The following is a 199236-nucleotide window of genomic DNA, read 5'->3' as shown; positions in this document are numbered from 1 at the left end:
GGTGTGCAGTTACCAGTTGCCCTTCAGCATCAACACCCCATACTGAAATTTGGATAGTGTCGTCCAGTCCATCCAGCGGGGTTTCGAAAATAAACTCGAAACCGTCAAAGTCAGCAAAATATTCTCTTGTAATGACCTGGTTCGGCACTACATACAGAAGCTCAAGAACATATTGCGTCCTTACGCCATTTAGATAAAAGCCTTGAATCAATACTGATGTGGTGGTGAGAGTACTGCGGTTATCAATTTTAACAATTACTTGTTGAGTCGGTCTTACCCCACTCACCGGCAATACCCCGTTCTCTATCGGCCCTGTTGATAAAGTACTCATTTACCGTATCTTCCTCCTTCTATTATTAATTGGTTGAACGCCCTGCAAAAAGAGATATTTATGGAATAGTATATTCTGATATTTTTGAATTGAATGGGACAGTGGCATTCCTAATATGATTTCTACCCGAAAATCCCATATCTTATTTGTTGCTTTAAAATTTCGATTGTGGTTATAATACAAACAAATGTTCCTATTTCGGAGGCGATCACATGAAAATGAGCATTGGCCAAACTATCGAAATCATATACCTGGACAAAGCAGGCAAGATTACGCAGCGGAAGATCGAAGTGCTCGGTATTCGTAACGGCCGCATAAGAGCTACTTGTTTGACCACAGGCGCACCCCGTGTATTTCTGGCTTCCAGTATTCTCTCATGTCAGCCAGTGGCAGAGAATCGTTATGCTTAGCGACACTGCCCGCAAGTTGTTGATGATCATGCGGCATTCTTCGGTTCATCACGGTTACATGCCTACATTTGAACTATTACAGACAAAGAGTGGAAGAACGCCGGATAAGATAAGGGTTGGGTTACAGGAATTGGTTGATGAAAAATACATTCAATGGCAGCTCGGCAATCCACCTGAGAGTGCTCTAATACTTGAGGGATGGGAGCGAACCGAGGATAGGCCAGCATCAGTAACCTGGGGCATGGATGGGGGCCATATCGATTACTGGACCGATTATTAGGAAGGGCGGACGTCATGGTACGTAAACTAGACAGTATATTTGACTGCAGCCGGATGATGCTTCCGGAACACAAGATACGAATTATCAGTGACGAGAGAGCGCAGAGCCTACGTAGCAAGCCGGTGCTTGATTCACAAGAGTGGGAACTGATCGACCAAGTACTCGCGTACTCAAAGCGCTACCGTGAGCAGATAACGATCACTCAATTTGACCCAGTCCAGGATATTAAGATTCGGGGCGTAGTGCTGGCCGTAGATCGGCAGCTGCGGCGTATTAAGTTACAAATGGAGTATGATTACGACTGGATCAAGATCGACGATGTAATTCAAGTGACTACATAATAAAACCCCGCCGTTATTCTGGCGGGGTTTCTTTGTCTTCTATATATTCGAGCAATTCTCCGGTGCTGACCTTTAAATGCTTACAGAACCTGTCCAGTGTCTCCATATCTACGCGCTTGGACGTATCGTGGTACAGCCCTGATACCGTGTTAATGGCAAGTCCAGTTTCTCTGGCGACTCCTCTAATGGACTTCCCCTGCTGATCCATTATCTCTTTGACATGATTAACGATCACGGACAGGCCTCCTTTTCCAAAAGTATACAGCAGTAAATAAAATGTATCAACTAACTCATACATGTATCATCTTCCTGATACGACTGCATATAATGTATTAGGATGATGATACAGGAGGTTGGTTATTATGTTACCGGTGCATTTAAGGTTGGCGGAGATCTTCTATATTAATATGAAGGGAGCACTCACACTGGAGGAAGCGAAGGAGCTGCAGTACTGCCTGCGCGAGAACGCCAGGTATTGCTGGGATTGTCTGATGATCGAGAATCAGTTCAGGTTGGCGAGTGCAACACAAGATCATGAGTGGCAGTTGGAGTTGCAGCGGAAGTTGGAGGTTCTGAGATTGACGGGGAGGGTGCCGAAGATTTAGTATAATCATATTGCTTTATATAGAAGCTGAATCCACAAAAAATCATACTGCGTGATTTTCGTCTATAAAATCACGGGAAAGTCACATTTTATCTTTTAGTAGGTTTCAAATCGTTTAACAAATAAGTGATTCATATCCATGACAGCGAAATGAACACTGAAATTTAGCTACGTTTCATCTAATTTAATCGGCCTCATGATGCGCTGGGTCACTCCATCGCTCGTACAAGCCCTGTCGCTATTAACTGTTCATTAAAACCGTTTGACTTCTCAAAGCGACTCCCCCTATAATAAAAGAAGTGGTTTGAAGCCCGGTGTGGTTAATTTTCCAAGGGGGAGGGAGACAGGTGGAAGCCCGGATAGATAAAATCAAGCAACAGCTACAATCCCAAGGATACAAGCTTACACCCCAACGGGAAGCGACCTTAAGAGTGCTGCTGGAGAATGAAGAGGATCATCTAAGCGCTGAGGACGTGTTCATGCTCGTCAAGGAGAAGGCTCCCGAAATCGGTCTGGCGACTGTATATCGTACCCTGGAACTGCTCAGCGAGCTTCATGTCGTAGAGAAGATTAACTTCGGTGACGGCGTAGCAAGATACGACCTGCGCACAGATACGGCGAAGCATCATCATCACCATCTAATCTGCGTGCAATGCGGCAGTATGGACGAGATCCGTGAGGATTGGTTGGGTCCGTTAGAAGAGCGCCTGGAGAAAGAGTACAACTTCTCGGTGCTTGATCACAGACTTGACTTTCATGGGATATGTCATCGCTGCAAGGACAAGAACAATACGGACGGCGAGCCGTCCTAAGCAAGATTATAGATGAAGAGTTACCGCACAAAGCTCTCCTACGGCTAGATGGCCGGGGAGAGCTTTTTGAATGAATGTGCCGGTTTTCTTGAATTAGGTGTAAGATACATAACGTTCCATTCCATCGCATAAGTTGAAGGACGGGCCTGTTTTTGATGGGTCAGAGAAGGCCTGATGCTTGTCAATAGCGTGGAGGGGGAATATTTGTGATCGTTTCTTTGCCCAAAACGGTGCGGCGGATGTATTTTCTGCTTATGTTTGTGCTGCTGAGCTATTTGCTTTATCATGTCATGAGCTTCATTGGCGAGTGGATCAACCCGATGGAGCAACAAGATATCCCGGAGGGCACCGCGGTCCGGGCCTTTCATGATGCCTACTATGGCAGTGAAGGAATGAAAGCGGGGGAGCGCTTGCGTTATTATTACTGGTACGGTGAGTGAGAGCGACCGTATGAAAGCAGGAAATAGGTTGAACCATGTCGAATGAAGCTAAGGTGAGCTTGGGCATAATCTGGCTGAGTCCTTCCTGGTAGAATCATTTGAAAGTCATGCCAAGGAGAGGCAGACTGCCACAAGCGTAGCTGCGTTAGACAGGAGCGTGAATGAGATGAGGTCACACTTGCAGCCCTTTATGCTTTATTTGTCCAGGGATAAAGGTTTGTCAGCGAATACGCTGGAATCCTACGGGCGGGATGTGTCGCAATTTCTGGATTTTGCGGAAGGGCGGGGCGCAGCATCACTGGATGAGATCAGAAAGCCGCTGGTTATGCTGTATCTCGGCTCACTTGGCGCGGCAGGCAAGGCTGCCTCGACAGTGAACCGGAATACAGTGTCGCTCCGCGCTTTTTTTCATTACTTAATGAAGGAACAATTGATGTTTCAGGACCCGACGCTGGAGATGGAATCCATCAAGCCGGATAAGAAGCCGCCGATGATCCTGACGGTGGCGGAGATTGAGAAGCTGCTGGCAGCGCCTGATCAGAGTACCCCTCAGGGAATGCGTGATAAAGCTATGTTGGAGTTACTCTACGCAACAGGGATCCGTGTGTCCGAGCTGATCTCTCTGGATGTCGGCGATGTGCATACCGGCATGAAATTTGCCCGCTGCACAGGAACCTCCGGTAAGGAGCGAGTGGTCCCTATTGGCGTGATCGCTGCGGAGGCAGTAGCGGTGTATACTGCCGATATGCGGGACAAGCTGCTCCGCCATCATCGGGAGGAGCCGGCATTATTCTTGAACAGTTTGGGTGGACGCTTGACCCGGCAGGGTTTCTGGAAGGTCATCAAGAAATATGCGCGTGAAGCCCATATTGAGCAAGACATTACGCCACACACCCTGCGTCATTCCTTCGCAGCCCATCTGCTGGAGGGTGGTGCGGATCTGCGCTCCGTGCAGCAGATGCTTGGACATGCAGATATTTCGACGACTCAAATTTATAGCGGCATAGCCCGCAAGAATATGAAGGAAGTCTATGAGCAGCATCATCCAAGAGCATTGGGGCAAGAGGCCAAAGATGCTTTTTATGAGTAATATGGGTATGATGGAATCATACTGAAAAGATAGGCCTTCCGGGAAGAGCCGGCGGCCCTCTTTTCACGAAGAACGGATACAGTCCTTATAGTGGCGGTACAACCGTTTCTTCCTGTTGGATAGAGCAATCAAATCAGTCAGATAACGAAGGAGTGAGACGGTCATGTCCTCATTTAAACGGATTGGCTTTATAGTTCTTGACAGTGTAGGGATCGGCGAAGCGCCGGATGCAGCAGGCTTTGGAGATGCTGGTTCCCATACGCTTGGACATATTTTGGAACGGGTGCCTGGCTTGAAGCTGCCTAATCTGCAGAAGCTTGGGTTAGCTAACATCGCTCCGCTTCCACCGCTTGCACCAGTAGAGGCACCGACCGGATATTACGGTAAAATGCAAGAGGTATCTGTGGGCAAGGACACCATGACTGGCCACTGGGAGCTGATGGGACTCAAGATTGAGGTGCCGTTCAATGTGTATCCAGATGGCTTCCCGGCAGAGCTGATCGAGAAATTCGAGCAGGCAACTGGGCGCAAGGTGATCGGGAACAAGCCAGCCTCTGGTACTGATATTCTGGTGGAGTACGGGGAAGAGCAGATGAAGACAGGGGCCTGGATTGTTTACACCTCGGCAGACAGCGTGTTCCAGCTTGCCGCACATGAGGATATCATTCCGCTTGAGGAGCTGTACGCAGCTTGCAAAATCGCCCGTGAGTTGACCATGGCTCCCGAGTTCTCCGTAGGTCGTGTAATTGCCCGCCCATATGTGGGTGAGCCAGGGAATTTCGTCCGTACGCCGAATCGTCACGACTATGCGGTGAAACCGCCAGAGCCAACCGTGATGAATGCGCTCGAGGATATTGGCAAGGATGTCATCGCCGTAGGCAAGATCAACGATATTTTCACAGGAGAAGGGGTTACCGCTTCTTATCCGACGAAGAGCAACGAGCATGGGATTGAGGTTACTATCGAAGAGCTGCGCAAACCATTCAATGGATTGCTGTTCACCAATCTCGTAGATTTCGACTCCCTGTACGGACACCGCCGCGACCCGGAAGGTTACGGACGGGCGCTTGAGGTGTTCGACAAAGCATTGCCAGAGATTATTGCTACACTGGGCGAGGATGACCTGCTGATTATTTCGGCCGACCACGGTAATGATCCGATTCATGCCGGAACGGACCATACCCGCGAGTATGTACCGCTGCTTATTTACAGTCCAGCGCTGACAGCTCCGGGCAGTCTGGGCATTCGCCATACCTTCTCTGATGTTGCGGCGACCATTGCCGATAATTTCGGGGCCAAGGCACCGAAGTATGGGACAAGCTTCCTGGCAGAATTGCAATAGAAACAAAAGATTACAACTGCTTTACCAACTTCAAGGGGGAAATGACAATGACCGTAGTTAGCCAAAATCAGATTCAAGAAGCCGCAATTTACATTAAGGAAAAAAGCACGGTAGCACCAGAAATCGGTTTGATTCTCGGTTCGGGTCTTGGCGTACTGGCTGACCTGATCAAAGACGGGATCTCGATTCCGTATCATGAAATTCCACATTTCCCGGTGTCCACAGTAGAAGGACATGAGGGAGAGCTGCTGATCGGTACGATCGAGGGCCGCCGTGTAGTAATGATGAAGGGTCGCTTCCACATGTACGAAGGGTATGGACCGGAAACAACAGCATTCCCGGTACGTGTGATGAAGGAGCTTGGTGTAACCAGCTTGCTGGTGACTAATGCTGCGGGCGGAGTGAATACGGAATACGCGCCAGGCGATCTGATGCTGCTCACCGACCACCTGAACCTCACTGGACGCAACCCGCTGATCGGGCCGAACGACTCAGCACTTGGCGTACGCTTCCCGGATATGTCAACCGCATATAGCCCACGCCTCATCAAGGTAGCCAAAGAAGCGGCTGCAGCACAGAACTTCGAGTTCAAGGAAGGCGTATATGCCGGAGTTCTCGGACCTTGCTATGAGACGCCAGCAGAGATCAGAATGCTGCGCACACTTGGTGCTGATGCCGTGGGTATGTCCACTGTATCTGAGACGATTGTTGCCCGTCATGCAGGTATTGAAGTGCTGGGTATTTCCTGTATCACGAATATGGCGGCCGGAATTCTCGATCAGCCACTTGATCATGGTGAAGTTATGGAGACAGCTGAGCGCGTACGCGAGAGCTTCTTGAAGCTGGTACTGGGCTTTATTCCAAATATGTAGTCACAAGCTACAGCTGTGGACTTTATTATCTATCCCGCATTCCAAGTGGAGGTTACAGGATGAGAGCAGTAGACATTATTCAGAAGAAAAGAGATGGCGGCGAGCTTAGCAGCGAAGAGATTGCATATCTGATTCAAGGCTATAGCCGTGGCGATATCCCGGATTATCAGATTTCAGCTTGGGCGATGGCGGTATACTTCCAAGGGATGAATGCCCGGGAGACCGGAGATTTGACGCTGGAGATGGCCAAGTCTGGTGACCAGGTAGACCTTAGCCCGATCGCAGGCATCAAGGTGGACAAGCACTCCACCGGCGGTGTCGGCGACAAGACGACGGTAGTCCTGGCACCTCTTGTTGCAGCAGCAGGTGTACCCGTCGCGAAAATGTCGGGGCGCGGCCTCGGTCATACCGGCGGGACCATCGACAAGCTGGAGTCCATCTCCGGCTTCTCTGTGGAGATGGATCGCGAGCGCTTTTTTGCCCAAGTTGGCGAAATCGGCGCCGCTGTCATCGGTCAGTCGGGTAATATTACCCCTGCCGACAAGAAGCTGTACGCGCTCCGTGACGTCACTGCTACGGTAGAGTCCATTCCGCTCATCGCGAGCTCCGTCATGAGCAAGAAGATCGCCGCTGGAGCCGATGCCATCGTGCTCGATGTCAAAACCGGCAGCGGAGCCTTCATGAAGACACTGGATGATTCCATTGCACTGGCACAGGCTATGGTTGACATCGGCACACATTTGGGCCGCAACACGGTTGCGGTTATCAGCGACATGGACCAGCCGCTGGGATTTGGCATCGGCAACGCCCTGGAGATCAAGGAGGGCATCGAGACCCTCAAGGGCCAAGGTCCGAAGGATCTCGAAGAAGTCAGCCTGATTCTGGGCAGCCATATGCTGGTACTGGGTGGCAAGGCGCGCGACGAGGCTGAAGCACGGGCCATTTTGAAATCTCATATCGCGGACGGTACCGCGCTTGAGAAGTTCAAACAGATGGTAGACGCACAAAGCGGAGATGTGACGCAGATTGAATCCCCGGACAAGCTCCCGGCAGCGAAACGCCTGATCGAAGTTAAGGCTGCTGCTGCAGGGTATGTGGACGGCATTCAGGCTGAGGAAATCGGCATTGCTGCCATGCTGCTCGGCGCTGGACGTGAGACGAAGGAATCGGTGATCGATCTTGCAGTCGGCATTTACCTGACCAAGAAGGTTGGCGATGCTGTGGCGGCTGGCGAGACGCTTGCGGTTCTGCATGTCAACGATGCTGCAGAAGACAAAGTAGCTGAAGCTGAGAGCAAGGTTATCGAAGCTTACCGGATCTCTTCCAGCCCGGTGGTACCACCGCCGCTTGTCTATGCTCTGGTCACTAAAGACGGCGTCACACGGTATTAAGGGGTACTGTTGTACCTATGCCTATAGGGAAAATGAACGATAGCAGCTTTTGGGTTAATACTCTGGGTCATCCGGTCAACGGATGGCCCATTTTTTTATGGAATGGTGACGTTCGCTCTAGGTCCTCAGCATGAAAGTTTCAGGAAATAATCATTTAAAATTGAAATGATCATTTCTCTCCCCTATACTATTTTCAAAAAGAGACTATATCTGTGAGGAGCTGGAGCGCGTATGGAGAAAAGGCGGGAGCTGTGGATTGACGCGGCCAAAGGCCTAAGCATTATTTTTGTCGTGATGGGACATTCGGGTGATGCCTTCGCCAATCATTATTTGTCCTGGTTTCGGATGCCGTTATTCTTCTTGCTGAGCGGAATGGTATTCAAGCCGGTGGACCCGGCACGCTACATTGGGTGGGCAGTGAAACGGACCAAGGGGCTGATGACGCCCTATCTTGCCTACGGATTACTCATTACGACTGTACTGCTCTTGTTTACACTTAATTTAAAGGGGTTTGCCGAAAATATCGCCAGACTGCTCTACGGAGGTCTGTCACTTACCGGTCCCTACGGTGTGTTTTGGTTCATTACCTGCCTGTTGTTTACACAACTGATCTTCGGGTACATTACCCGTTTCCGCGGCATGACCCAATTCCTCCTGATCGCCTCGTGTTATCTGCTTGCCCATGTGATTTCTATGACTTCCCTGAAGAACTTCAATCTCCCTTGGAACATCGATGTGTCCTTGCTGGCGATTACTTATTATGCCCTCGGGTACTATGGGAAAAAGGCGATTCCGGCCATCATTGGACGTTTGGTCATTGTTCCGTTCATCTTACTGGCTAGCGCAGCCGCGTTCTATTTGGACCATGCCGGGGTAATCAGCTACAGTCTGAATATGAAATACAAGCAATATGATGCGCTGCTGCTGGATCTGGTCATTCCGCTAGTCATTTCGTTGACGATTTGTGCCTTGGTGTTCTGGCTCTCGAAACTGCTGCCGCTGAAATGGCTGGGAGATTTGGGACGTAATACGATTGCGATTATGTATCTGCATTTGCCGATCAATTATGGTCTGAAGTATTTGCTGGGGACGGATTATGGACTGCTGCCGTTCACACTGGTGGGAGTGGTCATTCCGCTAATTCTGGCTATGGTGATTGTCCGGTTCCCAGTGCTGTCGAGACTCTATCTCGGCCATAGTGGCAAAAGCCGTCCAGCTGTAAGTTACAGTGAGCGTGGAGCGGCCCAGAATGCCGTTAGCACTGAATCCATTTCATAAATTCATAAGTGAGACTCTAATCATCGATATCTAGTTGTACATGGTTTAGGTATAACTAGAGACTGTTGGTAGTTTAAGAAAGATCATATAGTATAACTGTTTGGGGAGGAAAACATATTGAAACCAACGGAGTCGAACGTAACAGCTTTAGGTTCAGCATTTGACCGAACATACAATAGTAAAAGCGACATACCAGAAGAATTAGACGCTTCTGTGGAAACAGATTCAGAACAAAATGGGGCTAGTTTAACTTCCTTAATATCAGCTTTTGGTAAGGCGTATCATAGCAGGTATGATTCACCAAAAGTGGTGGATGATTTTATTGTAAATAAGTTGCTTTCCAAAGAGGAATTTTCAGCTATCAGTAAAAATTTGATTAACGGTATACAATTTTACAATAAAGATATCGGAGAAAGGTTTAAAGATGAACCAGATAAAATTTTAAAATGGATTACACAAGTTCAGGTATCTTCAGTACCTCTAGCGCGCTCTGCCTATTGTGAAAAAATATTACTTAATGAAGTGAAGTCTGGCCTAAAGCAATATGTCATATTAGGCGCTGGCCTGGATACTTTCGCACTCCGGTTTCCGGAATTACAAAGCAGTTTAAAGATCTTTGAAATTGATCATCCGGATACACAAGTGTTAAAGAAAAGAAAGCTGGCAGCTGCTAAATTCGACATCCCTGATCATCTTTATTTTGTACCAATGGACTTTACTACTGAGTTTTCTCATCAGAGCTTGGTAAAGGAAGGATTTGAAAACGAGAAAACGTTCTTTAGCCTGTTGGGTGTCACATATTATTTATCAAAAGAAGAAAACGCTTCCTTGATGCAACATTTTTTTGCAAATGTCCCATCAGGTAGTTCTATTGTGTTTGATTATGCAACTGAAAAACTTTTTGAAGAAAAAGGAATGTCTAATCGGGTGGAAAACCTGGTGAAATTTGCTGAAGCAAGCGGGGAACCGATGAAATCAGGATTTACATATGATGAAATTACAAGCATATTGGAAAATTCAGGATTACAAATTAAGGAGCATCTATCACCTGAAATGATGAACAAACTCCTATTTAAGAATAGGACGGATTATTTGTCTGCATTCGAGACAGTACATTATATTCATGCTGTAAAAAAATAGTTTTCTGCCGGAAAATAATTCGGATTTTTTCCCTGGAAAATGGAATATTAATGTCCCTTTCTGACGAAACTGGAACACAGTACCTGTGAAATGAAGGTTAACGTTCAGGAGGGGACTATTGTGAGAAAACAACGTTATGCAGCTCTGCTACTAGCATTCTGTATCAGTACCGCGGCCCTGGGTCCGGCCTCAGGTGTTTTTGCGGAGGAAAAAGGCAAGGCGAAGAGCAGCACGCCTGCCGCTGTTGACCTGGCGCCTGGGGCACGTTCCGCCATCCTGATGGATGCGGGCACCGGTACAGTGATCTATGAGAAGAACAGCCATGACAAGCTGCCGCCGGCCAGCATCACCAAGATTATGACGATGCTACTGACGGTAGAGGCGCTGGATGATGGCCGGCTGAAGCTTGATGACAAGGTTCGGACAAGTGAATACGCGGCGTCGATGGGTGGCTCGCAGATTTTTCTGGAGCCGGGTGAAGAAATGACGGTGGATGAGATGCTGAAAGGTATCGCTATGGCCTCCGGCAATGATGCTTCTGTGGCGATGGCGGAGAAGCTGGCTGGCTCGGAGAGTGCCTTTGTCGATATGATGAACAAGCGGGCGGAGGAACTGGGACTGAAGGATACCCATTTCGCCAACTGTAACGGACTTCCGGCGACTAATCATTATTCCTCAGCCCATGACATCGCCGTGATGAGCCGGGAACTGCTGAAGCATGAGCGGATTATTAAATATACCGGCTCCTATCAGGATTATCTGCGCAAGGATTCGTCTAAGCCGTTCTGGCTGGTGAACACGAACAAACTCGTACGCTTCTACACCGGAGCAGATGGTCTGAAGACCGGCTACACCTCGGAGGCTAAATTCTGCCTGTCCGCTACAGCTGCAAGAGATGGGCTGCGTGCTGTGGCAGTTGTGCTAGGCGAGCCGAACACGAAGACCCGTAACAGCGAGGTGTCTGGCATGTTCGACTACCTGTTCTCGCAGTATAAACTGCATACGATCCACAAGGCCGGTGACACCATCGCCACGCTTAACATTGAGAAGGGCGAGAAGAAGACGTTGCCGATTACAGCTAAGGATGCGTACAGCGTTTTGCTGAAAAAAGGTGTCACTCAGGAGGGGATCCGTCACGAATTGGTGCTGCCGGAGAGTATTAAAGCGCCTGTTGCTGAAGGACAGACTGTCGGCAAGCTGGTCGTATATCAAGGTACTAGTGTGATCAAGGAATATGAACTGAAGGCTGACGAGGCTGTGCCGAAGGCCGGCTGGTGGAAGCTGTTCAAGCGGACGGCAGGGTCGCTGTTCAACGCGGATTAATTCCGTACATTTTGTAGATACCCCCTATGTATTCTGTAGATTCATAGGGGTTTTCTTCTAGTTTTGTCGGGAGGCAGGATTCCTGATTTGCCGCGTAGAAAACCTTGTCCTGTGAAGAGTGAGCAAGTGAATCTGTTCATGGGCAGTTTTTCAAAGCAACGAAGAGGAGAGTGGCAAGCATGAATTCTAATGTGGAAATGGAGCATCACCGGGGTGTGCTGATTGTCCGATTGTCAGGGGAGCTGGACCATCACGCCGCCGATTATGTACGGATGGATATGGATGAAGCGATTATGCGGGGCCAGGTCGAGCATCTGGTGCTGAGTCTCAAACATTTGCAGTTCATGGACAGCTCGGGCCTTGGCGTTATTCTGGGAAGGTACAAGCTGATTCGCGCTAAAGGTGGCAAAATGGCGGTATGCGATGCGACCGCACCCGTACAGCGGCTGCTTGAAATGTCGGGCCTGTTCAAGATCATGCCCTTATATGACGACGAGAGCGCTGCACTCTCGGATTTGGAGGTTGCGTTATGACTAATAGCCAAGCCGGTAACTTCATGCATGTGCAGTTCGCTGCGCTCTCGGAGAATGAGTCGTTCGCACGTGTGGTGGTGGCGGCTTTTGTCTCCCGGCTGGATCCAACAATGGATGAGCTGAATGACCTGAAGACAGTCGTGTCGGAGGCCGTCACCAATTGCATTATCCACGGGTATGACAGTGACCCCAGTGGTGTTGTCAGTATCTCGGCATCCATTGATAACGAGACCGTACGCTTGACCATTGAGGACAAGGGACGGGGGATCGAGGACCTGGAGCTGGCACAGCAGCCGCTATATACCTCCAAGCCGGAGCTGGAGCGGTCGGGAATGGGCTTTACCATTATGGAAAATTTCATGGATGAGTTTGAAGTAACCAGTGAACCGGGGCGCGGTACCTCCATCACAATGAAGAAAACCATCGTCTCGAAAAAAGCTTTATACAATTAGGGGTTGGAGCCATGGATGCTGAAGCTAAAAAAGCTCCGCCGACCTATTTGGACGATGCGGAGGTCAAACGTCTTATCGCGCTTAGTCAGGCAGGGGATAACCTGGCCCGCGACACGCTCGTAAGCTGCAATATCCGCCTGGTCTGGTCGGTGGTGCAGCGGTTTATGAACCGCGGATATGAGCCTGACGATTTGTTCCAGATCGGTTGTATCGGTCTCTTGAAGTCCGTTGATAAATTCGATCTCAGCTATGAGGTCAAATTCTCTACCTATGCCGTGCCGATGATTATCGGTGAGATTCAGCGCTTCTTACGCGACGATGGCACCCTAAAGGTTAGTCGCTCCCTCAAGGAGATGGCCAACAAGGTGCGCAAGATGAAGGATGAAATGTCCAAGACGCTGGACCGCTTGCCGACCATCGGCGAGGTGGCCGAAGCACTAGGCGTAACACCCGAAGAAATTGTGTTTGCCCAGGAGGCCAACAAGCCGCCAACCTCGATTCACGAGACAGTGTTCGAGAATGACGGTGATCCTATTACCCTGATTGATCAGATTGCTGATGAGAGCCAGGAGCGCTGGTTCGATAAGCTGGCGCTCAGCGAGGCTATTGGATCCTTGAGCGAGCGGGAGCGGCTGATCGTCTACCTGCGCTACTACCGGGATCAGACGCAATCAGAGGTCGCCAGTCGCCTTGGTATCTCTCAGGTTCAGGTTTCGAGGCTGGAGAAGAAGATCCTGGCGAATATCAGGGAGCAGATTGCCCAGTGAGTTATAAATGGGTAAAGTAGAAGTATGATGATAAAAGGATTCAGATAACAAGGTGACTTCTGCATTTTTTCAGAGGTCATCTTTTTTCATGAGCGATTTGTACTTTTTTTCACATTTTAACAGAATTATTTATAGCATCTTAAACTAATTTAGACTGAATACCGTTTTTTTTATGCTGTTCTTATCAACTATTGAGCAAGAGAAGTCCACACTGGCATAAGAATGAGCACTCCTTATTCATGCGAATTACTTACTCCTGTCCCTGTGAAAAACATTGGCTTATGCCCAAAAGCCGCACAGCGAAGGAACAAAAGGATGTTGTAGAATCGAGACGTTCGCCTTCATGTTTAAACGTTGATATGCGCCCAAAAGCCGGGCGAAGGGATGCTGTAGAAGCGGGCATTCGCCTTCATGTTTAAACGTTGGTTTACGCACAAAAGCTGCACAGCGGAGGGGCGAAGGGATGCTGAAGAAGCGAAAGCGTTCGCCTTTAAAGTCCGATTTCAACATTAACAAAATTCAATCACTGAAATCGGACTTTAACAGCGATCGTAAGCACCCTTCGCCCCGCAGCCTCTCCGCTGACGTATGACCAAGCACTTTTTTTATGTAGAGAACTAAACACCAACCCATTCCAAGGAGGTAACATATGTCTAATTCGCAAATTACGAAAAATGCCCTGGCTCGTTCGTTGAAAAAGCTGATGCTGACGAGACCTCTCCATAAGATTACAATCGGTCAGATAACCGATGATTGCGGCCTGACAAGGCATACCTTCTATAATCATTTTCACGATATATATGAGCTGCTCGGCTGGGTCTATCAGACCGAAATTATTGAGGATTTGGAGCAATACCGCAATTACGCCGGCTGGCAGCAGGGCTTCCGCAGCGTACTGCACTATACAGAGAAGAACAAAACCATTTGCCTTAACACCTTTCATTCACTCGGCCGCGAACATCTGGAGAAGTTTCTGTACGATGTCATCTACGGTGTAGCTAGTGAAGTCGTTGAAGAGCTGGCAAGGGATCATACGACAAGTTCGCAGGCCAAGGAGGAGATCGCTGACTTCTATACACTTGCTGTTTTGGAACAAATAATCCAATGGTTGAAGGCTGGAGCTAACACTGACCCGGATGTAATTGTGCATAAAGTCAGCAGAATAATGGGAGGTTGTATAGAGCGAAGCCTAGCTCAGTATCAGGATCTATAGCTTACATATGGAGTGAATGATCAATCCAATGTAAAATGAAAGATCGGTCTTTTTCACGAAATTACGACAATTTTTCTGCATTATTCCACTATTTGAAGTGAGAATTCGCATTCATATGAAAATATGGACAATTTTAATAGTAAAAAATGTGGATATATTTAATGTTTTTTTAAATTACGAGAATAAATATTCTCTACTCTATAGAGGTGGGCCATAACATTGGCAGTTTTGAAGTAGAGAAGACACTCGTATACGTATTCCTTTGCATTGGATCAACAATAAAATGAAAAAGGAAGTTGGTTATGGAGCAGCTAAAAATATGGGCACACCGGGGAGCAAGCGCTTATGCTCCGGAGAATACAATGGAAGCCTTCAAGCTTGCCGTTAAGCAGCAGGCCGACGGACTGGATATCACTATTCATCGTACCAAGGATGGGGAGATTGTTGTTATCCATGATGATACCATCGACAGAACCTCCAATGGTACTGGCAAGGTTGCCAATTATACACTTGCAGAGCTGAAGGAATTCAACTTCAATGCCAGATTTGAGCAGGAGTATACACGAGCTGAGATCCCCACTTTTTTAGAGGTTCTGCAATTTGTTAAAGAGAATAACCTTGCGCTGAACATTGAGGAGAACTTCATTTTTTCAGATAATGACCTTTCAGACATCAGTTTGGAAGCCGCAAGACTGGTGGCAGAACATGGTTTGACGAAGCAAGTTAGTTTCTCTTCCTTTGACCATGGCTCGATGGCCCAGTTAAAAGAAGCCTATCCGGACATCAGAACCGGGCTGTTGTTTCTTGAGGAATTGCATCGCGGTGAAGCTTATGCCAAAACAGTAAATGCTGATGCGCTCCATGTGTTTTTTATAAATATCGGTCATGAAAACATTAATCAGATGCATGAGGCAGGCGTGAAGGTGCATGCTTGGACCGTTAACGATGTTCCCTATATCAAGTCCATGCTCGATGCCGGGGTTGATGTTGCCATTACGGATTGCCCTGATGTTTGTTCTGATCTTAGAAGCCTGGATAAGGCCGCCCGTGATGGGCTAGACGAAGAGAAGTTCAAAGCTGGCTATGGAAAAGTAAAATCCTATTCTTTTTTAGAGAGTTTATATGACAAGATGGCGAAGAACGAAGGACAGGAGGGCCAGGAATGATGAGCAGCCTCAAAGTATTGGCACACCGGGGAGCAAGTGCATATGCTCCGGAAAACACGATGGAGGCCTTCAAGCTGGCCATTGAACAGAGAGCGGACGGTTTTGAAATAGATATCCACATTACGAAGGACGGGGAAATCGTGGTCATCCATGATGATACCATCGACAGAACCTCGAACGGCAAGGGAAATGTTACCGATTTTACGCTGGCCGAACTGAAGCAATACAATTACAACGCCCGTTTTGAAGATAAATATCCCACTGCAGAGATTCCAACATTGCGGCAGGTGCTGGAGTTAGTTAAGGAACATCGTTTGTACCTGAACATCGAGGTCAAGGATATTATGGTCCAATCGCAAAAATATGATGGCCTTAACGTAGCAGCAGCTGAATTGGTAAAAGCCTATGATCTGGTGGATCAGGTGATCTTCTCCTCATTCAATCACAAATCGATGTTTGAGCTGAAGCAGGCTTGCCCGGAAATCAAAACAGCCCTGCTGCATTTTTCCAAATTCTATAGAGGCGAGCAATACGCCAAGACCGTCCAAGCCGATGCGTTGCATCCATTGTTTATCTGTGTGGACGCTAATGTGGTGGATCAGGCACATCAGGCCGGTGTTCAAGTCAATGCTTGGACTGTAAATCAGGTCTCGGTCATGAGACAAATGATCGATGCAGGTGTGGACGCGATTATCACAGACTATCCTGATATCTGCGCCAATCTGGTTAAACCATCTGGGCTAGCTTAATTATTGTATCGGCCCGCACAACTATCGACAGCTAGGCGGAGGTATGGGAAATGAGCAGTATTGTAATGGAACGTGTGGAGAAGAAATACGGAGACAAATCTATTATTGATAACCTCAACTTAAGTATCGAAAGCGGCAGCTTTACGGTCCTGGTAGGTCCTTCCGGCTGTGGGAAATCCACAACCCTGCGCATGATTGCCGGCCTGGAGAATAACACCGGAGGCTCAATCATCATTGGCGGCAAGAACATGAACGGTGTGGAGCCGGGCAAACGGAATCTGGCGATGGTGTTCCAGAATTATGCCCTTTACCCGACAATGACCGTTGAACAGAACATCGAGTATGGATTAAAGAATAACAAGGTACCTAAGGATGAGCGGATGCAGCTGATAAAAGATATTGCCAATACGGTTGGCTTAACCAAGCATCTGCATAAGCGGCCGGAATTTCTCTCCGGCGGGGAGAGGCAGCGCCTGGCACTGGCCAGAGCGATGGTTAAAAAACCGGCGATTTTCCTTATGGACGAGCCGCTTTCCAATTTGGATGCCAAGCTTAGAGGGCAGATGCGTTCCGAACTGATCGAGCTGCATCAAAGACTAGGCGCAACGTTCGTGTATGTTACTCATGATCAGGTTGAAGCCATGAGCATGGGCACCAAAATTGTGTTAATGGATGGCGGAAAAATAATGCAGGAGGATACGCCTCGTGGCATTTATCATGATCCGCAAAATATTTTCACCAGTAAATTTATCGGTACACCTGCTATGAACGTTCTTGAGCTGGAGCAATGTGATGATGTCAAACTGCAGGCTCTTGCACCTGCGGAAGCTAAATATGTAGGGTTTAGACCGGAGAAGGTTAAGTTCACTATTGAGGATGAAAAAGCAGGGGGCAGATCGCAATGTATTTCTTTTGACGGCATGCTGACTACACGGGAAATCTTGGGCTCCGAGATAATATACAAGGCTGAGCTCGGCAGTAACTCTAGTATTGCTATCAAATGCTTTGACAGTCAGGAACGTCCGCTTGAACATGTAACGGTATATGTGGAAGAGTCCAGTCTAGTTTTCTTTGACGGGAACGAACAGAGAATCTACGGGGCGAAGAGAGTATGAAGCAAGACAATAACACGCTGCGAATCCTCCCTTATGTGATGGTCGCTCCAGCAGTGCTGATTCTGGTGGCATTCTACATTTATCCGATTGGCTACAATATATATTTGAGCTTCTTTTCCTGGAATATGCGCGGGCCTATGAAATTTATCGGCTTGAAGAACTACAAAGAGCTTTTCTCCAGCAGTGATTTTGCCCATACGTTAATGAACACTATAGGGTACATGGTGATGGAAGTAAGCATGGTTCTCATTCTAGGTTTATTGATGGCGCTATTTTTGCAGAAAAACACGTTCATTAACCGTTTTATCCAGACGATCAGCTTTACACCTAATATTATTTCACTAGTATCGGTATCGTTGATCTGGATGTGGCTCATGAATACGGACAAGGGATTGTTCAACTATATCCTTTCTCTCTTTGGAGCGGATCCGGTTGGCTGGTTGACAGACAAGAACGTGGCTCTATTCTCTGTCGTACTGGTCTCGGTATGGAAATCACTCGGCTTCAATGTCCTAATCATACTCTCGGCACTGGGAGCAATTCCTCCCTATTTATACGAAGCTGCGGCTTTGGATAATGCCAGCCGGCGTTCTGTATTTTTTCAAATTACGCTGAAAATGATCTCGCCTACGTTGTTCTTCTTAATTCTGATGAACATTATTGGCTCGTTTCAAGCCTTTGAGACGATCAGTGTCATGACGAATGGCGGGCCGTCCAATTCAACCAATACTCTGATCTACAGCATTTACAAGCAGGGCTTTGAGTATTACCGGGTAGGGTATGCGTCTGCGATGGCTGTCGTACTGATGCTGATCGTCGGGCTCATCACGATCCTCTACTTTAAAGTATTGAATAAACGTGTGCACTACAGATAAGGGGGAGAAGGAAACAGATGTGGCTGAGACTCCCTAAAGTAACTATTAGACTGCTGCTGTCTGTGTTATTGATTATCATCTTTTTGGCCCCGTTCTATTGGATGCTGCTGACCGCATTCAAGACACTTGATGAGGTAGTCGCAGTCCCTCCGAAGTTCTGGGTAGATAAGTTGCAATGGGTCAATTTCAAAGATGCGTTTACCCGGATTAATTTTCTTCATTATACGAAGAACTCTATCATTATCACTCTGGGTACCCTTGTTGGCCAAATGTTGGTCGTTGTGCCAGCCGCGTATGCTTTTGCCAGATATCAATTCAAGGGCAAGTCGTTACTGTTCGGTCTCGTGCTTGCGACGATGATGGTTCCCGGACAGCTCATTTTCCTGCCTGTGTTCGTGATGTTTGCCAACGTGGGGCTATTGAACACCTATGTGTCCCTAATTGTACCTTTTATCGCGAGCGGGATGGCTATATTCATGCTCCGGCAGACCTTTATGCAGGTTCCCGATTCTATTCTGGAGGCTGCAAGGCTGGATAACTCCAGTGAATGGAAAATCATTCGCACAATTATGCTGCCGATGGCGGTTCCAACCCTATCTACGCTCGCTCTGCTTACGTTTATCGGGACGTGGAACAGTTACTTCTTCCCGCTGGTATGGACAACTACCGACGCAGTACGTACTTTGCCGCTAGGGGTTAAGAAGCTTCAGGATTCAGAGGGGTTAAATCCGCATATCGTTATGGCCGGTAACATGATGCTAATCCTACCAATTTTGATCGTCTTTATGTTTGCGAGAAAACACATTATCAAAGCATTCACTTACAGTGGTGTGAAGTAAATCTAACAACATGACCTGGAGGAAGCTATGACTAATCAATGGAATCACATGAAGAAGAAGTTTGCAGTAGTCTTAACGGCAGTCGTAGGAACAACTGTAATTCTTAGTGGGTGTGGGCAAGCCGGTGCAAACGAGAGTGCTGTAAAGTACACTAAAGGCGATAAGGTGGTCGAAATTAAGTTTTGGACGTCGGCCATGGAACAAGTTAATAAAGACCTGGTGGATCAGTTTAATAAGACCAAGGGTGCTGAGCTGAACATTCATGTGAGCGCGGAGTATCAAGGCGATTATTCGGAGATTCAGCAAAAAGTTAACGCAGCGGCGATTGCCAACACGCTTCCGAATGCTTTCATTGGTGAAGTATCCCAGACCAAAGGTTTTGCGGACAGCAATACAATCGTGGATCTGGAGCCTTTTATGAAGGTGAACGATTTCAATAGGGACGATTTCAAGATTGGTGATCTCGATAACCTTTATGTAGACAAGGATATGTATGCCTTCCCGCATATGCGTAGTCTGCCAGTGATGTATGTGAACAAGACTTTGGCTAAAAAAGTAGGCTTGAATGAAAATGGTCCAGCCACATTTGACGAGTTGGAGTCTTATATGGAGACTGCCTATAAAGCAACAGGCAAAACTCCGATGTACCTGCTTAATAATGACCTTTGGATTCTGGAGGCACTACTGTCTTCTTACTCTAATACGAACATGCTGAATGATGAGGAAACGGCTACGAACATTAATAGTAAGGGTGCAGTAGAACTGATTTCATTTCTGCGTGATGGCGTGTCCAAGGGCCTGATCAAAGTATTTAATCCAACACAGTTGAACGATTTTGTCGGGGCTGTGTCCGATCCTGATACCCTGCTCACATTCTCCAGTATTGGCGGCTATAAAATCTTCCTGGGTCTGGCTGCCAAAAGTAAATATGAGCTTGGGGTAGCCATGATTCCTGAAGGCAAGGGAGGAACCCGTGGCGTACCAGTAGGTGGTTCAAACGTCTATATGTCCAACACAGGTACGGAAGAGGAGAAAGCGGCCACCTTTGAATTCATGGAATGGCTGTCCGACACAGAACAGGCAGCTTATGCTTCAGCTAACACTGGATATTTGCCAACAAGACTCTCTTCATTGGACACAGATCTTATGAAAAAGACAATGGCTGAATTCCCTGGCTATAAGGTTGCGATAGATGAACTGAAGTTCAGTAAAAAGAGACCGACGACCGGGGTTTATCATGAGGTTGAGACACTGGTAGTGTCCCGCTTAGGTGATATTCTTACAGACAATAAAGATGTTCAGCAAGGCTTAGATGCTTTGGCGAAGGATGTAAATGCCATTCTGACCAGATAAGCAGCAGAGGCACCTCATTTCCGGAACGTTACCCGGGATGAGGTGCTTTTGTATGTCATAGACTCTTCATAATGAACACAAAAGAGAGTGATTGTGTAATCTCTGTACAGATGGCGGAAGCTGTCCATAGGCTTCTTTTCGCGGTGGAGGTATAGTGAGGTCAGCTCATGAGTAACCTTACAACTTCAACCCGGAAGGAAGATGAACATGGGAACTTATCAACGAATTCACCCTGTTATGCCAGAAGGTATTGCTTTACGAAAAGCTTATTTGGTCGGAGGAGGGATTGGCTCGCTATCGGCAGCGGCTTTCCTGATCCGCGACGGCCATATGCCCGGCAAGAACATTCACATTCTGGAGGAATCGCCAGTGTATGGCGGCTCCATGGACGGAGCAGGCAACGCTAAGGATGGCTACAGCGCTCGCGGCGGACGGGAGATTGAGGAGCATTTTGAATGCTTTATGGAGCTGTATGGCTTCATTCCATCCCTGAAAAATCCCGACCGCAGTGTGCTGGACGAATTCCGTGAATTCAATCTGGCCGAGCCGGTAGAGTCGCATTGCCGTCTGGTGGAGAACGCCGGACAGAAGGCCGATTTCTCCACACTGGGCCTCTCTACTGCCGATTCTTTGCAGCTTGGCAAGCTGACCATGTTGACCGAGGAGCGGCTGGGGGCGACCACGATTGAAGAATTCTTTGACCCGGGCTTTCTGGAAACGAATTTCTGGTACTTCTGGCGTTCAATGTTTGCTTTTGAGCACTGGCACAGCGTAGTTGAAGTGAAGCGGTACATGGAGCGTTTCATGCACCTTATTAGCGGGATGAACCAGCTCAAAGGGATCCTGCACACGGAATACAACCAATACGATTCGCTCATTCTGCCGTTGATCAAATGGCTGGAAGGGAAAGGCGTCAACTTCGATAAAGGTCATCAGGTGGTGGATCTCGACCTGGATCTTTCCAGTGGGGAGAAGACCGTAACGGGGATTCATGTACTTGTGGGCGGCGCATCGAAGCTGATCAAAGTCTCGCGCAGCGATCTGGTGCTGGTCACCAACGGCTCCATGACTGAAAATTCAACGCTCGGCGATTTCAATCATCCAGCAATCCTCAACCGTTCAGTATCCGAACGGGGCTGCTGGAGTCTATGGGAGAAAATGGCCGCGAAGTCCCCAGACTTCGGCCGTCCTGAAGTCTTCTGCGGCGACATCGACAAAACGAAATGGCTGTCCTTCACCATCACCCTTACCGATGACGACATTTTGTTCCCGCACTTGCTGGAATGGACTGGCGACAAACCGGGCATGGGCGGTGTGGTTACGATTAAGGATTCCAGCTGGCTGATGTCTTGGACTGCACCAACTCAGCCGCATTTCATTAACCAACCGGACAACGTAAAGGTGCTATGGGCATATGGCCTGTTCCCGGATGCAGAGGGCGACTATATTAAGAAGAAAATGTCCGACTGTACTGGTCGCGAGCTGTTCGAGGAACTGCTGCACCATATGGGACTGGGAAATCGCATTCCAGAAATTCTGTCCCACACGACCAACGTCATTCCGTGCATGATGCCATACATTACTTCACAGTTCATGCCGCGTGTCATGGGCGACCGTCCGCAGGTTATCCCGCAAGGCAGCACCAATCTGGCCTTCCTCGGCCAATTCGCCGAAGTGCCGGATGACTGCGTCTTCACCGTCGAATACTCCGTCCGCACCGCCATGATGGCTGTGTATGGCTTACTGAAGCTTGAAAAAGAAGTGATTCCTGTGCACCCAAGTAAGTACGACGTACGTGTGCTGCTGACCGCAGTCGGTACCTGTCTCGGCAACAAGCCGTTGCCGCTGGATAAGACACTGGGTCAGATCTTGGGTGGGACTGTGATTGGGAAGTTGTTGTAAGATCTGAAATGCGTGTGAGAAGTGTAAGAGACAGTTCTTCTTTATAGAAGGGCTGTCTTTTTTTCGTATCGGAATCAATACTTGATCTGAATTATCCGATAATTATACGTAAAGGGTATTTTTTCATTTATATGATATTTTTCCAATTCTATATTTTCAGATTAAGTACAAGGGGGAGGGGTTTTTGAAAGGAAAAGTAAAGATTATATCTATAATACAAGTTCTCGTTGTGGTTGTTATACACGTTCTGGCGATCTCCTTGCTATATACCAAGTCAGAAGAATGGGGCAGCGGGAAAGTACAGCCATATATTCTAGTCTATTCGATTCTAATAATTCTCACATACATAGGCTGTAAGATGTCATTAAAAGCGGGGGAATTCGTACCTAATATTCTTTGGTTTGTTTTTAGTGTTGCCCCTAGTCTAAAGTATTTAAATTATTTAAAAGGACTCTCCAATTGGCATTTTTAATACAGAGATGTAATTGAGCATGGAGTAAAGAAAATGATTTATTTAACTGATTGTTATGCTAAACAAACATGGTACTTTGAGGTAGATGCAGAGGGAACCGCATTCAGACAGGTATTAATCGAGGAGGGGAAAGAAAGTAAGATTTCTAATCTGAAGAAGTTTAATTTTTTCTTGTCAGATCAGGATTTGCCTTTAGATGATCCTGATTTGAAAAGAATCCCTAAGGAAGAGTTCGAAAAAGTATGGAATGACATTAATATCAATCAATTGGAGACATGGCTTGAGCTGAAAGAGCTGCTCCCCCTTGGAACCAAAGTAGAAGGATATATCGAAGTATTTTATCCACATGGGGTGATCGTGAGCATCCCCAGTCATGAGGCATTGGGAGTAGCTGATTATAATGAATGTGCCAAAAACTCACAAAAAGCTAATATGCATAAGGACTTAATAGTTATGGCAGAGATCATAGGATATGATGAAGTAAACTATTGGTTTATCTTGGGGAAGCCAGAAGTTTTAGATCGTCGTTACTCCGCGAATTTAACAATGGAAGGTATCAAAAAGTTGATGCGATAGAGTAGGTTTCTATTTTAAACGTAGTGCATGAAGCTTAGAAATTACAAATAGAATAGAATCGTACCTGCGCCCGGAGGCCGGATGGCTTTTGTTTGCGCATCACTTGCTCAAACAGATGCGCGTAGAAGGAAAAAAGGAAATGGCGGGTTCAGAAATCTTCCTGAGCACTGCCATTTCCTATTTTTTTGTATGATTTTTCCGACAGGTAGGCTTCGCACCAAGGAGTATACCTAGTTTGGAACTGCCCATTCGCACTGGACACGGTTGCTCCAACTTTCTGCAATAAACCTCTATATAGATCGTATGAAAATAACCAGAAAGCCAAGAGAAAAGAAGGCTTATCATAAGAGTCTTGAGTGTGATTAACGGCATTTTTGTACCTTAAATCTTCTAAAACTAGGGGCGATCGTAAAAATAAGTGCAATATTGTACCTTAAATCTTCCAGAATCCCTGGTTAGCATACTTTTTCGAAAAATAAGATACAAAAATGCCCTTATATCCCTCATTTATCTCCATTAATGAAAAATAAGGTACAAAAATGCTCTTAGTTAGGGAGGCGGACCCTATTCTTCATTGTTATGGCAACTGGTAAAGGGAATGTACCGCCTCTAGCGGATGGAATCTGTCGACAGCCTACGCGTCCGGGTACGATTGGAAGCTTCCTATGGTAGACATCCAGGCAAGCACATCGCGCGACAGCTCCAAACCCCGTTCCCTTTCATAAGCACCATTTCCACCCCAGTTACTTCTTATTCTCCTCATTCCGTGCAACAATCATATCCACGAACAGATCGATTTGCGCGGTGATGGCGATAGGGTCATAGCGGTAGTAGGTATCGAAATCATTGTAGAACAAGTGATTGTTCTTAGCAGCCGGGAGTCCCTTCCACACCGGTGAATCTTTCAGCTCTTTAAGCTTGTCGCCTTTTTTCTCAGGATCATAGGTAGTCAGGAACATATAATCTGCGGCGTACTCCGGCAGTAATTCCATGGAGAGCTGAAGTGTCTGGTTATCATTTTTGTTCTTCTCCGGCATCTTCAGCTTGAGGGCATTGTAGAGAACTTGTCCGCCACGGCCAGCGTTGTCTCCGAAGATCCACAGTTCACCTTTGTCAGTCAACTCATAGATTCCGAAGGTGTCATCTTCTTTGACGATGCCTTTTAGCTTCTCGCGGCCTGCGGCTGCTTTTTTGTCAAAGTCGGCTAGGAAAGCTTCCGCTTTGTCAGGTGCGCCAACGATGTCGCCGAACAGTTTGACGGTCTCATAGATGTTAGTGGCGGTTCCGTAAGGGACATATATTGTCGGAGCGATTTTGGACAGCGCGTCGTAGTTGCCGTCGTACATAACAACGATAAGGTCAGGAGCAAGCTCCAGGGTTTTCTCCGCGTTGATAGGATAACCAACGTCTGTGGTGTTTTTAAGCAGATCGGTCAGGAATGGATTTTCAAAAGCACTAGGCTCTACGCCAACAACATTGGCTCCTACCGATAGCAGTTCACCCCCGTAGAAGTCGGTCACGATACGCTTCGGCTTAGCAGGGATTTTAACAGTTCCCTTAGGAGTCTCGTAATCGCGGAATTCAGCTGCCGGAGTATCGGTAGCGGCCGGTTGTTCTGATGCCGCTGGTGCTGAAGCTTCCGCAGTCGCAGCCGAAGCAGGGCTCGAAGCAGTATTACTGGTTCCTCCGCAAGCCGTCAAAATGATCGTGAACAGCATCATTAGTACGGCGGTTGACAGTAGGGACTTTCTCTTTAACATGATGGACCTCCCAGTATAAGTAGTGGATACAAATTAGATAATGATAATCATTATCATTTAAGTATCAATTTAGAATCTACCAAATTACTTGTGAACCTGTCAACGAAATTGACTTGATTTCAGAAAAAGGGATGGAGAAATGTACGCTCATGCAGAAAAGATAAATAATAAGATCACAATTATCCATTGCCAAAAGGAAGAGATTTCATTTACAATACAAAGATGATAATGAGAATCAATTTCATACGAAAACGGGTGACATGCATGAGTTTACAGGCAACAGGTAGAATAGAGGCCACTAACGAGGCGGAAAAGCAAAAAATCCGTTCACGTCCATGGGCAGCAACGCTGATATTGATTGGCGGATTGATTGCGCTGGCGCTGGGGATCGCGATATCGGTCTCATTTGGTGCGGCAGACATCAAGCTTTCTGTGGTATGGCAAGCTATCTTCCATTTTAATCCGAATCTGACGGATCATCAGATTATTCAGGATTTACGTCTGCCACGGGTGCTTGGCGGTGCCATGGTTGGTGCGAGCTTTGCAGTGGCAGGGGCTGTTATGCAGGGGATGACCCGAAATCCGCTCGCGGATTCAGGGTTGATGGGGATAAATGCTGGAGCCGGTTTTGCGTTGGCACTATGTTTTGCCTTTTTCCCGGGTCTTTCGTTTATGTATTTGATTATGTATGCCTTTATCGGAGCCGGAATGGGCGCCGCTGCCGTATATGGGGTCGGATCACTGGGTAAAGGTGGATTAACACCTTCACGTCTCGTTCTTGCCGGTGCCGCATTCAGCCTGCTGCTGCAGGCGCTCAGCGAAGGTATAGCTTTATATTTTCGTATTGGACAAGACCTGGCCTTCTGGTATGCAGGCGGTGTAGCAGGAACAAAGTGGCTGCAACTCAAAATCATGTTCCCTTGGGTTGGCGCTGCCATTCTTGGGGCGATTATTTTGTCCCGCTCAATTACGATGCTCAGCTTGGGTGAGGATATCGCCAGAGGTCTTGGGCAGCGAACGGGTCTTGTTAAATTGGCTGGTGTCATCATTGTGCTGATCTTGGCCGGTTCCTCGGTTGCTGTGGTTGGTACGGTGGGTTTCATCGGACTGATTATTCCGCATTTAACCCGGTATTTGGTTGGTGTGGATTATCGCTGGATTATTCCATGCTCGGCGATTCTAGGCAGTTTGCTAACGGTTTTTGCCGATCTTACCGCACGAATGATCAATCCGCCGCATGAGACGCCGATTGGCGCGATCATTGCTCTGATTGGTGTGCCGTTCTTCCTCTATCTGGCGCGTAAAGAAAGGAGGGAGCTGTAGTGATGGAGAAATCCGTATTCTCATCTTTCGATCAAATCAGACATCGACGTGGACTCTTTGTCATGACTATTTTGTCTATTCTCATTGTAGTTGTCTTTATAATCAGTGTTAACACTGGATACATACGCTTGAGTCCTATGGATCTGCTGAGGACGATGTTCGGACAAGGCACAGACAAGCAAAGCCTGATCTTATTTGATTTCCGGTTGCCACGTATTGTCATCTCACTGTTGATTGGAGCTTCATTGGCGGTATGTGGTGCAGTTATGCAAGGGATTTCACGCAATGCACTGGCGGACTCCGGTATTCTCGGGATAAACGCCGGAGCAGGACTGATGGTTATGCTGCTGATTTCCTTTTATCCGACTACCGCAGCTGCCCCGGTATTTCTGCTGCCTGTTGTGGCATTTGTCGGCGCAAGCTTAACTGCGGCCTTGATTTACGCACTTGCCTACAAACGCCATCAGGGCTTGTCGCCTACGCGTTTGCTGCTGACCGGGGTTGCAGTTGCCGCGGGAATGAGTGCAGCGATGATTGTACTTACGCTTCGTCTTAACCCGGACAAATATCAGTTTGTCGCAACCTGGCTTGCCGGCAGTATTTGGGGAACAAGCTGGAAGTTTGTACTTTCCCTGCTGCCATGGGTACTGATCTTGCTTCCTTACGTATTCTACAAGTCGCGGGTCATGAATGTTCTTAATCTGGGGGAACAGACAGCAACTGGTCTTGGGGCGCCTGTAAATAAGGAACAGTTCCGTCTTCTGGCTGCTGCAGTCGGCCTTGCTGGAGCCAGTGTGGCTGTGAGCGGGGGGATCGGTTTTGTCGGTCTAGTGGCTCCCCATCTGGCTAGACGTCTAGTTGGTCCGAAGCACCAGTATATGCTGCCAACCTCGGCCCTACTGGGGGCGCTGCTCGTCATTACAGCCGATACGATTGGCCGCTGGATTTTGCAGCCATCGGAAATTCCAACGGGTATTGTGGTTGCCGTTATTGGGGCTCCGTACTTCCTGTATTTGCTGGGACGCAAGAATTCCTAGAGGGGCTAAAGCCTCACAGTTGCTGTAATTATTCTGTCCGGATGAAGCAGACAGGAGCCTACAGCTCCCTGTTCTTCGGACCATCGGTAAGGAGTGTAGCCGGAAATGCTGCGTCGTTTTTTTGCCTACTATCGCCCGTATAAGGGGCTGTTTATTTTAGATTTCTCTTGTGCCATCGCCGCTGCTCTGCTGGAGCTTGTATTCCCGCTTGCGGTCAACCGGGTGGTAGATGATCTTCTCCCAAGCGGCAACTGGAAAGTGATCTTATATTCCTGCCTAGGCTTGTTGGGTATCTATGTAATTAGTTCATTCATGCACTTTGTAGTTACTTACTGGGGACATAAGCTGGGTATTAATATCGAATCGGATATGCGAAAAAAACTGTTCGATCGGGTGCAGAAGTTGTCCTTTAACTTTTTTGATAATACGAAGACCGGGCACCTGGTCTCCCGGATGACTAATGATCTTATGGATATCGGGGAGATTGCCCACCATGGACCTGAGGACTTCTTCATTGCCATCATGACGCTGATCGGCGTGTTCGCCATCATGCTGAATATTAACTGGCAGCTTGCGGTGCTGACCTTTGTGATTGTGCCGCTGATGATCTACCTGTCCATGTACTTCAGCCGTAAAATGTCGGCAGCTTTTAAGACAATGTTCTCCGATATTGCTGATTACAACGCAAGAGTTGAGAATAATGTGAGCGGGATTCGTGTAGTGCAGGCTTTTGCCAATGAAAAGCATGAGATTTCCCGTTTTGCCGAAAACAATGAACGTTTCCGCATTACGAAGCTGCTGACATACCGAATTATGGCCTGGAACTCTTCGTTCAGTTTTATCCTTATGAAGTTTGTTTCGTTGTTTGTACTCCTGTGTGGCACCTGGTTTGTCATTCAGGACAAGATGACGTATGGCGAATTTATCGCCTTTGTAATGCTGTCTAATGTATTCTTTAGTCCGTTGCAACAGATCAACTCTGTGATTGAGACTTATCCTAAGGGCATCGCCGGGTTCAAGCGTTATTTGGAGCTGCTGGAGACGGAGCCTGACGTAGATGACGCCAAAGATGCTAAGCCTGTCCTGAACCTTACCGGAAATATTGAGTTCAGGGGAGTCACCTTCGGATATGACAACAAAGAGAAAATCCTCCGGAATGTCGACCTGTCGATCAATGCGGGGGACACCGTAGCGCTGGTAGGCCCATCAGGCGCCGGTAAGACAACGCTGTGCAGCTTGCTGCCTCGTTTCTATGATGTGAATGAAGGCAGTATTGCCATTGACGGTATGGATATCCGTTCGATGACACTGGAATCGCTCCGTTCCCACATTGGGATCGTGCAGCAGGATGTCTTCCTGTTCGATGGAACCATTCGGGAAAATATTGCTTACGGCAAACTGGGCTCATCGGATGATGAGATCTGGGAAGCTGCCCGGCGGGCCCAGCTGGTGGAACTGATCCAATCACAGCCTGGCGGTCTGGACACGATGATCGGTGAACGCGGCGTGAAGCTCTCTGGTGGTCAGAAGCAGCGTCTCTCCATCGCCCGGATGTTCCTGAAGAACCCGAGTATATTGATTCTGGATGAAGCAACATCTGCGCTCGATACGGAGACAGAACAGGCCATTCAGGAGGCTCTTGCTGAATTGTCGCAGGGTCGGACGACACTTGTGATCGCCCATCGTCTGGCAACCATCAAACATGCGGACCGCATACTCGTTGTGGCAGAAGGCGGGATTGCCGAGCAGGGCAAGCATGAGGAATTGCTAAGAAATCCGGGGATTTATAGTCGTCTGCACGAGGCGCAGTTCGGAGCATAAAGCTATGGCAGTACCGAAAGTTCAAACATTCACCGTAGTGACGATCGAGCTTTAGTAGTGACGATTGAGCTTTAAGTGAAGATCTTAAGTTTGTCTTATATAAATACATTTGCGGAGGTTAGTATGAGCGACCAACTGGAATTATATGATGTTACGATTATTGGCGGTGGACCCGCTGGGATGTATACAGCGTTTTACAGCGGTATGAGAGATCTGAAGACCAAGTTGATCGAAGCCAAGGAAGAGCTCGGCGGAAGAATGCTGATTTATCCGGAGAAAATGATTTGGGATGTTGGCGGCGTCACTCCGACTCTCTGTCATCAGTTGATTAAACAGCTGAAGGAGCAGGCGATGACCTTTGAGCCAACCATTGTACTGGGACAACAGATTACGGGTCAGGAGCTGCAGGAGGACGGAACTTATATTCTGACGTCAGCCAGCGGTGAGAAGCATTGGACACGGACAGTCATCCTGGCGATCGGGTATGGTATCCTGCAAATGGCGAAGCTGGAGATCGAAGGTGCGAACCGTTATGAAGTGACGAATCTTCATTACACGGTTCAAGAGCTGGAGCCTTTCCGTGGTAAGCATGTGTTAATTTCCGGTGGCGGGGATTCTGCTGTGGATTGGGCCAACGAGTTGGAGCCGATTGCAGCCAGTGTGACAGTGGTGCACCGCCGCGAACGGTTCGGGGGCCACGAGAAGAATATTGCTCGTATGAAATCTTCTTCCGTAGAGGTTCGTGTTCCTTATGCTTTGACACAGCTGCACAGCAGCAATGGCGAGACGATTGATCAAGTGACGATCAGCCATGTGGAGACTGGTGAGACTGAGGTTTTTGCGGTAGATGCTATTATTGTCAATCATGGTCTAAAACACGACTTCGGCCCGTTGCGTGAATGGGGGCTGGATATGGGCGAGTGGTGTGCCAATGTCTCCGATAAGCTGGAGACGAACCTGCCCGGTGTCTTCGCTGCAGGAGACTTTGTGGATTATTCCAGCAAGGTCCGCCTGATCGCGGGTACCTTCACCGATGCAGTCCTGGCCCTGAACAGTGCCAAGCTGTACATCGATCCGACTGCGGATAAGGTGGCTTATGTTTCCTCCCACAACGACAGGTTCAAGGAAAAGAACAAAGCCCTTGGGGTCGTAGACGATCATTAGGAGCGTCTAGATGTCTGGATCGTGCAAATCGTCTAAATCGTCTAAATCGTCTAAATCGTCTAAATCGTCTAAATCCGGCTTATAAGCATAATCTTTTCAAACAAAAGCGTACAGGGAAGTATCCGGTTGGATATTTCCTTGTACGCTTACTTTTTCACTACACGAATGCACACGTTTGGAGTTGCTTGCAGCCTGACTTCATGCTGCATTAATGAAAGAATTATATTAACCGAAGAAAAGAAGTTAGCAAAAAGCGATGATGAGCGTACGGGGAAATTTGGAACTGTAGGTGCAAAGGTCTCGCCCTGCTAGCTTTTCATAGGAACTGTCGCAAAATCCGGTTGAACAATGTCAGCATAATAGGGCGCAAGGCGTTCCTGTCTGAAAGCTTTCCATAGGAAATCTATCACTTGGACATAGACTGTCGACAGATTTCAACCAACTAGAAGGGGGATATTCCCCTTCATCAGTCGTCTTAACAGTGAAAAAGGGGCAGTCTCCCCAACTAACGACATTTTTGTACCTTATTTTTCTTCAATATAGGCAAATGAGGGAAATAAGGGCATTATTGTATCTTATTTTTTGAAAAAGCACGCTGGACGGGGCATTCTGGAAGATTTAAGGTACAATATTGCACTTAATCTCCGATATCCCATAGTTGCGGAGGATTTAAGGTACGAAAATGCCGTTAATTGCACTTCGATTTATATAGCCCCTTTATGGCCGCTGACCTTTACTGGGCGTGTGGAAGGACAGGATCGGTTCACGAGAAAAGGAGTGGCTGTGCAGGCTGTTTCGCATAAAGTATACATGCTGAATGCTAATACTATGGCAAGAGCTACATATATCCTTTGCCTGGACAGCTTCCAGCTAGCGGGATTGTGCCTGCGAAGTTTACCAAACGGATTGCTGTATTATTGCGTGAATTACAGTCTCCTGCAGCTGAAGTTACAGCGAATATGTATCCTGGCATTCAGGACCTGCTGTCATAACTGCCCGCCTGTGAATAGGCATTACAGATCGCTTATTTTTTACATTTCCCATAAGTGAGATTTCTGTGCATATGCAAAAGCCAAGCAGCGACCCGATTTTAACCGGCAATCGTTGCTTGGCTTACGTTCTACTATTTGCTTTTTGTAAGCCAGTCTGCCAGTTCCTCCGTCTGGGAGAGAACGGCAAGTGGATCGTAGTACCAGGATCGTTCTTCTTTCCAGACATAGAGACGATCATTCTTCACGGCTGGCAAGCTGCCCCAGAGGGGATCACTTTTGAAACTCTCGACTGTGCGTGTATTGGAGGTTAGGATGATGTAATCTCCAGCGTATTTGCTGATGACCTCTGCGGATAATTCAGCCCACTGCTTTTCCATAATTTCGTCAGCGACTTCTGCCGGAGGTTTGCGGCCCAGTGCCTGATAGATGGGTTGGCCGCCTCGTCCAAAATTGTCACCATAGACATAGGTGGTTTTATCGGCATTCTCCATAATGCTGAAGGTAGCCTCTGCAGGAATGGCCTTGTCCACCTTGGCTTTGGCGGAGGCAATCCGCTTGTCGTATTCAGCGAGCCAGTCTGCCGCTTCTTTTTCTTTGCCCAGCAGCTGTCCAAAATAGGTAAGCTCTTCATGGGCGTTCTTTAGTTCCCCGTAAGGTACGACGATCGTAGGAGCTATTTTACTTAACGTCGGATAACTGTCGTTGTTGCCTGTTATGATCAGATCCGGGTCTAGCGCGAAGATCTTCTCTGCGTTCATTTTCCCGTAAGTACCTGTGTCAGTGACATCTTGTAATGCTTCTTGAAAATACATATTCTGCAGAGTCAGGCCCGGCGCGCCGACAGGGATGGTGCCTAAGGGAATCAGGCTGCCGATATATTCTTCTGCGACAATCCGCTTGGGCAGGACAGGGATCTCAATGTCACCGTTCATAGTTTTTACGGTTTTGGTGGCCGGAGCTTCCGGCGTGCTGCTCTCGGCGGCAGTCGGCGTTTCTGAAGTCTCTGGCGCATTGGTAGTATTGCTACCAGTGCCTTCGGCAGCTGGAGCGGTATTGCCGCAAGCTGATAAAATAAGGGTTAGTGTCAGCAGCAGAGAGATAGGAAACGATAGTCTTCGGCTTCTGCGGCTTTTGTGTAGGTCGAGCAAGATGTATATCCTCCTTATGAATAACGATTATCATTCTCAATATAACTGTACAGACTTCACCTCTTAATTTCCATGACCTGAAATGATCTTGTCCTATGTATATTTATGATGTTAATACCCGGAGCAAGACATGAAGCTGTGCCTGAGAGGAGAGGGGATCGAATCCGTAGAACATATCCGGCTGGTCCAGAATATGGACCCGGCTTGTGCGGACAGCTTCGAGTTGCCGCCACTGTTCGGAATGAAAGAGACGGTCAATCCGCTGAAGCCCTTGGGGATCGTCTGGCAAGCCGGTAATAATGATATGGTCAGCAGGATAGTCTGGAATGTCTTCAATAGCTGTCTTGATAAATCCTCTGTTAGAGATATCTTGATCTATAATTGCTTGTGGTAACTTAAAGCCCAGATCGTTGTATAGCACCTGACAACCTCGTCCGTAACTACTGCTGAAGCAGTAAGCGCAGCCGTGGCCGATCTCCCAGACGATCGCCGTGCCTCTTGCTCCCATATTCCTGTCCAACTGCAAGTTGGCCTCATGGCAGCGCTGATCATAGCGTTGAAGCCATTCTTCAGCTTGTAGCCTTCGGCCAGCAACCTCAGCGATGAGGGTAAACTGCTCGCGCCAGCTCATTTGCATGAAGGGCAGCTCAATGACCGGAGCAAGGGCAAGTAACTGTTTATTCTCACCGTACAACGAGTAGCTGATAATAACATCTGGGCGGGCAGAGGCTACAGAATGGAAGACCGCAGAAGCACGCCGTGCCTCCAGCGACAGCTTCCGGGCTGTAGGTACAGTGTCCAGGCTTTCCAACCACGCGGAGTAGGGTCCCAATTGCGGTGTGATCTCCAGTGCCCTCAAGCTGGCGGTATGGTTATAGTTCAGTGTGACGATCCGCTTATTTTTACTGTGGTAGGCAGTGGGAGAGAGCCCCACGAATTGTTTGAACTTCCGGCTGAGATATGTGCCCTCGCCATAACCGACCTCGAGTGCCAGATGACTCAGATTTGGCGTTCCAGTCAGGAGACGCTCCTGGGCTTTACGTATCCGAAGCAGCGAAAGATAAGCACTAAAGGTCTGCCCAGTTGTATTGCGGAAGGAGCGGGAGAAGTGTTCCGGGCTTACTCCTGCCAATCCGGCCATCTGTGAGCGCGTCAAATCCTCGGAATAATGCTCGTCTATGTATTGCAGAACAAGGGGGAGCCAACCGCTGGAACTCTCTACAACGCTGGTCACCATGGGAGTGCTGTTTACCTTCATAATTAGATCGGTGAACAACGCCTGCACTGCAAACGGCTTGTCTGCTTGGGGCTTGGTCCAGGCGCTGTGCAGCTCTCCTCCCAATCCTGTTATTTGAGCAGGGCATTTCCGCAGTTGGGGGATAAGGTCATTGTCCAATGGGGACTTCATTAACCCGTCTGGCATGACGCCTGTGTACTCAATCCAAACCCCGTGCAGGCCGGACTGGGGAGGAAGTTTGAAGGTTGCAGACCCAGGGAAGGAGAGGACACAGCCGGGGGTAAGATGCAGACGTTCATTATTGATCTCAATATAGCCGTCTCCGCCCTGCACCATAATCAGGATAGAATAGGAGGATTGTGTTATTGAATTTTCGTCAGCACTAAGATGACTAAGGACAGTCACCCGGATGGGCATATAAAAACAATGGCCGTGCTGATTGAGAACGTTGGAATAGCGGGTAGTCATGATGAAAGCTCACTTTCTTATATTGATAATAATTCTCAATTATATTATAACGAAAGAAAACAGGGAATCATAGTCCTTCGTCTTGACGCAAAGTATCCGGTTTAGTAGAGTGTAGAATATTCGATTTCCCCTAGGGCGGGAATTACTATATATACAGGGAGAAGGAACGCAGAAGTGACGACTTGGAATTTGCAAGGAACCCAGTGCCATTTGCTAATCTGCAACGGAAGCAGCTGCAAGAAGCATAGAGGGAAAGAGGTAGCGGAAGCTATTGAGAAAGAGATTGAGAAGCAGGATGCAGGCAGTTTTTTTCATACAACGATGACCGCTTGCAACGGAAGATGCTCGGACGCCTGTGTGGTCATTGCCTATCCTGAAGGCGTGTGGTACAGAGGCATTACTCCGAAATTAGGCAAAGTGTTGGTCCGCAAAGCCTTAAAGGGAAAACGGCTAAAGGAGAACATGGTCTACAAGTTCGACAAGGAGCTTAAGGCTAGCTCTGAACGAGGGATGCGCGGTAAAAAGAAGAGATAGCTCTATTGCGAATTGCAACCACAATTGTCAATAAGCAGAGCTAGCAAGAAGTGGGGACACAATACCGTCAAGAGCTGACGGTATTTTTTATTTTACTGGTCTCAGGAGGCAAGTGTTCAGGTGATGTTTCTGTTGACTCCTCGATTTGGGAAACCTTGGCTAGCTGGCAGGATATGCATGATCCGATATTGAATGCTTATATAAGTGCCTCCTTTAAGGGATTTTCACACCAGGATGCACAATCAATTTCTAAACTACAGAATGGCGGTGCTAGTGATGACTACAGAGACAAAGCTGGACTGGGTAGAGGAAGCATGGAGTAAAGCGCTAGAGAAGACACAGTATAACAGCTTGCGTATTGGAGCGGAATTCCCGCATGCCAGTCAGGGCGGTAAATACATATTGGAAGAGCCTGGTTGGTGGACAGCCGGATTCTGGCCGGGGCAATTATGGCTGCTGTATAATGTTAGCGGGGATGAATCGCTAAGGGCTATTGCCGAACAGTGCGAGCAGCGGCTGGATGAGGTCCTGAACGAATATGTGCGACTGGACCATGATCTTGGCTTCATGTGGACGCTGACGAGCGTAGCTTCCTACAAATTGCTGGCCAACGAACACTCAAAGATCCGGGCGCTAAAAGCGGCAAATTTCCTCTCTGCCCGCTTCAATCTGAAGGGCAACTTCATCCGAGCTTGGAATCCCTGGTCAAACGGAGACGACAATAGTGGGATTGCTATTATCGACTGTGCGATGAATATGCCGTTGCTCTTCTGGGCGACAGAGGTCACTGGTGATCCACGCTATCGTCATGTCGCTGAGGCGCATATGGACACGGTTGTGAAGCATTTTGTCCGTCCTGACGGATCGGTGTATCATATCGTTCGTTTTGACTCGGAGACCGGTGAATTCGTTGAAGGCATCGGCGGGCAAGGTTATGATGCCGGTTCGGCTTGGTCGCGGGGGACTGCCTGGGCGATCTATGGTCTGACCTTGGCATATCATCATACGGGTAAGATCGAGTATCTGCACACCGCGCAAAAAGTGGCCCATTTCTTCCTGGCCCGCTTGCCTGAGGATTATGTGCCACATTGGGATTTCCGTGCGCCAGAGGAGGCGCGCAGCTTCCGGGATTCTTCTGCTGGAGCCTGTGCGGCAAGTGGACTGCTGCTTTTGGCAGAGAAGGTAGGCAGCGCTGAAGCCGCCGTGTACCGAGAGCCTGCGATCAAGATCTTGGAATCGCTTTACCGCAATTACGGGACATGGGGCAATAATGAAGAGGAAGGTCTTATTCTGCATGGAACCAGTCATTATCCAGCTGGTCAAAATATTGATGTGCCGCTGATTTATGGCGATTTCTTCTATGTTGAAGGACTTGCAAGGCTAAAAAATAATGGACCGTTTTACTGGGAGTAGGCCCTGGCAATAGGGGATGGCTAGATTTCAGCAAGGCGATTTCATCCGGTCCACAGAACGGTTGACTAAATTCCCGGAAGGGGCTTATAATCAGCGCCTGAATTAAAAAAGGCCAACTGCTGGCAATTCCGTCGTGCACCCGAATAACGGGGCGCGGCGGTTTATTTTTACAAGGTAGAAGATTATGATGGAAGAAAAAGTATATGCGGGAGGGGAGTACGATGTTTGAACATTTTTTAGCTGGTGATGGCGTTCTGCTTGGGGAAGCATTTGTAAGAGATGAGGTAAAATTCAACCTGATTCATATGATCACAGGATTTGAAGGCAATGTGAGGTTGAAGACACCGGAGAATACACTGGTGCTTGCCTACTCCCAGGGTTTTCGTCCCTGGCTGTGGATTTCGTATGAGGTCAGTCACAGTGAGAAGGAAACTTTGATACAAGAATTAGCGGAGCATCTGAAAGATGAAGAACTTCCAGGCATCATATCGGAGCCAGATATAGCGAGGCGATTTGCGGAAGTCTTTTGTCAAGGTAAGGGGACATCATTTCATACCCATTTGATGCTGGAAGTCTATCATTGCCCGGCTGTACATAAACCTATTAACGTCGAAGGACATGTAGTACAGGCAAGCATCGAAGATGCGCCGCTGATTGCCAAGTTCCTGGCGGGCTTCTCGGAGGACGCTTTTGGTAAACCGGTGGATCCTAAAGATATGCTGTCTACAGCCGAGGGCGATGCTGCTTCCGGTCAGATGTACCTGTGGGTGGTGGACGGCACTCCGGTATCCATGGCTAAAATCGCACACCGTTCACCCCGGCATGCCCGGATCAATGATGTCTATACCCCACGCGATCAACGCAAAAAGGGATATGCCAGCGCCATTGTTGCCGCAATATGCGAGCGGGTGCTGGAGGAGAGACTCATCCCGATGCTGTATGCAGACGGCCATAATCCTGCTGCCAACAAAGTGTACCAGAGCATTGGTTTTGTAAATGCAGGTAGGATGAATGATCTGAAATTCGACTGATTAAGATGGCCTGCTATGATCTGAAAGAGAACGACAAGGAGGTCAGGGATGCAGCGTATTCTGATTGTGGGCTCTGCCGGGGCTGGAAAATCGACATTGAGCCGGAAGCTGGGTGAAGTTCTAGGCATTCCGGTGGTTCATCTCGATAAGCATTATTGGAAGCCAGGTTGGGTGGCCACGGAGAAGCAGGAATGGAACCAAATTGTAGTTGAGGAGACGCGCAAGGAACAGTGGATTATGGACGGCAACTACTCAGGAACACTGGACCTGCGGATCGAGAGAGCAGACACGGTTATTTTTCTGGATATGCCGCGCTGGCTCTGTGTATACCGTATTTTCAAGCGGCGTATTCAGTATCACGGCAGAACTCGTCCAGATCTGGTTGAGGGTTGTCCGGAGCAATTGGACTTGGATTTTGTCCTTTGGGTCTGGAATTTTCCTAAACGTAGCCGGGATAAGATCGTCAGTACCTTGAAGAAGAGCAATGAAGAGAAAAACGTGATTGTTCTCAGTAATCGGCGGAAAGTCAGCGGCTTTCTGGAGGGCCTTTCTTCCGAAATTTGACTTGTTACCCGTACGTTGACTATGCTATTTGATAAGTATCATTCAAATGGAATTCAGTCAGAATGTTCATCGTAAGGGGGAAGGTGTTATGGAGAGGCTGCAAGTATGGCCAGAGAGGTTTAAAAAGTTTTTTTTGAATAATAAATTTGTTGTGTTTTTGCTGGTGCTGCTGTTGATTGGGGTTAATATTCTGATCTTTGCGAAGATACCGTTTATTTTCAAGCCGCTTAAGGTCTTGTTCCACACGGTGGCACTGCCGCTGCTACTGTCAGGTGTCGCTTATTATTTGCTCAATCCGCTGGTTGACCTATTAGAAAAGCGGAGCAATATCAAACGCGCCTACGGAATTGTTATTCTATATCTGCTGATCGTGGGGATCATTACACTCATCCTCTTAACGGTCATCCCGATTCTCCGCAGTCAGCTGCTGGGATTGATTGATAATTTCCCGAGGTACAGCCAACAAATTCAGGATGAATTCATGAACCTGACCGGCAGTGAGTTCTTTGGGCAGATGCAGCAAAGCATTGGACTCGATTTTACCGATATTACGAGAAAAGCCACGAGCTGGGCTACTTCTTTTCTGAACAATGCCTTGACAGGCGTAGGCAGCTTTGTGGGAGCGCTCACGGAAGTTGTATTAGCGGTCGTAACGACACCGTTTATCTTGTTCTATCTGCTGCGTGACGGCAAAAAGCTTCCGGATTATATCTTGAAGTTCATACCATTCCGGCTCCGTCCGCAGACTAAAGAAGTAATGTCCGAGATGAACGGCAAGGTGGCTTCTTACATACGCGGGCAGATTATTGTCAGCTGTTGCATTGGGGCGCTGCTGTACATTGGTTATCTGATCATCGGTTTGGACTACTCCCTTGTGCTGGCCATCGCGGCTGCGTGTACAGCGGTGGTTCCGTATCTTGGACCAGCTATTGCTATTACGCCGGCTCTGATTGTAGCGCTGGTGACTTCGCCGTTCATGCTGCTGAAAATGGTCATCGTCTGGACAGCGGTCCAACTGATCGAAGGTAAATTCATCTCGCCGCAAATTATGGGCAAGACGCTTAAGATTCATCCAATCACCATTATATTTGTGATCTTGTTCGCAGGGAAAATGTTCGGTATCGTCGGTATTATCCTTGCGGTTCCTGGTTATGCAGTACTAAAAGTGGTATTCACCCACTTATTCGAATGGTTCCAGATAGAGTCAGGTTTATACAAAAGCTTGGTAGAGAAAACAGAAGAGTAGATGAAAGAGAGATGAATGCAATGGAGGGGCCAGTAGCAGTAACCAACTATGGCAGAATACGGGGGCAGCAGTCCGGTGATGTGAATGTCTGGCGGGGAGTTCCATATGGAGCTCCTCCTGTTGGCAAGCTTAGGTTCAGGGCACCGGAGCCGCCGGAATCATGGACTGGTATCCGGGAAGGGGCGACCTTCGGTCCGGTCAGCCATCAGCCGCCGGATACGCGGGGCACCCGGTTTGGCGGAGAGCATCCGCTGCATTCAGAGGATTGTTTATACTTGAATATTTGGTCACCCGCGGACGGTGGAGAAGGGCTGCCCGTGATGTTTTGGATTCACGGTGGAACCTTTATTACTGGAGCGGGCAGCCAGCCGCTGTTCGACGGCAGCAGTCTGGCAGCCCGGGGCGGGGTTGTAGTCGTGACGATCAACTACCGTCTAGGGCCCTTCGGCTTTTTGCATTTGTCGCCGCTTGGCGACGGGCTGGCCTCCAACCAGGGCCTGCTTGACCAGATTGCCGCGCTGGAATGGGTGCGCGGCAACATCGCCGCCTTCGGCGGCGACCCGAACCGGGTAACCGTGTTCGGGGAATCGGCGGGCAGCATGAGCATCGCTGCCCTGCTGGCTATGCCTGCCGCGAAGGGACTCTTCGCGGGGGCGATCATGCAGAGCGGGGCGGCGCAGACTCTGCCGCCCCGGCAAGGCAGCGAGATTGCAGCAGCCCTGCTCGCCGAGCTTGGGATCGCGCCTGACGGCGATCCAAGCGCGCTGCAATCCATCCCGGCGGAGGAGATTATGGCCGCCGCCGGGCGCATGAGCCTGAAGCTGCCTGGCGGCTCGCTGAGCATGCCATTCCAGCCGGTCATTGACGGAGCAACGCTGCCAGAAGACCCGGCGGTTGCGATCTCGAAGGGAGCGGCGGAAGGAGTTCCGCTGCTGATCGGGACCAATCTGGAAGAAGGAAATCTGTTCTTTCGCGAGAACATGCCGGTGCCAAACTTCGCCGATTCCTTAAAGGCACTGGAAATGCTGATGGGTGTCAGCGGCCTGGGAGAGCATGTCGGCGGCTATACTCCCTCCTGGGAGGGGCAGGCAGAAATATTGACTGATTTCTACTTCTGGAGCAGTTCCATTTCTTTGGCGGAACACCAAGAGATTCATGCCCCAGTTTGGATGTATAGGTTCGATCTCAAAGTTCCCGGGCATCCGCTATTTGGCAAAGCGGTACACGGCGCAGAGATTCCGTATGTGTTCCACAATCTGAAGCACTTGCAGCGTCTGGGAGCGGAGGTTAGCCCAGACATGACTGCCCTGGCAGATGCTATGCAGGAAGCCTGGCTGGCTTTCGCTCACCGGGGAGATCCAAGCACACCCAATCTACCATGGCCAGGGTATCATCCGGGTGACCGTGCTACGCTTCTTTTTGCCGAAACTCCGGAGGTGGTGCTAGATCCCGAGTCACTGAAGCGTAAGCAACTGGCGGCTGCAAGGGGGGAACACTAATGACCCTGCAACCGCAAGGCAGACGGGATGATCTGCTGCGTCTCTTCAGTCATGCCCATTGGGCGAATGAAGAGATACTCAAGGCGCTGCAAGATTCCGAGGTCGTATCCGGGAAGCTCATGGCATTGTTCAGTCATCTGCTGACGGCGGAGAAAGTGTGGCTGGAGCGCCTAAACAAGCGAGATAGCACAGTTCCGAGCATATGGCCTATGTACTCGCTGGAGGACTGCGAATTGCTTCTGAAAGCAAATGCCGCAGGGTATCGTCTATTCATCACAGAACTCAAGGATGGAGATCTGGACAGTCTACTGACTTATCGTTCCAGTAAGGGAGTCGAGTTCACGTCTGCCGTTTCGGACATTTTACACCATGTGTCCCTGCACGGGAGTTATCATCGGGGTCAAATCTCAACCTATTTGCGGCTGGATGGGCTTGAACCTGTGAATACGGACTTTATTCTGTTCGCTAGGCTGGATGCGGAATGAAGGTCACAGGCTTTAATCATCTGACGCTCAAGGTGAAGGATTTGGCGGATTCTTTGAACTTTTATACATCCATTCTCGGTTTGGCACTGATTCATCGAGGCAAGAGTGATGCTTACCTGGAATGGGGCAGTGCCTGGATTTGCTTGATCGAGGTAAGTGCTGTTACTGAGAAGTCGGGAGAAGATGGGGACGTTTCTGAAACTAATGAACAGACAGATCCTTCAAATATTGTCCGGGAAATAAATGGTGTAGATCATATTGCTTTTTCAATTGCAGAGGAAGACTTTGCTGAAGCGGTACAGATTCTGAAGAGTCATAAGGTGCCTATCGTCCGAGGCCCTGTCCTGCGCGGCAGGGGCTGGTCGGTGAATTTTCTTGACCCGGATGGAGTTCAGCTGGAGCTGCACACTTCCAATTTGCAGGAGCGTATGACTGTCTGGAAGTAACCTCCAGTTAGAATGTGACGTCTCAACGTAATAGTCAGTGCTTGCCAAAACAATCTGGTTATAAGGAATTTGCCCAGTTAATCTGCTCATAAGATTTCTGAAGTCCTCATTCTTCTGGCTATGTTGAGTTCTAATGTTGGACCCATCTCGAAATCAGTACTTGCTTCTTGTTGCATCTGGTAACGGACTCCAGTGAGGTTATTTCCTAACCAACGACCGTTCCGGAAGATTAGCGGACTCCAGAGACGTTATGAGCAGAAATACTGTGTGTAATCCACGGTTTGGGAGGAAATAGCAGCACCTGAGTCCGTTACATGTTCTAAAAGCTGCTTGATGTACAAATAACGACGATAGGGTCCGTTAGCCCCCAGGCATAAGCTTCAACCTTCGAAGTAATTGGTTTGGCAATCACTGATGATGAAGCTGAGCCTGATTTACAGGGCTATTCCTCATCAACAATCGTAAAGAATGTGTTTCTCGTCACTCTGACCGCCTTTGAGGCGGTTTTTTACTGTAATCGACGTTTTCGTACCCATAGCCAAGTGGCACAACCAACGACGACAAAGCCAATGAGGAATAGCATGATCGGCTTGGTATAGTCTGGTTTACCGTCATATTTGCCGTGATAGAGTAAGGTTGCGTACCGACCATCGCTTTCTTGTACCGCGATGCCTGCGGAATCACTGACATCGAGGATACGGTAGTAGGGCGTCCCTTTCGGATAGGTATTTGAAAAATTGCCGGTATACGTCCCTTCACGATCGGAATAGAACGTCACTTCGCCTATTTTCTTTCCTATTTTCTCAACAGGTGTATATGTACCTTGATGGGCATAGACAGTCCCATTATACACAACGAACTGGAATGCCCAATCGGCAGATGCTGTTGTGCTGGATATAACGCACGATAGGATTAAGAGCATGGATAGTGCAACTCTGCGAAGATTCAATAAATTCCCTCCAAACTTTGACCGTATATAAGCAGGAGTCACTAACATTTTTTATTCGCTGTGGTATTTTCGTATTCCTTTTCCTATAAGAGTTGAAACCAAACTAGAGAGTGTTCCAAATATTTCGTCGCTGCTCTGTTAAAGCGATCCAGCCAACATTGTAACCGGCTGTAGTATCTATGTACGTTTTGTATAGGGTACGCACCTTTAACGCGTATATCACATTCCCGAAACTCCGACTTCCGAACACAAATCACCAGGCTTAAACTGGCGGATATTTGTTTCGATTTCCCCCACTACCTTGCATTACCCATTCCTAAAATATGACAAACTAAACATTGAGTTTAGGTTCAGGAATGTGATGCAATTTGCTGTCAAAGTGCTACTTCAATGTCCCTTTATTCAAAAGTTTATTTAAATATGTTGCCGGAAACATATTTGTGTTGACATTCGAATATCCTCCTGTTAAATTTATGTTGCCGGCAACATTTATTTGAATTGAGAGGAGTTTTTTTAATGAGTACAATTTGGAAACCAGTAGTAGTTGGGGATATAAATTTGCAGCATCGTTTGGCACTTGCGCCAATGACAAGATCACGCGCTCAATTTGACGGAACTCCAGGAACATATAGTGCGGAGTATTATGCACAACGAGCATCAATGGGCCTTCTAATTAGTGAAGGAGCACAGCCTTCGGAGGATGGACAAGGTTATTTATTTTCACCCGGAATTTATACAGAAGAACATATTGCAGGTTGGAAACAGGTAGCTGATCGTGTTCACGAAGCTGGTGGGTACTTGTTCATTCAGCTTATGCACGCAGGACGCATGTCACATCCAGACAATACACCTCATCACCGTCAGCCAGTGGCACCGTCAGCCATTGCTCCAAAGACACAAATGTACACAGCAACAGGCTTGCAAGATGTTCCTGTTCCGCGTGAGTTAAGTTTGGAAGAAATCCAAGAAACTATTAGTGATTGCCGTAGAGCAGCTGCAGCGGCCATACAAGCAGGTGCTGATGGAGTGGAAATCCATGGGGCAAACGGTTATCTTGTACATCAATTCATTTCTGAGAATGCAAATGTACGCACAGATTCGTACGGAGGTTCGATTGAAAATCGCGCTAGATTTGCTCTCGAAGTGGCGACTGCAGTAGCTGAGGAAATTGGAGCTAGTCGTACAGGAATCAGACTTTCTCCAGGGGTTCCTATTGGAGATCTTATTGAAGGCACTGACGGTCCTAAAGTATATGAATACTTGGTATCTAAACTGGCTGAACTTAACTTAGCCTATCTTCACATTCTACATGGTGGCGATGAAGAAAGGCTTAAGGCTATACGTTCGGCTTGGCCAACGGTGCTGATCGTTAATCGACCTGGGCGTCCTTTAGAAGAACTGGACAGAGACTTGAAAGATAATTTGGCTGATATTGTCTCGGTAGGAACCTGGGCCCTGGCCAATCCTGATTTGGTAGATCGTTTGAAATCAGGAGCACCCTTAAATGAAGCTGATCCAACAACATTTTATGGTGGTGACAGCCACGGCTATACCGATTACCCGACTTTGAAATAAGTTTTGATCTATAATTTTCATTTGTGCGGCGCCATAATACAGCAGAATTGAAGCTGTGTTATGGCGCAATTTTTTTGTATAGATCCGCTTCTTTACAAGTGTAGAATAATTCTCTACGCTTAATAATAAGTAAAAGCGGAAAGGTGATAAGAAAGATGAATAACTTTGAAGAGAGCGAGCAAAGCGCCTGTACACCTAAGGCTGAGCAGGATACGCATGTCATCCAGCGATTTCCCATTAATTTTGCCATTTTTTCTATGGCTAGATCGCATCGTGGTTTGGCTGCAAATTTGTTACGTGAGGCTGGTTTATTTGCAGGTCAAGAGATTATGCTGATGCAGTTAGGAGAGCAGGACGGACAATCACAGCAATGTCTTGGACGTACTATGAGACTTGATCATTCTACGGTTGCCAAATCAGTTCGAAGATTGGAGGAAGCAGGGCTTGTCACTCGCTCCCGCTCACCCAAGGATGGACGTGTCACACTTGTTAAACTAACAGAGGTTGGTCGAGAACTAGTGGATAAGGCTACTGCCGTTTGGACGGAAATGGAGAAAGCGGCGTCCCAAGATCTTTCAGAAGAAGAGCGGAAGCTATTAATATCGTTATCTCAAAAAATTTCCGCTAACCTGGACGGCTTCATGGTATAAAGAGAATTTATCATGATTCCAAATCCCCCAATTACTTATTTTGGACAATCGACAGGCCTAATAGAATATAAATAAAAAATCCAGCCCGTTGCAGGGACTGGATTTTTTGACTTTAAGCAGCTGGTTAGTTTCACACCGGAACCTCTCCATCTGACTAAATGTTCAAATACTCCTTGATGCCGGCGACAACCGCCTCAGCAACCTTTTGCTGAAAATCATCTGAGTACATCAAAGCTTCATCCTTCGCGTTGGTGAGGAACCCAACTTCCAGCAGGATGGCTGGCATTTTGGTTTCTCTCGTCACATGCAGGCTGGTCTGTTTGATGCCACGGTCCGGCAGGCCAGTGGCCTGAATCAGATATTTGTGGACAATCTGAGCAAATTGAAGGCTTTCTTTACGAGAATAATGGGTCTCCGTTCCGCTTGGGCTGGTTTTGGTCCCAACTGGAGGACTGTTGCCATGTACGGAAACAAACAAAGAAGCATTAAGATTATTAGCTAGCTTGGCTCTTTCCTGCAGCGTAGGATATGTATCTCCACTGCGGGTAAGCACGACTTGGATATTCGGCTCGTTCTTCAGTAGTGCCTCGATTTTGAGGACAACTGCAAGTGTGAAGTCCTTCTCTTTGAGTTTGTTCAGGCTGCCGGCTCCAGGGTCGCTGCCGCCGTGTCCGGCATCTAGTACGATCACCTTCTTGCCAGAATCGCCAGGCAGTGGAGTAACAGATGTATCGGGCGTTGGTGTCGGGATAGGAGTTGCACCCGGGTCAGGGATATAGCCACCAGTCCCGTTCAAATCAATAATCAGCAGACCGTCATTAGCATTGGTCACACCGTACGTTTTAGCGCTATTCAAGTCGAGAACAACACGTATCGTTGACGGTGTGCTGCTGAACAAGGAATACCGGACTCCGGTGACATCAGGATAACCTGTTATTGGCACTTGTCCACTTTGTCCAGCAGTCAGCGGCAGCCGCTGGCTGAAGGCTTGTCCAAAGATAGTATTAGGCAGGTCGATAACGATCCGGTCAGTACCGGTCATCGCAAAGATGCTCGGATTTACATTTCCGTTCAAAGAGATGATCAGCTTGTTGTCATTAAAGCTCATATCCGTCAAGGATGCTGCTGTCGTATTTACCGGAGGAGTGGCGCTTCCTCCCGGCGTGGTGACCTCGCTTCCATTGTCCGGTGCCTGAGAGGGTGTACCTCCAGGTGCAGGCGTGGGAGAAGGCGATCCTCCATTACCAACGCCAATCTCCTGAGCCGGAGAGGTTAAATATACGGTCTTGGTAATATTGTCCCATCCGACTGTGGCACCCGTCTGTTCTCCGATAAATCTTAACGGAACAAACGTGGTTCCTTTACTGAGGAAGGATGGATTATCCAGCTGGATCTTCACACCATCCGCGTCTGCTTCTTTCTGGTTCACAACCAGCGTCAGCATACGTCCTCCCTGCTCAATCGTCGCTGTCTTCGAGATATTATCCCATTTAACCCCATAGCCTAGCTGCTCCGTGACGAGACGAAGCGGTACCATAACACTTCCGTTCACAATCTGGACCTGCACATCCCCTGGCATCGCCAAGTCGTTGCCATCCAGATTAATGTGTGTGCTGGGCGTGGCGGCATGTCCCGTAACGGGAAATACCAGTACGAGCGTAAGAATCAGCAGCACTGCCCACAAACCGTACTTCTTCATTTCACCATCTCACCATCCTTGTGTATTGATCCTATGTACGGACACAGTCTATCTATCTGCGATGCCTATAACGGCATATATATAGGTTAGACGACAAAAGTTTCCAAAAGTTGCAGTGATTCCGGTATAAAATATTTCACTTTCAAATGATAACGTGAAGTACTTTTTAAGTAAGAGAAAGATATCGATTGCAATAAAGTGAAAAGTGTTTCATTCATTTAATTTTTTTAGTATGTGTAAAGTTTATATGAAAATGGAGCCCGAAATCGTTGTCAAATCAACGTTATGGGTAAAGATAATGATATTTATATCGGAAAATATAATGAAAAAGTGTACAGATTATATGATTAATTTCTTGACAAATCAGCGATAAGGAATTAATTTTGGTTATAGAAACAATTGTTTCCCTAGGGAAAAACATTTTCATGAGCTCATTAATTTATTTTCAAAAAATTACCTGATCATCAGGTTGTCAAGAGGAGGAAACAAAATGAGAGAGAGACTAAAGAGCAGGAAGGCAAGGTGTGGCATTGCTCTGTCCTTGGTGTTGTCATTGGTATTATCGGCATGTTCAGCAGAGGGTGAGGAAGGCAAGGGGGCAGCGGCGGATGGGAAAATCGCTATTGTTACCACTATCGCACAGATTGCTGAGCCGCTATCTATTATTGGCGGGGATAAGGTTAGCGTCAGCAGTTTGATGGGCCCTGGTGTGGACCCTCACCTGTATAACGCGACGCAGGGAGATATTAAGAAGATGGCTTCGGCGGATATCGTATTCTACAGTGGACTTCATTTGGAGGGCAATATGACGGAGGTCTTTGAGCAGATAGGCAAATCTAAGCCGGTGAAGGCGATTGCTGAAGCCATTCCTGAGGATTTGCGGCTGAAGGATGAGAAGGGGGATATCGATCCCCATGTCTGGTTTGACATTGATCTTTGGGGAACGGCGCTTGGTTCCGCTACAGACGGCCTGAAGGAGCATTTTCCAGAACATGCCGAGCTGTTTGAAGCCAATAAGAATGACTATCTGAAAAAGCTGGATGAGTTGAAGACAGAGTCAGCAGACATGATGAGCACCATTCCTGAAAAGCAGAGAGTGCTGGTAACCGCCCATGATGCTTTTGGCTATTTTGGAAGGATGCATGGTCTGAAGGTGGTTGGTCTGCAAGGTCTTAGCACTGAAGATGAGATTGGCATTACGGATGTTGATGATACCATAGGATTGCTTCTGGAGTATAAGGTTCCTGCTGTGTTTGTAGAGAGTAGCGTCAACCAGAACTCGATCAATGCGGTGATCCAGGGCGCAGGCAGCAGAGGGCTTAAGGTGGAGCTCGGCGGCGAGTTGTTCTCGGATGCGATGGGGGACGGCGGGACCCCGGAAGGAACCTATATCGGGATGTATCGACATAACGTCAAGACCATCGCTACGGCGCTTGGTGGGGGAGGTAACTAATATGCAAGGACTAAGTGTCACAGGTTTGTCGGCCGCTTATCGGAAAAGTAAAGTCCTGGACGAAGTTAATTTCAAGCTGCCTAAAGGATCGCTAACCGGGATTGTCGGCCCCAACGGCGCGGGCAAATCGACCCTGCTGAAGGTGATGCTGGAGCTGCATCCTAAGCTCGGGGGGACGGTTCACTTTGCTGGAAAGCCGCTAAAGACAATGCGCAAAAAAATCGGATATGTCCCGCAGCGTGGTTCTGTGGACTGGGATTTCCCCACAGATGCGCTGGATGTCGTAATGATGGGCCTGTATGGAAATGTGGGGTGGATGAAGTCACCTAAAGCACGGCACCGCGAACAGGCGATGGCGGCGCTGGAACAGATGGGCATGGCGGATTATGCCCGCCGCCAGATCAGCCAACTGTCTGGTGGACAACAGCAGCGGGTCTTTCTGGCCCGTGCACTAGTTCAGGATGCTGAACTGTATTTCATGGATGAACCGCTCGCTGGTGTGGATGCAGCCACGGAGCAGGCGATCATGACTACGCTAAGAGAATTGAAGGGGCGCAGTAAGACGGTTATGGTCGTGCATCATGATCTCCAGACCGTGGAGGATTATTTTGATCATGTGCTGCTGCTTAACCGCACGGTGATGAATTACGGGGAGACAGCGGATGTGTTCACGAAAGACAATGTGTACCGGACCTACGGGGCAGGCCTGCGCTGGAGACAAGAGGTGCCGTCATGACACTCCTACTGTCACCGAATGCTTGGTGGGTATTGCTTAGCATGCTCGTGCTCGGTGTAGCCTCAGGGATGATTGGCTGTCTTGCCTATTGGAAGCGGCAAAGTCTGATGAGCGACGCGTTGTCCCATGCGGCACTGCCGGGCGTAGTTATTGCTTTTGCCATCACCGGTGTGAAAATACTGCCTGTTCTGATCTTGGGAGCGGCCATCAGCGCACTGATCGGTGCGTTCCTGGTCCAATGGGTTGTTTCCTCCAGCCGGATCAAGGAAGATACAGCGATGGGTATCGTGCTGTCCGTGTTCTTCGGTCTTGGGATTATGCTGCTCACAATTGTGAACCGGACTGGGGGCGGTAATGTGAGCGGTCTCGACGGATTCATCTTCGGGCAGGCAGCTTCCATGGTTCGCACCGATGTCTACACTATGAGTGCTCTGGGCCTGGTGGTCATCTCCATCGTTTGGCTGGGATTTAAAGAATGGAAGCTGTTTCTGTTCGACCCTGCCTTTGCCAAAGGTCTTGGTCTGTCGGTCCGGTTGATGAACAGTCTCTATTCAGGGGTGCTGGTACTGGTGATTGTCATTGGTATTCAAGCTGTCGGGGTTATTCTCATGTCCGCCTTGTTGATTATTCCAGCGGTGAGCGCACGGTACTGGACGCATTCCTTCAAATGGATGCTGATCGGTGCAGCAGTTATCGGGGGAGGATCAGGTGTTATTGGAACGGTGATAAGTACGATGGGGAAAGGATGGCCTACGGGTCCTTTCATCGTTGTATCATCTGCAGCCTTTTTCGTGGTTTCTCTGCTGTTCGGTGCCCAGAAAGGTCTAGTGATTGTCCGCCTCCAGCAACGCAGCAGAATAAAGAGTGAAGTGTCGGTTCCGGCCGAGAGAGAGAAAATGGTTGTGAAGGAGGGGGGATACTGATGAGCTATACAGGCTGGATTTTGCTTACCGCCTCTCTGGTAGGTCTGTCATGCGGCACAATCGGCGTCCTGTTGATTTTACGCAGAATGGCGATGATGGCAGATGCCATCAGCCATACGGTCCTACTGGGTATTGTTGTTGCTTTTTTGGTCACCCGTGAACTGAGCGGCTATCACATGCTGATCGGCGCTGTCGTGGCGGGGTTATTAACCTCGATATTGATCCAGTGGCTGCAGTCGCGCGGAGTACAGGGTGAGGCGTCGATTGGGGTGGTATTCACAACCTTGTTTGCGGTGGGAGTGATCCTGATTGCTACAAAAGTGGGCAACGCCCATTTGGACGTGAAGCATGCTTTGATGGGCGAAATCACCTTTGTGCCTTGGACGACGGTGCATTTGCCATGGATCGGCGACATTCCCGAGGCCACCTTCATCCTATCCATTGTATTGTTGGTGGTTCTAGCGGCCGTAATTGGATTCTATAAAGAATGGAAAATAACATCCTTTGATCCTGCATTGGCTGCCAGCATCGGGATTCCGGTTGTCGTTATGCACTATGCGTTCATGTCGTTGCTGTCGATTACTACAGTGGCAGCGTTTGATGCGGTAGGGGCCATTATGGTCCTCGCCATGCTGATCACTCCAGCAGCTTCAGCCTATCTTTGGACAGACCGCTTGTCCCTGATGTTTGTGCTCAGTGGGGGCTTTGGCGTCCTGGCTGCAGTCGCAGGATACTATACCGCAGCTTGGCTCGATACGTCGATATCGGGTTCGATGGCTTTTGCTACCGGGGTACTGTTCATGATCAGTTTCCTGGCCTCCCCGAAGCATGGATTGCTTTCAAAGCTGCTGTCACCTGCAGTTGCAGCTGAATAAATCAATGGATGTTCCAAGCGGATGGAACATCCAGCGAGTCTTATTTCAAAGAAGTATAACCTGTCTTCTCCACCAGTTCCTGTCCCTGTGGTGAGGTGATCCAGTCGAGAAACGGCTCAATGTTAGGATTGCTGCTGCCGGCAGTGACGGCATAAAACTCGGTGGCAAAAGGATATTCACCATTACGAATTGTGGTTCTCTCCGGGCGTATCCCATCGATCTCCAGTAGTGCAATCTCTCCATCACGGTTTAGCTCGGAGGCGTAGAACAGGAAGCTGTAGCCTAGCGCATTTCGGAAATTGCGGTAGTTTGCAGTCCGGCTTATTATACCGCTCATAAGGTCGGCGACATCCTCCTGCGGAGGGGTCATAAGCGGCGTGTTCCCCATGACCTTCTGCAGCATGGTCTGGCTGCCGCTGTCCTCAGGGCGCTGGAAGGCCCGAATCCCGTTGTTGCTGCCGCCTACCTCTTTCCAATTTGTGATTTTTCCCGAGTAGATATGCTTTATTTGTTCAATGGTAAGCCCCTTGACCGGATTGCGCCGGTTCACAAAGAATACGAAGGCCTCCCGGCCAATCGGCGTCAGCTTGAGCTGCACGCCTCTTTGCTGTGCTTCCTTCAGCTGAGACTGGGATGGGGCCGCGGCAAAGATCATATCGACTTCGCCTTCAAGCAAGCGTTTATAGGCCACCGGAGTTGTTGAACAGGTGATTAAGCTGTCTGCGCCATAAGGCTGGTACTCGCCTGAAGGATACACAGCCTGGGCAAAGGACGCATATAGCGGATAAAGAGCAGTGGCCCCGTCAAGACGCGGAAGATCTTCACGAATAGTAAAGGTCGTAGGTTTGGTGAGTGCAGCGGCTTTGGAATCCGGGACGAAAGGGGCATACTGTGCCAGGTTGACCTCCTGCTCGTTGATCTCGCCAAAGCTGTTCACATACACTTTGCTAAGCTCAAAGCCAGCAGTAGATAGTAGGCAGAGCCCGGCGAATGAGAGCAGTACGATGTGCCTGGTCCGCCGCTTCAATATTTGGAATATCGTGATGACAGAGTAGGCGGCCAAGAAAGCAGTGGCAGTGATCAGAAGCGGCACATAGAATTTGAGGCCGAGATTCAGAGCGGTTATGAGGGTAGTGATAAATCCGATCAGGGCGATACCGCCTACGGCAACGACGGATAACAGCAACTTTGTCCAGAATGATTCCTTCACAGTGAGGGGTGCTCCTTTATTTTGAAAATAAGGATAATGTAATTAATTGAATTATAACTTAAAAATCCCATTTATGTAGTGGGAAATCTCTCGCACTCAGAGACGAAATTGCTTTTGTTGTATGAAAGAAATATGAATATTTTCATAAAAGGCTGGACGAATGGCTACAGAAGGTTTATTGTTGGTTGTGAAAATAATAACGGAATACAAGATTCTCGGGGTAGGTGAAATTCCTAACCGGCGGTAATGTTCAGAGTGAACAAAGCCCGCGACTCGTCTCCACCTGTTAGCAGGAGAGGCGACTGATCTGGTGCAATTCCAGAGCCGACGGTAAAGTCCGGATGGGAGAGGATCATAAGATAAAGGCGCGGGGCCTGTTTCCTGTACGCTTTTATTGATAATACCCCCGAGTATTGCCTGTTCTAAGGCATATCGGGGGTTTTTGGTCTCTTAATCGAGGGTTTGTATCGACAAGGAGAATGTAAGATGAGTAATGTATCTGCTTCATCATCCGTAGTGCGCCCGGCGCGTCTGAGGGGCGGTTTTTGGCTGGTTGTCATGGGGGCGGCGCTGTGGGGCGTAGACCCGCTGTTTCGCATCATCCTGCTCAAGTCGCTGACCTCTTCGCAAATTGTATTGCTGGAGCATGTTGTGTTGTTTTTGGCTGCTTTTCCGGTTCTTTGGCGCCACCGCGCTGAACTGAAAGCTATCCGCTTCCGTCAAGCGGGAGCGTTGTTGATCGTCTCCTGGGGCGGCTCAGCAGTCGCTACGATCCTGTTCACCATGGCATTGTCCAGTGGGGATCTTAATGCCGTACTGCTGCTGCAGAAGCTGCAGCCGTTGTTCGCTATCGGGCTTGCGGCTCTCTTGCTTAAGGAGAGATTGCCGAAGCATTTTGCCCCTCTGATGATCGTAGCCTTGGCGGGAACGTATCTGCTTACCTTCGGCTGGAGCATTCCTTTCGGTCATGTAAACAGTTTTATTAGCATAAGCAGTGTTATGGCGCTGGGAGCCGCTGCGCTGTGGGGAGGGTCCACTGTAATGGGGCGCTATCTGCTGGGCTCTATGAAATATGAGACGGTAACATCGCTGCGTTTCATCCTGGCCCTGCCTTTATTGTTCGTCGTTACGGCGTTGGAACGCGCGCCTTGGCAATTCCAGGGCGGGATTGGAGCAACCTCTGCTGTGGCCATCAATCTGCTGCTGCAGGCGCTGTTGCCGGGACTCTTGAGTATGTTATTGTATTACAAGGGACTTAGCACAACTAAGGCTTCTTTTGCGACACTGGCCGAGCTTAGCTTTCCAATGACGGGTGTCGTCATTAACTGGGTGGTATTCAACCAACTGGTCACCCTTCCGCAAATCATCGGGTTTGCACTGATCTGGACCGCGCTGTTCTTCATCTCAAATCAACAGTCCAGGCAGCAAAGCCTCGGATAACATATTTTGTTTCAGTAGCATGTTTGTTGTACGCCTGAGGGGACATACCCCAGGGCTAAGCTGCGTCTAAAAAGCACCTGTTTCCCTGGATCATCCAGTGGAACAGGTGCTTTTTTATGTTTCTGAAAGCAGAACGGCGCTACGTGAAAACCTCCAATTCCCATTACAAGAGTAAAATTCAGCCTTTTCTCTCATACTACCCTTATTCTTTTCTTCAACCCCTATGGAGTCTAGCCCACCTTAGGCAGCTCCAGATCCCCTTAGGAGGAATATGGATGACACACCATTCGGCGGCCACCATTTTCATACAGCTCAAAAACCGGGTGTCAGTTCCCAAAGGTCAGGGGGTGATGCTCCGGGATATTGCCAATCTCATTACGGCCCCGGAGTGGGAGGACGCGCTGTACTCTCTAATGTTGATTCAGCCCAAGCAAAGTGATGGCAACTTGATTCTGATTGATCTGCTAATGGTGATTCCGCGAATTCACGAGATTCTGCCAGGCGTAGAAATCCAGCTAATCGGCGAAGGCAGGACGATTGTACAGATTATAGGACCGGTGGAGTCGCGGCCTCCGTCAACGGCGATGTTCGTACTTGTGTGGCTGTTATTGTTCTTTGGTTCAGCACTGACGATTATGAACTTTCATGCGGACGTAAGTATGCAGGAGGTGCAGATCCGTATTGTAGAGATGTTAACAGGGCATAAGGATGAGCATCCTTATCTGTTCCAGATTGCCTATTCCGTAGGCATTGGGCTGGGGATGGTGATTTTCTTCAACCATTTATTCAAGAAAAAATGGAATGAGGAGCCAACCCCGCTGGAAGTCGAGATGTTCCTGTACCAGAAAAATATTGACCAATATGTGGTTAACGAGGAATACGCCAAATTGAGGCGGCGTGAAGCCATTATACCGGAGAACACGGAAGGTGGGGGGCAATGACAGCACCGATATCACTGGGAATTAATCTGTTGCTGGGCATTGCGGGAGGAATCGCCGTCGGTGGTGGAGTCATCGCTCTCTTCGTTGTACTGGACATCATCCCCCGGCTGGCGCAACTGACCTCTTCTTACGATAAAGTGCACTGGTATGAAGGAGCGATGGTCGCAGGGTCATTGCTGGGCACCGTTAGTGATTTCTGGAACTGGAAAATAAGCTCGGGTCCATTGGTCGAAATAGCAGTGGGCTTGTTTAACGGTATCTTTATCGGCATGTTAGCCGCCGCATTGACTGAGGTATTGAATGTGCTCCCGATTTTGGCGAAACGCCTTCAAATGGTTCATCGCCTGTTCGGGCTGTTGATGGCAATGACTGCCGGTAAGGTCATGGGCTCATTGTTTGACTGGTTTGTGTATTTAAAGTAAAGGAGGGTGCGGGATGAACAAATTTATTCACAGCGGGGATTCTGTAGAGAAAAGCTTGCCGGTAAAAGAATCAGAATCCAAAGAACGAACGAAAACTTTGTCGGAAGATGATAAGAGAGGCGGGAATCTGGAGCTTGAGGTCTCCGGAGAGTTGGGTGTAGAGGAGGGGAATTCTGAAGAAACAACAGAAGCAAGCAATGGTTCAACAAATAGCCTGACAGGGGAAGGTGCTGCTGGTGTCGGATCAACTAGTGACAGCACCGGGGTTGAGGACGCAACTGGTGATGGATCAACAAGCGACAGTGCTAGGGGTGAAAGTGCGACTGGTGACGACTCAACAAGTAGCGGTGGAGGAGAAGGAGCTATTGGTGACAGATCAACCAGTGGTGGCGCCGAAAGCGAAGACTCAACTGGTGCTGACTTCAGCAGCAATGATTCAGCTAGTTCCACGGCGGCTGAGCATCAGACTGCGGAAGGCTTCAGCAGGGAGCGCTCCAGTCATGATGACCAGGCAGCCGCTGATAATGCTACTGTAGGGCGTGCTACGGATGCTACTTCTGGCGGCACTAGTACCGTCTCCGGTGCCAATAGTGCCGCTAGAGGGGGAAATGAACCAAAGTCTAATAAAAAGAGCGGAGAAAGAACTGGAAACAGGCATACAGAAGTGGAGTTTGCCATGGAATCAGGCTTGGCCTCCAGCATGACAAGCGCCGAGGCGGAGGCTTCCCGAGTAAACCCGGCATGGATTAACGGGAACAACGGCGGCGAGGAGCAAGGCCAGACTGCAGGTAGTGACTTTGGTGGCTCTGGCTCCCAAAATTCTTCGGAGGAGCAGCAGACGGGTTCTCAGACATCCGGTAAGGATTCAAAGACGGCAGAGCCTGGGTCTTCCTCTGAACAAAGTGAGGAACAAGAGGTAGACACTAATCCAAATGGCAGTAATGACAGTAATAGCAGTAGTGACAGTAATGGTAGCAGTGGAAGTAACAGTGCAGGAAGCTCACAGGATGTAGAGGTCTCCGGTGAGCTAGGAGATCAGGAGCAGGACCAGGAGAACGGGGGCAAAGGGCTGTTCGCCAGACTTTTCGGATTCTTCGCGGATGATGAAGAGGATTCCGATCAAGACGGCCAAGGCGGAGATGACGGAAGCGGCGGACAGTCGCAAGATCCGCGAGAACAACAACAAGTCGCCGCTTCGAGTGGTCAGGTGCAGAAGGATCAAGGCAAGCAAAGTAAAGCACAGCAAAGTCAACAAGAGCAAGGGCAACAGGAGCAGGATCAGCAGGAGACAGGTCAACAGGAGAAAGACCAGCAACAGGCAGCTAGCAATCAGCACCAGGAATCTGCCCAGAACGATCAACAGCAGAAAGTAGATACGGCTGGAAACGGGCAGGGTAGGCAGGGTCCACAGAAATCGAATTCCGTAAAGGATAGGGCTTCTGGCAAGAAAGGGAAAAGTGCGGATCAAGCTCAAGCTAAGGGTCAGGATCAAGCTCAAGCTAAAGAGCAGGATCCCCTGCAACTAAAACGCCAGAACGAACGCTCTGATTCCCTGGAGGAGTCTGTGGTTTACTGGCAGGGAAATGATGATATCCCGGATACGCTCGAAAGCATTAAAGATACACTGACAGAGGTTATAGGACTGGGGTCTTCCTTTGATATTGTTTTCAGGGAGATGAAGTTTGGGGGCGCTAATGCTGCCCTGTTCTGTATCAGCGGATTTGCCAAAGATAACATATTGGATGAAATCCTGAAGCGGTTGACCTATCTTACTCCTGAACACTTGTCGACGGATGTGCTAGTCAGTTTCATGGACCTCTATATTCCTCACATACAAGTGGAAAAGGGAGAACTGCTTAGCGAAACTATCAATAAGGTAATGTCAGGCATGAGCGCACTGTTCATCGAGGGGGAGACCCAGGTTATCGTGATGGATACCCGGAGCTACCCCAGCCGAAATCCGGAGGAGCCTTCCATTGAGCGGGTGGTGCGTGGTGCGCGAGACGGATTTACAGAGACCCTGCTTAGCAATATTGCACTAGTCAGACGGAGGCTGCGTGATCCCGGCCTGAAATTTGAGATGCATCAGGTCGGCCGCCGGACGCGAACTGATGTCTGTGTAGCTTATATCGACGATATCGTAGACAAGGCGCTAGTGAAGTCAGTTACGGATAAAATCACTAGTGTGGATATTGATGGTATCCCTCTTGCCGATAAACAGTTGGAAGAGGCAATCGTGGACGGGGGCTGGAACCCCTATCCGTTGGTCCGTTACTCGGAGAGACCGGATAATGTATCCTCCCATTTGCTGGAGGGTCGGGTGGTCATTTTTGTAGATACCTCTCCCAGTGTAATGGTGCTCCCAACGACCTTCTTCGATCTTTGCCAGCATGCGGAGGAGAACCGTCAAACCCCTTTTATGGGCAGTTACCTACGGTGGGTCCGGTTCCTTGGAATTTTCGCTTCGATGTTTCTGCTGCCGCTGTGGTTGCTACTGGTTATCCATCCCGAGCTGAAGCCGCCCATGTTGGACTTTATTGGACCACAAAAAATGGCCAAGATTCCCTTGCTGGCCCAGTTTCTGATTGTGGAGCTTGGGGTGGATCTGCTGCGGATGGCAGCGGTGCACACACCGACACCTTTAGGCTCGGCGATGGGCCTGATCGCTGCTATTCTGGTTGGCGACATTGCGGTGAAGACAGGGCTATTCGTTAACGAGGTAGTGCTATATATGGCAGTGGCTTCCATCGGGATGTTCGCTACACCGAGCTATGAGCTTGGACTTGCGAACCGGATTATCAGGCTTGTACTCCTGATCGCGGTGGCTGCATTTCAGGTGCCTGGCTTTATGATTGGGACTACACTTCTAATTGTGTTGTTGACAATACACCGATCTTACAACTCTCCATATTTGTGGCCTTTTATACCTTTTAATGCAAAGGCTATGGGGGAAATTCTGCTTCGTCAACCTGTTCTGAATTCGAAAACAAGGCCTTCTTTCAATAAAACCAGGGATAATACAAGAATGCCGCCTGTACAGGACAACGAACAACAAACATAAGGATAATACAAATCAACTGCAAATTAGTCCATTCTATGTAGTTCCTTCTGTCTGGTATACTGAATATACTAACCAGCCCCCACAATGTGGATTTTTGTCCGAAGCTTAAGAGAAGGGACGTTGCGGGGACCCTGAGCATACAATAGACAGATGGAATGCGTATTCCATAGAAACTGGAGGACTGAGAATGTTTTTACACGGGACGAGCCGGATTAACGATGCGGGTCATTTGGAGATTGGTGGATGTGATGTAACGGATTTGAAAGCGGAGTATGGAACACCGCTATATATAATGGACGAGCAGCTAGTCCGTCGCCGCTGCCGCGAATATATGGAGGCTTACAAGGCATCTGGACTTGGTTTTCAGGTAGCTTATGCGAGCAAGGCTTTGTCCATCATGGCTATGGTACGCTTGGCTGACGAAGAAGGCATGTCTCTTGACGTGGTATCGGATGGTGAGCTTTACACAGCGTTGCAAGCAGGATTCCCTGCAGAGCGTATCCACTTCCATGGCAACAACAAGACTTCTGAAGAAATCGAAATGGCGATTGATGCCAAGATCGGCTGCTTCGTGGCTGACAATCTCGTTGAATTGAATCTCCTGCAAGCTATTGCAGCACGCAAGGAAGTTACCGTTAACGTTCTGCTGCGTGTGACTCCAGGTGTTGAAGCGCATACCCATGAATATACCGCTACAGGTCAGACCGACTCCAAGTTTGGCTTTGACATCGGCAACGGTGCAGCTTATGAAGCTGTTAAAGTTACAAACGACAAGACAAACCTGAATCTGCTGGGTGTGCATTCGCATATCGGCTCACAGATTTTCGAGACCGAAGGCTTCCAGCTTGCTGTTGAGCGTGTAGCGGACTTTGCCCGCACCGTCAAAGAAGGACTGGATGTAGAATTCAAGGTTGTGAATCTGGGTGGGGGCTTTGGTATTCGTTATGTCGAAGGAGATACCCCGCTGCAAGTGTCAGATTATGTGAAAGCCATCACCGATGCGGTGAAGACTTACTTTACAGGAATCTACAGCTCCCTGCCAGAGATCTGGGCAGAACCGGGCCGCAGCATCGTGGCTGAAGCGGGTACTACGTTGTACACCGTGGGTACGGAGAAGGATATTCCCGGCGTTCGCAAGTACCTTGCGGTTGACGGTGGTATGACTGATAATCCGCGTCCTGCTCTGTATCAATCCAAGTATGAGGCAATGCTCGCTAACCGTGCCAATGATCCGGCGACAGAGAAGGTCTCCATCGCGGGTAAATGCTGCGAGAGTGGCGATATGCTGATCTGGGATGTTGAGCTGCCTAAGGCTGAGAGCGGTGATCTGCTGGCTGTAGCTTCCACTGGTGCATATAACTATTCCATGGCCAGCAACTACAACCGGATTCGTCGTCCGGCAATGGTCTTCGTGCAAAATGGTCAGAGTGATCTGGTCGTACGCCGTGAGAGCTACCAGGACATTATCGTTAATGATGTTGTGCCTGAACGTATTGCCAAACAGGCGGTTGCGAAGTAACAGAAGAGTTTGGAGCGAGCTGAATAACATGCAAAGCAGAACAGGCGGGCGAGTCTCCGCTTGTTTTGCTTTGTGTGTGATTTCATAGTAAACTAAGAAAAGTGTTTACCATTTGGAATTTTGAAAGGGGTCATTTACATATGGCAAAGCAAGCGAAAATTACTCTTGAAAACGGCGGCGTAGTCCTGATCGATCTGTTCGATCAAGATGCTCCGAACACTGTAGCCAACTTTGAAAAGCTGGCAAACGACGGCTTCTACAACGGTCTGGTATTCCACCGTGTTATCCCTGGCTTCGTAGCACAAGGCGGTTGTCCGAACGGAACAGGCGCAGGTGGCCCTGGCTACACTATCAACTGTGAGATCAACCCTAACAAGCATGAGCGCGGTACACTTGCTATGGCGCATGCTGGCAAGAACACCGGCGGAAGCCAGTTCTACATCTGCTACGCTCCACAACCACACCTGGACGGCGTACACACCGTATTTGGTAAAGTTGTTGAAGGTATGGATCTTGTAGATACTTTCAAAGGCCGCGACAAAATGACTTCCGTGGAAATCATCGAAGCGTAATATATTTGTGAATTTAGGCCTGCGTTCAGCAGCCGCCTGAAGCGTTAAAGCCTGATCCGCCGTGGATCAGGCTTTTTTGCGCATAAATGTACCTGTTCTCTAGAAAGAGTATTGAACAGTGTGACTTCTCATTGTAAACTTATGGAAAAGTGACGGAGGAATGTGTGGCATGTCTACAGAACCGACGACAAGTAAAAGACAAGCCCGGACGCTTAATGTTGGGCCCAGAATTGGCAGGGAAAAAACTACAGTAAGGATCATGATTGTAAAATACTGCAAAGGACATGGACATTTGGGAGCCGGTCATACCAAGGCAAAGGTGGAGGAACAAGGAGTATGCGTGGAATGCGGAGAGCTTCTGGCCTACGCTTGGAAGCGGCTTGAACACTGCCGTTTCGGTGAAAATAAGACCACCTGCGGGCGCTGCCCGGTGCACTGCTATAAGCCGGACCGGCGCAGTGAGATCAAGACTGTCATGCGCTACGCCGGTCCGCGTATGATCTGGAGCCATCCGCTAACCACCTTGCGGCATATGCTCGATGGACTGACTTCCCGGCCTTCCTGACACGACTCAGTAGGGAAGACGATTCATACGTTGGTTGCGGGACCTTACTCGCTCCGGCAGCCAAAAGAACGCTAAGTACATACACAGAAACACAACGAACGCGAAGAGTTCTTCCACCAGCAGATAATAAGGATACGGCCCAAAGTAATCCAGAACGGAATACGTGCTTGGCTTTCGCATAAGGAACATGTAGTTGGAACCCAGCATAGAATTAGCAACCCAAACGCAGGCAGCAGTAAGATTCAGGCTGAGCATCGTGAAGGCAAGGGATTTCCAGCTTGGCTTGAACCCCTCAACCCAGGTCATATACAAAGAGGCGAGAATGATAGCCCCATGTGAGATGAAGAATAATAGGAAACGGAAGTGCGGGAAAGGATATACCAGGTTAGGTGTCAGCAGAGCAATTGACGCGCCGCCGATTCCGGCAAAATAAAGAAAGGCGTATAGTATCCGGCTGCGGGTAAGCAGCATGATAGCTGACAACAGCACAGTAAGCCCACATAGCTCCAGAGGCAGCGAGGAGTCCGTTTTCCAGATTCCCTGCGAGATATACCACCACTGAAGCCCAGCCTCAGAGGAGAGCAGAATAACGGCAAGCAGCAGACGAACGGACAGGCGCAGCCGTCTCCGGGTGCGCAGAGCAAATCTGCATCCGAACAGCAGCAGGCAAACAACGAGCACCGATGCCAGAGCGATCCAATGTGAGGCTGAAAACATGGAGAAGTCGGCATCGCGGCTGCGTCCAAAGAAAGAGGAATAGCTCATAGGCAGCTCCTTAAGACGAAGTTTTTTTCTAGAAAGGTAATCTATTATGGATTCATCATAGCTGATTTCCGGGAGTTGTAGGAAGAGGATTATGCAATTATTCTCATTTTCAGTCAGATATAGAAGTTTGTCCTGCCACAAGACTTACAGCAGTAAGCCGACAGTTTCTGAAAATTCTTTGGAGTGTCGGTAAAAGTGATGCTATAATGTTTTAAAATTCCAAGCTTTGGGGAGGGTTTAGAAATGTGGAAAGAATTTAAAAGCTTTGCCCTGAAAGGAAATGTGCTCGATCTTGCGGTCGCTGTCATTATCGGTGCAGCGTTCGGGAAGATTGTCTCCTCCTTGGTGGAAGACATCATTATGCCTATTATCGGCTTGATAATTGGTGGTATCAACTTAAGCGACCTGACCTTTACCTATGGGAATGCTATTTTGAAATACGGGGTGTTTCTGCAGACCGTGGTGGATTTTTTCATTATTGCATTCTCGATCTTTATGGCTATTAAGCTGGCCAGCAAGTTCAAGAAGAAGGAAGCGGTTAAGGCGGAGGTTGCCGAAACCCCGGAACCGGCTCCCGAGGTGGCACTGCTCACGGAAATTCGCGACTTGCTGAAGCGGCAGGAACGTGGTGTGTAAGTTGCACTTACATAGGACAAGCGCCGAGGGTAAACTCCTCGGTGCTTGTTTTTTAAATACGAGTTTTCTGGAAAGGAATTCAAGCATGGATGTCATGAGGAAAGCAGAAATCTGGGAGTGGGAGTCTGAGCGGTCATGGATGGAAATTAGGACGAAGTTACCTCTGCTGTTGGTTAGTGAGTGTGAAGCCGTCATTTCTTTTGAGGCACAGAGCTTTGAGCTTCACAAGGGCAGCGTACTGCTATTGCGAGAGAATATTTCTGCGGTGATTCGCAGAGAGAACAAGGAATCCAAGGTGCTGAAAGTGATTTCCTTTGAGTGTTATCGTCTGGTAGAACATACGGAAGAAACCTTGGTGTACATGCGCAGCCATGACAAGCTTCCGGAAGTGGGTTATGTGGCTGATCAGTTGTCTCCAAAGGGCTGGCAGTTATTTCAGAAACTGATGAATCCAGCGAACCGCATGGAGCAAGCGGAAAAAGACTGGGTGCTTGGAGAATTACTCCGGCAAGTGCTGCAACGGATTGAGATACGGCGTGATTTTTCCACTGGAGAGACGATGCAGGAAGCTGTGCGGTACATCAATGAGCATTTTCATACTCCGCTTACTCGTGCGTCTATGGCGCAGATGGCCGGATTTCACGAAGGCACCTTTTCCCGGCTGTTTCAGAAATATATCGGTAGAAGCTTCACTGAGCATGTAACCAAGGTTCGGATTAATAAAGCTAAGGAATATCTATGCACTGAAGCCTTGACCTTGAACGATATCTCTCAGCGGATTGGCTATTCTGACGGTCTCTACCTCAGCCGCAAGTTCAAGCAGACCGTAGGCCTCTCTCCAAATGCGTTCCGTGCTGCACCGAAGCCGCAGCGGATCGCTGCGATCCAGTTCACCGGACATCTGCTCGCACTGGGAGTAAAGCCTGTGGCAGCCAGTCAAGTGCCATGGGAGACGTCGCAGCTGCTTCGGGATGAACTCGTCGGCACATTGAACCTGGAAAATGGCGAGGAGTGGGGACGGTTGCATGAGCTGAATATTGATCTGGTTCTTGCACCGCAGTATATCTTTCACTCCCGTGGCAGGCTGGAGAGGTACGAGCAGATTGGGCCTGTGATGACGTTGCCTTGGGATAAGCTCGATCGGCTGGAAGAGCTACGTCTTGTAGGGCGTATCATTGGCAGAGAAGAGGAGGCGGAGCAGTGGATCGGGCGTTACCATGAACAGGTTGAAGCAGGTAAAGGGCGTTTATCAGGTTTGATTGAGAGTGGTGAGACTGTTGGTCTGTATGAACTGCGTGGTGAAGATAGGGTGTGGATCTGGAATGTTACGAGCAGAGGTACCTATAATCTGTACAGTGCTCTGCAATTAACACCGCCGGAGCGGATCAGGCAGGAGGTTCTGAAGCCTGGGGAACATCTGGAGATTATCCTCGAAGATTTGCCCGATTATACGGCCGATCACATGTTTGTCGTTGTGGATGGTTTAAGCGGAGGCTATACTGCCGAGAATTTGCTTGAGGAGTACCCTGCTTGGGAGATAGCAACTAGAGGGAGCAGGCGCAGAATTTATCCGTTGGCGCTGGAAGAGTTCTGGTGCAGTGACGGCTTGGCACTGGAGAGACAATTACAAATCCAAGTGGACTGGCTCACCGGAGAGTGACAATTGTCCATGGACAATTGGTCACATTGCGAAATGGACGAAATAGCGGAGAATGAATAAGATGATTAAGAAGTTATTGAGAAAGATAATCATTATCGAAAAAAGGAGAGGTCATATGCGCCAACGCTTAATAAGCTTTCGCCTGATTGTGGGCGTCGTGATTCTGGCTCTGTTGCTCGCAGGGTGCGGAGGGAACACCGTCCAGACCCAGGAGACGGCGGCGAACACGCCACCATCTGACAGTACCAAGGCAGTGGAGGAGTCCACATCCGCAGTTGCTGAAGGACAGGGGGACACTCAGATTATCAACACCATAAACGGTGATGTTGAAATTCCTGCCCACCCCCAGAGGATCGTGACACAAGGTTATCTTGCTAACTTCCTGGTGTTCGGGGTGAAACCTGTCGGTGCGCCTTACTGGGAGTTAGAAAGTCCTCATTTGAAGCCGGATATGGTATCAGGCATTGACGATATCGGACAGATTACCGGCGAGTCGGTTGAGAAAATATTAGCCTTGCAGCCCGATCTGATCGTCACCGTAGGCGGGGATCAGAAGCTCAATGAGCAGTACAGTAAAATTGCACCGACAGTTGTTTTTCCATACGGTACCTTTGACAATGTACATACTGAAATGACTGCCTTCGGCAAGATCCTGGGCAAGGAAAAAGAAGCAGAGGAGTGGCTAACCCAGTTTGACGGGAAGGTGGGGAAGGCTCGTGAAGCCATCAAAGATATTGTGAAGCCTGACCAAACGTATTCCATTCTGGGGGCGTTCGGGAAGGAGTATTATGTCTATGGCGATGGAGTCAACAGAGGTGGACAAGCCATTTATCAGCAGCTCGGTCTGACGCCCCCAGCATCCGTGAAGAAGGATATGATCGACAAGGACAGGGATGCCATGGACATTTCACTGGAAAAAATGCCGGAGTACGCTGGTGACTATATTTTCTTTGATGTCTCTGGGGACGCAAAGTTTGATCCTGACAATCCAGTGTGGAAATCACTGGATGCCGTGAAGAATAACCGTGTTTTCTTTCTCGATCCGGACTTCTTCTGGCCTTATGACCCTATTGCCGTTGAGGCTCAGGTAGATAAGGTGGTCGAAATGCTTCAGAAGGGTCCTGACAATCGTTAAGTAAAGGGGACAAGTTTTGTGTCTGACATCCGGCATTTGCCGGGTGTTTTTTCTATATGAGGATCAAAAAGTTGTAAAGTTACGAAAAATAAGCTAATGTACAATTTATACTTGCATTTTGGAGGGGTAAGTGTTAATTTTGTTGTAAGCAACAGCTTGATACTTCAAAATGAATAAGGTATCAATCCTTCAGGGCAGGGTGAAATTCCCTACCGGCGGTGATGTTGCTGCAAGTTAGTCTTGCAGTGCTTAGTCCGCTACCCGGACCGCGCAACAACGCGGACGGTGGACCCGGTGCAATTCCGGGACCGACAGTATAGTCTGGATGGAAGAAGGAGAGATTGGCGTTTGTCCGTTAACGGGCAGGCGTACTGAAGTGTACATTAATATCATGTGCGTTATTTCACAATTCCGTTGTTTATATAACGGTTATTTGCGCACAGTTTTATTGAAGCTCTCAGTAAACTAACTCTCAACAACCCATCTAGTCTCCTCCTGGAGTCTGAGGTGGGTTTTTTAGTTATGAAGCAGCAGATGCTGCATACAAGAAGTGCAACTTACAGATCGGAGGACAGAGAAATGGATATTATGAACGACGAGTTTTACATGTCGCTTGCCCTGGACATGGCAGAACGCGCTCAAGGACAGACTGGAATCAATCCTGTTGTAGGCTGTGTTGTGGTGAAGGACGGGGCCATGATTGGCCTGGGCACGCATCTGCAACGCGGGACAGGCCACGCTGAGGTGCATGCACTGAATATGGCGGCCGGAAAAGCGGCGGGAAGCACTGCTTACGTTACGCTGGAGCCTTGCAGCCACTATGGCATTACGCCTCCTTGCAGTCAGCGTCTTATTGACGAAGGCGTGGCACGGGTGGTGGTGGCTTGTGAAGACCCTAATCCGCAGGTGGCAGGACGAGGTGTTCAAATGCTGCGTGATCATGGTATTGAAGTTGAAGTGGGCTTGCTGCGCGAACGGGCACTTCGGTTGAATGAGAAGTTTATCAAGTATATTTTGACCAAACAACCCTTCGTCACGCTGAAGAGTGCCAGCACGCTGGACGGTAATCTTGCTACTAAAACAGGTGACAGCAAATGGATCTCTGGTGAGGCTGCACGGGAAATTGTACATACCCTGCGCCATCGCCACCAGGGCATTATGGTTGGGGTCAACACGGTGATCGCTGATAATCCATCGCTCACGACGCGTATGGCGGTTCCTGGCTTCAATCCAGTGCGGATCATTATTGACTCGGCTTTGCGAATTCCACTGGATGCTGCAGTAGTGAGCGACGGGCTGGCCCCAACAATTATCGTGACTACAGGCTCGGCTGACGCGGCGAAGAAGGCTGTGCTGCAAGCAGCGGGTGTGCAGATTGTGGTTTGTGGCACAGGGCCGCGAGTGGATCTATCAGCAGCTATGGTGGCTCTTGGCGAGATGGAGATTGGTTCCATTCTGCTGGAGGGTGGCGGAACCCTGAACGGTGCGATGCTGGAGAGTGGTTTGGTAGATCGGGTAGTGCTGTTCTTCGCTCCTAAGATTGTGGGCGGTGGTGCAGAAGCCAAAGGCACCTTCGTTTTCCCGGGTGTGGAGAAGATGGCTGAAGCCATTACGCTAGAGGGATTGGAAGTAGAAGTGCTCGGGGATAATGTCTGTATCAGCGGTACTCCGGTACGCTAACGCCTGAGGAGGGATAGTGATGTTCACAGGTTTAATCGAGGAAGTCGGTGTTCTGCGCGGCATCTCCACTGGTGGTGAAATGATGGTGCTGAACATCGGGGCCTCCGTGATTATGGATGACCTGAAGATTGGCGACAGTATCGCGGTTAACGGGGTCTGCCTTACAGCAACCACGCTGGGGGATCATTATTTTACAGCTGATGTGATGCCACAGACTTTCCGGAACAGCAATTTGAAGGAGCTGCGAATCGGCAGCAAGGTCAACCTGGAACGGGCGATGGCAGCCGGTGGTCGATTTGGCGGTCATATCGTACAGGGGCATGTAGATGGTACGGGCACCTTTAAAAGCATCAAGCGGGACCAGAATGCAGTAGTGTTTGAGATCGCAGCAGACCGCAAGTCGCTGTACAAATACATCATTCCAAAGGGCTCTATCACGATTGATGGCATCAGTCTGACAGTAGTCACGGCAGGAACATCATCATTCACTGTGTCGGTTATCCCGCACACCTTGGGCGAGACGGTGCTTGGGCATAAACGGGCGGGAGATAGCGTGAACATCGAATGTGATGTGCTCGGCAAGTATGTGGACCATCTGTTGCGTTACGGATCTGCGGGACGAGAAGAGGAAGCAGAGGATATCAGCTCCGGCATAAGTCACGATTTCCTGGCAGCCAACGGATTTATTTGAGACAAAATTACGTAATTGCGGAACGAAGACGTGATTATTACACAATGACGTGATGCAGAGCAATGAAGCTTCTGTAAACGATGAGGAGGATAGAATCATGAGCGAACAATCGAAGCAGGATGTAGTCCTGGATTCCATAGAATCTGCGATTTATGATTTGATGCGCGGCAAGGTGGTCATTGTTGTGGATGATGAGGACCGTGAAAATGAAGGGGACTTCATCGCCCTGGCGGAACGCGCAACCCCTGAAGTGATCAATTTCATGATTACCGAGGGACGCGGACTGGTCTGCCTGCCGATAACGGCGGAACGGGCGGAAGAGCTGGATTTGAAGCCGATGGTCAGTCAAAATACGGATTTCCACGGTACGGCCTTTACGGTCTCGATCGACCATAAAGATACGACTACTGGCATTTCCGCAGCGGAGCGCTCCATGACAGTTAAAGCAATTATGGACCCGGAGGCGAAGCCATCCGATTTCCGCAGACCGGGTCATATGTTCCCGCTGATAGCCAAAAAAGGTGGTGTGCTGCGTCGCTCTGGACACACGGAGGCCGCTGTAGATCTGGCCCAGATGAGCGGTGCGTATCCGGCTGGAGTGATCTGCGAGATTATTAAGGAAGACGGAACTATGGCTCGTCTGCCGGATCTCATTGAGATTGCCCGCAAGCATGATCTGAGACTGATCAGCATCAAGGATCTTATTCACTACCGGAATGAGAAGGAGAAGCTCGTTACCCGCGAGGTAGCGGTGCGCATGCCAACCGATTTCGGTGAATTCCAGACGATTGCCTACTCCAATGTAGTCGATGATAAGGAGCATATTGCACTGGTCAAGGGTGATATCTCCGGTGACGAGCCGGTGTTGGTGCGTGTCCATTCCGAATGTTTGACGGGGGATGTCTTCCATTCCCACCGCTGCGATTGCGGTCCGCAATTCGAAGCTGCATTGCGTCAGATTGATGCCGCCGGCAGAGGTGTTCTGCTCTACATGCGCCAGGAAGGCCGGGGCATTGGGCTGATCAATAAGCTGAAGGCCTACAAGCTGCAGGAAGAAGGACTCGACACCGTTGACGCCAACCTGAAGCTCGGCTTTCCGGCAGACCTGCGAGATTATGGCATCGGCGCCCAGATTCTGAAGGATCTCGGTTTACAACGCATCAAGCTGCTCACCAACAACCCGCGCAAGATTAAGGGGCTGGAGGGGTATGGCCTGGAGATTGTGGAGCGTGTGCCGATTCAGATGCCGGAGAATGAGGATAATACAAACTACCTGCACACGAAGCAGGCTAAGCTTGGACATCTGCTTTCTTTTGACGACATTGAACAGAACGAGACCACTAAAGCTTAAACCGTTGATAAATAGACGAACGAAGCAAGAATCAATGAAGGAAGCACGACTGAAGCAAAGAAGCAAGAATGAATGGAAAAACAAAGGCGAAAAGGGATGATGGAGAGGATTGCGCCATCTCTCAAGTTAAAATAAGAGCATTTATGTACCTTAAACGGCACATAAAAGGGTCTTAATTGATAATAACGGCAAATTTGTATGTTAATTCCTCCGAACTGTCCCTATTTCGGTGCATTTACCGAAAATAGCATACAAAAATGCCCTTAAGTTCCTGAAATGGCATAGAACGAGGAAAATAAGGTGCAAAAATGCCGTTAATTGGGAGCTGCACCTTTTCCGCAGCAAAGAAAACCGGGTTCGGAAGCATGTGCTAAGCTGTCTCTGAAACTCAACCGTAAGTAGCAGTACAATGGAAAGAAATCTCTAGACAGCAGCGGCCGAAGCCCAAACCTTTCACCGTAATGACGATTGAGACTTATGTGATAACCGAGTCTAATATTCAAATCTTAAAATCGTTTCATTCATAATTGCCAAAATTATTGCTAAATTTCAAATAACTAAATTTCAAATAACTATATAATGAAGGGTTGATGAACAATATGCCGAATTATTTTGAGGGACATTTAGTATCCGAGGGGTTAAGATATGGAGTCGTTGTAGGACGTTTTAATGAATTCATTACCAGCAAGCTGCTGTCCGGTGCGCTGGATGCCTTCAAGCGCCATGGCGTGGCTGACGATGAAGTGGATGTTGCCTGGGTTCCGGGGGTGTTCGAAATTCCACTGATTGCCCAAAAAATGGCCGAAAGCGGCAAATATGATGCAGTGATCACGCTAGGTACAGTAATTCGCGGCTCCACAACACACTACGATTATGTGTGCAATGAAGTGGCCAAGGGTGTGGCAGCGATCAACCTCAAGACAGGCGTACCAACCATCTTCGGCGTAGTAACGACTGAAAATATCGAGCAGGCCATTGAGCGCTCCGGAACGAAAGCGGGCAACAAGGGCTGGGATGCTGCAACGGCAGCTATTGAAATGGCGAATCTGAACAAACTGCTTAAATAACACCTATTGACGAATCTACTAAAATCGTGCTTATTTATATGTATAAGAAGAAAGCATGAATGATATGAAACTTTCTACTTGTGTAGCGTCCTTGCGGCGCTGCACTTTACTTTTTTTTGGCGGGAGGAAGCCTCGTGACTGTATTGTACAAGCTGGAAACGTTTGAAGGTCCGCTGGATCTGCTCTTGCATTTGATTGATAAGGCGGAAATCGACATCCAGGACATTCCGGTCAGCGAGATCACCGAACAGTACATGGAATACCTGCAGACCATGCAGGAGCTTGAACTGGACATTACCAGCGAATTTCTCGTTATGGCAGCGACCTTGTTGTCTATTAAAAGCAAGCTGCTGCTGCCGAAGCCTCCAGTCATCGAGATCGATGACTTTGAGTACTACGAGGACGATGATCTTGATCCACGTGCCGAACTCGTACAGCGGCTGGTGGAATACCGCAAGTTCAAGAGCATTGCGGTCCAATTGATGGATATGGAAAGCGAGCGGAGTCTGATTTTCACCAAGGAGCCGGAAGATCTGGGGCCTTTCGTTCCGACCCAGCAGGATCATCCGCTTAAGGGATTACATACCGCTGACCTGATCGCGGCGTTCCGCAAGGCGCTCAGTAAAGCTGCCAGACGATCTTCCTATCAACGGATCACAAGGGATGAGATTTCAGTGAAGGATCGGATACGGGATGTGTCTGATGCGCTGCGGCGGGGTGGCCGGGGCCATAAGCTGCGCTTCTCGGCTCTGCTGGACGACGAGATGGCACGGCATGAGATCGTGGTGACATTTCTGGCGATTCTGGAGTTAATGAAGATGAAGGCAATCTATTGCTACCAAGAAAAATTGTTCGAAGACATCGTGATGGAGTGGAGAGGAGGGGAACAATTAGATGAACTACAAGGAACTGAAATCAGTTATTGAGGGCTTGCTCTTTCTGTCCGGGGATGAAGGTTTGTCTGTGCGACAAATTGCCGAGATTACGGAGCAGCGTCCGGATCTGACCGTACGAGCGCTAGATGAGCTGAAGGACGATTACAGCACACAGGAACGCGGCCTTCAGGTCGTGCAGATCGCCGGGAATTACCGTCTGGCCACACTGCCTGCTCATGCGCCATACTTCGAGCGGCTGGCTTACTCGCCGTCCCGTGCATCCTTGTCCCAGGCAGCGCTGGAGACGCTGGCGATTGTGGCATATCGTCAGCCAATCACTCGTGTGGAGATTGAAGAGATCCGCGGCGTGAAGTCGGAACGGGCGATTCATACATTGAATAACAAGGATCTCATTCATGAGGTCGGACGGGCTGAGGCCGTGGGCCGGCCCATTCTGTATGGCACGACAAAGTCCTTCTTGGACAGCTTTGGGCTGGCCAGTCTGAAGGAATTGCCGGAACCATCCAGCTTCGAGAGTCCGGATACTCTGGAAGAGGAGACACAACTGTTGTTCAGTAAGCTGGACACTCAAATGACCTTCGAGGAAATGTAATAGGCAGCTGCACAGTTTCTGTGTTGCCGACCATGATTGCAAATATACCGTTGCCCACTAGGGCGGCGGTTTTTTTTGCGCGGAAGCAGCAGTTGTCAGGCTCTGACCAGTCCATCATGCCGCGCAATATGCGTAGTATTGAATTTGAACCAATCGTCCTTTTAAATTGTTTCGATTATGCGAGGTATCGCCTGAGGCACCTTTATCACCTGAAAGCATACTATTTCTATATGATTATTAACCGTGAAGGATGGATGAGGATGCAGAATATACCGACTGCCATTGACCTGATCGGCAATACCCCGTTGATTGAAGTGCACTGTTTTGATGTGGGGCCCTCAAGATTGTTCCTCAAGCTGGAAAATCAAAACCCAGGGGGATCGATTAAGGACCGGATCGGCCTGGCAATGATCAATCATGCGGAGCAGCAGGGGCTGATTAAGCCCGGAGATACTCTGGTGGAAGCTACGGCCGGCAATACAGGGCTGGGTCTGGCGCTCGCAGCGATAACGAAGGGTTATCAATTGATTCTGGTCATCCCCGACAAGATGAGTACAGAGAAAGTAAACCATCTGCGGGCACTTGGAGCAGAGATCATTCTCACCCGGTCTGATGTGGAGAAGGGACATCCTGAGTACTATCAGGATTATGCGCAGCGGATCGCACAGGAAACGCCGGGGAGTTATTTTGTGAATCAGTTCAATAATCCGGCCAATCCGCTAGCCCATGAACTCACAACCGGGCCGGAGATTTGGCAACAGACGGGGCAGGAGGTGGATGCCATCGTTGTCGGTGTCGGCTCGGCGGGTACGCTGAAGGGGCTGACTAACTATTTTCGCAAGGTGAAGCCGGAACTAGAAATTGTGCTTGCCGATCCGGCAGGATCTATCCTTGCCGACGTTGTAGAGGGCAATCCGCTGTCTTCTCCCGGAAGTTGGCTCGTGGAGGGCATCGGAGAGGATTTCATCCCCCCACAGTTCGATCAATCGCTAATCAGCAAGGCCTACAGTGTCTCTGATCAGGAAAGTTTTACGGCTGCCCGCACTCTGCTGCGTCATGAAGGTATACTGGGCGGTTCCTCAACAGGGACACTGATCAGCGCTGCTGTAAAATATGCCAGGGAACAGCGCGAACCTAAGAATATCGTTACATTCGTATGCGACAGCGGAAACAAGTATCTTACCAAGATGTTCAATGATTTCTGGATGATTGACCGGGGGCTGATACCTAAGGAGCAGAACGGGAGCATTGCAGATCTCGTCACCCGCCAACATTCGGAACGCAGAGTGATTACAGTGGGGCCGGAGGATACGCTTTTGAATGCGCATGCCAAAATGAGTCTGTATGAGATTTCGCAGATACCGGTGCTTCTGGAGGGGCAGGTCGTGGGCATTATTGATGAATGGGATATACTGACCGCTACCGAAAGTCGTCAAGAATACGCTCTCAAAGATGAGGTCCGGCAGTATATGTCTACTGATGTTGCCTCCGTCTCGGTTAAAGACAGCCTGGCTCAGGTGATTTCTCTTCTGAAGAAAGGACTGCTTGTGATTGTTTTAAAAGAAGGAGAGTTTTATGGCGTCATCACCAAAAGTGATTACATTCATTATATGCGCCGCAAATTATCTTGAGGGAAAAAGGAGAGGTATCCAAGATGAGCGATTTCGGATTTTCCACCAGAGCGATCCATGCGGGGCAGGCGCCTGATCCTACGACCGGAGCGGTAATTACCCCAATCTATGCGACGTCCACTTTCGCTCAAGAAGCACCCGGACAACATAAAGGCTATGACTACTCCAGAAGCGGCAATCCCACAAGAACCGCATTGGAAAAATGTGTGGCTGCACTGGAGGAAGGGGAGATTGGTTTCGCCTTCACTTCGGGACTTGCCGCTGAAGCAGCGATCCTCGATACCCTTCCACGCGGTTCGCATCTGATTGTGACCGATGACCTGTATGGAGGTACCTTCCGCCTGCTGGACAAGGTGAAAAAGGATGCACTAGAGCTGGACATTTCCTACATTGATTTATCAGAGCCGGAGACCGTGGAGGCTCACATTCGCAGCAACACCAGATTAATCTGGGTGGAAACACCAACGAACCCCTTGCTGAAAATAGTGAATTTGCGCAAAATTGCAGCGATTGCCGCCAAGCATAAACTGATCAGCGTATGCGACAATACGTTTGCCTCCCCCTACCTTCAGCAGCCGCTGAAGCTGGGCTTTGACATTGTTGTACATTCCGCAACCAAATATTTGAACGGGCATTCCGATGTGATCGCAGGTATCGTTGTGGCGAAAGAGAATGATGATGTGGCACAGCGGATTGGTTTTTTGCAAAATGCTACCGGTTCCCCGCTCCCGCCGTTTGATGCTTTTCTGCTGCTTAGAGGCATTAAGACTCTATCGGTACGGATGGAGGCCCATTGCCGCAATGCCCTTGCCATTGCTGAATTTCTGGAGCGTCATCCGAAGGTCGAGAAGGTGATTTATCCCGGACTGAAGGCAAGTCCGTATCATGAGACGGCTAAAGAACAGATGCGCGGCTTCGGCGGGATGGTGACCTTTTTTGTCAAAGGAGGAGCGAAGGAAGCAGCCACAGTCGTTAAACAGACTCAACTGTTCACCTTGGCGGAAAGCCTGGGCGGTGTCGAAAGCCTGATCGAAGTCCCGGCTGTCATGACCCATGCTTCAATTCCCCAAGAGACTAGGGAGCAAATCGGAATTTACGACAACCTGATTCGCCTGTCTGTTGGCATTGAAGATACGGATGATCTGATTGCTGACCTGCAGGCGGCTCTTGAGCATGTGTGACAAATAGAATGAACCTTTAAAATTCACATGCTGGAAGGGTGACGTTGAAGAAGCTTGCTTGGGTTTTCGGCGGCTGTTGGGTTGGCGTATAAAGTTCTGGGGCTGGGTAAGCTTCCGATTTGGACGTTTTGCTTTCCCGTGACGCACGGTTTATTCAGCCTTCGGGGCTGGAATGAGCCGTGCTTTTTGCTGTGATTAGCTGGAACAGATGATATTTTTGGGCTGCACCGAATTTTTTCCAACCTTCCTTCCCATACTAAACCAATAGTTCCCATGATTAAGGATGCCTGGAGGTTAATTTGTGACATTATGGATCGTAGTTCCCATTGTCTTGTTGCTTCTTGTGATTGTAATGATCCTGTCCTCCTCCCTCCATTTTCATTTCCGGCTGTGCAGGGTGGGCAAGGACGACAGAGTGGAGTTCGACGTGACGACTCTATTTGGACTTTTAAAGTATCATTATGAGCTTCCCAAGGTGATCTATGCGGGGATTGAGCGGGGGGTACGGGTAAAGATGGAGCGTAGCGGTCTGGCGCCGGTCAGAAGTGAGCAGGACAAAGAAGGGGATATCGATAAGGAGACTGTGGACAACTGGCTGGACTCGATCAAAAAGATGCTGAAAGCGACCCGCTACTTTAAGAAATGGTTCAAAAAAACAGCCTCCCATGTCCATATAACAAAATTAGACTGGTCCACGGATTTCTCGCTGGAGGATGCCGCATTGACAGCTACAGCTGCTGGCGCGTTATGGGGCCTCAAATGGAGCTTAGCCGGCTGGCTGTCGCAGTGGATGAGGATGGAGCAAGGACCGCGGCTTTTTGTAAAACCCGTCTTCGAGGATAACTTTAGCTTTTCTTCAGAATTGGTCTGTACAGGAAAAGTGTCTATCGCTTATATGCTGTATGCCGGGGTAGGACTACTGCGCCGAATTTCCAAGGAAACGGGAGGTCTGCGGCAGTGGAAGGCATTGCTTAGCAAATCACGTGCAGCTAAAGGGCATCATTCTTCCTGAACGATACCGGCTTACATACAAACGGGCGATGATGGGGATGATATCGCTGTAGAATAATGACTTTTCCCAGAAGCCAAAGGAGGACAAGAATATGAGTGATCATCCCATTCAAGGTCTAATGCAGACTGCTATGGAAAATATCAAAGGTATGGTTGATGTCAATACGATTGTAGGCGATGCAGTAGAAACACCGGACGGTAGTGTAATTTTGCCTATCAGCAAGGTAGCATTTGGCTTTGCCGCAGGTGGTAGTGATTACCGTGTCGAAGACGACGGCTCATCAGGCAGTGTGACCGGATCTCAAGCGGGAGTCAAGCTGTTGCCTTTTGGAGGCGGTAGCGGTGGCGGGGTATCCATCCGGCCGATTGCTTTTCTCGTTGTAGGTAAGGGCGGCGTGCATATTGTTCCGCTGGATAATCAAACCCATCTGTTCGAGAAGCTCATCGATGCGACCCCGGGGCTGATCGACAAAATCCAGTCCATGTTCCAGTACAACGCCTCTGTCGCTACGACGACAACTGAAAAAACCGTAACCAAGAGCGACACTACGCCATCGACCCATTAAATATCACATCTGCTGTAAGACTTCACATCAAGCTTGGCTGAATCAGGGAGATCGCCTTATCGGCGGTGTCCCTTTTTTTGGAATCAGGATAGATGTAAGCAGGATGAGAGGGCTTCAATGAGGATTTTCAAAGAAGGATAAGCCGGGCTGAAGGACATACCTTCCCGCCTGTCCGCATACACTTGTACTATATAAGCGCTAAGAAGCCGGAGGATAAACATGAAGACAATAAACCGTATATGCTCAGTTGCTTTAATAATATGCCTTGTGGCGCTTCTGGCGCCCCTGCCGTCACTCCAGGCGGAGAACAGCTCCATTTCCACACATGCCAGGGCAGCGGCACTGATAGATGTAGAGTCCGGACGTATTCTGTATAGCAGCCGCGGCGACGAGCCGATGCTAATTGCCAGCCTGACGAAGATCATGACGGCCATCGTGGCCATAGAGAACGGGAAATTAAGCGATAAGGTGAAGGTAGGCAAGAACGCTTTTGCCAAGGAAGGGTCTTCATTGTTCCTGAAGAACGGGGAAGAGATGACTCTGGAAAATATGCTATACGGCTTGATGCTGCGCTCCGGCAACGATGCGGCGACCGCTATTGCTGAGCATGTGGGAGGTTCAGAGGAAGGTTTTGTGTACCTGATGAACACCAAGGCGGAGGAGCTGGGGCTTACGCGCTCCCATTTTGCCAATCCGCATGGACTGGATGCCGAAGGGCATTACTCCAGTGCCAATGATCTGGCGAGGCTGACAGCATACGCGATGCATAATCCTGTTTTCAAGCAGATCGTTAAGACAGAAGTGAAGACTGCAGATAATCCTTATGAGAAGTGGGACTACAAGTGGCTCAATAAAAATAAAATGCTGCGTCTGTACGAAGGGGCGGATGGGGTAAAGACCGGGTATACGAAAAAAGCGCTGCGTTGCTTAGTCAGCTCCGCTACTCGAGGCGGGCAGCAGCTCGTCGCAGTGACACTGAACGATGGGAATGACTGGAATGATCATGCGGCGCTGCTTGATTTTGGCTTCACTCGTTATCCGCTTAAAACTGTCGTAGAACGCGGAGAAAAGATCAAGGGGCACGAATATGTAACTGGGCAGGATTTTGCGTATCCATTCAGCCCGGGGGAAGAGGCAAGACTGGTCACTAAGCTGATACTGAACGAGCCTTCAACAGCAACAGCGTCCCCAAAAACGGCTCGAAGTACGGATTTTGGACTGCGAGGTGTGTTGGTTCTCCAATTGGGCGGCCAAGAGATTGGCCGGATTCCGGTTTATCAGCCGGGCACGCTTCCTCCCGAACAGACACCATATGCGAAGAAATTCAACTCGGCTATGGCAGCGGAGTATCCGGCACATACCTGGTTCCAAGCCCTTGGCAGTGCGCTGCGAGCGTTGTTTGGCCGGATCCATCACCAATAGGGGAAGCTGAAAGTGGGAGAGGGAGGGCTTATCCATGATTAACGGAATCTGGCTGGGGATGATCGTCATTGGCTTTTTGTTTGCGGCGGTTAATGGCCGCATGGATGAATTTACGGCAGCGGTATTTGACGGGGCGAAGAACGGGGTTACTGTAAGCTTCGGATTAATCAGTGTGCTGGTGTTCTGGTTAGGCATTATGAGGATTGCAGAAGACGCCGGATTATTGAAAAAAATCGCCAGGGTGCTCGGCCCTGTCGTAGCCTTTTTGTTTCCCGATGTGCCCAAAGGTCATCCGGCCATCGGCTATATTCTTTCCAACATGAGCGCGAATCTGCTCGGTCTTGGTAATGCTGCGACCCCGATGGGCATCAAGGCGATGCAGGAGTTGCAAACTCTCAACCCTGATAAGGACACAGCCACGCCGGCCATGTGTACCTTGCTGGCCCTGAATACGGCCAGCATCACACTGATCCCGGCGACACTGATTGCGATACGGCTTAACTATGGCTCGACCGATCCGGCAGGGATCGTCGGCACGACGCTTGCCGCTACGGCGGTAGCCACTCTGGCCGCCATCATGGCTGACCGAATGTTCAGGCGGCTCACGCTGATGCGCAAGCCCCCCAAACCGCCTGCACAAGGGACGAATAAGTCCATTAGCGGGAGTAGAACGCTTCCTCATTCCTCATTGAAAGGGTGAACGTGTCGTGCTGCATTTTATCAGCCTTATCTCGGCCTGGGCGATTCCGGTTCTGATCACGTTCATACCGCTGTACGCCTTCTCGCGGAAAGTCCCCGTCTATGAATCTTTTGTAGAAGGCGCCAAAGACGGCTTCAGCACCGCTATTGGCATCATCCCGCATCTGGTCGGGATGATGGTCGCCATCAGTGTATTCCGCGCTTCAGGAGCGCTCGATTACCTGATGGGCTTCGTGGCCCCCCTGATGCAGGGCCTGGGGGTGCCGTCGGAGGTGCTGCCGCTAGGTCTCCTGCGGCCGCTGACCGGAACCGGGTCGCTGGCTTACACCACCGACCTGATCCGTGTACACGGCCCGGATTCGCTGATCGGCATGATTGCCTCCACCATCCAGGGCAGTACGGACACCACACTGTACGTGCTGACCGTCTACTTCGGGGCCGTCGGGGTCCGCAACGGCCGCTACGCGCTCAAGGTAGGCCTTTTCTCCGATGTCGTCGGTTTCGTGGCTGCCATTGCCATTTGCCTGCTCTTATTCGGATAACGGGGTATTAAAGCAGCATTGGTCTAAAGGGTGAGGCGAGCGAGGTACGAGCAGAATGGTAATAGGCAGGAGAGTTGGAGTCTCCAGTAAGACTCTTTGAACAACATGGGAGGGTCTCTCTCGCTCAGCGTCGGGTTGCTTCCAGCCTCGGGAATACGTAAAATAAGAGCAATTTTGTACCTTAGTTCGGCGGCAACAAAGGGGCGGGACCCATTAAGGGCATTTTTGTATGTTAATTATTCAGGTATACCACCTTTTTATTGTTATTTAGGAAAATAAGGTACAATAATGCACTTAATTCCCTTTTTCACTCTAAAATCATCAATTTAAGGTACAAAAATGACGTTATTTTTACGCTGAGTAGACTTTAGAAAAAGAAACGTTACATGAACGAAAACGGTGAGGATAGCAACTGTAGCCGCACAAGAGACCAAGTGAAAACTGGGGTTTTCTGATTCACTGAATTTGTATGTCAGCTCCACATTGTGCGCGTTACATCAGTTCCCAGGTCAGTTCTCGGTCAGTCCTCGGTCAGTCCTCGGTCAGTCCTCGGTCAGTCCTCGATAAGTCCCTGGAAGTCTCATGAAATGAATACATCTTGCTTTTGTTCTCTGTCCTCCGTATCTCTCCGTATCTGTCCGCATCTCTCCGTATCTCCCTACCCGTAATCTCCCCCTTTTGCAAAGTACAAGATATTAACCGATAGTTCGTCACCCAGCTCTACTTCTGGGCATATGCTATTGCAGCAATGTGTGGAGGGAGAGATTCTGCTGATGACGTACAAAGGTTTTATTCTACACCATTCCCGCTGCCCGTCAATTAACGGTAAAGGCTTCGATTTCTGGGTCGGGCAAGACGGATCCATTTATGCCGCCCCGCTGCTCACCGATCCAAATTATATTCATCTCTGTCTGGAGGGAGATTACAGTACAGCTGAAAGTGCGCCGGAGCCACAGCGCAGAAAGGACCAGCTGTTTGCCACAGGCAAACTGATTCTGGAGCTGACCTCGCGCTACCGAATGACCCCACTTCTTATCGAACCCCACAGCAATTCTTGCCCTGGTGCATTTTTTCCGTGGAATGAACTTGTGATTTATCCCTCGGGTGGTTATCATTAGTCTGAGGTGACTAGTCGAAAATGGAAAGATTACAGAAAGTTTTGGCACAAGCTGGCGTTGCATCCAGACGCAAATGCGAGGAATTGATTTTGGCCGGCAAAGTAGAGGTTAACGGGGAACTCGTGACCACACTGGGTACGAAGGTGGACCCCGCCCAAGATATTATCAAGGTCTCCGGCAAAGAAATCCGGGGCGAGAATAAAATCTATATTATGTTCAACAAGCCCAAGGGCGTAATCACAAGTGCTTCCGATCCTAAAGGCCGTAAGGTCGTTACGGATTATTTGAAGGGCATCAACGAGCGGGTATACCCTGTTGGCCGCCTGGACTATGATACGGAAGGATTGCTGCTGCTGACCAATGACGGCGAATTCGCCAATCTGCTGACGCATCCGAAGCATCATGTTCCCAAGACGTACCTGGCCACGGTTAAGGGTGTACCACATGGCAGCGCGCTGGACAAGCTCAAGGCGGGCATCAAGCTTGAGGATGGCATGACAGCTCCGGCAGAGGTGGAGTACAAGGATATCGATGAAGCCAACAAGGAAGCGGTAATCAGCATCACAATCCACGAAGGCCGTAACCGTCAGGTTCGCCGGATGTTCGAGGCTGTCTCTCATCCCGTTATTCGTTTGAAACGGATTTCGTTCGGAGATATTTTGCTGCAGAATCTCAAACGTGGCTCCTATCGCCATTTGACTAAGGATGAAATCAATCATCTGCAGCAAATTGCCAAAAATGGATTGCTTAAGTCAAAAACACCACGCAAGGACACATAAAGTTCACAATTTGGCGCCCTAAAGTTGTGACAATATTCGTTATAATGTTCATAGGATGTTCACACCTAACAACTAAAGTAACGAGTTGCGTCGCAGAAGGGGGCTTCATGTGTGGGCAAAGCTAGAAAACCGGTTCAGATTGTAATTTTATTACTGGTAGTCCTGCTTGGCGGCTATGCCATCGCTACCTCCGTATTTGGAGGGGACGGGAAACCCAAGGAAGGCAGCAAGGCGCCAGCCTTTGAGCTGTTGGGCTTGGACGGCAAAGCTCATACGCTCGATGAGTACAAAGGTAAGGCTGTCGTGCTGAATTTCTGGGGCTCCTGGTGTGCGCCATGCGTGAAGGAAATGCCAGCTCTCCAGGCACAGTGGGAGAAATGGAAGGATCAAGGCGTTGTTGTCGTAGGCGTAAATGTAGGCGAAGACCAAATGACTGTGGAAAACTTTGTGAAGATGGTAAACATCAATTTTCCGATTGTTATGGACCCGGGGCGGGATGCAGTACGCAGCTACGGGATTTCGCCGATGCCTACGACTTTTTTCATTAATAAAAAGGGCAAGGTGGACAGTATTCATATCGGTCAGCTTGATCTGGATACGCTGGATTCACAAATCGGAAAGCTGGTGGGCCCATGAGCGGACGGACGCCGTTAATTACCAACACCAAATGCGAATGCGGACATCAGAATCCGGTTGGCACAGTCCTCTGCGAAGCCTGCGGCAAGCCGCTTGACGAAACGGGGAATTCCAGTGAAAACCTTGAAATGCGTTATGACGGTGTAGCCCGCCGTTCACAACGTTCCAACCCGAATGTGATCGACCTCGTCTGGAACTTTTTTTCATCCGTCAAAATTGCCATCTATCTGATCGTTTTAACACTGCTTGGCTCCATGCTGGGAACCATCTTTCCGCAGGAGAGTACCTTTCTCAACATCGATGCTTCAACGTATTACAAGGAGCAATACGGAACAGCAGGGCACATCTATTATAAGCTCGGACTATCCCATACATATGAATCCTGGTGGTTCGTCCTGCTGCTGGTAATGATCGGGGCCTCGCTCGTGATTTGTAGCCTTGACCGCGTGCTTCCACTTTATAAAGCGCTAACAAGACAGAAAATCCGCAAACACCGACAGTTCCTGACCCGGCAAAAGGTCGTGCTGGTCACGGAAATGGGGGAAGAGCCGGAGGAATGGGTCGGCCGGATATCTCAGCCGCTGAAGAAGCGTGGTTACCGTGTCATCACGGAGGGCGGGGCGCTACTCGCCGAGAAACACCGCTTCAGCCGCTGGGGGCCATACGTCATACATATCGGCCTGATTATTTTTTTACTTGCCGTACTTGCGAGAGGGTTGCCGGGTCTAAATATGGATCAGCATCTTGCCTTTCCGCAAGGGGAGGTTACGCCAATTCCGGATACGACCTTTTATCTTAAGAATGAGAAATTCACCGTAGAATTCTACACCGAAGCTGAAATGCCGGAAGAATTCCGGGGCAAAAAAGTGCTGCCCAAGCTGTACGAAACTAAGGCGGTCCTGTACGAATGTATAGCAGACTGTGGGGATCCGACGCGTACACCGCAGCTAAAAGAAGTGGCCGCACATGATATTCAGGTCAACTCTCCTTTGAGCTACAATGGTTTGAAAGCGTATCAGTTTGATTATGATCTCACCCCTGTCCTGCGTTCAGTACAGCCGGAACTTAAGAATAAGGTGACCGGGGAAGCGTACGGCAAATTCAAGCTGGAGATGAAGAATCCGCAGCGCAGCTTCGAGGCAGGACCTTATACGCTTACCCTGAAAGAGAAGTACATGGACTTTGGTCTGAACGAGAGCGGGCAGCCAGTGTCCAAAACGCCATATCCCAATGCACCGGCGTTTCTCTTCCTGATCAAGGGACCGGGCCTGCCGGCAGATGGTCAACAGTACTTTTATTTCCCTAAGCAGGTTGACAAGGTGCAATTCCAGCAGGAAGGCATCAACGACAAGCTGGGCGGGGCAGATCGCTTTCTGGAGCTTGAAGTCAGCAGCATGCAGGATGTCGATTTTTCCGAATCTACGGCATACCTGAATGTGCGTGTGGACCGGGCCATGCCTTTTGTATGGATAGGTGCGGGTATAGTGATGTTAGGCCTTGTCCTGGGCTTCTACTGGCAGCACAGACGCATCTGGCTAACCGTCCAGAACGGAGAGCTAATCCTAGGAGGACATACGAACAAGAACTGGTTCGGATTTCGACGTGAGATCGTATCCATTCTGGAGAAGGTAGACATGGTAGTGGATGAAAAATCATTGGACAACGGGGGAGGTCAAGCATGAGCTTACTCGATTTCAGCAGTGATGTTTTTATAGCCGCCTTTTTCTTATACAGCGGTTCGTTCATGCTATTCACGATTGCCATTATGGGCCGGAAGTGGTCTGGTCGCAAACCGGAGGAACACACTGCCCGCTGGGGCCGAATTGCTTTTATCGCCTCTTCACTGGGACTATTGTGCCACATGGCTTATTTCTTTACCCGCTGGGCAGGGGCAGGTCATATCCCGGTTAGTAATATGTATGAATTCATGACCTTCCTGTCGATGATGGTGATGGTTGCGTTTACCGTGATGTTCGCTATTTACCGTAAAATCTTGCTGGGACTGTTCGCAGTTCCTATCTCGATTATTATTATGGCTTATGCTGCTGTGTTCCCGCAGGAGGTTCAGCCGTTGATCCCTTCGCTGAAATCTATCTATCTGAACATCCACGTTACGCTGGCAGCGCTGGGCGAGTCGTTCTTTGCTGTTGGTTTTGCCGCGGGACTCATGTATCTCCTGCGCACTGTGAACTTCACTAGCAAGGAGAAGAATGACCGGAAGCAGCAACGGCTTGTTGAATTTACCTTGTTCTCTATTATTGTCATCATAGCCTTTCTGGGGTCGGTTTTTGCTTTCCGGGGAGCCGGATACGAATCGATTTTTGTCCGCGAGAACGTTACGATTGACAGCCCTGGGCAGGAAGATAGTACAATAGAGAGAGTGAGTTATAAAATGCCGCCTATTGTGGCACCTTACCATAGCGAAATTGAGAGCTTCCAGCCCTTCCTGGGCATGAAAAAACCGTTGTTTGAAGCGCCTTCCTGGATGAATGGCGTGAACGCGGGACGGAAGTTTAATACCGTAATCTGGTCGCTCCTTTCCGGGCTAATTCTCTACGGGTTGATTCGGCTAATTATCCGCAAACCGCTGGGAGCAGCCCTGCATCCCGCAATGGACGGTATCGACGCTGATGATCTTGATGAGATCACCTACCGGGCGATAGCGATAGGCTTCCCGATTTTTACACTGGGGGCTTTGATTTTTGCAATGATATGGGCTCAAGTGGCTTGGGGAAGATTCTGGGGTTGGGACCCCAAAGAGGTCTGGGCTCTTGTCACCTGGCTGTTTTATAGCGCCTATCTCCATTTACGGCTTGCTCGCGGATGGCAGGGACGCAAGTCCGCATGGCTCGCCGTACTCGGCTTTTTGGTCGTAATGTTTACCCTGATTGGCGTTAATCTGGTCATTGCCGGACTTCATTCCTATGCAGGAACGGATTAAGCGGTAAGTAAATCTGCCAAAACAGCCGATAGTAAGGGTAACGTTCTACTGTATTTGATGAAGGGGTTGTAGTGAAATGGCAGATCATTTGAACAGAATTCTGGTCGTGGATGACGAAGAACGTATCCGCCGCCTGCTTAAGATGTATCTCGAAAAAGAAGGTTATGAAATTGATGAGGCAGAGGACGGCGAAATTGCCCTTCGCAAAGCAACAGCCAATGATTACGGGCTGATTCTGCTGGATGTAATGTTGCCCGGCATTGACGGGATTGAAGTGCTGACTAGACTTCGCGGCGTTAAATCGACACCAGTGTTAATGCTTACCGCCAAGGGTGAGGAGATCAACCGGGTGCAGGGCTTTGAGATGGGGGCAGACGACTATGTCGTCAAGCCGTTCAGTCCGCGTGAAGTCATCTACCGGGTGAAGGCGATTATGCGCCGCTCCTCGGCTACAGCTTTTCTATCCAAGGAGAGCAATTCCAGCAACAATATTGTATTCCCGCACCTTATTATCGAACATGATGCTCACCGTGTAACTGCCGGCGGCCAGGAAGTCAGCCTGACCCCTAAGGAATACGAGCTGCTGCATTACCTGGCGATTTCGCCAGATAAGGTGTTCTCGCGTGAAGAACTGCTCAAGGACGTCTGGAATTATGAATTTTTCGGAGATTTGCGCACTGTAGATACGCATGTAAAGCGTCTTCGTGAGAAATTGAATAAAGTATCGCCGGAATCTGCAAGCATGATCACGACCGTATGGGGAGTAGGCTACAAACTTGAGGTACCTAAATAGGTGAACTTCTGGAGAAGCCTTGTCGGCAAGCTGTGGGTCACGATCATCTGTCTGGTTGCTGTCGTACTGATGACACTGGGACTATTCCTGTTGCCTTATATCGACAGTAATTTTGCCAATTCCGGGGCGATCAAGCGCTTATTTTTGTACACATGCATGATTGGGTTTTCTCTGACGACGTTCTTTGCCTTATTTCTGTTCACTAAGATTACACAGCCGATGCAGCAGGTGATCGAGGCCGCTAACAACATTCGCAAAGGCGAATACGGAACCCGGCTGACCCTTGTCACCAGTGATGAAATCGGACAGCTCGCCACCTCCTTCAACCATATGGCGGCGGAGCTGGAAGAGAATATTCGCAGTCTGAATCATGAGAAGGGTCATCTGTCCAGTGTTCTGCGCAGTATGAGTGATGCAGTGGTCACCTTTGACATTGATGGTCACATTATTCTGACTAATCCGCATGGACAATCTCTGCTGGAGACCTGGCGTAATCTGGAGTGGGAGCAGGAAGCAGACCCCGAGCCCGGTGAGGAGATCATCAGCAAGGGAGAGGTTCCGTTACCGCTTCGTCCGCTCTTTCTGAGTACGTTGCAGGAAGGGGGAGACCAGCGCTCCAACGTGCATGTCCGGCAGGGTGTCTGGTCTGTACATATGGCACCGCTGTATTCCGAGAACCATATCCGGGGTGCTGTAGCGGTTCTGCGTGATGTAACTGAGGAGGTCAAGCTGGAGAAGATGCGGCGTGACTTCGTAGCGAATGTATCGCATGAGATTCGCACTCCGTTGTCTATGATGCAGGGGTACAGCGAAGCGCTGCTTGATGGGATGGCCTCTTCACCCGAGGAGAGCAGCGAACTGATTCAGGTCATTCATGATGAATCGCTGCGCATGGGCAGGCTCGTGAAGGATCTGCTGGATCTGGCACGAATGGAAGCTGGGCATACAGATATGCTAAAGGCTCAGGTCGATATGAGTGAACTGCTGGAACGGGTCTACCGCAAGTTTTCTGTAAGGTCCAAGGAACGTGGTATTGATCTGCAATACAGGAAGTTAAGTGAAGAACTCTTGCTGAAGGCGGCCGATGAGGATAAGCTGGAGCAAGTTCTCACGAACCTGCTGGATAATGCTTTCCGCCACACCCCTGCCGGGAAAAAGATTCTGATCGTCGCTGGTCAATCTGTACAGGAGAGCCGCCGTTATGTCGAGATCGAAATCCGGGACGAAGGTGTCGGCATTCCGCCGGATGACCTCCCGTATATCTTTGAACGGTTTTACAAGGCTGACAAAGCTCGTGTCCGCGGAGAATCTGGAGGAACGGGGCTTGGTCTCGCTATTGTTAAAAATATCGTCGAATCCCATCATGGTCACATCTCGGCTGCGAGCAAATTGAGTGAAGGAACGACCTTTACACTGCGCTTACCTGTCGAAAAACAGTAATTCTAAACAAAGCCTGACAGCACCTCTGATCTTCGGAGGTGCTTTTTTGTTGAATGGAACCGATTAATCTTGTTCATCGTGGAACAAAACACAGCTGTACAGCCCCTTATCGCCTTCAGCAACACCTTTAACAGACAAATGAGTATAATCCCTAAGACCCGGAGAGATGTCTCCTAGAATCGGTTTTGCGTAGGCCTGCTGAATATAGAAAAAGAAGCATTCCTCAGCATTAAAATGCTATTGGAATGCTTCATTGGTACAATTATATAAGTAAGCTTAGTATTCGATCACCACTGCAATATTCTGCATGCCTCCACCGACAGTCCAGAATAATACTTTATCGCCGCGTTCGATCTGTCCGGTAGATACAGCCTTATGAAGAGCAATAAATGGACTGCTGGTCGAAGTATAACCAAATTCATCCCCGACATACACGGCTACGCTGCTATCAATTCCGACTTTTTCCGCAACACTGAGTATATTGGGAAGAGACAGCTGCGAGAAGCAGGCTGCTTTGATGGACTCTGGAGCGATGTCTGAATCGGCAAGTAATGTTTTGATCGATTCGACAGCCGCGTCTACACAAATGGAATCATCAAAGGGAGTGAATTCTACATTGAATTCGCCAGGAGCGATGCCCTTCGTTCCCAATTTAGCTAAACCTTCAGCAGGGAAGACGGAATTGTACAACACACAAGTATCCGTTTGGTAGATAGAATCGATTAATCCAACTGCGTTCTCATCACGCTCAAGGATGACCGCTGCGGCAGCATCGCCGAATCCGGCATAGTATACCGGGTTATTGCGGTCGGCATGTGGAAGGATATGGTCAGACCCAATTACCAGCGCACGGCGGATACGGGGATTCGCCATCATCTGCCTGCTGACCTGTTCAAAGGCTGCAGTCATCCCTGTGCAGTTTGCATTACTATCGATGCAGATGGTATGCGAAGCCGCATTAATCAAACGGTGCATGATCACCGAATTGGTCGGGATTATGTATTCCGGCGTTTGACTGGAGAAGGCGATAAGATCGATATCTTCACCAGCAAGTCCCGCTTGCTCCAGCACATTGCTGGCCGCCTCAAATCCCATAGTCAGTGCATTCTCGTCCTCATTATCAATACTGTAGCGGGTTTCACGACCCAATGCCGCCAGAAGTCCACGAATCTCTATTCCTCTATCGTCAAAATGTTTGATGTAGAAATCATTACCGATTTTGTTACTCGGATGATAAATAGCGATGTCTCTGATGCGTATGCCGGCCATTGAATTGCCCCCTTATTAGTGATGAGCTGATGGATCGTTGCATGAGCAGGTAAGATACAGGCTGTAATATGAAGTTATGTCTTATGCAGTAACTGTAGAGATGATTTCCAGGTTATCCAGACCAGATTTACGGCCCAGACGAGCCAATTGCATTTTAAGAATTGGGTTATTCTCAAGGGTTAGGATTACTTTGGCAAAGCCATCCTTCTTGATCATGATGAAGCATCCTTCCAGCAGAGGTACGACATTAGGAGCGGTAACGTTAAGCTTTCTGCAATCAAAGTGTAGCTCATAGTCTGCTGGAGTGATCGGGTTAATGGTTTGCTGATAAGCTTGAATGGATTTGATGCCATCCTCTTCAGAGAAGGTGCCATCCAATTCGACATTGATAATCTTTTTAACAGAATCTGTGTTCAAAATAAATTTACCCATTCGTTTCATCGCTCCTATAAATTAGTTTTATCCAAAAACTTTGATTCCCTAATTTCGGCAATCGATATTATACTTATTTTTGGGATAATTTAACTATATTAATAGCATATGATTGATAGAATTACAATGATAAAGTCGAAAAATGTAAATTTTTGAATTTTACAGATATTACTTCACTTCTTCTAAAACTTCGAGCAATACGTTAAAGGCGCTGATTACACGCGGAGCTCCTAGAGCAGGCACCAAATGAAGCAGAACACCCTTAAGCTGTTCCTCAGTGACGCCTACACTTAGCGCCATAACATAATGAACGCCCAGTTGTTCGTATTGTCCCATCGCAATCAAGGCGGAGATCACGGCAACTTCTTTCCAGTCATCACCGATCGTGTTGCGCTGGAAAATGTCACCGTAGGCGGCGCCCATAATGTATTCAGCCAGATCTGGAAAATGGTCTTTAATAGGTGCCAAAGCTTTGGCACCATACTCCCCAGATAAGTTAGCAAAGTGGTTGAGACCACTATTGATATTTTTGTTCAAATTGTCGCTCATAAATTGGCCCCCTGATTAAAGATTCACTACACGGTGTGCAGTAGGTGGTACTTCGTCACGGTCTGTCAACAGTTCGATTACCGCGACCTTGTTCAAGGCTACTGCATCTGCAATCGCAGCGGAGAATTGATCCAAAGTTTCACAGCGATATCCGGTTGCTCCAAGCGATTCGCCGAACTTCACAGCGTCCATTGGGACTTCGAACAGGGTTCCGTCAATACGGCCCGTAGTCTTCTCCATGCCCTTAAGCGCCATATCCAGCTGCATGTTGTTCACAACGATGAAAATAACCGGGATATCCTTACATACTGCTGTATTAATCTCTGCACCCAGCATCATAAAGCATCCATCGCCAGTCACACAGAAGATCGTTTCATCCGGTGATGCCACCTTGGCGCCGATAGACATGCCAATTGCATTACCCATGCAGGCAAAATAGGCATCGAACACAAAACTGCCCGGTTTTTTAACGTTATACCATTTAACGGCATTAAAGCCATGACTTCCATCATCCACGAACACAGTGTTGTTGTATGGAATAAAGTCACTCATCACGCTCATAACTGAAGCGAGTGACAGGCCTGGAAGCTCAGGCAGTTCTTCCCGATAGTTAAAGCTTGGAGTATTATGTTTGGTCACAGAATCTCTATCCAAGCGTTCAAGATAATACACAAGATTATCACGTAGATCCCCGGTGACCGGTATAGTTTTGGAGGTCAGAATCTTGCCTACAAACGTTGGGTCACTATCGAACTGAATTAATGTTTCTGGATGATTCTCGCGTTTGAGATTACAGATAGTCATATCGCTCAGACGGGAGCCCAGCACGATATACAAATCACTACGATTCAGCATGTCATCGCCATGTGTACATCCGCCGACACCTACAGGACCGTGATACAGCGGGTGATCCCAAGGAATAGCGCCTTTGCCTCCAGGAGAGGTCACGACAGGGATGTTGAATGTTTCAGCCAGTTCGATCAGCTCTTTGTGAGCCCCGGAACGGTTAACACCTTTACCGGCAATAATCAGTGGGTTCTCAGCATTGTTGATAGTGTTGATTATGCGGTCATAATTGGAGATGCTAACGAACGACTCACGCTCTGGATAAACTACCGGGAATTCTTCCAGAAGTTCAGTCTGAACGTCGAATGGCAAGCAAAGATGAACGGGACCACGGTTACCGCTCAGGGCAATAGAGATAGCATGATTGAAAATGGTGCTTAAGTTATCGCCACGTTCTACGAGCTTACTGAACAGGGTAGCTGGTTTAAACATATCTGCAAGGTCAGCCAGATATGAGGAAGAATCCTGACATTGCGGAATGCCTAGTTCTTTTATGGATTGGTGCCCTGTAATAAATAACACCGGAATGTTATTCGCTTTGGCATGGGCTGCTGCAGTAAGAAGATTCGTTCCTCCGGGCCCGGATGTTCCGAAAGCAACGCCTAGTCCGCCAGTCTTGAGCGCATAGCCTGCGGCTTCAAAGCCGGAACTGGATTCATGTCTTCCAGGAATAAACTCAATACCGTAATCCACCATCTTTAGAACTAAGGGACAAATGGATTTACCAATAATACCAAATGAATGGGTTACTCCGAGGTTACGTAGTGCCTCCGCCATATAATCTGCGACTGTCTTCAAAAAAAACACCTCTCAAGTAAATGAATTGGGTTAAGTAAAAGATAAATATATTATCGTTCTGGTAATGCCAAATGTTTAGAACGATACTAACAGGTACAAAGAAACAACAAAACCTGTGCTCGAATAATGGAGCACAGGTTGGAAGCAAAAAACCGCCAATCAGACCGCAAAATTAAGTCGATCCTCCTGGTTTTCTCTGCAACCTGGCAGTCATGGCCCCCAAAAAAATGAGGCTGTAGATCCATGGCTTTGCGTCATTCCTTTTCAGGAATTTTGCCCATATAAATTTTATAACTAATTATAAGAATAATTTTCCTTTACATTATATTCCTAGCTCGTCTTTGTCAATATATTTTACACAAACGAACTCGGAATTTGACGAAAAATATGAAATTAAGTAGGAATTTAGTTTTAATTTAAAATGTATCCAAGGGTGCATTGCAAAATCGAATGCGGTTACAAAATAGGCCGGAAACATGCATATAATTCAGAGGGAAATCAAGATGGTATTAAAGGGATTGGTGTAAAAATGCAAATTAGATGAAAACAACTTAATGGACAAGATTAGATATTAATTGAAGAAATTAGTTGGAGTTAAATTTGTGGTGATGGTTTTCATGAAAGGCAATGAATCCAAGTGCTCAATTTCTATTGGACTGCACAGGAGGAGACTGGGTTAAAAGTAGGGTGTTTGACAGGGGGAGGATAAACTTAATTTGTGAAGATGAACTTCCAGAAAGATCTGAAAGTGATATAATGCAAACGTTTCATAAGTTATAGTAACAGCCGTATAAGTTTGAACTTATACGGCTGTTTTGTGTTGAAAAAACAAAAATAAATTTTTTATGACAAATCCTAAAATTTAAAAATATGAATCGTTTTTTGTAGCTGGAAGACGGCTGACGTCATTTTTTCAGACTCATCTGCAACGGACTGCAGGGCATTGATCTGCTCACTCATCGATGCAGAGACCTCCTCGGTGCTGGCTGCTGTCTGCTCGGTAATTGCTGAAATGTTCTCAATCGCTGAGGAGATCTTCAGAGCACTGTCCAGCATCAGGTCGCTTTCCGAAGAGAAGGCGGCGATTTGCTCGGTGATGTATTGTACACTTTGGACAATTTGCCCGAAAATCTGTGCAGTTTGAATGATCATTTCATTCTGTACCTGAACGACTTCTTCATTGATGGTGATGTTCGCAATGGCTTCCTTAATGTCACTTTCAATGCTTCGTACGAGGCCGAAGACCTCTTTGGTCGAAGCGGTTGATTCCTCTGCCAGTTTGCGTACTTCCTGAGCTACCACAGCAAATCCACGGCCATGCTCTCCGGCACGGGCAGCTTCGATGGAAGCGTTCAGAGACAACAGGTTGGTCTGTTCCGCAATTTCGGTGATGGTTTTCGTAATCATGGTGATACCACGAGCGTTATGGGAAAGGGCATCAATGGTATCGGCCACTTTTTGTGTAGCTTCGATATTCTTGCGCATGCCTTCTGCCTGGGTATCCACCGATTGGCGACCTTGCTCCACCAATTCTAGCGTATGTATAGATTTCTTGTTCATTTCTTTGGTTGAATGTGCGTAGTTGGAGACCTTAGTCTCAATATCTTTAATAGAATCAATCATACCGGCAATATCACTCGAAATTTCGTTGGCACCTTGAGCCAGCTCATTAGAAGAGGTCGCCACCTGGGACATGACGATCTTCAGATTCTGATTCTTGTCTTCGATGCCGCGGCTTGCATCCATAACCTGACGGGTGATCTGTGAGGCGTCGGTCAAAATGGTCTTCAATTTGTCGATCATCGTATTAAAGGAGCGGCTGATATCACCCATGGAGCCATTCTCGTCGGCTCTATGCGTAAAGTCTCCCTTAGAGATCGTATGCGTTACGTTGGAGATGTCATCGAACGATGATGTAAGCGTTCTCTCAACAAAGCGGGAAAGAGGGTAAGTCAGGGTTGCAAGCAGGGCCACCAGAATGATGCCGATAGCAATTTTGCCGAGAATAATAAATGTAACCAAAACAGGGATGGAGAATAAAGCGGCAACGAGGTAGCATCCGGCGACAATTCTTTTTTTCAAAGGCAGCTTGTACATCCAGTCCATAGGAAATATGTCCCCCTTTAATGTTGTGTATTGTAATATTATAGGCGATTAAAGGGGGATAGGTCTATTGTAAGAACTGACATAAATGCTATTCGGGACAATTTTTGACTAAATTCTGTCCGATAGACTCATATAATGCGGTGGTATCTATCAGTGCTTGTCGTACTTGCTCCTGCAGTACCTGTGGTGAAAGGACCAGGACACTGGACCCATATGACAAAAGTACCCGGCAGCCCCACTCTAGGGAGTTGAAATCGACCTCAATCTCCAGCCACCCGGCGAGGGAGGACGGGATAGTGTTTTTTACGGTAAGATATCTCTCCCGCTCGAATTCCTGCATTGTTTCTTCCCTTATCAGCACGTTAGCTGGGTAACTTGGCAAGGCAGATTTGAAAGCCTGGGTGGATTGCCGCCAATACTGGCCAAGATCGAAGTCTTCCGGGCGCTTGAAAAAGTCATTCGTTAGCTCTGCATGTTGTAGTCTGGACACCCGGTAGGTCCGTAGCTCACCTCTGCTTTCTGCAACGACATACCAAACTCCGCGTTTGGTTACGAGTCCAAGGGGATGAATTAACCGTTCGCTGGCTTCGTTATCGCGCAGGTATGTTATTTTGACAACACGATCATGCCAAAGGGCGTCCTGCAGTAGCGCCAAAAAAGGATATGACTCGTCTGAGGGATGCCAGCTTGCCCCGTCCACATGAATCCGTTGAATCGAATCAAAAGTGGGGCTGCTGGAATGCGATGCTACTACGGCCTCCAGCTTTCGGGCGGCTGAAGAGAAATCCCCTTCGATGCCAAGGTCGCTAAGAATCGTAGAGTCAGCAGATAGCAGGAGGGAGGTAATTTCTTTGGGCTTCATACCTGTCAGGGAGGTGCGATAGCCCTCGGTAAGCATCCAGCCGCCTTCTCGTCCCCGCTCTGCCAGTACGGGAATGCCAGCTGCGCTAAGCGCCTCCATGTCCCGGAATATGGTCCGCTCAGAGACCTCAAGTGTTTGCGCCAGGTCACGGGAGGTCATTTTGCCGCGATTTTGCAGCAGCAGTAATATAGAAACGAGCCGGTCAGCTCTCATATCCGTTGTCCTCCTTGAGCGTTATAGTTCAAGTTTATCATATTAATATGTCAGTTGATGTCATATATAAAATAGAATTTAAGCAAATGTGATTCTGTGTTCCTGAGTAAAGTACAATAAGCCACCCCCGCTAAAGAGCGGAGATGGCTTATTGTTGTATCTATGGATATCATTTAAGGCAGTAGCATGAAGCCTACAGCAGAACGATTTCCTCAGCAGTATTGATCTCTGGAAGTCCAGCCAGCTTCACGAGCACGTCTTGTGGAACGGCCTTGTCAACAGTGAGCAGCATGATTGCTGCACCGCCAACGATTTTGCGTCCAACCTGCATGGAGGCGATATTGACGTTGTTCTCACCCAGCAGTGTTCCTACCAGACCGATAATACCCGGTTTGTCATTGTGCGAGATGACGAGTTGATGACCTTCCGGCGCAATATCAACCGGGAATTTATTCACTCGTACGATCCGCTCGCCATAGCCTTGAAGCAGGGTGCCGGCTACGAGACGCTCTTCATCATGCTCAGCTTTCAAAGTCACGGTGATGAGGTTGGTGAAGCCTTTTGTTTTGGAAGCTTTGGTCACAACAACATTCACATCGCGGGTTTTGGCCAGATGCATGGAGTTGACAATATTAACATCCCCAGCAAAGTGACGGGAAAGCACCCCTTTCACGATGTAGCGGGTCAGCGGCTGTGTATCCACATCCGAGAGGTCTCCGGCATATTCAACGTGAATTTCACGGATCGCTGCGTCGGTGATTTGGGTAGCAAAGCTACCAAGTTTCTCACCAAGGTTAAAGTAAGGTTGCAGCTTGTTCATTACGCTTGGTGCTACCGGTGGAATGTTAACAGCATTAATGAACGGTTCGTTACGCAGGATATTGAGTACCTGCTCAGAAACGTCGATTGCAACGTTCTCTTGGGCTTCAACGGTTGAAGCACCCAGATGCGGCGTTACAATAATTTTCGGATGGGAGAGGAACGGGTGGTCAGCTTCAGGCGGTTCCTTCTCAAATACGTCAAAGGCGGCTCCAGCAACAATCCCGCTGTCAATTGCTTCTACTAGTGCGAGCTCGTCAATGATGCCACCGCGGGCACAGTTAACAATGCGCATGCCCTTTTTCATGACTTCGAACTGCGGACGGGCAATAATATGACGTGTTTCAGGTGTCAGTGGAGTATGCACAGTGATGAAGTCCGCATTCCGCACGATATCGTCAACAGAAGCCAGCTTCACTTCCAGCTTTTCAGCACGGTCGGCTGTCAAGAACGGATCAAATGCCAAAATGCTCATACCGAAGGCTTTGGCGCGCTTTGCTACTTCGCTACCGATCCGGCCCATGCCGAGTACGCCAAGTGTCTTACCGCGCAGCTCAACGCCGAGGAAAGACTTTCTGTCCCATGTACCGCCAATAGTCTTGGCATAGGCTTGTGGAATGTGACGGGCAAGCGCCATCATCATGGCAAAAGCGTGCTCACAAGTTGTAATGGTGTTACCATCCGGAGCGTTAATAACAACTACCCCACGCTGGGTAGCAGCATCCAGCTTGATGTTGTCAACGCCTACGCCAGCGCGGCCAATGACCTTTAGCTTACTTCCGGCTTCAATGATTTTTTCAGTAACTGTTGTTTGGCTGCGCACGAGCAGGCCGTCGTAATCCCCAATAATCGCAATGAGTTCGTCTTCGCTAAGTCCTGTTTTCTTGTCAACCGTTACATCATTTGCATCCATCAACTGCTGAATCCCCAAATCACTGATCGGATCCGATACTAATACTTTAAACATGGTTTCTCTTCCTCCTTATGATTAGAAAGCTTTTTATGTTGAGGATGCCCCCGAAAGGGCGGTCCACAGTACCCGTAGTATCTTGTTTTGTTACAGTCATGAAGAAGAACGCTACAAAAATAACGAAGCAACGCGGTGTCGCATCAAAGAAATTGGATACAACTATCCCGCGAAAATAAGACAATAGCCCATATGATAGAAGGATATTGGGATGCTGGAGATACAAAAAAACTCTCAACCCCATACTACTGCCGTAGTAAGGGACGAGAGTTGTCGTGGTACCACCCTAATTCACTGCTCCTTGTCAGAAGCAGCCTCAATGGCCTGCATAGGCCACACTGGTAACGGAGTGAACCGATTGCATCTACTTAAAGTTCGATACAATATCTCAGGAGCGCTAAAGAGTTCTGTTCGTCACCGGTTTGCACCAACCACCGGCTCTCTGTAGACTAGCATCGTCTTTGTTCCATCATCGCTTTTGCTTGATTAATTTTTCATAATGTAACATGGCCATGCCAAATGTGTCAATAGGCTTTTGCAGGATGAGTCTTACGTCTGCTTGAAGTGAGCCTCATTTTTCGTTATGATGCAGTAACTGGTCTTATTCATAAAAGAACGGGAGCTGGGGAATCGTTTCCTTAGGATAATATTGATCCCGCCATTTGATGAAATCCTGTTCCTGAACAGCACCTGTGGAAATCAGCAGCGTCAGAGACGACTGAACGTCTGCGAGCTTGAGCGAGCTTGCGGTGCCGGAGTAAATCATATCGTCCACTTTTGCTGTGATGTCCTGGGGATCATACCCCGCAAATATCCCCCGGTTCAGCAGCATATCCGCGATTGTCGCATTCTTGAGCAGTAACGGCATCTTCTTCCATTGGACAAAGCTCAGCGTTTTGATCTCCTTGGTGGTAGCGGGTATCTTATTGTTGGCTCTGGCACCCCACTTCAGCATGGAATCGTAGAATTGTTTTTGTGACTGCATGCCCAATTTAATTGCGCTGACTGTAAAAGGATCACTTTTTAGCAGCTTGGCAGTTTCCGTTCCCCCTGCACTGGCGGATACCTTGCCGGAGGCCTGTGAGAAGAGAGTCAGACTTTTCAGGATATTCAGTTGGGACTGCTGAAGCAGCGGTGAATTGCTGAAAATAGAGTCCTGGTTAACCTTTTTATACTGTTTGTCAGCCAGGATACCCAGGTTCTTGAGTGTGGCGGCGTTTTCACGGGTATCTGTACTTCGGGCGAGCTTGTCGACTTCGCTGTTCCAGCTTCGCTTGAATTCCCGATAAGGCAAAAATACGTTATGATAGAAGGTAACAAGATCCTGCTGCTGGTATGATCCAGAAGATTCCTCTGGGCTCTTGGCCTCCTGGAGGTGTTCGTATTTTGCTTCCGTTTTATCTGCGCCAACCTTCACTCCCGTAAAAAAAGCGGCGAATGCGGAAATCAGAAAGAAAAGAAATCCAAGAGTGTACAGCATTTGGGTTCGGGAGGTTAGATTTTTCATAATTAAGTGCTCCTTTTTCTGGGAAAATAATCGTTATGTATTTTGCAGTAATCGCTAAGGACGGACTCTACTTTGGGAGCTGCCCGGAAAAATCATTATAGAACAGGCAGGTTAAGATGAGAAAAAAATTTAAGATTGGTGATATCAAAGTAAAAAGGGTAGAACCGCAGCAGCTTACAGACCGTCTTCTTTTGCTTAATCTCTACATTACACAAGGGCTTACGTTATTTATCGGTTTGATCTGGATTTTATTACAGAAAAGAAATCCGCTTCAAGTCATAAATCTGCCCGAAAGCACACAATTTCTGTACTGGGGCCTTGGTTTGGCTGGGTTAATGCTAATTGTTGACTTTTTAATGACATATATTGTGCCCGAGGAAACAATGGATGACGGGGGCATCAATGATATGCTATTCCGCGCCCGGCCCATCTGGCATATCGTGCTGATCGCGGCCATGGTGGCAGTATGCGAGGAAGTGCTGTTCCGGGGAGCGATTCAACATGCATTTGGTCCATATTGGACTAGTATTCTGTTCGCTCTGATTCATGTACGTTATCTGCGACACTGGATACCTACGGGCTGGGTGTTCTTGAGCAGCTATGGACTAGGTTATATTTATATCCATACAGGAAGTCTCTGGGCGCCTATTTTATGTCATTTCGTGATCGACCTCTTCTCCGGTTTGGTCATCCGCTACAGGAGGGAGTCATGAGCGAGCAATTAAGCCGGGTTCAATCCCGGCAGAAGAAAAGTCGGAAGCAGACTTCTGTCAAAGCCAAACCGTCGACTGGGACAAATAGCCATCCTGCTGTAGATGAGCCGGTTCGTCCTAGCACGCTAAAGCCGCCAGCTACGCTTTCTCGTAAGGGTCGTCGCCAGTCTGGCGCGGCTACGCCTCCCGATAAAGGGAACACTGGTGAAGAGTCAACCCCGTCCCGCACCGAAACTTATTCCTCTGATCGTGTCCGCCTCAGTAAAATGTTCGTCAATTCCTTGATTTTTCTATTCGTTTTGCTGCTAGCGTTTCTTTTGACATGGGGAATTAAGGGTGCTCCGCCATTGGGTGATCTATGGTAATTTTGCCCATCTTCATTATTATTGGATCCCTTTTGCTCTTAGCAGGGGGCACATTTGTGCTGCTGATGGTGAGGAATGCATTTAAGAATCGAATTATTGCCGAGGAAATATTTTTGGAGAGTCTGCCCGCATCTTTTGACGGCTATCGGATTCTGTTCATAACCGATATTCACAGGCGGAGGCTCCCTTCGGATATGCTGAAGGCACTAAAAGGCAAAGTGGATGCTGTTTTTGCGGGCGGCGACCTGACCGAAAAGAATAGTCCGCTAGATCGTCTGGCTGAAAATATGGAACTGTTGGTATCCATCGCACCTACTTATGCAGTTCATGGCAATCATGACTATAAGGCGGACATAGAACGTGTAGATGAGATTATCCGAAACAGCGGTGTAAGGCTCCTGCTCGATGAGAATGTTCTTATTGAACGTAAGGGAGCAGCATTCTGGCTGACTGGAGTGGATTTCCCCAAGCGAGGCGGGAAGACAGCGTATGCCCCACTGCCGGAATTGTCCGGTTCAGGTTCTGACGTCTGCAGAATCTTTCTGGTGCATGATCCGATGTGGTTGTCACAAAGGCGTACAGTTCCAGGCGAATTGGTGCTGTCGGGGCATACCCATGGCGGTCAGGTGATTCTGCCACTTATCGGCAGCAAGCGTGTGGAAAGCTTTTACGATCACTACAAGGCTGGGATGTATCCGTGGCCCCGCAACGATGGTTCAGGCGGGGCTGCACAGGTGCTGATCAGCCGTGGCTTCGGTACGGCGCATTTGCCGATTCGTTGGGGCAGTCCTGCCGAAATGCATGTACTCACGTTACGTTGTAAGGAACCTGTGTAACATATGAAAAAGGGACTGTCCCAAAACAAGTGAATTCCTTGATGAGAAGTCCATCTACTTAAAAAAATAATGCAAAATAAGAACATGGTGGTGCTCAGGAAGATTCCTGAACCGCCATGTTCTTTTTGTGGTCGACGACCACATTCTGGAGCAGGGATGGGCAAGCGCAAGTCAAAGCGCAAGTCAAAGCGCAAGTCAAAGCGCAAGTCAAAGCGCAAGTCAAAGCGCAAGTCAAAGCGCAAGTCAAAGCGCAAGTCAAAGCGCAAGTCAAAGCGCAAGTCAAAGCGCAAACCCAAACCCAAACCCAAACCCAAACCCAAACCCAAACCCAAACCCAAACCCAAACCCAAACCCAAACCCAAACCCAAACCCACTTGGCCTTGAGGGGTGCCGATCTTGTACAGTAAAAGTGGATGTCATGAGGTGCTTGAACAACTGGAAATACTCCCGTTATTGATTCGAAAAAGGGAGTGTTTACAAAAATAACGGGAAAAACTCCCTTTAATCTTTAGGGTTTCCCTCTATTTTCTTATAACAGAGGGGGATTAACTGGATAATTTCCCGTTAATCCGAATAGAACCTTAGAAAAGGGGAGAAATAACGGTGCTTTTTCCTGTTAAGTGAAGCCCAAGCTCAGAACAAGCTCAGTGCCAATCTCAAAGCAATGCCTAGAGCACAAAGCCCAACTCAGAGCAAAACTCAGAGCAAAACTCAGAGTAAACCCCAAACCCCAAACCCCAAACCCCAAACCCAAATCCCAGTGCCCAACTCAGCGCCTAGCTCCTAAGGTAGGGTGTAAGGACTTACACCGATCTCTGACCAGTCCACCATTCTGAACGACATGCGCAACGACGGCGGTTTAAGGTCCCAATTTGCTTATAGTTACTGACCTTCATTAACAGTTCCTGACCTTCAGATCCTGCCCTCGAGTTGGAGCCTGCTCTACCGTATCCACTATTTGAATTAACATGTTGAATTAACATGAAAAAGCTCCCCTAGTCGTAGCAGAGTTTATGATTATCTCTGTCTACCAAGAGGGGAGCTTCTTCGTTTAGAATCAACGCTGCTCAATGGGGCGCTGATTTTGAACTGTCTATTTTTGAACTTTCTACCTCTGTCCTGCCTACTTGAAGGGGCTTATTTACTTTTGACACAACCCCTTGATTTTACGATATCAAGTAAGCGGTCAAATTGTCTTCCATTCTCAACGCATCTTCAGTTCAATGCTGCGGGGGTCCACGAAGCTATAGCCTTTCTCCTCTAGAGTCGTTAGAAGCTTATCCAGCGCTTCAGTTGTCCATGGCAGCTCATGCATCAGAATGTTGCTTCCGGAGTGAAGCTGGTCCGTTACGTTTCCTATCAGTTTCTCGGTCTTGTTGCTGTCTTTCTCCTTCATTTCCCAGTCCAGGGAGCCTACGGACCAGGTCATGTAGAGCATGCCATTCTCCGCAGCAACCTTCTTGCCGACATCGCCGCCCGCACCGTAGGGAGGCCGGAAGAAATGCGGTGTCTCACCTGTAATGTCTTTAACAGCGGTCTGAACATCTTCAATCTGCTTCTTCACGGTGTCATAAGGCTTATTCTTTAATTCGATATGATCCCAGCTGTGATTGCCGAGAATGCCGCCACGTTCGTGAATAAGCTTCAATAGCTCGGGATGCTCCTTAATCCGGTATCCGTTCATGAAGAAAATGGCCTTGGCATGGTGCTTGTCCAAGGTATCTATAATCGAATTGATCATTTTGGCTTCCTTGGGTCCGTCATCGAAGGTGAGGAGGACAACTTTCTTGGGCGTGCCTTCCTCATTCGGAACGATATCATAATTTTTGTTCATATGGTACAGAAGCGGAATTTCAGCCGCCTGTTCATTGCCGCCAGTACTGCTCTCCGCGTCATGATTTGCCTGTGGGGAAGGACTTGCCGGATTCTCTTCAGAGTTCCCGGTGTTAGTTGCAGAATCATTTGTTCCCGCCGGTACTGCGGATGCTTCCTGCGACGGAGCTGCTGTAGGTGAATTCCCTGTGTTGTTCACTGCTTCAGAAGAGCCCCCATTATTGCTGCATGATGCCAGCAGAAAGGCGGAGAGCAGCAGCGCTATTGTTGCTTTACCCACTTTTTTCAACTCGCTTTCCTGTTATTAGACTGTATGAGCCGGATTCTTTCCGCGAACACTAGACATGATTTTACCATACAAGGAGGTTGAGGATATGAATACTTCGTCATTTTTATGCGGAGTTTTGCTGGGTGCCGCGGCCAGTATGATCATCTCGAAAAAACGCAGCGCGCTCATGTCTTCGCTAGGACAATCAGGGGCGAACGGGCACGGCGCCGGTGATCGGGCCAAAGAAAAATTATTCGGCATGGCTATGACCGGATTTGGAAATACCTCGGCATCTGGAGACCAAGACCAAGGCCATGAGCCGGATAGCAAATCGGGCAAGGGTGAGCATAAAAAGTCCGAATCCCCGGTCCAGTCGAAAGAATCCAATCTGAAAATGCTGAAGGAATTTATCAGCAGCAACCCTGATGTGAAGCAGGAAGTCGAGAAGATTCTGAAAGATACGCACTCAGCCATACCGGGTTTGTAACCGAAAAGGCTCTTGCAGAATCATTTTGAGGATGCACATATCCGCAAAATGATTCTTTTTTATTCATCATGGAATACAGCTTGGAAATGGGGTGCGGATTTTATATTTATTTACGTGCATTTATGGCGCCAAAATGATAACATACATACATAGTAACCATTTTTGGCTCATTACTCGGGACTCATCATACATTATAATAAATTGAGCTTGCAAAGGAGGATCCTGTCATGAGAATAGAGAGATTAGGTCAAGATAAGATACGGATTTTCCTCACTTTTGACGACCTGAGCGAGCGGGGCATCCAGAAGGAAGATATGTGGCAGGAAGTTCCCAAGGTGCACGACCTGTTTACGGAGATGATGGATCAGGCGTACAGCGAACTTGGCTTTGACGCTACAGGTCCGCTGGCCGTGGAAGTGTTCGCTTTGCCCGCACAAGGCATGGTCGTTATTGTGACCCGGGGAAAATATGATCACCATCAGTACGGTGCGTCCGGGGAGGATGAATTGCCCGAAGAGATTTACGAAATGGAAGTTACTCTTGAACAAAGCGACTCCATTGTATATGCATTCCGCGATTTTGAGGTTCTGATTGAAGCGGCCCATGTACTCATCGGCAACATTACTTCCGGAGGAAAACTGTATTCTTATAATGATAAATGGTATCTCTACTTCGATCCGAAGGAATACGAAGAATCTGTTTTATCTGGTCTAGTGGCCGTGCTGTCTGAATTTGGTGATTCGTCATCGATTACAGACGCTGTACTGGCTGAATACGGTAAGACTGTTATGGCGGAGAATGCAGTGGAAGTGCTCTGCACGCACTTTAAACGGCAGGAATAATCAGAGAGAGACAGGGCTGAAGCTTGCTTGTCAGCCCTGTTTTGCTTTATGGAACAGGTAGCTTTTTAGTTGAAAATTGGATTAACAGAGCTGGGCATGTGCCCGGTTCTTAACATGCAGGGAGGTTGTTCGGTGCTTATCTTATCGATTATTTCGTCGGCAGTGGCGCCAGGACTAGCTCTGCTAACTTTTTTCTATCTGAAAGACAAGTATGATCAGGAACCATTGCACATGGTTATCAAAGTGTTTCTTCTTGGTTTTCTGATCGTTTTTCCGGTAATGATTATTCAAAGAGGACTTATGCTGGGCTGGGGCGACGGTCCGTATGTGGAATCTTTCCTCATATCGGCCGGCGTGGAAGAATGTCTGAAGTGGTTTGTGCTGTACCATATGATTTACAACCATACCGAATTTGACGAGCCATATGATGGAATACTATATGCCGTAGCAATCTCGCTCGGCTTTGCAACAATAGAAAATGTAATGTACGCCTGGTACAGCCATGCCTCCATCGGCTCCATGTTTCTGCGCGCCCTGCTTCCTGTCTCCGGACACGCCATGTTCGGCGTAATTATGGGGTATCACATGGGCAGGGCCAAGTTCTCAAAAGGGGCCAGAACGCGGTGGATTCTGGCCATTTCACTGGTTCTCCCATGGATCTGGCATGGGATTTACGATTTTATTTTGAACACAACAGCAAACTATTGGATTTGGTTTATCGTTCCTCTAATGGCCTTCCTGTGGTATGGGGGAATGGGCAAGGTTGCCCGGGCTAACAATCGATCCCCATTCCGGGTTCTGAAGCGAGAAGAAGAGATTAACATGTAGCAAATTTGGGCACACTTACTCTAAAAGCAATTCCTCAGCAAGGAATTCCACAGAGTAGCGAGGTGTCTTTTTTTGCGGGTAAAGGTTCGAATCATTTGCAAAAACTGCGGGGAGACCTATATTTTAAGAGGGGTCAAGGAGCAGGGTGTCATTCAAACCGGCTTCAGGCAATGCCTGTGCAGCAACAGCAGTGGCTTTCATATTGAAGAGAGAATTTAAACGGCAGGAGACTGTTATGATAGAACTATCTTTGCTGCGCCGGGTCCCCACATTATGCGGGGATTTTTTTGTGTGAGCGGTAAAGCTGATTCTTTTTATGCATAAGACTTCTCGGTTATTGTCAAACTAACGGCAATTAGCTATCGAAAGGAGTCTTGCAGCCATATGTACAAAAGATTAAGTGCTGTAATGTTCCCCTTGACCGCGCTGCTGTTGCTTGGAGCGCTTGTGTGGGGATACCAGGAGAATCAGGAGAAGAACTCAATTTTGCTTAAGGCAGAGAACCAGTACCAACGGGCCTTTCACGACCTTTCTTATCATGTGGAACGTTTGCACGGTGAACTGGGAAATACGCTTGCGGTCAACTCTGCATCCAGCGGGACGCACCGTAAAGGTCTTGTTAACGTATGGCGTCTGACCAGCGAGGCGCAGAATGAAATCAACCAACTGCCGCTGACCTTACTGCCTTTCAGCAAGACAGAGGAGTTTCTCTCCAAAATCTCTAACTTCTCTTATAAAGCCGCCGTGCGGGATTTTACCAAAAAACCTCTTACTGATGGTGAACTTCAAAACTTGAAGACACTCTACACCAACTCGGGTGAAATCTCGAAGAACTTGCAGGACGTACAGAATAAGGTTATCAGCAACCGCTTGCGCTGGATGGATGTGGAGACAGCCCTGGCGACAGAGAACAAATCGGAGGACAACACGATTATCGACGGGTTCAAGACCGTGGACAAGCGGGTTGGCGAATACCCGGAGCTGGATTGGGGTCCTTCCGTCGCAAGTATTTATGAGAAGCGCTCTGTCAAGAAACTGGGTGGTGCTCCCGTAACCCCTGAACAGATTCGAAGTAAGGCGATCAAATTCGCCGATGCCGGGTCTAATGCCAAAGTGGATGTTCGAGAGAATGGGAAGGGTACGGAGTGGGAGTCTTATACTGCCACGGTTACCGGCTCAAATCAAAAACAGCTCATCAGTATGGATTTCACCAAAAATGGCGGTCTGCTGATCTCTTACCACAATAACCGCGAGGTAGGGCCTGCTAAGGTCTCCATGAAAGAAGCGGTGATCAGAGCAGAACAGTTCCTGAATAAGAAGGGCTTTCCTCATATGACAGCTGTAAGTGCCGATCAGTACGATAACATGGGGAACCTGACATATGTTACGAAGCAGGGTGACGTCCTGATTTATCCGGAGAAAATAACCGTCCGTGTCGGACTCGACACAGGGGAAGCAACCGGGTTTGAAGCCAGTGACTATGTGAATCAACATAAAGATAAACGGGAGATTCCGAAGCCGAAGCTTTCTTTGGCAGAAGCAAGGAAATTGTTGAATAAAGATTTTAAGGAAAGCTATAACCGCTTAGCCTGGATTAAGAACGATGATTCCACAGAAGTGCTGACTTATGAGTTCGGTGGAGCGATTAATGGCTCCAAATACCGTATCTATCTGAATGCAGAGGATGGTACCGAAGAATCGGTTGAACAGATCAGAACCTCCTCTGGGGCTCAGAAAAAATAACGGATGACCTTCCGGAAAAGAGAGCCAATCAAGCAGGGCGCACCCTTAAAGGGCTGCTGCCCTTTTTTCTTGCCATCACGAATATATTTCTCACCCGGGCTGCAAAAGGCCATGCTATAATTAGAATTAGAATATCTTACTAATTCATGTGGCGGTGACACCTTTGTATCCCAAAATCAACGACAATCTATACATTCAAGTCGCTTCCAGTGATGCTGTCGAAGCAGAAGTTGAATATAGATCGAGAATCGCAGAGACGGAAGATGAAGCTTTTTTGATTGAAATCCCGATGCAAGAGGGCAGCGGGAGGCTGAAGAAATTGACGGTTGGGGACGAGCTTTCGGTCTACTTTATGACTGAGGGCGGCATTAAAAATTACTTTTACACCCACGTTGTAGGTTTCAAGGAGGATGTAATCCGGATGGTTCGGGTGCGCAAGCCTGCACCAGAATCCATTTTCAAGATCCAGCGGCGGAGCTTTTTACGGGTAAGCGCAGAATTGGAGCTAGCTGTGAAGAGCAGCAATGGCAACCGTTTTCTCGTACGGACGGAGGATGTCGGCGGCGGAGGAACTTCCTTTCTGACCGATGCCAAGGTAAAGCTCGATGTAGAGGACAAACTTTCTTGCTGGTTATTAGTTCCTTACCGCAATGGTACATCAGAACATGTGAATTTTGAGGGCGAGGTGGTGCGGATCAAAACGCTGGAGAACGGGCGTAGTCTGGCGATGCTGAAGTTTGCTGCGATTTCCGATACCGAACGCCAGAAAATAATCCGCTACTGCTTTGAGCGTCAGTTCGATTTCCGCAACAGGTAGGGCTTTTTTCTGGTGTGATACGACCTGTGCGGTTTTGCACTGACGTACAAACTGTGGTATAATTTCATAAGTCGCAGGCAATGCCTGCTTTTTTCTTGATAATATCGGCGGGAGCACCCTGCCGGTATGAAGTCAATGCTGATTTGAAATGTCATCGCCAGATGCTTTTCTTATGAAAGCGTGTTTGAGGAGGAATGCCCCGTTGGATAGGCAGGGTACACATATTAACGACAGAATTAACGTCGCTATCGACGGACCTGCCGGGGCAGGCAAGAGTACTGTTGCCCGATTGGTTGCCCAGAATCTTTCTTACATTTATGTTGACACAGGGGCAATGTACCGGGCGATAACCTGGTATATGATCCGTGAAGGCATTGTGCCGGAAGATGAGAGCGAAGTCAACCGAGCCGTTAACGGCATGGAGATGGAACTGATTCCGGAGAAGGACAGGCAGAAGGTGTCGATCAATGGGGAAGACGTGACCCCATATATCCGCAGTCTTCAGGTCAGCGGCCTAGTGTCGCAGTATTCCAAGATCGAGGGTGTAAGATCCAGGCTCAGTCACCTGCAGCGCCAGATGGCACTACGCAAGGGGGTTGTGATGGACGGCCGCGATATCGGTACGACCGTGCTGCCGGATGCCGAAGTGAAGATTTTCATGACGGCCAGTGTGGAGGAGCGCGCGCTTCGCCGTTACAAGGAGCTCAGGGATACGGAAGAGGTGACTCTGCAGCAGCTTGAACATGATATTGCCCAGCGTGACCGTCTGGATGAAGGACGGGAAATATCGCCGCTGCGTCGTGCGGAAGATGCGATTCTTCTGGATACGACGTTAATGGATATCACTCAGGTTGTAGAGGCCATCGTGTCACACTGCAGATCTTATGTTGACGGGGAGAGAAATCATTTATGATTTATAACATTTGCGTTGGAATACTCCGTGTGATCTACGCTATTGTCTTTCCATTAAGAATCATAGGGAGAGACAATGTGCCAAAGGAAGGCGGGGTACTACTCTGCGCGAACCACATCAGCCTGCTTGATCCCATGACGATTGGCATTAAATTGAAGCGTAAGGTGAAGTATATGGCAAAGGCGGAGCTTTTCGAGGTTCCTGTTCTGGGCTGGCTCATCAGACAGTTGGGCGCTTTTCCTGTCAAGCGTGGCGGTGTAAGCAAAGAATCCATTAAGACAGCCCTTACTACACTTCGTAGTGGTAATGTAATGGGCATTTTCCCCGAAGGTACCCGCAACTCCGATGCTGGAGCTGCGAAGAAAGGTGCAGCAAGCTTTGCGCTTCGCAGCGGAGCGGCTGTTATTCCGGCGGCGATTATCGGCGAGTACAAGCCTTTTCGCCGGATGACTGTAGTTTATGGAGCTCCCATTGACCTCAGTTCCTTCGAGGGAGCAGGAAGCGATTCTCTGGATGCCGTTACTGATGTCATTATGTCTCGGATTCATGAGATGATGGAGACTGGAAAGCCAAGCACAAGCTAGGTTTCAAATCCGGTATCCTAGTGGTAAGATTTTAAGGTAATGATTGTTTTGAACTCTGCTCTACGCGGGTTTAAATAAATGGGGTTTTGAATCGAGGAGGGTAATCACATGTCTGAGGAAATTAGAAATCAGGAAGCTGCGGAGAATGTTGAGAACAACGAAACCGTAGAAACAACAGAAGCTGTGGAAGCTGCTGGAAACAACGAAGAAGTGACTAACCAGGAAGATTTGGAAATCATTTCTTTGAAAAAAGGCGATACCGTGAAAGGAACAATCGTCAAAATCGAAGATAACCAAGCTTATGTAAGCATTGGATATAAATACGACGGTGTGATTCCAATTCGCGAACTTTCTTCTGTACAACTTGACAACGCTGCTGCAGCTGTCGAAGTTGGACAGGAAGTAGAGTGCAAAGTTGTCAGCATCAACGACAACAAGGAAAGCCTTGTGCTCTCCAAACGTGCAATCGACAGCGAAAAATCATGGGAAGATCTTGAGAAGTATTTTGCTTCCCAAGAAGCTTTCGAAGTTACTGTGGCCGACGTAGTTAAGGGCGGTCTGGTAGCAGATGTTGGCGCGCGCGGATTTATTCCAGCTTCCATGGTTGAGCGTCACTTCGTTGAAGATTTCAGCGACTACAAAGGACGTACCCTGCGTGTGAAAGTCAAAGAACTTGACCGTGAGAACAGCAAGGTAATCCTGTCGGCTAAAGAAGTTCTTGAAGAAGAATTCGAAGCCAACAAGCAAAAAATCATGGCTGAGCTTACTGAAGGCCAAGTACTTGAAGGTACTGTACAACGTCTGACTCAATTCGGCGCATTTGTTGATGTGGGCGGAGTAGACGGTCTTGTACACGTATCCGAAATTGCTTGGAACCATGTTGATAAACCATCTGACGTGGTATCCGAAGGCGATAAAGTAACTGTTAAAGTACTTAAGGTTGATCCTGAAAAAGGAAAAATCAGCCTGAGCATCAAAGCAGCTGCTCCAGGTCCTTGGGATTCTGCAGCAGGCAAAATCAATATCGGCGATGTTGTTACAGGCGAAGTTAAACGTCTGGTGAACTTCGGCGCATTCGTGGAATTGCTTCCAGGTGTTGAAGGTCTAGTTCACATCTCGCAAATTTCCCACAAACATATCGGCACTCCGCATGAAGTGCTGAAAGAAGGACAAGAAGTTCAAGTTAAAGTACTTGACTTCAACCCGTCCGAAAAACGCGTTAGCCTGAGCATCAAAGAAACTGAGGAAGCTCCTGCTCCTTCCGCTAAACCGGAAAGACCAAGCAGAGACAGAGCACCTAAAGAAGTGCTTAACAATCCAAATGTTTCTCTGAGCAACGAAGGCCTCAGCTTCACACTTGCTGAGCGTTTCGGCGACAAGTTGGACAAATTCAAGGGCAACTAATCCCTTAACCCAGAAAGAAACGGATACCCCGTCTTTTCAGGGATGGGGAATCTAACCGGGTAAAGTAATCGGCGAACCCTCAATACGGGGGTTCGCCGATTGTGTTTTTACTGGTGCTTTTGGCTGAACGGTAGAAGTGGATACTACCCGAAGATACGGTTAGCCAATTTTATAGTTTTTTGCTATGATGAGTAACGTAAGGAAGACAGGAGGAATGAATATGGCAAGACCCGTAGTGGCGATCGTTGGGAGGCCTAACGTCGGGAAATCGACGATTTTTAACAGGTTGATCGGCGACAGATTAGCCATTGTAGAAGATAAACCGGGGATTACACGTGACCGGATCTATGGTATTTCGGACTGGAACGGTACTTCGTTCAGTGTAATTGATACTGGTGGGATTGAAATTGACGGTGAAGATGCAATTCTGAAATCGATCCGCGTTCAGGCGGAACTGGCGATTGAGGAAGCTGATGTCATCGTCTTTATGTGCGAGGCCAAAAGCGGATTAACGAATTCCGATGAGGAAGTTGCTCAAATTCTGTTCCGTTCCGGCAAGCCGGTGGTGCTAGCCATCAATAAAGTGGATAACATGAAGCGTACGGAAGATATTTATGAATTCTACAGCCTCGGATTTGGCGATCCAATTGGTATTTCGGGAAGCCATGGTACCGGTCTGGGAGACTTGCTGGATGCGGTTACGGAGCGCCTCCCAGAGCCAACGGAAGAGGAATATGATGACGATGTGATCCGTGTTGCTTTGATCGGCCGTCCGAATGTTGGTAAGTCCTCGCTGGTCAATGCGATCCTGGGAGAAGAGCGCGTTATTGTCAGCAATATTGCTGGTACAACGCGGGACGCGATCGATACGCCATTTGAACGGGACGGACAGCGTTACGTGCTGATTGATACTGCGGGTATGCGTAAGCGCGGTAAGGTATATGAAAATACCGAGAAATACAGCGTTATGCGTGCAATGCGTGCGATTGAGCGCGCGGATGTCGTGCTCGTTGTTATTAATGGCGAAGAGGGCATTATTGATCAGGACAAGCATATTGCCGGTTATGCTCATGATGCGGGTAAAGCATCTATATTTGTAGTGAACAAGTGGGATGCGGTAGAGAAAGATGACAAGACGATGCAGAACTTTGAGAACAAGATTCGCGATCATTTCCTGTTCATGAGTTATGCTCCTGTAGTTTTCTTGTCCGCACTGACCAAACAGCGTCTGCAAAAGCTGCTGCCTGTAGTTCAACACGCGGCACAGCAGCATGCGCTTCGGATTACGACGCATCTGATTAATGATGTTATTTCTGATGCTGTTGCCATTAATCCGCCGCCAACGGACAAAGGACGTCGTCTGCGCATCAACTATGCAACTCAGGTTGCCGTGAAGCCTCCGACGATTGTCGTGTTTGTCAATGATCCGTCGCTGATGCACTTCTCCTATGAACGTTATCTGGAGAATAAAATCCGGGCGGCGTTTAATTTCGAAGGAACGCCGATCAGACTCTTTACACGGCGCAAATCAGACGAAGGTTAGGGGAGAAGAAGCGTGGCGCTTGAAATTCTGGTTATCGTTGTCAGCTATTTGCTTGGCTCCGTCAGCTTTAGTGTACTGCTTGCGAAGCTGCTGAAAGGCATTGATATCCGTCAGTATGGGAGCGGCAATGCAGGTGCAACCAATACCTTACGGGTTCTTGGTAAAGGTCCTGCGATATTGGTGCTGGTTCTGGATGTACTGAAAGGGATTGCCGCAGTATGGCTGGGCACCTGGCTTTTCGGCTGGGGCACCTGGGCAGCGGCACTCTGCGGAATTGCTGCCATTGTGGGGCATAATTGGCCGGTGTATTTTCATTTTCGCGGGGGCAAAGGCATTGCTACTACGATCGGTGTGATGGCTACGTTTGCGTTCTGGCCTGCGCTGTCCGCCGGGATCATCGCCATTTTAGCTATTGTCATTACCCGATATGTATCTCTGGGTTCGCTTATTTTTGTAGCGTTGACACCACTCTTTCTGTTGTTGACTGATTATACGCCGCCGATTCTTTGGACAAGCATTGTTATTGCTATCTTTGCTTATTGGCGTCATCGGACCAACATTGTGAAGATCGCCGGGGGCCGTGAGAACAAGATCGGCTCCAAGGTTAAAGGAGGAAACCGCGTTGTCTGATAAAGTTTCTGTGCTGGTCGCGGGAAGCTGGGGGACGGCGCTGGCAAGTGTGTTGGCAGCCAATCACCGGGAGGTTTATCTGTGGACGCGCAACCCTGATCAGGCTGCTGAAATTAATACATCCCATACCAATCATCATTATTTGCCTGGAATTAATCTGCCGGCTAACATTATTGCGACAACGGATTTGGAGAGCGCCGTAACTGGCTCCAGCGCTGTGGTTATTGTGGCACCCTCTTCGGGCATGCGGCAGGTTGCGCGCAGTCTGAAGCCCTTCTGGAAGGAAGATATGCTCTGCGTTCATGCGACCAAAGGCTTCGAATCGGAGACGATGAAGCGCATGTCTACCGTGATATCCGAAGAGCTAGGCTGTCCTGAAGGACAGGTAGTGGTGCTCTCCGGGCCAAGTCATGCTGAAGAAGTTGTGCGCCTTTGTCCGACAACGGTTGTCGTGGCTTCCAATGACGACAAACGTGCAGCCGCTGCGCAAGAACTGTTCATCAATAATGATTTCCGGGTATATACGAACCGTGATCTGGTAGGGGTAGAACTGGCCGGAGCGCTTAAGAACATCATTGCGCTTGGCGCAGGTCTTTCTGATGGTCTGGGGTTTGGCGACAATGCTAAAGCTGCGCTATTGACTCGTGGTTTGGCCGAGATCTCCCGGGTCGGGGTAGAGCTCGGAGCGAATCCGCTTACGTTTGCTGGTCTGGCTGGAATCGGGGACCTTGTGGTTACAGCCACCAGTCAGCACAGCCGCAACTGGCGTGCAGGTTCACTGCTGGGTCAGGGCAAGCCTCTGGCTGAGGTGCTGGATTCCATGGGCATGGTAGTGGAAGGTATTCGCACGACGGAAGCAGCCTATGCCATTTCACTGAAGCTCGGTGTGCAAATGCCGATTACCGATCAGATCTATCATGTTCTGTTCAAGGAAAGAAGTCCGCGTAAGGCTGTGGAAGCACTGATGGGCCGCGACCGCAAGACGGAAATGGAAGCTATCTCGCAGGAAACTTGGGAGCAATGGCACTCCTGATTAGGTTCACCTTTTGCCGGATATCCTCATATGTTGTTATTGGGGATTGACGGAGGAGGGATGAGAAGTGAGCAAAAATTTTTCCAAGGACGCTTTGAACGCCATTAACAAGAAGACGGGGAAAAACATCACCGAAGGCGCCATCAAAAAACTTGCCGGTACTGTCAAGCCGGGAACCACGCAGAATGAAGCCCAGCTCCGCCAGTTGATCAAGCAGGTGTCATCAATGGCCAAAGTACCGGTCAGTGAAGAGACGGTAAAGAGTATTGTTAATGCTGTCCAAAAAGGCGGGGCTACTTCAGGCTCGATGGAGTCTTTAATGAAACTGATCCTGAAAAAATAGCGTTATGGCCTGGCAAAAGAGCAAAAGATACTGGAATCAGAAGTATTCCGGTACTTTTGCTCTTTTTTTTGCAGAATTGGATATCTTTCATGATATAATAGTCCCTATACATTGCAGCCGAATGGGAGGAGCTCAGCCATGGATCCAATGACAAAAATGTGGTTGTCCCTGATTGCGATCCTAGTGATGGGATTGTCTGTATTCCTGATTACCTTCGCTCGCAGCAAGACTAAGGGCGTAGTTCGGGCCATTCTGTCGGTTATTGCTTTTCTGACAATGGTGATCGGTATTTTAGGCGGGGCAGCTTCAATTATGTAAGCCGTTACATAACATCATGGACTAACTTCATAGACAAGTTCTGAAGGAATCGTATCACGATTTTGTAGGGATGGATGTGATGATATGGCCGAAACAGAGATATCTCTGGAACTGCTGGCGGCGTTACGTAGCGTGGCCGATTTACTGGATTTCACATGGGAGGACAACCCTCCGATTTGGATGCTGGGCGGGAGCTGCGGGCTGCTGCTGCATGGAGTGGCGCTGGGGAGAAAGCCACGGGACATTGACCTGTATGCCGACATGGGGGCCGCTGAGCGGCTTCATGAGGCCATGAGCGCTTATGCTGTAGATAATCCTGTGGAAGACCGTAGCAACGGCTGCTATTCCTTACTCAGTCATTACCGGATCGGCGGGATGAGTGTGGAGCTTGTGTGTGGTTTTCGGATTTACAGAGGACTTTCCCGCTATTCTGTCGAGACAGTCCGCTTATTGCGCCATGCCCCATTGCAAGTAATTCCAGAGATCGGAATGCTGAGGCTGATGCCATTGGCGCACGAGTTTGTTTTCAATATCCTTAGAGGTCGTGCAGATCGTTATAAAGCCATCTCTTCCGTGATGAGAATGGATATGCCGCGCCATTTGCCTCCCTTACAGGAACTCATCCAACATCATCAATGGGGACCGTCCCACATGTCTGTACTGGAAGGGCAACTGGATATTACGAGGGCAAATGCGTAAGGAAAGGAAGGACAGCATGATATCGCAAAAAGGAAGTACAGTAGTGTTTCAACCTGAAGGCCGGCGTGCGGTTGTAAACCGGGGCGTAACTCTACTGGAAGCTGCCCGCAAGGCTGGTGTAACGATCGCAACACGTTGCGGAGGCAAAGCCGGCTGCCTGATGTGCAAGGTTACAATAGATCCCGAGCAGGCAGAAGGCGTAAGACCGCCTTCAGAGGCGGAACGGCGGAAGCTCGGAAGCGGCATCGGGCAAGGGCAGCGCTTGGCCTGTCAGGCCGCTGTATGGGGCGACGTCACGGTCAATGTGCCGGAGGACCCGTTCAAAGCTGCGGTCCGGCGGAAACTGGAAGCCGCCCGGCGCGGGGAAGAAGACGAGCTATGGTAATAGAACAGATACATTCATAGAGAAAGGGGAACATCTGTTGAAATACATCTTGCAAAGGAAGGGACTCAGAGCGGCTGGAAGCCTCATGGGACTGTTACTGCTGCTGTCTTTTCCTCTTTCCGGCTGTATGTATCCAGGCGAAACGGAACGGCAGTCAGGGGTGAATTACCGTGAGAGTGTCAAACGGATACAGGCTGCGGTTGACGATTACCAGCAGGAGGAGGGACTGCTCCCGATCCTGAATGCCGACGAGACGACACCAAGATATGAGAAGTTCAGAATTGATCTGGACAAGCTGAACAAAAAGGGTTATCTGGACGACATCCCGGTCACCGCATTCGAGAAGGGTGGAAGTGCTTATTTTCTACTCGTGGATGAAGAAACTGATCCTAAGGTAAAAGTCATGGACCTAGTGACCGTACAGAAGGTTAATGATGTCCAGCGCCAAGTGAACCGCTACAAGTCTTCTCATGGGGGCAAGCTGCCGGTAGCAGAGGAGTTATATCCTGGTCTGCATACCATTGATGCCAAGAAGGCAGGCTCGGCCTCTATTACCCTGAACAGCGTATACTCCGGCCAGCCTCTTGAATTTATTATGGATCGTGAAGGCACGGTGTACGTTGATTATGTATTCGATATTATGAATGCCATCGACAAGAATGGTGGAGAACATAAAGAGGGGCAGGATTTGCGACTTGAACTGGAGCAGGCCTCCTATTATGTCCCGGTGAAGTCTCTTCCCTACCAGTGGATCAATGGTCAACCTGTTCCACTGCCTCCGAGTTGAGTTTAATTACAAATCAAATGGGCCTATGAATACGGCTGCCCTTGTTGGGTGGCTGTTTCTTTTTGTGTCCTTAGTTATACGGTTCTATCAGAGTTGCCCTCCTCATATGATTGATGAGAAAGCTTCCGGGCGTTTGGCCGGCCCGCACCCTAAGCGCAGAGTCCTCTTTTTATGATTTTATACGAAATTGCGCGAAAGCAGGTCATAAATCCGTACCGGATACATATGATGATACTAGTCCAAATGCATGTCCGAGCATTCGGAGTTTAGCGCGGGACCGTACGTTCCGTATCGCCAAGCGGCTAAGCTACGAGCGGGCATACGAAGGTCCGGTTAGTGTCCTGCTTAGGGACATGATTACCGGCGGAACGCGAAGTCGATGCTCTGCAGGCATTTTTTCTTCGGAAGTATATGAGGAGGGGATCTCTTTTGGAAAAAGTCGATATTTTCAAGGACATTGCCGAGCGAACCGGCGGAGATATTTATCTTGGCGTCGTCGGCGCGGTCCGCACGGGTAAATCAACATTTATTAAGCGCTTCATGGAAACCATTGTTTTGCCCAACATCACGAGTGAAGCTGATCGGGTAAGAGCAGTAGATGAGCTTCCGCAAAGTGCGGCCGGCAAAACGATTATGACAACAGAACCGAAATTCGTCCCTAACAATGCGGTGCAAATCAAGGTCGCGGAAGGGCTGGAGGTAAACGTCCGACTGGTTGACTGTGTTGGTTATGCGGTTGACGGGGCCAAAGGCTATGAAGACGAGAACGGTCCGCGGATGATCTCGACGCCGTGGTTCGAAGAACCGATTCCGTTCCAGGAAGCCGCGGAGATTGGCACCCGCAAAGTCATTCAAGAGCATTCTACACTGGGCGTAGTCGTCACTACCGACGGCACCATCGCCGAAATCCCCCGCAGTTCATATGTGGATTCGGAAGAACGCGTCATTGCCGAATTGAAGGAAGTAGGAAAGCCGTTTGTGCTTGTCATTAACTCTACCCGCCCTCGCAGCGAGGAAGCGCAGCAGCTTCGCAGCGAACTTGCCCTCAAATACGATATTCCGGTCATGACCCTTAGTGCAGCCAGCATGTCGGAGGATGATGTGACCGGCGTCCTGCGCGAAGTACTCTACGAGTTCCCTGTGCATGAAGTGAATGTGAATTTGCCGAGCTGGGTAATGGTCCTTGGCGAGAACCACTGGCTGCGCAGCAGCTATGAGAATTCAGTTCGCGATACGGTCAAAGACATTCGCCGCCTGCGTGATGTCGATCGGCTGGTGTCCCAGTTCACGGAATATGACTTTATCGAAAGAGCTGGCCTCAGTGGAATGAACATGGGGCAAGGGGTAGCCGAGATTGACCTGTTTGCTCCAGAAGAGCTGTACGATCAGGTTCTGGTGGAAGTGGTCGGGGTCGAAATTCGCGGCAAGGATCATCTGCTGCAGCTTATGCAGGAGTTCTCACACGCCAAGCGCGAGTATGATCGCTTCTCCGAGGCGCTGGAGATGGTCAAGACCACAGGCTATGGTATAGCCGCACCTTCGTTAGCTGAAATGGCGCTGGATGAGCCGGAGCTGATCCGGCAGGGCTCGCGCTTCGGGGTCAGGCTGAAAGCAACAGCACCATCCATTCATATGATCCGCGTTGACGTCGAATCGGAATTCTCACCGATTATCGGGACGGAGAAGCAGAGTGAAGAGCTGGTCCGCTATTTGATGCAGGATTTCGAGAACGATCCGATCAAGATCTGGGAGTCTGATATCTTTGGACGGTCACTGCACTCCATCGTCCGCGAGGGTATTCAGGGCAAGATTGCGATGATGCCGGACAATGCCCGCTATAAACTTCAGGAAACGCTGGGCCGGATCATCAACGAAGGCTCGGGCGGACTGATTGCTATCATTCTTTAACGGAATAGACACACTGAAAGAGCAGGGATCATCCTGCTCTTTTTTGCTTGTTACAGTTGCTTTTATGTCAGCATAGGGCTAGGAAATCATGCAACATCCCGATCCCGGCTGATACTTTCTGCTCCTTTTTTAAGTAACGCCTTGAAATTATGGATGGGCTGTATTACTATAAGTTTGTTGCGCTTTTAGGGTCTAAGGGCGCCATTGTACTTTAATAAACGGGATTATCACGTATATTTTGCGTTGAAACGGAAAGAGTGAATGATACCGGAAATTTGCCCAGGGAGGTGAAAAGATATGAATAAATCTGATTTGATCAATGTTGTTACTGAAGCAACTGAACTTCCCAAGAAAGATGCTACTAAAGCGGTAGATGCTGTTTTTGAAGCCATCGCGGAAGCTCTGCAAAACGGTGACAAAGTTCAACTGGTTGGATTCGGAAACTTTGAAGTGCGCGAGCGTTCTGCACGTAAAGGCCGTAACCCGCAAACTGGTGAAGAAATCGAAATTCCTTCTAGCAAGGTCCCAGCGTTCAAACCGGGTAAGGCGCTTAAAGACGGAATCAAATAAAGATTTCTACATATCGACCCGATTTTTCGACAAACACGATGCCGCCCTCCCAGGCGGCATTTGTTTTTGGAAACAGTATTAGGGCAGGCCAATAGGCTCAGAGGAGGATCAGAGATGACGGAGAACAAGAATGGCGGGAACCCGCTTCCCTCAGGAAGCGACTACATCGTGATCAAGGCTAAGGAAAACGGAGTACAGGTGATTGGGTTGACACGTGGTCTGGACACACGGTTTCACCATACAGAAAAGCTGGATAAAGGCGAGGTACTGATCGCCCAGTTTACCGATCATACCTCAGCGATGAAAATCCGCGGAAAAGCCGAAATATGGAGTAAACACGGACAACTGGAGAGCGAGAGCTGAAAAGCAGGCATAGCCTGCTTTTTTTCGAAATATAAGTAAGTATGAATCTATTTCATAAATCCATAAGTGAGCGTCTAGTCATCGATAATTGCACCTATTCGGGTTGAAATCCGCATTATGAGATTGATCCAGTATGGTCTTTTCGTATAAACAGACAATGAGGCGGAAACGCTGGATAGGAGGGGGACGTGACTATGAATAAAACTTGGTGGTTAGGTGCCTTGCTGCTGCTGACTGCTGGCTCGGCTATACTGCTGCCGCAGCTGGCAGAGCTGGAATCATCCCTTCGGCAGGATCGCGGAGCGGTTGAGACCTTCAGTGAAGACAGCAATATCGTGCTGGATGACACTAACCTTGTGGATGCCATAGGCTCGCTCCCCCTGACGCTAACCATCGGCAGTGTTGGCTGGGAGAACGGGGTATTATCTCTGGACCTGATGGTAACAGGGAATGATCACGAGCCTGAGGAGCTGTACCGCAATATGGCCAAGGCAGTTGCTTTTGCTATTCAGGATACCTCTAACGTGGATCAGCTGCTGCTGCGTGTCGTTGCTGAAGACAAGTGGACCCAGACACGCAGATTACTGCTGGCTGGAGACATTCGCCGGCGGGAATGGTCGGGAGAACTGCAAAAGGAACTTCTGAACACGGGGAATCGTCCCCTCTCGGAACATCTTAAAAGCAGTTTCAGGATTAGCGAAAGCGACCTGTGGCAAAACCAGTTCATTTCTCCCTGATCTGGGTAAAAGAAACTAGGACGCCTTATCGTGCGTCACAAAAAAACATGTGATATAATAGACAAGATTGTGAGCAAAGATATAGTAATAACGTCAATGGCTTCGGAGGCTGAAATGAAACCGTACCGCATACCGCAACTGGCTAAACCCTACACTGACTACGACATGATTCAGCGGCACACGGAATTGCCGCCGTTTTCCGATGGCCGGAGTCATTTGTTATATATTTTTCTGAACCGGGGCTCCTCTGCTGAAGGACAGAACAGTGAGCTGTACACGCTGGTAACTGCGCTGGCGCAGCTTGGTCTTGATACCCATGAGGGAATTGATCGGTCGGAGAATGATCCTGGCGGCGATCTTATGCGCTCTCGTCAATTGAAAGTGCTGGCTGGTGATTATTTCAGCAGCTGGTTCTACCATTTGCTGTCAAAGCGCGGTGAAGTGGAGCTTGTCGGTACACTAAGTAACGCAATTGCCGACTTTAATATCACTAAAGCCCAGCTCTACAGAAAGATGAAGGGCATGCTGCTTTCTGCTGATGAATATTTGCGGTACAAGGCACAGCTCAACATGGTGCTGTTTCTTTCTTTTACACCTAAGATCGAGCCCGTACTTGCCGGATTGTGGGAGAAGCTACTCGCCGAAATCAGCCTGTGTGAGGCGCTGGCTACGGAATTGCGACGCAGCAATGATCTCTCTCAAGCACTGGACAGTTACAGCTACTGGAAGATGCTGGAGACAGCGTCTGAAGAGGAGCAGCGGTTGTTGCGGAGCAGAGAAATCGATCTGAAGGATTGGAAGAAGCTTATGATGAAGTATAAATGTGATTCCCTGCTGACGGACAAGCTGCATCAATGTATCCAGTCCATACAGGGACTGCTGCAGGGAGTAAAGGATGAGGGGCTTCTTACTGAACTAAATGCCTTGCTTGATGTCTTCCTGCTGCAGATAGAAATTCCGGGACAAGCAGCCGTGGAGGGGTAATGATGACGATGGAGAAGACAACGGCTTCCGTCCAGGGGGACGGAGTCAAACCTAAAGAGCAATTTGTACATTCTGTATTCGAGAGTATTGCCGGCAAATATGATGTCATGAATGATATTATAAGCTTCCGGCGCCACAAGTCGTGGCGGAAATTTGCAATGAAGAAAATGGCTATGCGTCACGGAGATACCGCTGTAGATCTGTGCTGCGGTACTTGTGACTGGAGCATCGCCCTGGCCGAGAAGAGTGAAACGGGCTCTGTGATGGGTCTCGACTTCAGTGCGGGCATGCTGGCGGTTGGTCAACGTAAGATAGAGGAGCGCGGCCTGCAGGACCGTATTTCGCTGGTCGAGGGCAATGCGATGGAGCTGCCGTTCGGCGATAATTCCTTCGACTATGCAACAATCGGCTTTGGCCTCCGCAATGTGCCTGATCCTGTGCAGGTCTTGAAAGAGATGCAGCGCGTGGTGAAGCCGGGAGGCATGGTTGTGTGTCTTGAGCTGTCCAAGCCGATGACACAGCCTTTCAAGGGTGTGTATTATTTTTATTTCCAAAGAATACTTCCTTTAATGGGCAAGCTGTTTGCAAAGCGCTATGAGCAGTACAGATGGCTGCCCGAATCATTGGCTCTGTTCCCTGACCGGGAGCAGTTAGCTGCTATTTTCCGTGAAACCGGACTGAACAAAGTGGAATCCTTCCCCTTGACCGGAGGCATCGCGGCACTACACATTGGGCTCAAGGAGAAGTGAGATGTTTAAGAAAATCGGCATCTTTTTGCAAATGATCAAGTTTGAACATACAGTATTTGCTTTGCCCTTCGCATTTATGGGCGCATTACTCGGTTCGGTGGTTATGTTTGGTACGCTGCCGTCCTGGGCGCAGATTGGCTGGGTTGTTGTGGCAATGTTTGGCGCACGAAGCGCGGCTATGGGCTTAAACCGGCTAATTGATCGGGTCAGTGACGCCAAAAATCCGCGTACAGCGGGACGAGCCATCCCGGCAGGCCTGCTCAAGGTCGGGGAAGTCGTCATCTTTATCGCTGTTTCGTTCTTTTTGCTCTTCTGGGCTGCTTATAAGCTGAATCCGCTGTCGATGAAGTTATTACCGATAGCCGTCTTTTTACTTGTTTTTTATTCTTTTACCAAACGTTTTACTTGGGCATGTCACCTTATTCTTGGTTTGACTGTGGCGCTAGCTCCACTCGGCGGCTGGGTGGCAGTAACCGGAACTGTTGATATCACGGCTATGGTATTCTATTTTACAATTGTTTTCTGGCTTGCAGGCTTTGATGTTATTTATGCTTGTCAGGATGTGGAGTTCGACAAGAAGGAAGGGCTGCACTCCATTCCTGTGCGGTTTGGCGTGGCTAAGGCGCTGGTTATCGCCCGCGTATTTCATATTTTGACCAGTGTTGGCTTCATTTCTTTGCTCTTCATGACCAATTTGAGCTGGTGGTATGCAGCTGGAATGATTATTGCGTACATTATACTGTTCTATGAGCACTATATTGTTACCCCAAATGACTTAAGTCGTTTGCAGACTGCTTTCTTCACCATGAACGGCGTGCTCAGCATCGTCGTGTTCTCATTCACATTGATTGACCTGGTGGTGCAATACTATAAATGATTACTTCTACACCTAAAAGTTATGTTGTGGGCATTACGGGGGCGAGCGGCGCGGTATACGGCGTTCGCCTGACGGAGACCCTGCTGTCCATGGGGCATACCGTGCATCTTGTGGTAAGTACTGCCGGCTGGCGTGTATTCAAGGAGGAGCTGGGCTTCGCCGTCACAGACCGGGAAGGCTTTTTGAACGATACGTTCAAAGGCCATCCCGGTTCTCTGCATTATCACCCTGTTGCCGATATTGGAGCTTCGATCGCCAGCGGCTCTTTTCGTGTGGAGGGTATGATTATAATGCCGTGCTCCATGGGTACACTCTCCGCAGTAGCCAATGGCGCTTCTGATAACTTGATGAGTCGTGCGGCGGATGTCATGCTGAAGGAAGGACGCCCGCTGGTGCTGGTTCCGCGTGAGACGCCACTGCATGCGATACATCTGGAAAATATGCTGAAACTGGCACGTTTGGGTGTTCGCATCATTCCAGCCATGCCGGCATTTTATCATGGACCGCAGAGTATGGACGATCTGATTAACTTTATGGTCGGCAAGGTACTGGATAACTTGAATATTGAACATCATCTATTTCGTAGATGGGGGGAGTAAAGAGATGAGCAACAGTGCTACTGTAATTGGAAAAATAAGTTATACCAACTCATGGCCGGTCTTTCACAACTTTCATCCTTCTTCCCTGAAACATCCGGCGACAATGGTCAGTGAGGTGCCAGCCGTTCTGAACCGGGGCATGAGTGAGGGGAGCATTCATGTGGGTGCACTTTCCTCCTTCGCTTATGCTGAGGCCAGTGACCGTCTGTTGTTGCTTCCCTCTCTGTCGGTCAGTTCAGACGGACCTGTAAGGTCCATCCTGCTGTTCTCCAAGAAGCCGCTGGAAGAAATTGCGGATGGAATCATAGCGGTTACCAACACATCGGCAACTTCGACTAATCTGTTGAAGATAATTATGCAGAAGGCTATCGGAGGACACCCGCAGTACATAAGTGCAGAACCTGATTTGGACGCAATGATGGAGGTCGCCGACGCCTGTCTCTTGATCGGAGATAATGCCATCAAGGCTTCCTGGCAGAATAAGGGGTATATGGTGACAGATCTCGGTGAGTTCTGGAAAAAGTGGACCGGACTTGGCATGACCTTTGCAGTCTGGGCTGTGAACCGGGATGCGGCGCGTAACCAATTCGCTGCGGTCGCGGAGATCGCTGAAGCCTTTGCGGAGAGCAAACGGCGCGGGGTGCGTGATCTTGCTCCGATTGTGTCCGAAGCCATGCGTACGGTTGGCGGTACGGAGGCTTACTGGTACGGATACTTCCGCAATTTGTGTTATGACTTTGAAGAAAGGCAGCAGGAAGGTTTGAACCTCTATTTCCGCTATGCCTATGAAATGGGCCTGCTGCCGCAGGAAGTGAAGATGGAGCTTTGGAGCCACAATCTGCTGACACGGGTGAAGGAATGAAACGACTGCAAATATTTGGCATGCTAAATAAGGATATGGACCAGATTGAAAAAGAACTGTACCGCAGTGTTCAGGGTGACGACGAACTGCTGACCGAGACCTCACTGCATCTGCTGAAGGCTGGGGGCAAACGCCTGCGCCCTGTCTTTGTACTCATGGGTGGCAAATTCGGAACCTATGACCTGGAGAAGCTGAAGCGGGTGGCTGTTCCTCTGGAGCTGATTCACAGCGCTTCACTGGTACATGATGATGTCATAGATGATGCCGAGCTGCGCCGCGGCGAGCAAACGGTTAAAGCCAAGTGGGATGATAAAATTGCCATGTACACAGGGGATTATATCTACGCCAAGGCGCTTGTGATGACTACTGAGCTGAAGAATCCGCGCATTCATGAGATTTTATCCAGAGCGATGGTGGAAATGTCTATCGGAGAGATGGAGCAGATCCGGGATTTTTTTAACAGCGGGCAGAGTGTACGCCATTATCTGCGGCGCATCCGCCGTAAGACAGCACTGCTGATTGCGATCAGCTGCCAGCTTGGCGCGCTTGCTGCAGATGCGGAGCCAGGGGTGGCGCGGCTGCTCTATAATTACGGATACAACGTCGGTATGGCGTTTCAGATCCGTGATGATCTGCTCGATCTTTCCGGGACGGAGAAACAAATCGGGAAGCCGCCGGGTAGTGATATGAGACAGGGTAACATCACCCTTCCTGTCATTTATAGCCTGGAGGATGAAAGCTTACGGCTTCCTCTGCTAGAGGAGCTGGATGCTATTCGCAAAGGTCAGAGAGGGGTAGGCCGTGCCATTGATCTTATTCTGTCGGGAGAGGGGATTACCAGGGCCGAGGATCTGGCTTCCCGTTATATTGAGAAGGCTCTGACTGCGCTTGAAGCACTGCCGAATAACAAGACGAAGCGAAGCCTTCGTGATATTGCTTTTTTCGTAACAGGTCGGGCTTATTAAATGATTTAAGCGTTCACATATCGCCCGGTTTCTGCTAATATCAGAAAGTATATACTTCCTTAATTCTCATAAACACCCATCCTATGTATAGGAAAATGGAGAGTGACCTATGGAAAAAACATATCTGATGATTAAGCCGGACGGTGTTCAGCGCGGATTGATCGGGCGGATTGTGGCCCGTCTGGAGGATAAGGGCTTTAAGCTGGCTGCTGCCAAGCTGATTCAAGTTACGGAAGAGCAGGCCAAGAGACATTATGCAGAGCATGAAGGCAAGGATTTTTTCCATGAGCTGGTGGGCTTCATTACGTCTGGTCCTGTATTTGCAATGGTCTGGGAAGGCGATGATGTGATTGCCCTGAGCCGTCTGCTCATCGGCAAGACCAAGGTTGGGGAGGCACTGCCGGGAACAATCCGCGGTGATTTTGCCAGTCACACCCCGCTTAACTTGATTCATGGTTCCGATTCGCCGGAAAGTGCGGAACGGGAAATCGCCAATTTCTTTGCTCCCGAAGAATTGGTGCAGTATAACAAAGACATCGCAGTCTGGATGTAAGTTTCGGGCGGGAGGCAGGAGATAGAATGTCTGATCTTGATAATCAAACAGTCACAACAGACCCGGATTATCTCGGGTTTATTCATAACGTCAAGCAGAGCACAGGTATCGACCTGGCTCAGTACAAAGAAGCGCAGATGAAGCGTCGTCTGACCACGTTGCGGATGAAAAATAATTATAGAAGCTTCACCGATTTCTACGCGGCGATGCTTAAGGACAAGGCCTTATTCTACGAATTTTTGGATCGGATGACGATCAATGTCTCCGAATTTTGGCGTAATCCTAATCGCTGGGAAGTGCTGCGGGATGTCATCCTTCCAGAACTGGAACGTTCCAGCCGTAAGCTGAAGCTGTGGAGTGCAGCTTGTTCGACAGGGGAAGAGCCGTATACGCTGGCCATGATCCTGTCCGATAAGGGCATTCTGGGGCATACAGGTATTCTTGCTACAGACATTGATGATGGTGCCTTGGCAAAGGCGAAGCAGGGCCTGTACCTGGAGCGTTCCATCAAGGATGTGCCGAAGGATGTGGCGGCCCGCTACTTTGCACCTGAAGGTCCGGTTCTTAAGGTCAGCGACTCTCTGAAGAAGCATGTTGATTTCCGCAAGCAGAATTTGCTGCTGGACAAGTTCGATGACGGGTTCGACCTCATTATTTGCCGCAACGTGATGATCTATTTCACGGAGGAAGCGAAGCATAAGCTGTATCACAAATTCGCACAAAGCCTTCGTCCCGGCGGGTATCTTTTTGTCGGCAGCACGGAGCAGATCTTCACCCCGGGCCAGTATGGCTTTGAAACGACGGAAACGTTCTTCTACCGGAAAAAATAAAATCTTCTTTTCTATCTTTTAAGCAGCCTGTACGTATACTTTGCACTGGTTCCAGCGATACTGGATCTTAGATAGCATTCCCAGTACGAAGCGAAAGGTCGTTTAACTGATGGACAAAAGTAAGGTTATTGCCGCCTACCGGCGCGGTTTCATTACCGTTCGTGAGTGCGGGCAAATTCTCGGCATGGATGATGTGCAGCTTAAGACCCTGTTACAGCTAGAGGCGGACAATAAAGTCTTGCCTGAGGGCAGACGGCGTGTCGGCAGCTGATCTGCATCATCCGGGCCCAGAGGGGCGTCGTTTATACCCAAAAGGGTATAGGCGGCGCTTTTTAAGTTCCTGGGGGGATCTTTGCAAGGAAGTGAAGTTCCTTGTCAAAGCGGATTCCCTATACTATAATGAGCAAAGATCATCAACATTTTAGCGGTTTACAGTTTAAAAGTGTGAAGGGGGAACGCAGCATGAGTTTACGCTATTTAACAGCGGGGGAAACGCACGGCCCCCAGCTTACTGCCATTATCGAGGGATTGCCAAGCAATCTTACACTGAATTTTGAAGAGTTGAATTTCCAATTGCAGCGCCGTCAAAAAGGATATGGCCGTGGCCGGCGGATGCAAATTGAGAAAGATACCGCCCAGATTGTTGGAGGGGTACGTCATGGTTACACCACAGGTGCGCCAGTAGCGCTAGTTGTAGAGAATAAGGACTGGACGCACTGGAGAAATATCATGAATATCGAGCCGATTCCGGGCAGCGACGAAGAGAAACGCCGGGTTAATCGCCCACGTCCAGGTCATGCGGATCTTAACGGTGGATTGAAGTACAACCATACCGACCTGCGTAATGTACTGGAGCGCTCCAGCGCGCGCGAGACGGCAGCAAGAGTGGCCTGCGGCGCGGTGGCTAGACAGTTTCTGGCAGCGTTTGGCGTGAAAATTGCTGGACAGGTTATTCGAATCGGCGAGATTGAAGCGCCTGCGAATGATCTACCTATCGATGAATTGATCGCCCGTACAGAGGAATCCTCTGTAAGAGTTGTGGATAAAGAGACAGAACAAAAAATGGAGTCCTACATAGACAAGATCAAAGAAGAAGGCGACTCCATCGGAGGCATCGTCGAGTGTATTGTTGAAGGTCTTCCTATCGGACTAGGCAGCCATGTTCAGTCTGATCGCAAGCTGGATGGTGCCATTGCCGGAGCGGTAATGTCCATCAATGCGTTCAAGGGCGTGGAGATCGGTATCGGCTTTGAAGCAGGCAAGCTGCGCGGTTCGCAGGTGCATGACGAGATTGCCTACGAGGCCTCCAAAGGGTACTACCGGGCGAGCAATCGTCTGGGCGGTTTTGAAGGTGGCATGACCAACGGCATGCCGGTAGTGGTTCGCGGCGTTATGAAGCCAATCCCTACGCTCTACAAGCCACTGCAAAGTGTGGATATTGATACGAAGGAGCCGTTCACGGCCCAAGTGGAACGTTCGGATGCATGTGCAGTGCCAGCAGCTTGTGTAGTTCTGGAGAACGTTGTGGCATGGGAGATTGCGAAAGGCTTCCTCGACAAATTCGGTGGAGATTCCATGGAAGAAATCAAGGCCAACTATGACAACTACCTCGCCCAACTGGAGCGTTACTAGTCATGCGCAGCATCAGGGTAGAATTGGGTGAACGTTCTTATCCGATTCATATCGGCAGCGGCTTGCTGGCGGAAATTGGTGAGCGATGTGCGGAGGCCGGATTCCCGGTTCGCAGCCCGCTGCTGATCGTCAGCGATTCGGAAGTAGCCCCGCGCTACCTTCCGGCGTTGGAAGCTGCCTTAAGGGACTATGGATATACTGTTGTTCATCACATTATTGCAGCTGGTGAAGCTTCCAAGTCGCTGGCCGTCTATGAAGAGGTAATGACTACAGCCATCCAGGCTGGACTGGACCGCCGTTCGGCGGTGCTGGCCCTGGGCGGTGGTGTTGTTGGTGATTTGGCTGGCTTCGTGGCCGCAACTTACATGCGGGGAATCGGATTCCTCCAGATTCCTACAACGATTCTGGCACATGACAGTAGTGTAGGCGGCAAGGTGGCAGTGAATCATCCGCTGGCGAAGAATATGATCGGTGCTTTTTATCAGCCGTCAATGGTGCTCTATGATTTGGATACGCTGGCTTCATTACCGGCACGTCAAGTCTCTTCCGGCCTTGCGGAAGTAGTGAAGCATGGCCTCATCCTGGATAAGGATTTTGCTTACTGGTGTCGGGAGCATGCGGCTGAACTGCTGGCACTGCAGCCTGAAGCTCTAGGTTATGCGCTAGAACGCGGCTGTGCCATTAAGGCTCAGGTCGTGTCAACCGATGAACGTGAGCAGGGTCTGCGTGCCATTCTGAACCTTGGGCACACAATCGGCCACGCGATTGAAGCGGTTGGCGGCTATGGAGTATTCCTGCATGGGGAAGCCATTGCGATTGGAATGGCAGGTTCGGCACTTCTGGCTGTGAAGCTGGGTCGTGACAAATCTATCTATGATGAGACAGTCTCCATGTTGACGTCGCTTGGACTTCCAGTCACTCTTCCTGCCGAGTACAGTGAGGACGAGCTGATGGAAGCTATGATGCATGACAAGAAATTCAAGGAAGGCCGAATGACCTTTATCGTACCGGATGATATCGGAACGGTAAGTATTGTTGATGATGTGCAGGCATCGCTGGTACGCGAGGTTATTGCACAGCTCAAGAAGGAGGGAAGCCCGTGGTAAACCGGGGAATTCGCGGAGCAACAACTGTGACGGGCAATGAAGAAGCGGAGATTCTGCGGGAGACCGTTGTGCTATTGCGAGAAATCGTAGAACGCAATGATGTTATTGCCGAGGATATTTGCAGTGTCTGGATTACGATGACTGAGGATCTGGATGCTACATTCCCGGCCCGAGCCATTCGGGAGATGGAAGGCTGGGAAATGGTGCCGCTAATGTGCGCCGTTGAGATACCAGTCAAGGGCAGCTTGCCTCAATGTATCCGTCTGATGGTACAGGTTAATACGGAGAAGGCACAGCGTGAGATCCATCATGTTTATTTGAATGAAGCGCGTAAGCTTCGTCCAGATCTATCACAGAGCAAGTCATAAATTAATGATTCGGGGTTGTCAGTGACCTCTGTCATCATGTATAGTGTAGTTAGCCGAGTATAGCAGAGATTAGTTTAGTTGAGATGAGTATAGCAGAGTTGAGTACAGGATTTAGATGAGATTAGCTGAGAGCATAGAGTGAGAAGGATTCTTTTTTGAGTGGACTGATTACGGGATAAGTGTATTCAGTGCAGCCATTTAGGGATATTTCTGCAAATGCGCTGCTGATTGTCCTATGCTCTATTTCATATACTTACTTACACAAACCTCTACTTCGGTAGAGGTTTTTTTGATTTTTATAAACCAACCATTCCCTCAGGAGGTAACCTAATGACGAATCCGAGTGTTGAACAAGTAGTGGCACTGTCGCGGGACTATAATCTGATCCCTGTCGTAAAACGGCTGCTTGCCGATATGGAGACGCCGATCCGGCTCTTCCAGCGTTTTGCTTCACGTGACCATGCATTTTTGCTTGAAAGTGTGGAGGGCGGCATCCAGTGGGCCCGGTATTCCTTCATTGGCAGCGACCCGTTCCTGTTGATCTCCGGCAAAAAGGGAGTGATCGAGGTTGAGGTTGGTGGTGAGAAAAAGCACCTGAAAGGCAAGCCGATAGAGGAGCTTAAGGCGCTACTTCGTTCCTACCGTAGTCCCAAGCTGCCTGAGATGCCTCCGTTTACGGGTGGAGCTATCGGATTCTTCGGATATGATCTGCTACAGTATTACGAGAAGCTCTCCCCGCATGCTAATGATGATCTGAAGATGGATGATATCCGTTTTATGTTTTGTGACCGGATTATTGTGTTCGATCATGTGAAGCAGCAGCTTCTGCTGATTGGCAATCTGCATATTAAGGACGGCGACACCGATGCAGATATTCGCGCAAGTTATGAGGCCCTTAGTGCGGGACTGGAGGAAATGGCCGAAGAATTGCAGAAAGAAGGGCCCAAGGAGAACGTTAACAAGCGTAGTCTTCCAGAAGATATTGAGCTGGGAGATATCCACTCAAATCTGACGAAGGAACAGTATATGAACAATGTGGAGCAGGCCAAGGAGTATATCCGGGCCGGAGATATTTTTCAAGTGGTGCTGTCACAACGGCTGCATATTGAAACTGAGGTCTCACCGCTTCATGTCTATCGTCTGCTGAGAACACTTAATCCTTCACCCTATATGTATTATCTGAAAATGGATGAGGAGATCATCGTCGGCACCTCGCCAGAGGCATTAGTCAAAGTGGATGGTAGCCGGGTGGAGACGCGGCCGATCGCCGGAACCCGTCCCAGAGGTGTGAATGAAGCTGCGGACCGTGCGCTGGCTGCCGAATTGCTGGAGGATGAAAAAGAGCGCGCCGAGCATTTGATGCTCGTCGATCTTGGACGTAATGATCTCGGCCGGGTCTCGAAATTCGGCACCGTAAAATGCGATTCATTCATGGAGATTGAGAAATACTCGCATGTCATGCACATGGTCTCCGGAGTGTCAGGTACACTGGCTGAGGATAAGGATTTCTTCGATGCCTTCCTCTCCTGCTTGCCGGCGGGAACAGTCTCTGGTGCACCGAAGCTGCGGGCGATGGAAATCATCGCGGAGCTGGAAAAGGAAGCGCGGGGCGCTTATGCAGGCGCTATAGGTTATCTCGGGTTTTCCGGTAACATGGACTCCTGCATCACGATCCGCACCATTATTTTCCGTGAAGGCAGAGCCTATGTGCAGGCTGGGGCGGGAATTGTGTGGGATTCCGTTCCTGAGAAAGAGTACGAAGAAACAATGAACAAGGCGAAAGGCATGCTGAAGGCGATCCGGATGGCAGAAGCGATGTTTCCGGCACAAGTCAAAGAGAAACAGGTAATCAATCAGGATTACATGTATGAATATACCCCTTGATAGAATCATTCAACTGAACAGGAGGAAGAGAGCATGGAGGCAACGAAATTGATACAATCGGGACTCGCCGGTTTGATAGAAGGCAAGGATCTTTCCCGTAACGAGGCGCGGGACATTATGGGCGCGATTATGGACGGAAAGGCATCTTCTGCACAGATTGGTGGCCTGCTAACCGCACTGCGGATTAAAGGGGAAACCGTAGATGAAATTACCGGGTTTGCGGAAGCGATGCGCGGCTTCGGTACGCATGTATCTACAGAGAGTGCCCGTCTGCTGGACACTTGCGGCACAGGCGGCTCGGGTATTCATAAGTTCAACATTTCCACAGTCTCGGCGATTATTTCGGCTGCAGCGTCTGTAAGGGTCGCCAAGCACGGCAATCGTTCGGCCTCAGGACGCGCTGGCAGTGCTGATGTGCTGGAAGCTCTGGGCGTTAATATCCATCTCAATGCCGAGCAGGCACGTCAATGTCTGGACAGTATCGGCATTTGCTTCCTGTTCGCACAGATCTATCATCCCTCCATGCGGCATGCGGCGGCACCACGCCGTGAGCTGGGTGTTCGTACAGTATTTAACATGCTTGGTCCACTAACTAACCCCGCTGGTGCAGACCGCCAGCTTCTTGGCATCTATGACCGCAGCAAGACAGCAACCATAGCGACTGTCCTGAAGGAGCTTGGCTCCAAGCGGGCTATGGTCGTCAGCAGCCTGGATGGTCTGGATGAGATCAGTATCTCTGCACCGACACTGGTGTCGGAGCTGAAGAATGGTGTGGTTAGCACCTATGAGGTGACACCACAGGAGCTGGGTCTCACTATGCACCCGCTGGAAGACGTACTGGGCGGAGATGCAGCTGAGAATGCCGCAATTATTACATCGGTACTGCAAGGCCAAGTCAGCCCATACCGGGATATTGTTCTGGCGAACGCGGGAGCCTGCATCTATGTAGCAGGTCTTGCCGATACGCTGGCCGGAGGCGTGGAGAAGGCTAAGGCAGTAGTAGATTCAGGGCAGGCATTATCCAAGCTGGAACAGCTTGTAGCGATGACGGAGGAACTTAACTATGTATCTTGATAAAATTGTTGCCACCAAAATTAAAGAAGTAGAAACGCTGGCGGCCAACTTTTCCTTAGCCCAGGCTGAACGCGAGATTGCAGCACTGCCGGGAACCAGAGGCTTCCGTGAAGCCCTGGTGAGCCGCAGGAACCGGGAAATGGGGCTGATCGCCGAAGTGAAGAAGGCGTCACCGTCCAAAGGGTTGATCCGTGCTGATTTCGATCCTGTTGCCATTGCCAGGGGTTATGAAGCAGGAGGCGCGGATTGCTTGTCCGTGCTGACGGACAAGGAATATTTTCAAGGCAGCGGCGCTTATCTGCAGCAGGTTCGCGAGGCTGTTGGCCTACCGCTGCTGCGTAAGGATTTTATCATCGATGAGAAGCAAATCTATGAAGCCCGCCTGCTTGGCGCGGACGCGGTGCTACTGATCGCGGCTATCCTTACACCGACAGCGCTGGCTTCGTTCACAGATACGGCCGCGAATCTTGGTCTCGATGTGCTGATTGAGGTACATGATCGTAGCGAGCTTGCGACAGTATTGGATACCGGAAAAGGAACGGCCCCGCATGTGCTGCTGGGGATCAATAACCGTAATCTGCGGACGTTCGAGACTTCGCTTGCCACCACAGCAGAGCTGGCCGGAGAAATTCCGGCGGGTGTGCCGGTGATCAGCGAGAGCGGGATTGCCGGACCTGCGGATATCGCCTATTTAGCCACAAGAGGGGCGCAGGGTGTGTTGGTCGGAGAGTACTTGATGCGCCAGCCAGATGTAGAGACTGCAGTGAATGTTCTGCTGGGTCCTCTGCCCGAAGGAAAGGGCCGTGTCCGTCATGGCTGAGACAAAGGTAAAAATCTGTGGACTTCAGGACGTTGAAGTGCTAAAATCTATGGAGCGCTTGTCTTTGGATTATATCGGGTTCGTCTTTGCTCCCAGCCGTCGAAACGTGACGACGGAAAGAGCCGCAGAGCTGATTGCGGAGCTGCGGAATTGGAAGACCGGCAGCATTCCCAAGGCTGCCGGTGTCTTTGTCAACCCTGAGCTGGCAGAGCTCAGAGAGTTGCTTGATGTCGTGCAGCTGGATGTCATTCAGCTGCACGGGAACGAGAGTCCGGCGTTTTGCCGGGCGGTGAAGCTTGCTTTTCCTGAAGTTCAGGTATGGAAGGCCCTATCGGTGCAGGAGACGGGCGGTGCTGCTGCCGGGAAAGGTCTGGCTTCTCTTGAATTGTACGCAGGGAGTGTAGACGCGCTCCTGCTCGATACCTACGATCCTTTGCAGAGTGGAGGTTCCGGCCGTACCTTTGCCTGGGAACTGATACCGGCTTACCGAGAAGCGGCTGCTGCACATGGACTGCCGCTGTTTGTCGCTGGCGGGCTTCATCCCGGCAATGTTGGGGAGCTGCTGGAGCAATACGCGCCGGACGGCGTAGATGTCTCCAGTGGTGTAGAGAGCGACGGCATCAAGGATATTATCAAAATGACCGCTTTTGTGGAAAGGGTGAAGCAATCATGACACAGGTACCGGATCAGCATGGACGTTTCGGTTCTTTCGGGGGCCGCTTCGTACCCGAGACTTTGATGAATGCACTGATTGAGCTGGAGGAAGCCTATCGCAAGCACTCGGCAGACCCTGCTTTTCAGGAAGAAATAGATTATCTGCTCAAGCAATACTCCGGGCGGGAAACGCCGCTGTATTACGCGGAACGCCTTAGCAAGCATCTGGGCGAAGCCAAAATCTATCTGAAGCGGGAAGACCTGAACCACACTGGTGCGCATAAAATCAACAACGCTATTGCGCAAGGGATTCTGGCTAAAAAGATGGGGAAAACGAAGGTGATCGCCGAGACCGGTGCAGGCCAGCATGGTGTTGCTACCGCTACTGTGGCAGCACTGCTCGGGATGGAGTGCAAGGTATTCATGGGTGAGGAGGATACTCGTCGTCAGGCCTTGAACGTTTTCCGCATGAAGCTGCTTGGCGCAGAGGTCATTCCTGTAACCTCCGGTACGCGAACGCTCAAAGATGCCGGTAATGAAGCACTCCGCTATTGGGTCAGTCATGTAGATGATACGTTCTACGTGCTGGGTTCAGCGGTAGGGCCGCACCCGTATCCGATGATGGTCCGCAACTTCCAGCGGGTGATCGGGGATGAGACCCGCCGTCAGATTCTGGAGGCCGAAGGCCGTCTGCCAGATCTGCTGGTCGCGGCTATTGGAGGAGGCAGCAATGCCATCGGGATGTTCTATCCTTTTGTGGAAGATGAAAATGTTGGACTGATCGGTGTTGAAGCAGCGGGTAAAGGGGTGGACACGCCTTATCATGCAGCTACCATGAGCAAGGGAACCCATGGGGTCTTCCAGGGCTCTATGAGCTATCTGTTGCAGGATGAATATGGTCAGGTGCAGGAAGCTCACTCCATATCGGCAGGTCTGGATTATCCGGGTGTTGGACCAGAGCATTCCTATCTGAAGGATATCAAGCGTGCGCAGTATGTGCCGATCACTGATGCTGAAGCGCTGGATGCACTGAAACTGCTGTGTGTCACAGAAGGTATCATTCCTGCCTTGGAGTCGGCTCACGCCATTGCTCAGGTAGTGAAGATTGCGCCAACCTTGACGAAGGATGATATCGTAGTCATCTGTTTGTCCGGCCGTGGCGATAAGGATGTAGAATCGATTATGGCGTACACGGAAGGGGCGGAAAAAGCATGACAACCGAAACGACGAACCGGATGGATCTGGTGTTCCGGAAGCTGAAGGCAGAAGGACGTACGGCGTTGATTCCTTTTCTTACCGTGGGTGATCCCGATCTGGAGACGACATTGGCCATTATCGCCGAACTGGAAGCCGCCGGAGCGGACATCCTGGAGCTGGGAGTACCTTATTCCGATCCGCTTGCTGACGGTCCGGTCATTCAGCGGGCTTCCACACGGGCGCTGCGCGGACAGGTTAATATCCGCACTTGTATGGAGACCGCGCTCAAAGCGCGTCAAGCCGGCAGCCAGCTGCCGTTCATTTTGTTCACCTACTACAATCCCGTGCTGCAAATGGGCCTGGACAACTTTTTTGCCGAACTCGATGCTCATGAAATCAGTGGATTGATTATTCCTGATCTACCCATCGAGGAAGCGGAGGATATGCGCAGCCGCAGCCGCGCCGCCGGAATTAATCTCGTACCGCTGGTGGCTCCAACCTCTAGCGAACGTATCGCCCGAATCGTGAATGGGGCCAGCGGTTTCGTGTATTGCGTATCTTCGCTGGGTGTTACGGGGGAACGGTCCTCTTTTCATGAAGGCGTCGATGCCTTTATCCAATCCGTACGCGAAGCGACAGATCTTCCGGTTGCTGTGGGATTTGGAATTTCGACTGGTGAACAGGTAGCCCGCTTCGCCAAGATATGTGACGGGGTTGTGGTGGGCAGTGCGATCGTCCGCAAAGTGGAGGATGTGATTCCCCTGCTGGATAGCCCTTCCACTCGCCAGGCGGGGCTGTTGCAAATTCGTGAATTTGTGGCACAATTAAAACCATAACTACATTTGTGGAGAGTGAGGACGGTTCATGAATCCTAAACCGAATATCGTAGACTTGCCAGTCTACAAACCAGGGAAGCCTATTGAAGATGTTAAAAGAGAGCTTGGCTTAAAGGAAGTTATTAAGCTGGCTTCGAATGAGAATCCTTACGGGGCTTCGCCTAGCGCGAAAGCCGCGATTATCAAGGAACTGGACAATCTGTACCTTTATCCGGACGGGTCAGCTGTTGAATTGACAACTGCGCTGGCTGCTCATCTTGGCGTGAAGAATGACAATATTATTTTTGGCTGTGGCTCTGATGAGATCATTGCGCTGATTACACGTGCGTTCCTCTTGCCTGGCGATGAGACGATCATGGCTGATCAGACCTTCTCTGTCTATAAGAGCAATGCGGACATCGAAAGCGCGATTACAATTGAAGTGCCGCTGATCGACGGAACACATGACCTAGATGGCATTCTGGCCCGTGTTACGGACCGCACCAAGATCATCTGGATCTGCAACCCAAATAACCCTACAGGAACCATTGTAGCGCATGATGCACTGCTTGCCTTCCTGGATGCAGTGCCTGCTCATGTCATGGTTGTGCTCGATGAGGCTTACTGTGAGTACGTTACCGATCTGTCCTATACAGACGGCATCAAGCTGCTCGGCACCTATCCTAACCTTGTAGTGCTGCGTACCTTCTCCAAAATCTACGGATTGGCTGCTCTGCGGATTGGCTACGGTGTTGCCAGCCCATCTATCATTTCGTTGATCAACAAGGTGCGCGAGCCATTCAATACGACCCGAATCTCTCAGGCGGCAGCGCTGGCTGCTCTGCAGGATCAGGACTATGTGCAAGAATGTCGTCGTCTTAACAGTGCGGGCATTGTACAGCTTCAGGGAGAGTTTGAACGCCTTGGTCTGAAATCTTTCCCGGCGCACGGTAATTTCATTATGGTGGATGTGCGTAAACCTGGCCAAGAGATCTTTGATGCGTTACTACGCAAAGGGGTCATTGTCAGAGCAGGTCATCAAGTATATCCAACTTACATTCGTGCTACGGTGGGTTCCACTGAGCAGAATAAAGCCCTGATCTCCGCGCTGGAGGAAGTGTTGTCCGAGCAGGGTGTGCGGGCATAACTTGATACAAGTGAACTGAAATCACAGAAGGCAGGTAGTTCAAAGAACATGACGACAAAAATAGCAATATTCGGTGTCGGTCTGATCGGAGGCTCTCTGGCCCTTTGCTTTAAAGGCAAGGAGGGCCTGACCGTTGTAGGCCATGCCCACCGTCCTGAACTCGCTCAGAAATACATCAGCAGAGGCGTGGTCGACAGTGCCACGCTTTCTGTAGAGGAAGCGGCACTTGATGCCGATTTTATTTTTTTATGTGTACCGGTAGGACTGCTGGAGGAATATCTTATTCAGCTCAGTAAGCTCCCGCTAAAACCAGGCTGCATCATTACAGATGTCGGCAGCACCAAAGCCAGCATCGCCGCATGTGCGCTCACGCTCGATTTGCCGGATGTGCATTTTATCGGTGGGCATCCGATGGCAGGCTCCGAGCGTTCCGGGGTGGAAGCAGCCTCTTCACTCTTGTTCGAGAACGCCTATTATGTACTCACACCTCCACCTGATGTACCGGAGGAGGCTTATCGTTCATTGTCATCTCTGCTTCTACATACGAAAGCACAGATTGTAAGGCTGGACCCCGAGCACCATGACGAGATCGTTGGTGCCATTAGCCACCTGCCGCACATCATAGCTGTGGCGTTGGTGAACCAGATTCATGCTTACGACAATAAGGATTCGCTATATAGCACATTAGCTGCGGGTGGCTTCCGTGATATTACACGGATTGCCTCCAGTGATCCTGTGATTTGGCGTGATATTCTGCTCAATAACCGTTCTGTAATGCTGCGCCTATTGAAGGACTGGAACCAGGAGGTCGATGCTTTTATCGGCTTGCTGGAGGCCGGAGATGGAACGGGGATTGAACAGGCTTTTCACGAAGCGAACAGTTTCCGCAGTCAGCTTCCGGAGCGGCGTAAGGGCATTATCACGCCGTTGTTCGACCTTCATATTGATGTGCCGGACCATCCGGGTATTATCGGACGGATTGCGACCGAACTGGGCGATCAGGGCATCAACCTTAGCAACGTGCAGATTATTGAGAGCCGGGAAGACGTTCCCGGGATCATGCGCCTGTCCTTCCGTCAGGAGACGGACATGGAGCGAGCCAAGATCTTGCTGCAGCAAAGAGACTATACGGTATATGTGTGAAAGCCGGGGCGTAATGCCCCGGTTTTTTTGTGCGTTCAGAGACGAGTGTGTTGACTTTGGTTGTACGAACTTAGGTGTACGAACTCAGGTGTGAGGACAGAAGTGCGCCGACTCTGATGTGTGTAGCTCTAAGCTCTGAAATTCTCCAATGCAGCTTGCAATACAGCCATATGCCATATTGTGCAGATAAATAACAGGAAAAGTTCCAGCTAATTTAGTCTTCTGGGCACTTTTGAAAGTATTAACGGGAAAAACTCCAGCTAATAAGCTGCGGTATTGGCTTTTTTGCCAAACAGGGGATGAATAACTGGAGAAATTCCTGTTAATTGAGGCGAAAAGCAAATATTATCCAAAATAACAGGAGAAAATCCCGTTACTGGATCACAACCCAAAGCCAAACCCAAACCCAAACCCAAACCCAAACCCAAACCCAAACCCAAACCCAAACCGCATTAATTCCAATCCTTACTAAAAATAGACAAAAAAAAGACCGCTTACATTATAAGCGGTTACAGTTCACAAAAAAATTTGGAACCGTGCAGTTTTGGATAGGAGTGGAGAGAAACCATACTGTAGTTACAGTATATTGTATCCGTTTACATTCTGTCAATACTTTATTTGAATAATTTACGCACTGCTGGATATTATTGTTGTCCATCGCCATAAGTTTCGGACCAGTGTTTTATCTTTTTCTGAATAAACTAATCTTTTATCTTTGTTATTTGCATTCTGGGAGGAGAGTATGACACGTTTCTCCCGAGGCCAAGTCTATTAATGTAATCCTGTGTAGATGTGTGGTACAATAGGAAAGTATTTTTAGAGATTGCTAGTTTCGTGATGTCGTCAATGTCCGGTAGCCGGGATTTTTTTTACTGTGCTGCAATAGATACATGCCTTAATATTTGGGTATGTGAATATACATAGAAGTGTTGTTCGTCAGGCAATTCATTTTTTTCAGTACTACCGCAACTTTTCAAGCCCTGCCCGGTAATAATATGTAATGCTCGGGACGGGAAAGACGTGGAAGGCGAGGAGGCCGAAACTCACCATGACGGATTCCCAGTTGATCCAGCAAATCAAGCAAGGAAATACAGAATTATATTCGGAATTGATGCGGCGTTACCAGCGCAAGATTTTGGCGTTTGTGTACCATATGCTGAAGAATTCCCATATGGAGCTCATCGCAGAGGATCTCTGCTCGGAGACCTTTTACAAGGCGTTCCGTAGTCTACATTCCTTTCGAGAAGTAGATGCATCTTTTTCGACCTGGCTATATACGATCGCTCGTAATACGGTGCTTAGTGAACTTCGTAAGAACCGTGCCGGTAACGTATCCCTCGAAGAGAGTGGATATACACCTGTAGCACCACTGGAGGTAGCCCCGGAGCAGGCTGCACTTCGCAAAGAACGGATGAACCTGGTTCGTGAAGCCATTAACAATCTTCCTGAGAAGCAGCGGTCGGCGCTGATTCTGCGTGAATACGACCAGATGGATTATCAGGAAATTGCCGTGATTCTCGATCAGAGTGTCAGCTCCGTGAAATCATTATTGTTCCGTGCCAGGAGCAGTGTGAAGCTCCAACTCGAATCCTATTTCTATGAGCCTGCCTATGATGAGGAGCAGGTTGAGAGGATGTAAGGTCAATGGACTGCAGGGAAGCGCAAGAAAGTATCCCCGCTTTATGGGACGCTCCCCGCAACGCCCCCCAGCGCAAATTACTTGAGAAGCATATCGAGAGTTGTCCTTACTGCGCGGCCGAATGGGCGTTGTGGCAGGAGAGTAGTCAGTTGGTTTTTGAGTTGCAAGAGGAAATTAGCGACGAACGCGCTGAAGCAGTAAATGCAAAGGTTATGGAGCGGATTTACCTGGAAAGTCCTTGGCTTATGCCGGGTGACGGCAAATCAGCAGGGAATTCCATGATTTTCCGCCATCGGATCAGCCTTTGGATTGCCTGTTTTTTGGCGGTGTTCATTTGTAGCTTCCTTTACTTTACGTTGTTCAAGACACCTAGTAATACTATGTCAGCGCAGAGTGGCATTGTGGAGACCGGCATTGCTGGCGTTTCTATGGATTGGCAGTCAACTTATCCTGGAATGACCTCGGAAGGCGGGATCATTGAGCCTTTTGTAGTGAGTATGGGACCTACACACCCGCAATATTGGATGATGCTGTCCATGCTTGGTGTAGGGCTGTCGGTATTCTCGTTGACCCGCTTGAACCGTTATCGTAGACAATGAGAGATCCCTTTACACCTGTAAAGAGGATCTCTTTGTTTTTTTACAACATATTTGATAATTCAAACTGCTCTCTTAAAAAGAAGACTTTTGCTTGTATCCGTGGTACATTAAGAAGCAATACTATGAGGAAGGGTGATTCGGATGCTGCTGGGCTTGGTGCGGCACGGGCTGACAGATTGGAATGCGGCTGGTAGGATACAGGGGCAGAGTGATATTCCGCTGAACGACGAGGGGAAAATGCAGGCAGTCATGTTAGGAGAAAGACTATTGCAGGAGCCTTATCGCTGGGATTATTGCATTACTAGCAGTCTGTCCCGAGCGGCAGAGACCGGAAGTATTGTAGCCGAGAAGCTGGGCATTCCACTGCTCGAAGCAGATGGACGAATCCGGGAACGGGCCTACGGCCAAGTGGAAGGACTGACCTCGGCGGAGCGTGAAGAGAGATGGGGCAAGGAATGGAACACGCTTGAGCTCGGACAGGAGAAGGATGCGCAGCTGCAGGCACGAGCACTTGACTTCATGGAGGACATGTCCGCCCGATATCCGGACAAGAATATCCTGGTCATCTCGCACGGGGGGTTCTTGGCCCAACTGTACATTGCTTTATATAAGGATAAATATGTGGAGCGGATCGGTAACCTGTCACTGACTATTCTCGAGAAAAAAGGTCAGGAATGGAATCCGCTGTTATACAATTGTTCACGTCATATCCTGCAGAACCAGCGTTAACCCGACCATTCGGGTTATTTTTTTTGCGTGAAAAGGAATAAAAAGGGCATTAAATCCCATAATGGTAGTAAAACGGTGAGGCGATAAAACATGAATCTGGCGGATATGCTCACTTACGCAGATATTGGTCAGCTAACCGCCATTGCGGGACGCTACCAGTGCCAATGCAAGCAGAATTCCAAGCATGATTTGATCCAAAGCATCTTGGTTACGCTGGGAAGCCGGGATTTTCTGGAGTCTTATATCGAGGGGAGCAGTCCGGAAGAATTACGTTTCTTGAACACACTGCTCTTCGATGGACGCAGCCACTTCAGTCTTGAGGATCTGCTGGCGGCAGCGAGGCAGGCATCCTTTGATGCTTCTCCAGATAAGCAGGGGAACTATCGGGAACTGGTATCACGCTTCAAGAACGGCGGCTGGCTCTTTAACGGCGCTTCACAACAGACACGGTATTTATACCAGATGCCGGGCGACTTGAAGGCGCGTTTTCGGGAAGCTCTGGGCCGGCACATTCTAGAGAGGGTTGACGGGAGTCCTGAGCCTGAAGGATACCGGAGCGAAGGTGAACTGCTGGAGAGTGACCTGTTGCTGTTCCTGCGTTATATTGGGGAGAACGAGCCGGAGCTAAATCAAGAAGGAGCGCTTTACAAGCGTTACCAGCAGGGGCTGATGAATGCTCTTCATATCCCGGAGCCGCTGCTTAGCAAGGGGGGGTGGAGGTTCGGATATGGAAGGGCCGGCGAACATTATCCGCCCAGATTGGCTCTGCTATATGATTACGCCCGTCATCGTCACTGGATCTCAGAGGCAGGCTTCCGACTAAGATTGACTGCGGCAGGAGTGGCAATGCTGGAAGCCGGAAAATGTGAAGACCTGTTGCAGTTATTCTCCTTTTGGTTAAGACTGTATAAAGGTGCCATACCCAATCTACCCTCACTGGTGTACTGGATCAGTACAAGTGCAGACCGGTGGGTCAGTGTTTCATCACTGGTTAGGGGAGTAGGCTGGCTAGTCAAGCCGTTTTATTATGATGATGCGACTTCCATTATGGAAGGGCGGGTTTTGCGGATGATGGTACATCTGGGAATGCTGAGGCTCGGTGAGAGCTCGGAAGGGCCTGCCGTCATGATGACATCATGGGGAACCCAGGCTGCGGCGCCAAAGAAGCTTTTGCAGTAGAAGAACAGAAGGTCATTAAAAGATCTGAATGGTAGACGAACCTACATACCGCAGCTTCCTGAATCCTTCTCTTTGCAGAAGGAGCATAGCCGGAGGTAGGCACAGACACATTCAACGATGTGGAAGCCATAATGTTGAACGGAGCTGGAATTGGTGAATATGATTTAGTAGGAGCCGGCTTCAATGTAACCGAAATCAAAAGAAGGCCCGAAAACACGGAATCTCTTAAACAGCGGAGGTGTATCGAATGGACAAAATGAAGGCTACCTATGAAGTGATGCTTGGACTTGCAGCAGAAATGGTGTGGGACGAAGCGCTGCGAAAGCGGCGTACCGACATCTTGTACCGGGAGATCGACACGGCGCTGGCTGCGGGGGACGAGACTGCTTTCCGGAATCTGACCGCAGAGCTGAAAAACCTGGCTTAAGGATCTTATACATTTTCAGGACCCGCAAAGTACCTGAGAAAAATCAAGGCATCAGCCTCACGTAGTGGGGCTGTTTTGGGATATCAGGACATAAGGTGCTTAAATAGGCCGGATGTCCTGATATTTATGTTGACGTGACTTTTACGGATTCAAAGGTAGACGATCATCTCGCGCGTTCACTATAATAGGACCTGTATATTTCTGACTTGGCTCTATATTATCAACAAAGGAGAGGAACGAGATGAAATTTAGTGATTTTGATCCCGCAGCCTGGAAAGAGAATGGAAAATTCTATGATACTTGTCTGATTCCTTTCACGGGTTTGCAGGGTACAGAGAGCCCTGTTGAGACAGCTGCCGCGCTTGAAAGACTGCGTGATTTTATGGACATAGTTGAGATTCCATTTCGTGGCCGAATTGTGACCTATCCCGCTTTGCAGTACATGGGGGCCGGATATAAGGGATTAATTAATGAGCTTTGTCATAAAGTCAAATCCAGTGGCTTCCAGTATGCAGTAGTGCTGACTGTGGATGTGAACCTGTCTGGGCATGAGATTATTGAAAGCGATTTAGTGCTGGCCCTGCCTAATATTGAAGTGCCTCAAGGGGGACGTCTAAATACCATCGTGGGGGACAGAATTCAGGAAATGTGGCAGAAATAAAAGAGGGTTAAATGTGACGAAAAATCAACAATTTATGAATTTATGCCCTTTTCGGCTTGTCACAAAATAGACAATATTCTTGACGGGTTTTGGAGCCTGGGCTATGATTAGGTTGAACTTATGTGACATGTGATCTTATTCATTGAAATCGGATTTAGCAATAAAGAAACAAAATAACTGAAGCGCTTTTATTTCCAAATGGGCACCCATATTCGGTCCAGCCTCTTAATCTTACGGCGATATACATTTTCTTATATATTGAAAGAGGGGGTTATATTGCAATATGAGCAGCTATAATGAGCAACAGGAGACCTGGCCCGACCAACCACCCAGCCGTAAAGAGATGTCACGCAGGCAATTTTTAACGTACACGCTCGGCGGTGCCACTGCTTTTATGGGAGTGGGTGCGATTCTCCCCATGATCCGCTTTGCTGCGGACCCGATACTACATAAGAAAGGCGCAGGGGAGTTCATCAAAGTTGTGGAAACCGGAAAAATTACCGATGAACCACAGGAATTTACATTTGAGCTTCAGCAGCAAGACGGATGGTATGCCAGTACAGCTACGCTGACGGCCTGGATCCGTAAAGATGAGAGCGGAGAAATTTATGCGCTTTCACCAATTTGTAAACATCTGGGATGTACGATTGGCTGGAACAATAACAAGACGCACCCGGATGAATATCATTGCCCTTGTCACGGTGCTCGTTATACCAAGCTGGGCAAGAATCTGGCGGTGGCACCGAAACCTTTGGATCAATACAAGACGAAAATTGATAACGGCTGGGTGTATCTCGGAGACATTATACCGAATACCGTAGCTAACAAGGAGGCGTAGATTCCGATGTTTAAAAATGTCTATAACTGGATTGATGAACGTTTGGATATTACGCCGATCTGGAGAGATGTGGCTGACCATGAAGTTCCCGAACACGTCAATCCGGCGCATCATTTCTCGGCGTTCGTATACTGTTTTGGCGGACTTACGTTCTTCATCACGGTGATTCAAATTCTCTCTGGGATGTTCCTCACCATGTACTACGTACCCGATATCATTAATGCTTATGCCAGTGTGGAATACTTACAGACAAAGGTTGCATTCGGAAAAATTGTACGCGGGATGCACCACTGGGGCGCAAGTCTCGTTATCGTTATGATGTTCCTTCATACGATGCGTGTATTCTTTACCGGCTCTTACAAAGCCCCGCGCGAAATGAACTGGATCGTGGGCATGCTGATCTTCTTCGTCATGTTAGGTCTGGGTTTGACTGGTTATTTGCTGCCTTGGGACAACAAAGCGTATTTCGCCACCAAGGTTACGCTGGAGATTGCCAACTCGGTTCCAGTGATGGGACCTGTGCTTAAGGAATTGATGCAGGGAGGTACGATCGTCGGCGCGGAAACGCTGACCCGCTTCTTTGCACTGCATGTATTCTTCCTTCCGGCGGTATTGCTTATTCTGCTTGTAGGACACTTTATCATGATCCGCAGACAGGGTATCTCCGGTCCGCTATAAGACAAGTACTGGATCGTGGCTTAACGGTGCTGGTGATGCGGGGCAACACTTATAAGGAGGAGTACAGATGGCACACGGAGATAACTCCAAAGAAAAGGTCGTGTATGTCGGCGATTCCCGTGTACGCAGGGGGAGCGGATTCATTACGCCGCCTGACTATACAGCTTATCCCGGTAAATCGGAAGCTTTTATCCCTAACTTTCTATTAAAAGAGTGGATGGTCGGCGTAGTAGTTCTAGTCGGTATTCTAGTGCTAACCATTTCCGAGCCAGCGCCGCTGGGCTTTCCTGCAAATGCAAGCGCGACAGTCATTCCCATCCCTGACTGGTACTTCCTTTTTCTCTATCAATACTTGAAATTGCCTTATGCTTCGGGGGATTACATCGTCCTCGGTACCCTGGGTGTTACGGGCGTAGCGTTCGGCTCACTGCTTTTAGCTCCATTCCTGGATACAGGCCGAGAGCGCCGCTTCTATCGTCGTCCGATCGCCTCTTCGTTGATGTTCCTGTCCCTGGCGGCCATAGTCTACCTGACTAACACCGCCTGGACGGAATACAAGCATGAGATGGCGGAAACGGGTCAAATCCCGGAAGATGTTCAGCGTGAGGAAAAAGCAGCGGAGAACCGGGCCAAGGGCTTGCCTACGTCCAGTGCAGTCAAGGCTAAGGAGATTGCAATTGTGGACAAGGATGACCCGGCCATGGCGCTTTTCAAGCAGGCGACCTGTATCTCCTGTCATGCTACCGATTTGAAAGGCGCAGCAGGTCCTTCTCTCCGTGGGGTGGGAGACACTCACGACAAGGAAGCGATTCTTAAAATCATTAAAGAGGGCCAGGGGCAGATGCCATCTATGCTGGACGCTGCAACGGGTGCAGGCCTATCAGATAAGGATATTGAGGATCTGGCCGGATGGCTTGCGAAACAAAAAAGTCAACAGTAAAATAGAGTTAACGCAAACCTGATCGTGCATGCGGTCAGGTTTTTGCATGAATATAAGGGTTTATATGTTTCAAGTTATAAATCAGCCTTATATTTCTCGCTGAAACGGGTACCGTCCATTAGAGGATGGAAAAGCCGTTTCTGCTTGGTCTTGCATAAAGTGTCGTCGGGAGGTTAATAGTCAGAATGTCGCAACATTGGGTTGAGAAACTGTTTAAACACCGGGGAATTCTTTGGCTCTTATTCATTGTGAACCTACTCGGTACGATTTATGGGTATATGTGGTACGGCAACCAGCTCGCATACACAGCGGACCACTATCCGCTTTGGCTGCTCCCAATGGTGCCTGACAGCCCAACGGCTAGCCTCTTCTTTACCGTAGCACTCCTGCTGCTGTTGTTTCCGCCGAAAAGCCTAAACGGGAATATTGTTCGCGGCATTATTGAAGCGCTTGCGGTGGTCACTTCTGTGAAATACGGGATCTGGGCGGTCAGCGTTATTTTTGCCGGGGGATATCTTGGGAATGCCCTGACCTGGCAGGATTGGATGTTAGTCATTTCTCATACAGGGATGGCTGTGGAGGCTTTGTTATATGCGAGATTCTTCTCGTATCGAAAAATGCTGCCTCTGGCCCTGATCTACACACTGTTCAACGATACGGTAGATTATTCCTATGGCGTTTTCCCTTGGTTGCCAGCGGTGCTTACAGATCATGTGCAGCAAGTGATGTATTTTACCTTCGCGCTCACGATCTTTAGTACAGCTGCCGCTTGGGTGTTTCATGGTAGGAAAAACCGACTCTGAGGGAGCTCTAACGAGGCGTCATTTCCTTCATTGCATCTGTTCTATCCCTTGTCCTGCTGCCATACATTTAGGGTAGGAGGGATGTCTCATGCCGCGCAGAAGGTATAGTTTGTTGATTGGCCTGATACTCTGCTGGCTGGTGACCGGGCTGTATGGAGCGACGGGAGCCGCAGCCTTTGGTACCGGAGCGGATCATTCGGGTAGCGGTACAGTGCAGAACGTTCCAGGAATGCCTGATGACGGTTCGGCTGTGCTTGGAGCAAGGAGCGATGCACAGCAGCTGGAACAGGCAGCTGAAGCGCTGTACGGCTATGTGGTGGATGGTAATGTTGCCAAGGTCCGGCAGCTGACCGAGGAAATCTCGCGAATTTTTGTGTCCTCTTCCTTTGAAGGGCTAACCTCGGTGGAAGGCATCAATGCACTGTCGGCTGTAATTATAGACCTGAAGTCTGCCATTGCCGGGGTGAAAATCTCCCCTGAACGCTGGGAGTCTGCTGCCGCGAAACTGCGGCTGGCGGCTAACAGCCTGAATCATCCCCGCCAGCCGATGTGGCTTCATTACTACAAGCTGCTGCGTGAGGATTTAAACGCGATGGAGCAGAGTGCGTCTGCTAGTGATTTGACGGCTTGGAAAACGGCGCTGGAGCGGCTGCAGGGCAGGTATGACAATATCCGTCCGGCGGTGCTGATCTCGCGTCAGCCTGAGGTCGTGAATGCCTTAGATTCCTGGCTGTCTTACGCAGCCGGTGTGCCATCCCAGAGCCAAAAGCCGGAACGTGCCCGGCTTATGGAGATCATCTCATACGGCCAGGAGGCGGTCCGGGTGATGTTTGGCAAGGAAAAGGATGAGCCTGCCCTGTCGCTCCCGCTGGCGCCGAAGGAATACGGGGCCTGGGGACTGCTGGCAGCCGGATTTATTATTGCCGCCCTTGTCTATGTCGCTTACCGCAAATACCGCGGCCAGAATGAGGAATGGAAGCCGGTTTAGGGTGGCTTGAGGACTGAAAACCGATATAGAGTGGTGGTCCTGAGGATCGGTCGCCGATAAAGAGTGACAATGTGAGTATTGGGGCTCATGTAGAGCGACAACGTAAGAGATGGGAGTCTGTATAGAGCGACAACGTAAGGGATAGGAGCCTATATAGAGCGACAATGTAAGGGATGGAAGTCGGTAAAAGGGCATTCCCTGAGAGCTGGAAGTCGATTTAGAGAGGGACAACCTGAAGATTGGAAATTGATACACTGTGCCCCTAAGGGGGCGGGTAGTCCTTCGACAAGGTTCAGTGGTGGAATTGAACCAGGGGAATGAAGGGGATCGGCGAGGCACGCCGGTCTCTTTTTGTGTTGATTACTAGAGTGAGGAGGGGTTTGGAAAGGTTTCTATTCTAAGGTGAGTCATTTCTGGACGGGCTGTGGAGTGGATAGGAAACTAAGTGTGATCCTGCTTGTACGCGGGCAGTGGAGCTGCTGAAGAAACTAAGTGCAATCTTGACTAGACTGAGCTGTGGGGGAGTGGAAGAACTAGGCGCAATCCTGCTTGGATTGAGCAGTGGTGGCAGCGGGACAACTGAGTGCAATCCTGTGTGGACTGAGCTGTGGGGGCAATTTGTGAACTAAGTGCAATTTTGTACCTTAATTTGTTGGAAATATAGTTTTAGAGGAATTTAGTGGCAAAAATGTATGTTAAATATTGCGATAACGCCTGTAACAGGCAATCTCGAGGTAATTAAGGTACAGAAATGCACCTAATCACTGGAATGATACGATGGAGAGAAAGTTAAGGTACAATATTGCACTTATTTACGATAGCCGATGCTTTCAGCACCGCGGAATGGCTGGATTACTAAAAAGCCGCTGGTCTGGTTGCTTTTCGCAACCGAACCGCGACTTTTTGTTTGTTTTATCAGGTGGCTGCAATTAGTTAAGTCTCACGGAACCCTTCACCCTGCACATCATGGACATCGTTGATAATGACAAAGGCGCGCGGATCAACGGACTTGACCAATTGACTGAGCCTGCGGATCTCTTGGCGGGATACCACGCAGTACACCATGTATTTGGCTTGTTTGGAATAGGCGCCGATGGCGGGAATCAAGGTTACGCCACGCTCCAGCTCCTCGCTAATGAGATCGGCGATCTTTGGGGCCTCGTCGCTGATGATGGTGAAGGCTTTGGCGGCATAGGCGCCTTCTTGTATGAAATCAATGACCCGGGAGGAAATGAATACGGCCACGAGGGTATACAAAATCTTTTCCCGCGAAATGTACAACAGTGAAGCACCAATAATGACGACATCACTGGTAAGGATAACCTGTCCCATGCTCCAGCCGAATTTGCGTCCGATGATCCGTGCAACGATATCGACGCCGCCGGTGGTCCCTCCGAAGCGGAATACGATACCCAGGCCAAGGCCGAGGGTCACCCCTGCATATAATGAAGCGAGAATAAAATCATGCTCTGTGCTAAACGGGTTGATCCAGCCCAGATCTATCATTTTTTCGAACAACCATAGGAAAACAGTCAGAGAACCAATACCGACTCCGGTATAGACGATCTGGCGCCCGCCGAGCACCTTCCAGCCCATTAAAAAGAGCGGCAGATTAATCAGTAGTGTAGTCAGAAAGATCGGAATGTGAAGCGCGTAGTTTAGCAGGATGGTGATCCCTGTAACACCGCCCTCCATCAGTTGGTTCGGAATGATAAAATACAGTAGTCCGAAGGCATAGATGGCGCTTCCCAGCATGATTGGCGCTACTGTTTTTGTAATCGCAAACAATTTGGATGAATTCATATAATCCCTCGTTAGGCCTCTATAGGGCATTTTTCTGGACTTTTACTTGTCTTTAATAAGTATGCCTTTTTTATCTGATACTTAAAATTCCTTAAAAAAGATTTGTCTTCAAAACGTCTTTACGATAACATAGGGGCAAACAATAGGCAAGATGCAACAGGGGGCGAAGGAACATTTTATGGAAAAAAGTCTGAATGAAATTCAGCGTGAAGTAGATGCATATATCTCGCAGTTTAAGGAAGGTTACTTCAGCCCGCTGGCGATGTTGGCCCGAATGTCCGAGGAAGTCGGCGAACTGGCCCGCGAGGTGAACCATCAATTCGGCGAAAAGCCGAAGAAGGCGGATGAAGCGGACAATTCTATCGAGCTAGAGCTCGGGGACATCTTGTTTATCACCATTTGTTTTGCCAATTCACTTGGCATTGATCTCACAGAGGCTCATGACAAGGTCATGCACAAGTTCAATACGCGTGATGCCGACCGTTGGACCAAGAAAAACACCGATTAGGCAAATGTATCATATGCTGTACCAAACGACCGGCACTTGAAGCCGTGAGGATGGTGCATATATGAGTAATACTGATTATATCAAAGATGCTTACCGTGCCATTTTGCGCAGTGATTTTGCGGAGGCCGTATCCTGCTTCGAGAAGGCGATTAACGCCAGCCCTTGCGATGCGGAGGTTCGATACCGTTGTTCCATTACTTATGCGCGTAGTGGCAAATTGGATAAAGCGGTCGAGCACGCCCTTGTCGCAGTGAAGCTGGACGGCAGCAAGCCGGAATATAATCTCCACCTGCAGCATTTGCAGGCAATGAGGCTTGTCAACGAAGCCAAACGATTGCTGGAAGATGAAGAGGCAGGTACTCTCAACCCGTATCACCCCATTACATTATTAAAAGAAGCGGTCACGCTGGATCCTTTATATGGTGACGCTTATGTATGGCTGGCCATTGCGCATAGCCGGATGAATGAGCATGTACAGGCGATCTCCGCCTTGAAAGAAGTTATTTCCTTGCATCCGGATGATGCCGGACTACGGCAATTGATGAAGGACCTACAGAAATCATTGCAGACTTATATGCAATAACTACAGAACCAGCGAAAGCGAGGATGAATTTGATATGAGCGGTAAGAAAATCAGAGTAATTGTAGCAGGTGCAGGCGGAAGAATGGGTAAGGAGGTATTGAAGCTGGTTCTTCAGGATGAAGAACTGGAACTGGCTGCTGCGGTAGACCGGTCCTCAGCTGAAAGCGATGCAGGCCGCCTGGCTGGCTTGGAGGAAGCTGGCATCGTAGTGGTGAGTGACTTGGAGACTGCGCTTGCCAGTAGCAACGCGGATGTGCTTGTAGACTTTACGAACCCGAAAGCAGCCTATCCGCATACCGCGCTGGCTGTTAAATATGGGGTTCGTCCTGTGATTGGTACAACCGGTTTTACTCCGGAACAAATCGCCGAGCTGGACAAGCAGTGTAAGGATCAGGGTATCGGTGGTTTGATCGCGCCAAACTTCTCTATTGGAGCTATTTTGCTCATGAAATTTGCTGCGCAGGCCTCCAAGTACTTCCCTAACCTGGAGATTATCGAGTACCATGGAGACCAGAAGCTGGATGCACCATCCGGTACTGCCATCAAGACTGCAGAGATGATCTCTGAAGTAAGACAGGAGCTTCGTCAGGGTAATCCGCTGGAAGAAGAGACAATTGAAGGCTCTCGCGGCGGCTACTATAACGGCTTCCGTATTCACAGCGTTCGTCTGCCGGGCATTTTCGCCCAGGAAGAAGTGATATTCGGCGATTTCGGGCAATCCCTGAAGATCCGTCATGATTCCTATGAACGTGCGGGTTATATGCCAGGAGTCAAGATCGGGATCCAGAAGGTAATGGAATATACAGGAATGATCTACGGATTTGAGCATTTTATAGATTAGACGGGAGAGAGTACACCATGATGAGAATCGCATTTATTGCGCATGACCGCAAAAAGGATGAGATGGTTAACTTTGTGACGGCGTATGAGCATGTTTTTAAAGGGCATGAATTATTTTCAACGGGAACTACCGGACAGCGGATTATGGATGTCACAGAGCTAGTCATTCACCGCTACATGAGTGGACCTCTCGGAGGAGATCAGCAAATCGGGTCCATGGTGGCTCAGGATGAACTGGATCTCATTATTTTCTTGCGCGACCCGCTGATGGCGCAGCCGCATGAGCCGGATATTACGGCGCTACTCCGTCTGTGTGACGTATACGGCATACCAGTGGCTACGAATATCGCAACTGCGGAAATTCTAGTCAAGGCGATTGACCGGGGGGATTTTGCCTGGCGTGAGCTGGTACATAAATATAAACCGGGGGTAGACGAATGAAGCTGGATATTCTCATATTCGGCGCTCATGCAGACGATGCTGAAATCGGTATGGGGGGAACGATTGCCAAGCATACAGCTGCAGGCCTGAAGGTAGGTCTGTGTGATTTGACGGCCGCTGAGATGTCCTCCAACGGTACAGTTGAGCTTCGCAAGACCGAAGCGCAGCGTGCGGCTGACGTGCTTGGCGTCACCGTCCGGAGTAATCTGGGGCTGCCTGACAGAGGTCTTCATATTGCTGAAGAACACGTGGCTGCGGTTACCGCTGAGATTCGCAAGTACGCGCCTGATATTGTATTCGCGCCGTACTGGGAAGACCGCCATCCTGATCATATTGCCTGTTCCAAGCTTGTTGAGGAAGCGGTTTTTAACGCCAAGCTGCGTAAATATATGCCGGACAAGCCAGCGGTTGCCGCGCCGCAGCTGTATTTTTACTTCATCAATGATCTGGGCCGGACGGATTTGATCGTCGATGTAACAGAACAATACGGAGTGAAGGAGCAGGCGCTATCCTGCTACCGCTCCCAGTTCACCAAGCCAGAAGGAGAGGACGCAGTGTCCACTCCTCTGACGGAAGGTTATATCGAGCGTGTCCGGTCGAGAGACATGCTGCTTGGACAGCGCAGACTCATTCCTTATGCGGAAGGGTTTGCGGCAAAAGTTCCTTATGCTGTGGAAATGTTCACTGCCGGGAATGGTTCGCAGCAGTCATCGTGACGAGGCGCGACAGGGCACTTCAAAGGGATTTGCCGCCATCTTATAATGAAAGTGATTTATATTGGCGGCAATACCAGAAGTTCTTTCCTGAAGAAATTCGGCTTAAAGCTGGGGATCTTCCGTCCGAGGAATGGTGGGAATGGGACAAGGGAAGTATTCATATAGATCGTATGCCGGTGACAAGCTCCAAACTGAAGATCATTTCAGTTCATGGAGCAGGCGGTAATGGCAGGATGCTTGCGCCCTATGCCAAAATGCTGCAGAACAGCGGATACGAAGTGGTGTCACCCGACCTGCCTCCTTACGGACTAAGCCGTGCGCATTCTCTTCATTCTATTGACTACCAGCTCTGGATCCAGCTGATCTCGGATTTGATTGACCGGGAGCTGGAGCGGGATGAACGACCTATTGTTCTGCTCGGCAGCAGCATTGGCGGTATGCTGTCATATCATGCGGCTGCACACAATAAAAAAGTAAAAGGCCTGATAGCAACGACATTTGTTGACACCAGCCGGAGTGAGGTTCGTGATCAGCTGGCTCCTAACAAGTTGATCAGCCGATTCGGCAAATTGATGTTGGACTCATTTCCAATGGTATTGGATTCCTTGAAAATATCTGTGAACCATGTTTCACGCATGCATTTCATTTCTAATAATAGCGAGTTAAACCAACTAATTATGAATGATTCAGGGGCGGCAGGCACTAAGGTTCCATTACGCCTGTTACGAACCTTTCTGGATATGAAGCTGTCCGTTAGACCTGAGCATTTTGAGGTCTGTCCGGTCCTATTGGTTCATCCACAGGAGGATCGAATGACGCCGATTTCACTTAGCGAACCCTTTTATAATAAACTTAGGGTTAGTAAAAAATGTGTGATTTTGGAGGGGGCCGGGCATTTCCCGCTCGAATCTCCAGGCATGCAGCAAATGAAAGATGCGGTGCTTGCTTTCTTGCAAGCATTAGAAAATGAGTAAACAACTCAACTTTATATAAGAAGTTACCAAACATTAGACAAGAAGGGGACGGAAAGATGGACCGGTTGTTAAAGATAGGCATTACTTGTTATCCGTCTCTGGGCGGCTCGGGCGTAGTGGCAACTGAACTGGGCAAGCTGCTGGCTGAAAAAGGCCATGAGGTCCACTTTATTACCCACAGTATCCCGTTCCGGCTCGGAACGTTTCAGAAAAATATATTTTACCATGAGGTTGAGGTCAACGATTATTATGTGTTCCGTTACCCGCCTTATGATCTGGCACTAGCTAATAAGATGGCACAGGTTGCTAAAATGCAAAATCTGGATATTCTGCATGTCCATTACGCGGTTCCGCATGCGGTTTGTGCGTTTCTCGCCAAGCAGATGCTGAACAATGATATGAAGGTTGTAACGACTCTGCATGGTACGGATATTACGGTTCTGGGTCAGGATGAGTCGCTGAAGGATTTGATCCGGCTCGGCATTAACGAAAGTGATGCGGTCACCGCCGTGTCGCAGGACTTGATAAAAGAAACGCGTAAGGTCCTTGACATCACACGCGATATTGATCTTACTTACAATTTTGTAGACAAGCGTGTCTACTATCCGCGGGATGTAACGGATTTGCGCGGCGATTTTGCCAAACCTGATGAGAAAATCCTCATGCACATCTCTAACTTCCGTCCAGTCAAACGTGTCGGAGATGTAGTGGATGTATTCGCCCGGGTCAGCCAGAAGATTCCTTCCAAGCTCCTGCTGGTCGGCGAAGGGCCGGATCTTCCGAAGATTCAGGCTAAAATCAGTGAGATGGGTCTTGAAGACAAGGTTCGTTTCCTCGGGAAGCAGGATGAAATTGCTCAAGTGATCTCTTTGGCTGATTTGTTGCTTCTTCCTTCTGAGAAGGAGAGCTTTGGTCTTGTCGCGCTGGAGGCGATGGCCTGCGGTGTTCCGACCATTGGTTCTCAGGCTGGGGGCATACCGGAATTGATTCAGCATGGCAAAACAGGCTTTTTGGCCCCGATCGGCGACACGAAGACGATGGCAGAATATGCCGTTAAGCTGTTGTCCAATGAGGTCATGATTGAGGAATTCAGAGCAGCCTGTCTGCATCGGGCCTGTGAGGATTTCTGCAATAATACGATCACGGATCAATATGAATCCATTTATTACCGGGTACTTGACCGCAAGGTGCCGGAACTGGGTTATGGTTCGGGAGTTAGGAGCTTCTAATGGAATGGAAGATGGCGCCTGCCGGCATGGCGGAAGCTGCAGAGAATGTGATAGACAAGCTGATGGAGAACGGCCATGAGGCATTTTGGGTCGGGGGCTGTGTCCGCGATGAGCTGATGGGCCGTCCGGTCCATGATATGGATATCACCACTTCGGCGCTCCCGCAGGAAGTGGTGGCGCTTTTTCCGCGGACAGTCCCTACTGGACTTCAGCATGGAACCGTAACTGTTCTTGAGGACGGTCATGCCTATGAGGTGACGACCTACCGGACAGAAAGCGGCTATGCCGATCATCGCCGTCCGGAACAGGTGGTTTTTGTCCGGGATGTAAAGGAAGACTTAAGACGCCGCGACTTTACGATGAATGCCATCTGCTGTGGAGCAGATGGTGTGCTGACGGATCCTTTTGGCGGTGCGGAGGATGTGAGCCGCCGGACCGTGAGATGTGTAGGGGATGCGGAGGAGCGCTTTGCAGAAGATGCGCTGCGGATGCTGCGCTGCGTGCGTTTCGCGTCCGTGCTGGATTTCTCCGTCGCCAAGAACACGTGGCGCGGGCTGCTGCGCCAGCGGGATAAGCTGGCGCATATTGCTGTGGAGCGGCTCCGCGCAGAGCTGGAGCGTATCGTGGAGGGGCCGCATCCCCTGCGCGGCCTTGGCATGCTGGCGCGCAGCGGACTATTGCCGCGCGGCAAGGCCCCGTTCCCCTGGACCGATGCCGATCTGGCGGCAGCCGCCGCCCTGACGGCCGGGATCGGGGAACTTGAGGGCGCCCATCTGCGGTGGGCGCTGCTCCTGCATGCCCTAGGCGTGTCGGCCATGGAGGCCGATACGCTGCTGCGGGCATGGACGTTCCCCGGGACGACGCGTACCGCCGTCGCCCGTGTGCTGCGGGTCCGCGAAGCCTGGACCGCAGCCCTTGAAGCAGCGCCCGCGGGGGACCCGGGCGCTGTGGAGGCCCTGCGGCGGCAATGGATCGCCGCCGTGCTGGCCCATGGCAGCGCCGCCGCCGAAGGCTGGCTGGCGCTGCTGGAGGCGCTCCCTGCAGCAGCGGGGAGCGCACCGGGCGGCGGTGCAGCGCACGCCGCCCTCCTTGTGGCAGCGCCTGCGGATGCTGCCACAGCCGCTGGCCTTCCCCGTACTGGGGAAGGCCAGGGCTTCCCGGCCATCGCGCGCCAGTGGATGGCGCAGATGCCGGTGCAGGCACTTGCCGGTCTCGCGGTGACCGGCAACGATCTGGCCGCGGCCTTGGAACAACGGCCGGGGCCATGGGTAGGGAGGCTGCTGCAAGACCTTCTTCAGGGGGCAGCAACCGGTGACCTGCGTAATCAACCAGAAGAATTGTTACTGGAAGCAAAAAGGATGGTAGGACATGAGCAACATTGAATTGTTATCGTTGTCCGGATTACAACAGGAAGCTTCGGCTTCCCGTTGGGGCGGACATGTACATATGCTGACGACTGTAGGGTCAACCCAGGAGGAAGCCAAGCGGCTCGCCGAGAACGGTGCTCCCGAAGGCACTACCGTCATTGCAGAGGAACAGACGGGGGGCAGAGGCCGGCAAGGAAGAAAATGGCATTCTCCGTTCGGTAAGGGCATCTGGATGAGTGTGGTGCTTCGGCCGAGTCTTCCGCTGTTGTCTACCCCGCAGCTCACGCTGATGGCGGGCGTAGCGGTCTGCCGGGCTATTCGGCGCGTGTCTGGAGTGGATGTCGGAATCAAATGGCCGAATGATCTACTCGCCGGAGACCGTAAAATATGCGGGATTCTGCTGGAGTCATCCTGTTATGAGAATGAGCTGGCCTATTGCATTGCCGGTATTGGCATTTCCGTTAATCTTGCGGAAGAGGATTACCCGGATTTTCTGAACGGAGTGGGTACCTCGCTGCTGATTGAACGGGGAGGGGCTTCTGTTGACCGTTCGGTTCTGGCCGGAGCCGTACTGACCGAGCTGGATAGTCTGTATGCCTTTTATTTGGAGCACGGTTTTTCCCCGGTTGCTCGTCTATGGGAAGCCATGTCGGTGACGCTGGGCCGTCAAGTGGCCCGAAATACTCCACAAGGGCGAATGGAGGGTCTTGCGACAGGTCTGGATGATAATGGCGGCTTATTGCTGATGGACCGATCGGGACAAATTCACAGCGTATCCTCTGGTGAAATCGAGCTTATTTGAGACTTTGTACCATGACTTGTCACATTTTTTTCGTGTATTTGCGGCAATCATTTGTTATACTATGGACAGAGGCGGTATCGGAACTTAAGCGAACTGCACTCCGGAATAGATCATGTGTTTCTTGGATTCACCTTCATAACTGTAATGAACGGTTACGTTGGATTCTGCTCTGAGCCGTAAGGACCGAGACAGAAGGGACGATCGCGAGTGACTCTTTTTTGCCCTTCGGACCTTTTTAGCGGACTTATGCTAAAGGGTTTTTTATTTGCGCGTTTATGCGCTATCTACTCAGGAAAAGGGGAATGAGGAGCAATGGCAGACAAACAGGCATTGAACATTGTGAAAATGAAAAAAATGAAGGCGGACGGTATTCCGCTAACTATGATTACTGCATATGATTACCCTTCGGCCCGTCTGGCCGAAGAGGCCGGCATCGACATCATCCTTGTTGGCGATTCGCTGGGCAATGTGGTGTTGGGCTATGATACGACCCTTCCGGTCACATTGGATGATATGGTATACCACACACGTTCCGTAGTCCGCGGAGCACATAATACGTTTATTGTGGCGGATATGCCTTTTATGACCTACCACGGTAGTATTGACGAAAGTCTCCGCGGGGTGCGCAGACTGATGCAGGAGGGACGTGCCCATGCGGTTAAAGTGGAGGGCGGTGTCGAGATCTGTGAGACCGTTAAGCAAATTGTGTCTGCTGGTGTACCCGTACTTGGACATATCGGCTTGACTCCGCAGTCCGTGAATACCATTGGCGGTTACCGGATTCAGGGTAAGGACCCGGCGGACGCGCAGCGGTTGATGGATGAGGCCAAGGCACTGGAGGCTGCAGGCGCTTTTGCCGTAGTGCTGGAGCTGGTGACAGAGGAAGTGGCGGAGGCCATTTCACGGGCCATTAGCATTCCAACTATCGGTATTGGAGCCGGCCGTTATACTGACGGGCAGGTTTTGGTATATCATGATGTACTGCGTTATGCCTCCCCTTACCGTGAGAAACGTTTTGTTAAAACCTATGCCGATATCGGTACACAAATCCGCGAAGGGATCACTCAATATGTGCAGGAAGTCAAGCAGCGCGCCTTCCCTGATGAGAGCCATATTTTCAAAGCGGATGAGACGGTTCTAGAGTCCTTGTATGGCACCGCGTCAAAAGGAGCGAAATAAGATGAGAGTGGTCAGAACAGTAGAACAATTGCGCGAAGCGCTGGAATATATGCGTGGCGGCGGTCATACGCCGATTGGCTTTGTGCCGACCATGGGTTACTTGCATGACGGACATGCCAGCTTGCTGCGCCGGGCTACGGAAATGTCCGGTACAGTGGTTATGAGTATATTTGTCAACCCGCTGCAATTTGGGCCAAATGAGGATTTCGCTTCATATCCCCGTGACGAAGCCCGGGATCTGGAGCTTGCGGAGCGTGAAGGTGCAGATATCGTATTTATCCCGTCTGTGGAAGAGATGTATCCGCGTCCTATTCGTACAGGAGTGTCCGTCTCTTCACTGACCAACGTGCTGTGTGGGGCTTCGCGCCCGGGACACTTTGACGGTGTCACTACCGTGGTCTCCAAGCTATTTAATATGGTGCAGCCTGATTATGCCTTTTTCGGTCTGAAGGATGCCCAGCAAGTAGCAGTTCTTCGCCAAATGGTGTCTGACCTGAATATGAATGTGCAGATTGTGGCCTGTCCTATCGTTCGTGAAGCTGATGGTTTGGCGCTCAGTTCCCGCAATGTGTATCTGTCGGAGGAAGAACGGCTTCAAGCACTTGTACTGTCACGTTCCCTGCGGGCGGCTCGCGAAGCTGTTGAAGAAGGATCAGCCAAGACGGCCGAGGAAATCAGACAATTACTGGCCTCGATCATTTCTTCTTCACCACTTGCGGTGATAGACTACGCGGAAATTTTGACTTTTCCAGACCTTGAGCCACTAGCTGACGATTCCATTTTGGCACAGGCAGATGGTGAGATCATTATGGCACTGGCCGTCAAATTCGGTAAAACCCGCCTGATCGACAATATTGTGTTTACTCCTAAGGAGGTAGCTGCAATTGTTTAGACATATGATGAAATCCAAAATCCACCGGGCAACAGTGACGGAAGCTAATTTGAATTATGTGGGCAGTATTACCATTGATGAAGATTTGATGGAAGCCGCAGACTTGCTGGAGAATGAAAAGGTGCAGATCGTGGACAACAACAACGGGTCCCGTCTGGAGACTTATGTCATTCCCGGTCCGCGCGGCAGCGGTGTGATTTGTCTCAATGGTGCGGCAGCCCGGCTGGTGCAGCCTGGCGATACAGTGATTATTATTTCTTATGCGATGCTTTCACAAGAGGAGCTCCAGAGCCACAAGCCGACTGTAGTTTTTGTAGATGAGCTGAACAAGCCGGTCAAACTCGCCGATCATGAGATCCACGCGACCATCGTCTGACCGTTTCTGACGGGCATGTAATCAATGGCAGGCATGAAAGGCCCTTACCTTGCGAAAAATGAAGTCAGGCAAGCTGAACTGAACTGATACCATTTTCAGTAAGGGTGGGATGAAGTCATGTTTCAACATTTATTTGCTGAAATGAACCAGATGCTACAGGAGGTCGTCACTGACTATCCTAAAGCGCAGGGTGCCCGCCGGGAAGAGCTTTTATGCAAGTACAATTTGTTACACCGGATCAGCGATCATGTCATGGATGAATGGCTGGTCTTCGCGGAGAAGCTCAGCCATTTCCGTGACAACCTGGAAGTGCCGGATGAGCCTCTGGAGCCGGCCGCTCAGCAGGAGGCGCCAGAGCTGTCTATGGAGTCCTTCGTCAGAGGTCAGGGCTATTATAAGCTGCTGATGTACCCGCAGTGTATCGAACAGTTTAAGGGCGTCGTTCAGGAGTACCCGGACAGCCTCGCCGCTCGACTGTATCTCGCCATGGCTTATCTGCAGGAAGGGGAAGGCGAAGCCGCATGGGTTCATCTGAATCATATGCTGAATCTCGCCCGGGAACGCAAGCTCAAGGCGATGATCTATAATGCTATGGGCTGTATCCGCGCTTCTCAGGAGCGCTTTCCTGAAGCGCAGGAGTTGTTCGATTTGTCTCTTCAGCATGATCCGGCCCTGCCGGAACCGACTGTGAATCTGGAAGTGTGCCGTAAGCGTGGGGGACAACTCCAGTATGGCAGCCAGCTTGTCTCGCTTTTATAACCATCAGTCTTGCCACAGAAGCGATGCCTCCACTGTTGACAGCGGGGTGCATCGCCTTTTTTCGCAACTTCTGTTATGCTGATTAAGAGTCTCAAGTGAAAGGGAATAGAACTTACAATGAAATTTGCCGTGCTTGATTTTGAAACAACGGGAACCCAATCGGTGGGTGAAATCATCCAGGTGGGTCTTGCCATTATAGAAGAAGACCGGTCCATTTCCCGGGTATATGGTTCCTTTGTCAAGCCCGGAGCGCCGATTCCTCCTTTTATTACGGGCTTGACAGGCATAACCGACAGCGACGTGGCGGATGCGCCAGAGCTGGATGAGATGATGATGGAGCTAGTGCCTTTACTGGACGATGTCGTGCTGGTAGGGCATAATGTGGCTTTTGACTTCCATTTTTTACAAAATGCATTGGATCGATGCGGATATTTGCCGTTTCAAGGCCGTATTCTGGATACGATCGATTTTCTGAAAATTTGCTTTCCTTCGCTGACGACTTATCAGCTAGGTGCCGTCAGCAGCCATTTCGGCATTACGCATGAACGGCCGCATCAGGCCGACAGCGATGCTTTGGCTACCGCGCTTGTGCTGCTCCAATGTCTGGAGGAGCTATACAGCCTGCCGCTTCTAACAATACAGCGGCTTAGCGAGTTATTCGCCGCAGAAGACAGCGATCTTGGCTGGTATTTCGACGGGCTGCTACGGGAACGGGAGATGGAGACTTTCCAGCCGGAGAGCGATTTAACATTTTACCGGCAGCTTGCCCTCAAGGTAGGCGACTGGACAGAGCTGGAGCCTCCAAGGGATCAGCATGGTGCTAATCCACTGCATTCATTATCTTTCTCTGATTATATGGATGAGATTAGACAACGGCTCAAGGACAAGTTACCTCATTATGAAAGCCGGGAAGCGCAGGATATTATGTTTAACGAGGTTATAACCGCACTTTCCGAGGACAAGCACCTGCTGATTGAGGCAGGGACGGGAACCGGCAAGTCGCTGGGTTATCTGCTTCCGGCAATTTATCAGAGCGTTCGCAGTGAGCAAAAGGTCATGGTCAGCACTCATACCATTAATCTGCAAGACCAGCTCCGGGAGCGCGATATTCCGCTGCTGACCGAAGTTGTTCCATTTCCGTTCAAGGCTGCTATCTTCAAGGGAAGAGGGCACTATTTGTGTCTGCGCAAGTTTGAACATAAAATAAATAAAAGGGACTTTACGAGTCCGAGGGAAGATGCCATCATTGCCGCCCAGATGATCGTGTGGCTGACTCAGAGTGAATCCGGGGATGACGAGGAGCTGAACCTCGGCGGACGCGGCGGGGATTTCTGGGAGACGGTGGCAAGCGACACCGATTCGTGCCTGGGCCGTGCTTGCCCTTGGTTCCGCAAGTGCTATTACCACCGGGCCAAGCATGAGGCTGGTATAGCAGATGTGGTAATTACGAACCATTCCAAGCTGTTTGCAGATGTGAAGGCCGGACATCAATTGTTGCCAGCTTATGAGCATCTGGTTATTGATGAGGCCCATCATCTGGAGGATGTAGCGGGGAAGCATCTCGGGATGCACATGAAGCATTTTACGGTGTCACATACTCTCGGTAGACTCTACAAGGACAGCCGTAACGGACAGCTTCCGGCCTTGCGTCAGATTCTGCAAACTTCCGGTAGCGAGCAGGCTTCCGAATGGAGTGTCATCATTGACAGGCTTTATCCGGACTTGCTTACGGTGAAGGAGACTTGGGATGTATTAAGCGAGAAGCTGTACACTCTCCTGCCGGAGCGCAGCGATGCGGCCGCAGGGGAAGCGGGACAGCTTGTGCTTCGTCTCCAGCCGGGAAGCAAGCCGAAGGACTGGGAAGAGCTGGCGGCCCTAGAGAATACAATGCACCTGAGCCTCAGCGAAGTCATCCGTAAGGGTGAGAAGATGCTAAGCGAGATGCGTGAACAAGACGGTCAGTCCAGCGCGGACAGCCTGGTGACCGATCTCGGCGGTCTCTTTAAGGATCTGGGCGCCATTCGTGAACAGGTGCGCTTCTTTATGAATCTGAACGACGTGAATGTTGTCTATTGGCTGGAAGCCAGCACTAATTATCGCAGCAAGTCCCTGCAGCTCTATGCGGTGCCTGTCGATGTCAGTGCCCAGCTCAAGGAGCTGTTCTTCGACAAGAAGAACAGCATCGTTCTGACCTCGGCCACATTGTCGGTCGATAAATCATTCCAGTTCATGATTGACAATCTGGGGCTCGGCGAGGCAGCGGAGCAGGGGCGTCTGATGACCTCGCTGCTGCCTTCTCCGTTCAAGTACCGTGAACAGGCCCTATTGGTCATTCCACGCGACTTCCCGAGCGTTAAGGGCAGCATAGGCGATGCCCGCTTTGTGGACACGCTGGTGCAGTCACTGGCGGAGGCTGCGGTAATCACGCGCGGACGGATGCTTGTGCTGTTCACTTCTTACCGTATGCTGCGCCAGGTCTATGATCCCCTGAAGGAAGCTCTGGCTTCACAGGATATCAGTGTACTGGGTCAGGGAGTCGAAGGTGGAAGCCGCAGTAAGCTGATCCGCCGTTTCCAGGACAGCAACGCTTCTGTGCTGCTTGGCACAAGCAGCTTCTGGGAAGGCGTAGACATTCCAGGCGATGCCCTAACCTGCCTGGCGATCGTCAGACTGCCGTTTCAGCCGCCGAATCATCCGCTCGCGGAGGCTAAGGCTGAGCTGCTACAGGCACAGAAGAAGAACCCGTTCATGAAGCTCTCCGTGCCGCAGGCGGTCATCCGCTTCAAGCAGGGCTTCGGTCGTCTCGTTCGGACGGCACAAGACCGGGGGATCGTTATTGTTTATGATACCAGGGTGATTGAATCCTATTACGGTAAATATTTTCTGTATTCGCTGCCCGGTCCCAAGATGGAGCATATGAAGACTGAGCAGATGGTTCCCCGAATTGCAGAATGGCTGGAGGAAGGGGGCAAATAATGCCCCTTTCATTCCGCGTGTAATGCGTTATTTTCAACAATTGGATTAATCTAGGAGGAGAAAACATGAAATCGGATAAAATCTCGGAGGCGGTGGTACGCAGACTTCCTGTATACCTGCGATTCCTTAACGATCTCCAAAAACGTGAAATCTCGACAGTTTCTTCTCAAGAACTTGGTCAGAAGCTGGATCTTAACCCCGCCCAGATCCGTAAGGATCTGGCTTATTTTGGCGACTTCGGCCGTAAAGGCATCGGTTATGATGTATCTTATCTTATTGAGAAGATCCGTCATATCCTGAAACTGGATCAGCAAATTAACGTAGCTCTGGTAGGCGCCGGTAATCTTGGACATGCCTTGTCCAATTACAATGCGTACTTGAAGGACACGATGAAAATAACCGCTATTTTTGATTCCTATGAACCAAAGGTAGGCCAAAAAATCAACTCACTCATTGTACAACCCATGAAGGACCTGGGCAGCACTATCCGTGAGCAGGGCATCCGTATAGGCATTATTACTGTACCGGATACTGAAGCGCAGAATGTTGCCGATATCCTGGTGGAATCCGGTATTGAAGCAATTTTGAACTTTGCACCTGTAATTCTAAAAACGCCAGGTCATATCCGAGTTCATGCGGCCGACTTCACAACGGATTTGCAGAGCCTGGCTTATTATTTGCAAGATGGAAAGGAAGAGCTTGGGCATGAGCAACAGTAAAATTCTTATCCGTAACGGGAAGTTTCTTGTGCCTGGGACTCCTCTGTCTGTATTGAACGGCTGTATGATCATTGAGAATGATCTCATCACATACATAGGCGAAGAAGAGCCGTTCCTTGAAGAAGAGTTGCAAGTGATTGATGGCAGTCGGCTGCTTTTCATGCCAGGTCTGGTGAATACTCATGGTCATGCGGCGATGTCTCTGCTGCGCGGCTATGGTGATGACCGGACTCTTCAGGTCTGGATGCAGGAGAAAATGTGGCCGATGGAGGGCAAGTTTACCCCGGATGATATCTACTGGGGAAGCTCGTTATCCATACTTGAAATGATGAAGGGCGGCACGACGACCTTTTTGGACATGTATGACAAAATGGACCGGGTAGCTGAGATTACGGAGCAGTCCGGCATGCGCGGGGTTCTGACACGCGGCGTTATCGGTCTATGTCCGCCGGAGGTACAGGATGTTAAGCTGGCTGATGCGGTCCGGTTCGCTCGCGACTGGCATGGCAAGGCAGACGGCAGAATTACAACGATGCTGTCCCCGCATTCTCCTTATACTTGTCCGCCGGAGTTGTTCGTCAAGTTCGTACAGGCGGCCCATGACCTGGATCTGCCGTTGCATACGCATATGTCGGAGACGAAGCGGGAAGTGGAGCAGAACGTAGAGGAATATGGAGTGCGCCCTGTCGAACACTTGGAGAGGCTAGGTATGTTTACACGACCATCTCTAGTCGCGCATGGTGTGCATTTGAATGACGAGGAGATCGGGATTCTGGCCCGTCACCATGTCGGGGTCTCACACAACCCTGGGAGCAACCTGAAGCTCGCTAGCGGCATTGCCCGGGTTATCGACCTGCTGAATGCAGGTGTCACCGTATCGCTCGGTACGGACAGTGCAGCCAGTAACAACAATCTGGACCTGTTTGAAGAGATGCGTCTGGCAGCGCTTATCCATAAGGGCTTCAGCGGTGACCCGACCGCTATTCCGGCTGCACTAGCCATGCGAATGGCTACGGAGTACGGTGCGAAGTCACTTTTCCTCGATGGTGTGGGCCAACTTGCTCCCGGCATGAAGGCCGATTTTATTGCCATTGATATCGACCAGCCGCACCTCCTGCCGCATACGGATCTGCTCTCACATGCGGTATATTCAGCCAGTGCTAAAGACGTGCTCCATGTCTGGGTGAACGGAAAGCAGATTGTGAAGAACGGGGAGTGCCTAACGTTGGATGAAGAGGCTATCCGACGCAAGGCACAGGAAACTTTTGAAGGTCTGTTGAAGCGGTAGACAGGCGAGGAACAGGCACCACCGCCGCGGAACAAGTAGAAAGGAAGCTGTAACTTGAAAAAGAGGAAAAAATGGATCCTGATAGGAGTGGCAGTGTTTCTGCTCTTGCTGCTCGGCATAATTCAGTTCTACGCCTTTATCATGAAAGACCAATGGAAAGAACGGGATGCAGCCAAGGAAGTTGCCAAGAGCCGTGCGGGCTTGACTCTAATGGAGAAGGCCCAGAAATCGGTCTGGGATGAAAACTCGGTGTATTGGGTGCTGACAGGGAAAAATGAGGCGGGTACCGAGCTCATGGTCTGGGTTCGCTTTACAACAGACGGTAAAGTTGCCGAAGGTGATAATGTGGTATTCAGCGAAGAACTGAGCAAGGGCACATCGGAGGCTAAAATCAGGTCCATCATCAGCGCACAGCTTCCGGATATTAAGATTCAAAGGCTGCTCCCTGGTGTGTATAACGGGGAATATGCCTGGCAGCTTTTTTATGAGCAGGCAGATCGTTATTATTATCAGTTTTACCGCTTTTCTGACGGAACTCCTATCGGTGGGCGTTTCAGTTTGCCGAAGCGCTGAGACTGAACCTCATTGGGCTCTCCTTGCGGGAGAAAGTAAGGGGAAGTTAAGGGGATTTAAGAAAAAACAACAAGCGAACCGGGGGCGGTTCGCTTGTTTGCGTTCAGATTGGAATTTGAATATGCTGTCTGAAAATTTTAATTAACGAGATTGCTTAACGGGATTTTTTACGAGAATTCATTGATCTATTTGGAACGTATTAAAATAACAAACAAAGCCAGGGCAAAAGAGAGTCTATAATAAGAATCCCCGTAGTGAATTAGCGGCATTTTTGTACCTTAAATTCTCTGCAGTTTAGGTTTTTTGGGAATTAAGTGCAATATTGTACCTTAAATCTTCCAGAATACTCGTACAGCGTGCTTTTTCGAAAAATAAGATACAATAATGCCCTTATTTTCCTCATTTGCTTATATTCAAGAAAAATAAGGTACAAAAATGCTGTTAGTTAGAGATGCGGGCTATTTTTCTGGCTGTTAAGACGACTGCTGAAGGGGAATATAACGACTTCTAGCGGTGGAAATCAGGTGACAGCCGATGAGAACCGATGAGAACCGATGAGGCTAATGACAATTTATTGCATATTGTGGAAAAAGTGAAATTCTGGCTGGAAGGTTACATTTGTAAATATATCCATAGAACCGTTCCTACGGAACCATCCCGCGGAACCATTCCCATGTAAACCTTTCCTACGGAACCTTTTCTACGAAACCTTTCCTACGAAACCTTTCCTACGGAACCATTCTTATGTAAACTTTCAGGCGAACGCTCCGCTCCTACAGATACTTTTACAAATACTCTTACAGTTACTCTTACAGATACTCCTACAGCTCCAAATTTGCCTTTTACTCCTCTTAGTTTTTGTTATTTCTTTTGTTAAATTCTCTTACTAATTTCTTTTCTTACTTTCTTTTGTTCGTCAAATATATAATTTCGTATTGATCATCATATATCAAATATGTTGATTTATTTATATCTAATAGTATATCATCATTGATTCGTATAGATGCAGATATCAGATCCGCGGATAGATAATTTTATCAAAATAAACCGCAGAACTAAGTTCTGTGGCGAGCTTTGTCGATAAATAATATAAAAGGTTAGATAAATCTGTAAAAATTAGAATCAAAAATTTTAAATATATTCACACTTTTTTTCGTTTTCGTATATACACCTGTGATATACTACTATTTGTATTCAAGAGGGCATGCCGAATTGAATCCCTGATCATAGGGATCATCGCATACCGGGACGTATTCATATACTTGTTGTAATCATCGAGAGGAGGACGTTTCTTGAAACTGCGTCTTGTACCTGTACTGCTAACGTCACTGTTGACGGCTGCCTTGTTATTTGGTGGATGGTTTCTCTATCGTGAATTCGTGATTCAGGAACCGCTCCAAAAGATTGTGGCTGGCTATGAAGGTGTCAACAGGTCTCAGATTACTATTAACCGTGATCAGGTGACTTTGAAACTCGATCTTAAGCCGGGCACGAAGATGCGTGAACTGGTTCAATATGTTTCGACCGAAGGCAAATCGGCGATTAACGGCCGCACATTAAAGCTTGATGTCGATCAGCACTCCAGCGAAATGCTGGATGATTATTGGAATAAAGCAATGTTCTCAGTGGCAGAAGCCATGGAGAGCGGTAAATATACATTGATTCCGTCAACGCTTGACGGATTGAAGGAGAGTCATACGGAATACAAGGGTGTTGTTGCAACGACAGAGATTGACGATAGCAATGTCTATGTAAGCCTGAGCAGCGGCAAAGATAGCAAATTCATTATTCTGCCGCGCAAGCCGGCCAAGATGGGGGTTTGGAACAATGCCTAAATGGACTAAAGAAGTACTGGTGGGATTTATTCCTGTCGTGTTGATTTTCATGGTGTTTGTTGGCATTAATATTTTTCCGGTCATCATTGCGGCTGGCATGATCGGTGCGCTGCTGCTGATAGCACATATGCGTGGCGGGATCGCTGTTGGTGCCGGAGCGGAGAAGAAGCGCAAGAAGGAAGGGCCGTCCAAGCTGACTTTTGAAGAAATCGGCGGCCAGGATAATGCTAAGCAGGAACTCCGTGAAGCGCTGGATTTTCTGATTCGTCATGAAGAGATCAGCAAGTTCGGGATTCGCCCGCTTAAGGGCATCCTGCTCACTGGTCCTCCGGGAACCGGGAAGACATTGATGGCTAAAGCAGCTGCACACTATACAAATTCAGTATTCGTTGCCGCCTCCGGCAGTGAGTTTGTTGAAATGTATGTCGGGGTAGGCGCAGGGCGTATCCGTGATTTGTTCCGCGACGCCCGTGCCCGGGCTGTGAAGGAGAACAAACAGAGCGCGATTATTTTTATCGACGAAATTGACGTTATTGGCGGTAAGCGTGAAGGCGGACAGCAGCGTGAATATGACCAGACACTGAATCAGTTGCTCACGGAAATGGACGGTATCTATAACAATGAGACTCCGCGCATTCTCCTGGTGGCTGCTACAAACCGCAAGGAAATGCTGGATTCGGCGCTGCTGCGGCCAGGCCGGTTCGACCGTCATATCCAGGTGGATATGCCCGATATCAAGGGCCGCAGATCGATTCTGGCTCTACATGCGAAGAACAAGCCGCTGAGCGCTGAAGTGAGTCTCGATAAAATCGCCGAGGAAGCTTATGGGTTCTCTGGTGCCCAACTCGAAAGTGTGATGAACGAAGCGGCCATCTACATGATGCGTGAGAATCTGACAGAAGTGGAGCATCGTCATTTGTCCATGGCCATCGACAAGGTGATGATGGGCGAGAAGACAGACCGCGAGACTAATCTCGAAGAGAAGAAACGCGTCGCTATTCATGAGCTGGGACATGCGATCATGGCCGAACTGCTGCGCCCGGGCAGTGTCAGCCAGGTTACCCTTACCCCACGGGGGCAGGCACTCGGTTATGTGCGGCATAATCCGCAAGAGGAGCAGTATCTGTATACGAAGGACTATCTGGAGGATCAGATTATGATCGCACTAGGCGGAGCCGCTTCTGAGGAGATCTTCTATGGCGGACGCAGTACCGGTTCGAGGGGAGACTTCGACCAGGCGTTGAATATTGTCGAAACGATGATGAAGTCTGGACTTACCTCTCTGGGGATTGCCAATCTGGATATGGTTACCACAGAAGAGCTAATGAAGGAAAACAGTAAAATACTGGACGAGCTTATGCTTCGGACGCGTGAAATGCTGGAGAATCAGCGGAATGTATTTGATTACTCTCTTGACATTTTAATGAAAGAAGAAGTCCTTTCTGGAGAGCAATTTCGTTGTCAATTTCGTGACAGCGTCCTTTTACCGGCATAATTATTTATGCCGGTTATTTTTTTTTACTTTTCAGGCATGCTAAGATATCATTATATGTCGGGCTATTTAAATCTTTACGACAGACAAGGTACAATACTAAGGTATAGATACCTGAAAGGATGGAGACTTTTTTATGAATTTTAAGAAAATCGGTGTCATCGGCGGCGGTACGATGGGACAAGGCATCGCAGAAATGCTCGCTGCCAAGGGTTTGGATGTAATGCTGGTGGAGAAAACAGAAGAAAGACTGGATTATTCCTATGATATGATCGAAACCAGTCTCGACAAACAACTGGAGAAATGGGCCATCACCCAGGCAGAGAAGAAGCTGATTCTCGGCCGTATCCAAAAAGTGACCCATTTTGCAGAGCTCAGTTCCTGTGATATGGTTATTGAGACAATCATTGAAGATCTGGAAGCCAAACAAAAAGTATTTCACCAGCTTGACCAAGTGTGTCCGAGCCACATTATCCTGGCGAGCAATACTTCCACACTCAGCTTGACTGAACTTGCCAGCTCAACAATGTACCCGGAACGCGTCATTGGCATGCATTTTATATACCCTGTAGCGAAAGTGGATCTGGTCGAAATTGTACGCGGTCTGAAAACATCGGACAAAACATTCGAAGATACAAAAGCTTTTGTAGACGAGGTTGTAGAGAAGAAGGGCGTAATGATTTATGAATCCCCGGGATTTGTAACTTCACGCCTCATTTGTTTGCTCATCAACGAAGCTATGCACGTATTGCAAGAAGGTGTTGCTTCTCCTCAGGATATTGACGATGCTATGCGGATTGGCTACCAGTTCCAATATGGACCACTGGAAATGGCTGACCGGTTTGGCCTGGATTCGGTACAGGCTGCGCTCGAGCGGATGTTCCGCGAATACGGCGAACTGAAATACCGTCCATCGACCATTTTGAAAAAGATGGTGCGTGCGGGACAACTGGGCATGAAATCGGGCGAAGGCTTCTTCAAGTACGACAAGGATGGTGACCGTATATGAATATTCTAGTAATTAACTCGGGGAGTTCTTCTCTGAAATACCAACTGTACAACATGACTGATGAATCTGTTTTGGCAAAAGGTCTGGTAGAACGGATCGGGATGGATTCCTCCATTCTGAATCACAAGCCGACTGGCAAGCAGGAAGTGACAGAAGTCAGCGAAATTTTGGAACATAACACAGCGATTCGTAAAGTCCTTGCCATCCTTACTGACAAGGAACACGGCGTAATCGAGTCCATTAAAGAAATCAATGCTGTTGGACACCGTGTGGTACACGGAGGCGAATACTTCAAAGCTTCCGCGCTGGTAGATGCTGATGCTAAGACGAAAATTCGTCAGTTGTTCGACCTGGCACCACTGCATAACCCTGCTGCAATGATGGGGATTTCCGCTTCCGAGACCAATATGCCGGGCGTGCCACAGGTTGTTGTCTTCGATACTGCGTTCCATCAAACGATGCCTGAGAAGGCCTATATGTATGCTATTCCAAGAGTGTTGTATAACAAATACAAGGTTCGCCGTTACGGTGCCCACGGTACATCCCATGATTTCGTGAGCAAAGCTGCTGCCGAGTATTTGGATCGTCCGCTTGAGGACCTCAAAATTATCACTTGCCACATCGGTAACGGTGCGAGCGTAACCGCGGTTCAAGGCGGTGTGTCTGTTGATACTTCCATGGGGATGACTCCGCTGGAAGGTCTGATGATGGGTACGCGCAGCGGTGATCTTGACCCCGCTGTTGTTCCATATGTAATGAACAAGGAAGAGTTGTCCGTAGGCGAAGTGAATTCGATGCTTAACAAGCACAGTGGATTGCTTGCAATTTCGGGCGTCAGCAGCGATATGCGCGATATTATTGACGGTGCGGAGAAAGGTGAGCCTAACTCTACGCTTGCTTTTGAAATGTACGAATACCGTCTGCGCAAATACATCGGTTCTTACGCAGCTGCTATGAACGGTGTCGACGCGATTGTGTTCACAGCCGGTGTCGGCGAGAACGCTTCGTTGCTGCGCGAAAGAGTGCTGAATAACTTGACGTTCCTTGGAATTGAACTGGATGCTGAAGCCAATAAAGTCCGCTCCGGCGATCCGCGCCGCATCTCGACGGCTGATTCCAAGGTACAGGTGCTCGTAGTGCCGACAAACGAAGAGCTTGTCATCGCACGCGATACACACCGTATTGTGCAAGGAATTAACGGCTAAATTAGAGGAGAGAGTGTAGGCATGGCTAACAAAAGTGTAATCAAGAAAGTGAACGAGCATGTTGGAGAAAGTGTTGTAATCGGCTGTTGGGTTAACAACAAGCGCTCCAGCGGTAAAATCCAGTTCCTGCAGCTGCGGGATGGTACAGGTTATATCCAGGGTGTTGTCGTGAAATCGGAAGTACCTGAAGAGGTATGGGATGCCGCGAAGAGCCTGACACAAGAAAGCTCCCTGTACGTGACCGGTATTATTCGTGAAGAACCGCGCAGCCAATCCGGCTTCGAGATGACAGTTACCGGCATTGAAGTGCTGCACATCACTGAGAATTACCCAATTACTCCGAAGGAGCACGGCGTGGACTTCCTGATGGATCACCGTCACCTCTGGCTGCGTTCATCCAAGCAGCGTGCGGTTCTGGTCATCCGTGCGGAGATCATCCGTGCGATTCAAGAGTTCTTTGACACGAGCGGCTTTACTTTGGTCGATCCGCCGATTCTGACGCCAACCTCGGCAGAAGGAACGACCAACCTGTTCCACACTAAATATTTTGACGAGGATGCTTATCTGACACAGAGCGGTCAGCTATACATGGAAGCAGCTGCAATGGCGCTGGGCCGTGTATACTCCTTCGGTCCAACCTTCCGTGCGGAAAAGTCCAAGACACGCCGCCACTTGATAGAGTTCTGGATGATCGAGCCGGAAATGGCCTTCACCGATCATGAAGAGAGCTTGAAGGTACAAGAGCAGTTCGTTTCTCACGTGGTGCAATCTGTCGTTAAGAACTGCCGTACCGAGCTGGAAGCGGTAGGCCGCGATATTTCCAAGCTGGAAGCCATTCAGGCGCCGTTCCCACGGATTACTTACGACGATGCTATCAAGTTCCTGAACGAGAATGGACACGAGATTGCGTGGGGCGAAGACTTCGGTGCACCGCACGAAACAGCGATCGCTGAAGCGTATGACAAACCGGTATTCATTACCCATTACCCGGCATCCTTTAAGGCATTTTATATGAAGCCAGATCCGAACCGTCCAGAAGTGGTGCTGTGTGCGGATATGATCGCGCCTGAAGGCTATGGCGAGATTATCGGCGGCTCTCAACGGATTGACGATCCGGCGCTCTTGGAAGCACGCTTCAAGGAACACAATCTGTCGCTGGACACTTACAAATGGTACATGGACCTGCGTACCTACGGTACTGTACCACACTCCGGCTTCGGTCTTGGCCTGGAGCGCACAGTAGCCTGGATTTGCGGGCTTGACCACGTACGTGAAACGATTCCGTTCCCTCGTACACTCTACCGTCTATACCCATAATATTCGGCAATAACAACTGCGCCGTCCTTTCACAAGGAGGCGCAGTTTCTTATAGAATTACAAGTAAGATGGATTTTATGATAGGTTATTTTTTAACAAAGGGGGGCGTACATGGACGGCAAAGGATGGAATGCCTGGGGAGAAGGCGTCTCCTTCGGCCTGGAGAGCGGAATGGCTATCATTCCTTACGCGTTGCTCAAGCATTACCGCAAGCTCGGCTTGGCGGGTAGTGAGGCAATGCTGCTGATTCATCTGCTAGCGTTCAGACAGGTGGAGGGGATGGAGTTCCCGACCCTCGAGGATCTGCAGGGGGTAACCGGACGAAGCATGCCCGTAATCGCAGGCGAGCTCCAGAAGCTGATGAAGGATGGATTTATCGGCATCGATGAGGATAATGACGAGCTGCGGGGTATCCATTACGAACGCTATAACTTCTCTGGACTATACAGCAAGTTAGGAGCCTATCTGGCTGAAGTCGCCCAGCAGGCTGGTCAGACACAGGAGCTACTGACATCGCAGCGTTCCTCTGCGGATGTCTTGTCGAACGGTGGATCAGGCTGGAATCCTGCATCTCTCCAGAGCAAAGGAGAGGAAGAAAGCCGAAGCTTGTTCAGTGTATTTGAAAAAGAATTCGGGCGTCCGCTCTCCCCAATGGAGTGTGAGACGATCTCGGGCTGGGTCGATCAAGACCAATACCTGGAGGAACTAATTCTGCTCGCTTTGAAGGAAGCGGTCTTTGCCGGGAAGCTGCATTTCCGGTACATCGATCGTATTCTACTGGAGTGGTCCCGCAACCGCCTCAAGAATGCTCAGGATGTCAAAACCTATTTGAAGAAATTCCGTAATGGGGGCAGATAGATTCTTCCATAGGAGATTGATTCTTCTGGATTGAGAGAAATTGAACCGTATTGCGCTGGCTTCCGCCGGGCGATACGGTTTTTTTCATATTGGATACTAATAATTGCTATATTCCCTCTATTTTCCTCTCTGAAAAAAGTTTACGCTTAAAGCAGGGGTAAGTGATAGATGCTGCGTCTATTACTGTGGGAAGGAGGGGAGAGCCATTGAGGATGAACTATTAATCAAGAGAATTTGCCAGGGAGACGAGGATGCTTTCCGAAAGTTCGTGGACAGATATGCCGGGCAAGTGTACAAGATCACCTACTCGGTGTTGCGCGAAGCCAGAGGCGCCGAGGACGCGGCCCAGGAAGCCTTTCTGCAAATTTACAAATCTCTCCCCGACTATCGTTTTCAAGGATTAGTAACATGGATTTCACGTATTGCCTTACATAAGGCGATTGACTCCAAGCGTAAAAGGGATCGCCAGCGGGAGCAGCCTGTTGACTGCGAATTGACGCTCCGTCAGATCTGCTCGGGTGATGAGGATATCCTGGTTGGTGTTGTCCGGCGCGAACGCAGAGAACGTCTGTGGGATGAAGTGCAGATGCTGCCGGAGATGCATCGTGAGGTGATCGTCGCCTATTATATCGAACAGCAAAATTATGAACAGATAGCAACCCAGAAGGGCATTACATTGAAGACAGTGGAATCCCGGCTCTACCGGGCCCGGCAGTGGATCCGAAAACATTGGAAGGAGGACGATTGGCTATGAGGCAAGACGGAGAATTAAAGCAGGATGATGCCCGTGCACGACAGTATCTTGCAGGTGAAGGAAGCCCGGAAGAACGGGATATCTGGGAGCAACGGCTGCTGGAGGATGACGATGCGCTTCTCTCCTATCTGGAGTCGCTGGAGGAGCTTCAAGGGCAATTTCCGCCGCTGGAAAATCAGAAGCAGTTTACAGAAAATGTGATGGGAAGCTTATCTACAGTGAAGAAGCACGCAATCCATCCCAGTAAGGAGATCCGGCCAGCCAAAGAGGGTCAGCGGCGAAGTCGCTGGTATGAGCAAGCGATTGTCCATTATGTAATCGCAGCTTCACTAACGCTGATCTTTCTATCCTCCGGCGTATTCGACCGGCTGTTTTCGGGGGAGATAGGGGTGTTCGTTCCGGAGGGCAAGCATCCGTCATACAGCGAACAAATGATGGAAGCGACCAGCGGCTGGCTGGATCAGTTGATGAACAGTAACCGCAAGTGAGAGGAGAGATAACATTGCAGCAGCAAAGTAAACTAAAAGCTTTATTTATCAATATTTTACCCGGGGCAGGTCATTATTATATGGGAAAACGCACCTCGGGCATCGTCTATTTCCTGGTCAGCTTTGGCGGGTTATTTCTGTCCATATTGCTGGCAATGGCGAGAGGAGAAGATGAACTTGCCTTGCTCGGGCTTGTTGGCTTTATCGTGATGTGGTTCCTAAGTATGGTCCATCTGCTGATTCAAATGTTAAAAGCGCCAACCCCGCCGGTTGCGCTTCCGCTAGAAGAGATAGAGGGGGTACCTTACACGCCGGTAAAGAGTAGAGACAATGAACGTTTTCATGTCATACTGCTGTCCTTTATTCCGGGACTGGGACATTTTCATATGGGCCTGATGCAGCGGGGGCTGTCGTTCTTAATTTCCTTTTTCGGCTTTATGACGATTCTGCTATTCTTGGCCGGAATAACATCCAGTGATGCGTTTCTGCTGCTGTTCGGTGTATTGCCGGTTATTTGGCTGTACTGCATGTTCGATGCTGTTCAGCATATCCACCGTAAGCAGGCAGGAGAACTCCTGTACGACCGGACGCTTTTCGAGGATTTGGAGGCAGGTCGTGAGGATGGACGCCGCAGTAAGGTGCTGGCGACACTTCTGGCTGCGTTTCCCGGGGCAGGACAAATGTATTTGGGTCTGCAGAAAAGAGGGCTTCAGCTGATGCTTCTGTTCCTTGGCAGCATCTATGTTATGGACCTGCTCCGTCTAACGCTGTTATTCTTCCTGATCCCGGTCATCTGGTTCTACAGCCTGTTCGATGCTCTGCAGCATATTAGCCGTTATGGCAGAGAGGATCTGGAAGACCGTCCGGTCATTGCAGGTTTCATGAACCATCAGGGCTGGCTCGGAGCGGTGCTGCTCTGTATGGGGTTGTATTATATTGTTGCGGATGTGGCGATTCCCGCCGTTGATGGACTCTTTCCGCAGTGGCGACTGGAACACCGGCTTAATGCTTATTTTAAAACAGTGCTTGTGTCTCTGGTGCTGATCGGCGGGGGCATCAAGCTGCTGCTGGGAAATAAAAAGAGAGTACAAAACAAGGGAACGGGGGAATCGCTATGAGCATGGATATGAATTTAAGCCCTACACCGAACCTTCCCGAGGCAGCCCCAGCCGTTCATACCAAGGCAGCTAAAGGTCGCAGCTGGCGTGTCGGCACCTTGTCGATGGGACTAAGCCTGCTGTTCCTGGGCGGTCTTATCATGGCTTCCCAATGGAATGGCGCAGAGGTCTTTGCGATGACCCTGGCCTGGTGGCCGGTAATATTTATCTTGCTGGGTTTGGAAATTGTGATTTATACACTATGGTTTCGGGGAAAAGGGAAGGTGTATTACGATGTGATGAGCGTCCTGTTCGTAGGGTTTCTCGCGATCTGCTGCCTCCTTTTTGCTGCGATCAGTTCCTTGGGCTTGACTCAAGAGATCAAACAGATGATGTCGTTGTCAGAAGAACGATACGAACTGCCGGCATACAACGCCCCGCTTCCCGCGGGTGTCACGAAGATCATCGTCCAAACCGAATGGATCCACAAGGTGAAGGTTGACCAGACCGGTGGATCAGCATTGAACGTGTTTGGTACCTATTTGTCGGACCAGGGGCGACTTCAGAAGGAACAGGAGAGCAGTCTACTGTTAACCAAGCATGTGGGAGACACTGTGTATATTATGGCTGGGACGACTAAGGGTGGTTCGTTCTTCAACCGGCATCAGAATGGGTTGAATGTAACCGTGGCGCATCCGGCCGGTGTCCAGGTAGTCGTGCGGGATAACTATGGCAACGAGCTTTAATTATACAGTGTTCATAAAAAGCCAGTAAGTCCTCCAGGTGGTCATCCCCCTATTAAGTAGACAGATGAAAAAACTATGCAGCGCGTGCCGAGATTCAATGGGTGCGCGCTGTTTGAATTTTGCCTGGAAATTAATAAACCACAACAAAAATTAATTCCCCCTCATTTTTGCTTCTTTATGAATGCGCTATCATAAAAGTGTGAACCGCAGATGAGTAAAGCGTGAGGTGAGAACAGGTGGGAAGCATTTCTTTTAATCATGTCTTCAAACGCTACAAAGGCGAATCCCGCCCTGCTGTAAATGACTTTCATTTAACGATTGATGAAGGGGAATTCCTTGTATTGGTTGGGCCCTCTGGCTGCGGGAAGTCGACGACGCTGCGCATGTTGGCTGGACTTGAGGAGATTAGCAGCGGGGAGCTCTATCTGGACGGAAAATTCATCAACTATGTATCCCCAAAAGACCGGGATATCGCGATGGTGTTTCAGAACTATGCGCTGTATCCGAATCTGTCCGTGCAAGAGAATATCGCATTGGGACTTAAGCTACGTAAGACGGCCAAGCATGAGATCGACTCGCGGGTCAAGCGGGTAGCGGGAATATTAGAGATCTCGCATCTGCTGGAGCGCAAGCCCAGCCAGCTATCGGGCGGTCAGAAGCAGCGGGTCGCGCTTGGGCGGGCGATCGCGCGGGAACCGCAAGTATTTTTGATGGATGAGCCGCTTTCCAATCTGGATGCGAAGCTAAGGTCACAGACACGGGCGGAATTAATCAAGCTGCAGCAGGATTTGAAGCGTACGACCGTTTACGTTACGCATGATCAAGTTGAGGCGATGACCATGGGGTCACGAATCGTTGTAATGAAGGATGGCATCATTCAGCAGGTTGCTCCGCCCAGACAATTGTATGATGAACCAGCGAATGTCTTCGTTGCCGGATTTATCGGTTCCCCACAGATGAATTTTATGAACGGGACGGTTGAAGTGAGTGACGGGAACTACTATTTCTCCAATAAAAGAATGCGTGTACCGCTCTCCGGGGAGCAAGGGCTGCGCTTTCAGCGCTTGTCTGGACTGACGCACAACATTATTCTCGGCATCAGACCAGAACATGTATTGATTAAGCGGGGGAGTTATGAAAAGGATGATGATTATATACCTGGCGTAGTGCAAATGACAGAACAGACGGGAGCGGATTCTTATGTGTACGTGGAGCTGGGGAAGATTCGGCTGATCGTAAGAACAGCGCCTGAAGTGCTATACGAGCAGGGAGAGTTAGTATCGGTGAACCTGCAGATGAACAAACTTCACTTTTTTGATGAAGCGACGGAAATGGCCATCGGGAGAGATGAGGCATGAGGCTAAAGAATGTTCCACGGTCCATCCGAATCGCTGGACGAATGACTGTGACTGCGGCCATTGTCGTTATCCTGATCCTCTGGGCAACATCCAAGGAGGAGATCGTCCTCTCCGATCGGGTGACTGAGGCGCAAATGCTGGATTTCGAGCATGGGAGCGGGCCTATCCCCTATATTCAGCTGATACATGATAAGAGCGAGGAGGAACTGGGCTACAAGGAGGAGGAACGGCAGATTAAGCTGAACGCGCTGACTTACGAAGAAGCCTCTTCAGATGCTGACGTTAGCGAAATCACTGAAGACGGGGTACGTGCGCTGGCCTGGCAAAATGATCGGGGTACAGTGGATTGGAGTTTTCAGGTCAAGGCACCCGGTTGGTATGAGCTTCATATCGATTACAAGCCGCTCCCCGGCGACAATAGCTCCGTTGTTCGCGGTGTGATGATTGATGGCAGCTATCCCTTTGTCGAATCGGAACGGATTGAGCTGGAACGGCTGTGGAAGGATGCCAAATATCCATACGACCGGAATAGCAATGGGATGCAGATCAGACCGCAGCAGGTTGAGCTCACAGGGTGGAACAATAAGGCGGTAAGCGATTATACAGCCTCTTCGAGGCCGCTGCTATACTATCTGGACGCTGGAGAACACAACCTGCGACTGATAGGAGAGCGGGGAGCGGTCGCTATTAGCGGCATGTCGTTCCAGACCAGAAAGCCACTGCCGGCGTACGAACAATATGTTACCGCACAGCCTGAGGGTGCTAAGCAGGAAGATTGGTACAGCATTCAAGAGAGCGAGCAGTTCCAGCGCAAGTCCAGTCTATCGATCCAAACCGACCACTGGTCTGAGCCATACGTTTCTCCTGAGCCAAAAGGCCGGACCACGTATAACGTGCTTGGAGGAAACCGCTGGAAAAATACTGGTGAGTGGGTGGAATGGGAGCTTGAAGCTCCTGCTGACGGCTGGTATGTCATTGACATCAAGGATTACCAGAACTATCGATCCGGTTTCAAAGCCTATCGGACCATTCAGATTGATGGAGAGGTTCCCTTCCAGGAAATGCTGCAGTATGCTTTCGACCATCATAAGGAGTTTGAAATTAATTCGCTTGCCGATAAGCAAGGGGAGCCTTACAAGTTCTATCTAACCCAGGGCAAGCACACAATGCGCATGGTGGTGGACTCCTCGAAGATGCAGCCGATTCTGATGTCTCTGAGGGATGCACTGGGGCAGATTGCTGAATTCGATCGTCATATCCGGTTGATAACGGGCAACTACAGTAAAAATGCAGCCGATGCCAACGTGGATTCTACCCGGACCTGGGAGATGAAAAAATATGATCCTGACGTAGTAAAGAAGCTGCAAGCCATTACTAATCGGCTGTCTCAAATTCGAGAGTATACCAACTTTGTAAATGAGAGCGATTCAGACTTGTCACAATCCTTGAAATCTTCCATCTCTATTCTGGACAATATGCTGCTGGATGTGAATGAAATCCCTAGTCGGATTAACGATTTTTCATCGATTCAAGCCAATATTGGCACCTGGCTAACGACACTGACCCAGCAGCCATTACTGCTAGATTATATTGTGCTGCGGACGCCAGACACGAAGACAGGACTCAAGGAACCTACACTGCTGTCCCGTGTGCCTTATACAGTCATGGATTTTGCCCGGTCCTTCTACTTGAACTATGATCAGGACGGCAATCAGGATGACAAGTCGCTGACGATTTGGGTGGGACGCGGCCGGGACTATGTCGACCAGCTTCGGGAACTGGTTAGTCAGGACTTCACACCTAATACCGGTATTGAAGTGAATATCAACCTTATGCCTAACCCCAATATGCTCATTCTAGGAAATGCCGCAGGCGAGGTTCCTGATGTGGCGTTAGGCGTCGCTGAGGCATTGCCGGCCGATTATGCGATGAGGAATGCAGTAGAGGATCTGTCGAAATATCCGGGCTTTTCGGACGTGCAGAAGCGGTTTATTCCCGGCGTTGCACGGGCGCTGAATTATAACGGAGGGACCTACGGGCTTCCAGAGGTACAGAACTTCCAGTTATTGTTCTATCGTTCCGATATCTTGGAAAGTCTGAAGCTGAAAGTGCCGGATACATGGGAGGATGTATTTGATATCCTGCCTACGCTTCAGGAAAACGGGATGATGATGAACTTCCCTAAAGCGGATTTCTCGACCCTGTTCCTGCAAAATGGTGCTGATCCTTATTCCAGCAGTGGACAAAAATCCACTCTGTTCAGCGAAGAAGGACAAAAAGCGTTCAAGCTGTGGACAGAAATGTTCACCAAATACAATATGCCGATCGATATCCCGGCTTTCTTCCAGCATTTCCGGGACGGCGACATTCCGATTGGCATCTCGGACTTCAATACGTATGTTCAACTGCAGGTGGCTGCTCCGGAAATAACAGGGCATTGGAAGGTAGCTCCGCTTCCAGGCATTGCTCAGGCGGACGGTGAGGTGGCCCGTTGGTCTCCTCAAGCGCTAACCGCAGGGATGATTATGGAGAAGAGCGATAAGAAGGATGCCGCTTGGGCATTTCTGAAATGGTGGACTTCGGATGAGGTACAGAGCAGATACGCTGCTGATATGGAATCGTATTATGGCATTGAATATCGCTGGAACACCGCCAATGTGAATGCTATGAAATCACATTCTTGGCCTTCTGATGATTTGAAGGCGATTCGGGAGCAAACACGCTGGGCCAAGAACATGCCCAATGTTCCTGGATATTACTTCCTGGGCCGGGAGATGGATTTCGCTTGGAACAAGACGGTGTTTGACGGAATTCCGGCCGACGAGTCATTGGAGGAGGCGAGCTTATCACTACAGCGCGAGATGGAGCGGAGACAACGGAACTTCGGGATCTCTGGCACAGACTTGCATATTCCGCAGATCACGAAGCCTTTTGAATGGGAGGATAGTAAACCGTGAAGACAGAGGTTGTTCCAGTCATACCGTCACCGGGGGCGGTAAAGCCGCCCTCTCCCGTACAACTCCGGTGGAGAAGATTCGTGAAGCAAATTCGGAAGGATGCGTTCTGCTATCTATTCCTGGCGCCGTTTCTGATCTGTTTCCTGATATTTATCGTGATCCCGGTTATCATGGCGGCCACGCTCGGATTCACTTCGTATGACGGATTCGGCAAGCCGCATTTCATCGGATTTGATAATTACATTTCCTTGTTTACACAGGATATTGTGTTTTTGACCAAGGCGCTGCCTAATACCTTCTTGTTCGCTTTGATTGTGGGGCCGGGGGGCTACATTTTGTCCTTCCTGTTCGCTTGGCTGATTCATCAGCTTCCACTACGTGTGCGGGATTACTATACGCTGGTATTCTATGCGCCATCAATGGCTGGCGGAGTGGCGTTATCTGTTGTGTGGATTGCTGCTTTCAGCGGAGACCGGGTCGGTTACCTCAATAATTTCCTGCTGCAGATGGGCTGGGCAGATGCGCCTGTTACCTGGCTTCAGGACCCGAAATATTTGCTGAAAGTCATGATTCTTGTATCGCTGTGGATGAGCTTCAGCGTAGGTTTTCTGGCGATGCTGGCTGGCCTGCAGACGGTGAATCGCGAGCTGTATGAAGCCGGACGGATTGACGGGATTTCCAGCCGTCTTCAGGAAGTGTTCTACATTACGATCCCGTCCATGAAGCCGCAGATGCTATTCAGTGCCGTCATGACCATCGTGTCCACATTAAAGGCTGGAGCGATCTCCACTCAATTGACCGGACTCGCGATTACTCCGCAATATTCGGGTCATTTGATTATTAATCATGTGGATGACTACGCCTTTATCCGATTTGAGCTTGGTTATGCGTCTGCTGTATCGGTCATGCTGCTGCTTATCAGTTATTTTGTCATGCGGTTTGCTTATCGTCTGTTTAACTCGAAAGGGGAGCAGTAGACTATGATCGCAAGACTGCGCAAGCTCCGCCAAGTCTCGCCTTTTCAGATCGTGCTGGTTACGGTTTTCACGGCATTGGCAGCCTTTATGTCACTGCCCATTATCTTCATATTTAGTCATGCCTTCAAGCCGAAAAATGAGCTGTTCCTGTTCCCGCCGCGATTTTTAGTACAGCATCCAACGATTCATAATTTTGAAGTGCTACTGCTTCACGCATCTAATGCAACGGTGCCATTCACACGCTATTTGTTCAACAGCTTGCTCGTAGTGTCGCTGACGCTGTTCAGCGTCATTGTGGTCAGCACGATGGCGGCTTATGTACTGGCAAAGTACAAATTCCACTTCAAGGGACTGATTCTATCTTTGATCACACTGTCCCTGATGTTTGCTCCGGAGACGGTATCGATCCCGCGCTACCTCATCATCAATGGATTAGGGCTGAACAATACGTATTTTGGGCATATCCTGCCTTCGTTGGCCTCACCAGTTGCCGTATTTATGCTAGTCGGGTTTATTTCTCAGATCCCGAACGATTTGATGGAAGCCGCCAGAATCGACGGGGCAAGTCACTTGGGAATCTTTACGCGAATCGTGCTGCCGCTATCTGTCCCGGCGGTTGCCACCATTTCGATCCTGACCTTTCAGACGGTGTGGGGAGATGTGGAGACATCGACCTTGTTCATGCAGAAGGAAGCGATGCGTACGCTGCCCTTTTATGTTAACAGCTTGTTAAGCGGCCTGCAGAATAACGTAGCGGGACAGAATATGGCGGCCGCGGCCGGACTGCTTATTTTTATACCGAATCTGATCATCTTCCTGCTCTTTCAACGCAAAGTGCTGGAGACGATGGTCCACTCCGGGATTAAATGATGTCATCAGCAAAGGAAGTCGGAATCATGAAAAAATGGCTATCCATACCCCTGTTAGTTTTGGTATTCATTTCATTGCTTCCGTCCACTGCTTCGGCACGACTCCCGTATATTACAGCCTATTATGATAGCAACCAGTCGACCTGGTTCCGGATTCAGCCGATCTATAGTCCTGCGGAAACGCTTACGGTTGAGCTGGGAGACCCGGTAGATATTACGGTTGCTCCCAATGATGAGGTATACGTGGTGGATAAGGAACTGGAACAGGTCATCGTGCTGAATAATGACGGAAAGGTACAAAGAACGATTGGCGCTAGCGAAGGAACCGGGAAGCTGGCAGCGCCTGAAGGCGTCTTCGTGACAGCCGATGGTGACGTATATGTCGCCGACTCCGGCAATCAGCGGATTGCTGTGTTTACTTCCGATGGCACTTACCAGCGGGAATATAAGAAGCCGGACACGCCACTACTTGGATCGGATCATTTCGTGCCTGTCAAGCTGGTGGTCGACCGGCGCGGAGTGATGTATATCCAGCTTAATTCCTCCTATCAGGGGCTGGTCAGATTAAGTCCGGATGGAGAGTTCATGGGGCACTTCGGTGCCAACAAGGCCGATCAATCCATGATTAACCGGCTGAAGCAGCTTGTTCTGAACAAAGAGCAGCTTGCCCAAGAGAAGCCTGCACTTCCTAAGCCGATAACGAACGTAGCGATGGATGCTGATGGCTTCATTTATACGGCTACAGCCGGCGGAGAAGGCAAAGGAGCCATCCGCAAGCTGAACGCAGGTGGCGTGGACGGTTTCAAGAACAAAGTGATGTACAATGGCCATGGAATCGTCGATGTTGCGATTGGGCAGGAGGGTTTTCTGTATAACGTCGATTTGGATTCGATGCGCATTAACCTGTACGACCATACCGGAGACGTGCTCTTTGCATTCGGGTTTATCGATAAGGAGACGCAGCAATACGGCGTCATCGGATATCCCACCGGGATTGCTGTAGATTCGAAGAACGCCGTCTGGATCTCGGACAGTGGCACGAATATGGTTCATAAGTATGTCCGCACCGAATTTGGCAAGGATGTACTGCAGGCGCTGGCCTTGTACGCGGGCGGAAAATACGAAGACAGCAAGCCTTATTGGGAGTCGGTATACGCTCGCAATGATATGTATAATGGCAGCTTCCAAGGACTTGGAAAGGTGTACCTGCATGAAAATGATCATGCTGATGCGCTGAAATTCATGAAGGTAGCCTTTGACACGGACGGTTATTCCAAAGCATTCTGGCAAATCCGCCTGGAGTGGCTGCAAGAACATTTTGTGATGCTGGTCCTTGGAATCATCAGCGGATTCTTGGTACTGCACTTTGGCGTTCGGGGATTGAGAGCCCTTCGCCGCAAGTATCCTACGCCTTCCTCCTGGAAACAGCCGCTGCAGGACATAAGGAACTTTGGGTATGTGATGATTCATCCTTATGAGGGGTTCTATCGGATTAAGGAGGCCAGAATTGCGCCATGGATTACGATAGCATTGCTCTTGTCTGTCATTGCCGTGAAGATTGCCAGGATATACTGGACCGGTTTCCTGTTCAATCCTGTTGAACTTAGGAATGTGAATGCGCTTAGAGATTTGGCCTTCTTCATCGTTCCATGGGTGACCTGGATTATCGCGAATTATCTGGTTTGCAGCATCAAGGATGGTGAGGGCAAATTCAGAGAGGTTGTTCAAGGCAGTGTGTATGCCTTGTCACCGTATTTGTTCATTTCCATTCCAGTCCTGATTCTGTCCAATGTGGCCTCTCTTGATGAGGCGGTATTGGTGCATGCGCTCAATACCTTAGCGACACTATGGATGCTGGCCATGTTCTTTGTTATGACCCAGGTCATTCATAATTTCGACTTTTTGGAGACGTTCAAAAACTCGGCGATATCTGTCTTTGCCATCGTTACCATCTGGGTGTTTGGCTTTATCATTCTCGGATTGTCGTATAATCTCTACGACTTTTTCTATGAGCTGTACAAAGAGGTGAACTTCTATCATTAATCTAGCGAAATCACTATTCCTCAAGATCAGGTGGATTGCTGTTGCCATACTCGTACTAGGGTTGCTGGTTCTGTTCTTCTTACGGCCCTGGGAATTGACGACAGAGGCCAGCTTCGCAAAAACCGGTATGACGATGCCGAAGGTTTCTGCTAATGAATTGTACGAGGGCGAGGCTTGGAAACCTTCGGTGGGAGCGGATGGCTATGCTCTGGTCAGCGAGAACGACAGCTATAGCTTGTATGTTCGTCCCGATACCACGGAGATTGCTGTCCTTGATAAAACTAGCGGTTATCGCTGGACCAGTAATCCTGGTGATGCAGAGCTTAAACACGAGAATGTCAAGGGTCAATTGCTGGACCAACTGAAATCGCCATTTGTTATGACTCATGTCCGTACCAAGGGAAAGGATCAGACCGTTCGCGAGTCACTGAGCAATGCGGTTAAAGACATGACAACTTCGCTGATCCGTCAAGGCGATGGGCTGCAGATCTCCTATTTCTTCCCATCCAAGGGCCTGGGTTTCACGATGCAATATGAGTTAACGAAGACAGGCCTGAAAGTAAGGGTACCATCCAAGGGAATTAAGGAGGAGGGAGAATATGCCTTGTTCACACTGGATATTCTGCCGTACTTCGGCGCTGCTTCGTCTCAAGATGACGGCTACTTGTTTGTACCCGATGGTCCTGGTGGACTCATTCGTTACGATACCGCCCACGCGAAGCTATCCAGAGGTTATATACACCAGGTATACGGTAATGAAATGACGAATTCCGGAAACTGGACCCGCTCGGGCCAGCGGCGGGAGACTATCGCATATCCCGTATTCGGGCTCAAGAAGAATGATCATGCTTTTGTAGCGATTATGACGGAAGGCGAGGACTCGGCTAATGTAACAGCATTGTCGCCGGGAATGAAATCATCCTTCTTTAATGTCTTCTCCAGCCAGATCTACAGAGAAGAATATCTCTACCGCATGAGCCGGCTGGCTGCGCCGAGCAAGGCTGTGCAGCAGGAAAAATTGGATCGTGACCGTGAGATCGAATATCGCTTCCTGAATGATCAGAACGCCAACTATTCCGGCATGGCTGCCACTTACCGCGAGTATTTGCAGGAGAAGGGCTCCCTGGGCAAAAAGCTGGATCCGGTCGCGCATGTTCCGCTTTATTTGAAGATTATGGGCGGCAACTATGAGCAGGCTTTCGGACAGATTCGTTATGTGGCCGCGACTACCTTCGCGCAAGCAGAGGACATTGTACGCCGGTTGCAGGAGCGGGGGGTTACGTCGCTCCAGACCATTTACTACGGCTGGACCAATCAGGGTGATTATAACATGGAGAAGCGGTTCCCCATCGAAGAGGCACTCGGCGGGGAGGCGGGTGCGCAATCCTTTACCTCGCAAATGAAGGAAAGGGGAGTCCGCGTCAGCTTCTATGAAGATTTCTTATGGATTGACAGCAAATCTTCCTTCTCGCCCAAGCAGGACGCTATACGGGGTATCGACGGAACGGCGTTTGTGGATGGAGACTGGTATGTCGCGAAGCCAATGTACACGGCGGTAAGTGCGGCAAATACAATCAGCAAACTGAAGGAAATAGGTGTGGAAGGCATTCACTACAGTGCCATCGGGGAGTTACTCCTCAACGACTATGAATCTTCCGGTATCCGCACAAGAGATTATACAAAGCAAATCTATACCGAGTTATTGGATTATACCCGTAAGGAGCTTGGAACAGCCAGCGTGTTCCGGGGCAATGCTTATGTGCTTGGAGCTAGCGATTATATTGACGGTCTGCCCTCAGCGTCCAGCTATGACTTTATGGTTGATGAGACAGTGCCCTTCTATCCGATCGTTCTCCACGGCTTCGTTCCCTATACCTTTGAAGAAGGAAATCTCCGCGATGATGAAGAGGTGGAGTTCCTCAAGGCGATTGAATATGGGGCCTTGCCTTCGTTCTTTGTGACCCACGACGATTCCCGTAAGCTCAAGAATACGGGGGCGAGCTTCTTGTACAGCAGCAGCTTCGACAAATGGGAAGAACGAATGCTGAAGGAATACGGGAACTTCGATGCTTTAAGCAGCTTGTATTCGCAAAAGATTATCCTGCATGAGCGTCTGGCAGATCAGCGGTACGCTACCATGTATGAGGATGGAACAAGGGTTATCGTTGATTACTCCGCGAAAAGCTTCAAGGTAGAGAAGGGGGCGGGCACCAATGAGTAAGCTGACCGCGCACAGAAAAGAAGCGCTCCGTTATCATATGAAGCAATACGGAACCGGAATGATGTTCATGCTGCCCTGGATCATAGGGTTTCTTATATTCGTGGCGATTCCGGTTGGCTGGTCGATCTTCATGTCGCTGCACAAGGTAGCCGTCGTACCGGGGGGCTTCCAATACACATGGCTAGGGTTTCAGAACTACAAGGACGCTTTTCTGAAGGACAGCATTTTCCCGATCGAGATGATTACCTATTTCCAGGAAATGCTGCTCATGGTGCCGATCATTGTGATCTTCGCTTTGCTTATCGCGTTGCTGTTGAATCAGCAGTTTCCGGGGAGATTTCTCTTTCGTGCATTGTTCTTCCTGCCCGTAATATTTGCTACAGGTCAGGTGTTGTCGGAGTTATTTACACAGGGAGCAGGCGACATTCCGTTTCTGGAACAGTACAATCTGGAGCCGCTTGTTCGCCAGTATGTGGGAGGGGAGCTGGCCCTTACCGTGATGGAGGTTCTGGGCCGCATCGTCCTGATTCTATGGTATTCCGGAGTACAAATATTAATTTTTATCGCCGGATTTCAGACCATCTCACCCTCTATCTACGAAGCTGTGAGAATAGACGGAGCTTCACCATGGGATAGCTTCTGGAAGATTACCCTGCCGTCTAGCCTGCCATTCATCAGCCTAAATATGCTGTACACGATTATCGATCTGTTCACATTCCCGATGAACCCGGTGCTGGCGCATATCAGGGAGAATATGTTCAAGGTCAATACCGGTTACGGCTATGCCAGTGCGCTGGCCTGGATTTATTTCGCCTTTATCTTTGTATTAATCGGTATTGTGCTGGCATTGTTCAACCGGAGTTTGCGACAGAGGGGGAGAAGGTCATGAGTGATCCTGTTAGAATACGGGGGCTTCAGCAGCGAATCAAGAGCGTCATGTGGAGCCGGAACAGTCAGCGGTTCAAGATGGTCATGCTTGGCAGGAACCTGTCAGACGGATTGATCGCCAAACTAATCATCTATATGCTGTTGTCCATTGTGGCGTACCTGTACCTGCAGCCGCTCTTGCATATGATAAGCACCATGTTCATGACCGTCAGCGATCTGCTTGATCCCGCCGTAAAGTGGATTCCCAGAGAAATCACATGGGAGAACATGACGAAGGCGATCGAAGGTCTGCAATACCCGCAAGCGTTGTTTAACACAGCGACAATTGCTCTAACCTGCTCGATTGCTCAGGTGCTGGTGTGCTCAATGACCGGCTATGCACTGGCAAGGCTGGCTGTACCATTCAAAGGTTTTATTACGGCGATGGTGCTGCTGACCTTTCTCATTCCACCACAAGTGGTGATCATTCCGCTATACGTTATCTTCAGTAAATTAGGCTTGCTCAATACGATGTTTGTCTTTCTTGTTCCGGCGATCTTTGGCCAAGGGCTCAAGGGAGCGTTGTTCATCTTAATCTTCCGGCAGTTCTTCCGGGCGCAGCCGCCCAGTCTGGAGGAAGCGGCGAAGCTGGACGGAGCTTCCGTCATCCGGTTATACGTCCGCATTATGCTTCCGCTTGCCCGTTCCGCATGTCTGGTAGTGTTTCTGTTCTCCTTCATCTGGTATTGGAACATGTATTATGAGCCGTCCATGTTTCTGGCAAAGGGCTTTACGCCGCTGTCGATTCGTCTTGATAATCTGGAGAACGTCCTGAATCCATCGCTTCTCGGAAATAAGAACAATATTACCAATCCGGTAACAGAGGGAACAAAGATGGCAGCCGCATTCCTGATTATTTTTCCGCCTATGCTGATCTTCATGTTCTTGCAGCGCTGGTTTATTACAGGTATCGAGAGAACCGGTATTGTGGAATAAGCCGAACTGATAAGTCAGGTGAAGTGAAGATGCTGGAAAGGGGGAATGCTGGGCAAACGTAGAATGACTGGTACACCCGTCCAGGTTAGCAAGCATAATCATTCAATTTAGGGGAGGAATAGACTTTGAAAAAGAGAACTGTAGCCTCATCATTATTGGCCGCTGTGTTTACGCTGTCACTCGTATTATCCGGGTGCAGCGGCGGTAGCAATACCAATACCAAAACTGCGACGAATACACCTGACACGAGCCCGACGGAAAGCGCTGTCAACAATACACCCAAGGTGGAAGAAAAGCATGATCCGGTTACGCTGCAGATCATTTCCTGGAAAGATAGCTACAATGATCTCTATAAAATGTTCGAGGAAAAATATCCGTGGATTACAATTGAACAAATTCCGGTCAACTCTCAGCCGATCATGGAGATTATCGCATCCATGGAAGCGGCGGGCACACCGGCTGACATTACGGAGATCGACTCCGACCTGATTTCTTTCGAGCAGAATGGTCTCATTGAAGATCTTACCCCTTACATTGAGAAGAGTGAAGTGTTCAAAACAACGAAATTCCCTGATGGATTCTTTGACACAATGATCTTTAACGGTAAGAAGCTGGCGATTCCAATGGTTGACGTTCCGATGTGGGTACTAGTGAACAAGGATTTGCTGGCCAAACACGGGGTTAATATGCCGGCTAATGACTGGACCTATGATGATTTCCGCAGCATTGCCAAGAAAGTGACGGACAGCAATGCTGGAGAATACGGGATAACTACACAAGCAGAGATTCAAATGCGGATGTTATCGACCAAGGCAATTGCCGATGGATATGCAGCCAATCTGCAATATTTGAATGAAGATTTGACACAAAGCTTGCTGAGTACCCCTGACATTATGAATGAAGTAAAATGGTTCCAGGAACTGGTTACGAAAGATGGTTCCATGCAGTCTAATGCGGTTTCTGAGGCGGACGGTAGTGTAACCAAAGAATTTATCAACGGAAAAACGGGGTTTGCCATTGGCGGGGACTGGGTACTCCCGAACCTGAAGGAGAAGGCAACCTTCGAATGGGATGTTCTTCCGTTCCCGAAAGGCAAGGTAAGTCAGCCAGGGTATACGATTTACGGACCATTGTCGCTCTTGGCGGGATCGAAGCATAAGGAAGAAGCCTTCCTGTGGCTGGAGTTCCAATTCTCTAAGGAAGCCCAGAAGTGGAAGATCGATCAAGGTGCAAACGCATCGGTTGTTGATGATGAACTGACTGCTTATTATGACCAGGCTGAAATTTGGAAGGGCAAGAATATCGAGGCCGTTAAGCTAGCGCGCGAAAACGCGAAAATTCAGCCAGGCCTGACGGTTCCAGGCTGGAGTGACTACAACTGGAACAATATTTTGAATGATATTATTTTTGGTGACCGTGATATTAACGATATTATTCCAGAGACGGAAACGTGGAACAAGAAGACCTTGGAGCTGCGTGATAGCCTGAAGTAATTTGAAGCAGCACAGGTATGAAACCATGTAGAACGTATAAAAGGTGATGGAAAAAGTGACGTCCCTAGTCCGCGTAAGTCGGTAAGGGACGTTTCTTATTGCCAACAGTTTATAAACGCACTAGATAGTTTTGAATTATCTTATATCAGAAAGGATGAACATAAGATAAGTTAATAAATGTACTTGTAGTTTAAAGAAAATTTTGAAAGCGTTACCACTATAGGGGTGATTCAGAAGCTCAACAAGAAAGGAAGGGAAGCAGGATGCCGTCCATTCATCCTTGGAAAGTGAGAATCCTTGCTTTGGTATGTGTGACGATGATCGTAATACCGGCAGGTTACTTCTTCAGTAAGACTTCGAGCCCGGGTCGAGTAGATTCTGAAGAATGGATGCAGGATGCGAAGCCTGAAGTGACACTGAAGATGTATTTCGGTGGGGAGAAGAAGGCGGCTACTGATGAAGTGTGGAGGGAGGTCAGTCAATACGTCAAGTCAAAGGGGCTAAATGTGAATTTCTCGGTGAACTTCATTCCTTGGACTGACTATTCCAGTAAGCTGCTGGTTATGGCTGCGGCAGGCGATCGCTGGGACATGAATTTTGATTCAGATACTTCTTTCCGGCAGATGGCTGCCCGTGGTTCATACTTGCCGCTGAATACCTTGCTTCCGGAGTATGCTCCTCATTTGAATGAACGTTATAAAAGCGATGGAACGCTTCTGTCTACAACACTTGACGGTGAAATACTCGGCTTGCCCTGGGCGATCAAGATGAATCAACGCCCGTATGCCGTGTGGCGTGCTGACCTGGCAGAACTTGCAGGCATTGCCCCGCCTATGAATTCCATCCAAACGGTAGAAGAAGTTGACACCCTTCTTCATCAACTTAAGGAAGCTTATCCGGACAGGAAGCTGTCCCTTGTGACAGCTCTGCCTTTTTATATGGTAAGAGAAGAATGGCTGGACCTCGAATTTCATGGGCTCGGATGTTATATAGGAGATCCTGAGATGAAGGTACGGGCTATCGAACAGCAGCCGTTCTATTTGGAGGCTGCGCTGATGAGCAAGCGTTGGAATCAAGCAGGTATTCTTAACCCCGATTCCATACTGGGACTTGAGGATAGTGCGAATCATTGGCGGAGCGGGAAGCTGCTGTTTACGATTACATCCCATGAATGGGCGTATGCTGCAGATCCTGGTTTCATCGATTCTGCTTATCGGCAGCAAGTATCGCTTCTGTATCCTGAGAAACGTCAGGTCAACCGTCGCCCGACCTCTAATGTCATTGCGATTAACCGTAATTCAGAGCACCCGGATTTGGCGTTGCGCTTTCTTGATCTGCTCGAGACGGACAGAGCCCTCTTCGATCTTGTGATTTATGGAATGGAAGGGAAGACGTATAAGCTAGAAGGAGATACCGTTCGTTATCCTGATAATTTGAATTTTTCGACCAGTAATTATATGGATTGGGGCGGACAATGGGGGTTCTGGAAGCCGCAATTTTTAAGGCCAACGGAGACCTATCCCGGCGATTTTTGGAACAAAGAGGCTACATTCGCCGAGCTTCCGCAAAATGTGGATTCACCACTTGGCGGTTTAATGTTGTCTGACTACAAGATTGGCAAAGCACTTGAAAGAAGAGATGAGCTCTATGAAGATCTCGGAAAAGCCATTGAATATGGCATGGAGGGAAATATTAGCGACGCGATAGCAAAGTACAGGCAGCGACAAATGGACAATGGACTGGAAACCATAATCGCAGAGGTACAGCGTCAAGTGGATCAATATTTATTGTTCAATCGTTAAGCACTAATCATTGGGGGAGGCCGCGTAATGTTCAGTGTGCTGATTGTGGATGATGAATTTGAAATACGTGAAGGGCTGTGCCAGCAGGTGCCATGGCATGAATATGGAATAAGCTCTGTTACCCAGGCTGCGGATGGAGATGAAGCGCTGCGCCTTGCTGAGGAATGCCGTCCGGACCTGATTATTACCGATATCAAGATGAGAGGCGTATCGGGGTTGGATTTGCTGCGGCAACTACAGGCGATAGAAGATTATCATTGGAAGGCGATCCTGATCAGCGGGTACAACAACTTCAGTTTTGCCAAACAGGCTCTTCATTTAGGCGCGATGGACTACATATTGAAGCCGATCAGTATGACCGAGCTGGATCAAATCGTCCGTAAGTCCATTGAGATCCTTACGATGGAACGAATGGAACAGAAGAAGCGGGCTCACATCAACGACCAGATGCAGTTTGCTCTGCCCAAGCTTCGTGAGGAGCTGCTCCACGAGATTGTGGAGAATGACTATGATCCATACCGGGAGACACGAATATCCCACCGCCTGAAGACGCTGAAGCTGGGTTGGATGAAAGAGATGGAGCTGCAGCTCATGATTGTGGAGGCAGATAATCTACGGGCTTTTACGAATCGTCATGGCATTGCTGATGAGAAGAAGCTGATCCTGTTCGGGATTGGCAATGTGGTCAGCCAGACGCTCGGTGAGGAGATTGGGGCCACATCTGTGCTGTTTAAGGATAGCCATGAGCGCTGGATAGCGATTATCGGCTATAGCGGCTATGAAGCGGCCGAGAGGTGCTTATCACTGGCAGAAAAGTGTCTGGAGCGAATCAATAAGTTCGTCAAGGTTCACGCCAGTATTGCGCTCAGCCCTCCAGTACAGGAACTGCACCAGCTGCATCAAATGTATTCGCGGTGTGAGGAATATTTGAAGCGGAAAGCCCAGCAAGGAGGCAACAGGCTGTTTATGGAGGAGGGTGAGGAGGAGGGAAGGATTTATGAGAAGCCTTCAATCCGGGAGCCTAAGGCTGTGATTGACCTGGTGAAGTATGGTAACGACGAAGAGATCCGCGAGACGCTCTCCGATTTCGAGGAGATGGTTCAATTCTGGGGCTCACTTGATCTTAGGGATGTTCAGCAGCACATCTTCACCTGGCTGATGGAAGTGTACCGCGCTGCCGCAGCGGTAGGTTGGTCTGACAGATCGTGGGAAAGGGACCCTATAGCGCTTTGGGATAGGCTGGAGCAGTATGATACGCTGCAATCTTTGCAGGAACAGGTTCAGCAGTGCCTGTTGGCATTGGCCGGTGATTTCCGGAAAATGTCCAATGCTTCGAGTCAGATCGTTCAGGAGGCGGAGCGCATGATTCGTAGCCGTTACGCGGAGAATTTATCCCTTCAGATTGTCGCGTCTGCAGTGCACGTTACTCCAGTATGGCTGAGCAATCTGTACAAAAAAGAAAAAGGTCGAACCTTTCTGGAGGAGCTGACTCAGGTTCGTATCTGCAAGGCCAAAGAAATGCTGGGCGAGAGCATGTACAAGATCTATCAAATCTCTTATCTTGTAGGCTATAAGGACCCTGTTCATTTCTCGAAGCTGTTCAAAAAGCATGTCGGGATTACGCCTAAGGAATACCGGCGGATGAGAGGCATTGTGGATGATTAAGAATATGCGGAGCTTAACCCCGTCCCTTCGGAATCGGCTCATCCTGATCTTTTTCGGGATAACGATTGTTCCGTTCATTCTCTTCTCCGGATATGCGCATACGAAATCTGTCGAGGGGATCAAACAAGCTAATGCGGCATTCTCAATGAGTTATCTTGAACAGGCCGAGATGAACGTGAGGACCTATTTGAATCACTTGAACGATCAGATCAATAATTTAATCGGGGATCGGGATTTGCAAAGGCTACTGGAGCGGCAGCCGCAAAGTATAGAAGAGGAGCAGGCGGTCTCTATTGAACTGCTGAGCATTGTTCACCAGAAAGGGCAGCATCTGGATGCACTGCGGCTGCGTGTTTTTCCGCTTCATCCTGAACTGTATCCCACATACATGAGAGCTCTGGGGGAGGACTCCACGATCCGCACGGAGAACTGGTTTCATCGCGCTTCAAGCAGTACGGTGCCCTTTTGGCAGTTATCGATGAACAAAGGTCCAGGGCGCAGCCCACTGCTTCTATACATAAAAACATTTACTAGCTTGCACAATCGAACACCGCGCGGTATCGTGGCAGTCGACCTTGCAGATCACTACTTTAATCGTTTCTTTATTCCAACGAAGCGATTGAACGGACAGAAATTTCTGATTATCAATGAAGACGGACAAGTGATTTATGATTCTGCCAGCAATGAGTGGACCGGTGAGCAGTTTCCTTCGCCAAGACTGCTGGAGCAGCGCAAACTGTACAGTGAGGGTGTTGATACCTATACCATCTATGATCGTGAGCAATTAGCAGCTTATGTTGGGATGGATACCTTGCCTTGGACTATTATCAGTCTGACACCAATGCGGGAGTTGACAGAGCCCGTAACGAAGCTGAACCGTCTGCTGTTCTTTTTCCTGGTTGCGTATTTGATCTGCTCCATCTGGGTGCTGGTGTATATTACCCGAAACTTCAGCCAGCCGGTCCTGGGGCTTGTACGGTTAATGCGGCGCCTGGAGGAAGGGGAATTCAATATGGATATTCCTCATCAGGAGCGTAAGGATGAAATCGGCTGGCTGTTTCGCGGGTTCCACAGCATTGTGCGCACAATTGAAGAACTGATCCGGCACTCCGCCCGGTCGGAACGCGTGAAGAAGGAGCTGGAGTTCCAGGTGCTTAGCCATCAGATCAATCCTCATTTTCTCTATAATACACTGGACTCCATCCGCTGGAAGGCGGAGAAGCATGGCCAGAGCGATATCGGTGAAATGGTATCTGCACTCGGCAATTTGCTGCGGCTCAGCCTGAATCAGGGCAAGGACATTACGACCGTTGGACGAGAGATCGAGCAGGTCAAGGCTTACGTCCTGATTGAACAGGCCAGAATCGGCATGCCGCTGCGGGTGTTGTATTTTTTTGAAGAGGAGCTGCTGGATCTGCAATTTATACGCTTGCTCCTGCAGCCTCTGGTGGAGAATGCCATCCAGCATAGCATACGCGACAACTTCGAGCATGGGAAGGTTGTACTGTCAGGGCGCATTGAAGGGCAGGACTTATTGATCAGTATTGCGGATAACGGCAAAGGCATTCCTCAGTCTGTTCTGGACGACTTGGAGCAGGATCATTCTGAGCAGCGAACGGGGAAGAGCTCCGGCGTTGGACTACGTAATGTGAACGAGCGTCTCAAAATCACCTTTGGAAATCACTATCGGCTACAGATTGAGAGCAGGGAAGACAAAGGAACACGAATTACGATCAGGCATCCGATTCTGGACGGTAATTTCAATGACAAGAGCGATGATGCAGGGGAATAGGAGAGGGGATTGGATATGTCAGAATCAATGAAGAAGCAAAGCCAGACGGATGATTTGAAGCTTTGGTATAAGAAGCCGGCAGATCATTGGAATGAGGCTCTGCCCATCGGCAACGGCCGATTGGGGGCGATGGTCTTTGGCGGGGTCAGGGAGGAAAAGCTCGCGCTGAATGAAGACAGCCTGTGGTATGGCGGGCCAAGCAACCGGATTAACCCTGACGCGCGCGCCAATCTGGAGACGATCCGGAATTTGCTGAAGGCAGGCCAAGTACAGGAAGCACAGCAATTGGCGGTGTTGGCATTGTCGGGAGTGCCGGAGTCGCAGCGTCATTATGTACCACTGGGGGAGCTTACGCTGGTGATGCAACATGGAGGAATGGTGGACTCCTACGTCCGGGAGCTGGAGCTATCGACAGGTGTGGCTGCGGTTAGGTATGCAGCGGATGGCGTAAATTATTCAAGAGAAATCTTTGCCAGCTTCCCGGATCAAGTGCTGACACTACGCTTGACGGCAGATACACCCGGAGCGGTCAGCTTCACGGCCAGAATGCGCCGAGGCCCGAACAATCGTTATTATGACGAATTGGTACAAGTAGATCAGCGGACGCTTGTGATGAGAGGAAACGGAGGCGGCACGGGCGGTGTCGATTTCCGGACGGTGCTGCGGGTGGTTGCGGAAGGCGGCAGCGTCAGACTTGTCGGTGAGCATTTGCTCGTGGAGCAGGCGGACAGCGTAACCTTACTGTTAACCGCCGCCACCACCTTTCGCTATACCGATCCGGAGGCTGAAGCACTGCAGCGGGTGATAGAGGCGGAGGGGCTGGGCTACAGCTCATTGCATGCGCGGCATACAACGGATATAGGGGCGCTGATGGACCGGGTATCGCTGCAGCTGGGCGAGAGCAAGCCGGCTGCGGAGTCCCTGCCTACCGATGCCCGGTTGGAGCAGGTGCTGCAGGGCAAGCTTGATCTGGGTCTGATCGGACTGTATTTCCAATTCGGGCGTTATCTACTAGTGGCGGGCAGCCGTCCCGGCTCCTTACCAGCCACGCTTCAGGGTTTATGGAACGATCATTTTCTTCCGCCATGGGACAGCAAGTATACCATTAATATCAATACCCAGATGAATTATTGGTTGGCAGAGCCGGGAAATTTGGCCGAATGCCATGAGCCATTGTTCGATCTGATTGAACGTCTGCGGGAGTCCGGCAGGGTAACGGCGAGAGAGATGTACGGCTGCCGGGGATTTGTTGCTCATCACAATACCGATATATGGGCCGATACGGCTCCGCAGGATCATTATGTCCCGGCCACCTACTGGGTGATGGGGGCTGCCTGGCTCTGTCTGCATTTATGGGAGCACTATAAGTATGGGCAGGAGCAGGCTTTTTTGGAGCGGGCTTATCCTGTGCTGAAGGAAGCGGCTGAATTCTTCGAAGATTTCCTGACCGAGCTGCCGGACGGCAGAGCCGTAACGAACCCTTCCGTATCGCCGGAGAACACCTATCTGCTGCCGGACGGCACACAAGGGATATTATGTATAGGCGCTTCCATGGACAGTCAGATTCTGTATGAACTGTTCAGCGCCTGCATTCAAGCGGCTGATGTACTGGGTACAGATCAGGATTTCCGGGAGCGGCTGGTGGAGCTTCGCGGCAAGTTGCCGCAGCCCGAGATCGGTAAACATGGCGGGCTGCTGGAATGGCTGGAGGATTATGAAGAAGCGGAGCCGGGACATCGCCATATTTCCCATTTGTTCGCACTGCATCCTGGTACCCGATTCTCGATAAAGGATACACCGGAATGGGCAGAGGCTTCCCGTATTACACTGGAACGGCGGCTGGCTAACGGGGGTGGCCATACGGGCTGGAGCCGGGCCTGGATCATTAATCTGTGGGCCCGGCTGGAGGACGGGGAGAAGGCGGGGGAGAATGTACAGGCGCTGCTGGGACATTCCACCTTGCCGAACCTGCTCGATAATCACCCGCCATTCCAGATTGACGGGAACTTTGGCGGCGCGGCTGGCATCGCAGAGATGCTTCTGCAAAGCCATACCAGCGGGCTGCGCCTGCTTCCAGCTCTACCGGATCGCTGGGCGGAAGGAGAAGTGAAGGGCCTGCGGGCCAGAGGCGGGGCGACGGTCGATCTGTTGTGGCGCAGGCATACACTTGTGGAAGCCCGTATCCGCCTTGACCGGGCAGGGAGATGTACGGTTCTGGTTACAGGCGAGATGGAGCTGACCGGAGAGGAGCAGGAGCGGGTATTGACCTATGAGTATTTCGCTTCCGGCGGGCTAAGCTGGCAGGCTGAAGCAGGAAGCTGGTATGTACTGCGTGCCAAATCGTAGGCTGATCCTGCCTTACTGCTAACCGATTCTGATTGCCGGCTTGCCGAAAAGTCGGATTGCACATTTGGCTCGATGTTTACTTGTGTAAGCCTGTAGAGGGCAGGCCGCTGCCCGAACAATAACAAAACAGCGTCCCTCTAGGCTGCAGCATTGCTGGCTGATGAGGGACGCTGGCGTATTTGGGATATTCCTTTGCAGGCTACAGCACATCCTGGTTATATCGCAACCGGGCCTGTTGATGCACGTGGAATTAGTGCTACCGGTACGGTTTTGAAGACCGGCTCCTGCTGCGGCTGCAAAATAAGGTCTGCGATCATCTCGCCCATAGCTGCGAAATTTTGATCGACGGTGGTGAGCTGGGCGCTGCCCGTTACAGCCCATTCGATATTGTCAAAGCCTGTAATGTTCATCTGCTCAGGCACCTGGATCGACAGGCTGAGGCAGCACATATATACGTTGAATGCGACCTCGTCATTTTCACATTCAATCGCCGTTACGCCGGAACGATACAAACTGTTGATGGTGTGCTTGAGCATATGGTGGTCTGTACTCAAATTCATATGGATAACCTCCGGGGGAACCGGCAGATGATGGTCCTGCATACATTGCATGAACCCTCTGTAGCGCTCCGAGAGGCTGGTTCGCTCCTGTGGGGTGAATCTGGATAAATAAGCGATGGTGCGGTGCCCGTAATCAATGAGATGACGGGTCAGCATGTAGCTGCCGCCATAGTTGTCGCAGACGATGCTGCTCAAATAGCTGATGTCATGTGGCGTATCCAGAATGATGACCGGCTTCCCGTTGTCCGCGAAAAGCTTGAGAATCTCGGTTGGCAGTTCACCACCCGCAGGATAGAGGATCAGCCCGCCTACAGGCTGGGAGCTGAGATGCAGAAGCAAGCTGCGCTCCTGCTCCAGGTCGCGCTCGCAAATATGAACCGCCAAATGGTATCCGTGCGCAGCCAGTTGCCTGGAGGCCGCCTCCACGATCCGCAGCATCCCGCCCTCGGTTACTGCAAACGGCAGGACAAAGGGAAGGGTGGTACCGGATGTCGTGGTCCCCTGGGCTGTCAACGATTTGGCAGGCTCTATAGCAGCCCTGTCGGAAGGACGTCGCACGAAGCTCCCCACACCGCGCTTGCGGTACAGAATGCCTTCCTTCTCCAGATCGTCGATGGCCCGTTTGGAGGTAATGCGGCTGACGCCATATTGCTCGGACAGGCCTTTTTCAGTACAGATCGGCTCGTCGTAGCTGAACTGCTTTTGCCCGATAAGCGACAAAATGTCTTCCTTTATAATTTGATATAGCAATTTGGGGGAATCATTTGACATAGCTTTCTCCGATTTCGTTTTATGACTTAGTGTATCAAACCTTACGGACAAGTCAATGTTATCATCTTTATTCAATTTTCATTTTTTCGCAGATGGTAGGCCCTATTTCGTCAGCCTTTGCACGTCCGCTTCAACCATGTACCAATTAATGAATTCCTCTCCACAGAGCGACTCTGATATTTGTACATAGTTTTGCGTGATTATTGTTATATCAAATAAAAAGTATTGCATTTTATATTATACAAATCAATAATATGATATATCAAATGGTTTTTGTTATAAATCTATCTTAGCAGGAGGTACATTATGCTGAATGAGAAGCAAATTAACCGCATGCTGTCAAAGCTCCAACGTTTTGAAACAACACTGGAGCCGATGCTGTTCCAGCCCATTGACCAGGTAGAGATGTCCATGTTCCATACGGATCGGCAATTCCATGCCATTCCGGAGGAGGAGCGGTTCACTCCGTGCCTGCCCGGCGATCGCTATCAAGGTGAGGGAAGCTATTGCTGGTTCAAAGGGCAATATGCCGTTCCGGCTGAACATGATGGAAAGACGTTGTATATCAAACCGAATATCGAAGGCTATGAGGCGATGTTGTGGGTGAACGGCAAGCCGTTCGGCACATTTTGCAGCAAAATCGTCGTAACTGGACATGGCAATCATTACTGTGATCTGCTGAAGCAGCAGGTGGACGCCGGAGAAGCGATCGATATTGCACTGGAGTATTATGCCGGGCATTATGTGAAGGGCTGCTTTCCGTATGAAGATAACGGGCTGCGTACCTTTGATTACGCCTATAACGGTGTGGACATTTGTGTGATGGACGAAATTATCGCCGATTTTTATTTTGATTTGCGGACAGTGAATCAGTTGGCCTCTTCGCTGGATGCGCACAGCTTCCGCCGCGCCGTTATTTTGAATGCGCTTACGGAGGTTCATAAGGTTTTGTATTATTCTTTGGAATACGTTGAGCGGGAGGCATTTTACGATGGGCTTAGGCTAGCTGCTCCGCTGCTCAAGGATGTATTGAAATCGACGAATTCAGATTCGGCTCCGTTCGCCGGGCTGATCGGTCACTCTCATATGGACACGGTCTGGTTATGGCATCGGGACGAGACCATCAAAAAATGCGCCCGCACATACTCTAACCAGATCAGCTTGATGGAACGTTATCCGGAGTATAAGTTCATCCAGAGCTCGGCGTATCATACCGAGATGATTCGCCTTAATTATCCTGATTTATTCGAGGATATTCGTCAAAAGGTGCAGGAAGGGCGTTATGAGCCGAACGGGGCCGTCTGGGTGGAGTGCGATTGCAACATCACGTCCGGGGAGTCGATGATCCGGCAATTTCTGTGGGGACAACGCTATACGCGGGAGCATTTTAACTACACATCCAACGCATTCTGGCTGCCGGATACCTTCGGATACAGTGCTGCGATCCCGCAAATTATGAAGGGCTGCGGGGTGGATTATTTCCTGACGACTAAGCTGAGCTGGAACGATACGACGGATTTCCCTTATGAGACGTTCTATTGGAAGGGTATTGACGGCACCCAGGTGCTGACGCATTTCAACCGGACACATATTTGGCCTGATGCCGAGAGCGTGATTGATTTTGTGGTGGATGGTAAAAGACACCATGATCCGATCCGTGAGAAGACAGTGAACAATATGCGACTGCTGTCCTACGGCTTTGGCGATGGCGGCGGCGGACCGCAATTTGAAATGATCGAGATGGCTCGCCGGATCAAGGACCTGGAAGGTGTGCCGCGTACCGCTCATGTCACGGCCGGTGAATTTATGCGCAAGCTGGAAGCTTCTGTGGTGAATCCGTCCACGCACACTGGAGAGCTCTATCTGCAATTGCATCGCGGAACTTTGACCAATCAGCATACGATCAAGCGCAATAACCGCAAGGCGGAATTTTTGCTTCGCAATCTGGAGTATATTACGGTCGCTGAAGCGGTTAAGGCGGGAAGTATCGTAACGGACGAAGGCATTCGTTCATTGATGGAGACGCTGCTCGTGAACCAGTTCCATGATACGCTGCCAGGAACATGTATTCCAAGAGCCCATGACCAGACCAATGAAGAAATGACAGCCCTGCTGCATGATGGTGAAAATCTGCTGCTGGAGCGTCTTTCCCTTCAAGATGTGGAGGGCAGCCTTACAGTCATCAACACACTATCCTTTGATCGGGAAGACGCGCTTTATTTGGCGGTGGCTGAAGGGCAAATCGTGGAGGGAGGCTATCCGCAGCAGCACTTTGTGGACCTGAGCGGACGGCATAAGCTTACAGTGGGCGGATTGCACATCCCGGCGCTATCGTCATCAGCGCTCAAGCTGGTGGCAGGTGCGCCGGACCCATCCTCTGCTTTCTCCTATGACGGAGACACGCTGGAAACGCCGTTTGCGATCATTGTATTTGATGAGAACGGCTTTATCCGTTCCTTCACCGATAAGCGAAATGGCCGGGAGCTTCGCGGAGACGGCCTGCCGTTGAACACCTTCCTGATGGCGGAAGACGCGCCTAGCGCCTGGGATAGTTGGGATATTGATGCGGATATTGAGCTGAAGCTGGTCCCTTGTGCCAAGCTGCTATCCCGCGAGGTGGTTGCGGACGGTGCAGTGGAGTTCAGAATCCGCAGCCGCTATGAGCTATCCCCATTATCAAGCCTTAACCAGGACATGATCTTCTATGCGGCCAGCCCGGAGGTGCGTTTTGAGACGGTGATGAACTGGCAGGATGACCATCGTCTGCTCAAAACAGCCTTCCCGACTTCAATCCATACCGATTTTGTTCGCCAGGAGGTTCAATTCGGCTATTTGCGTCGTCCAACGACCCGCAATACGAATGAAGAGAAAGCGATGTTCGAGGTGCTCAACCATAAATACAGCGATTTGTCGGAGAATCGTTACGGCATTGCCTTGTTGAATGATTGCAAATACGGCATCTCCGTATTGGGCAGCGAAA

General features: G+C 49.4%; 187 protein-coding genes, 2 pseudogenes, 3 riboswitches and 1 other annotated feature (1 of these 193 cut by a window edge). Of the genes and pseudogenes, 168 read left to right on the top strand and 21 right to left on the bottom strand.

Annotated elements, in window-relative coordinates; translation table 11 throughout:
* Nucleotides 1-331, bottom strand: a pseudogene (locus tag HPT30_RS23875) (hypothetical protein); the annotation flags it as partial.
* Nucleotides 332-543: 212 nt separating this feature from the next.
* On the opposite strand from HPT30_RS23875, the gene HPT30_RS23870 reads away from it, so the two are divergent.
* Nucleotides 544-741 carry a hypothetical protein gene (locus tag HPT30_RS23870; protein WP_175373795.1) on the top strand — a complete coding sequence of 66 codons (198 nt, stop codon included), beginning with the start codon at nt 544-546 and terminating at the stop codon, nt 739-741.
* Nucleotides 742-1035: 294 nt separating this feature from the next.
* Entirely contained in the window at nt 1036-1362 is a 327-nt protein-coding gene (locus HPT30_RS23865) for a YolD-like family protein (RefSeq protein WP_175373794.1), read from the top strand.
* A 13-nt stretch (nt 1363-1375) separates the two neighbouring features.
* Here HPT30_RS23865 and HPT30_RS23860 read toward each other — a convergent pair whose 3' ends face one another.
* Nucleotides 1376-1597, bottom strand: coding sequence for a helix-turn-helix domain-containing protein (locus HPT30_RS23860; protein ID WP_312876364.1), 222 nt, complete (start codon nt 1595-1597; stop codon nt 1376-1378).
* Nucleotides 1598-1724: 127 nt separating this feature from the next.
* Between HPT30_RS23860 and HPT30_RS23855 the strand changes: the two genes are divergently transcribed.
* From HPT30_RS23855 to HPT30_RS23750, 22 genes are all read left to right on the top strand, one after another.
* The gene (locus tag HPT30_RS23855; protein WP_175373793.1) at nt 1725-1967 is read left to right on the top strand and encodes a DUF7667 family protein; all 243 of its coding nucleotides are present in this window, start codon (nt 1725-1727) and stop codon (nt 1965-1967) included.
* Nucleotides 1968-2313: 346 nt separating this feature from the next.
* The gene (gene fur / locus HPT30_RS23850) at nt 2314-2778 is read left to right on the top strand and encodes a ferric iron uptake transcriptional regulator (protein ID WP_066363568.1); all 465 of its coding nucleotides are present in this window, start codon (nt 2314-2316) and stop codon (nt 2776-2778) included.
* A 206-nt stretch (nt 2779-2984) separates the two neighbouring features.
* Entirely contained in the window at nt 2985-3218 is a 234-nt protein-coding gene (locus HPT30_RS23845) for a DUF4227 family protein (protein WP_175373792.1), read from the top strand.
* 166 nt (nt 3219-3384) lie between these two features.
* Nucleotides 3385-4308 carry a site-specific tyrosine recombinase XerD gene (gene xerD / locus HPT30_RS23840; protein ID WP_175373791.1) on the top strand — a complete coding sequence of 308 codons (924 nt, stop codon included), beginning with the start codon at nt 3385-3387 and terminating at the stop codon, nt 4306-4308.
* Nucleotides 4309-4471: 163 nt separating this feature from the next.
* Nucleotides 4472-5650: a phosphopentomutase gene (gene deoB, locus HPT30_RS23835; RefSeq protein WP_175373790.1), complete on the top strand. Its 1179-nt coding sequence runs from the start codon at nt 4472-4474 to the stop codon at nt 5648-5650.
* A gap of 47 nt (nt 5651-5697) precedes the next feature.
* Nucleotides 5698-6522, top strand: a complete 825-nt coding sequence (locus HPT30_RS23830) for a purine-nucleoside phosphorylase (RefSeq protein ID WP_175373789.1) — start codon at nt 5698-5700, stop codon at nt 6520-6522.
* A 59-nt stretch (nt 6523-6581) separates the two neighbouring features.
* Complete coding sequence (locus HPT30_RS23825) at nt 6582-7913, top strand: pyrimidine-nucleoside phosphorylase (RefSeq protein WP_175373788.1); 1332 nt, start codon at nt 6582-6584, stop codon at nt 7911-7913.
* 231 nt (nt 7914-8144) lie between these two features.
* Nucleotides 8145-9191, top strand: coding sequence for an acyltransferase family protein (locus HPT30_RS23820; protein ID WP_175373787.1), 1047 nt, complete (start codon nt 8145-8147; stop codon nt 9189-9191).
* A gap of 213 nt (nt 9192-9404) precedes the next feature.
* Nucleotides 9405-10331 (top strand): class I SAM-dependent methyltransferase, encoded by a 927-nt coding sequence (locus HPT30_RS23815; RefSeq protein WP_175373815.1) that lies wholly within the window; start codon nt 9405-9407, stop codon nt 10329-10331.
* A gap of 120 nt (nt 10332-10451) precedes the next feature.
* Nucleotides 10452-11654, top strand: a complete 1203-nt coding sequence (locus tag HPT30_RS23810; protein WP_376767055.1) for a D-alanyl-D-alanine carboxypeptidase family protein — start codon at nt 10452-10454, stop codon at nt 11652-11654.
* Between the two features lie 179 nt (nt 11655-11833).
* Entirely contained in the window at nt 11834-12187 is a 354-nt protein-coding gene (spoIIAA, locus tag HPT30_RS23805; protein WP_175373785.1) for an anti-sigma F factor antagonist, read from the top strand.
* The gene (gene spoIIAB / locus HPT30_RS23800) at nt 12184-12639 is read left to right on the top strand and encodes an anti-sigma F factor (protein WP_175373784.1); all 456 of its coding nucleotides are present in this window, start codon (nt 12184-12186) and stop codon (nt 12637-12639) included. Before spoIIAA ends, spoIIAB begins: the two co-directional genes overlap by 4 nt.
* A gap of 11 nt (nt 12640-12650) precedes the next feature.
* Complete coding sequence (gene sigF, locus HPT30_RS23795) at nt 12651-13406, top strand: RNA polymerase sporulation sigma factor SigF (RefSeq protein WP_175373783.1); 756 nt, start codon at nt 12651-12653, stop codon at nt 13404-13406.
* A 649-nt stretch (nt 13407-14055) separates the two neighbouring features.
* On the top strand, nt 14056-14619 hold the full coding sequence (locus HPT30_RS23790) for a TetR/AcrR family transcriptional regulator C-terminal domain-containing protein (protein ID WP_175373782.1): 564 nt from the start codon (nt 14056-14058) through the stop codon (nt 14617-14619).
* Between the two features lie 302 nt (nt 14620-14921).
* Nucleotides 14922-15785 carry a glycerophosphodiester phosphodiesterase family protein gene (locus HPT30_RS23785; protein WP_175373781.1) on the top strand — a complete coding sequence of 288 codons (864 nt, stop codon included), beginning with the start codon at nt 14922-14924 and terminating at the stop codon, nt 15783-15785.
* A complete protein-coding gene (locus HPT30_RS23780) occupies nt 15782-16534 on the top strand; it encodes a glycerophosphodiester phosphodiesterase (protein ID WP_175373780.1) in 753 nt (250 codons plus the stop codon). Before HPT30_RS23785 ends, HPT30_RS23780 begins: the two co-directional genes overlap by 4 nt.
* A 50-nt stretch (nt 16535-16584) precedes the next feature.
* Nucleotides 16585-17649 (top strand): ABC transporter ATP-binding protein, encoded by a 1065-nt coding sequence (locus HPT30_RS23775; protein WP_175373779.1) that lies wholly within the window; start codon nt 16585-16587, stop codon nt 17647-17649.
* Entirely contained in the window at nt 17646-18524 is an 879-nt protein-coding gene (locus tag HPT30_RS23770) for a carbohydrate ABC transporter permease (RefSeq protein WP_175373778.1), read from the top strand. Before HPT30_RS23775 ends, HPT30_RS23770 begins: the two co-directional genes overlap by 4 nt.
* 17 nt (nt 18525-18541) lie before the next feature.
* Nucleotides 18542-19363, top strand: coding sequence for a carbohydrate ABC transporter permease (locus HPT30_RS23765; protein WP_175373777.1), 822 nt, complete (start codon nt 18542-18544; stop codon nt 19361-19363).
* Nucleotides 19364-19390: 27 nt separating this feature from the next.
* Nucleotides 19391-20716 (top strand): extracellular solute-binding protein, encoded by a 1326-nt coding sequence (locus HPT30_RS23760; RefSeq protein WP_175373776.1) that lies wholly within the window; start codon nt 19391-19393, stop codon nt 20714-20716.
* Between the two features lie 207 nt (nt 20717-20923).
* Entirely contained in the window at nt 20924-22618 is a 1695-nt protein-coding gene (locus tag HPT30_RS23755) for an oleate hydratase (RefSeq protein WP_175373775.1), read from the top strand.
* Between the two features lie 505 nt (nt 22619-23123).
* Nucleotides 23124-23666, top strand: coding sequence for a hypothetical protein (locus HPT30_RS23750; protein ID WP_175373774.1), 543 nt, complete (start codon nt 23124-23126; stop codon nt 23664-23666).
* A 743-nt stretch (nt 23667-24409) separates the two neighbouring features.
* On the opposite strand, the gene HPT30_RS23745 is transcribed toward HPT30_RS23750, so the two are convergent.
* Entirely contained in the window at nt 24410-25426 is a 1017-nt protein-coding gene (locus tag HPT30_RS23745) for an ABC transporter substrate-binding protein (protein WP_175373773.1), read from the bottom strand.
* 264 nt (nt 25427-25690) lie between these two features.
* On the opposite strand from HPT30_RS23745, the gene HPT30_RS23740 reads away from it, so the two are divergent.
* From HPT30_RS23740 to HPT30_RS23720, 5 genes are all read left to right on the top strand, one after another.
* Nucleotides 25691-26749 (top strand): FecCD family ABC transporter permease, encoded by a 1059-nt coding sequence (locus HPT30_RS23740; RefSeq protein WP_175373772.1) that lies wholly within the window; start codon nt 25691-25693, stop codon nt 26747-26749.
* A gap of 2 nt (nt 26750-26751) precedes the next feature.
* Nucleotides 26752-27786: a FecCD family ABC transporter permease gene (locus HPT30_RS23735; RefSeq protein WP_175373814.1), complete on the top strand. Its 1035-nt coding sequence runs from the start codon at nt 26752-26754 to the stop codon at nt 27784-27786.
* A gap of 105 nt (nt 27787-27891) precedes the next feature.
* A complete protein-coding gene (locus tag HPT30_RS23730) occupies nt 27892-29607 on the top strand; it encodes an ABC transporter ATP-binding protein (RefSeq protein WP_175373771.1) in 1716 nt (571 codons plus the stop codon).
* A gap of 123 nt (nt 29608-29730) precedes the next feature.
* Complete coding sequence (locus HPT30_RS23725; RefSeq protein WP_175373770.1) at nt 29731-30771, top strand: NAD(P)/FAD-dependent oxidoreductase; 1041 nt, start codon at nt 29731-29733, stop codon at nt 30769-30771.
* Between the two features lie 851 nt (nt 30772-31622).
* Complete coding sequence (locus tag HPT30_RS23720; protein WP_175373769.1) at nt 31623-31763, top strand: hypothetical protein; 141 nt, start codon at nt 31623-31625, stop codon at nt 31761-31763.
* Between the two features lie 131 nt (nt 31764-31894).
* Here the strand turns inward: HPT30_RS23720 and HPT30_RS23715 are convergent, their stop codons facing one another.
* On the bottom strand, nt 31895-32911 hold the full coding sequence (locus HPT30_RS23715) for an ABC transporter substrate-binding protein (protein ID WP_246317372.1): 1017 nt from the start codon (nt 32909-32911) through the stop codon (nt 31895-31897).
* A gap of 103 nt (nt 32912-33014) precedes the next feature.
* A complete protein-coding gene (locus tag HPT30_RS23710; protein ID WP_175373768.1) occupies nt 33015-34616 on the bottom strand; it encodes an AraC family transcriptional regulator in 1602 nt (533 codons plus the stop codon).
* A 174-nt stretch (nt 34617-34790) separates the two neighbouring features.
* Here HPT30_RS23710 and HPT30_RS23705 point away from each other — a divergent pair, with 174 nt between their 5' ends.
* The 8 genes from HPT30_RS23705 to HPT30_RS23670 all read left to right on the top strand — a co-directional run bounded on the left by HPT30_RS23705 (nt 34791) and on the right by HPT30_RS23670 (nt 41834).
* On the top strand, nt 34791-35150 hold the full coding sequence (locus tag HPT30_RS23705) for a (2Fe-2S) ferredoxin domain-containing protein (RefSeq protein WP_175373767.1): 360 nt from the start codon (nt 34791-34793) through the stop codon (nt 35148-35150).
* A gap of 276 nt (nt 35151-35426) precedes the next feature.
* Entirely contained in the window at nt 35427-36563 is a 1137-nt protein-coding gene (locus HPT30_RS23700; protein ID WP_175373766.1) for a glycoside hydrolase family 88 protein, read from the top strand.
* A gap of 221 nt (nt 36564-36784) precedes the next feature.
* Nucleotides 36785-37594, top strand: a complete 810-nt coding sequence (locus tag HPT30_RS23695; RefSeq protein WP_175373765.1) for a GNAT family N-acetyltransferase — start codon at nt 36785-36787, stop codon at nt 37592-37594.
* Between the two features lie 48 nt (nt 37595-37642).
* The gene (locus HPT30_RS23690; protein WP_175373764.1) at nt 37643-38158 is read left to right on the top strand and encodes a DNA topology modulation protein; all 516 of its coding nucleotides are present in this window, start codon (nt 37643-37645) and stop codon (nt 38156-38158) included.
* A gap of 88 nt (nt 38159-38246) precedes the next feature.
* A complete protein-coding gene (locus HPT30_RS23685) occupies nt 38247-39404 on the top strand; it encodes an AI-2E family transporter (RefSeq protein ID WP_175373763.1) in 1158 nt (385 codons plus the stop codon).
* Nucleotides 39405-39415: 11 nt separating this feature from the next.
* Entirely contained in the window at nt 39416-40903 is a 1488-nt protein-coding gene (locus HPT30_RS23680) for a carboxylesterase/lipase family protein (protein ID WP_312876363.1), read from the top strand.
* Nucleotides 40903-41388, top strand: coding sequence for a DinB family protein (locus HPT30_RS23675; protein ID WP_175373762.1), 486 nt, complete (start codon nt 40903-40905; stop codon nt 41386-41388). The genes HPT30_RS23680 and HPT30_RS23675 overlap by 1 nt, the downstream gene beginning before the upstream one ends.
* Nucleotides 41385-41834, top strand: coding sequence for a VOC family protein (locus HPT30_RS23670; RefSeq protein ID WP_175373761.1), 450 nt, complete (start codon nt 41385-41387; stop codon nt 41832-41834). The genes HPT30_RS23675 and HPT30_RS23670 overlap by 4 nt, the downstream gene beginning before the upstream one ends.
* Nucleotides 41835-42342: 508 nt before the next feature.
* Here HPT30_RS23670 and HPT30_RS23665 read toward each other — a convergent pair.
* Nucleotides 42343-42783, bottom strand: a complete 441-nt coding sequence (locus HPT30_RS23665; RefSeq protein WP_175373760.1) for a hypothetical protein — start codon at nt 42781-42783, stop codon at nt 42343-42345.
* Nucleotides 42784-43299: 516 nt separating this feature from the next.
* Between HPT30_RS23665 and HPT30_RS23660 the strand changes: the two genes are divergently transcribed.
* Both HPT30_RS23660 and HPT30_RS23655 read left to right on the top strand, forming a co-directional pair.
* The gene (locus HPT30_RS23660; protein ID WP_175373759.1) at nt 43300-44358 is read left to right on the top strand and encodes an alkene reductase; all 1059 of its coding nucleotides are present in this window, start codon (nt 43300-43302) and stop codon (nt 44356-44358) included.
* Nucleotides 44359-44513: 155 nt separating this feature from the next.
* A complete protein-coding gene (locus tag HPT30_RS23655; RefSeq protein WP_175373758.1) occupies nt 44514-45008 on the top strand; it encodes a MarR family winged helix-turn-helix transcriptional regulator in 495 nt (164 codons plus the stop codon).
* Between the two features lie 154 nt (nt 45009-45162).
* Here HPT30_RS23655 and HPT30_RS23650 read toward each other — a convergent pair whose 3' ends face one another.
* Entirely contained in the window at nt 45163-46707 is a 1545-nt protein-coding gene (locus tag HPT30_RS23650; protein WP_175373757.1) for an N-acetylmuramoyl-L-alanine amidase family protein, read from the bottom strand.
* Nucleotides 46708-47197: 490 nt separating this feature from the next.
* On the opposite strand from HPT30_RS23650, the gene HPT30_RS23645 reads away from it, so the two are divergent.
* Genes HPT30_RS23645 through HPT30_RS23630 form a run of 4 tightly spaced genes read left to right on the top strand, consistent with a single transcriptional unit; the run spans nt 47198 to nt 50694 of the window.
* On the top strand, nt 47198-48160 hold the full coding sequence (locus HPT30_RS23645; protein ID WP_175373756.1) for a metal ABC transporter solute-binding protein, Zn/Mn family: 963 nt from the start codon (nt 47198-47200) through the stop codon (nt 48158-48160).
* A 1-nt stretch (nt 48161) separates the two neighbouring features.
* A complete protein-coding gene (locus HPT30_RS23640) occupies nt 48162-48896 on the top strand; it encodes a metal ABC transporter ATP-binding protein (protein ID WP_175373755.1) in 735 nt (244 codons plus the stop codon).
* Complete coding sequence (locus HPT30_RS23635; RefSeq protein WP_175373754.1) at nt 48893-49819, top strand: metal ABC transporter permease; 927 nt, start codon at nt 48893-48895, stop codon at nt 49817-49819. The genes HPT30_RS23640 and HPT30_RS23635 overlap by 4 nt, the downstream gene beginning before the upstream one ends.
* Nucleotides 49819-50694: a metal ABC transporter permease gene (locus tag HPT30_RS23630; RefSeq protein WP_175373753.1), complete on the top strand. Its 876-nt coding sequence runs from the start codon at nt 49819-49821 to the stop codon at nt 50692-50694. The genes HPT30_RS23635 and HPT30_RS23630 overlap by 1 nt, the downstream gene beginning before the upstream one ends.
* Nucleotides 50695-50734: 40 nt before the next feature.
* On the opposite strand, the gene HPT30_RS23625 is transcribed toward HPT30_RS23630, so the two are convergent.
* On the bottom strand, nt 50735-51904 hold the full coding sequence (locus HPT30_RS23625) for a PstS family phosphate ABC transporter substrate-binding protein (protein ID WP_175373752.1): 1170 nt from the start codon (nt 51902-51904) through the stop codon (nt 50735-50737).
* 207 nt (nt 51905-52111) lie between these two features.
* Nucleotides 52112-52261, top strand: a riboswitch (FMN riboswitch).
* A gap of 129 nt (nt 52262-52390) precedes the next feature.
* On the opposite strand from HPT30_RS23625, the gene HPT30_RS23620 reads away from it, so the two are divergent.
* The 7 genes and pseudogenes from HPT30_RS23620 (at nt 52391) to HPT30_RS23590 (ending at nt 60424) form a co-directional block, all read left to right on the top strand.
* Nucleotides 52391-53344 carry a DMT family transporter gene (locus HPT30_RS23620; protein ID WP_175373751.1) on the top strand — a complete coding sequence of 318 codons (954 nt, stop codon included), beginning with the start codon at nt 52391-52393 and terminating at the stop codon, nt 53342-53344.
* 275 nt (nt 53345-53619) lie between these two features.
* A complete protein-coding gene (locus HPT30_RS23615) occupies nt 53620-54285 on the top strand; it encodes a stage V sporulation protein AA (RefSeq protein ID WP_175373750.1) in 666 nt (221 codons plus the stop codon).
* Nucleotides 54282-54707, top strand: coding sequence for a stage V sporulation protein AB (locus tag HPT30_RS23610; protein WP_175373749.1), 426 nt, complete (start codon nt 54282-54284; stop codon nt 54705-54707). Before HPT30_RS23615 ends, HPT30_RS23610 begins: the two co-directional genes overlap by 4 nt.
* Before the next feature lie 1429 nt (nt 54708-56136).
* Nucleotides 56137-57768, top strand: a pseudogene (locus tag HPT30_RS23605) (spore germination protein); the annotation flags it as partial.
* 187 nt (nt 57769-57955) lie between these two features.
* Nucleotides 57956-59287, top strand: a complete 1332-nt coding sequence (gene lysA / locus HPT30_RS23600) for a diaminopimelate decarboxylase (protein ID WP_175373748.1) — start codon at nt 57956-57958, stop codon at nt 59285-59287.
* 140 nt (nt 59288-59427) lie between these two features.
* Nucleotides 59428-59859 (top strand): peptidylprolyl isomerase, encoded by a 432-nt coding sequence (locus tag HPT30_RS23595; RefSeq protein WP_066363457.1) that lies wholly within the window; start codon nt 59428-59430, stop codon nt 59857-59859.
* Nucleotides 59860-60028: 169 nt separating this feature from the next.
* Nucleotides 60029-60424: a nitrous oxide-stimulated promoter family protein gene (locus HPT30_RS23590; RefSeq protein ID WP_175373747.1), complete on the top strand. Its 396-nt coding sequence runs from the start codon at nt 60029-60031 to the stop codon at nt 60422-60424.
* A gap of 6 nt (nt 60425-60430) precedes the next feature.
* On the opposite strand, the gene HPT30_RS23585 is transcribed toward HPT30_RS23590, so the two are convergent.
* Complete coding sequence (locus HPT30_RS23585) at nt 60431-61189, bottom strand: YwaF family protein (RefSeq protein WP_175373746.1); 759 nt, start codon at nt 61187-61189, stop codon at nt 60431-60433.
* 243 nt (nt 61190-61432) lie between these two features.
* Between HPT30_RS23585 and mscL the strand changes: the two genes are divergently transcribed.
* From mscL to HPT30_RS23470, 23 genes are all read left to right on the top strand, one after another.
* Nucleotides 61433-61825 carry a large conductance mechanosensitive channel protein MscL gene (gene mscL / locus HPT30_RS23580; protein ID WP_175373745.1) on the top strand — a complete coding sequence of 131 codons (393 nt, stop codon included), beginning with the start codon at nt 61433-61435 and terminating at the stop codon, nt 61823-61825.
* 94 nt (nt 61826-61919) lie between these two features.
* Nucleotides 61920-63485: a helix-turn-helix domain-containing protein gene (locus HPT30_RS23575; RefSeq protein ID WP_175373744.1), complete on the top strand. Its 1566-nt coding sequence runs from the start codon at nt 61920-61922 to the stop codon at nt 63483-63485.
* A gap of 115 nt (nt 63486-63600) precedes the next feature.
* Complete coding sequence (locus HPT30_RS23570; RefSeq protein WP_175373743.1) at nt 63601-64620, top strand: ABC transporter substrate-binding protein; 1020 nt, start codon at nt 63601-63603, stop codon at nt 64618-64620.
* 181 nt (nt 64621-64801) lie between these two features.
* A riboswitch (FMN riboswitch) is annotated at nt 64802-64961 on the top strand.
* 238 nt (nt 64962-65199) lie between these two features.
* Nucleotides 65200-66300 (top strand): bifunctional diaminohydroxyphosphoribosylaminopyrimidine deaminase/5-amino-6-(5-phosphoribosylamino)uracil reductase RibD, encoded by a 1101-nt coding sequence (gene ribD / locus HPT30_RS23565; RefSeq protein WP_175373810.1) that lies wholly within the window; start codon nt 65200-65202, stop codon nt 66298-66300.
* Between the two features lie 19 nt (nt 66301-66319).
* Entirely contained in the window at nt 66320-66991 is a 672-nt protein-coding gene (locus HPT30_RS23560) for a riboflavin synthase (protein WP_175373742.1), read from the top strand.
* 97 nt (nt 66992-67088) lie between these two features.
* Nucleotides 67089-68342, top strand: a complete 1254-nt coding sequence (locus tag HPT30_RS23555; RefSeq protein ID WP_175373741.1) for a bifunctional 3,4-dihydroxy-2-butanone-4-phosphate synthase/GTP cyclohydrolase II — start codon at nt 67089-67091, stop codon at nt 68340-68342.
* A 599-nt stretch (nt 68343-68941) separates the two neighbouring features.
* Nucleotides 68942-69409, top strand: coding sequence for a 6,7-dimethyl-8-ribityllumazine synthase (gene ribH, locus HPT30_RS23550; protein WP_066365462.1), 468 nt, complete (start codon nt 68942-68944; stop codon nt 69407-69409).
* 134 nt (nt 69410-69543) lie between these two features.
* Entirely contained in the window at nt 69544-70335 is a 792-nt protein-coding gene (locus HPT30_RS23545) for a segregation and condensation protein A (RefSeq protein ID WP_175373740.1), read from the top strand.
* Complete coding sequence (gene scpB, locus HPT30_RS23540; RefSeq protein ID WP_175373739.1) at nt 70304-70897, top strand: SMC-Scp complex subunit ScpB; 594 nt, start codon at nt 70304-70306, stop codon at nt 70895-70897. The genes HPT30_RS23545 and scpB overlap by 32 nt, the downstream gene beginning before the upstream one ends.
* A gap of 260 nt (nt 70898-71157) precedes the next feature.
* Nucleotides 71158-72528 (top strand): pyridoxal-phosphate dependent enzyme, encoded by a 1371-nt coding sequence (locus HPT30_RS23535; protein ID WP_217622499.1) that lies wholly within the window; start codon nt 71158-71160, stop codon nt 72526-72528.
* Nucleotides 72529-72551: 23 nt separating this feature from the next.
* Entirely contained in the window at nt 72552-73709 is a 1158-nt protein-coding gene (locus HPT30_RS23530) for a cystathionine gamma-synthase (RefSeq protein ID WP_175373737.1), read from the top strand.
* A 301-nt stretch (nt 73710-74010) separates the two neighbouring features.
* A complete protein-coding gene (locus HPT30_RS30725) occupies nt 74011-74721 on the top strand; it encodes a DUF2953 domain-containing protein (RefSeq protein WP_175373736.1) in 711 nt (236 codons plus the stop codon).
* A 91-nt stretch (nt 74722-74812) separates the two neighbouring features.
* Entirely contained in the window at nt 74813-75286 is a 474-nt protein-coding gene (gene ytfJ / locus HPT30_RS23520; protein WP_175373735.1) for a GerW family sporulation protein, read from the top strand.
* Nucleotides 75287-75505: 219 nt separating this feature from the next.
* On the top strand, nt 75506-76708 hold the full coding sequence (locus HPT30_RS23515; protein WP_175373734.1) for a D-alanyl-D-alanine carboxypeptidase family protein: 1203 nt from the start codon (nt 75506-75508) through the stop codon (nt 76706-76708).
* A gap of 34 nt (nt 76709-76742) precedes the next feature.
* On the top strand, nt 76743-77408 hold the full coding sequence (locus HPT30_RS23510; protein ID WP_175373733.1) for a nucleoside recognition domain-containing protein: 666 nt from the start codon (nt 76743-76745) through the stop codon (nt 77406-77408).
* Nucleotides 77409-77415: 7 nt separating this feature from the next.
* Nucleotides 77416-77949: a spore maturation protein gene (locus HPT30_RS23505; RefSeq protein ID WP_312876362.1), complete on the top strand. Its 534-nt coding sequence runs from the start codon at nt 77416-77418 to the stop codon at nt 77947-77949.
* A gap of 773 nt (nt 77950-78722) precedes the next feature.
* Nucleotides 78723-79067 carry an N-acetylmuramoyl-L-alanine amidase gene (locus tag HPT30_RS23500; RefSeq protein WP_175373732.1) on the top strand — a complete coding sequence of 115 codons (345 nt, stop codon included), beginning with the start codon at nt 78723-78725 and terminating at the stop codon, nt 79065-79067.
* A 20-nt stretch (nt 79068-79087) separates the two neighbouring features.
* Nucleotides 79088-79846 carry a pseudouridine synthase gene (locus HPT30_RS23495; RefSeq protein ID WP_175373731.1) on the top strand — a complete coding sequence of 253 codons (759 nt, stop codon included), beginning with the start codon at nt 79088-79090 and terminating at the stop codon, nt 79844-79846.
* Nucleotides 79847-79957: 111 nt separating this feature from the next.
* The gene (gene resA, locus HPT30_RS23490) at nt 79958-80482 is read left to right on the top strand and encodes a thiol-disulfide oxidoreductase ResA (protein WP_175373730.1); all 525 of its coding nucleotides are present in this window, start codon (nt 79958-79960) and stop codon (nt 80480-80482) included.
* Complete coding sequence (gene resB / locus HPT30_RS23485; RefSeq protein WP_175373729.1) at nt 80479-82164, top strand: cytochrome c biogenesis protein ResB; 1686 nt, start codon at nt 80479-80481, stop codon at nt 82162-82164. Before resA ends, resB begins: the two co-directional genes overlap by 4 nt.
* Complete coding sequence (gene ccsA, locus HPT30_RS23480) at nt 82161-83423, top strand: cytochrome c biogenesis protein CcsA (RefSeq protein WP_175373728.1); 1263 nt, start codon at nt 82161-82163, stop codon at nt 83421-83423. The genes resB and ccsA overlap by 4 nt, the downstream gene beginning before the upstream one ends.
* Before the next feature lie 76 nt (nt 83424-83499).
* Nucleotides 83500-84216, top strand: coding sequence for a response regulator transcription factor (locus HPT30_RS23475; protein WP_066363404.1), 717 nt, complete (start codon nt 83500-83502; stop codon nt 84214-84216).
* Nucleotides 84217-85656 (top strand): HAMP domain-containing sensor histidine kinase, encoded by a 1440-nt coding sequence (locus HPT30_RS23470; protein WP_175373727.1) that lies wholly within the window; start codon nt 84217-84219, stop codon nt 85654-85656.
* A gap of 276 nt (nt 85657-85932) precedes the next feature.
* On the opposite strand, the gene HPT30_RS23465 is transcribed toward HPT30_RS23470, so the two are convergent.
* The 8 genes from HPT30_RS23465 to HPT30_RS23430 all read right to left on the bottom strand — a co-directional run bounded on the left by HPT30_RS23465 (nt 85933) and on the right by HPT30_RS23430 (nt 96024).
* Nucleotides 85933-86925 carry a 3-oxoacyl-[acyl-carrier-protein] synthase III C-terminal domain-containing protein gene (locus HPT30_RS23465; RefSeq protein ID WP_175373726.1) on the bottom strand — a complete coding sequence of 331 codons (993 nt, stop codon included), beginning with the start codon at nt 86923-86925 and terminating at the stop codon, nt 85933-85935.
* Nucleotides 86926-87006: 81 nt separating this feature from the next.
* Nucleotides 87007-87357, bottom strand: a complete 351-nt coding sequence (locus tag HPT30_RS23460) for a hypothetical protein (RefSeq protein WP_175373725.1) — start codon at nt 87355-87357, stop codon at nt 87007-87009.
* Nucleotides 87358-87525: 168 nt separating this feature from the next.
* A complete protein-coding gene (locus HPT30_RS23455) occupies nt 87526-87906 on the bottom strand; it encodes a carboxymuconolactone decarboxylase family protein (protein WP_066363379.1) in 381 nt (126 codons plus the stop codon).
* A 15-nt stretch (nt 87907-87921) separates the two neighbouring features.
* The gene (locus HPT30_RS23450) at nt 87922-89559 is read right to left on the bottom strand and encodes a thiamine pyrophosphate-binding protein (RefSeq protein ID WP_175373724.1); all 1638 of its coding nucleotides are present in this window, start codon (nt 89557-89559) and stop codon (nt 87922-87924) included.
* 185 nt (nt 89560-89744) lie between these two features.
* Nucleotides 89745-89838: riboswitch (cyclic di-GMP riboswitch) on the bottom strand.
* A 567-nt stretch (nt 89839-90405) separates the two neighbouring features.
* Nucleotides 90406-91656, bottom strand: a complete 1251-nt coding sequence (locus tag HPT30_RS23445; protein WP_175373723.1) for a methyl-accepting chemotaxis protein — start codon at nt 91654-91656, stop codon at nt 90406-90408.
* Between the two features lie 88 nt (nt 91657-91744).
* Nucleotides 91745-92731: a helix-turn-helix transcriptional regulator gene (locus HPT30_RS23440; protein WP_175373722.1), complete on the bottom strand. Its 987-nt coding sequence runs from the start codon at nt 92729-92731 to the stop codon at nt 91745-91747.
* 193 nt (nt 92732-92924) lie between these two features.
* The gene (serA, locus tag HPT30_RS23435; RefSeq protein WP_175373721.1) at nt 92925-94517 is read right to left on the bottom strand and encodes a phosphoglycerate dehydrogenase; all 1593 of its coding nucleotides are present in this window, start codon (nt 94515-94517) and stop codon (nt 92925-92927) included.
* 256 nt (nt 94518-94773) lie between these two features.
* Nucleotides 94774-94999 (bottom strand) — a binding site (T-box leader).
* A gap of 119 nt (nt 95000-95118) precedes the next feature.
* Nucleotides 95119-96024 (bottom strand): hypothetical protein, encoded by a 906-nt coding sequence (locus tag HPT30_RS23430; protein ID WP_175373720.1) that lies wholly within the window; start codon nt 96022-96024, stop codon nt 95119-95121.
* 116 nt (nt 96025-96140) lie between these two features.
* Here HPT30_RS23430 and HPT30_RS23425 point away from each other — a divergent pair, with 116 nt between their 5' ends.
* The 3 genes from HPT30_RS23425 (at nt 96141) to HPT30_RS23415 (ending at nt 97938) form a co-directional block, all read left to right on the top strand.
* A complete protein-coding gene (locus tag HPT30_RS23425) occupies nt 96141-96737 on the top strand; it encodes a CPBP family intramembrane glutamic endopeptidase (RefSeq protein ID WP_175373719.1) in 597 nt (198 codons plus the stop codon).
* The gene (locus HPT30_RS23420; protein WP_175373718.1) at nt 96734-97102 is read left to right on the top strand and encodes a hypothetical protein; all 369 of its coding nucleotides are present in this window, start codon (nt 96734-96736) and stop codon (nt 97100-97102) included. The genes HPT30_RS23425 and HPT30_RS23420 overlap by 4 nt, the downstream gene beginning before the upstream one ends.
* 65 nt (nt 97103-97167) lie before the next feature.
* Nucleotides 97168-97938 carry a metallophosphoesterase gene (locus HPT30_RS23415; protein WP_246317385.1) on the top strand — a complete coding sequence of 257 codons (771 nt, stop codon included), beginning with the start codon at nt 97168-97170 and terminating at the stop codon, nt 97936-97938.
* Nucleotides 97939-99142: 1204 nt separating this feature from the next.
* Here the strand turns inward: HPT30_RS23415 and HPT30_RS23410 are convergent.
* Nucleotides 99143-100060, bottom strand: coding sequence for a polysaccharide deacetylase family protein (locus HPT30_RS23410; protein WP_217622498.1), 918 nt, complete (start codon nt 100058-100060; stop codon nt 99143-99145).
* Nucleotides 100061-100145: 85 nt separating this feature from the next.
* Here HPT30_RS23410 and HPT30_RS23405 point away from each other — a divergent pair, with 85 nt between their 5' ends.
* The 40 genes from HPT30_RS23405 (at nt 100146) to HPT30_RS23210 (ending at nt 135232) form a co-directional block, all read left to right on the top strand.
* Nucleotides 100146-100526: a hypothetical protein gene (locus tag HPT30_RS23405; RefSeq protein ID WP_175373716.1), complete on the top strand. Its 381-nt coding sequence runs from the start codon at nt 100146-100148 to the stop codon at nt 100524-100526.
* A 227-nt stretch (nt 100527-100753) separates the two neighbouring features.
* Nucleotides 100754-101368 (top strand): genetic competence negative regulator, encoded by a 615-nt coding sequence (locus HPT30_RS23400; protein WP_175373715.1) that lies wholly within the window; start codon nt 100754-100756, stop codon nt 101366-101368.
* A gap of 132 nt (nt 101369-101500) precedes the next feature.
* Nucleotides 101501-102196 (top strand): glutamic-type intramembrane protease PrsW, encoded by a 696-nt coding sequence (prsW, locus tag HPT30_RS23395; protein ID WP_175373714.1) that lies wholly within the window; start codon nt 101501-101503, stop codon nt 102194-102196.
* 384 nt (nt 102197-102580) lie between these two features.
* Nucleotides 102581-103939, top strand: a complete 1359-nt coding sequence (gene ypeB / locus HPT30_RS23390; protein WP_175373713.1) for a germination protein YpeB — start codon at nt 102581-102583, stop codon at nt 103937-103939.
* Between the two features lie 163 nt (nt 103940-104102).
* A complete protein-coding gene (locus tag HPT30_RS23385) occupies nt 104103-104756 on the top strand; it encodes a flagellar brake protein (RefSeq protein WP_175373712.1) in 654 nt (217 codons plus the stop codon).
* Between the two features lie 202 nt (nt 104757-104958).
* Nucleotides 104959-105669, top strand: a complete 711-nt coding sequence (cmk, locus tag HPT30_RS23380) for a (d)CMP kinase (protein ID WP_246317366.1) — start codon at nt 104959-104961, stop codon at nt 105667-105669.
* The gene (locus HPT30_RS23375; RefSeq protein WP_175373710.1) at nt 105666-106253 is read left to right on the top strand and encodes a lysophospholipid acyltransferase family protein; all 588 of its coding nucleotides are present in this window, start codon (nt 105666-105668) and stop codon (nt 106251-106253) included. The genes cmk and HPT30_RS23375 overlap by 4 nt, the downstream gene beginning before the upstream one ends.
* Nucleotides 106254-106361: 108 nt before the next feature.
* A complete protein-coding gene (rpsA, locus tag HPT30_RS23370; RefSeq protein WP_175373709.1) occupies nt 106362-107657 on the top strand; it encodes a 30S ribosomal protein S1 in 1296 nt (431 codons plus the stop codon).
* A 220-nt stretch (nt 107658-107877) separates the two neighbouring features.
* The gene (gene der / locus HPT30_RS23365) at nt 107878-109200 is read left to right on the top strand and encodes a ribosome biogenesis GTPase Der (protein ID WP_066363333.1); all 1323 of its coding nucleotides are present in this window, start codon (nt 107878-107880) and stop codon (nt 109198-109200) included.
* A gap of 12 nt (nt 109201-109212) precedes the next feature.
* Nucleotides 109213-109830 (top strand): glycerol-3-phosphate 1-O-acyltransferase PlsY, encoded by a 618-nt coding sequence (plsY, locus tag HPT30_RS23360; RefSeq protein ID WP_175373708.1) that lies wholly within the window; start codon nt 109213-109215, stop codon nt 109828-109830.
* Nucleotides 109823-110863 (top strand): NAD(P)H-dependent glycerol-3-phosphate dehydrogenase, encoded by a 1041-nt coding sequence (locus HPT30_RS23355; RefSeq protein ID WP_175373707.1) that lies wholly within the window; start codon nt 109823-109825, stop codon nt 110861-110863. The genes plsY and HPT30_RS23355 overlap by 8 nt, the downstream gene beginning before the upstream one ends.
* 67 nt (nt 110864-110930) lie before the next feature.
* A complete protein-coding gene (locus HPT30_RS23350) occupies nt 110931-111206 on the top strand; it encodes a stage VI sporulation protein F (protein WP_175373706.1) in 276 nt (91 codons plus the stop codon).
* Between the two features lie 138 nt (nt 111207-111344).
* Nucleotides 111345-111524, top strand: a complete 180-nt coding sequence (locus HPT30_RS23345) for a DUF2768 family protein (RefSeq protein WP_066363310.1) — start codon at nt 111345-111347, stop codon at nt 111522-111524.
* Nucleotides 111525-111608: 84 nt separating this feature from the next.
* Nucleotides 111609-112223 (top strand): nucleotidyltransferase family protein, encoded by a 615-nt coding sequence (locus HPT30_RS23340; RefSeq protein WP_175373705.1) that lies wholly within the window; start codon nt 111609-111611, stop codon nt 112221-112223.
* A 16-nt stretch (nt 112224-112239) separates the two neighbouring features.
* Nucleotides 112240-112608 (top strand): 2Fe-2S iron-sulfur cluster-binding protein, encoded by a 369-nt coding sequence (locus HPT30_RS23335; RefSeq protein WP_175373704.1) that lies wholly within the window; start codon nt 112240-112242, stop codon nt 112606-112608.
* 37 nt (nt 112609-112645) lie between these two features.
* Entirely contained in the window at nt 112646-113395 is a 750-nt protein-coding gene (locus tag HPT30_RS23330; protein ID WP_246317365.1) for a YphF family lipoprotein, read from the top strand.
* Nucleotides 113396-113824: 429 nt separating this feature from the next.
* Nucleotides 113825-115303, top strand: coding sequence for a stage IV sporulation protein A (gene spoIVA / locus HPT30_RS23325; RefSeq protein ID WP_175373703.1), 1479 nt, complete (start codon nt 113825-113827; stop codon nt 115301-115303).
* A 297-nt stretch (nt 115304-115600) separates the two neighbouring features.
* Nucleotides 115601-115873 (top strand): non-specific DNA-binding protein Hbs, encoded by a 273-nt coding sequence (hbs, locus tag HPT30_RS23320; protein ID WP_066363296.1) that lies wholly within the window; start codon nt 115601-115603, stop codon nt 115871-115873.
* A 114-nt stretch (nt 115874-115987) separates the two neighbouring features.
* A complete protein-coding gene (mtrB, locus tag HPT30_RS23315; RefSeq protein ID WP_175373702.1) occupies nt 115988-116236 on the top strand; it encodes a trp RNA-binding attenuation protein MtrB in 249 nt (82 codons plus the stop codon).
* Between the two features lie 194 nt (nt 116237-116430).
* Entirely contained in the window at nt 116431-116973 is a 543-nt protein-coding gene (locus HPT30_RS23310; protein ID WP_175373701.1) for a hypothetical protein, read from the top strand.
* Nucleotides 116974-117087: 114 nt separating this feature from the next.
* Nucleotides 117088-117957 carry a heptaprenyl diphosphate synthase component 1 gene (locus HPT30_RS23305; protein WP_175373700.1) on the top strand — a complete coding sequence of 290 codons (870 nt, stop codon included), beginning with the start codon at nt 117088-117090 and terminating at the stop codon, nt 117955-117957.
* A 2-nt stretch (nt 117958-117959) separates the two neighbouring features.
* On the top strand, nt 117960-118706 hold the full coding sequence (locus tag HPT30_RS23300; protein ID WP_175373806.1) for a demethylmenaquinone methyltransferase: 747 nt from the start codon (nt 117960-117962) through the stop codon (nt 118704-118706).
* 1 nt (nt 118707) lies between these two features.
* Nucleotides 118708-119583, top strand: coding sequence for a UbiA-like polyprenyltransferase (locus tag HPT30_RS23295; RefSeq protein ID WP_175373699.1), 876 nt, complete (start codon nt 118708-118710; stop codon nt 119581-119583).
* Nucleotides 119580-120182 carry a UbiX family flavin prenyltransferase gene (locus HPT30_RS23290; RefSeq protein WP_175373698.1) on the top strand — a complete coding sequence of 201 codons (603 nt, stop codon included), beginning with the start codon at nt 119580-119582 and terminating at the stop codon, nt 120180-120182. Before HPT30_RS23295 ends, HPT30_RS23290 begins: the two co-directional genes overlap by 4 nt.
* Nucleotides 120183-120186: 4 nt before the next feature.
* Nucleotides 120187-121044 (top strand): menaquinone biosynthetic enzyme MqnA/MqnD family protein, encoded by an 858-nt coding sequence (locus tag HPT30_RS23285; RefSeq protein WP_175373697.1) that lies wholly within the window; start codon nt 120187-120189, stop codon nt 121042-121044.
* Complete coding sequence (locus HPT30_RS23280) at nt 121041-122009, top strand: polyprenyl synthetase family protein (RefSeq protein ID WP_175373696.1); 969 nt, start codon at nt 121041-121043, stop codon at nt 122007-122009. Before HPT30_RS23285 ends, HPT30_RS23280 begins: the two co-directional genes overlap by 4 nt.
* 109 nt (nt 122010-122118) lie before the next feature.
* Entirely contained in the window at nt 122119-122562 is a 444-nt protein-coding gene (gene ndk / locus HPT30_RS23275; protein ID WP_175373695.1) for a nucleoside-diphosphate kinase, read from the top strand.
* A gap of 26 nt (nt 122563-122588) precedes the next feature.
* Nucleotides 122589-123392, top strand: a complete 804-nt coding sequence (locus HPT30_RS23270; protein WP_175373694.1) for a CheR family methyltransferase — start codon at nt 122589-122591, stop codon at nt 123390-123392.
* Nucleotides 123393-123501: 109 nt separating this feature from the next.
* Nucleotides 123502-123663, top strand: a complete 162-nt coding sequence (locus HPT30_RS23265; RefSeq protein WP_175373693.1) for a hypothetical protein — start codon at nt 123502-123504, stop codon at nt 123661-123663.
* 191 nt (nt 123664-123854) lie between these two features.
* Nucleotides 123855-125024 (top strand): chorismate synthase, encoded by a 1170-nt coding sequence (aroC, locus tag HPT30_RS23260; protein ID WP_175373692.1) that lies wholly within the window; start codon nt 123855-123857, stop codon nt 125022-125024.
* A 2-nt stretch (nt 125025-125026) separates the two neighbouring features.
* Nucleotides 125027-126130 (top strand): 3-dehydroquinate synthase, encoded by a 1104-nt coding sequence (aroB, locus tag HPT30_RS23255; protein WP_175373691.1) that lies wholly within the window; start codon nt 125027-125029, stop codon nt 126128-126130.
* Nucleotides 126124-126498 (top strand): chorismate mutase, encoded by a 375-nt coding sequence (gene aroH / locus HPT30_RS23250; RefSeq protein ID WP_066363256.1) that lies wholly within the window; start codon nt 126124-126126, stop codon nt 126496-126498. The genes aroB and aroH overlap by 7 nt, the downstream gene beginning before the upstream one ends.
* A 330-nt stretch (nt 126499-126828) precedes the next feature.
* Nucleotides 126829-128382: an anthranilate synthase component I gene (gene trpE / locus HPT30_RS23245; protein WP_175373690.1), complete on the top strand. Its 1554-nt coding sequence runs from the start codon at nt 126829-126831 to the stop codon at nt 128380-128382.
* A 33-nt stretch (nt 128383-128415) separates the two neighbouring features.
* Nucleotides 128416-129456, top strand: coding sequence for an anthranilate phosphoribosyltransferase (gene trpD, locus HPT30_RS23240; protein ID WP_175373689.1), 1041 nt, complete (start codon nt 128416-128418; stop codon nt 129454-129456).
* Complete coding sequence (gene trpC, locus HPT30_RS23235; RefSeq protein ID WP_175373688.1) at nt 129446-130276, top strand: indole-3-glycerol phosphate synthase TrpC; 831 nt, start codon at nt 129446-129448, stop codon at nt 130274-130276. Before trpD ends, trpC begins: the two co-directional genes overlap by 11 nt.
* Nucleotides 130269-130949, top strand: a complete 681-nt coding sequence (locus HPT30_RS23230; RefSeq protein WP_175373687.1) for a phosphoribosylanthranilate isomerase — start codon at nt 130269-130271, stop codon at nt 130947-130949. Before trpC ends, HPT30_RS23230 begins: the two co-directional genes overlap by 8 nt.
* On the top strand, nt 130946-132145 hold the full coding sequence (gene trpB / locus HPT30_RS23225; RefSeq protein ID WP_175373686.1) for a tryptophan synthase subunit beta: 1200 nt from the start codon (nt 130946-130948) through the stop codon (nt 132143-132145). Before HPT30_RS23230 ends, trpB begins: the two co-directional genes overlap by 4 nt.
* A complete protein-coding gene (trpA, locus tag HPT30_RS23220) occupies nt 132142-132963 on the top strand; it encodes a tryptophan synthase subunit alpha (RefSeq protein WP_175373685.1) in 822 nt (273 codons plus the stop codon). Before trpB ends, trpA begins: the two co-directional genes overlap by 4 nt.
* A gap of 28 nt (nt 132964-132991) precedes the next feature.
* Nucleotides 132992-134089, top strand: a complete 1098-nt coding sequence (gene hisC / locus HPT30_RS23215) for a histidinol-phosphate transaminase (RefSeq protein WP_175373684.1) — start codon at nt 132992-132994, stop codon at nt 134087-134089.
* A gap of 48 nt (nt 134090-134137) precedes the next feature.
* A complete protein-coding gene (locus tag HPT30_RS23210; protein ID WP_175373683.1) occupies nt 134138-135232 on the top strand; it encodes a prephenate dehydrogenase in 1095 nt (364 codons plus the stop codon).
* A gap of 260 nt (nt 135233-135492) precedes the next feature.
* Here the strand turns inward: HPT30_RS23210 and HPT30_RS23205 are convergent, their stop codons facing one another.
* Nucleotides 135493-135678, bottom strand: a complete 186-nt coding sequence (locus HPT30_RS23205) for a hypothetical protein (RefSeq protein WP_175373682.1) — start codon at nt 135676-135678, stop codon at nt 135493-135495.
* A gap of 602 nt (nt 135679-136280) precedes the next feature.
* On the opposite strand from HPT30_RS23205, the gene HPT30_RS23200 reads away from it, so the two are divergent.
* The 11 genes from HPT30_RS23200 (at nt 136281) to HPT30_RS23150 (ending at nt 144713) form a co-directional block, all read left to right on the top strand.
* Nucleotides 136281-136871: an RNA polymerase sigma factor gene (locus HPT30_RS23200; protein WP_066363226.1), complete on the top strand. Its 591-nt coding sequence runs from the start codon at nt 136281-136283 to the stop codon at nt 136869-136871.
* Nucleotides 136872-136876: 5 nt separating this feature from the next.
* The gene (locus tag HPT30_RS23195) at nt 136877-137470 is read left to right on the top strand and encodes an anti-sigma factor family protein (RefSeq protein ID WP_175373681.1); all 594 of its coding nucleotides are present in this window, start codon (nt 136877-136879) and stop codon (nt 137468-137470) included.
* Between the two features lie 141 nt (nt 137471-137611).
* Nucleotides 137612-138199: a histidine phosphatase family protein gene (locus HPT30_RS23190; protein WP_175373680.1), complete on the top strand. Its 588-nt coding sequence runs from the start codon at nt 137612-137614 to the stop codon at nt 138197-138199.
* A gap of 90 nt (nt 138200-138289) precedes the next feature.
* Complete coding sequence (locus HPT30_RS23185) at nt 138290-139378, top strand: hypothetical protein (protein ID WP_175373679.1); 1089 nt, start codon at nt 138290-138292, stop codon at nt 139376-139378.
* A 247-nt stretch (nt 139379-139625) separates the two neighbouring features.
* Nucleotides 139626-139805: an IDEAL domain-containing protein gene (locus tag HPT30_RS23180; protein WP_066363216.1), complete on the top strand. Its 180-nt coding sequence runs from the start codon at nt 139626-139628 to the stop codon at nt 139803-139805.
* A 241-nt stretch (nt 139806-140046) separates the two neighbouring features.
* Nucleotides 140047-140466 carry a DUF2487 family protein gene (locus HPT30_RS23175; protein WP_175373678.1) on the top strand — a complete coding sequence of 140 codons (420 nt, stop codon included), beginning with the start codon at nt 140047-140049 and terminating at the stop codon, nt 140464-140466.
* A 283-nt stretch (nt 140467-140749) separates the two neighbouring features.
* Nucleotides 140750-141304, top strand: a complete 555-nt coding sequence (locus HPT30_RS23170; RefSeq protein ID WP_175373677.1) for a Rieske (2Fe-2S) protein — start codon at nt 140750-140752, stop codon at nt 141302-141304.
* Nucleotides 141305-141310: 6 nt separating this feature from the next.
* The gene (gene qcrB / locus HPT30_RS23165; protein WP_175373676.1) at nt 141311-141982 is read left to right on the top strand and encodes a menaquinol-cytochrome c reductase cytochrome b subunit; all 672 of its coding nucleotides are present in this window, start codon (nt 141311-141313) and stop codon (nt 141980-141982) included.
* 67 nt (nt 141983-142049) lie between these two features.
* Nucleotides 142050-142922 carry a menaquinol-cytochrome c reductase cytochrome b/c subunit gene (locus HPT30_RS23160; RefSeq protein ID WP_175373675.1) on the top strand — a complete coding sequence of 291 codons (873 nt, stop codon included), beginning with the start codon at nt 142050-142052 and terminating at the stop codon, nt 142920-142922.
* 185 nt (nt 142923-143107) lie between these two features.
* The gene (locus HPT30_RS23155) at nt 143108-143725 is read left to right on the top strand and encodes a DUF1405 domain-containing protein (RefSeq protein WP_175373674.1); all 618 of its coding nucleotides are present in this window, start codon (nt 143108-143110) and stop codon (nt 143723-143725) included.
* A gap of 88 nt (nt 143726-143813) precedes the next feature.
* A complete protein-coding gene (locus HPT30_RS23150; protein WP_175373673.1) occupies nt 143814-144713 on the top strand; it encodes a sporulation protein YpjB in 900 nt (299 codons plus the stop codon).
* Nucleotides 144714-145646: 933 nt separating this feature from the next.
* Here HPT30_RS23150 and HPT30_RS23145 read toward each other — a convergent pair.
* Nucleotides 145647-146516, bottom strand: coding sequence for a YitT family protein (locus HPT30_RS23145; RefSeq protein ID WP_175373672.1), 870 nt, complete (start codon nt 146514-146516; stop codon nt 145647-145649).
* A 178-nt stretch (nt 146517-146694) separates the two neighbouring features.
* On the opposite strand from HPT30_RS23145, the gene HPT30_RS23140 reads away from it, so the two are divergent.
* The 40 genes from HPT30_RS23140 (at nt 146695) to HPT30_RS22945 (ending at nt 194925) form a co-directional block, all read left to right on the top strand.
* Nucleotides 146695-147024: a nucleotide pyrophosphohydrolase gene (locus tag HPT30_RS23140; protein WP_066363194.1), complete on the top strand. Its 330-nt coding sequence runs from the start codon at nt 146695-146697 to the stop codon at nt 147022-147024.
* A gap of 61 nt (nt 147025-147085) precedes the next feature.
* Nucleotides 147086-147607, top strand: coding sequence for a tetratricopeptide repeat protein (locus HPT30_RS23135; protein WP_175373671.1), 522 nt, complete (start codon nt 147086-147088; stop codon nt 147605-147607).
* A gap of 34 nt (nt 147608-147641) precedes the next feature.
* Nucleotides 147642-148448 (top strand): 4-hydroxy-tetrahydrodipicolinate reductase, encoded by an 807-nt coding sequence (dapB, locus tag HPT30_RS23130; RefSeq protein ID WP_175373670.1) that lies wholly within the window; start codon nt 147642-147644, stop codon nt 148446-148448.
* A 17-nt stretch (nt 148449-148465) separates the two neighbouring features.
* A complete protein-coding gene (mgsA, locus tag HPT30_RS23125) occupies nt 148466-148888 on the top strand; it encodes a methylglyoxal synthase (RefSeq protein ID WP_066363183.1) in 423 nt (140 codons plus the stop codon).
* Nucleotides 148885-149604 (top strand): bacillithiol biosynthesis deacetylase BshB1, encoded by a 720-nt coding sequence (gene bshB1 / locus HPT30_RS23120; RefSeq protein WP_175373669.1) that lies wholly within the window; start codon nt 148885-148887, stop codon nt 149602-149604. Before mgsA ends, bshB1 begins: the two co-directional genes overlap by 4 nt.
* 29 nt (nt 149605-149633) lie before the next feature.
* The gene (locus tag HPT30_RS23115; protein WP_217622497.1) at nt 149634-150578 is read left to right on the top strand and encodes an alpha/beta hydrolase; all 945 of its coding nucleotides are present in this window, start codon (nt 149634-149636) and stop codon (nt 150576-150578) included.
* Nucleotides 150579-150634: 56 nt separating this feature from the next.
* Nucleotides 150635-151807 (top strand): N-acetyl-alpha-D-glucosaminyl L-malate synthase BshA, encoded by a 1173-nt coding sequence (gene bshA, locus HPT30_RS23110; protein WP_175373667.1) that lies wholly within the window; start codon nt 150635-150637, stop codon nt 151805-151807.
* Nucleotides 151807-153189: a CCA tRNA nucleotidyltransferase gene (locus HPT30_RS23105; protein ID WP_175373666.1), complete on the top strand. Its 1383-nt coding sequence runs from the start codon at nt 151807-151809 to the stop codon at nt 153187-153189. The genes bshA and HPT30_RS23105 overlap by 1 nt, the downstream gene beginning before the upstream one ends.
* A complete protein-coding gene (locus tag HPT30_RS23100) occupies nt 153176-153976 on the top strand; it encodes a biotin--[acetyl-CoA-carboxylase] ligase (RefSeq protein ID WP_175373665.1) in 801 nt (266 codons plus the stop codon). The genes HPT30_RS23105 and HPT30_RS23100 overlap by 14 nt, the downstream gene beginning before the upstream one ends.
* 312 nt (nt 153977-154288) lie before the next feature.
* Nucleotides 154289-155155 (top strand): 3-methyl-2-oxobutanoate hydroxymethyltransferase, encoded by an 867-nt coding sequence (gene panB, locus HPT30_RS23095; RefSeq protein WP_066363166.1) that lies wholly within the window; start codon nt 154289-154291, stop codon nt 155153-155155.
* Nucleotide 155156: 1 nt separating this feature from the next.
* Nucleotides 155157-156047: a pantoate--beta-alanine ligase gene (gene panC, locus HPT30_RS23090; protein WP_175373664.1), complete on the top strand. Its 891-nt coding sequence runs from the start codon at nt 155157-155159 to the stop codon at nt 156045-156047.
* Nucleotides 156040-156423: an aspartate 1-decarboxylase gene (panD, locus tag HPT30_RS23085; RefSeq protein WP_066363155.1), complete on the top strand. Its 384-nt coding sequence runs from the start codon at nt 156040-156042 to the stop codon at nt 156421-156423. Before panC ends, panD begins: the two co-directional genes overlap by 8 nt.
* Before the next feature lie 117 nt (nt 156424-156540).
* The gene (locus tag HPT30_RS23080; RefSeq protein WP_175373663.1) at nt 156541-157182 is read left to right on the top strand and encodes a tetratricopeptide repeat protein; all 642 of its coding nucleotides are present in this window, start codon (nt 156541-156543) and stop codon (nt 157180-157182) included.
* 117 nt (nt 157183-157299) lie between these two features.
* Complete coding sequence (locus HPT30_RS23075; RefSeq protein WP_175373662.1) at nt 157300-160158, top strand: ATP-dependent DNA helicase DinG, 3'-5' exoribonuclease type; 2859 nt, start codon at nt 157300-157302, stop codon at nt 160156-160158.
* Nucleotides 160159-160223: 65 nt separating this feature from the next.
* Entirely contained in the window at nt 160224-160877 is a 654-nt protein-coding gene (locus HPT30_RS23070; protein ID WP_175373661.1) for a redox-sensing transcriptional repressor Rex, read from the top strand.
* On the top strand, nt 160864-162165 hold the full coding sequence (locus HPT30_RS23065) for an amidohydrolase (RefSeq protein WP_175373660.1): 1302 nt from the start codon (nt 160864-160866) through the stop codon (nt 162163-162165). Before HPT30_RS23070 ends, HPT30_RS23065 begins: the two co-directional genes overlap by 14 nt.
* A gap of 54 nt (nt 162166-162219) precedes the next feature.
* Nucleotides 162220-162738 carry a cell wall elongation regulator TseB-like domain-containing protein gene (locus HPT30_RS23060; protein ID WP_175373659.1) on the top strand — a complete coding sequence of 173 codons (519 nt, stop codon included), beginning with the start codon at nt 162220-162222 and terminating at the stop codon, nt 162736-162738.
* A 1292-nt stretch (nt 162739-164030) separates the two neighbouring features.
* On the top strand, nt 164031-164573 hold the full coding sequence (locus HPT30_RS23055) for a hypothetical protein (RefSeq protein ID WP_175373658.1): 543 nt from the start codon (nt 164031-164033) through the stop codon (nt 164571-164573).
* Nucleotides 164566-166068, top strand: coding sequence for an AAA family ATPase (locus HPT30_RS23050; RefSeq protein ID WP_175373657.1), 1503 nt, complete (start codon nt 164566-164568; stop codon nt 166066-166068). Before HPT30_RS23055 ends, HPT30_RS23050 begins: the two co-directional genes overlap by 8 nt.
* A 133-nt stretch (nt 166069-166201) precedes the next feature.
* On the top strand, nt 166202-167074 hold the full coding sequence (locus HPT30_RS23045) for a 3-hydroxyacyl-CoA dehydrogenase family protein (RefSeq protein WP_066363139.1): 873 nt from the start codon (nt 166202-166204) through the stop codon (nt 167072-167074).
* On the top strand, nt 167071-168279 hold the full coding sequence (locus HPT30_RS23040) for an acetate/propionate family kinase (RefSeq protein ID WP_175373656.1): 1209 nt from the start codon (nt 167071-167073) through the stop codon (nt 168277-168279). Before HPT30_RS23045 ends, HPT30_RS23040 begins: the two co-directional genes overlap by 4 nt.
* A 21-nt stretch (nt 168280-168300) precedes the next feature.
* Nucleotides 168301-169596, top strand: a complete 1296-nt coding sequence (gene asnS, locus HPT30_RS23035) for an asparagine--tRNA ligase (protein ID WP_175373655.1) — start codon at nt 168301-168303, stop codon at nt 169594-169596.
* 111 nt (nt 169597-169707) lie between these two features.
* Nucleotides 169708-170454, top strand: coding sequence for a DnaD domain-containing protein (locus HPT30_RS23030; RefSeq protein ID WP_175373654.1), 747 nt, complete (start codon nt 169708-169710; stop codon nt 170452-170454).
* Between the two features lie 205 nt (nt 170455-170659).
* A complete protein-coding gene (locus tag HPT30_RS23025) occupies nt 170660-171208 on the top strand; it encodes an RNA polymerase sigma factor (protein ID WP_175373805.1) in 549 nt (182 codons plus the stop codon).
* Entirely contained in the window at nt 171205-171696 is a 492-nt protein-coding gene (locus HPT30_RS23020) for a hypothetical protein (protein WP_175373653.1), read from the top strand. The genes HPT30_RS23025 and HPT30_RS23020 overlap by 4 nt, the downstream gene beginning before the upstream one ends.
* Nucleotides 171697-171704: 8 nt before the next feature.
* Nucleotides 171705-172814 (top strand): hypothetical protein, encoded by a 1110-nt coding sequence (locus HPT30_RS23015; RefSeq protein ID WP_175373804.1) that lies wholly within the window; start codon nt 171705-171707, stop codon nt 172812-172814.
* Nucleotides 172811-173539 carry a hypothetical protein gene (locus tag HPT30_RS23010; protein ID WP_175373652.1) on the top strand — a complete coding sequence of 243 codons (729 nt, stop codon included), beginning with the start codon at nt 172811-172813 and terminating at the stop codon, nt 173537-173539. Before HPT30_RS23015 ends, HPT30_RS23010 begins: the two co-directional genes overlap by 4 nt.
* Before the next feature lie 236 nt (nt 173540-173775).
* On the top strand, nt 173776-174897 hold the full coding sequence (locus HPT30_RS23005; protein WP_175373651.1) for an ABC transporter ATP-binding protein: 1122 nt from the start codon (nt 173776-173778) through the stop codon (nt 174895-174897).
* On the top strand, nt 174894-177854 hold the full coding sequence (locus HPT30_RS23000) for an extracellular solute-binding protein (protein WP_175373650.1): 2961 nt from the start codon (nt 174894-174896) through the stop codon (nt 177852-177854). Before HPT30_RS23005 ends, HPT30_RS23000 begins: the two co-directional genes overlap by 4 nt.
* An 80-nt stretch (nt 177855-177934) precedes the next feature.
* A complete protein-coding gene (locus tag HPT30_RS22995; protein ID WP_312876361.1) occupies nt 177935-178831 on the top strand; it encodes a carbohydrate ABC transporter permease in 897 nt (298 codons plus the stop codon).
* 3 nt (nt 178832-178834) lie between these two features.
* Nucleotides 178835-179701, top strand: a complete 867-nt coding sequence (locus tag HPT30_RS22990) for a carbohydrate ABC transporter permease (protein WP_175373649.1) — start codon at nt 178835-178837, stop codon at nt 179699-179701.
* Between the two features lie 26 nt (nt 179702-179727).
* On the top strand, nt 179728-181743 hold the full coding sequence (locus HPT30_RS22985; RefSeq protein WP_175373648.1) for a YIP1 family protein: 2016 nt from the start codon (nt 179728-179730) through the stop codon (nt 181741-181743).
* Between the two features lie 133 nt (nt 181744-181876).
* Complete coding sequence (locus HPT30_RS22980; RefSeq protein WP_175373647.1) at nt 181877-183964, top strand: DUF5696 domain-containing protein; 2088 nt, start codon at nt 181877-181879, stop codon at nt 183962-183964.
* Entirely contained in the window at nt 183957-184853 is an 897-nt protein-coding gene (locus HPT30_RS22975) for a carbohydrate ABC transporter permease (protein ID WP_175373646.1), read from the top strand. The genes HPT30_RS22980 and HPT30_RS22975 overlap by 8 nt, the downstream gene beginning before the upstream one ends.
* Nucleotides 184850-185827, top strand: a complete 978-nt coding sequence (locus tag HPT30_RS22970) for a carbohydrate ABC transporter permease (RefSeq protein ID WP_175373645.1) — start codon at nt 184850-184852, stop codon at nt 185825-185827. The genes HPT30_RS22975 and HPT30_RS22970 overlap by 4 nt, the downstream gene beginning before the upstream one ends.
* Before the next feature lie 125 nt (nt 185828-185952).
* Nucleotides 185953-187320: an ABC transporter substrate-binding protein gene (locus tag HPT30_RS22965; protein WP_175373644.1), complete on the top strand. Its 1368-nt coding sequence runs from the start codon at nt 185953-185955 to the stop codon at nt 187318-187320.
* A 263-nt stretch (nt 187321-187583) separates the two neighbouring features.
* Complete coding sequence (locus tag HPT30_RS22960) at nt 187584-189122, top strand: extracellular solute-binding protein (protein ID WP_175373643.1); 1539 nt, start codon at nt 187584-187586, stop codon at nt 189120-189122.
* A gap of 27 nt (nt 189123-189149) precedes the next feature.
* On the top strand, nt 189150-190787 hold the full coding sequence (locus tag HPT30_RS22955) for a response regulator (RefSeq protein WP_175373642.1): 1638 nt from the start codon (nt 189150-189152) through the stop codon (nt 190785-190787).
* Nucleotides 190780-192579 carry a sensor histidine kinase gene (locus tag HPT30_RS22950; RefSeq protein ID WP_175373641.1) on the top strand — a complete coding sequence of 600 codons (1800 nt, stop codon included), beginning with the start codon at nt 190780-190782 and terminating at the stop codon, nt 192577-192579. Before HPT30_RS22955 ends, HPT30_RS22950 begins: the two co-directional genes overlap by 8 nt.
* Before the next feature lie 15 nt (nt 192580-192594).
* Nucleotides 192595-194925 (top strand): glycoside hydrolase family 95 protein, encoded by a 2331-nt coding sequence (locus HPT30_RS22945; RefSeq protein WP_246317364.1) that lies wholly within the window; start codon nt 192595-192597, stop codon nt 194923-194925.
* Between the two features lie 215 nt (nt 194926-195140).
* On the opposite strand, the gene HPT30_RS22940 is transcribed toward HPT30_RS22945, so the two are convergent.
* Nucleotides 195141-196256, bottom strand: coding sequence for a GntR family transcriptional regulator (locus HPT30_RS22940; protein WP_175373640.1), 1116 nt, complete (start codon nt 196254-196256; stop codon nt 195141-195143).
* Between the two features lie 306 nt (nt 196257-196562).
* On the opposite strand from HPT30_RS22940, the gene HPT30_RS22935 reads away from it, so the two are divergent.
* Nucleotides 196563-199236, top strand: the 5' portion of a protein-coding gene (locus HPT30_RS22935) for an alpha-mannosidase (RefSeq protein WP_175373639.1). The gene runs 440 nt beyond the window's last position; only the first 2674 of its 3114 coding nucleotides appear in the window; its start codon is at nt 196563-196565; the stop codon falls past the right edge of the window.

This window comes from Paenibacillus agri, from assembly GCF_013359945.1.
In the GTDB taxonomy this organism is placed as follows: Bacteria; Bacillota; Bacilli; order Paenibacillales; family Paenibacillaceae; genus Paenibacillus_AQ; species Paenibacillus_AQ agri.
Note: the sequence above shows the minus strand (reverse complement) of the source record. Positions and strands in the feature narration are given on the sequence as shown.

What these genes read in the sequence shown, in the direction of transcription:
- HPT30_RS22945 (WP_246317364.1), top strand. Translation starts at nt 192,595, where the DNA reads ATGTCAGAATCAATGAAGAAGCAAAGCCAGACGGATGATTTGAAGCTT.
- ccsA (WP_175373728.1), top strand. Translation starts at nt 82,161, where the DNA reads ATGAGCTTACTCGATTTCAGCAGTGATGTTTTTATAGCCGCCTTTTTC.
- HPT30_RS23500 (WP_175373732.1), top strand. Translation starts at nt 78,723, where the DNA reads ATGACGTACAAAGGTTTTATTCTACACCATTCCCGCTGCCCGTCAATT.
- HPT30_RS23070 (WP_175373661.1), top strand. Translation starts at nt 160,224, where the DNA reads ATGAAATCGGATAAAATCTCGGAGGCGGTGGTACGCAGACTTCCTGTA.
- HPT30_RS23690 (WP_175373764.1), top strand. Translation starts at nt 37,643, where the DNA reads ATGCAGCGTATTCTGATTGTGGGCTCTGCCGGGGCTGGAAAATCGACA.
- HPT30_RS23375 (WP_175373710.1), top strand. Translation starts at nt 105,666, where the DNA reads ATGATTTATAACATTTGCGTTGGAATACTCCGTGTGATCTACGCTATT.
- der (WP_066363333.1), top strand. Translation starts at nt 107,878, where the DNA reads ATGGCAAGACCCGTAGTGGCGATCGTTGGGAGGCCTAACGTCGGGAAA.
- bshB1 (WP_175373669.1), top strand. Translation starts at nt 148,885, where the DNA reads ATGAAGCTGGATATTCTCATATTCGGCGCTCATGCAGACGATGCTGAA.
- HPT30_RS23200 (WP_066363226.1), top strand. Translation starts at nt 136,281, where the DNA reads ATGACGGATTCCCAGTTGATCCAGCAAATCAAGCAAGGAAATACAGAA.
- HPT30_RS23270 (WP_175373694.1), top strand. Translation starts at nt 122,589, where the DNA reads ATGTCTGATCTTGATAATCAAACAGTCACAACAGACCCGGATTATCTC.
- HPT30_RS23335 (WP_175373704.1), top strand. Translation starts at nt 112,240, where the DNA reads ATGATATCGCAAAAAGGAAGTACAGTAGTGTTTCAACCTGAAGGCCGG.
- HPT30_RS23680 (WP_312876363.1), top strand. Translation starts at nt 39,416, where the DNA reads ATGAATGCAATGGAGGGGCCAGTAGCAGTAACCAACTATGGCAGAATA.
- HPT30_RS23195 (WP_175373681.1), top strand. Translation starts at nt 136,877, where the DNA reads ATGGACTGCAGGGAAGCGCAAGAAAGTATCCCCGCTTTATGGGACGCT.
- HPT30_RS23180 (WP_066363216.1), top strand. Translation starts at nt 139,626, where the DNA reads ATGGACAAAATGAAGGCTACCTATGAAGTGATGCTTGGACTTGCAGCA.
- HPT30_RS23140 (WP_066363194.1), top strand. Translation starts at nt 146,695, where the DNA reads ATGGAAAAAAGTCTGAATGAAATTCAGCGTGAAGTAGATGCATATATC.
- HPT30_RS23300 (WP_175373806.1), top strand. Translation starts at nt 117,960, where the DNA reads ATGACGATGGAGAAGACAACGGCTTCCGTCCAGGGGGACGGAGTCAAA.
- HPT30_RS23825 (WP_175373788.1), top strand. Translation starts at nt 6,582, where the DNA reads ATGAGAGCAGTAGACATTATTCAGAAGAAAAGAGATGGCGGCGAGCTT.
- HPT30_RS23670 (WP_175373761.1), top strand. Translation starts at nt 41,385, where the DNA reads ATGAAGGTCACAGGCTTTAATCATCTGACGCTCAAGGTGAAGGATTTG.
- HPT30_RS22950 (WP_175373641.1), top strand. Translation starts at nt 190,780, where the DNA reads ATGATTAAGAATATGCGGAGCTTAACCCCGTCCCTTCGGAATCGGCTC.
- xerD (WP_175373791.1), top strand. Translation starts at nt 3,385, where the DNA reads ATGAGGTCACACTTGCAGCCCTTTATGCTTTATTTGTCCAGGGATAAA.
- HPT30_RS23010 (WP_175373652.1), top strand. Translation starts at nt 172,811, where the DNA reads ATGAGCATGGATATGAATTTAAGCCCTACACCGAACCTTCCCGAGGCA.
- HPT30_RS23730 (WP_175373771.1), top strand. Translation starts at nt 27,892, where the DNA reads ATGCTGCGTCGTTTTTTTGCCTACTATCGCCCGTATAAGGGGCTGTTT.
- HPT30_RS23585 (WP_175373746.1), bottom strand. Translation starts at nt 61,189, where the DNA reads ATGAGCTATTCCTCTTTCTTTGGACGCAGCCGCGATGCCGACTTCTCC.
- HPT30_RS23160 (WP_175373675.1), top strand. Translation starts at nt 142,050, where the DNA reads ATGGCACACGGAGATAACTCCAAAGAAAAGGTCGTGTATGTCGGCGAT.
- HPT30_RS23675 (WP_175373762.1), top strand. Translation starts at nt 40,903, where the DNA reads ATGACCCTGCAACCGCAAGGCAGACGGGATGATCTGCTGCGTCTCTTC.
- resB (WP_175373729.1), top strand. Translation starts at nt 80,479, where the DNA reads ATGAGCGGACGGACGCCGTTAATTACCAACACCAAATGCGAATGCGGA.
- HPT30_RS23050 (WP_175373657.1), top strand. Translation starts at nt 164,566, where the DNA reads ATGCCTAAATGGACTAAAGAAGTACTGGTGGGATTTATTCCTGTCGTG.
- ribD (WP_175373810.1), top strand. Translation starts at nt 65,200, where the DNA reads ATGGATATTATGAACGACGAGTTTTACATGTCGCTTGCCCTGGACATG.
- sigF (WP_175373783.1), top strand. Translation starts at nt 12,651, where the DNA reads ATGGATGCTGAAGCTAAAAAAGCTCCGCCGACCTATTTGGACGATGCG.
- HPT30_RS23150 (WP_175373673.1), top strand. Translation starts at nt 143,814, where the DNA reads ATGCCGCGCAGAAGGTATAGTTTGTTGATTGGCCTGATACTCTGCTGG.
- HPT30_RS22980 (WP_175373647.1), top strand. Translation starts at nt 181,877, where the DNA reads ATGCCGAAGGTTTCTGCTAATGAATTGTACGAGGGCGAGGCTTGGAAA.
- HPT30_RS23425 (WP_175373719.1), top strand. Translation starts at nt 96,141, where the DNA reads ATGAGAAAAAAATTTAAGATTGGTGATATCAAAGTAAAAAGGGTAGAA.
- HPT30_RS22985 (WP_175373648.1), top strand. Translation starts at nt 179,728, where the DNA reads ATGAAAAAATGGCTATCCATACCCCTGTTAGTTTTGGTATTCATTTCA.
- trpA (WP_175373685.1), top strand. Translation starts at nt 132,142, where the DNA reads ATGACAACCGAAACGACGAACCGGATGGATCTGGTGTTCCGGAAGCTG.
- HPT30_RS23075 (WP_175373662.1), top strand. Translation starts at nt 157,300, where the DNA reads ATGAAATTTGCCGTGCTTGATTTTGAAACAACGGGAACCCAATCGGTG.
- trpB (WP_175373686.1), top strand. Translation starts at nt 130,946, where the DNA reads ATGACACAGGTACCGGATCAGCATGGACGTTTCGGTTCTTTCGGGGGC.
- HPT30_RS23790 (WP_175373782.1), top strand. Translation starts at nt 14,056, where the DNA reads ATGTCTAATTCGCAAATTACGAAAAATGCCCTGGCTCGTTCGTTGAAA.
- HPT30_RS23230 (WP_175373687.1), top strand. Translation starts at nt 130,269, where the DNA reads ATGGCTGAGACAAAGGTAAAAATCTGTGGACTTCAGGACGTTGAAGTG.
- HPT30_RS23185 (WP_175373679.1), top strand. Translation starts at nt 138,290, where the DNA reads ATGAATCTGGCGGATATGCTCACTTACGCAGATATTGGTCAGCTAACC.
- scpB (WP_175373739.1), top strand. Translation starts at nt 70,304, where the DNA reads ATGAACTACAAGGAACTGAAATCAGTTATTGAGGGCTTGCTCTTTCTG.
- HPT30_RS23780 (WP_175373780.1), top strand. Translation starts at nt 15,782, where the DNA reads ATGATGAGCAGCCTCAAAGTATTGGCACACCGGGGAGCAAGTGCATAT.
- HPT30_RS23870 (WP_175373795.1), top strand. Translation starts at nt 544, where the DNA reads ATGAAAATGAGCATTGGCCAAACTATCGAAATCATATACCTGGACAAA.
- HPT30_RS23310 (WP_175373701.1), top strand. Translation starts at nt 116,431, where the DNA reads ATGAATAAAACTTGGTGGTTAGGTGCCTTGCTGCTGCTGACTGCTGGC.
- trpE (WP_175373690.1), top strand. Translation starts at nt 126,829, where the DNA reads ATGACGAATCCGAGTGTTGAACAAGTAGTGGCACTGTCGCGGGACTAT.
- panB (WP_066363166.1), top strand. Translation starts at nt 154,289, where the DNA reads ATGGCAGACAAACAGGCATTGAACATTGTGAAAATGAAAAAAATGAAG.
- HPT30_RS23530 (WP_175373737.1), top strand. Translation starts at nt 72,552, where the DNA reads ATGAGCGATTTCGGATTTTCCACCAGAGCGATCCATGCGGGGCAGGCG.
- HPT30_RS23000 (WP_175373650.1), top strand. Translation starts at nt 174,894, where the DNA reads ATGAGGCTAAAGAATGTTCCACGGTCCATCCGAATCGCTGGACGAATG.
- HPT30_RS23080 (WP_175373663.1), top strand. Translation starts at nt 156,541, where the DNA reads ATGTTTCAACATTTATTTGCTGAAATGAACCAGATGCTACAGGAGGTC.
- HPT30_RS23400 (WP_175373715.1), top strand. Translation starts at nt 100,754, where the DNA reads ATGAGAATAGAGAGATTAGGTCAAGATAAGATACGGATTTTCCTCACT.
- HPT30_RS23645 (WP_175373756.1), top strand. Translation starts at nt 47,198, where the DNA reads ATGAGAGAGAGACTAAAGAGCAGGAAGGCAAGGTGTGGCATTGCTCTG.
- HPT30_RS23455 (WP_066363379.1), bottom strand. Translation starts at nt 87,906, where the DNA reads ATGAGCGACAATTTGAACAAAAATATCAATAGTGGTCTCAACCACTTT.
- HPT30_RS23495 (WP_175373731.1), top strand. Translation starts at nt 79,088, where the DNA reads ATGGAAAGATTACAGAAAGTTTTGGCACAAGCTGGCGTTGCATCCAGA.
- HPT30_RS23630 (WP_175373753.1), top strand. Translation starts at nt 49,819, where the DNA reads ATGAGCTATACAGGCTGGATTTTGCTTACCGCCTCTCTGGTAGGTCTG.
- HPT30_RS23345 (WP_066363310.1), top strand. Translation starts at nt 111,345, where the DNA reads ATGGATCCAATGACAAAAATGTGGTTGTCCCTGATTGCGATCCTAGTG.
- HPT30_RS23465 (WP_175373726.1), bottom strand. Translation starts at nt 86,925, where the DNA reads ATGGCCGGCATACGCATCAGAGACATCGCTATTTATCATCCGAGTAAC.
- HPT30_RS23765 (WP_175373777.1), top strand. Translation starts at nt 18,542, where the DNA reads ATGTGGCTGAGACTCCCTAAAGTAACTATTAGACTGCTGCTGTCTGTG.
- HPT30_RS23460 (WP_175373725.1), bottom strand. Translation starts at nt 87,357, where the DNA reads ATGGGTAAATTTATTTTGAACACAGATTCTGTTAAAAAGATTATCAAT.
- HPT30_RS23735 (WP_175373814.1), top strand. Translation starts at nt 26,752, where the DNA reads ATGGAGAAATCCGTATTCTCATCTTTCGATCAAATCAGACATCGACGT.
- spoIIAB (WP_175373784.1), top strand. Translation starts at nt 12,184, where the DNA reads ATGACTAATAGCCAAGCCGGTAACTTCATGCATGTGCAGTTCGCTGCG.
- HPT30_RS23515 (WP_175373734.1), top strand. Translation starts at nt 75,506, where the DNA reads ATGAAGACAATAAACCGTATATGCTCAGTTGCTTTAATAATATGCCTT.
- HPT30_RS23785 (WP_175373781.1), top strand. Translation starts at nt 14,922, where the DNA reads ATGGAGCAGCTAAAAATATGGGCACACCGGGGAGCAAGCGCTTATGCT.
- ytfJ (WP_175373735.1), top strand. Translation starts at nt 74,813, where the DNA reads ATGAGTGATCATCCCATTCAAGGTCTAATGCAGACTGCTATGGAAAAT.
- HPT30_RS23650 (WP_175373757.1), bottom strand. Translation starts at nt 46,707, where the DNA reads ATGAAGAAGTACGGTTTGTGGGCAGTGCTGCTGATTCTTACGCTCGTA.
- HPT30_RS23770 (WP_175373778.1), top strand. Translation starts at nt 17,646, where the DNA reads ATGAAGCAAGACAATAACACGCTGCGAATCCTCCCTTATGTGATGGTC.
- HPT30_RS22955 (WP_175373642.1), top strand. Translation starts at nt 189,150, where the DNA reads ATGTTCAGTGTGCTGATTGTGGATGATGAATTTGAAATACGTGAAGGG.
- HPT30_RS23415 (WP_246317385.1), top strand. Translation starts at nt 97,168, where the DNA reads ATGGTGAGGAATGCATTTAAGAATCGAATTATTGCCGAGGAAATATTT.
- hisC (WP_175373684.1), top strand. Translation starts at nt 132,992, where the DNA reads ATGAATCCTAAACCGAATATCGTAGACTTGCCAGTCTACAAACCAGGG.
- HPT30_RS23285 (WP_175373697.1), top strand. Translation starts at nt 120,187, where the DNA reads ATGAGCAACAGTGCTACTGTAATTGGAAAAATAAGTTATACCAACTCA.
- HPT30_RS23440 (WP_175373722.1), bottom strand. Translation starts at nt 92,731, where the DNA reads ATGAGAGCTGACCGGCTCGTTTCTATATTACTGCTGCTGCAAAATCGC.
- HPT30_RS23560 (WP_175373742.1), top strand. Translation starts at nt 66,320, where the DNA reads ATGTTCACAGGTTTAATCGAGGAAGTCGGTGTTCTGCGCGGCATCTCC.
- HPT30_RS23555 (WP_175373741.1), top strand. Translation starts at nt 67,089, where the DNA reads ATGAGCGAACAATCGAAGCAGGATGTAGTCCTGGATTCCATAGAATCT.
- HPT30_RS23030 (WP_175373654.1), top strand. Translation starts at nt 169,708, where the DNA reads ATGGACGGCAAAGGATGGAATGCCTGGGGAGAAGGCGTCTCCTTCGGC.
- hbs (WP_066363296.1), top strand. Translation starts at nt 115,601, where the DNA reads ATGAATAAATCTGATTTGATCAATGTTGTTACTGAAGCAACTGAACTT.
- dapB (WP_175373670.1), top strand. Translation starts at nt 147,642, where the DNA reads ATGAGCGGTAAGAAAATCAGAGTAATTGTAGCAGGTGCAGGCGGAAGA.
- HPT30_RS23775 (WP_175373779.1), top strand. Translation starts at nt 16,585, where the DNA reads ATGAGCAGTATTGTAATGGAACGTGTGGAGAAGAAATACGGAGACAAA.
- HPT30_RS23065 (WP_175373660.1), top strand. Translation starts at nt 160,864, where the DNA reads ATGAGCAACAGTAAAATTCTTATCCGTAACGGGAAGTTTCTTGTGCCT.
- ypeB (WP_175373713.1), top strand. Translation starts at nt 102,581, where the DNA reads ATGTACAAAAGATTAAGTGCTGTAATGTTCCCCTTGACCGCGCTGCTG.
- HPT30_RS23475 (WP_066363404.1), top strand. Translation starts at nt 83,500, where the DNA reads ATGGCAGATCATTTGAACAGAATTCTGGTCGTGGATGACGAAGAACGT.
- HPT30_RS23265 (WP_175373693.1), top strand. Translation starts at nt 123,502, where the DNA reads ATGGACAAAAGTAAGGTTATTGCCGCCTACCGGCGCGGTTTCATTACC.
- HPT30_RS23175 (WP_175373678.1), top strand. Translation starts at nt 140,047, where the DNA reads ATGAAATTTAGTGATTTTGATCCCGCAGCCTGGAAAGAGAATGGAAAA.
- HPT30_RS23155 (WP_175373674.1), top strand. Translation starts at nt 143,108, where the DNA reads ATGTCGCAACATTGGGTTGAGAAACTGTTTAAACACCGGGGAATTCTT.
- HPT30_RS23745 (WP_175373773.1), bottom strand. Translation starts at nt 25,426, where the DNA reads ATGTTAAAGAGAAAGTCCCTACTGTCAACCGCCGTACTAATGATGCTG.
- qcrB (WP_175373676.1), top strand. Translation starts at nt 141,311, where the DNA reads ATGTTTAAAAATGTCTATAACTGGATTGATGAACGTTTGGATATTACG.
- HPT30_RS23710 (WP_175373768.1), bottom strand. Translation starts at nt 34,616, where the DNA reads ATGACTACCCGCTATTCCAACGTTCTCAATCAGCACGGCCATTGTTTT.
- HPT30_RS23855 (WP_175373793.1), top strand. Translation starts at nt 1,725, where the DNA reads ATGTTACCGGTGCATTTAAGGTTGGCGGAGATCTTCTATATTAATATG.
- HPT30_RS23100 (WP_175373665.1), top strand. Translation starts at nt 153,176, where the DNA reads ATGAGCAACATTGAATTGTTATCGTTGTCCGGATTACAACAGGAAGCT.
- HPT30_RS22940 (WP_175373640.1), bottom strand. Translation starts at nt 196,256, where the DNA reads ATGTCAAATGATTCCCCCAAATTGCTATATCAAATTATAAAGGAAGAC.
- HPT30_RS23145 (WP_175373672.1), bottom strand. Translation starts at nt 146,516, where the DNA reads ATGAATTCATCCAAATTGTTTGCGATTACAAAAACAGTAGCGCCAATC.
- spoIIAA (WP_175373785.1), top strand. Translation starts at nt 11,834, where the DNA reads ATGAATTCTAATGTGGAAATGGAGCATCACCGGGGTGTGCTGATTGTC.
- HPT30_RS23750 (WP_175373774.1), top strand. Translation starts at nt 23,124, where the DNA reads ATGATTTATTTAACTGATTGTTATGCTAAACAAACATGGTACTTTGAG.
- rpsA (WP_175373709.1), top strand. Translation starts at nt 106,362, where the DNA reads ATGTCTGAGGAAATTAGAAATCAGGAAGCTGCGGAGAATGTTGAGAAC.
- HPT30_RS23685 (WP_175373763.1), top strand. Translation starts at nt 38,247, where the DNA reads ATGGAGAGGCTGCAAGTATGGCCAGAGAGGTTTAAAAAGTTTTTTTTG.
- HPT30_RS23020 (WP_175373653.1), top strand. Translation starts at nt 171,205, where the DNA reads ATGAGGCAAGACGGAGAATTAAAGCAGGATGATGCCCGTGCACGACAG.
- ndk (WP_175373695.1), top strand. Translation starts at nt 122,119, where the DNA reads ATGGAAAAAACATATCTGATGATTAAGCCGGACGGTGTTCAGCGCGGA.
- asnS (WP_175373655.1), top strand. Translation starts at nt 168,301, where the DNA reads ATGGCTAACAAAAGTGTAATCAAGAAAGTGAACGAGCATGTTGGAGAA.
- HPT30_RS23305 (WP_175373700.1), top strand. Translation starts at nt 117,088, where the DNA reads ATGAAACCGTACCGCATACCGCAACTGGCTAAACCCTACACTGACTAC.
- HPT30_RS23865 (WP_175373794.1), top strand. Translation starts at nt 1,036, where the DNA reads ATGGTACGTAAACTAGACAGTATATTTGACTGCAGCCGGATGATGCTT.
- HPT30_RS23105 (WP_175373666.1), top strand. Translation starts at nt 151,807, where the DNA reads ATGGAATGGAAGATGGCGCCTGCCGGCATGGCGGAAGCTGCAGAGAAT.
- HPT30_RS23635 (WP_175373754.1), top strand. Translation starts at nt 48,893, where the DNA reads ATGACACTCCTACTGTCACCGAATGCTTGGTGGGTATTGCTTAGCATG.
- HPT30_RS23295 (WP_175373699.1), top strand. Translation starts at nt 118,708, where the DNA reads ATGTTTAAGAAAATCGGCATCTTTTTGCAAATGATCAAGTTTGAACAT.
- serA (WP_175373721.1), bottom strand. Translation starts at nt 94,517, where the DNA reads ATGTTTAAAGTATTAGTATCGGATCCGATCAGTGATTTGGGGATTCAG.
- HPT30_RS23725 (WP_175373770.1), top strand. Translation starts at nt 29,731, where the DNA reads ATGAGCGACCAACTGGAATTATATGATGTTACGATTATTGGCGGTGGA.
- HPT30_RS22970 (WP_175373645.1), top strand. Translation starts at nt 184,850, where the DNA reads ATGAGTGATCCTGTTAGAATACGGGGGCTTCAGCAGCGAATCAAGAGC.
- HPT30_RS23045 (WP_066363139.1), top strand. Translation starts at nt 166,202, where the DNA reads ATGAATTTTAAGAAAATCGGTGTCATCGGCGGCGGTACGATGGGACAA.
- mtrB (WP_175373702.1), top strand. Translation starts at nt 115,988, where the DNA reads ATGACGGAGAACAAGAATGGCGGGAACCCGCTTCCCTCAGGAAGCGAC.
- HPT30_RS23615 (WP_175373750.1), top strand. Translation starts at nt 53,620, where the DNA reads ATGACACACCATTCGGCGGCCACCATTTTCATACAGCTCAAAAACCGG.
- ribH (WP_066365462.1), top strand. Translation starts at nt 68,942, where the DNA reads ATGCCGAATTATTTTGAGGGACATTTAGTATCCGAGGGGTTAAGATAT.
- HPT30_RS23640 (WP_175373755.1), top strand. Translation starts at nt 48,162, where the DNA reads ATGCAAGGACTAAGTGTCACAGGTTTGTCGGCCGCTTATCGGAAAAGT.
- HPT30_RS23575 (WP_175373744.1), top strand. Translation starts at nt 61,920, where the DNA reads ATGAGGAAAGCAGAAATCTGGGAGTGGGAGTCTGAGCGGTCATGGATG.
- HPT30_RS23660 (WP_175373759.1), top strand. Translation starts at nt 43,300, where the DNA reads ATGAGTACAATTTGGAAACCAGTAGTAGTTGGGGATATAAATTTGCAG.
- HPT30_RS23290 (WP_175373698.1), top strand. Translation starts at nt 119,580, where the DNA reads ATGATTACTTCTACACCTAAAAGTTATGTTGTGGGCATTACGGGGGCG.
- deoB (WP_175373790.1), top strand. Translation starts at nt 4,472, where the DNA reads ATGTCCTCATTTAAACGGATTGGCTTTATAGTTCTTGACAGTGTAGGG.
- HPT30_RS23210 (WP_175373683.1), top strand. Translation starts at nt 134,138, where the DNA reads ATGACGACAAAAATAGCAATATTCGGTGTCGGTCTGATCGGAGGCTCT.
- aroC (WP_175373692.1), top strand. Translation starts at nt 123,855, where the DNA reads ATGAGTTTACGCTATTTAACAGCGGGGGAAACGCACGGCCCCCAGCTT.
- HPT30_RS23760 (WP_175373776.1), top strand. Translation starts at nt 19,391, where the DNA reads ATGACTAATCAATGGAATCACATGAAGAAGAAGTTTGCAGTAGTCTTA.
- HPT30_RS23700 (WP_175373766.1), top strand. Translation starts at nt 35,427, where the DNA reads ATGACTACAGAGACAAAGCTGGACTGGGTAGAGGAAGCATGGAGTAAA.
- HPT30_RS22990 (WP_175373649.1), top strand. Translation starts at nt 178,835, where the DNA reads ATGATCGCAAGACTGCGCAAGCTCCGCCAAGTCTCGCCTTTTCAGATC.
- HPT30_RS22960 (WP_175373643.1), top strand. Translation starts at nt 187,584, where the DNA reads ATGCCGTCCATTCATCCTTGGAAAGTGAGAATCCTTGCTTTGGTATGT.
- aroB (WP_175373691.1), top strand. Translation starts at nt 125,027, where the DNA reads ATGCGCAGCATCAGGGTAGAATTGGGTGAACGTTCTTATCCGATTCAT.
- HPT30_RS23595 (WP_066363457.1), top strand. Translation starts at nt 59,428, where the DNA reads ATGGCAAAGCAAGCGAAAATTACTCTTGAAAACGGCGGCGTAGTCCTG.
- HPT30_RS23430 (WP_175373720.1), bottom strand. Translation starts at nt 96,024, where the DNA reads ATGAAAAATCTAACCTCCCGAACCCAAATGCTGTACACTCTTGGATTT.
- HPT30_RS23655 (WP_175373758.1), top strand. Translation starts at nt 44,514, where the DNA reads ATGAATAACTTTGAAGAGAGCGAGCAAAGCGCCTGTACACCTAAGGCT.
- HPT30_RS22975 (WP_175373646.1), top strand. Translation starts at nt 183,957, where the DNA reads ATGAGTAAGCTGACCGCGCACAGAAAAGAAGCGCTCCGTTATCATATG.
- HPT30_RS23570 (WP_175373743.1), top strand. Translation starts at nt 63,601, where the DNA reads ATGCGCCAACGCTTAATAAGCTTTCGCCTGATTGTGGGCGTCGTGATT.
- mscL (WP_175373745.1), top strand. Translation starts at nt 61,433, where the DNA reads ATGTGGAAAGAATTTAAAAGCTTTGCCCTGAAAGGAAATGTGCTCGAT.
- panC (WP_175373664.1), top strand. Translation starts at nt 155,157, where the DNA reads ATGAGAGTGGTCAGAACAGTAGAACAATTGCGCGAAGCGCTGGAATAT.
- HPT30_RS23280 (WP_175373696.1), top strand. Translation starts at nt 121,041, where the DNA reads ATGAAACGACTGCAAATATTTGGCATGCTAAATAAGGATATGGACCAG.
- trpC (WP_175373688.1), top strand. Translation starts at nt 129,446, where the DNA reads ATGTATCTTGATAAAATTGTTGCCACCAAAATTAAAGAAGTAGAAACG.
- HPT30_RS23620 (WP_175373751.1), top strand. Translation starts at nt 52,391, where the DNA reads ATGAGTAATGTATCTGCTTCATCATCCGTAGTGCGCCCGGCGCGTCTG.
- HPT30_RS23740 (WP_175373772.1), top strand. Translation starts at nt 25,691, where the DNA reads ATGAGTTTACAGGCAACAGGTAGAATAGAGGCCACTAACGAGGCGGAA.
- HPT30_RS23755 (WP_175373775.1), top strand. Translation starts at nt 20,924, where the DNA reads ATGGGAACTTATCAACGAATTCACCCTGTTATGCCAGAAGGTATTGCT.
- HPT30_RS23830 (WP_175373789.1), top strand. Translation starts at nt 5,698, where the DNA reads ATGACCGTAGTTAGCCAAAATCAGATTCAAGAAGCCGCAATTTACATT.
- HPT30_RS23510 (WP_175373733.1), top strand. Translation starts at nt 76,743, where the DNA reads ATGATTAACGGAATCTGGCTGGGGATGATCGTCATTGGCTTTTTGTTT.
- HPT30_RS23445 (WP_175373723.1), bottom strand. Translation starts at nt 91,656, where the DNA reads ATGGACTGGATGTACAAGCTGCCTTTGAAAAAAAGAATTGTCGCCGGA.
- HPT30_RS23135 (WP_175373671.1), top strand. Translation starts at nt 147,086, where the DNA reads ATGAGTAATACTGATTATATCAAAGATGCTTACCGTGCCATTTTGCGC.
- mgsA (WP_066363183.1), top strand. Translation starts at nt 148,466, where the DNA reads ATGATGAGAATCGCATTTATTGCGCATGACCGCAAAAAGGATGAGATG.
- HPT30_RS23590 (WP_175373747.1), top strand. Translation starts at nt 60,029, where the DNA reads ATGTCTACAGAACCGACGACAAGTAAAAGACAAGCCCGGACGCTTAAT.
- HPT30_RS23610 (WP_175373749.1), top strand. Translation starts at nt 54,282, where the DNA reads ATGACAGCACCGATATCACTGGGAATTAATCTGTTGCTGGGCATTGCG.
- HPT30_RS23040 (WP_175373656.1), top strand. Translation starts at nt 167,071, where the DNA reads ATGAATATTCTAGTAATTAACTCGGGGAGTTCTTCTCTGAAATACCAA.
- HPT30_RS23405 (WP_175373716.1), top strand. Translation starts at nt 100,146, where the DNA reads ATGAATACTTCGTCATTTTTATGCGGAGTTTTGCTGGGTGCCGCGGCC.
- HPT30_RS23420 (WP_175373718.1), top strand. Translation starts at nt 96,734, where the DNA reads ATGAGCGAGCAATTAAGCCGGGTTCAATCCCGGCAGAAGAAAAGTCGG.
- HPT30_RS23190 (WP_175373680.1), top strand. Translation starts at nt 137,612, where the DNA reads ATGCTGCTGGGCTTGGTGCGGCACGGGCTGACAGATTGGAATGCGGCT.
- trpD (WP_175373689.1), top strand. Translation starts at nt 128,416, where the DNA reads ATGGAGGCAACGAAATTGATACAATCGGGACTCGCCGGTTTGATAGAA.
- HPT30_RS23170 (WP_175373677.1), top strand. Translation starts at nt 140,750, where the DNA reads ATGAGCAGCTATAATGAGCAACAGGAGACCTGGCCCGACCAACCACCC.
- bshA (WP_175373667.1), top strand. Translation starts at nt 150,635, where the DNA reads ATGGACCGGTTGTTAAAGATAGGCATTACTTGTTATCCGTCTCTGGGC.
- HPT30_RS23340 (WP_175373705.1), top strand. Translation starts at nt 111,609, where the DNA reads ATGGCCGAAACAGAGATATCTCTGGAACTGCTGGCGGCGTTACGTAGC.
- lysA (WP_175373748.1), top strand. Translation starts at nt 57,956, where the DNA reads ATGTTTTTACACGGGACGAGCCGGATTAACGATGCGGGTCATTTGGAG.
- HPT30_RS23695 (WP_175373765.1), top strand. Translation starts at nt 36,785, where the DNA reads ATGTTTGAACATTTTTTAGCTGGTGATGGCGTTCTGCTTGGGGAAGCA.
- HPT30_RS23535 (WP_217622499.1), top strand. Translation starts at nt 71,158, where the DNA reads ATGCAGAATATACCGACTGCCATTGACCTGATCGGCAATACCCCGTTG.
- HPT30_RS23820 (WP_175373787.1), top strand. Translation starts at nt 8,145, where the DNA reads ATGGAGAAAAGGCGGGAGCTGTGGATTGACGCGGCCAAAGGCCTAAGC.